The sequence below is a fragment of the Streptomyces sp. NPDC048172 genome (genome assembly GCF_043202595.1).
Classification (GTDB): Bacteria; Actinomycetota; Actinomycetes; order Streptomycetales; family Streptomycetaceae; genus Streptomyces.
In genome coordinates this window covers 170,702-397,581 of sequence record NZ_JBIDAT010000005.1, presented here as the reverse complement: position 1 = coordinate 397,581, position 226,880 = coordinate 170,702, and the positions used below count along the sequence as shown (strand labels likewise).

196 protein-coding genes, 7 tRNA genes and 2 pseudogenes (2 of these 205 running past the window's edge) are annotated in these 226,880 nt (G+C 73.0%); 138 read left to right on the top strand and 67 right to left on the bottom strand.

Going from position 1 to position 226,880, the window contains the following annotated elements:
- The 5 genes in view from ACGF3A_RS23545 to ACGF3A_RS23525 are tightly spaced (at most 53 nt apart) and all read left to right on the top strand, a layout consistent with a single transcriptional unit that may run on beyond the window.
- Window positions 1-58, top strand: partial view of a thioesterase II family protein gene (locus ACGF3A_RS23545; RefSeq protein WP_393732227.1) — the end only. 719 nt of this gene lie to the left of the window's left edge; the window shows 58 of its 777 coding nt (coding positions 720-777); its start codon lies beyond the left edge, outside the window; it ends in the stop codon at window positions 56-58.
- Window positions 55-6,717 (top strand): amino acid adenylation domain-containing protein, encoded by a 6,663-nt coding sequence (locus tag ACGF3A_RS23540; protein ID WP_393732226.1) that lies wholly within the window; start codon window positions 55-57, stop codon window positions 6,715-6,717. Before ACGF3A_RS23545 ends, ACGF3A_RS23540 begins: the two co-directional genes overlap by 4 nt.
- Before the next feature lies 1 nt (window position 6,718).
- Window positions 6,719-14,566 carry an amino acid adenylation domain-containing protein gene (locus ACGF3A_RS23535; RefSeq protein WP_393732225.1) on the top strand — a complete coding sequence of 2,616 codons (7,848 nt, stop codon included), beginning with the start codon at window positions 6,719-6,721 and terminating at the stop codon, window positions 14,564-14,566.
- Between the two features lie 41 nt (window positions 14,567-14,607).
- The gene (locus ACGF3A_RS23530; protein WP_393732224.1) at window positions 14,608-15,552 is read left to right on the top strand and encodes an ornithine carbamoyltransferase; all 945 of its coding nucleotides are present in this window, start codon (window positions 14,608-14,610) and stop codon (window positions 15,550-15,552) included.
- Between the two features lie 53 nt (window positions 15,553-15,605).
- Window positions 15,606-16,049 (top strand): enediyne antibiotic chromoprotein, encoded by a 444-nt coding sequence (locus tag ACGF3A_RS23525; RefSeq protein ID WP_393732223.1) that lies wholly within the window; start codon window positions 15,606-15,608, stop codon window positions 16,047-16,049.
- A gap of 51 nt (window positions 16,050-16,100) precedes the next feature.
- On the opposite strand, the gene ACGF3A_RS23520 is transcribed toward ACGF3A_RS23525, so the two are convergent.
- Both ACGF3A_RS23520 and ACGF3A_RS23515 read right to left on the bottom strand, forming a co-directional pair.
- On the bottom strand, window positions 16,101-16,949 hold the full coding sequence (locus ACGF3A_RS23520) for a siderophore-interacting protein (protein ID WP_393732222.1): 849 nt from the start codon (window positions 16,947-16,949) through the stop codon (window positions 16,101-16,103).
- A gap of 83 nt (window positions 16,950-17,032) precedes the next feature.
- On the bottom strand, window positions 17,033-17,938 hold the full coding sequence (locus ACGF3A_RS23515; protein WP_393732648.1) for a 5'-3' exonuclease H3TH domain-containing protein: 906 nt from the start codon (window positions 17,936-17,938) through the stop codon (window positions 17,033-17,035).
- Between the two features lie 325 nt (window positions 17,939-18,263).
- Between ACGF3A_RS23515 and ACGF3A_RS23510 the strand changes: the two genes are divergently transcribed.
- The 4 genes from ACGF3A_RS23510 (at window position 18,264) to ACGF3A_RS23495 (ending at window position 25,127) form a co-directional block, all read left to right on the top strand.
- Window positions 18,264-19,391, top strand: a complete 1,128-nt coding sequence (locus ACGF3A_RS23510) for a glycine betaine/L-proline ABC transporter ATP-binding protein (RefSeq protein WP_393732221.1) — start codon at window positions 18,264-18,266, stop codon at window positions 19,389-19,391.
- Window positions 19,384-21,996 carry an ABC transporter permease/substrate binding protein gene (locus ACGF3A_RS23505; RefSeq protein ID WP_393732220.1) on the top strand — a complete coding sequence of 871 codons (2,613 nt, stop codon included), beginning with the start codon at window positions 19,384-19,386 and terminating at the stop codon, window positions 21,994-21,996. Before ACGF3A_RS23510 ends, ACGF3A_RS23505 begins: the two co-directional genes overlap by 8 nt.
- 402 nt (window positions 21,997-22,398) lie before the next feature.
- A complete protein-coding gene (locus tag ACGF3A_RS23500; RefSeq protein ID WP_393732219.1) occupies window positions 22,399-23,988 on the top strand; it encodes a TROVE domain-containing protein in 1,590 nt (529 codons plus the stop codon).
- 410 nt (window positions 23,989-24,398) lie between these two features.
- Window positions 24,399-25,127 (top strand): helical backbone metal receptor, encoded by a 729-nt coding sequence (locus ACGF3A_RS23495; RefSeq protein WP_393732218.1) that lies wholly within the window; start codon window positions 24,399-24,401, stop codon window positions 25,125-25,127.
- On the opposite strand, the gene ACGF3A_RS23490 is transcribed toward ACGF3A_RS23495, so the two are convergent.
- Complete coding sequence (locus ACGF3A_RS23490; RefSeq protein WP_393732217.1) at window positions 25,093-26,190, bottom strand: TDT family transporter; 1,098 nt, start codon at window positions 26,188-26,190, stop codon at window positions 25,093-25,095. The two genes, ACGF3A_RS23495 and ACGF3A_RS23490, sit on opposite strands and share 35 nt — an antisense overlap.
- A 70-nt stretch (window positions 26,191-26,260) precedes the next feature.
- Between ACGF3A_RS23490 and ACGF3A_RS23485 the strand changes: the two genes are divergently transcribed.
- Window positions 26,261-27,190, top strand: coding sequence for a LysR family transcriptional regulator (locus ACGF3A_RS23485; RefSeq protein WP_393732216.1), 930 nt, complete (start codon window positions 26,261-26,263; stop codon window positions 27,188-27,190).
- Here ACGF3A_RS23485 and ACGF3A_RS23480 read toward each other — a convergent pair.
- The 3 genes from ACGF3A_RS23480 to ACGF3A_RS23470 form a co-directional block, all read right to left on the bottom strand.
- On the bottom strand, window positions 27,165-27,890 hold the full coding sequence (locus ACGF3A_RS23480) for a gamma-glutamyl-gamma-aminobutyrate hydrolase family protein (RefSeq protein WP_393732215.1): 726 nt from the start codon (window positions 27,888-27,890) through the stop codon (window positions 27,165-27,167). The two genes, ACGF3A_RS23485 and ACGF3A_RS23480, sit on opposite strands and share 26 nt — an antisense overlap.
- A gap of 44 nt (window positions 27,891-27,934) precedes the next feature.
- Entirely contained in the window at window positions 27,935-29,353 is a 1,419-nt protein-coding gene (gene eat / locus ACGF3A_RS23475; protein ID WP_393732214.1) for an ethanolamine permease, read from the bottom strand.
- Between the two features lie 226 nt (window positions 29,354-29,579).
- Complete coding sequence (locus tag ACGF3A_RS23470; RefSeq protein WP_393732213.1) at window positions 29,580-30,305, bottom strand: FadR/GntR family transcriptional regulator; 726 nt, start codon at window positions 30,303-30,305, stop codon at window positions 29,580-29,582.
- 72 nt (window positions 30,306-30,377) lie between these two features.
- On the opposite strand from ACGF3A_RS23470, the gene ACGF3A_RS23465 reads away from it, so the two are divergent.
- The 6 genes from ACGF3A_RS23465 to ACGF3A_RS23440 all read left to right on the top strand — a co-directional run bounded on the left by ACGF3A_RS23465 (window position 30,378) and on the right by ACGF3A_RS23440 (window position 37,482).
- The gene (locus ACGF3A_RS23465) at window positions 30,378-31,745 is read left to right on the top strand and encodes a glutamine synthetase family protein (RefSeq protein ID WP_393732212.1); all 1,368 of its coding nucleotides are present in this window, start codon (window positions 30,378-30,380) and stop codon (window positions 31,743-31,745) included.
- Complete coding sequence (locus tag ACGF3A_RS23460; protein ID WP_393732211.1) at window positions 31,742-33,166, top strand: aldehyde dehydrogenase family protein; 1,425 nt, start codon at window positions 31,742-31,744, stop codon at window positions 33,164-33,166. Before ACGF3A_RS23465 ends, ACGF3A_RS23460 begins: the two co-directional genes overlap by 4 nt.
- Entirely contained in the window at window positions 33,163-33,948 is a 786-nt protein-coding gene (locus ACGF3A_RS23455) for a 3-oxoacyl-ACP reductase (protein ID WP_393732210.1), read from the top strand. The genes ACGF3A_RS23460 and ACGF3A_RS23455 overlap by 4 nt, the downstream gene beginning before the upstream one ends.
- 351 nt (window positions 33,949-34,299) lie before the next feature.
- On the top strand, window positions 34,300-35,592 hold the full coding sequence (locus tag ACGF3A_RS23450) for a haloacid dehalogenase-like hydrolase (protein ID WP_393732209.1): 1,293 nt from the start codon (window positions 34,300-34,302) through the stop codon (window positions 35,590-35,592).
- A 39-nt stretch (window positions 35,593-35,631) separates the two neighbouring features.
- A complete protein-coding gene (locus ACGF3A_RS23445; RefSeq protein WP_393732647.1) occupies window positions 35,632-36,531 on the top strand; it encodes a DUF2510 domain-containing protein in 900 nt (299 codons plus the stop codon).
- A gap of 72 nt (window positions 36,532-36,603) precedes the next feature.
- A complete protein-coding gene (locus ACGF3A_RS23440) occupies window positions 36,604-37,482 on the top strand; it encodes a DUF2510 domain-containing protein (protein ID WP_393732646.1) in 879 nt (292 codons plus the stop codon).
- 6 nt (window positions 37,483-37,488) lie between these two features.
- Here ACGF3A_RS23440 and ACGF3A_RS23435 read toward each other — a convergent pair whose 3' ends face one another.
- Window positions 37,489-38,703 (bottom strand): amino acid deaminase/aldolase, encoded by a 1,215-nt coding sequence (locus ACGF3A_RS23435; protein WP_393732208.1) that lies wholly within the window; start codon window positions 38,701-38,703, stop codon window positions 37,489-37,491.
- 872 nt (window positions 38,704-39,575) lie between these two features.
- Here ACGF3A_RS23435 and ACGF3A_RS23430 point away from each other — a divergent pair.
- Together ACGF3A_RS23430 and mycP are read left to right on the top strand one after the other, a co-directional pair.
- Window positions 39,576-40,298, top strand: a complete 723-nt coding sequence (locus ACGF3A_RS23430; protein WP_393732207.1) for a hypothetical protein — start codon at window positions 39,576-39,578, stop codon at window positions 40,296-40,298.
- Complete coding sequence (gene mycP / locus ACGF3A_RS23425) at window positions 40,295-41,593, top strand: type VII secretion-associated serine protease mycosin (RefSeq protein ID WP_393732206.1); 1,299 nt, start codon at window positions 40,295-40,297, stop codon at window positions 41,591-41,593. The genes ACGF3A_RS23430 and mycP overlap by 4 nt, the downstream gene beginning before the upstream one ends.
- Before the next feature lie 236 nt (window positions 41,594-41,829).
- Here mycP and ACGF3A_RS23420 read toward each other — a convergent pair whose 3' ends face one another.
- Window positions 41,830-42,480, bottom strand: a complete 651-nt coding sequence (locus tag ACGF3A_RS23420; RefSeq protein WP_393732205.1) for a serine hydrolase — start codon at window positions 42,478-42,480, stop codon at window positions 41,830-41,832.
- 21 nt (window positions 42,481-42,501) lie between these two features.
- Here ACGF3A_RS23420 and ACGF3A_RS23415 point away from each other — a divergent pair, with 21 nt between their 5' ends.
- Together ACGF3A_RS23415 and ACGF3A_RS23410 are read left to right on the top strand one after the other, a co-directional pair.
- On the top strand, window positions 42,502-43,242 hold the full coding sequence (locus tag ACGF3A_RS23415) for an SseB family protein (protein WP_393732204.1): 741 nt from the start codon (window positions 42,502-42,504) through the stop codon (window positions 43,240-43,242).
- 110 nt (window positions 43,243-43,352) lie between these two features.
- A complete protein-coding gene (locus ACGF3A_RS23410) occupies window positions 43,353-44,105 on the top strand; it encodes an MIP family channel protein (RefSeq protein ID WP_393732203.1) in 753 nt (250 codons plus the stop codon).
- Window positions 44,106-44,138: 33 nt separating this feature from the next.
- On the opposite strand, the gene ACGF3A_RS23405 is transcribed toward ACGF3A_RS23410, so the two are convergent.
- Window positions 44,139-44,525 (bottom strand): DUF1844 domain-containing protein, encoded by a 387-nt coding sequence (locus ACGF3A_RS23405; RefSeq protein WP_393732202.1) that lies wholly within the window; start codon window positions 44,523-44,525, stop codon window positions 44,139-44,141.
- Window positions 44,526-44,873: 348 nt separating this feature from the next.
- On the opposite strand from ACGF3A_RS23405, the gene infC reads away from it, so the two are divergent.
- The 10 genes from infC (at window position 44,874) to ACGF3A_RS23355 (ending at window position 55,225) form a co-directional block, all read left to right on the top strand.
- Window positions 44,874-45,506: a translation initiation factor IF-3 gene (gene infC / locus ACGF3A_RS23400; RefSeq protein ID WP_393732645.1), complete on the top strand. Its 633-nt coding sequence runs from the start codon at window positions 44,874-44,876 to the stop codon at window positions 45,504-45,506.
- Between the two features lie 112 nt (window positions 45,507-45,618).
- Complete coding sequence (gene rpmI, locus ACGF3A_RS23395; protein WP_393732201.1) at window positions 45,619-45,813, top strand: 50S ribosomal protein L35; 195 nt, start codon at window positions 45,619-45,621, stop codon at window positions 45,811-45,813.
- Window positions 45,814-45,893: 80 nt separating this feature from the next.
- Entirely contained in the window at window positions 45,894-46,277 is a 384-nt protein-coding gene (gene rplT, locus ACGF3A_RS23390; RefSeq protein WP_344535121.1) for a 50S ribosomal protein L20, read from the top strand.
- Window positions 46,278-46,395: 118 nt separating this feature from the next.
- Window positions 46,396-47,208, top strand: a complete 813-nt coding sequence (locus ACGF3A_RS23385) for a TrmH family RNA methyltransferase (protein WP_393732200.1) — start codon at window positions 46,396-46,398, stop codon at window positions 47,206-47,208.
- An 88-nt stretch (window positions 47,209-47,296) separates the two neighbouring features.
- Window positions 47,297-48,367: an ATP-binding protein gene (locus tag ACGF3A_RS23380; RefSeq protein WP_393732199.1), complete on the top strand. Its 1,071-nt coding sequence runs from the start codon at window positions 47,297-47,299 to the stop codon at window positions 48,365-48,367.
- Between the two features lie 177 nt (window positions 48,368-48,544).
- Window positions 48,545-49,666, top strand: a complete 1,122-nt coding sequence (gene pheS / locus ACGF3A_RS23375) for a phenylalanine--tRNA ligase subunit alpha (protein ID WP_393732198.1) — start codon at window positions 48,545-48,547, stop codon at window positions 49,664-49,666.
- Window positions 49,666-52,188 (top strand): phenylalanine--tRNA ligase subunit beta, encoded by a 2,523-nt coding sequence (gene pheT, locus ACGF3A_RS23370; protein WP_393732197.1) that lies wholly within the window; start codon window positions 49,666-49,668, stop codon window positions 52,186-52,188. The genes pheS and pheT overlap by 1 nt, the downstream gene beginning before the upstream one ends.
- Before the next feature lie 186 nt (window positions 52,189-52,374).
- Window positions 52,375-53,655: a PP2C family protein-serine/threonine phosphatase gene (locus ACGF3A_RS23365; protein WP_393732196.1), complete on the top strand. Its 1,281-nt coding sequence runs from the start codon at window positions 52,375-52,377 to the stop codon at window positions 53,653-53,655.
- A gap of 89 nt (window positions 53,656-53,744) precedes the next feature.
- Complete coding sequence (locus ACGF3A_RS23360; protein WP_393732195.1) at window positions 53,745-54,281, top strand: potassium channel family protein; 537 nt, start codon at window positions 53,745-53,747, stop codon at window positions 54,279-54,281.
- 32 nt (window positions 54,282-54,313) lie between these two features.
- Window positions 54,314-55,225: a phosphotransferase enzyme family protein gene (locus ACGF3A_RS23355; RefSeq protein WP_393732194.1), complete on the top strand. Its 912-nt coding sequence runs from the start codon at window positions 54,314-54,316 to the stop codon at window positions 55,223-55,225.
- A gap of 21 nt (window positions 55,226-55,246) precedes the next feature.
- Here ACGF3A_RS23355 and ACGF3A_RS23350 read toward each other — a convergent pair whose 3' ends face one another.
- The 5 genes from ACGF3A_RS23350 to ACGF3A_RS23330 form a co-directional block, all read right to left on the bottom strand.
- Complete coding sequence (locus ACGF3A_RS23350) at window positions 55,247-55,540, bottom strand: putative quinol monooxygenase (RefSeq protein ID WP_393732193.1); 294 nt, start codon at window positions 55,538-55,540, stop codon at window positions 55,247-55,249.
- Window positions 55,541-55,603: 63 nt separating this feature from the next.
- On the bottom strand, window positions 55,604-56,218 hold the full coding sequence (locus ACGF3A_RS23345) for a TlpA family protein disulfide reductase (RefSeq protein WP_393732192.1): 615 nt from the start codon (window positions 56,216-56,218) through the stop codon (window positions 55,604-55,606).
- Between the two features lie 37 nt (window positions 56,219-56,255).
- A complete protein-coding gene (locus ACGF3A_RS23340) occupies window positions 56,256-57,128 on the bottom strand; it encodes a 3-hydroxybutyryl-CoA dehydrogenase (protein WP_393732191.1) in 873 nt (290 codons plus the stop codon).
- A 101-nt stretch (window positions 57,129-57,229) separates the two neighbouring features.
- Window positions 57,230-57,421, bottom strand: coding sequence for a DUF1918 domain-containing protein (locus tag ACGF3A_RS23335; protein WP_393732190.1), 192 nt, complete (start codon window positions 57,419-57,421; stop codon window positions 57,230-57,232).
- A gap of 141 nt (window positions 57,422-57,562) precedes the next feature.
- Window positions 57,563-58,576, bottom strand: a complete 1,014-nt coding sequence (locus tag ACGF3A_RS23330) for a DMT family transporter (RefSeq protein WP_393732189.1) — start codon at window positions 58,574-58,576, stop codon at window positions 57,563-57,565.
- Between ACGF3A_RS23330 and ACGF3A_RS23325 the strand changes: the two genes are divergently transcribed.
- Window positions 58,575-60,029, top strand: coding sequence for a PLP-dependent aminotransferase family protein (locus ACGF3A_RS23325; RefSeq protein WP_393732188.1), 1,455 nt, complete (start codon window positions 58,575-58,577; stop codon window positions 60,027-60,029). The genes ACGF3A_RS23330 and ACGF3A_RS23325 overlap by 2 nt on opposite strands.
- Window positions 60,030-60,235: 206 nt before the next feature.
- A complete protein-coding gene (locus ACGF3A_RS23320) occupies window positions 60,236-61,402 on the top strand; it encodes a macrolide family glycosyltransferase (protein WP_393732644.1) in 1,167 nt (388 codons plus the stop codon).
- A gap of 60 nt (window positions 61,403-61,462) precedes the next feature.
- Here the strand turns inward: ACGF3A_RS23320 and ACGF3A_RS23315 are convergent, their stop codons facing one another.
- Window positions 61,463-62,341, bottom strand: coding sequence for a putative RNA methyltransferase (locus ACGF3A_RS23315; protein ID WP_393732187.1), 879 nt, complete (start codon window positions 62,339-62,341; stop codon window positions 61,463-61,465).
- Between the two features lie 261 nt (window positions 62,342-62,602).
- On the opposite strand from ACGF3A_RS23315, the gene ACGF3A_RS23310 reads away from it, so the two are divergent.
- Window positions 62,603-63,169 (top strand): histidine phosphatase family protein, encoded by a 567-nt coding sequence (locus ACGF3A_RS23310; RefSeq protein ID WP_393732186.1) that lies wholly within the window; start codon window positions 62,603-62,605, stop codon window positions 63,167-63,169.
- A 50-nt stretch (window positions 63,170-63,219) separates the two neighbouring features.
- On the opposite strand, the gene ACGF3A_RS23305 is transcribed toward ACGF3A_RS23310, so the two are convergent.
- Complete coding sequence (locus tag ACGF3A_RS23305; protein ID WP_393732185.1) at window positions 63,220-64,281, bottom strand: DUF6461 domain-containing protein; 1,062 nt, start codon at window positions 64,279-64,281, stop codon at window positions 63,220-63,222.
- An 85-nt stretch (window positions 64,282-64,366) separates the two neighbouring features.
- Between ACGF3A_RS23305 and ACGF3A_RS23300 the strand changes: the two genes are divergently transcribed.
- On the top strand, window positions 64,367-65,599 hold the full coding sequence (locus ACGF3A_RS23300; protein WP_393732184.1) for an acyltransferase: 1,233 nt from the start codon (window positions 64,367-64,369) through the stop codon (window positions 65,597-65,599).
- Here the strand turns inward: ACGF3A_RS23300 and ACGF3A_RS23295 are convergent.
- The gene (locus ACGF3A_RS23295; protein ID WP_393732183.1) at window positions 65,563-66,561 is read right to left on the bottom strand and encodes an aldo/keto reductase; all 999 of its coding nucleotides are present in this window, start codon (window positions 66,559-66,561) and stop codon (window positions 65,563-65,565) included. The genes ACGF3A_RS23300 and ACGF3A_RS23295 overlap by 37 nt on opposite strands.
- A gap of 107 nt (window positions 66,562-66,668) precedes the next feature.
- Window positions 66,669-67,370, bottom strand: coding sequence for a class I SAM-dependent DNA methyltransferase (locus ACGF3A_RS23290; protein WP_393732182.1), 702 nt, complete (start codon window positions 67,368-67,370; stop codon window positions 66,669-66,671).
- Between the two features lie 207 nt (window positions 67,371-67,577).
- Between ACGF3A_RS23290 and ACGF3A_RS23285 the strand changes: the two genes are divergently transcribed.
- Complete coding sequence (locus ACGF3A_RS23285) at window positions 67,578-68,954, top strand: erythromycin esterase family protein (protein ID WP_393732181.1); 1,377 nt, start codon at window positions 67,578-67,580, stop codon at window positions 68,952-68,954.
- Here ACGF3A_RS23285 and ACGF3A_RS23280 read toward each other — a convergent pair.
- The 4 genes from ACGF3A_RS23280 to ACGF3A_RS23265 all read right to left on the bottom strand — a co-directional run bounded on the left by ACGF3A_RS23280 (window position 68,920) and on the right by ACGF3A_RS23265 (window position 72,204).
- Window positions 68,920-69,654: a GNAT family N-acetyltransferase gene (locus ACGF3A_RS23280; protein WP_393732180.1), complete on the bottom strand. Its 735-nt coding sequence runs from the start codon at window positions 69,652-69,654 to the stop codon at window positions 68,920-68,922. The two genes, ACGF3A_RS23285 and ACGF3A_RS23280, sit on opposite strands and share 35 nt — an antisense overlap.
- Before the next feature lie 49 nt (window positions 69,655-69,703).
- A complete protein-coding gene (locus ACGF3A_RS23275; protein WP_393732179.1) occupies window positions 69,704-70,987 on the bottom strand; it encodes an RNA polymerase sigma factor in 1,284 nt (427 codons plus the stop codon).
- Between the two features lie 57 nt (window positions 70,988-71,044).
- Window positions 71,045-71,407 carry a YciI family protein gene (locus ACGF3A_RS23270; protein WP_393732178.1) on the bottom strand — a complete coding sequence of 121 codons (363 nt, stop codon included), beginning with the start codon at window positions 71,405-71,407 and terminating at the stop codon, window positions 71,045-71,047.
- Between the two features lie 140 nt (window positions 71,408-71,547).
- Complete coding sequence (locus ACGF3A_RS23265) at window positions 71,548-72,204, bottom strand: class I SAM-dependent methyltransferase (RefSeq protein ID WP_393732177.1); 657 nt, start codon at window positions 72,202-72,204, stop codon at window positions 71,548-71,550.
- A 107-nt stretch (window positions 72,205-72,311) separates the two neighbouring features.
- On the opposite strand from ACGF3A_RS23265, the gene ACGF3A_RS23260 reads away from it, so the two are divergent.
- Complete coding sequence (locus ACGF3A_RS23260) at window positions 72,312-72,908, top strand: helix-turn-helix domain-containing protein (protein ID WP_393732176.1); 597 nt, start codon at window positions 72,312-72,314, stop codon at window positions 72,906-72,908.
- Between the two features lie 28 nt (window positions 72,909-72,936).
- Here the strand turns inward: ACGF3A_RS23260 and ACGF3A_RS23255 are convergent, their stop codons facing one another.
- The 4 genes from ACGF3A_RS23255 to ACGF3A_RS23240 form a co-directional block, all read right to left on the bottom strand.
- Window positions 72,937-73,449 (bottom strand): hypothetical protein, encoded by a 513-nt coding sequence (locus ACGF3A_RS23255; RefSeq protein WP_393732175.1) that lies wholly within the window; start codon window positions 73,447-73,449, stop codon window positions 72,937-72,939.
- Window positions 73,450-73,480: 31 nt separating this feature from the next.
- The gene (locus ACGF3A_RS23250) at window positions 73,481-74,452 is read right to left on the bottom strand and encodes an RNA polymerase sigma-70 factor (RefSeq protein WP_393732174.1); all 972 of its coding nucleotides are present in this window, start codon (window positions 74,450-74,452) and stop codon (window positions 73,481-73,483) included.
- Window positions 74,453-74,576: 124 nt separating this feature from the next.
- Window positions 74,577-75,071 carry a hypothetical protein gene (locus ACGF3A_RS23245; RefSeq protein ID WP_393732173.1) on the bottom strand — a complete coding sequence of 165 codons (495 nt, stop codon included), beginning with the start codon at window positions 75,069-75,071 and terminating at the stop codon, window positions 74,577-74,579.
- A 4-nt stretch (window positions 75,072-75,075) separates the two neighbouring features.
- Window positions 75,076-75,972, bottom strand: coding sequence for a LysR family transcriptional regulator (locus ACGF3A_RS23240; RefSeq protein WP_393732172.1), 897 nt, complete (start codon window positions 75,970-75,972; stop codon window positions 75,076-75,078).
- Window positions 75,973-76,077: 105 nt separating this feature from the next.
- Between ACGF3A_RS23240 and ACGF3A_RS23235 the strand changes: the two genes are divergently transcribed.
- Entirely contained in the window at window positions 76,078-76,824 is a 747-nt protein-coding gene (locus ACGF3A_RS23235) for a gamma-glutamyl-gamma-aminobutyrate hydrolase family protein (RefSeq protein ID WP_393732171.1), read from the top strand.
- Between the two features lie 68 nt (window positions 76,825-76,892).
- Complete coding sequence (locus tag ACGF3A_RS23230) at window positions 76,893-78,164, top strand: cation:proton antiporter (protein ID WP_393732643.1); 1,272 nt, start codon at window positions 76,893-76,895, stop codon at window positions 78,162-78,164.
- On the opposite strand, the gene ACGF3A_RS23225 is transcribed toward ACGF3A_RS23230, so the two are convergent.
- From ACGF3A_RS23225 to ACGF3A_RS23215, 3 genes are read right to left on the bottom strand one after another with little or no spacing between them, the layout of a single operon-like run.
- Window positions 78,103-78,702 carry a dihydrofolate reductase family protein gene (locus tag ACGF3A_RS23225; RefSeq protein WP_393732170.1) on the bottom strand — a complete coding sequence of 200 codons (600 nt, stop codon included), beginning with the start codon at window positions 78,700-78,702 and terminating at the stop codon, window positions 78,103-78,105. The two genes, ACGF3A_RS23230 and ACGF3A_RS23225, sit on opposite strands and share 62 nt — an antisense overlap.
- A gap of 24 nt (window positions 78,703-78,726) precedes the next feature.
- Window positions 78,727-79,551: a metalloregulator ArsR/SmtB family transcription factor gene (locus ACGF3A_RS23220; protein ID WP_393732169.1), complete on the bottom strand. Its 825-nt coding sequence runs from the start codon at window positions 79,549-79,551 to the stop codon at window positions 78,727-78,729.
- A 53-nt stretch (window positions 79,552-79,604) separates the two neighbouring features.
- Window positions 79,605-80,486 carry an NAD(P)H-binding protein gene (locus tag ACGF3A_RS23215; RefSeq protein WP_393732168.1) on the bottom strand — a complete coding sequence of 294 codons (882 nt, stop codon included), beginning with the start codon at window positions 80,484-80,486 and terminating at the stop codon, window positions 79,605-79,607.
- Between the two features lie 123 nt (window positions 80,487-80,609).
- Here ACGF3A_RS23215 and argC point away from each other — a divergent pair, with 123 nt between their 5' ends.
- The 5 genes from argC to ACGF3A_RS23190 are packed head-to-tail and all read left to right on the top strand — an operon-like array spanning window position 80,610 to window position 85,578.
- On the top strand, window positions 80,610-81,638 hold the full coding sequence (argC, locus tag ACGF3A_RS23210) for an N-acetyl-gamma-glutamyl-phosphate reductase (RefSeq protein WP_393732167.1): 1,029 nt from the start codon (window positions 80,610-80,612) through the stop codon (window positions 81,636-81,638).
- Entirely contained in the window at window positions 81,635-82,789 is a 1,155-nt protein-coding gene (argJ, locus tag ACGF3A_RS23205; protein ID WP_393732166.1) for a bifunctional glutamate N-acetyltransferase/amino-acid acetyltransferase ArgJ, read from the top strand. Before argC ends, argJ begins: the two co-directional genes overlap by 4 nt.
- Window positions 82,786-83,745, top strand: coding sequence for an acetylglutamate kinase (gene argB / locus ACGF3A_RS23200; protein WP_393732165.1), 960 nt, complete (start codon window positions 82,786-82,788; stop codon window positions 83,743-83,745). Before argJ ends, argB begins: the two co-directional genes overlap by 4 nt.
- Window positions 83,742-85,007: an acetylornithine transaminase gene (locus tag ACGF3A_RS23195; RefSeq protein WP_393732164.1), complete on the top strand. Its 1,266-nt coding sequence runs from the start codon at window positions 83,742-83,744 to the stop codon at window positions 85,005-85,007. The genes argB and ACGF3A_RS23195 overlap by 4 nt, the downstream gene beginning before the upstream one ends.
- A 43-nt stretch (window positions 85,008-85,050) precedes the next feature.
- Entirely contained in the window at window positions 85,051-85,578 is a 528-nt protein-coding gene (locus tag ACGF3A_RS23190) for an arginine repressor (RefSeq protein WP_393732163.1), read from the top strand.
- Window positions 85,579-85,581: 3 nt separating this feature from the next.
- Here ACGF3A_RS23190 and ACGF3A_RS23185 read toward each other — a convergent pair whose 3' ends face one another.
- The 3 genes from ACGF3A_RS23185 to ACGF3A_RS23175 are packed head-to-tail and all read right to left on the bottom strand — an operon-like array spanning window position 85,582 to window position 91,497.
- On the bottom strand, window positions 85,582-86,190 hold the full coding sequence (locus ACGF3A_RS23185) for a hypothetical protein (protein ID WP_393732162.1): 609 nt from the start codon (window positions 86,188-86,190) through the stop codon (window positions 85,582-85,584).
- A complete protein-coding gene (locus tag ACGF3A_RS23180) occupies window positions 86,187-86,522 on the bottom strand; it encodes a hypothetical protein (RefSeq protein ID WP_393732161.1) in 336 nt (111 codons plus the stop codon). The genes ACGF3A_RS23185 and ACGF3A_RS23180 overlap by 4 nt, the downstream gene beginning before the upstream one ends.
- Window positions 86,509-91,497 carry a caspase family protein gene (locus ACGF3A_RS23175; RefSeq protein WP_393732160.1) on the bottom strand — a complete coding sequence of 1,663 codons (4,989 nt, stop codon included), beginning with the start codon at window positions 91,495-91,497 and terminating at the stop codon, window positions 86,509-86,511. Before ACGF3A_RS23175 ends, ACGF3A_RS23180 begins: the two co-directional genes overlap by 14 nt.
- Window positions 91,498-91,673: 176 nt before the next feature.
- On the opposite strand from ACGF3A_RS23175, the gene ACGF3A_RS23170 reads away from it, so the two are divergent.
- The gene (locus ACGF3A_RS23170; protein ID WP_393732159.1) at window positions 91,674-92,837 is read left to right on the top strand and encodes a PQQ-dependent sugar dehydrogenase; all 1,164 of its coding nucleotides are present in this window, start codon (window positions 91,674-91,676) and stop codon (window positions 92,835-92,837) included.
- 13 nt (window positions 92,838-92,850) lie between these two features.
- On the opposite strand, the gene ACGF3A_RS23165 is transcribed toward ACGF3A_RS23170, so the two are convergent.
- Window positions 92,851-93,798: a bile acid:sodium symporter family protein gene (locus tag ACGF3A_RS23165; RefSeq protein WP_393732158.1), complete on the bottom strand. Its 948-nt coding sequence runs from the start codon at window positions 93,796-93,798 to the stop codon at window positions 92,851-92,853.
- Window positions 93,799-94,021: 223 nt separating this feature from the next.
- The gene (locus ACGF3A_RS23160; protein WP_393732157.1) at window positions 94,022-94,906 is read right to left on the bottom strand and encodes a hypothetical protein; all 885 of its coding nucleotides are present in this window, start codon (window positions 94,904-94,906) and stop codon (window positions 94,022-94,024) included.
- Between the two features lie 72 nt (window positions 94,907-94,978).
- Here ACGF3A_RS23160 and ACGF3A_RS23155 point away from each other — a divergent pair, with 72 nt between their 5' ends.
- The 7 genes from ACGF3A_RS23155 to ACGF3A_RS23125 all read left to right on the top strand — a co-directional run bounded on the left by ACGF3A_RS23155 (window position 94,979) and on the right by ACGF3A_RS23125 (window position 102,640).
- A complete protein-coding gene (locus ACGF3A_RS23155; RefSeq protein WP_393732156.1) occupies window positions 94,979-95,359 on the top strand; it encodes a DUF488 domain-containing protein in 381 nt (126 codons plus the stop codon).
- A 100-nt stretch (window positions 95,360-95,459) separates the two neighbouring features.
- Window positions 95,460-96,677: an argininosuccinate synthase gene (locus ACGF3A_RS23150; protein ID WP_393732155.1), complete on the top strand. Its 1,218-nt coding sequence runs from the start codon at window positions 95,460-95,462 to the stop codon at window positions 96,675-96,677.
- A 97-nt stretch (window positions 96,678-96,774) separates the two neighbouring features.
- Complete coding sequence (gene argH, locus ACGF3A_RS23145) at window positions 96,775-98,205, top strand: argininosuccinate lyase (protein ID WP_393732154.1); 1,431 nt, start codon at window positions 96,775-96,777, stop codon at window positions 98,203-98,205.
- A 58-nt stretch (window positions 98,206-98,263) separates the two neighbouring features.
- Window positions 98,264-99,232 (top strand): aldo/keto reductase, encoded by a 969-nt coding sequence (locus ACGF3A_RS23140; RefSeq protein WP_393732153.1) that lies wholly within the window; start codon window positions 98,264-98,266, stop codon window positions 99,230-99,232.
- Between the two features lie 91 nt (window positions 99,233-99,323).
- On the top strand, window positions 99,324-100,409 hold the full coding sequence (locus ACGF3A_RS23135) for an alpha/beta fold hydrolase (RefSeq protein WP_393732152.1): 1,086 nt from the start codon (window positions 99,324-99,326) through the stop codon (window positions 100,407-100,409).
- Window positions 100,410-100,514: 105 nt separating this feature from the next.
- A complete protein-coding gene (locus ACGF3A_RS23130; RefSeq protein WP_393732151.1) occupies window positions 100,515-101,066 on the top strand; it encodes a TetR/AcrR family transcriptional regulator in 552 nt (183 codons plus the stop codon).
- Window positions 101,063-102,640, top strand: coding sequence for an MFS transporter (locus ACGF3A_RS23125; RefSeq protein ID WP_393732150.1), 1,578 nt, complete (start codon window positions 101,063-101,065; stop codon window positions 102,638-102,640). Before ACGF3A_RS23130 ends, ACGF3A_RS23125 begins: the two co-directional genes overlap by 4 nt.
- Window positions 102,641-102,867: 227 nt before the next feature.
- Here the strand turns inward: ACGF3A_RS23125 and ACGF3A_RS23120 are convergent, their stop codons facing one another.
- Entirely contained in the window at window positions 102,868-103,548 is a 681-nt protein-coding gene (locus ACGF3A_RS23120; protein ID WP_393732642.1) for a lysophospholipid acyltransferase family protein, read from the bottom strand.
- A 301-nt stretch (window positions 103,549-103,849) separates the two neighbouring features.
- On the opposite strand from ACGF3A_RS23120, the gene ACGF3A_RS23115 reads away from it, so the two are divergent.
- The 3 genes from ACGF3A_RS23115 to ACGF3A_RS23105 all read left to right on the top strand — a co-directional run bounded on the left by ACGF3A_RS23115 (window position 103,850) and on the right by ACGF3A_RS23105 (window position 106,231).
- Entirely contained in the window at window positions 103,850-105,028 is a 1,179-nt protein-coding gene (locus ACGF3A_RS23115; RefSeq protein WP_393732149.1) for a glycerophosphodiester phosphodiesterase, read from the top strand.
- 79 nt (window positions 105,029-105,107) lie between these two features.
- Window positions 105,108-105,746, top strand: a complete 639-nt coding sequence (locus tag ACGF3A_RS23110; RefSeq protein WP_393732148.1) for an RNA polymerase sigma factor — start codon at window positions 105,108-105,110, stop codon at window positions 105,744-105,746.
- Window positions 105,737-106,231 (top strand): GNAT family N-acetyltransferase, encoded by a 495-nt coding sequence (locus ACGF3A_RS23105; RefSeq protein ID WP_393732147.1) that lies wholly within the window; start codon window positions 105,737-105,739, stop codon window positions 106,229-106,231. Before ACGF3A_RS23110 ends, ACGF3A_RS23105 begins: the two co-directional genes overlap by 10 nt.
- 165 nt (window positions 106,232-106,396) lie before the next feature.
- Here ACGF3A_RS23105 and ACGF3A_RS23100 read toward each other — a convergent pair whose 3' ends face one another.
- The gene (locus tag ACGF3A_RS23100) at window positions 106,397-106,858 is read right to left on the bottom strand and encodes a hypothetical protein (protein ID WP_393732146.1); all 462 of its coding nucleotides are present in this window, start codon (window positions 106,856-106,858) and stop codon (window positions 106,397-106,399) included.
- Window positions 106,827-107,198, bottom strand: coding sequence for a hypothetical protein (locus ACGF3A_RS23095; RefSeq protein ID WP_393732145.1), 372 nt, complete (start codon window positions 107,196-107,198; stop codon window positions 106,827-106,829). Before ACGF3A_RS23095 ends, ACGF3A_RS23100 begins: the two co-directional genes overlap by 32 nt.
- 89 nt (window positions 107,199-107,287) lie before the next feature.
- Here ACGF3A_RS23095 and ACGF3A_RS23090 point away from each other — a divergent pair, with 89 nt between their 5' ends.
- The 6 genes and pseudogenes from ACGF3A_RS23090 to cbiE all read left to right on the top strand — a co-directional run bounded on the left by ACGF3A_RS23090 (window position 107,288) and on the right by cbiE (window position 113,203).
- Entirely contained in the window at window positions 107,288-107,935 is a 648-nt protein-coding gene (locus ACGF3A_RS23090; RefSeq protein WP_393732144.1) for an HAD family hydrolase, read from the top strand.
- A 516-nt stretch (window positions 107,936-108,451) separates the two neighbouring features.
- Window positions 108,452-109,558 (top strand): methionine ABC transporter ATP-binding protein, encoded by a 1,107-nt coding sequence (locus ACGF3A_RS23085; protein WP_393732143.1) that lies wholly within the window; start codon window positions 108,452-108,454, stop codon window positions 109,556-109,558.
- A pseudogene (locus tag ACGF3A_RS23080) lies at window positions 109,555-110,214 on the top strand (methionine ABC transporter permease); the annotation flags it as partial. The gene ACGF3A_RS23085 and the pseudogene ACGF3A_RS23080, both read left to right, overlap by 4 nt.
- Window positions 110,215-110,247: 33 nt before the next feature.
- Window positions 110,248-111,084 carry a MetQ/NlpA family ABC transporter substrate-binding protein gene (locus ACGF3A_RS23075; RefSeq protein WP_393732641.1) on the top strand — a complete coding sequence of 279 codons (837 nt, stop codon included), beginning with the start codon at window positions 110,248-110,250 and terminating at the stop codon, window positions 111,082-111,084.
- 141 nt (window positions 111,085-111,225) lie between these two features.
- On the top strand, window positions 111,226-111,864 hold the full coding sequence (locus ACGF3A_RS23070) for a GNAT family N-acetyltransferase (RefSeq protein WP_393732142.1): 639 nt from the start codon (window positions 111,226-111,228) through the stop codon (window positions 111,862-111,864).
- Window positions 111,865-111,979: 115 nt separating this feature from the next.
- Complete coding sequence (gene cbiE, locus ACGF3A_RS23065) at window positions 111,980-113,203, top strand: precorrin-6y C5,15-methyltransferase (decarboxylating) subunit CbiE (RefSeq protein WP_393732141.1); 1,224 nt, start codon at window positions 111,980-111,982, stop codon at window positions 113,201-113,203.
- A gap of 192 nt (window positions 113,204-113,395) precedes the next feature.
- Here cbiE and ACGF3A_RS23060 read toward each other — a convergent pair whose 3' ends face one another.
- Complete coding sequence (locus ACGF3A_RS23060; RefSeq protein WP_393732140.1) at window positions 113,396-114,292, bottom strand: hypothetical protein; 897 nt, start codon at window positions 114,290-114,292, stop codon at window positions 113,396-113,398.
- Here ACGF3A_RS23060 and cobT point away from each other — a divergent pair.
- The 3 genes from cobT (at window position 114,272) to ACGF3A_RS23045 (ending at window position 119,782) form a co-directional block, all read left to right on the top strand.
- Window positions 114,272-117,313 carry a nicotinate-nucleotide--dimethylbenzimidazole phosphoribosyltransferase gene (gene cobT / locus ACGF3A_RS23055; protein ID WP_393732139.1) on the top strand — a complete coding sequence of 1,014 codons (3,042 nt, stop codon included), beginning with the start codon at window positions 114,272-114,274 and terminating at the stop codon, window positions 117,311-117,313. The genes ACGF3A_RS23060 and cobT overlap by 21 nt on opposite strands.
- 389 nt (window positions 117,314-117,702) lie before the next feature.
- Window positions 117,703-118,968, top strand: coding sequence for a uroporphyrinogen-III C-methyltransferase (gene cobA / locus ACGF3A_RS23050; RefSeq protein ID WP_393732138.1), 1,266 nt, complete (start codon window positions 117,703-117,705; stop codon window positions 118,966-118,968).
- Between the two features lie 10 nt (window positions 118,969-118,978).
- A complete protein-coding gene (locus tag ACGF3A_RS23045) occupies window positions 118,979-119,782 on the top strand; it encodes a TrmH family RNA methyltransferase (protein WP_393732137.1) in 804 nt (267 codons plus the stop codon).
- On the opposite strand, the gene ACGF3A_RS23040 is transcribed toward ACGF3A_RS23045, so the two are convergent.
- Window positions 119,779-121,284 (bottom strand): FAD/NAD(P)-binding protein, encoded by a 1,506-nt coding sequence (locus ACGF3A_RS23040; protein ID WP_393732136.1) that lies wholly within the window; start codon window positions 121,282-121,284, stop codon window positions 119,779-119,781. The genes ACGF3A_RS23045 and ACGF3A_RS23040 overlap by 4 nt on opposite strands.
- A 166-nt stretch (window positions 121,285-121,450) precedes the next feature.
- Between ACGF3A_RS23040 and ACGF3A_RS23035 the strand changes: the two genes are divergently transcribed.
- Window positions 121,451-122,617 carry a response regulator transcription factor gene (locus tag ACGF3A_RS23035; protein WP_393732135.1) on the top strand — a complete coding sequence of 389 codons (1,167 nt, stop codon included), beginning with the start codon at window positions 121,451-121,453 and terminating at the stop codon, window positions 122,615-122,617.
- 10 nt (window positions 122,618-122,627) lie between these two features.
- Here ACGF3A_RS23035 and ACGF3A_RS23030 read toward each other — a convergent pair whose 3' ends face one another.
- Entirely contained in the window at window positions 122,628-124,046 is a 1,419-nt protein-coding gene (locus tag ACGF3A_RS23030; protein WP_393732134.1) for a serine/threonine-protein kinase, read from the bottom strand.
- Between the two features lie 234 nt (window positions 124,047-124,280).
- On the opposite strand from ACGF3A_RS23030, the gene ACGF3A_RS23025 reads away from it, so the two are divergent.
- The 3 genes from ACGF3A_RS23025 (at window position 124,281) to ACGF3A_RS23015 (ending at window position 127,104) form a co-directional block, all read left to right on the top strand.
- Window positions 124,281-124,526: a hypothetical protein gene (locus ACGF3A_RS23025; RefSeq protein ID WP_393732133.1), complete on the top strand. Its 246-nt coding sequence runs from the start codon at window positions 124,281-124,283 to the stop codon at window positions 124,524-124,526.
- A gap of 1,287 nt (window positions 124,527-125,813) precedes the next feature.
- On the top strand, window positions 125,814-126,764 hold the full coding sequence (locus ACGF3A_RS23020; RefSeq protein ID WP_393732132.1) for a phosphotransferase family protein: 951 nt from the start codon (window positions 125,814-125,816) through the stop codon (window positions 126,762-126,764).
- Between the two features lie 37 nt (window positions 126,765-126,801).
- Complete coding sequence (locus ACGF3A_RS23015) at window positions 126,802-127,104, top strand: zf-TFIIB domain-containing protein (protein WP_393732640.1); 303 nt, start codon at window positions 126,802-126,804, stop codon at window positions 127,102-127,104.
- 148 nt (window positions 127,105-127,252) lie between these two features.
- Here the strand turns inward: ACGF3A_RS23015 and ACGF3A_RS23010 are convergent.
- The 5 genes from ACGF3A_RS23010 to ACGF3A_RS22990 all read right to left on the bottom strand — a co-directional run bounded on the left by ACGF3A_RS23010 (window position 127,253) and on the right by ACGF3A_RS22990 (window position 127,695).
- A tRNA-Val gene (locus ACGF3A_RS23010) sits at window positions 127,253-127,324 on the bottom strand.
- A 16-nt stretch (window positions 127,325-127,340) separates the two neighbouring features.
- Window positions 127,341-127,412, bottom strand: a tRNA-Val gene (locus ACGF3A_RS23005).
- Window positions 127,413-127,437: 25 nt separating this feature from the next.
- Window positions 127,438-127,509, bottom strand: a tRNA-Val gene (locus tag ACGF3A_RS23000).
- Window position 127,510: 1 nt separating this feature from the next.
- Window positions 127,511-127,584: transfer RNA gene (locus ACGF3A_RS22995), tRNA-Cys, on the bottom strand.
- 38 nt (window positions 127,585-127,622) lie between these two features.
- Window positions 127,623-127,695: transfer RNA gene (locus tag ACGF3A_RS22990), tRNA-Gly, on the bottom strand.
- A gap of 119 nt (window positions 127,696-127,814) precedes the next feature.
- On the opposite strand from ACGF3A_RS22990, the gene ACGF3A_RS22985 reads away from it, so the two are divergent.
- The 3 genes from ACGF3A_RS22985 to ACGF3A_RS22975 all read left to right on the top strand — a co-directional run bounded on the left by ACGF3A_RS22985 (window position 127,815) and on the right by ACGF3A_RS22975 (window position 130,705).
- Window positions 127,815-128,951, top strand: a complete 1,137-nt coding sequence (locus ACGF3A_RS22985; protein ID WP_393732131.1) for a chorismate-binding protein — start codon at window positions 127,815-127,817, stop codon at window positions 128,949-128,951.
- A gap of 7 nt (window positions 128,952-128,958) precedes the next feature.
- The gene (locus ACGF3A_RS22980; RefSeq protein WP_393732130.1) at window positions 128,959-129,780 is read left to right on the top strand and encodes an aminotransferase class IV; all 822 of its coding nucleotides are present in this window, start codon (window positions 128,959-128,961) and stop codon (window positions 129,778-129,780) included.
- A gap of 73 nt (window positions 129,781-129,853) precedes the next feature.
- Entirely contained in the window at window positions 129,854-130,705 is an 852-nt protein-coding gene (locus ACGF3A_RS22975) for a GNAT family N-acetyltransferase (RefSeq protein ID WP_393732129.1), read from the top strand.
- 9 nt (window positions 130,706-130,714) lie between these two features.
- On the opposite strand, the gene ACGF3A_RS22970 is transcribed toward ACGF3A_RS22975, so the two are convergent.
- Window positions 130,715-131,221 carry a DsbA family protein gene (locus ACGF3A_RS22970; protein WP_393732128.1) on the bottom strand — a complete coding sequence of 169 codons (507 nt, stop codon included), beginning with the start codon at window positions 131,219-131,221 and terminating at the stop codon, window positions 130,715-130,717.
- Window positions 131,222-131,325: 104 nt separating this feature from the next.
- Between ACGF3A_RS22970 and ACGF3A_RS22965 the strand changes: the two genes are divergently transcribed.
- Entirely contained in the window at window positions 131,326-131,838 is a 513-nt protein-coding gene (locus ACGF3A_RS22965; protein ID WP_393732127.1) for a hypothetical protein, read from the top strand.
- A gap of 16 nt (window positions 131,839-131,854) precedes the next feature.
- Here the strand turns inward: ACGF3A_RS22965 and ACGF3A_RS22960 are convergent, their stop codons facing one another.
- The gene (locus ACGF3A_RS22960; RefSeq protein WP_393732126.1) at window positions 131,855-132,508 is read right to left on the bottom strand and encodes a hypothetical protein; all 654 of its coding nucleotides are present in this window, start codon (window positions 132,506-132,508) and stop codon (window positions 131,855-131,857) included.
- 115 nt (window positions 132,509-132,623) lie between these two features.
- Between ACGF3A_RS22960 and ACGF3A_RS22955 the strand changes: the two genes are divergently transcribed.
- Entirely contained in the window at window positions 132,624-132,860 is a 237-nt protein-coding gene (locus ACGF3A_RS22955) for a hypothetical protein (RefSeq protein ID WP_393732663.1), read from the top strand.
- Between the two features lie 15 nt (window positions 132,861-132,875).
- Here ACGF3A_RS22955 and ACGF3A_RS22950 read toward each other — a convergent pair whose 3' ends face one another.
- A complete protein-coding gene (locus ACGF3A_RS22950) occupies window positions 132,876-133,457 on the bottom strand; it encodes a CGNR zinc finger domain-containing protein (protein WP_393732125.1) in 582 nt (193 codons plus the stop codon).
- Between the two features lie 226 nt (window positions 133,458-133,683).
- On the bottom strand, window positions 133,684-134,097 hold the full coding sequence (locus ACGF3A_RS22945) for an SsgA family sporulation/cell division regulator (RefSeq protein ID WP_026005227.1): 414 nt from the start codon (window positions 134,095-134,097) through the stop codon (window positions 133,684-133,686).
- 190 nt (window positions 134,098-134,287) lie between these two features.
- On the opposite strand from ACGF3A_RS22945, the pseudogene ACGF3A_RS22940 reads away from it, so the two are divergent.
- The 4 genes and pseudogenes from ACGF3A_RS22940 to ACGF3A_RS22925 form a co-directional block, all read left to right on the top strand.
- Window positions 134,288-134,578: pseudogene (locus ACGF3A_RS22940) on the top strand (TIGR02611 family protein); the annotation flags it as partial.
- 68 nt (window positions 134,579-134,646) lie between these two features.
- Window positions 134,647-134,718, top strand: a tRNA-Val gene (locus ACGF3A_RS22935).
- A gap of 152 nt (window positions 134,719-134,870) precedes the next feature.
- Complete coding sequence (locus ACGF3A_RS22930) at window positions 134,871-135,329, top strand: SRPBCC family protein (RefSeq protein ID WP_393732124.1); 459 nt, start codon at window positions 134,871-134,873, stop codon at window positions 135,327-135,329.
- 30 nt (window positions 135,330-135,359) lie between these two features.
- A tRNA-Val gene (locus tag ACGF3A_RS22925) sits at window positions 135,360-135,431 on the top strand.
- Between the two features lie 60 nt (window positions 135,432-135,491).
- Here the strand turns inward: ACGF3A_RS22925 and ACGF3A_RS22920 are convergent.
- Window positions 135,492-136,178, bottom strand: a complete 687-nt coding sequence (locus ACGF3A_RS22920) for a 3'-5' exonuclease (RefSeq protein ID WP_393732639.1) — start codon at window positions 136,176-136,178, stop codon at window positions 135,492-135,494.
- 148 nt (window positions 136,179-136,326) lie between these two features.
- Between ACGF3A_RS22920 and ACGF3A_RS22915 the strand changes: the two genes are divergently transcribed.
- The 3 genes from ACGF3A_RS22915 (at window position 136,327) to ACGF3A_RS22905 (ending at window position 139,977) form a co-directional block, all read left to right on the top strand.
- Window positions 136,327-137,241, top strand: coding sequence for a hypothetical protein (locus ACGF3A_RS22915; RefSeq protein ID WP_393732123.1), 915 nt, complete (start codon window positions 136,327-136,329; stop codon window positions 137,239-137,241).
- Between the two features lie 128 nt (window positions 137,242-137,369).
- Window positions 137,370-139,349 (top strand): threonine--tRNA ligase, encoded by a 1,980-nt coding sequence (gene thrS, locus ACGF3A_RS22910; protein ID WP_393732122.1) that lies wholly within the window; start codon window positions 137,370-137,372, stop codon window positions 139,347-139,349.
- 88 nt (window positions 139,350-139,437) lie between these two features.
- Complete coding sequence (locus ACGF3A_RS22905; RefSeq protein WP_393732121.1) at window positions 139,438-139,977, top strand: HIT family protein; 540 nt, start codon at window positions 139,438-139,440, stop codon at window positions 139,975-139,977.
- Between the two features lie 16 nt (window positions 139,978-139,993).
- On the opposite strand, the gene ACGF3A_RS22900 is transcribed toward ACGF3A_RS22905, so the two are convergent.
- A complete protein-coding gene (locus tag ACGF3A_RS22900; protein ID WP_393732120.1) occupies window positions 139,994-141,673 on the bottom strand; it encodes a hypothetical protein in 1,680 nt (559 codons plus the stop codon).
- Window positions 141,674-141,813: 140 nt separating this feature from the next.
- Window positions 141,814-144,015, bottom strand: a complete 2,202-nt coding sequence (locus ACGF3A_RS22895; RefSeq protein ID WP_393732119.1) for an elongation factor G-like protein EF-G2 — start codon at window positions 144,013-144,015, stop codon at window positions 141,814-141,816.
- Between the two features lie 230 nt (window positions 144,016-144,245).
- On the opposite strand from ACGF3A_RS22895, the gene pgsA reads away from it, so the two are divergent.
- The 13 genes from pgsA to secF all read left to right on the top strand — a co-directional run bounded on the left by pgsA (window position 144,246) and on the right by secF (window position 156,245).
- On the top strand, window positions 144,246-144,947 hold the full coding sequence (gene pgsA / locus ACGF3A_RS22890; protein ID WP_393732118.1) for a phosphatidylinositol phosphate synthase: 702 nt from the start codon (window positions 144,246-144,248) through the stop codon (window positions 144,945-144,947).
- Complete coding sequence (locus tag ACGF3A_RS22885) at window positions 144,944-145,855, top strand: phosphatidylinositol mannoside acyltransferase (protein WP_393732117.1); 912 nt, start codon at window positions 144,944-144,946, stop codon at window positions 145,853-145,855. The genes pgsA and ACGF3A_RS22885 overlap by 4 nt, the downstream gene beginning before the upstream one ends.
- Window positions 145,852-147,024: a glycosyltransferase family 4 protein gene (locus ACGF3A_RS22880; protein ID WP_393732116.1), complete on the top strand. Its 1,173-nt coding sequence runs from the start codon at window positions 145,852-145,854 to the stop codon at window positions 147,022-147,024. The genes ACGF3A_RS22885 and ACGF3A_RS22880 overlap by 4 nt, the downstream gene beginning before the upstream one ends.
- Before the next feature lie 51 nt (window positions 147,025-147,075).
- Window positions 147,076-147,624, top strand: a complete 549-nt coding sequence (locus ACGF3A_RS22875; protein ID WP_393732115.1) for a hypothetical protein — start codon at window positions 147,076-147,078, stop codon at window positions 147,622-147,624.
- A gap of 120 nt (window positions 147,625-147,744) precedes the next feature.
- Window positions 147,745-148,674 (top strand): pyridoxal 5'-phosphate synthase lyase subunit PdxS, encoded by a 930-nt coding sequence (gene pdxS, locus ACGF3A_RS22870; RefSeq protein ID WP_393732114.1) that lies wholly within the window; start codon window positions 147,745-147,747, stop codon window positions 148,672-148,674.
- Window positions 148,675-148,677: 3 nt separating this feature from the next.
- Complete coding sequence (pdxT, locus tag ACGF3A_RS22865) at window positions 148,678-149,268, top strand: pyridoxal 5'-phosphate synthase glutaminase subunit PdxT (protein WP_393732113.1); 591 nt, start codon at window positions 148,678-148,680, stop codon at window positions 149,266-149,268.
- A 58-nt stretch (window positions 149,269-149,326) separates the two neighbouring features.
- Window positions 149,327-150,079, top strand: coding sequence for a YebC/PmpR family DNA-binding transcriptional regulator (locus ACGF3A_RS22860; protein WP_393732112.1), 753 nt, complete (start codon window positions 149,327-149,329; stop codon window positions 150,077-150,079).
- Window positions 150,080-150,203: 124 nt separating this feature from the next.
- Window positions 150,204-150,779, top strand: a complete 576-nt coding sequence (ruvC, locus tag ACGF3A_RS22855) for a crossover junction endodeoxyribonuclease RuvC (protein WP_393732111.1) — start codon at window positions 150,204-150,206, stop codon at window positions 150,777-150,779.
- Window positions 150,776-151,396, top strand: a complete 621-nt coding sequence (ruvA, locus tag ACGF3A_RS22850) for a Holliday junction branch migration protein RuvA (protein ID WP_393732110.1) — start codon at window positions 150,776-150,778, stop codon at window positions 151,394-151,396. The genes ruvC and ruvA overlap by 4 nt, the downstream gene beginning before the upstream one ends.
- 7 nt (window positions 151,397-151,403) lie before the next feature.
- A complete protein-coding gene (gene ruvB / locus ACGF3A_RS22845; protein ID WP_393732109.1) occupies window positions 151,404-152,492 on the top strand; it encodes a Holliday junction branch migration DNA helicase RuvB in 1,089 nt (362 codons plus the stop codon).
- Between the two features lie 164 nt (window positions 152,493-152,656).
- Window positions 152,657-153,154, top strand: coding sequence for a preprotein translocase subunit YajC (gene yajC / locus ACGF3A_RS22840; RefSeq protein ID WP_393732108.1), 498 nt, complete (start codon window positions 152,657-152,659; stop codon window positions 153,152-153,154).
- A gap of 132 nt (window positions 153,155-153,286) precedes the next feature.
- On the top strand, window positions 153,287-155,086 hold the full coding sequence (gene secD, locus ACGF3A_RS22835) for a protein translocase subunit SecD (protein WP_393732107.1): 1,800 nt from the start codon (window positions 153,287-153,289) through the stop codon (window positions 155,084-155,086).
- A gap of 1 nt (window position 155,087) precedes the next feature.
- Complete coding sequence (gene secF, locus ACGF3A_RS22830) at window positions 155,088-156,245, top strand: protein translocase subunit SecF (protein ID WP_393732106.1); 1,158 nt, start codon at window positions 155,088-155,090, stop codon at window positions 156,243-156,245.
- A gap of 144 nt (window positions 156,246-156,389) precedes the next feature.
- Here the strand turns inward: secF and ACGF3A_RS22825 are convergent, their stop codons facing one another.
- Complete coding sequence (locus tag ACGF3A_RS22825) at window positions 156,390-158,030, bottom strand: amidohydrolase (protein ID WP_393732105.1); 1,641 nt, start codon at window positions 158,028-158,030, stop codon at window positions 156,390-156,392.
- 23 nt (window positions 158,031-158,053) lie between these two features.
- Window positions 158,054-158,698 (bottom strand): TetR/AcrR family transcriptional regulator, encoded by a 645-nt coding sequence (locus tag ACGF3A_RS22820; RefSeq protein WP_393732104.1) that lies wholly within the window; start codon window positions 158,696-158,698, stop codon window positions 158,054-158,056.
- Window positions 158,699-158,767: 69 nt separating this feature from the next.
- Here ACGF3A_RS22820 and ACGF3A_RS22815 point away from each other — a divergent pair, with 69 nt between their 5' ends.
- The 9 genes from ACGF3A_RS22815 (at window position 158,768) to ACGF3A_RS22775 (ending at window position 170,235) form a co-directional block, all read left to right on the top strand.
- Window positions 158,768-160,249 carry a purine-cytosine permease family protein gene (locus ACGF3A_RS22815; protein WP_393732103.1) on the top strand — a complete coding sequence of 494 codons (1,482 nt, stop codon included), beginning with the start codon at window positions 158,768-158,770 and terminating at the stop codon, window positions 160,247-160,249.
- Window positions 160,246-161,256, top strand: a complete 1,011-nt coding sequence (locus ACGF3A_RS22810) for an agmatine/peptidylarginine deiminase (protein WP_393732102.1) — start codon at window positions 160,246-160,248, stop codon at window positions 161,254-161,256. The genes ACGF3A_RS22815 and ACGF3A_RS22810 overlap by 4 nt, the downstream gene beginning before the upstream one ends.
- Window positions 161,247-161,969, top strand: coding sequence for an urease subunit gamma (gene ureA / locus ACGF3A_RS22805; protein ID WP_393732101.1), 723 nt, complete (start codon window positions 161,247-161,249; stop codon window positions 161,967-161,969). The genes ACGF3A_RS22810 and ureA overlap by 10 nt, the downstream gene beginning before the upstream one ends.
- A complete protein-coding gene (locus tag ACGF3A_RS22800) occupies window positions 161,966-163,645 on the top strand; it encodes an urease subunit alpha (RefSeq protein WP_393732100.1) in 1,680 nt (559 codons plus the stop codon). The genes ureA and ACGF3A_RS22800 overlap by 4 nt, the downstream gene beginning before the upstream one ends.
- Before the next feature lie 96 nt (window positions 163,646-163,741).
- On the top strand, window positions 163,742-164,314 hold the full coding sequence (locus ACGF3A_RS22795) for an adenine phosphoribosyltransferase (protein ID WP_393732099.1): 573 nt from the start codon (window positions 163,742-163,744) through the stop codon (window positions 164,312-164,314).
- 153 nt (window positions 164,315-164,467) lie between these two features.
- Window positions 164,468-167,083, top strand: coding sequence for a RelA/SpoT family protein (locus ACGF3A_RS22790; protein ID WP_393732098.1), 2,616 nt, complete (start codon window positions 164,468-164,470; stop codon window positions 167,081-167,083).
- 72 nt (window positions 167,084-167,155) lie between these two features.
- A complete protein-coding gene (locus ACGF3A_RS22785) occupies window positions 167,156-168,523 on the top strand; it encodes a serine/threonine-protein kinase (protein ID WP_393732097.1) in 1,368 nt (455 codons plus the stop codon).
- Window positions 168,516-168,944, top strand: coding sequence for a hypothetical protein (locus ACGF3A_RS22780; RefSeq protein WP_393732096.1), 429 nt, complete (start codon window positions 168,516-168,518; stop codon window positions 168,942-168,944). The genes ACGF3A_RS22785 and ACGF3A_RS22780 overlap by 8 nt, the downstream gene beginning before the upstream one ends.
- A complete protein-coding gene (locus ACGF3A_RS22775) occupies window positions 168,928-170,235 on the top strand; it encodes a caspase family protein (RefSeq protein ID WP_393732095.1) in 1,308 nt (435 codons plus the stop codon). The genes ACGF3A_RS22780 and ACGF3A_RS22775 overlap by 17 nt, the downstream gene beginning before the upstream one ends.
- On the opposite strand, the gene ACGF3A_RS22770 is transcribed toward ACGF3A_RS22775, so the two are convergent.
- Both ACGF3A_RS22770 and ACGF3A_RS22765 read right to left on the bottom strand, forming a co-directional pair.
- On the bottom strand, window positions 170,207-171,436 hold the full coding sequence (locus ACGF3A_RS22770; RefSeq protein ID WP_393732094.1) for a DUF349 domain-containing protein: 1,230 nt from the start codon (window positions 171,434-171,436) through the stop codon (window positions 170,207-170,209). The genes ACGF3A_RS22775 and ACGF3A_RS22770 overlap by 29 nt on opposite strands.
- A gap of 202 nt (window positions 171,437-171,638) precedes the next feature.
- Window positions 171,639-172,472 carry a peptidylprolyl isomerase gene (locus ACGF3A_RS22765; RefSeq protein WP_393732093.1) on the bottom strand — a complete coding sequence of 278 codons (834 nt, stop codon included), beginning with the start codon at window positions 172,470-172,472 and terminating at the stop codon, window positions 171,639-171,641.
- A 192-nt stretch (window positions 172,473-172,664) separates the two neighbouring features.
- Here ACGF3A_RS22765 and ACGF3A_RS22760 point away from each other — a divergent pair, with 192 nt between their 5' ends.
- From ACGF3A_RS22760 to ACGF3A_RS22745, 4 genes are all read left to right on the top strand, one after another.
- Entirely contained in the window at window positions 172,665-173,384 is a 720-nt protein-coding gene (locus ACGF3A_RS22760; RefSeq protein ID WP_393732092.1) for an MBL fold metallo-hydrolase, read from the top strand.
- A gap of 10 nt (window positions 173,385-173,394) precedes the next feature.
- Window positions 173,395-174,657, top strand: a complete 1,263-nt coding sequence (hisS, locus tag ACGF3A_RS22755) for a histidine--tRNA ligase (RefSeq protein ID WP_393732091.1) — start codon at window positions 173,395-173,397, stop codon at window positions 174,655-174,657.
- 68 nt (window positions 174,658-174,725) lie between these two features.
- Window positions 174,726-175,361, top strand: a complete 636-nt coding sequence (locus ACGF3A_RS22750; protein ID WP_393732090.1) for a vitamin K epoxide reductase family protein — start codon at window positions 174,726-174,728, stop codon at window positions 175,359-175,361.
- A gap of 69 nt (window positions 175,362-175,430) precedes the next feature.
- A complete protein-coding gene (locus tag ACGF3A_RS22745) occupies window positions 175,431-176,789 on the top strand; it encodes a replication-associated recombination protein A (RefSeq protein WP_393732089.1) in 1,359 nt (452 codons plus the stop codon).
- A 16-nt stretch (window positions 176,790-176,805) separates the two neighbouring features.
- Here the strand turns inward: ACGF3A_RS22745 and ACGF3A_RS22740 are convergent, their stop codons facing one another.
- Both ACGF3A_RS22740 and ACGF3A_RS22735 read right to left on the bottom strand, forming a co-directional pair.
- A complete protein-coding gene (locus ACGF3A_RS22740) occupies window positions 176,806-178,239 on the bottom strand; it encodes a carboxylesterase/lipase family protein (RefSeq protein WP_393732088.1) in 1,434 nt (477 codons plus the stop codon).
- 49 nt (window positions 178,240-178,288) lie between these two features.
- Window positions 178,289-179,191 (bottom strand): MBL fold metallo-hydrolase, encoded by a 903-nt coding sequence (locus ACGF3A_RS22735; protein WP_393732087.1) that lies wholly within the window; start codon window positions 179,189-179,191, stop codon window positions 178,289-178,291.
- A gap of 132 nt (window positions 179,192-179,323) precedes the next feature.
- Here ACGF3A_RS22735 and ACGF3A_RS22730 point away from each other — a divergent pair, with 132 nt between their 5' ends.
- The gene (locus ACGF3A_RS22730) at window positions 179,324-180,211 is read left to right on the top strand and encodes a helix-turn-helix domain-containing protein (protein ID WP_393732086.1); all 888 of its coding nucleotides are present in this window, start codon (window positions 179,324-179,326) and stop codon (window positions 180,209-180,211) included.
- Here the strand turns inward: ACGF3A_RS22730 and ACGF3A_RS22725 are convergent.
- Window positions 180,208-180,924 carry a DUF2470 domain-containing protein gene (locus tag ACGF3A_RS22725; protein WP_393732085.1) on the bottom strand — a complete coding sequence of 239 codons (717 nt, stop codon included), beginning with the start codon at window positions 180,922-180,924 and terminating at the stop codon, window positions 180,208-180,210. The two genes, ACGF3A_RS22730 and ACGF3A_RS22725, sit on opposite strands and share 4 nt — an antisense overlap.
- Window positions 180,925-181,108: 184 nt before the next feature.
- Between ACGF3A_RS22725 and rpsD the strand changes: the two genes are divergently transcribed.
- Complete coding sequence (rpsD, locus tag ACGF3A_RS22720) at window positions 181,109-181,720, top strand: 30S ribosomal protein S4 (protein ID WP_393732084.1); 612 nt, start codon at window positions 181,109-181,111, stop codon at window positions 181,718-181,720.
- Window positions 181,721-181,742: 22 nt separating this feature from the next.
- Here rpsD and ACGF3A_RS22715 read toward each other — a convergent pair whose 3' ends face one another.
- Window positions 181,743-184,034: an ATP-binding protein gene (locus ACGF3A_RS22715; RefSeq protein ID WP_393732083.1), complete on the bottom strand. Its 2,292-nt coding sequence runs from the start codon at window positions 184,032-184,034 to the stop codon at window positions 181,743-181,745.
- Between the two features lie 259 nt (window positions 184,035-184,293).
- Here ACGF3A_RS22715 and ACGF3A_RS22710 point away from each other — a divergent pair, with 259 nt between their 5' ends.
- The 13 genes from ACGF3A_RS22710 to nusB all read left to right on the top strand — a co-directional run bounded on the left by ACGF3A_RS22710 (window position 184,294) and on the right by nusB (window position 197,564).
- Entirely contained in the window at window positions 184,294-184,728 is a 435-nt protein-coding gene (locus tag ACGF3A_RS22710) for a DUF948 domain-containing protein (RefSeq protein ID WP_393732082.1), read from the top strand.
- 9 nt (window positions 184,729-184,737) lie between these two features.
- Entirely contained in the window at window positions 184,738-185,070 is a 333-nt protein-coding gene (locus ACGF3A_RS22705) for a DUF6167 family protein (RefSeq protein WP_393732081.1), read from the top strand.
- Window positions 185,070-187,745 (top strand): alanine--tRNA ligase, encoded by a 2,676-nt coding sequence (alaS, locus tag ACGF3A_RS22700; RefSeq protein ID WP_393732080.1) that lies wholly within the window; start codon window positions 185,070-185,072, stop codon window positions 187,743-187,745. Before ACGF3A_RS22705 ends, alaS begins: the two co-directional genes overlap by 1 nt.
- Window positions 187,745-188,218 carry a Holliday junction resolvase RuvX gene (gene ruvX / locus ACGF3A_RS22695; protein ID WP_393732079.1) on the top strand — a complete coding sequence of 158 codons (474 nt, stop codon included), beginning with the start codon at window positions 187,745-187,747 and terminating at the stop codon, window positions 188,216-188,218. Before alaS ends, ruvX begins: the two co-directional genes overlap by 1 nt.
- Window positions 188,219-188,348: 130 nt before the next feature.
- Window positions 188,349-190,109 (top strand): endolytic transglycosylase MltG, encoded by a 1,761-nt coding sequence (gene mltG, locus ACGF3A_RS22690; RefSeq protein ID WP_393732078.1) that lies wholly within the window; start codon window positions 188,349-188,351, stop codon window positions 190,107-190,109.
- The gene (locus ACGF3A_RS22685) at window positions 190,109-190,990 is read left to right on the top strand and encodes a shikimate dehydrogenase (protein WP_393732077.1); all 882 of its coding nucleotides are present in this window, start codon (window positions 190,109-190,111) and stop codon (window positions 190,988-190,990) included. Before mltG ends, ACGF3A_RS22685 begins: the two co-directional genes overlap by 1 nt.
- A 315-nt stretch (window positions 190,991-191,305) precedes the next feature.
- The gene (gene aroC / locus ACGF3A_RS22680; protein ID WP_393732076.1) at window positions 191,306-192,490 is read left to right on the top strand and encodes a chorismate synthase; all 1,185 of its coding nucleotides are present in this window, start codon (window positions 191,306-191,308) and stop codon (window positions 192,488-192,490) included.
- Window positions 192,491-192,504: 14 nt separating this feature from the next.
- Entirely contained in the window at window positions 192,505-193,023 is a 519-nt protein-coding gene (locus tag ACGF3A_RS22675; protein WP_393732638.1) for a shikimate kinase, read from the top strand.
- Entirely contained in the window at window positions 193,020-194,126 is a 1,107-nt protein-coding gene (gene aroB, locus ACGF3A_RS22670; RefSeq protein WP_393732075.1) for a 3-dehydroquinate synthase, read from the top strand. The genes ACGF3A_RS22675 and aroB overlap by 4 nt, the downstream gene beginning before the upstream one ends.
- A gap of 166 nt (window positions 194,127-194,292) precedes the next feature.
- On the top strand, window positions 194,293-195,261 hold the full coding sequence (locus tag ACGF3A_RS22665) for an AAA family ATPase (RefSeq protein ID WP_393732074.1): 969 nt from the start codon (window positions 194,293-194,295) through the stop codon (window positions 195,259-195,261).
- A gap of 117 nt (window positions 195,262-195,378) precedes the next feature.
- On the top strand, window positions 195,379-196,500 hold the full coding sequence (locus tag ACGF3A_RS22660; protein ID WP_393732073.1) for an aminopeptidase P family protein: 1,122 nt from the start codon (window positions 195,379-195,381) through the stop codon (window positions 196,498-196,500).
- A gap of 69 nt (window positions 196,501-196,569) precedes the next feature.
- Entirely contained in the window at window positions 196,570-197,136 is a 567-nt protein-coding gene (efp, locus tag ACGF3A_RS22655; protein WP_393732072.1) for an elongation factor P, read from the top strand.
- Window positions 197,137-197,138: 2 nt separating this feature from the next.
- Window positions 197,139-197,564, top strand: coding sequence for a transcription antitermination factor NusB (nusB, locus tag ACGF3A_RS22650; RefSeq protein WP_393732071.1), 426 nt, complete (start codon window positions 197,139-197,141; stop codon window positions 197,562-197,564).
- 75 nt (window positions 197,565-197,639) lie between these two features.
- Here nusB and ACGF3A_RS22645 read toward each other — a convergent pair whose 3' ends face one another.
- On the bottom strand, window positions 197,640-198,602 hold the full coding sequence (locus ACGF3A_RS22645; protein WP_393732070.1) for a DUF4331 family protein: 963 nt from the start codon (window positions 198,600-198,602) through the stop codon (window positions 197,640-197,642).
- Window positions 198,603-198,738: 136 nt separating this feature from the next.
- Complete coding sequence (gene bldD / locus ACGF3A_RS22640) at window positions 198,739-199,239, bottom strand: transcriptional regulator BldD (RefSeq protein WP_027751102.1); 501 nt, start codon at window positions 199,237-199,239, stop codon at window positions 198,739-198,741.
- A gap of 253 nt (window positions 199,240-199,492) precedes the next feature.
- On the opposite strand from bldD, the gene pyrR reads away from it, so the two are divergent.
- The 13 genes from pyrR (at window position 199,493) to metK (ending at window position 213,849) form a co-directional block, all read left to right on the top strand.
- Complete coding sequence (gene pyrR / locus ACGF3A_RS22635; protein WP_393732069.1) at window positions 199,493-200,059, top strand: bifunctional pyr operon transcriptional regulator/uracil phosphoribosyltransferase PyrR; 567 nt, start codon at window positions 199,493-199,495, stop codon at window positions 200,057-200,059.
- Between the two features lie 125 nt (window positions 200,060-200,184).
- Entirely contained in the window at window positions 200,185-201,162 is a 978-nt protein-coding gene (locus ACGF3A_RS22630) for an aspartate carbamoyltransferase catalytic subunit (RefSeq protein ID WP_393732068.1), read from the top strand.
- Complete coding sequence (locus ACGF3A_RS22625) at window positions 201,162-202,451, top strand: dihydroorotase (RefSeq protein WP_393732067.1); 1,290 nt, start codon at window positions 201,162-201,164, stop codon at window positions 202,449-202,451. Before ACGF3A_RS22630 ends, ACGF3A_RS22625 begins: the two co-directional genes overlap by 1 nt.
- Before the next feature lie 44 nt (window positions 202,452-202,495).
- On the top strand, window positions 202,496-203,080 hold the full coding sequence (locus ACGF3A_RS22620; protein WP_393732637.1) for a hypothetical protein: 585 nt from the start codon (window positions 202,496-202,498) through the stop codon (window positions 203,078-203,080).
- Window positions 203,077-204,228, top strand: a complete 1,152-nt coding sequence (gene carA, locus ACGF3A_RS22615; RefSeq protein ID WP_393732066.1) for a glutamine-hydrolyzing carbamoyl-phosphate synthase small subunit — start codon at window positions 203,077-203,079, stop codon at window positions 204,226-204,228. Before ACGF3A_RS22620 ends, carA begins: the two co-directional genes overlap by 4 nt.
- On the top strand, window positions 204,221-207,532 hold the full coding sequence (carB, locus tag ACGF3A_RS22610) for a carbamoyl-phosphate synthase large subunit (RefSeq protein WP_393732065.1): 3,312 nt from the start codon (window positions 204,221-204,223) through the stop codon (window positions 207,530-207,532). The genes carA and carB overlap by 8 nt, the downstream gene beginning before the upstream one ends.
- A 32-nt stretch (window positions 207,533-207,564) precedes the next feature.
- Window positions 207,565-208,674 (top strand): quinone-dependent dihydroorotate dehydrogenase, encoded by a 1,110-nt coding sequence (locus tag ACGF3A_RS22605; RefSeq protein ID WP_393732636.1) that lies wholly within the window; start codon window positions 207,565-207,567, stop codon window positions 208,672-208,674.
- Window positions 208,671-209,519: an orotidine-5'-phosphate decarboxylase gene (gene pyrF / locus ACGF3A_RS22600; RefSeq protein ID WP_393732064.1), complete on the top strand. Its 849-nt coding sequence runs from the start codon at window positions 208,671-208,673 to the stop codon at window positions 209,517-209,519. Before ACGF3A_RS22605 ends, pyrF begins: the two co-directional genes overlap by 4 nt.
- 215 nt (window positions 209,520-209,734) lie before the next feature.
- Window positions 209,735-210,058 (top strand): integration host factor, encoded by a 324-nt coding sequence (locus ACGF3A_RS22595; RefSeq protein WP_019356158.1) that lies wholly within the window; start codon window positions 209,735-209,737, stop codon window positions 210,056-210,058.
- A 37-nt stretch (window positions 210,059-210,095) separates the two neighbouring features.
- On the top strand, window positions 210,096-210,692 hold the full coding sequence (gmk, locus tag ACGF3A_RS22590; RefSeq protein WP_393732063.1) for a guanylate kinase: 597 nt from the start codon (window positions 210,096-210,098) through the stop codon (window positions 210,690-210,692).
- A gap of 82 nt (window positions 210,693-210,774) precedes the next feature.
- Complete coding sequence (gene rpoZ, locus ACGF3A_RS22585; protein ID WP_027737075.1) at window positions 210,775-211,053, top strand: DNA-directed RNA polymerase subunit omega; 279 nt, start codon at window positions 210,775-210,777, stop codon at window positions 211,051-211,053.
- Between the two features lie 87 nt (window positions 211,054-211,140).
- Window positions 211,141-212,376 (top strand): bifunctional phosphopantothenoylcysteine decarboxylase/phosphopantothenate--cysteine ligase CoaBC, encoded by a 1,236-nt coding sequence (gene coaBC / locus ACGF3A_RS22580; RefSeq protein ID WP_393732062.1) that lies wholly within the window; start codon window positions 211,141-211,143, stop codon window positions 212,374-212,376.
- A gap of 264 nt (window positions 212,377-212,640) precedes the next feature.
- A complete protein-coding gene (metK, locus tag ACGF3A_RS22575; RefSeq protein ID WP_393732061.1) occupies window positions 212,641-213,849 on the top strand; it encodes a methionine adenosyltransferase in 1,209 nt (402 codons plus the stop codon).
- A gap of 287 nt (window positions 213,850-214,136) precedes the next feature.
- On the opposite strand, the gene ACGF3A_RS22570 is transcribed toward metK, so the two are convergent.
- From ACGF3A_RS22570 to ACGF3A_RS22555, 4 genes are read right to left on the bottom strand one after another with little or no spacing between them, the layout of a single operon-like run.
- Window positions 214,137-215,279: a hypothetical protein gene (locus ACGF3A_RS22570; protein WP_393732060.1), complete on the bottom strand. Its 1,143-nt coding sequence runs from the start codon at window positions 215,277-215,279 to the stop codon at window positions 214,137-214,139.
- 16 nt (window positions 215,280-215,295) lie between these two features.
- Window positions 215,296-217,308: a hypothetical protein gene (locus tag ACGF3A_RS22565; protein ID WP_393732059.1), complete on the bottom strand. Its 2,013-nt coding sequence runs from the start codon at window positions 217,306-217,308 to the stop codon at window positions 215,296-215,298.
- A complete protein-coding gene (locus tag ACGF3A_RS22560) occupies window positions 217,305-218,087 on the bottom strand; it encodes a toll/interleukin-1 receptor domain-containing protein (protein WP_393732058.1) in 783 nt (260 codons plus the stop codon). Before ACGF3A_RS22560 ends, ACGF3A_RS22565 begins: the two co-directional genes overlap by 4 nt.
- 36 nt (window positions 218,088-218,123) lie before the next feature.
- A complete protein-coding gene (locus ACGF3A_RS22555; protein WP_393732057.1) occupies window positions 218,124-219,494 on the bottom strand; it encodes a helix-turn-helix domain-containing protein in 1,371 nt (456 codons plus the stop codon).
- A gap of 207 nt (window positions 219,495-219,701) precedes the next feature.
- On the opposite strand from ACGF3A_RS22555, the gene ACGF3A_RS22550 reads away from it, so the two are divergent.
- From ACGF3A_RS22550 to ACGF3A_RS22540, 3 genes are all read left to right on the top strand, one after another.
- On the top strand, window positions 219,702-220,340 hold the full coding sequence (locus tag ACGF3A_RS22550) for a TetR/AcrR family transcriptional regulator (RefSeq protein WP_393732056.1): 639 nt from the start codon (window positions 219,702-219,704) through the stop codon (window positions 220,338-220,340).
- Window positions 220,337-221,890: an MFS transporter gene (locus tag ACGF3A_RS22545; RefSeq protein WP_393732055.1), complete on the top strand. Its 1,554-nt coding sequence runs from the start codon at window positions 220,337-220,339 to the stop codon at window positions 221,888-221,890. The genes ACGF3A_RS22550 and ACGF3A_RS22545 overlap by 4 nt, the downstream gene beginning before the upstream one ends.
- A 146-nt stretch (window positions 221,891-222,036) precedes the next feature.
- Window positions 222,037-224,250: a primosomal protein N' gene (locus tag ACGF3A_RS22540; RefSeq protein ID WP_393732635.1), complete on the top strand. Its 2,214-nt coding sequence runs from the start codon at window positions 222,037-222,039 to the stop codon at window positions 224,248-224,250.
- Between the two features lie 152 nt (window positions 224,251-224,402).
- Here the strand turns inward: ACGF3A_RS22540 and ACGF3A_RS22535 are convergent, their stop codons facing one another.
- Window positions 224,403-225,041 (bottom strand): hypothetical protein, encoded by a 639-nt coding sequence (locus ACGF3A_RS22535; RefSeq protein ID WP_393732054.1) that lies wholly within the window; start codon window positions 225,039-225,041, stop codon window positions 224,403-224,405.
- Window positions 225,042-225,359: 318 nt separating this feature from the next.
- Here ACGF3A_RS22535 and fmt point away from each other — a divergent pair, with 318 nt between their 5' ends.
- Both fmt and ACGF3A_RS22525 read left to right on the top strand, forming a co-directional pair.
- Window positions 225,360-226,292 carry a methionyl-tRNA formyltransferase gene (gene fmt, locus ACGF3A_RS22530; RefSeq protein ID WP_393732053.1) on the top strand — a complete coding sequence of 311 codons (933 nt, stop codon included), beginning with the start codon at window positions 225,360-225,362 and terminating at the stop codon, window positions 226,290-226,292.
- Window positions 226,293-226,488: 196 nt separating this feature from the next.
- A protein-coding gene (locus ACGF3A_RS22525) for an RsmB/NOP family class I SAM-dependent RNA methyltransferase (RefSeq protein ID WP_393732052.1) crosses the window boundary here: on the top strand, window positions 226,489-226,880 show its 5' end (the start). Its footprint extends 1,150 nt past the window's final position; the window shows 392 of its 1,542 coding nt (coding positions 1-392); the start codon lies at window positions 226,489-226,491; its stop codon lies beyond the right edge, outside the window.

Below are 226,880 nucleotides of genomic sequence, written 5' to 3'. Positions count from 1 at the left end.
CGCGGTCGCCGAGGACCTGCGCACCGCGGCTGCCGCCCGGACGGGAGCGGGCCGATGAGGGCGAGCGAACTCTCCGACGTCAAGCGCGAGCTCCTGGCCAAGCTGCTCGCGGGCGACGCCGCGCCCGCGCCGCGCCGGGTGCCGCCCGCCGACCCCGCCCGCCGCGTACGGCTCTCGTACGCGCAGGAGCGGGTCTGGCTCACCGGGCAGCTCGCACCGGACGTCCCGGCCTTCCACCTGGTCATGCTCGCCGCGCTGCCGATGCGCCTGGAGCCGTCGCAGACCGAGGAGAGCCTGCGCGAGATCGTGGCCCGCCACGACTGTCTGCGGATGTCCGTCGAGGTCGTGGACGGGCGCCCGCTGATGGCGGTGCGCGAACCCGGCGACGTGCCCGTACGGGTGCCCGTCACCGACGTCTCCGGCGCCGCCGACCCGCGCGCCGCGGGCATCGCCTACGCGGAGGAGGCCGCGCGCAGGCCGTACCGCCTCGACAGCGCGCCGCTCTGGCGGGCCGAGGTCGTCCGGCTCGGCCCGGACTCCTCGATGCTGCTGTTCGCCGCGCACCATCTGATCGCCGACGCGACGTCGCTCGACCTGATCGCCATGGAGCTGGCGAACCCCGCCGCGCGGCCGGAACTGCCCGTCACCTACCGGGACTTCGCCGCCTGGCAGCGGGACGGCGCGGAGGCCGGGGGACTGGAGGGCGAACTGGACTTCTGGCGCACGGAGCTGGCGGGGGCGCCCACCTCCCTGGAGCTGCCCGCCGACCGCCCCCGCCCCGCGCTGCCGGACCTGACGGGGCGCACCCTGCAGTTCGACGTGCCCGGGGAGACCGCGCGGCGGCTGCGGGCGCTCAGCAAGGAGGAGGGCGTCACGCCGTACGTGCTGCACCTCGCAGCCCTCGGCGTGCTGCTGGGCCGCTACGCGCGCACCCGGGACGTCCTCGTGGGCACCTACCTGGCCGGGCGGGGCGAGCCGGAGCTGCAGCAGCTCGTAGGGATGTTCGTCAACCTGGTCCCGGTGCGGGTGCGCCTGGACGGCGGGCCGACGTACCGGGAGCTGGCGGGCCGGGTGCGGTCCGCGACCGGCGGCGCTTTCGCCCACCAGTCGGTGCCCTTCGAGCAGCTCGTCCAGCACGTCGGCCGCGGGGCGCACCGGAGCGAACCGCCGCTCGTCCAGGTCGGCTTCAACATGCTGCGGCTCAAGGGCGCGGCCTTCGGCGAGGCCATCGACCTGCCGATCTCGCAGGACGTCTCGCAGCTCGACCTGACCGTGCACATCGTCGAGCGCACCGACGGCTCGCTCAACCTGATGATGGAGTACGCCACGGCGCTGTTCGACGCGGAGACGGTCGAGCAGCTCGCCCGGCACCACCTCACCCTCCTCGACCGGCTGACGGCCGAGCCCGACACCCCCGTCACCCGCGTCGGCACGCTGACCGGCGCCGAACGGGCGGCCCTCGGCGCGGCGTCGGGCCCGGACCGGGACCCGGACTCGGACCCGGAGGAACGGCCGCTGCTCGCGGAGGCGTTCGCCGACCAGGTACGGCGGCGGCCCGGAGCCGTCGCCGTCGAGGAGGGCGGACGGAGCCTGACCTACGCGGAACTCGACGCGCTCACGGACCGCCTCGCCGGGGAGCTGCGCGCCCGGGGCGCCGGACCGGAGACGGTGGTCGGCGTCTGCCTGGAGCGCGGACTGTCCCTCGTCGCCGCCCTCCTCGCCGTCTGGCGCGCGGGCGCCGCCTACCTCCCGCTCGACCCGGAACACCCGCCGGCGCGCTGGCGGACCATGCTGGAGACCGCCGGGGTCCCGCTGGTCCTCACCGACCGGGAACGGTACGACGCCGTCGCCGCGCTCGGCACGGCCGAGCCGCTCGTGCTCGGCCCCGACGGCGGCCCCGACGGCTCCGACGGCGGCTTCAGCGACGGTGCCGAGGCCCCGCGGGACGTCCCCGACCCGCCGCGCGGCGGGGAGCCGGACGGCGCGGCGTACGTCATGTTCACCTCCGGCTCCACCGGGACGCCCAAGGGCGTGGTCGTCACCCACGCCGGGATCGCGAACCGCGTGTGGTGGACGGTGCGCGCGCAGGGCATGACCGCGCGGGACCGGGTGCTCCAGAAGACCCGGGCGGGCTTCGACGCCGCGGGCTGGGAGATCTTCGCGCCGCTCGCCACCGGTGCCACCGTCGTCCTGGCGCCCCCGGGCGTGGAGCGCGACCCCGGGGCCATGGTGCGCGCCGTCGCCGAGCGGGACGTGACCGTCCTTCAGGTGGTCCCCTCGGTGCTGCGGCTGCTCGTCGACCAGCCCGGCTGGGAGGAGTGCCGCTCCCTGCGGCTGCTGTGCTCGGCCGGTGAGCCCCTGGACGCCGGGCTGTGCCGACGCGTCCTCGGCCGGGCCGCGCCGGACATCTGGAACACCTACGGGCCCACCGAGTGCGCGATCGACGTCACCGCCCAGCGCTTCGACGCGGGGCTGCACACCGGAACGGTGCCGATCGGCGTGCCCGTCGACGGCATGCGGGCCACCGTCGTCGACCCGGACGGCAACCCGGTCCCGGACACGGTGCCCGGCGAACTCCTCATCGGCGGCCCCGGCGTGGCCCGGGGCTACGCCGGGCACCCCGAACTGACCGCCGAGCGCTTCGTGCCCGACCCGTACGGGCCGCCCGGCTCCCGCGCGTACCGCACCGGCGACCTGGTGCGCCGGGACCGCGACGGCGTCCTGCACTTCGTGGGCAGGGCCGACGACCAGGTCAAGGTCAACGGGGTGCGGATCGAACCCGCCGAGGTCACCGCCGCGCTGCTGCGGCTCCCCGGGATCACCGCGGCGCACGTGCTCGCCGAACCCACCCCGGACGGCGGGCGCCGCCTCGCGGCGTACGTGGTGCACGGGCCCGGGCCCGCCGCGGACACGGCCGAGCTGCGCTCGCGGCTCGCCGCGGTCCTCCCGGCGGCCATGGTGCCCGCCGTCCTCGTCCCGCTCTCCGCGCTGCCGCTGACCGAGAACGGCAAGGTCGACCGGTCCGCGCTGCCGCCCGCCGAGTCCCGGCACACCGCGGGCCCCGGTCACGTCGCGCCCCGTACCCCCGCCGAACGGCTGGTCGCCGAGGTCTGGTCGGAGCTGCTCGGGGTGGAACAGGTCGGTGCCGAGGACGACTTCTTCGCGCTCGGCGGCCACTCCCTGCTGCTCGCCCAGCTCGCCGCCCGGCTCACCGTCCGTACGGGCGTCCCCGTCTCCGTCCACACGCTCTTCGGCGCGCTCGGCCTGCGCGACCAGGCGGCCCTGATCGCCGAGGGCGGCGCGCGTCCGGCCGTGGTGCCGCCGCCCGTGCTGCCCGTGCCGCGCGACGCGGCGGGCGGCACGGGCAGCACGGGCCTCGCCCTCTCGCCGGGCCAGCGCCGGCTGTGGTTCCTCGACCGGCTCACCCCGCGCAGCCCCGAGTACGTGCTGCCGGTCGCCGTCCCGCTGCCCGGCAGGGCCGAACCCGCCACCCTGCGGGGCACGCTGGCGGACCTCGCCGCGCGCCACGAGGTGCTGCGCACCCGCTACCCGTCACACGACGGCGAGCCGCGGCAGGTGGCCGAGCCCGGCTGGGACGGCGGGCTGGAGGTGGTCGACGGCGCGCTGGAGGAGATCGTCGGCACGGTGGGCGCGCGCATCGCCGAGGGCTTCCGGCTGGCCGAGGCGCCGCCCTGGCGGGCCCTGCTGCTGCGCGACGCCGGAGAGGACGCCGCCGACGTCCTCGTGCTCGTCCTGCACCACATCGCGGCGGACGGCCTCTCGGTCCCCGTGCTGCGGCGCGACGTGCTGGAGCTGTACCGCGCCCGTACGGCGAACCGTCCGGCCGAACTGCCCGTGCTGCCGGTGCAGTACGCCGACTTCGCCGCGTGGCAGCAGGAGCGCCTGGGCGGCGCGCACATCGAGGAGGAGCTGGAGTTCTGGCGCGCGCGGCTCGCGGGCGCGCCGTACCTGGCGCTGCCCACCGACCACCCCCGCCCGCCCGTGCGGGACGCGCGCGGCGCCGTCGTGGGCTTCCACGTCCCGGCGCGGGTGGCGGCGCCCTTCGTCGAGGCGTCGCGGCGGCGCGGAGCCAGCGGATTCATGGCGCTGCTCGCCCCGTTCACCGTGCTGCTCAGCCGGTACTGCGGGCACGAGGACGTCACGGTGGGCGTGCCGGTGGGCGGCCGGGAGCGGCCCGAACTCAACGACCTCGTCGGCTTCTTCGTCAACACCCTGGTGCTGCGCGCCGACCTGAGGGGCGATCCCACCGTGGGCGAGCTGCTCGACCGGATCCGGTCCGGGGCCCTCGACGCCTTCGCCCACCAGTCCGTGCCCTTCGAGCGGCTCGTCGACGAACTGAGCCCGGAGCGGGACCTCTCCCGCACCCCGCTGGTCTCCGTCCTCTTCGACGTGACGGGGCCCGGGGGCGGGGGCGCCCCCGGCGAGGCCGCGGTGGAGCTCGACTCGCGCTTCGAGGACCTGTGGCAGGCGGCCAAGTACGACCAGACCTGGACCCTGCGCGCGCGCCCCGACGGCTCGTACGTCGGCACGGTCGAGTACGCGACGGCGCTGTTCCGCGAGGAGACGGTGCGCGGCATGGCGGAGCAGTTCACCGAGGTGCTGCGCCAGGCGGCGGACCCCGGGCTGCGGATCTCCGCGCTCGAACTGCTCTCCCCCGAGGCACGCGCCGCCGTCCTGGCGGACGGGCCGACGGAGGCCCCGGCCGAGACCCTGGCCGGGGCTCTGACCGAGGCCCCGGCGGAGCCGCTGCCCGAGCTGATCGCGCGGCGCGCCGCAGAGGCGCCCGACGCCGTCGCGGCCGTCGGTACGGGAGCGGACGCTCCCCGCCTGCGCTACGGCGAACTGCTGGCCCGCGCCAACCGGCTCGCCCACCACCTCCGGAACCAGGGGCTGGCGGAGGGCGACGTGCTCGGCGTGGCGCTGCCGCGCGGCACGGGCCTCCTGGTGGGCGCGCTCGCCGCCTGGCAGGCGGGAGCCGCGTTCCTGCCCCTCGACCTGACGCACCCGCCCGCACGGCTCGCCGGGCAGTGCGCCGACGCGGGCGCCCGTACCGTCCTCACCGACGGCGGGCTGCCCGGAGAAGCGCTGCCGCCCGGCGTGCCCGCGGTGGACACCGCCGCCGACGCCGGGACGGTCGCCGCCTGCCCGGAGACCGCGCCGCCGGTACGGCGGGGGCCGGACGACGCGGCGTACGTGATGTTCACCTCCGGCTCCACCGGCCGCCCCAAGGGCGTGGTCGTGGGGCACGGCGCCCTCGCCAACCGCGTCGCCTGGTCGGTCTCCGGCTCCGGGCAGGCGCTCGGTGCCGAGGACAGGGTGCTGCACAAGACGCGCTGGGGCTTCGACGCGGCGCTCCTCGAACTGTTCGCGCCGCTGGCCGCGGGCGGCACCGTCGTCCTGGCCCGGCCGGAGGCCGAGCGCGACCTCGCGGCGCTGCTGCGCGAGGCCGCGGCGGGGGAGGCGACCGTCCTCCAGCTCGTCCCCTCGGTGCTGCGGGCGCTGCTGGAGCTGCCGGAGTGGCCGGAGCTCCCCGCGCTGCGCCAGGTGTGGCTCGCGGGCGAACCGCTGACCGGGGAGCTGGTCGCCCGGCTGCGGGAGCGGACGGACGTGGAGGTGTGGAACACCTACGGTCCCACCGAGTGCGCCGTCGACGTCACCGCGCACCCGGTCGCGCCGGGTGCCCCGCCGGGCGCGGTCCCGATCGGCCGCCCGCTGCCCGGCCTGCGGCTGCGGATCCTCGACCGGGCCGGAAGGCCGGCGCCCACGGGCGTACCCGGCGAACTCCTGGTGGGCGGCGCGGGGCTGGCACGCGGCTACGCGGGACGGCCGGAGCTGACGGCCGAGCGGTTCCTGCCCGACCCGTACGGCCCGCCCGGCGCGCGGCTGTACCGCACCGGGGACCTGGCACGCCGGGACGCCGACGGGGTCGTGCACTTCGCCGGGCGCGTGGACGGCCAGGTCAAGGTGAACGGCGTACGGATCGAGCCCGGGGAGGTCGAGGCGGCGCTCACGGCCCACCCCGCGGTCCGCGAGGCCGTGATCGTCGCGCGCTCCCTGGAGTCGGGCGACAGCACGCTGACCGCCTACTACCTGCCGGACGGCACGGCGCCCGCCTCCGACGAACTGGCCCGGCACTGCCGCACGGCACTGCCCGCGCCCTTCGTCCCCGGCGCCTTCGTGGCGCTGGAGGCCTTCCCGCTGAACGCCAACGGGAAGCTCGACCGCGCGGCGCTCCCGGAGCCCGGCACGGCCGTGCCGGGCGAGGAGTGGACGGCGCCGAAGGGACCGGTCGAGGAGCTGGTCGCCGAGCTGTGCGGCGATCTGCTCGGCCTGGACGACGTGGGCGCCCGCACCAGCTTCTTCGCGCTCGGCGGCAACTCGCTGCTGGCGATCAGGCTGATCAGCGCGGTGCAGCGGGAGTTCGACGTGGACCTGCCGGTGCGGGCCGTCTTCGAGGGCCCGACGGTCGCGGAGCTGGCCGCGGCCGTGGAGGACGCCGTCCGGGCCGAGGTCGCCGCGCTCCCGGACGACGAACTGGCCGCCGAGGCGGCCCTGCTGGCCGAGGCCCCGCCCACGGGCGGGCGCGCGGCGGAAGCGACGGCGGAAGCGACGGCGGAAGCGCCGGGGGACGAGGCGGGGGACGAGGCGGAGCACCCCGTGGACGAGACGTGGCCGCACGAAGCGAGGAGCGAGTGACGTGACGGGGAACAGCGACGTGACGGGGAACCGAGACACCACGGGCACACCCGGGCCCTCCGGCACGGACCCTGCGGCGCCCGAGGCGCTCAGGGCCGAGATCCTGGCCAAGCGGCTGGCGGGGCGGCGTTCGGGGCGCAGCCGTCGTGACACCGTTCCGCGCGCGGACAGGAGCGGGCCGCTCCCGCTCTCGTTCGGCCAGCAGCGGCTGTGGTTCCTGGACCGGCTCACGCCGGGCAGCCCCGAGTACCTCGTGCCCTGGTCCGTACGGCTGCGGGGCGCGCTGCGCTCCGACGACCTGCGGGCCGCGTGGCGGGACGTCATCGCCGCGCACGAGATCCTGCGCACCCGCTACGGCGTGTCCGGCAGCGAGCCCGTGCAGCGGATCAGCGCCGGGCCGGAGACCGACTTCGCGGTCGTGGACCTCACCGACCGTCCGGCGGAGGAACGGGAGAAGCTCGCCCTCGCGTTCGCCGACGAGCAGACCCGTACGCCGTTCGACCTGGAGACGGACCTCCCGGCCCGGCTGCGGCTCGTGCGGCTCGCGCCCGACGACCACCTGCTCGTGCTCGTCCTGCACCACATCGCCTGCGACGGCTGGTCGCTGAACCTGCTCGCCGAGCAGCTCGTCGCCGCGTACCGGAGGCGCCTGGCCCCGGGCGCCGAGGGCGCATCCGGCACCGACGCCGGGTCCGGGCTCCAGTACGCGGACTTCGCGGCCTGGCAGCGGGACCGGCTCGACGGGGAGGAGCTGCGGCGCCAGCTCGGCCACTGGCGCGGCGCCCTCGACGGGCTGGAGACGCTGGAGCTGCCCACCGACCGGCCGCGTCCGCACGTCAGGGACTCCGACGGCGCCACCCTGCGCTTCGCGCTGCCCGCGGACCTCGCGGAGCGGGTGCGTGCCCTGGCCAGGGAGCGGGAGACCACCGCGTTCACCGTCTATCTGACCGCCTTCCAGATCCTGCTGGCCCGCTGGACGGGCCGCCGGGACATCGCGGTCGGCACCCCGGTCGCCGGACGGGAGCGGCCCGAACTCGCCGGGCTCGTCGGCTTCCTCGTCAACACCGTCGTGCTGCGCAACCGCTGGCGGGGCGACCCGGGCTTCCTCGACCTGCTGGACGCGGGCCACCGGGTCGTCGGGGAGGCGCTCGCGCACCAGGATCTCCCGTTCGAGCAGCTCGTCGAGGAGCTGGCCCCCGAGCGCGACCTCGCCCGCACGCCCCTGTTCACCATCATGTTCGGCCTCCAGGACGGCGTCGGCGGCACCGGCGAGCTGGAGCTGCCGGGGCTGACGGCGGAGCGCTTCGAACCGGAGTGGCGGGTCGCGAAGTTCGACGTCAACCTCCAGCTCGGCGAGGCCCCGGACGGCGGCGTCGGCGGCTTCCTTGAATACGCCACCGCGCTGTTCGACGAGGCCACCATGGAGCGCTTCGCCCGCCACTACCACCGGCTCCTGGACGCGCTGGTCTCCGCTCCCCGGCGCCCCGTCTCCGAGGCGGAGATGCTCTCGCGCGAGGAGCGGGCCCTGCTGCTGGGGGAGTGGGCGGGCGGCGCCGCGCCGGACCGGGTGCTCGACGAGGACCCCGCGCTCGGCGACGCGGTGGGCATGCACCAGGCGTTCGAGGCCCACGCGGCGGCGGCCCCGGACTCCGTCGCGCTCGTCCACGAGGGCGCCGCGCTCACGTACGGGGAGCTGAACGCCCGCGCGAACCGCCTCGCGCACGTGCTGCGGGGCAGGGGCGTCGGCCCCGACGTGCTCGTCGGGGTCTGCCTGGAGCGCGGCCCCGACCTCGTGACCGGCCTCCTGGCGGTCGTCAAGGCGGGCGGCGCCTACGTGCCGCTCGACCCCTCGTACCCCGCGCCGCGCCTCGCGGCCGTCGTGGAGGACACCCGGCTGCGCCTGATCGTGACCGGCCGGGAGGCCGCCGGGTCCCTGCCCGGCGGCCTCGGCGCCGGGCTGATCCGTCTCGACGCCGAGGAGGACGCGGCCCTGCTCGCCGCCGCGCCCGCGACCGACCCGGAGCCGGTCACCGCGCGCGACCACCTCATGTACGTCATCCACACCTCGGGTTCGACGGGCAGGCCCAAGGGCGTCTGCATGACGCACCGGAACGTCCTGCGGCTGTTCGCGGCGGCACGGGAGCACTACGGGTTCGGGCCGGACGACGTGTGGACCCTCTTCCACTCCTTCGCCTTCGACGTCTCGGTGTGGGAGCTGTGGGGCGCCCTCGGGCACGGCGGCACGCTCGTCGTGCCCTCCTTCGCCGTCACCCGGTCGCCGGACGAATTCCTGGACCTGCTCGTACGGGAGCGGGTCACGGTGCTCAACCAGACGCCGTCCGCCTTCCGTACGCTGCTGGCCGTCACCGGGCCGGAGGACGGGCGCCTCGCGGAACTCCGGCTGCGCGCGGTCGTCTTCGCGGGCGAGAAGCTGGAGCCCGCCGAACTGCAGCCCTGGGACGAGGCCTTCGGGGGCGCCGGGCCCGTACTCGTCAACATGTACGGCATCACCGAGACCACGGTGCACACGACCTACCACCGGCTGCGCCCCGAGGAGCTGGGCCCCGGCGCTCCGAGCCTCGTCGGGCGGGGCCTCGCCGACCTGCGGGTGCTGCTGCTGGACCGCGACGGGCACCCCGTACCGGCGGGCGTCGTCGGGGAGATGTACGTCGGGGGGCCGGGGGTCGCGCGGGGCTACCTCGGCCGTGCCGATCTGACGGCGGAGCGGTTCGTGCCCGACCCCTCCGGGCGGCCCGGCGCGCGGGTGTACCGCAGCGGCGATCTCGCGCGGTGGCGCGAGGACGGCGTCCTCGAAGTGATCGGCCGGGCCGACAAGCAGGTCAAGATCCGCGGCTTCCGGATCGAGCCGGGCGAGATCGAGGCCGCGCTGGCCGGACACCCCGCCGTGCACGCCGCGGTGGTGCGTCCCCGCACGGAGCACGACGGCACGGTGCACCTGGTGGCCCACCTCGTGCCGGAGGACACGGGCGCCGCGCCGGGCGCCCTGGACCTGGGCGGGATACGGGCCTGGCTCGCCGACCGCCTGCCGAGCCACCTCGTGCCCACCTCCTACGCGGAGATCCCCGCCGTCCCGCTCACCGCGAACGGCAAGCTCGACGAGGCGGCGCTGCCCACGCCGGACACGGGTGCCGCCGTGCCGCGCGGCCGGTTCGCCCCGCCGCGCACCGCGGGGGAGCAGCGGGTGGCGGCGGCCTGGCGCCGGGTCCTCGGCACCGACCGCGTCGGCGCGCACGACAACTTCTTCGACCTCGGCGGCGATTCGCTGCGCGCCGTGGCCGTGGTCGGCGCGCTGCGTGCCGAAGGCATGGACGCCACCGTGCGTGACCTCTTCGAGCACCGTACGGTCGCCGGGCTCGCGGAGGCGCTGTCCGGGCGGGTGGGGCGGGCGGAACCGCTGCCGGTCACCGCGCCGTTCTCGCTGCTCATGCCGGTGGACGCCGAGCGGCTCCCCGAAGGGCTGGTGGACGCCTACCCGATGTCGCAGGTGCAGACCGGCATGGTCGTCGAGATGCTCGCGGGCGGGCTGCGCACGTACCACAACATCACGTCGTTCAGCATCCGCGACGGCGAGCCGTTCGACGCGGCGGCCCTGCGCGCCGCCGCGGACGAACTGACCGTGCGGCACGAGTTCCTGCGCACCTCGCTGCACCCCACCGAGTTCTCGGAACCCCTCCAGCTCGTGCACCCGGCGGCGACGCTGCCGCTGACCGTGACGGACCTGCGCGGGAACACCCCCGAGGAGCAGGAACGGGCCGTGCGCGCGCACATCGCCGAGGAGCGGAGCCGCCCCTTCGACCTGGCCAGGCCGCCGCTGCTGCGGCTCGGCGTCCACCTCCTCGACGACGGCTGGCGGCTGTCCATCACCGAGTGCCACGCCATCCTCGAAGGCTGGAGCTACCACTCGCTGCTGATGGAACTGCTGCACCTGCACCGCGCCTTCCGCGACGGCGAGCCGCTGCCCGAACCCGGCGGCGTGGCCACGCGCTACGCCGACTTCGTCGCGCTGGAGCGGCGCACGGTGCGCTCCGAGGAGCACCAGGCGTACTGGCGGAACGTCCTCGACACGCATGCCGCCGTCCGTGTCCCCGAGGGCTGGGCGGATCCGGAGGCGGCGGAGGGAGCGGACGAGGGACCGGAGACGGATGCGCCGTACCAGGTGTGGGTGCCGCTCACCGATCTCCACGCGGAGCTGCGCTCCCTGGCCAGTGCGGTCGGGGTGTCGCTCAAGAGCGTGCTGCACGCCGCCCATCTGAAGGTGATGGGCTCCCTCACCGAGGAGGGCTCCTTCAGCTCCGGCCTCGTCTGCGACACGAGGCCGGAAGTGCCGGGCGCCGACCGGCTGTTCGGGATGTTCCTGAACACCGTCCCGTTCCCGTTCCGGCTCACGGCACCCACCTGGCGCGAGCTGGTCGCCGATGTCTACGCCCGCGAGGCCGAGGTCTGGACGCACCGCAGGTATCCGCTCGCCGCGATGCGGCGGGAGCGTGCCGCGAAGGGCGCCCGGCTGATCGACGTGTTCTTCAACTACCTCGACTTCCACATGGTCGACACCGACCTGGTGGACGTCGGCGACAGCATCGACGAGAGCCCGAACGAGTTCCCGCTCGCCGTGACCTCGCTCGGCGGGCACCTGGTCCTGACCAGCCGCCCCGCGGTGCTGAGCCGGGAGCGCGCCGAGTGGCTCGCCGGTGCCTACCGGCGGGTCCTGGAGGCGATGGCGGCCGACCCCGACGGCGACGCGCGCTGCGGGATCCTCGCCCCGGACGAGCGCGACCGGCTGCTCGCCGCGGCCCACGGCGACCAGGACGGGGACGGGCACGGCCACGGGGACGGTCACGAGACCGCCGACGAGGTCCTCACCGTGGCGGAGCGCTTCGCCGTCCACGCCCGCACCGACCCCGGCCGCCCCGCCGTGCTCGCGCCCGACGGAGAGGTGGCCCTGACCCGCGGCACGCTGGACGAGCGGGCCGACCGGCTCGCCTCGTACCTGCGCGGCCGTGGCGTCGGCCCCGAGGTCCGGGTCGGGATCCATCTGACGCACCGGCCCGAGCTGGTCGTCGCGGTCCTGGCCGTGCTGCGCGCGGGCGGCACCTATGTGCCGCTCGACCCCGGGCACCCGGCCGCGCGCAAGCGGGCCGTGCTGGACGACAGCGGCGCGGCGCTCGTACTGAGCGAGCGGGCCCTCGCGGACGCGCTGGGCGACGGCTCGGACGACAGGGTGAGCGGGAGCCCACCGGTCGTGCTCCTCGACGACGACTGGCCCGAGATCGCCGCGAGCCCCCCGCTCGATCCCTCGCGCCACCGGCCGGACACGCTGGCGTACACCATCTACACCTCGGGCTCGACCGGCGTCCCCAAGGGCGTGATGATCACCCGGCGCGGGCTGGCCAACTACACCGACTGGGCGGTGCGGCGCTACGGCGTACGCCCCGGCGGCACCGTCCCCCTGCTCGGTTCGGTCGCCTTCGACCTGACGGTGACGAACCTGCTCGTCCCGCTCGCGGGCGGCGCCGCGGTCCGGCTGCTCCCCGCCGAGCGGCCCGTGGACGCGCTCGCCGAACTGCTCGGCGGCACCGGCCGGTTCGACCTGGTGAAGATCACCCCCGCGCATCTGGAGCTGCTGCGGGCCCGGCTGGCGGGGAGCGGGCCGCTCACCTCGGTCGGCACGTTCGTCGTCGGCGGCGAGGAGCTGCGCCCCGACAGCGTCCGCGCGTGGCGGGAACTGGCGCCCGGTGCCGCGCTCGTCAACGAGTACGGCCCCACGGAGACCGTGGTCGGCTGCGTCGCGGGCGACGCGGGCAGCCCCTCAGGCGCGGCGGCCCGGGTGCCGATCGGCAGGCCCCTCGCGGGCACCCGGGCGTACGTCCTCGACCGGTCCGGCCATCCCGTCCCGCGCGGCGTGGCGGGCGAACTGTGCGTCGGCGGCGCCGGGGTGGCCCGCGGCTACGCGGGCGGGCCGGCGCTCACCGCCGAGCGCTTCGTCCCCGACCCGTTCTCGGAGCGGGGCGGGCGGCTCTACCGCACGGGCGACCTGGTGCGGCTGCGCGACGACGGGGAGCTGGAGTTCCTGGGCCGTGCCGACGGCCAGCTCAAGATCGCCGGATTCCGCATCGAGCCGGGCGAGGTGGAGGCGGCGCTGTGCGCGCATGAGGACGTCGCCGAGGCCGTGGCCGTCGCCCGCGAGGACGTGCCGGGGGAGCGCAGGCTGACCGGTTACGTGGTCCCCGCCGCGGGCGCCGAGCCCGTACCGGCGGAGCTGCGCCGGTACCTCGCCGGGAGGCTGCCCGGCTACCTCGTCCCCGCGGTGGTGCTGGTGCTCGACGAGCTGCCCGTCACGGCCGGGGGCAAGGTGGACCACCGGGCGCTCCCCGCGCCGCAGGAGCGGCCCGAGCTGACGGTCCCCTACGAGCGTCCGCGCAACGCGGCCGAGGCACGGCTCGTGGACATCTGGACCAAGGTCTTCCGGCTGGACCGGGTCGGCAGGCTCGACGACTTCTACGAGCTGGGCGGGGACTCGATGACCAGCCTCGTCGTCGCCGCCGAGGCGAAGGCCCGGGGCCTCCAACTGGATGTCAGGGACATCCTGGAGCACCCCACGGTCGCCGGGCTCGCCCTCCGGCTCAGCGGGGGCGAGGTCTCGACCGTGCTGGACACGGTACGGGCGGACGCCGTCCTGGACCCCGGGTTCACGGCCCCGTCGCAGCCGCGGACGCCGGACGACACCGCGCCGGTGCTCCTCACCGGAGCGACCGGGTTCGTCGGGGCCTTCCTGCTCCGCGAGCTGCTCGACCGTACGCGCGGCACGGTGCGCTGCCTGGTACGCGGCTCCGGCCCCGACGAGGGCGGGCAGCGGCTCCTGGAGGCCCTGCGCGGCTTCGGCGTGCCGACGACGGACGTCGAGGAGCGGGTCGAGGTGATCGCCGGGGACCTGGCGGCACCGCGCTTCGGCCTCGACGAGCGCGCGTTCGCGGCGCTCGCCGAGGGGCTGGGGGCGATCTACCACAACGGGGCGCAGGTCAACGCGGTCTACCCGTACCCCGCGCTCCGCGCCGCCAACGTGCTGGGCACCAGGCGGCTCATCGACCTGGCCGCGCTCGGCGGTACGCCGCTGCACCACGTCTCGACGATGTCCGTCTTCTCCGAGGCCCTGGCCGAACGGGGCCCGGTCACCGAGGAGACCCCGCCTGACGACCTGCCGGGCATTCCCGACGGGTACTCGCAGACCAAGTGGGCCGCCGAGGCGCTGGTCCGCGCGGCGGCGGAGCGCGGGCTGCCCGCCACCGTGCACCGGCTCGGCACCGTCTCCTGGCACACCCGCTCGGGCGCGGCCAACCCGCACGACGTGGTCTGCCAGGCGATCACCGCCTGCGCCCGGCTGGGCGCCGTGCCCGTCGCCCAGGTCGAACTCGACCTGGCCCCGGTGGACCACGCCGCGCGGGCGATCGTCGAGCTCTCCCGCCAGGAGGGCGTCGCGGGCGAGCTCTTCCACGTCATCGGGAGCCGCCCGGTGCGCTGGCGGGACATGGTCGACTGGCTGACCGAGCACACCGGAGCGCCCGTGGCCGCGCTGCCGTACCTCACCTGGCGCGCGCGGCTGTCCGAGGCGGCGGAGGAGCCGGGCGGGAGCTTCCTGAAGCGGCTGCTGCCGCTGTTCCCGAACCTGGAGATCGACCCCGAACGGCCGCTCATGCAGCGCAACCACCGGGCGCCGCACACCGAGCGGCGGCTCGCGGCGGCGGGGACGCGGTGCCCGGAGATCGGCGCGGCGGAACTGGGCCGGTTCCTCGACCGGCAGCGCACGCTCGGCTTCCTGGACGCGCGGTCGTGACACCGAAGGACCCCAACCACCCACCGGGATCGGAGAATTCGATGCGGCAAAGGCGCCGGCACCTGCTGTCGATCGCGCACCTGACATCCGAGGAGCTGGCCCGCGTCGTGGAACGCGCGGCCTGGTACGCCCTGTCCGCGCAGGCCGGTGAGGCGTGTCCGCGGGTGCTGGACGGCATGGTCGTCGGAACGTACTTCCGCAAGACCTCCACGCGGACCCGGACGGCCTTCTCGTCCGCGGCGCTGCGCCTCGGCGCGCAGGTCATCGCCTACGGGCCCGACGACCTCCAGGAGAACACCGGGGAGACCGTGGAGGACACGGGCCGGGTGCTCTCCCGGATGCTGGACGGGCTGGTCGTGCGCACGGCGGGCCCCGACAAGGAGCTCGCCGCCTACGCGGCGCAGGACCGGATGGCGGTCGTCAACGCGATGAGCGAGAGCGAGCACCCCACGCAGGCGGTGGCCGACCTCGCCACGATCCAGCTGCTGCGCGGCGGGCTGGAGGGCGCGCGGGTCCTCTACGTCGGCGAGGGGAACAACTCGGCCGTCGCGCTGGCCCTGGCCCTCACCCGGTTCAAGGGGACCGAGCTGCGGGTCGTCACCCCGCCCGGCTACGGCCTCCCGGAGGCGGCGGAGCGCGCCGCACGGGCGTACGCGGAGGAGGCCGGGAGCACCTTCGTGTGCGCGCACGACCTGGACCGGGTGTCCGCGTCGACCGAGTTCGTCTACACGACCCGGTGGCAGACGACCGGGACCTCCAAGGCCGACCCCGACTGGCGGACGGTCTTCGACCCCTTCCGGGTGGACGAGGCGCTCATGGCCCGCTGTCCCGACGCCCGGTTCCTCCACGACCTCCCCGCGCACCGCGGAGAGGAGGTGACGGCGGAGGTGCTGGACGGCCCGGCGAGCGTCGCGTTCGACCAGGCCGAGAACAAGCTGCACAGCGCCGCCGCCGTCCTCGACCGGTGCCTCACCGGCGAGAGCTGACCCGTACCTCGACCCACGGCACACCGACGTGCCGTGAGAACGGAGAAGAGACCATGCCCCCCACACGTAGGACGTTCCGCACCCTGGCCGTCACCGGCGCCGCGCTGGGCGCGACGCTGCTGGCGGTCCCCTCGGCGACGGCGGCGACGGCCGCGCCCGTCCTGACGGTCACCCCCGACACGGGCCTGTCGGACGGCCAGAAGGTGACCGTGTCGGGCACCGGCTACCCGGCGGGCGCGCAGGTGGCGGTCGCCGAGTGCGACCTGGACTTCTCGCAGCGCGCGTCCTGCGCGGCGGGCAGCAAGACCGCGATCGTGAAGGAGGACGGCACGTTCAGCGCCGAGGTGACGGTGAACAAGGCGTTCACCGGCTACGACCCTTCGACGGGCGCTGAGGTGGACAAGGTCGACTGCGCGGCGCAGAGCTGCGGCATCGCCACGGTGGACGTCACCGACGTGAACAAGGTGCTGGGGGTGAAGGAGATCTCCTTCACCTGATGCCGGGCCGGGGGCCGGGCCGGGGGCCGGGCCGGGGGCCGGGCGGCGGCGTCACGCCGCGGGCTGGCGCTCCTGCTCGGCCTCCACCTGCTCGTTCCACTCCTTCTTCGACGCCTGCCAGCCGTCCTCGTCGGCGCCCAGCCGCCAGTAGCCGGAGATCGAGAGCTGCTCGCGGGTGACGCCGCGGTCGAGGCGGAGGTGGCGGCGCAGCTCCTTCACGAAGCCCGCCTCGCCGTGCACGAAGGCGTGGACCCGGCCGTCCGGGAACTCCATGCCGCGCACGGCGGCGGTGAGCCGCTCGCCGACCCGGCCGGTGCCCCGGTGCAGCCAGGTGACGTGGGCGCCGAGCGGGGCGCTGAGCTTCTGCTCCTCCTCCGGGCCCGCGACCTCGATCAGCGCGTGCACGGGGGCGCCCGCCGGGGCCCGCTCCAGCGCGGCGGCGATGGCGGGCAGGGCGCTCTCGTCGCCCGCGAGCAGGTGCCAGTCGGCCTCGGGGCTGGGGGAGTAGGCCCCGCCGGGGCCCATGAAGCGGATCTCGTCGCCGGGCCGCGCGGCCAGCGCCCAGGGGCCCGCGAGGCCCTCGTCGCCGTGCACCACGAAGTCGACGGTCATCTCGCGGGCCGCCGGGTCCCAGGTGCGGACGGTGTACGTCCGCATCGTGGGCCACTGGTCGCGCGGGAAGTCGGCGCGGATCCGCGCCATGTCGAACGGCTCCGGGTACTCGACGCCGGGGATCGGGAAGAGGAGCTTGACGTAGTGGTCGGTGTGCTCACCGGCCTGGAACTCCGCCAGCCCGTCCCCGCCGAGGACGATCCGCACCATGTGCGGCGTGAGCCGCTCGGTGCGGATCACCCGGGCGTGGTGGAGCTTGGGCGTCTTACGGGCCGGACGGTCTGCCACGGCGGCCTCCCTGGAGCACGTGCTGCGACGGGCGCTGGGTCGCTGCTACTGGATCGCTACTTAGGATTGCCTAAGCTAACAGATCAGCCCGCAAGGGTGGAGAGCAGGCGGCGCAGGGATCCGCCCAATCCCCAGTGCTCCCCGAGACGTTCGAGGCCCTCGGGGTCGCGCGGGGCGCGGGGGAGGGTGGCGTCGAAGGGCGGCAGCGCCACGTCGTCGGCGACACGGACCACCGTGGGCGCGACCTTGAGGTAGTCGGCGGCCTCCTCGAACTTCTTGCGCTGGGCCGGGGTGATCTTCGTCGTCGGATCGAGCACGGCCCGGACGATCCCGGCCAGGTCGCCGTACTCGGCGAGCAGCTTCGCCGCCGTCTTCTCGCCGACGCCGCGCACGCCGGGCAGGCCGTCGCTGGGGTCGCCGCGCAGCGTGGCCAGGTCCGCGTAGCCGGAGCCGTCCACGCCGTACTTCTCGCGGAGCGCGTCGCCGTCGTAGACGTCGAGGCTGCCGACGCCCTTGACCGGGTAGAGCACCCGGATCCCGCGCGCGTCGTCGACGAGCTGGAAGAGGTCGCGGTCGCCGGTGACGATGTCGACGGGGCCGCTCGCGCGGGCCGCGAGGGTGCCGATGACGTCGTCCGCCTCGTACCCCTCGGCGCCGACGCGGGCGATGCCGAGCGCGTCGAGCACCTGCTCGATCACCGGGACCTGCGGGGAGAGGGTGTCGGGGGTCTCCTCGGCGTCCGGGCCGCCCTCGACCTCCTCGGCGACGCGGTGCGCCTTGTAGGAGGGGATCAGCTCGACGCGCCACTGGGGCCGCCAGTCGAAATCCATGCAGGCCACGAGGGCGTCCGGGCGGTGGTCCTGGACGAGCCGGGCGATGAAGTCGAGCAGCCCGCGGACCGCGTTCACGGGGGTGCCGTCGGGGCTGCGGACCGTGTCCGGGACGCCGAAGTAGGCACGGAAGTAGAGCGAGGCCGTGTCGAGGAGCATCAGACGGCTCTGAGTCGCGCTCTGAGCTGCGTTCTCTGTGGGAAGGGTCACGCCCCGATGATGCCGCACCGCACCTGTAGGAGCCGACGGGTCCCGGTACTGGCCGGTAATGGCAGGCCTGGGCCTTGGATTCCAGATCTGTACACATGAACAGCATCACGACCGGTTTGAGATCGCGAAAAGTGAGCAGCAGCTACCGAAGCGGGGCTCTGGTGTAGGCTGCATCTTTCTGGTATGTGCCGTTTGCAGCCATATGGGCGCTCTGCGCCCTGTGCTCGCGCGCGAGGGGGATACCGGTCATCTGTAGTCGATCCAAGAGGTGAATGTGTCAAGGCTGAGAGCCGAGCACCTGTACAAGGTGTTTGGAAGGAGACCAGACCAGGCGGTTTCGAGGCTCGAAGCCGGTGCCGACCGCGAGGAGCTGCGCGCCAAAGGCACGACCGCAGCCGTGATCGACGCCTCCTTCGAGGTCGATGAGGGCGAGATATTCGTGGTCATGGGCCTGTCCGGGTCGGGCAAGTCCACGCTGCTGCGGATGCTCAACGGGCTGCTGCCGCTGACGTCGGGCCGTGTGCTCTTCGACGGCGACGACATATCGGCCCTGAAGCCGCGTGAGCTGCGCGAGGTGCGCTCGAAGAAGATCAGCATGGTCTTCCAGCACTTCGCACTCTTCCCGCACCGCAGCGTCCTGGAGAACGCGGCCTACGGGCTGGAGGTCCAGGAGATACCCAAGGAGGAGCGCGAGAAGCGCGCCACCGAGGCGCTGGAGCTGGCCGGCCTCAAGGGCTGGGAGAACTCCTGGCCCGACGAGCTGTCCGGCGGCATGCAGCAGCGTGTGGGCCTGGCCCGCGCGCTCGCGACCGACGCCGACCTGCTGCTGATGGACGAGTCCTTCAGCGCCCTGGACCCGCTGATCCGCCGCGACATGCAGGATCAGCTCCTGGAGCTCCAGAAGACGCTGAAGAAGACGATCGTCTTCATCACCCACGACCTCAACGAGGCCATGCGCCTCGGCGACCGTATCGCTGTGATGCGCGACGGCCGGATCGTCCAGATCGGCACGGCCGAGGACATCCTGGTCCGCCCGGCGACGGACTACGTCGCGTCCTTCATCCAGGACGTCGACCGCTCCCGCGTGCTGACCGCGGGTTCGATCATGGAAGACACGAAGACCGACGCGGTGGCGCTGCAGGACGGCGACCTCGACGACGCGTCGACGGTCACCGCGGAGACGCCGATCGCCGAGCTGTTCACCCCGTTCTCCACCAGCGAGGACGCGATGATCGTCACCGACGACGACGGCACACCGGTGGGCGTCATCGACCGCGAGCGGCTGCTGTCGGCCCTCGCCGAGGAGCCGCAGGTGGACGGCGAAGCCGCCCCGGACGTGCAGGACAAGGCCGACAAGAACGGCAAGGGCGAGGACACCGCTGGGGTGACGGCGCGTGCCTGAGTTCCACCCCGGTAACTGGGTCGACACGGCCGTCGAATGGCTGCAGAAGCACCTCGGCTGGCTCTTCGACTTCATCAACACGGTCCTGACGGGCCTGTACGACGCCATCAACGACGTGCTCGGCGGCGCCGAGCCGCTGCTGCTGGCGGGCATCTTCGCGGTCCTCGCGTTCTGGCTGCGCGGCCTCGTCGCCGCGGTGATCACCTTCGCGGGCTTCGCGCTGATCGACTCGTTCGAGCTGTGGGCCGAGGCGATGCAGACGCTCTCGCTGGTCCTCGCGGCCGCGGTGATCACCATCGCGATCGCGGTGCCGCTGGGCATCTGGGCGGCGCGCTCGAAGTCGTTCAGCACCTTCATGCGCCCCGTGCTCGACGTGATGCAGACGATGCCGGCGTTCGTCTACCTGATCCCCGGCGTCATGTTCTTCTCCGTCGGTACGACCCCGGGTCTGCTGGCCACCATCGTCTTCTCGATGCCTCCGGGCGTCCGGATGACCGAGCTGGGCATCCGGCAGGTGGACAGCGAGCTGGTCGAGGCCGCCGAGGCGTTCGGCACCAGCCCGAAGCACACGCTCACGCGCGTGCAGTTCCCGCTGGCGCTGCCGACGATCATGGCCGGTATCAACCAGGTCATCATGCTCGCGCTCTCGATGGTCGTCATCGCCGGCATGGCCGGTGCGCCCGGCCTCGGTGAGCGGGTCTACGCGGCCGTCACCCAGGTCCAGGTCGGCCTCGGTGTCGAGTCCGGCATCGGCGTGGTCATCCTCGCCATGTACCTGGACCGCATGACCGGCGCCCTGAACGCCCGCGTCTCCCCGCTGGGCCGCCGCGCCGCCGCCAAGGCGACCGCCGCGCTCGGCCGGATGAAGTTCCTCCGCTACAAGCCGGGCACCGCCGTCGCCATGGTCGGCGTCGTCGTCCTCGCGCTGATCGCGGGCGGCATGAACTTCGCGGGCGGCGACGACGACGAGGCCACGGCCTCGGCGAACGTCGGCAAGGGCGAGAAGATCAACATGGGCTACATCCCGTGGGACGAGGGCATCGCGACCTCGTACCTCTGGAAGGAGATGCTGGAGCAGCGCGGCTACAAGCCGAACCTCAAGCAGCTCGACGCCGGCCCGCTCTACTCCGGCATCGCCCAGGGCGACGTCGACTTCCAGACGGACGCCTGGCTGCCCACCACGCACCAGCAGTACTGGGACAAGTACTCCTCCAAGATGGAGAAGCTGGGCGACTGGTACGGCCCGACCTCCCTGGAGCTGTCCGTTCCTTCGTACGTGAAGGGCGTGAAGTCCCTGGAGGACCTCAAGGGCAAGGGCAAGAAGTTCAAGGGCAAGATCATCGGCATCGAGTCCAGCGCGGGCGAGATGAAGATCCTCAAGGAGAAGGTCCTCAAGGACTACGGCCTGGAGGGCGAGTACAAGGTCGTCTCCTCCAGCACCTCCTCGATGCTCGCCGAGCTGAAGCGCTCCATCCAGAAGAAGGAGCCGGTGGTCGTCACGCTCTGGTCGCCGCACTGGGCGTACAACGCGTACGACCTGACCAAGCTCGACGACCCCAAGGGCTCCTTCGGCAAGGGCGAGAAGCTCTACAACGTCGCGCACAAGGACTTCTCCAAGAAGAACCCGACGGTCGCGAGCTGGCTGAAGAACTTCCACCTCACCGAGAAGCAGCTCACCTCCCTGGAGAACGAGATCCAGAAGGCCGGTCAGGGCAAGGAGCAGGACGCCGTCCGCACCTGGCTCAAGGACCACCCCGGGTTCGTCGACAAGTTCGCGCCGGTCCCCGGCGGCGAGCAGAAGGACGGCAAGGACGCGGGCAAGGCCGTGAAGATGGGCTTCTTCCCCTGGGACGAGGCCATCGCCACGACGTACCTCTGGCAGAACATCCTGGAGGACCGCGGCTACAAGCCGACCACGAAGCAGCTCGACCCCGGCCCGCTCTACACGGCGCTGGCCCAGGGCGAGATGGACTTCCAGACGGACGCCTGGCTGCCGACGACGCACGAGCAGTACTGGAAGAAGTACAAGTCCAAACTGACCGACGTCGGTTCCTGGTACGACGAGACCTCCCTGGAGCTGTCGACGCCCAAGTACGTCAAGGGCATCGACTCGATGGAGGACCTCAAGGGCAAGGGCGACCAGTTCGACCACAAGATCACCGGCATCGAGTCCAGCGCCGGTGAGATGAAGATCCTCAAGACCGTGCTCAAGAAGTACGGCCTCGACAAGGAGTACAAGGTCGTCTCGTCCAGCACCTCTTCGATGCTGGCCGAGGTCGACAGGGCCGTGAAGCAGAAGAAGCCGGTCCTGGCGACCACCTGGTCCCCGCACTGGGTGTACAGCAAGTACCCCATGAAGAAGATCAAGGATCCGAAGGGCGCCTGGGGCAAGGGCGACTCGATCCGGATCACCGGCAAGAAGGACATCAAGAAGGACTTCCCCGAGCTGTACGGCTGGCTGAAGGACTTCAAGCTGTCCGAGAAGGACCTCGGTTCCCTGGAGGCCGAGATCCAGAACGGTGGCAAGGGCAACGAGAAGGAGTCCGCCCGCAAGTGGATGGACGCCCGCCCCGGCCTCGTCGACAAGCTGGCCCCGGTCAAGTGACAGTGACCTGAGCCAGGGAATCCGCTCAACCGCTCAACGAGCCGATGACCAGCGGCGTGCCCCCGCTCTCCGAACGGAGAGCGGGGGCACGCCGTTTATTCGGATGACGCCCCCAACTGCCCGCCCCTACAGTCGTGGACGTGAACGAACGCACCTCCCGGTGCGAAGGCGACGGTTACTTCGGTAACCCGTTTTCACGGTCAGGTTCAAGTCCTGTGCGCCGTCGCCGCTCCGATCTCGGGAGGCGTGCTCGGCACACCGGAACGCCCGGTGCGTCGGCGGCGGATACTTCCTTTCCAGAAAACACCGCCGCCCCCTTCGATCTCGGGCGTCTCCGGAATGCCGCTGCCGCGCTTCCCCCGAGGAATTCTCTTTTTCGGCAACGCTCAATTCGGGGGAATCATGAGCAAGTTCAACCGCGGCACGAAGCCGCTCACCCGCGCCGCACTGACCGTCACCCACGAGGGCGGCAAGGCCTACGTCCGCGACGCGAAGTCCGACCTCGTGATGCTCGCCGTCGTCAACATGGTCGGCGAGGACACCTTCTACGAGAAGGCCGCCGACCGCGACGACCGTTACGCGAACCTGGTGCGCACCGTCGCCGTCGAGGACGGCGCGTGGACCGCGCGCTTCGTCGCGTGGCTGCGCGGCGAGGCCCAGATGCGCTCCGCCTCGCTCGTCGCCGCGGCGCAGGCCGTCCACGCGCGGCTGGAGGCCGGGCTGCACGGCGACAACCGGCAGCTCGTCGACGCCGCCTGCCAGCGCCCGGACGAGCCCGGCGAGTTCCTGGCGTACTGGACCGGCACGTTCGGCCGCGCCCTGCCCAAGCCCGTCAAGCGCGGCCTGGGCGACGCGGTGCGCCGGCTCTACGGCGAGAAGGCCCTGCTCAAGTACGACACCGACAGCAAGGGCTTCCGCTTCGCCGACGTCCTGGAGCTGACCCACGCCGCGCCCGACCCGGAGAAGCCGTGGCAGGGCGAGCTGTTCCGGCACGCGCTGGACCGGCGGCACGGCCGCGACGAGACCGTGCCGGAGGCGCTGCCGACCGTACGGGCACGGGCCGAGCTGATGGCGATGCCCGAGGTCGAGCGGCAGCTCGTCCCGGCGCAGCCGGACGCCGCCGAGGTCCTCGCCCGCGCGGGCATGACCTGGGAGGCGCTCGCGGGCTGGCTCCAGGGCCCGATGGACGCGGCTGCCTGGGAGGCCGTGCTGCCCTCGATGGGCCTGATGGCGCAGATCCGCAACCTGCGGAACTTCGACGAGGCCGGGATCAGCGACGAGGCGGCACAGCGGGTCCTCGACCGGCTGCGCGACCCCGCGCAGATCGCGCGCTCGCGGCAGTTCCCGTACCGCTTCCTGTCCGCGCACCGCGCGGCGCCCTCGCAGCGCTGGGGCCACGCCCTGGACGCGGCGCTCACGGCCTCGACGGCCAACGTGCCCGCGCTGCCCGGCCGGACACTGGTCCTGGTCGACACGTCCGGCTCCATGCAGGGCCGCGTCTCGGCCCGCTCGAAGGTGACGCACGCGGACGTGGGCGCCCTGTTCGGCGCCGTACTGGCGGCCCGCGGCTGCGCCGTCGACCTGGTCGGCTTCGCCAACGGCCACTTCCGGCACGAGCTGACGCGGGGCGGCTCGGTCCTGCGCGACATCGACCGGTTCTGCGACCGCAACGGCGAGGTCGGCCACGGCACGGAGACGGTGCGGGCGCTGCGCGAGACGTACGACGGGCACGAGCGCGTCGTCCTCATCTCGGACATGCAGGCCTTCGCCTACGACGGTCGTGAGAGCCGCGGCGTCTCGGTCTCCGAGGCGGTCCCGCCCGAGGTGCCGGTCTTCGGCGTCAACACCACCGGCTACGGTCCGTCCGCGCTGGACGGCACGCAGCCGAACCGCCACGAGATCGGCGGCTTCTCGGACAAGCTCTTCACAATGGTGAGCCTGCTGTCCGCCGGCCGCGAGGCGATGTGGCCGTGGGACCGCACCGCCGCCTGACCGGGCGGGCCCGGTGAGCCACGGGGGTACTCACCGGTCCCGCCCACACGCATCGCGGCTCCGCCGCGTGGGGGCTTGCCCCTGTTCCCTCCAGGGGCGCGGGGCTGTGTCTGATCTGCGGCTCCGCCGCGTGGGCGCGCCGGGTCACGACACCTCGGGGCTTGCCCCTGTTCCCTAAGGGGCGCGGGGAACTGCGCGCCCAGCCCCGACGCGGGCGCGGCCCGCGAAGCACAGCCCGGGGCACCCCGAACCCGGCCCCGTTGCGCGGGGCACCCGGCGTGGGGGGCTGCGCTTGCCAACCCTGCGCCTTGCGCAGACTTCCCAAGCACAGTGGGGCGGAGGGAGCAGACTTCCCAAGCTCCGCAGGAGCGGAGGGAGAAGTAGGGGTAGCGGCAAGTACGGTTGCTGGCATGGTCGTGCGTTCCGTGGTGTCTCTCGTGCCGTCTCTTACCGAGGCGGTGGCCGCGACAGGGCCCGAGCTACTGATCGGCGCCACGGACTGGTGCAGTCACCCCGAGGGGCTGGACGTCGCGCGGGTGCGGGGCACCAAGAACCCCGACGTCGAGAAGATCGTGCGGCTCGCCCCCGATCTCGTGCTGGCCAACGAGGAGGAGAACCGGACCCCTGACCTGGACGCCCTCAGAGCCGCAGGTCTGCGCGTACTCGTCACCGAGATCCGCACACTCGACGAGGGGTTCAGGGAGCTGGACCGCACGCTGACCCAGGGATGCGGGCTCGAACGCCCGCCCTGGCTGGACGAGGCCGAGACCACGTGGCACGAGGCCCGCGCGGAGTTCGACGTCCGCGCCGTCGTGCCCGTATGGCGCAGGCCGTGGATGGTGCTGGGACGGGACACGTTCGCGGGGGCACTGCTCGCGCACCTCGGGGTGCGCAACGCGTACGCCGCGCACCCCGAGCGCTATCCCCGGATCCCCGTGGAGGAGCTGAACGAGCCGGGCCGCGCGGACCTGGTCGTCCTCCCCGACGAGCCGTACGCCTTCACGGCCGGGGACGGGCCCGAGGCGTTCCCCGGCATGCCCGCGGCACTCGTGAGCGGGCGTCATCTCACCTGGTACGGGCCCTCGTTGAGCGAGGCCCCGCGGGTCATCGGCGCGGCGCTCCGAGCAGCGCTCCGCTGAGGAGCCCGCCCGCCGTCCGTACGGACGCCGCCGCCCAGGCCGCCACGAGGCCCGCGTAGAGCGCGACCGAGAGCCAGGTGAAGGCGTCCAGGCCGGTGTGCCGGGCGAGCGAGGCCGAGCCCGTGACGCAGGTGCCGACGGGGAAGGTGAAGGCCCACCACGTCATCGCGAAGCCCATCCCGCGCCGCGCGGCGCGCACCACCATCGCGACCGCCAGCGCCAGCCACATCAGCGCGAAGCCGATCACCGGCACCCCGTAGAGCACGGCGAGCGAGCCGAAGTCGCCGGGCGCGGCGTCGGCCAGGTTGCCCAGCGCGGTCGTGGACTGGCCGAGCGGGCCGAGGACGAGGAAGAGCGTCGGGGTGAGGGCGAGCGGCAGCGGGCCGTAGTGGGTCAGGCGGGAGAAGACGACCGGCAGGATCAGCAGCGTGGCCAGCAGGCTCAGCCCGAACATCGCGAAGCTGCCCAGCAGCATCGTCAGCCGCGGCTGCCCCTCGGGCAGGTGCGCGGCGAGGGGCGGGCCGAGCGCCGCCGACACCATCGGCGCCACGACCGGCAGCAGCCACACGGGGCTCGCCGTGCCGGGCTCTATCGCGTGCCGCGCGACCATCAGGTACGGCACGGCCACGGCCGCCGCGAGCCCCACGGCCGTACCCGCCGACCACAGCACCCAGTCCAGCGCGACGCCGCCGGGCACCTCCAGGGCGAGGGCCCCGCCGCCGACCGCGAGCAGCGCCATCGACAGACAGCCGTAGAACGGGGCGACCGCCGGGTCCAGGAGGTGGGCGCGTGCCTGGTCGGTGTGGTGGATCCAGTGCGCGGCGCGGGCCACGAGCAGGACGGCCAGCATCGCGGCGGAGAGCGTCCAGACGGCGAGCAGCGCGGGACGGGGTACGTGCACGGAGAGCGCGGCACCGGCGTTGGCGATGATCGCGGTGCCCATCACGGAGGCGTACCAGTTGGGACCGAGGGCGCGGAGCGGGGAGGACGGCGCGGAGGCGGCTGGGGGAGGGGCGGCGGAGCGGCCCCGGGCGGGAGCTGTGGTGTGCGCGTCAACGGTCATGCCCTCACGCTCCTCCCGCGCCGCGCGCCCCACCAGGGAGGTTGTCCCTATGGGGGCATAAGCTGGACCTATGACTGAGGAGGGGAATGTTCCCGGGGCGCTGGCGCACCGCGTGCCCGAGCTGGGCGCGCTGGAGCTGCTGCTCGCCGTCGCGCGGCTGGGCAGCCTCGGGCGGGCCGCGCGCGAGACGGGCGTCTCGCAGCCCGCGGCCAGCGGCCGTATCCGTTCGATGGAGGCACAGCTCGGCGTGACGCTGCTGGAGCGTTCGCCGCGCGGCTCGCGGCTCACCCCGGCGGGCACGCTGGTCACCGACTGGGCGCGGCGGATCGTGGAGGCGGCCGAGGCGTTCGACGCGGGCGTCACCGCGCTGCGCGACCGGCGCGACTCGCGGCTGACGGTCGCCGCGAGCATGACCATCGCCGAGTATCTGCTGCCGAGCTGGCTGATCGCGCTCCGTACGGCCCGCCCCGACACGGCCGTCTCGCTGCGCGCGGGCAACTCCGCCGCCGTCGCCGCGCTGCTCCTCGGCGGGGACGCCGACGTCGGCTTCGTCGAGGGCACCGGCATCCCCTCCGGGCTCGACGGCACGGTCATCGCGCACGACCGGCTGCTCGTCGTCGCGGCCCCGGGGCACCCCTGGGCCCGCCGCCGTACGCCGCTCGCGCCCGCCGAGCTCGCCGCGGCGCGGCTCATCCTGCGCGAGCCGGGCTCCGGCACGCGTCAGGTCCTGGACACCGCGCTCGACGCGTACGGCGGACTCGCGGCGCCCCTGCTCGAACTCGCCTCGACCACCGCCGTGAAGGCGGCGGCTGTCAGCGGCGCGGGCCCCTCCGTGCTCAGCGAACTCGCCGTCGGCGACGAGCTGTCCGCGCGTCAGCTCATCGAGGTCCCGGTCGAGGGGATGGAGCTGAGCCGTGCGCTCCGCGCCGTCTGGCCGCAGGGCGCGCGGCCCACCGGCCCCGCCAGGGAGCTGCTCACGCTGACCCGCGCGCGGCGCTGACGGCCGCGTTGACGGCGGCGCCGACCAGCGCCTCCGTCAGCCGCAGGTCGTCGCCCTCCTCCGGGTGCCACTGCACGGCGAGCACGAAGCCGGGCGCGTCCGGGAGTTCGAGGGCCTCGACGGTGCCGTCCTCGGCGTACGCGGAGGGCACCAGCCCCTCGCCGATCTCCTCGACGGACTGGTGGTGGTACGTGGGAACGTCCACGGGTGCCGTCAGCACCCGCCCCAGCAGCGTGCCGGGCACGGGCTCGACGGGGTGCGCCCCGAACACGCCCTCGGGGCCCCGGTGCCCGTCCATGTGCTGGACGAGCGTGCCGCCGCGCGCCACATTGAGGATCTGCATCCCCCGGCAGATCCCGAGCAGCGGCGTGCCCCGGTCGAGGGCCGCCTCGGTCAGCGCGATCTCCCAGGCGTCCCGCTCCGGGTACGCGGGCCCCGTACGGGGGTCGCGCTCGGCGCCGTACCGCTCGGGCGCGACATCGGGGCCGCCCGCCGTGATCACCGCGTCGAGCCGCGACACCAGTCCGGCGGCCGCGCCGGGTGACCCGTCGGGCGGCAGCAGGACGGCCTGGCCGCCCGAGCGCTGGACCAGTTCGTGGTAGCCGGTGGGCAGCAGCGCGGCGGGCTTGCGCCACACGCCCCAGCCGACGCCGGGTTCGAGATAGGTGCTGATGCCGATGAGAGGGGCTGAGGGCGACATGGGGCGTCTCCGGTCGTTCGGTCCGTCGTCTCGTCGTTCCAGTGTCAGTCCCGCGCCAGCTCCGCCTCGGCCTCCGCGAGGGCCGCGAACTCCTCCTCGGGCGCGGCCGCCACCAGCCGGTGCCGGGAGTACAGCGCGAAGTAGGCCACCGCCACCGCGTACACGCACAGCGCGATGAACGCCGCCTGCTTGTCCACCAGGAACGTCGCGACCAGCGCCGCGCACGCCAGCACGAAGGCGATCGACGAGGTCACCACGCCGCCCGGCGTACGGTACGGGCGCGGCAGGTGCGGCTCGCGCTTGCGCAGCACGATGTGCGAGAGCGACATCAGCGCGTACGAGATGGTCGCGCCGAACACCGCGATGTTCAGCATCTTCGCGCCCTCCCCGCTGCCCGCCGCGAGCGCGAAGCCGAGCGCGCCCGGCAGTAGCAGACCGAGGTACGGCGCCTTGCGGCGGCTGGTGAGAGAGAGGAAGCGCGGCAGGTACCCGGCGCGCGACAGCGCGAAGAGCTGCCGCGAGCCCGCGAAGATCAGCGAGAAGAAGGAGGCCACGAGCCCGGCCAGCCCCGCGTAGTTGACGACGCGGGAGAGCGTCGTCGGCTCGCCCTTCGGCTGGAGCGCCTCCACCAGCGGATTGCCGACGTCCTGGATCGCGGACGAGCCGCGCGCGCCCGTCGCCGCGAGGAACGTCAGCAGCGCGAGCAGCAGCAGGACGCCCATCGACCAGGCCATGGCCTTCGGCAGCGTACGGGCGGGATCCCGGGTCTCCTCGGCGGCCAGCGGCACGCCCTCCACGCCCAGGAAGAACCACATGCCGAACGGGAACGCGGCCCAGATCCCCAGCAGCCCGAACGGCAGCCACGAGCTGGAGCCGACGGCGTCCGGATCGGCCTTGATGTCGTCCAGGTTCGCCATGCTGAAGTCGGTGAACGCCCCGAAGACGAAGACCAGCAGCGCGGCGACCGCGATGGCGGTGATGACGAGCGAGAAGCGCAGCGCTTCGCCGACGCCCCACAGGTGGACGCCGATGAAGATGACGAAGCAGACGAGATAGACGGGCCAGCCCGACTCCAGGCCGAAGAGGTTCAGGGACTCGACGTAGTCGCCGATGAAGCAGACGATGGCGGCGGGCGCGAGGATGTACTCGATGAGGATCGCCGTGCCGGTGAGGAAGCCGCCCCAGGTGCCGAGGGCGCGGCGCGCGAAGCCGTAACCGCCGCCCGCGGTGGGGAGGATCGCGGAGAGCTCCGCGAGCGCGAAGACCATGCAGGTGTACATCAGGCCCATCAGGACCATGGCGACGGCCAGTCCGCCGAAGCCGCCCTCCGCGAGGCCCGGGTTCCAGCCGGAGTAGTCACCGGAGACGACGTAGGCGACGCCGAGCCCTGTGAGCAGGAGCGGGCCCGCGTTGCCCCGCCGTAGGGTGCGCCGTTCCAGATACTCCTGGGTCTCCTCGGACATGGGCCCACGCTCCTGCCTGCCTCAGCCATTGGTGTGCGGCCATACCTTTGTGGTGCCGTCCGCCTCTCCGCAAGCCCTGTGCGTGAAGTTCGTGTTACGAGATGCGGATTCCGGGCTGCCCCTGGGCCGCCGCTGCCGAGTGCGGCCGTCGCCGTGGCCGCTCGCGCAGTTCCCCGCGCCCCTGGCTCTTCCGCGAAGCTTGGGAGGTCTGCGCAAGGCGCAGGGGTTACGCCAAGAAGCCCCGCAGCAGGGCCGCCGTCCCCGCGCAGTGCTCCCGCATGATCTCGCGAGCCCCGTCCGGGTCGCCCTCCAGAACGGCATCGGCGAGCGCCGCATGCTGATGCTGGGCGTGTTCGAGGTTGCGGACCAGGAGGGGGATGCGGCCCAGGAGGTCGTTGAGGGAGGCGCGGACCGCCGCGTACTGGGCGGTGAGGGAGGGCGAGCCCGCCAGCTCGGCCAGCGTCAGATGGAAGAGCGTGTCGTGCCGCCGATAGTCCGGCAACGCCGAATTCCGCGTCGCGTCGAGCGCCTTCAGCAGGCGGGCCTCCTCGTCGTCCGTCAGGCCCCGTGCCGCGCACAGCCCGGCCGCGCCCGTCTCCAGCACCTCACGGAAGAGGAGGGTGTCCTCCAGGTCGATGTCCGGCGCGGGCGCCGCCGACCCCGGGGTGCGCTCCCGTACGAACGTGCCGCCGTACCGGCCCCGTCTGCTCTCCACCAGCCCCTGGTCCGCGAGGACCTTCAGCGCCTCGCGCAGGGTGACGCGGCTGATGCCGAGCCGGTCGGCCAACTCGCGCTCGGCGGGCAGCCGTTCGCCCTCCGCGACGAGGCCGAGGCGGACGATCTGCAGTATCTGCTCCAGCGCCTCCTCGAAGCCGTTGCCCGCGCGGACGGGGCGCAGCACGGTGGCCAGCCGGTCGCCGCCGTCCATCGCGGCGTCGTGCCGTTCGTTCATCGGAACCCCTTCCCGAACAATGGTCTTCGTGACTACCTTATGGCTCCCGGCAGCGCGACAGGAGGCCCACCCGTGGCAGACCGCACACCCCCGCTCGCCGTCGACGAGCTGCGGAGACTCGTCGACGCGGGCGAGATCGACACCGTCGTCCTCGCCTTCACCGACATGCAAGGGCGGCTCACGGGCAAGCGGTTCGCCGCCCCCTTCTTCCTGTCCGACGTGCTCGACCACGGCAGCGAGGGGTGCAACTACCTGCTCGCGGTAGACGTCGATCTCAACACGGTCGACGGCTACGAGATGTCGTCCTGGGAGCGTGGCTACGGCGACTTCGCGCTGCACGGCGACACCTCCACCCTCCGCCGCGTCCCCTGGAACGAGGGCACCGCGCTGCTCACCGCCGACCTCGCCTGGCACGACGGCTCGCCCGTCGTCGCCTCGCCCCGGCAGATCCTGCAGCGCCAGATGGACCGCCTCGCCGAGCGCGGCTGGAGCGCGTACGCGGGCACCGAGCTGGAGTTCATGGTCTTCCAGGACACCTACGAGCAGGCTTGGGACGGCGCCTACCGTGAGCTGACCCCCGCCAACCAGTACAACGTGGACTACTCCATCCTCGGCACCGGACGCGTCGAGCCCCTGCTGCGCCGGATCCGGAACGAGATGGCCGCCGCCGGGATGACCGTCGAGTCCGCCAAGGGCGAGTGCAACCTGGGCCAGCACGAGATCGCCTTCCGCTACGCCGACGCGCTCACGACCTGCGACCAGCACGTCATCTACAAGACGGGCGCCAAGGAGATCGCCTCGCAGGAGGGCCAGTCCCTCACCTTCATGGCGAAGTACGACGAGCGCGAGGGCAACTCCTGCCACATCCACCTCTCGCTGCGCGACGAGGCCGGGCGCCCGGTGCTCGCCGACGAGGAGGGGCCGTACGGGATGTCCCGCACGATGCGGCACTTCCTCGCGGGCCAGCTCGCCGCGCTGCGCGAGCTGACGCTGCTCTACGCCCCGAACATCAACTCGTACAAGCGCTTCCAGCCCGGCTCGTTCGCGCCGACCGCCGTCGCCTGGGGCCCGGACAACCGGACCTGTTCGTACCGCGTCGTCGGGCACGGCCAGGGCCACCGGATGGAGAACCGGGTGCCGGGCGGCGACGTCAACCCGTACCTCGCCGTCGCCGGGATGATCGCCGCCGGTCTGTACGGCGTCGACCACGAGCTGGAGCTGCCCGAGGCGTGCACCGGGAACGCCTATACGGGGGACGCCGCGCATGTTCCCGGCACGCTGCGGGAAGCGGCGGAGCTGTGGGCGGCGAGCGACGTCGCGCGCGAGGCGTTCGGCCCCGAGGTCGTCGCGCACTACCGGAACATGGCCCGCGTGGAGCAGCGGGCGTTCGACACCGCCGTGACCGACTGGGAGCGCTTCCGCTCCTTCGAGCGCATGTGAGGACCGAGTTGCAGCAGGAGCACCACTCCGACGCGTACGAGCGCAAGCTCGACGTCATCAATCCGGCGACCGAGGAGCTGGTCGCCACCGTCGCCGCGGCCTCGCCCGCCGACGTGGACGCGGCCGTCGCGCGCGCCACCCGCGCGCAGGCGCACTGGGCCGCGCTCGCCCCCGCCGACCGCGCCCGGCTGCTGCGCCGCTTCGCGGCCGCCGTCGACGCGCACAACGAGGAGCTGGCCCAGCTGGAGGTGCGCGAGGCGGGCCACCCCGTCGGCAACGCCCGCTGGGAGGCGGGCAACGCCCGCGACCTGCTCGACTACTGCGCGGGCGGCGTCGAACGGCTGACGGGCAGCCAGATCCCCGTCGCGGACGGCGTGAACCTCACCTTCGCCGAGCCGCTCGGCGTCGTCGCCGTCATCGCGCCCTGGAACTTCCCGATGCCGGTCGCCGCCTGGGGCACGGCCCCCGCGCTCGCCGCCGGGAACGCGGTGCTGCTCAAGCCCGCCGAGACCACGCCGCTCACCGCGCTGCGGCTGGCCGAGCTGGCGCTGGAGTCCGGGCTGCCCGAGGGCCTCTTCCAGGTGCTGCCGGGGGAGGGCCCGGTGGCCGGGAACGCGCTGGTCGAACACCCGGGCGTCGCCAAGGTCGTCTTCACCGGCTCCACCGCCGTCGGCAAGCGGATCATGGCCCAGTGCGCGGCCCATGTGAAGCGGGTGACCCTCGAACTCGGCGGCAAGAGCCCCAACATCGTCTTCGCCGACGCCGACCTGGAGCAGGCCGCCACAGCGGCCCCCGGCTCGTTCCTCGACAACACCGGCCAGGACTGCTGCGCCCGCAGCCGCATCCTCGTCCAGCGGTCGGTGTACGACCGGTTCCTGAGCCTGCTGGAGCCCGCGGTGCGCGCCTTCGCCGTCGGCGACCCGTCGGACGAGAGCACGGCGATGGGCCCGCTGATCTCGGCGTCCCAACGTGAGCGCGTCCGCTCGTACGTGACGGAGGACGCCCCGGCCCTCATCCGGGGCAGCGCCCCCGAGGGCCCCGGGTACTGGTATCCGGCGACCGTGCTGGAGGCGGCGCCCGGCGACCGTACGGCGGTGGAGGAGATCTTCGGCCCGGTCGCCGTCGTGATCCCCTTCGAGGACGAGGCCGACGCCGTGCGGCTCGCCAACGCCACCGAGTACGGCCTCGCGGGCTCCCTCTGGACGCGGGACACGGGCCGCGCCCTGCGCGTCTCCCAGGCCGTACGGGCGGGGAACCTCTCCGTCAACTCGCACAGCGCCGTGCGCTACTCCACTCCGTTCGGGGGCTACCGACAGTCCGGGCTCGGCCGGGAACTCGGCCCGGACGCGATCGCCGCCTTCACCGAGACCAAGAACGTCTTCATCAGCACCGCAGCCAGCACAGCAGGGGAGCAGCCGTGACCGACACCACCGCCGAGTGCCGTCGCCTGGTCGGACGTACCGCCGTCGTCACCGGTGCCGGGAGCGGCATCGGCCTCGCCACCGCGCGCCGCCTCGCCTCCGAGGGCGCGCACGTCGTCTGCGCCGACATCGACGACGAGAGCGGCAAGGCGGCGGCCGAGGAGACCGGCGGCCTCTACGTCAAGGTGGACGTGACCGACCCCGAGCAGGTCGAGGCGCTCTTCCGTACGGCGTACGAGACCTACGGCTCCGTCGACGTCGCCTTCAACAACGCGGGCATCTCGCCTCCCGACGACGACTCGATCCTGGAGACCGGGCTCGACGCCTGGAAGCGCGTCCAGGAGGTCAACCTCACCTCCGTCTACCTGTGCTGCAAGGCGGCGCTGCCGTACATGCGGGAGCGGGGGCGGGGGTCGATCATCAACACCGCCTCGTTCGTCGCGGTGATGGGCGCCGCGACCTCCCAGATCAGCTACACCGCGTCCAAGGGCGGCGTGCTGGCCATGTCCCGCGAGCTGGGCGTCCAGTTCGCCCGCGAGGGCATCCGCGTGAACGCCCTGTGCCCGGGCCCCGTCAACACTCCCCTCTTGAAAGAGCTGTTCGCGAAGGACCCCGAGCGGGCGCAGCGGCGTCTGGTCCATGTCCCCGTGGGACGGTTCGCGGAACCGGAGGAGATCGCGGCGGCGGTAGCGTTTCTGGCCAGCGACGATGCGTCGTTCGTGAACGCCGCCGAGTTCTTGGTGGACGGCGGCATCGCGGGTGCGTACGTGACTCCGCTGTAGACCGCACCTTTCACTTCTCCCTCCGCCCCTGCGAAGCTTGGGAAGTCTGCGCAAGGCGCAGGGTTGGCAAGCGCAGCCCCCTGCGCCGGGTGCCCCGTGTACAAGGGCCGGGTACGGGGTGCCCCGGGCTGTGGTTCGCGGGGCGCGCCCGCGTGGGGGCTGGGCGCGCAGTTCCCCGCGCCCCTTAAGGAGAAGGGGCAAGCCCCGAGGTGTCGTGACCGGTCGCGCCCCGTGGCGGAGCCGCAAATCAACCACAGCCCCGCGCCCCTGAAGGGGCACCCTCTTGCGCGGGGTGTACCCCTTCGCCGGGTACGGGGCGACAGAGGATCAGGGCAATTGTAGGTTGCAGCCATGTATCGCAGAACTGTTCTTACCGGCGTCGCCCTGACCGCCGTGGCCGCCGCACTCACGGCGGCCCCGGCGCAAGCCGAGACGCCGCACAAGAGCCAGCACCGCCACCACTGCCCCCAGCTCTCCAAGAAGCTCTCGTGGTTCGGCGAGAACCGAGCCAAGCTGCAGCGGACCATCGACGAGCGCGGCACCTGTTCGGACGACCGGCGCGGCGGCAAGCGCACGCACCGGCCCGTCGCCGCCTTCGACTGGGACAACACGGTCGTCAAGAACGACTCGACCGACGCCACCATCGTCTGGGCCCTCAAGCACGACAAGATCCTCCGCCCCAAGAGCTGGTCCGCCACCAGCAAGTGGCTCACCCCCGCCGCGCACAAGGCCCTCACCGAGGCGTGCGGCACCGATGTGCCCGTGGGCAGCCCGCTGCCCACCTCCAAGAACGCCGCCTGCGCCGACGAGATCCTGGAGGTCCGCGGCGAGGCGAAGACGATGGGCGGCGAAGAGGCGTTCGAGGGCGACTGGAACCACCGCCGGACCGTCCCCGAGTACGCCTGGGTCCCGCAGCTCTTCGCCGGGCACACCGTCCCCGAGCTGCGCGCGTACGCCCGCGCCGCGCGCGACGAGGCGCTCGCCGCGCCGGTCGGCAGCGAGCAGAAGATCGGCACGCACACGGTCCCCGCGTACAGCCGCTACTACGCGCAGCAGAAGGACCTCATCCGCACCCTGCAGAAGGCCGGGTTCGACACCTACATCGTCTCCGCGGGCTCGGAGCCGGTCGCGGAGGAGTGGGCCACGGGCGTCGGCATCGACCGTAAGCACACCATCGCGATCCGCAGTGTGCTCAAGCACGGGAAGATCACCACGGCCATGGAGGGCTGCGGCGACGTGCCCGCCGGCCAGGGCGAGGCGATCCCGTACATGGACGGCAAGCGCTGCGTCATCAATGAGCAGATCTTCGGCGTCGACGGCGACGACGCCTGGGAGAAGCAGAAGCCCTCGCGCCGTATCGCGGTCGGCGGCGGCGACGCGGACACCGACGTGACCTTCGTCGGCGACGCGACGGGCACGCACCTCGTGCTCAACCGCAACAAGCCGGAGATCATGTGCCGGGGCTACGACGACGCCGACGGGCGCTGGGCCGTGAACCCCATGTTCATCGAGCCGCTTCCGGTCAAGTCGGAGCCGTACCCGTGCGCCACGGAGGGCTTCACGAACCCCGACGGCAGCCTCGGCCCCGTACGCCGTGACGACGGCTCGGTCATCCCCGACCAGCGGGACTCGGCGCACGCCTGACCCTCGTACACCTGTTGCCCTAGGGTGCGTGGGGTGAGCATGACGACGCCGCCCGGCTGGTATCCGGACCCCGGGCAGACGCCTGGTCAACCGCCCCAGGAGCGCTGGTGGGACGGCGGCGGGTGGACCGAAGCGCGGCGCCCCGCCGCCGGGTTCCCCGCCGCCCCCGCCCCCGCCCCCGCCCCCGCCGCCCCTCCGCCTCCGCCCGGCCGCACCGGGCGGGGGCCGCTCATCGCGGGCCTCGTGGGCGCCGTCGTGCTGGTCGTGGCCCTCGCCGTCGGCGCCGTGCTGCTGCTCGACGGCGGCGGGGAGAAGGGCGGTTCCGAGGACGAATCGAAGGCCCGGCCCGGCTCCTCGGAGTCCGGGAAGCCGTCGGAATCCTCGAAACCGTCCGAGAAGGAGCCCGGGTCCACCACGCCGCCGGGGGCGCCGAAGGTGAACCCCGCGATCGGCGTCCACCTCCCCAAGCTCAAGGGATGGCAGCGGACGAAGGACGCGGGCGGCACCTCCGTGACGACGAGGCCGTACGACTGCCCCGGCGCGAAGGGGAAGGTCTGCATGCGCGGCTCCTCGGTCATCATGACCTCACCGGGCGGCACGGCGGTGCGGAGGACGGCCGAGGCGGACATCGGGATGCACGCCAGAGTGGCGTACTCACGGGCCACCTACGGCGGCATCACCGGGCACCAAGTGATCAAGAAGGGCAAGGTGACGGTCGCGGGGAAGGACGGCTACCGGGTCCGCTGGAAGATCGACAACAAGCGGCAGCAGGACGCGTACGTCGAGTCCGTGGCCTTCAAGCACCCGGACGGCTCCGGCCGCACGCTCCTCGTCCGCACCAGCTTCGACGTCCACGAGGAAGCCCCGCGGCCCGGGGAGATGGACACGCTGGTCGACGGCGTGCGCAAGGGCCACCCGGACGACTACGACACCGCGTGACGCGGAGCGGTCCGAGGCGACCTGAATCACTTCGGGTCGCACACCTGTTGCCATAGGGTGCGTGGGGTGAGCATGACGACGCCGCCCGGCTGGTACACCGACCCCGGGCAGATACCCGACCACCCGCCCCAGGAGCGCTGGTGGGACGGCAACGCGTGGACCGAGCACCGGCGCCCCGCCGGATTCCCGCCGGTCCCGCCGCCCCCGCCAGGCCGTGCCGGACGGGGACCGCTCATCGCCGGTCTCGTGGGCGCCGTCGTGCTCGTCGCGGCCCTCGCGGTCGGCGCGGTGCTGCTCCTCGGCGCCGACGACGACGAATCCGGCCCGGACGAGGCCGGGCCGGAGCCCGGGGCCTCGGCGCCCAAGGACCCGGAGGAGAAGGAGCCGGCCCCCGAGGCGCCGCCCTCCGAGGAGCCCGAACTGCCCACCGAGCCCCCGGAGGGGGACCAGCCGAAGCCCGCCGACGGCGTACGCCTCCCGGTGCTCAACGGCTGGGAGGGTTCCGGCGGTTCCGTCGCCATCGGCACCTACAAGTGCCCCGGCGACGCCCACGAGAAGTGCCTGCGCGGCGGCTCGTCCATCATGGAGGCCGAGGAGAAGGGCTCCGCCGAGGAGATCGCCGGGACCGACGTCGAGCGGAACGCCAAGTCGGCCTACAACGCGGACACCTACGGCGGCATCACCTCGCACAAGGTCCTCAAGAAGGGCAAGGTGAAGGTCGCCGGGCAGGACGGCTACCGGGTCCGCTGGAAGATCAAGAACAAGATCAAGCCCGACGCGTACGTCGAGTCCGTCGCCTTCGAGCACCCCGACGGCTCCGGCAAGATGCTCGTCGTCCGCTCCGGCTTCGACATCCACAAGGACGCGCCGCCGCTCAGCGACATGGACAAACTGATCGACGGCATAAGCCGCGGCTCCGCCGAGGACGACGGCTCCCGCGAGAACGTCTGAGGACGCCTACAGGAACGTCTGGCCCTCGCCGCGGTAGGTCGGGACCGTTTCCTCCACGCTGCCGCCCCTGATCAGGTGGAGGCGGTCGAAGCGTTCGCAGAGTTCGCCCGACTTGGCGTGGCGGAACCAGACCTTGTCGCCGATCAGCAGGTCGTCGGCGGGCTGGCCCAGGAGCGGGGTCTGCACCTCGCCCGGGCCCTCCTGCGGGTCGTAGCGCAGGCCCTGGGGCAGGAACGGCTGCGGCAGCCGGTCGCGGCCCGCGACGCCCGAGGCCGGATAGCCGCCGCCCAGCACGGTCACCACGCCGACGCCCGGCCTGCGCACCACCGGCATCGCGAAGAGCGCGGCGGGGCGGCCGGTGAAGGAGCGGTAGTGGTCGAAGAGGCGCGGCACGTACAGGCCCGAGCCCGCGGCGATCTCCGTGACGGCCGCCTCGGCCGCCGTGTGCTGCACGCTGCCCGTGCCGCCGCCGTTCACGAACTCCAGGTCCGGGGCGACGGCGCGCACCGCCCGTACGGCCGCAGCGCGCCGCGCCGCCAGCTCGCGGCGGGCCGTCGCCTGCATCAGCCGCACCGCGCGCGAACGGAGCGCGGAGCCCGGCACCGCGTCGCCGACGCCCGCGATGTGCCCCTCGTACGCCATCAGGCCCACCAGGCGGAAGCCGGGGCGGCGGTGCACCGCGCGGGCCAGCTCGGCGAGGTCAGCGGGGGAGTGCAGCGGGGAGCGGCGCGCGCCGACGCGCACACGGCCGCCCAGCAGCCGCAGCGAGGTGTCGAGTTCGAGACAGACCCGGATCTCCTCCGTGCCGCCGTCCCGCGCGCCGTCGATCAGGGCGAGCTGCGCGACGTCGTCCACCATCACCGTCACGGACGCGGCGAGCTTGGGGTCGGCCGCCAGCTCCGCGTACGCCGCGCGGTCGGCGGAGGGGTAGGCCAGCAGCACGTCCGGCACGCCCGAACGCGCCAGCCACAGCGACTCGGCCAGCGTGTAGCTCATCACGCCGCTGAAGCCGTCCTTGGCGAGCACGCGCTCCAACAGGGCGCGGCAGCGCACCGACTTGCTCGCGACGCGGATCGGCTTTCCGGCGGCACGGCGCACCAGATCGTCCGCGTTCGCCTCGAACGCGTCGAGGTCCACGACGGCCAGCGGGGCGTCGAGATGGGCGGTCGCGCGGTCGTACCGCACGCGGACAGCGGCCAGGTCGGCAGTGGTGTCGAACACCCTCGCAGCTTGCCAGAACCAGCCGTTCCGGCACAGCCCCCGGCCACGCGGACGATCACCCGCCGGGTTGCCGTCCCTCCCGGTCGGCACCGTAGAGTGACGCCGCACGCCGTCCGGGACGGCAGGCGGCGTGCGGTCCTGGTCGAACCGGCCTGCCCCGAGAAGCCCTTCGCGCGGGGAAGCCGCCGCGTGGGGAGGGGGTGCACGTGAGCACGGACGCCGACCGCGCCGATCGCGCGGACGTCCCGCCACCGCCCGCCACGCCGCCCCGCCCCGCCGTCCCGCCGCGCCCCGGCGTCCCCCCGAAGCCCGCTTCTCCGCCGCCCTCCGAGCCGGAAGGGCCGGACGGACCGGATGGTTCGGGCAGTCCGGACGGACCCGATGGTTCGGACGGTTCGGGCGGAGAGCCGATCCCGGAAGACGAGTCCAGCAGAGCGATGCCACACTCCAGGGAATCGGAAGCGGAAGCGGCGGAGGCAGCGGGGCACAGGGTCCCCGGTCCGCGCGAGCGTTCGCGTCCCCGCACCGGCCCCCGCCCGCCGGCACCGGCCCACCCGCCCCAGCCGGCCCCGCCCACGGGCGAGCCCCTCACCGCGCCCCGCGCCCGTACACGCGCGACAGGCAGCGCCGAGCGCGGCCCCCGTCGTACGGACAGGCCGGACAGGCCGGACCGAACGGGCCGGAAGGCGCCGTCGGACGCCACGGCGGGCGGCGCCGCGCATCCCGCGGACTCCATACGGCCCCCGCACCACCCCGCGCCACCCCCGCCCCCCGCTCCGCCGACCCCCTCGGCACCGCCGCCCCCCGCCGCTCCGCCCGCCGCCGGACGTACCCCGCTCTCCGCGCGTACGGTCGCGGCGGCCACCTGTCTCGTGCTGGGCGTCGGACTGCTCGGAGGCGCGGGAGCGGGCGCCTGGCTCAGCGAGGACACGGGCGGCCGCTCCGGCGGCCACGGCTTCGAGGCCGCGCGCGCGGCCTGGCACGAGGTGCCGGTCGACGAACTGTTCCCGCGCACCCTCAAGGGCAAGGCCGCGGGTCCCGGCGGCGCCGACCGGCGCTGGACGCGGGTCGCCGTCGCGCGCGACAGCGGCTGCGCGCACGCGTTCGACCCCACGCTCGCCAAGGCCCTCTCGCCCGTCGGCTGCAACCGGCTGCTGCGCGCCACGTACGCCGACGAGACCACCAGCAGCGTCACCACCGTCGGGCTGCTGTTCACCAAGGGAGACGAGGAGGCCATGCGCGGACTGCGCAAGCGCTTCGCCGTCGAGAACCTGGGCGAGCGCACCGACCTGATGCCCCGTCCGTACGCCGCGCGCGGCACGGTCGCGGCCGACTTCGGCGACGCGCAGCGCGCGAGCTGGACGGTCCGCGTGCTCTCCGACGCGCCCGTCGTGGTCTACGCGGTCAGCGGCTTCGCCGACGGACGCGTCGTCACCGACCCGCAGGCCGCCGCCGACGCGACGCGCAAGGGCGAGACCTCGGCCCCCGCGCAGGCCGGTCTCGGCCACGACGCGCAGGGCATCGCCGACCGCGTCGAACGGGGCCTGCGCCACTCCGCCGTGGACGGCGGCGAGCAGAAGGGGAACGAGCAGTGAACCACCCCCGGCCCGCGCGCCGCGGAGCGGCGGCCCGGATCGTCACCCTTGCCCTCTGTGCCCTCCTCGTCCTGCTCCCCGCCGGGACGGCGCACGCGGAGGGAGAGGGCGTCCAGGCCCAGGAGTGGGGCCTCAAGGCGGTCAAGGCCAAGGAGGCCTGGAAGACCACCAAGGGCCGGGGTGTCACGGTCGCCGTCCTCGACACGGGCGTCGACTCCGACCACCCCGACCTGCGGAACAACGTGCGCGGCGGCAAGGACCTGCTCCGCATGGGCGCCGGGAAGGGCGACCGCGAATGGGCCCGGCACGGCACCGCGATGGCCGGGATCATCGCCGGGCACGGCCACGGGCCCGGCGGCCGCGACGGCGTCCTCGGCGTCGCGCCCCAGGCCCGGATCCTGCCCGTCCGCGTCCTGCTGGAGGACTCCGACCCGCAGCGCCGCAAGGCCCGCAAGGCGCGCGGCGCGGCCCTCGCCGACGGCATCCGCTGGGCCGCCGACCACGGCGCCGACGTCATCAACCTCTCCCTCGGCGACGACAGCCGCTCCGCGCACCCGGACGCGCGCGAGGACGCCGCCGTCCGCTACGCCCAGCGCAAGGGCGCCGTCGTCGTCGCCTCGGCGGGCAACGGAGGGGAGGACGGCGACCACGTCTCGTACCCCGCCGCCTACCCCGGCGTGATCGCGGTGGCGGCCGTCGACCGGAACGGCGCGCGCGCCGCGTTCTCCACCCGCCGCTGGTACGCGACCGTCGCCGCGCCCGGCAAGGACATCGTCATCGCCGACCCGGACCGTACGTACTACGAGGGCTGGGGCACCAGCGCCGCCTGCGCCTTCGTCTCCGGCGCCGTCGCGCTCGTCCGCGCCGCGCACCCGGAGCTGAGCCCGGGGCAGCTCAAGGAGCTGCTCGCGGACACCGCGCGCAACACCCCCGAGGGCGGCCGCAGCGACGCCGTCGGCACCGGCGTCGTCGACCCGGCGGCGGCGATCGAGATGGGCTCGCACCTCAAGCCCCGCAAGCAGCAGCCCCGCGTCCACTCCTACGCCGGAGAGCACTTCGGCGTGGGGCCCGGCGGGGACGACGGCGGCTCGGGCTGGGTCGCGAGCGTCGCCGCCGTCCTCGGCGCGCTGCTGGTCGGCTGCGCCCTCGCGATCCGCCGCGGGCTCAGCCTCCGCCATCTCCGACTGCTCCGGCTCCGCCCCGCCGGCCCGTCGTCCCGGTCGGCGGTGTGGCGGCACGACGGGAGCGGAGGCTCGCGCTCCGAGGAACCGGACGACGGGCGCCCAGCGCTTTGACGCCGAGCGCCTTGGCCGTGCCCCTCTGCTCAGGGCTGGGCAGGGGCTGCCCCGCCTGTCCCTCGCAGACCGCGGGTTGTGGGTGGTTGCGCGCGCAGTTCCCCGCGCCCCTGACGGGGCGCTCCGGTGAGCGCCCTTTAGGGGCGCGGGGAACTGCGCGACAAGCCACGACGACAGCCGCAGCCTGCAACCCACGGCACGGGGCAACCCCTGTCCAGCCCTGAGACGGGGGCGGCCTAGCCCGCGAGCGCCCTGACGGCGGCCCGCGCGGCGCGCTCCACGGCCGCGACGCCGTCCGCCTTGGTGGCGTGCCCCTCCGAGAGCACGGCCAGCAGCACCGGGCGCCCGCCCGCCGTCACCCGGCCCACGCTGTGCACGACCCACAGCCCGGTCGCGTCGCGCGGCATCCACCCGTTCTTGAGCCCGACGGCCTCCCCGGCCGCGGAGACGCCCCACCTCTGGTCCTCGACCACCCGGGCCAGGCGCTCCTGGACGTACGCCCGTGCCGGACCGTCGAGGGGCGAGGGCGCCGTCCCGTAGAGGCTCTGGAGCAGCGTGAGCTGGTCGGCCGCCGTCGTGCGCGTCAGGCCCCAGTAGCCCCCGGGCCCGCCCTCGGTGCGGGGGAGCCCGAGGGTGCGGGCGGCGCGGTCCAGTCCCGTACGGCCGCCGATGGTCCGCCACAGCGCGCTCGCCGCCTCGTTGTCGCTCCGCTCGATCATCGCGGCGGCATGCGCGCGTTCCTCCTCGTCCAACTCCCGTCCCGCCGCGCGCGCCTGGAGCAGCAGCGCGGCCAGGATCCCGGCCTTCACGACACTCGCCGTCACGAACGGGCGGGCGTCGCCGTGGAGGACGGCACCCCCGCCCACCTCGCGGGCGGCCACAGACATCCGCACAGGTAACCTCAAGACGTGGCGCTCAAGAACATCCCGGAACACACCTTCTCGCAGGACGACGGCTCCGCCGACCCCGCCCTCGCCGAGGCCCTCGCGGCCTGGCGGGCGGACCGCGAGGCCGAGCCCCGCGTGCTGGCGGCGCTGCCCCACGCGCGGCTGCTGGTGCCCGTCGTCGCCGTCCTCACCGAGTCCGAGACGGGCGAGGACGGGCTGCGCCGGGACAAGAGCAGCGAGATGGCGGTGCCCACCCTCCAGGCGTCCGGCGGGCGCAGCGCGCTGCCCGCCTTCACCTCCACCGAGAACCTCGCCCGCTGGCGCGCCGACGCCCGCCCCGTCGCCGTCGGCTTCGCGCAGGCCCTCCAGGCGCTGGCGCACGAGAAGGCCGACGCGCTCGTCCTGGACGTCGCGGGCCCGGTGACCTACGAGCTGAGCGGATCCGCGCTCTACGCCGCCGCCGAGGGCCGTACCGACACCCGCCCGGCCGCCGACCCGGCGGTCACGGACGCGCTGCGCGCGGTGCTCGCGGCCGAGCCGGAGATCCTGGGCGCGCACCTGACCCCCGGCGGCCAGGGAGGTACGGACGGGACGCTCGCGCTCGCGCTCGCGGAGGGCGCCGACGTCGGCGCGGTGGCCCAGCGCCTCGCCGGGGCGCTCGCCGCCGACGAGGCGCTCCGCGCCCGCCTCGTGCACGGCCTTGACCTGGCACTCCTCCCGCCCGGCACCGCCCTGCCCGAGCGGGCGCTCTACCGCCGCTGAGGGGTCCGGCGCCGGTTCGAGGTGCGGACCCGCTGATCACGGCGGACACTCGGGGAGTGCCGGGGGAGACCGGTCCCCGGCGCCTCCTACGACCCCCTCAGGAGGTCGCCATGCAGGTCAAGTCGCCGGAATTCAAGGCGCCGGAACTGAAGGACCTGGAGGAGAGCCCGCAGCCACTGGTCGCCGAGTTCCTGGGCACCCTGCTGCTGGTCTTCTTCGCCGTCGGCGCCGCGGTGCTGGCGGGCGAGTACATCGGCACGCTCGGCATCGCGCTGGCCTTCGGCTTCACGCTGCTCGCCCTGGCGTACACCATCGGCCCGATCAGCGGCTGCCATGTGAACCCCGCCGTGACCCTCGGCATGCTGATGGCACGGCGGCTCGATCTGGAGACGGCCGTCAAGTACTGGATCGCGCAGATCGTCGGCGGCATCGTGGGCGCCGCGCTGCTCTTCCTCGTCGCCAAGCAGGTGCCGGGCCTCAAGACCAGTGAGGCGTTCGGCAGCAACGGCTTCGGCGACCGCTCCGCCGTGCACATCAACACCGGCGGCGCCTTCGTGGCGGAGCTGGTGCTGACGTTCCTGCTGGTCTACGTGGTGCTGGGCGTGACCCACAAGGTGGCCGTCGTCGGCTTCGACGGGCTGCCCATCGGTATCGCCCTGGCCACCATCCACCTGATCGGCATCCCGCTGACGGGCACCTCGGTGAACCCGGCGCGGAGCATCGGCCCCGCGATCTTCGCGGGCGGCGCCGCGCTCTCGCAGCTCTGGCTGTTCATCGTGGTCCCGCTGATCGGCGGCGTCCTCGCGGCGGTCGTGCACATGATCACGCACCCGCAGCCGAACACCGCGGCCGACGCGCACTGAGGGTCACGGCCCGGCGCGTCGGCCGACGCGTTGTCAGCCGAAGACGGGCCCCGTGTACTTCTCGCCGGGGCCCTGACCCGGCTCGTCCGGGACGACGGACGCCTCGCGGAAGGCGAGCTGGAGCGACTTGAGCCCGTCGCGCAGCGGCGCCGCGTGGTACGAGCCGATCTCGGTGGCGCTCGCGGTGATCAGCCCGGCCAGCGCCTGGATGAGCTTCCGCGCCTCGTCGAGGTCCTTGTGCGTCTCGCCCTCCTCGGCCAGGCCGAGGTTCACGGCGGCGGAGCTCATCAGGTGCACCGCGACGGTGGTGATCACCTCGACAGCGGGCACGTCCGCGATGTCGCGGGTCATGCTGTCGAAGTCGGGGGACTGTCCCTCGGGGGACTGTCCGTCGGGCCCGGTGGCTGCGGCGTCGCTCATGCGGGCCAGCCTAATGCCGCCTGCCTCGTACGGACGTACGCCCACCGGGCGGCACTTTCCGCCACCCCTGGTATGCTCGGATATCGACCGGCTGAAGTCTCACCTTTGATGGTGGACCTCGGCCCGCAAGTGGAGGCTCCGATCTCCCACCTGGCGGCTTTCCAAGCCGCGGGTCAATGGTCAGGCTGCGCCCCGCGGTGACTCCGCGGCGGTGCTCCCGGTCTGTGAGGAGCCCCGCCTGTGTCCCGTCAGGGGCGTTTTTTGCGCCCTGCCGTCGGTGGTCACACTTTTGCAGACTCAAGCGCGGCTGTTCGCCAGACGGCCGCGCGGTGTACCCGAGGAGGCCCCATCAGCGCCGAGCCCCGCATCAACGACCGGATTCGCGTCCCCGAGGTGCGACTCGTCGGTCCCAGCGGCGAGCAGGTCGGCATTGTGCCGCTTGCCAAGGCCCTGGAGCTCGCACAGGAGTACGACCTCGACCTGGTCGAGGTGGCGGCACAGGCCCGCCCGCCCGTGTGCAAGCTCATGGACTACGGAAAGTTCAAGTACGAGTCGGCCATGAAGGCCCGTGAGGCGCGCAAGAACCAGGCGCACACGGTCATCAAGGAGATGAAGCTCCGGCCGAAGATCGATCCGCACGACTACGACACCAAAAAGGGTCACGTCGTCCGGTTCCTCAAGCAGGGTGACAAGGTCAAGATCACGATCATGTTCCGCGGTCGTGAGCAGTCCCGCCCCGAGCTGGGCTACCGACTGCTCCAGCGGCTCGCTGACGACGTGGCCGACCTGGGCTTCGTGGAGTCCAACCCGAAGCAGGACGGCCGAAACATGATCATGGTTCTCGGTCCGCACAAGAAGAAGACCGAGGCCATGGCAGAGGCTCGCGAGGCGCAGGCCGCCCGTAAGGCCGGGCGTCAGCCGGAGGGCACTCCCGCTGAAGAGCCCGCCGAGGAGCCTGCTGAGGCACCGGCCGAGGCGTGAGCCCTCCCGGGGCACCACGCCCCGGTACCCCTATACGAACCAGATGGCGCTCAGGCGCGCCCGGTCTCCGGCCGGATGCACCGAGCGCCACCGACGAGGAGAGAACGGCGACATGCCGAAGAACAAGACGCACAGTGGCACCCGCAAGCGCATCAAGATCACCGGTTCCGGCAAGGTGATGCGCCAGCGCGCCGGTCGCCGCCACTACCTCGAGCACAAGTCGTCCACGCTGACGCGCCGCCTTGCCGGCACGACCGAAGCGGCCCCGGCCGACGCCAAGAAGCTCAAGAAGCTTCTCGGCAAGTAAGACCCCGCACGACCGGGTCCCCATTCGTTCCGGGCCGGACCGCGCCACCACGCGGCGGCCCCCGTACAAGGAGTTAACAAGTGGCACGCGTCAAGCGGGCAGTCAACGCTCAGAAGAAGCGCCGGGCGATCCTGGAGCAGGCCAGCGGCTACCGCGGCCAGCGCTCCCGCCTCTACCGGAAGGCGAAGGAGCAGGTCACCCACTCCTACGTCTACAACTACAACGACCGTAAGCGCCGCAAGGGCGACTTCCGGCAGCTCTGGATCCAGCGGATCAACGCCGCCGCGCGCGCGAACGGCATCACGTACAACCGCTTCATCCAGGGTCTGAAGGCCGCCTCCATCGAGGTCGACCGCAAGATGCTGGCCGACCTCGCGGTCAACGACGCCGCCGCCTTCACCGCCCTCGTCGAGGTCGCGCAGAAGGCCCTGCCGAGCGACGTGAACGCGCCCAAGGCTGCGTGAGCAGCCGTCGGCCGTACGTTCTGGCCGACGCATCCGGCGGTACCGCCGGAACCTCGCCGTCGTGGCTCCCCGCCGCGGCGGCGATTTCCTTTGTCCCTCCGGAAGATGGTGCGCCACGATGCCCCCTGAGCTGACCTCCTTGCGGTCCCCCCGCGTCACCGCCGCGCGCAAGCTGCACAAGCCGGGCTTCCGCCGCAAGGAGCGGCGTTTCCTCGCCGAGGGGCCGCAGGCCGTGCGCGAGGCCATGGAGCACCTGGTCGAGGTGTACGCGACGCCCGAGGCGGCCGACCGGCACCGGGACCTCCTGGACGCCGCCCGCGCCGCGCGCGTCCCCGTGCTCACGGCCACCGAGGAGGTCGTGGCTGAGATGGCCGACACCGTCACCCCGCAGGGCGTCGTCGGCCTGTGCCGCTTCCTCGACGTACCGCTCGCCGAGGTCCTGGACGTGCGGCCCCGGCTCGTCGCCGTCCTCGCGCACGTGCGCGACCCGGGGAACGCGGGCACCGTGCTGCGCTGCGCCGACGCGGCGGGCGCCGACGCGGTCGTGTTCACGGACGCCTCGGTGGACGTCTACAACCCCAAGGCCGTACGGGCCTCCGCCGGATCCGTCTTCCACCTGCCCGTCGCCGTCGGCGTTCCCGTCGAGGAGGCCGTACGGGGGCTGCGCGAGGCCGGGACGCGGGTGCTGGCCGCCGACGGCGCGGGGGCGCGCGATCTCGACGACGAGCTGGACGACGGCACCATGAGCCGCCCCACCGCCTGGGTCTTCGGCAACGAGGCGTGGGGCCTGCCCGAGGAGACCCGCGCCCTGACGGACGCCGTGGTGCGCGTGCCGCTCCACGGCCGCGCCGAGAGCCTCAACCTCGCCACGGCCGCCGCCGTGTGCCTCTACGCGACGGCCCGCGCCCAGCGCTCCGGCCGCGCCCGCTGAGTGTGCCGCGGGGCCTTTCCGACCTAGTAGGGTGTCCGCCCAGCGCGTGCACTGGGGAGAGGGCACGGGGAGGAGGGGTGGGACGGGGATGGAAGCAGCCGCACATCTGGGCGGACTCCACCCGGACGACCTGCCGGACGGCTTGGTCGTCGCCGACGCCGCGGGACAGGTCGTCTGTTTCAACGCCGCGGCGGTCCGTATCACCGGGACCCCCACCGACGAGGCGCTCGGCAAGCCCCTGCACAAGGCGCTCCCCCTGGAGGACCTGGACGGGCGGCGCTGGTGGCAGCTCACCGACCCCTGGGCCGGACTCGCGATCCGTACCGGCCAGCCCGAGCGCAATCTGCTGCTCCCCGGGGGCCGCGAGGTGCTCGTCTCCGCGCGCTACGTCCGTACGGACGCCGGGGGACCCGTGGACCGGGTCGTCGTCACGCTGCGCGGCACCGAGGCCCGGCGGCGCAACGAGCGCAGCCACGCCGAGCTGATCGCCACCGTCGCGCACGAGCTGCGCTCGCCGCTCACCTCGGTCAAGGGCTTCACGGCGACGCTGCTCGCCAAGTGGGAGAGGTTCACGGACGACCAGAAGCGGCTGATGCTGGAGACCGTGGACGCCGACGCCAACCGCGTCACGCGTCTCATCGCCGAGCTGCTGGACATCTCCCGTATCGACTCCGGGCGGCTGGAGGTGCGCCGCCAGCCGGTCAACATGGCCGCGGCCGTACGCCGTCACGTCGAGGCCCACACCGCCGCCGGGCAGCCCGCCACGCGCTTCATGACCCGTATCGCCGAGCCGCTGCCCGCGCTCTGGGCCGACCCGGACAAGATGGACCAGGTGCTCGGGAACCTGCTCGAAAACGCGGTGCGGCACGGGGAGGGAGCTGTCACCATCGAGGTGGCACCCGCGCGGACCCGCTACCAGAGCGAAGGAACGGCAGTCACCGTGAGCGACGAAGGCCCCGGCATCCCTGAGGAGTCGATGAGCCGCGTCTTCACGCGTTTCTGGCGCGGCAGCAGGCGCGGCGGCACGGGCCTGGGGCTCTACATCGTCAAGGGCATCGTCGAGGCGCACGGCGGCACGATCAGCGTGGACCGCTCTCCGGTCGGAGGGGCCAGGTTCCGATTTATCCTGCCCGTGGGCGCCCCGGCCTTCATGGGCTGAGCACGACCGGCGCACACGGGCTTTCCGGACAGCGGCGTCCACGGGCGCGCTGTCAGCAGGGCTTGTCCGCGTACATCCGCGTACGAGAGACCACGCGCGCCCCCTTAGACTCGACCTTTGGCACGCAAGCAGTCGTGGGGCAGAGCGCAGCCAGCCGATTCGGAAGCACGGGAAGAGATGTCCGCACCCAATAAGTCGTACGACCCTGTCGAGGTCGAGGCACTGAAACCGGAAGAGATCGACCGGGCCAGGGACGAGGCGCTCGCCGCCGTCGCGGCGGCCGGTGATCTCGACGCGCTGCGCGAGGTGAAGGCCGCCCACGCGGGCGACCGTTCCCCCCTCGCCCTCGCGAACCGCGAGATCGGCGCCCTGCCGCCGCACGCCAAGGCCGAGGCCGGCAAGCGTGTGGGCCAGGCGCGCGGCGCCGTGAGCAAGGCCCTCAAGAGCAGGCAGGAGGAGCTGGAGCGGGAGCGCGACGAGCGCGTGCTGGTCGAGGAGGCGGTGGACGTCACGCTGCCCTACGACCGCGTGCCCGAGGGCGCCCGGCACCCGCTGACCACGCTCTCCGAGCGCATCGAGGACATCTTCGTCGCGATGGGGTACGAGGTCGCGGAGGGCCCCGAGGCCGAGACCGAGTGGTTCAACTTCGACGCGCTCAACATCGGCCCCGACCACCCCGCCCGCTCGGAGCAGGACACCCTCTTCGTGCGGGGCGCGGAGCCGGACGCGGAGTCCGGTGTCGTGCTGCGCACCCACACCTCGCCGGTGCAGATCCGCTCCCTGCTGGAGCGCGAGCTGCCCGTCTACGTGATCTGCCCGGGCCGCACCTACCGCGCGGACGAGCTGGACGCGACCCACACCCCGGCCTTCTCCCAGGTCGAGCTGCTCGCCATCGACGAGGGCCTGACCATGGCCGACCTCAAGGGCACGCTGCACCACATGGTCGCGTCGCTCTTCGGGGAGGGCCTGGGCGTCCGGCTGCGCCCCTCGTACTTCCCCTTCACCGAGCCGTCCGCCGAGATGGACATGGTCTGCTTCGTGTGCCGGGGCGAGTCCGTGGGCGACCCGGACCGGCCCTGCCGCACCTGCTCCTCCGAGGGCTGGATCGAGCTGGGCGGCTGCGGGATGGTCAACCCGCGCGTGCTGACCGCCTGCGGCGTCGACCCGGAGAAGTACAGCGGATACGCCTTCGGGTTCGGCATCGAGCGGATGCTGATGTTCCGCCACAACGTCGAGGACATGCGAGACATGGTCGAGGGTGACGCGCGCTTCACCCAGCCGTTCGGGATGGAGATCTGATGCGGGCCCCGCTTTCGTGGCTCCGGGAGTACGTCGACCTGCCGGCCTCGGAGACCGGCCGTGACGTCGCGGCCCGGCTCATCGCGGCCGGTCTCGAGGTCGAGACGGTCGAGCAGCTCGGCGCCGGGCTCAAGGGCCCGCTGGTCGTCGGCAAGGTCCTCGCGATCGAGGAGCTGACCGAGTTCAAGAAGCCGATCCGCTACTGCCAGGTGGACGTCGGCCAGGCCAACGGCACGGGCGAGCCGCAGAACCTCATCTGCGGCGCGACCAACTTCGCCGTCGGCGACAAGGTCGTCGTCGTCCTGCCGGGCGCCGTGCTGCCCGGCGACTTCGCGATCTCCGCCCGCAAGACGTACGGGCACGTGTCCGAGGGCATGATCTGCTCGGCCCGCGAGCTGGACATGGGCGACGACCACGACGGCATCATCGTGCTCCCGCCCGAGCACGAGGCCGGCACCGACGCGATCGAGCTGCTGGAGCTGGTCGACGAGGTGCTGGACATCGCCGTCACGCCCGACCGCGGCTACTGCCTCTCGATGCGCGGCCTCGCCCGCGAGACCGCCACGGCCTACGGGCTGCCGCTGCGCGACCCCGCGCTGCTGGACGTCCCCGCGCCCAACTCGTACGGCTACCCCGTGCAGGTCTCCGACCCGCGCGCCTGCGACCGCTTCACGGCGCGTACGGTCACGGGGCTGCGGCCCGAGGCGCGCTCGCCGCTCTGGCTCCAGCGCCGCCTGCAGAAGGGCGGCATGCGCCCCGTCTCGCTGGCCGTCGACATCGCGAACTACGTGATGCTGGAGCTGGGCCAGCCCCTGCACACCTACGACCGCTCGCGCGTCGAGGGCACCATCGGCGTGCGCCGCGCCGAGCAGGGCGAGAAGCTGACCACGCTCGACGGCGTCCAGCGCGTGCTGGACGCCGAGGACCTGGTCATCACCGACGACCGGGGCCCCATCGGCCTCGCGGGCGTCATGGGCGGCGCCAACACCGAGATCGCCGACGTCGAGGCCCCCGGCGGGATCGCCGACGGTCCGACGACGGACGTGGTCGTCGAGGCCGCGCACTTCGACAGCGTCTCGATCGCCCGCTCCGCGCGCCGTCACAAGCTGTCCTCCGAGGCGTCCCGCCGCTTCGAGCGCGGCGTCGACCCGGAGGCGGCAGCGGCGGCGGCGCAGCGCACCGTCGACCTGCTGGTGCTGCTCGCGGGCGGCACGGCCGAGTCGGGCGTCACCGAGATCGCGACGCCCTCGGGCCCGCGCACGATCAAGCTGGCCGACGGCCACCCGGACCGCGTCGCGGGTGTGACCTACGGTCGCGAGACGGTCGTACGCCGCCTCCAGCAGGTCGGCTGCGACGTCTACGGCCAGGACGAGCTGACCGTGACGGTCCCGTCGTGGCGGCCCGACCTCACCGACCCGAACGACCTCGCCGAGGAGGTCATCCGGCTGGAGGGGTACGAGAACCTGCCCTCCACGCTGCCCAAGCCCCCGGCGGGCCGCGGCCTGACCGAGCGGCAGCGGCTGCACCGCCGGGTCGGCCGGGCGCTGGCGGGCGCCGGGTACGTCGAGGTGCTGAACCCCCCGTTCGTCGGCGAGGCGGCCCTCGACCAGCTCGGGATCGCGCCGGGCGACGCGCGCCGTGACACCGTCAAGCTCGCCAACCCGCTCTCCGACGAGGAGCCGGGCCTGCGGACCTCGCTGCTGCCGGGCCTGCTGGGCGCGCTGCGGCGGAACGGCGGCCGGGGTGCGCACGACCTCGCGCTGTTCGAGACCGGGCTCGTCTTCCTGCGGACCGGCGAGGAGACCCCGGCCGTGCGGCTGCCGGTCGACCGCCGTCCCACGGACGCGGAGATCGCCGCCCAGAACAGCACGCTGCCCCGGCAGCCCCGGCACGTCGCCGCGGTGCTCGCCGGAGCCCGCGAGCGGGACGGCTGGTGGGGCAAGGGCCGCCCGGTCCAGTGGGCCGACGCGGTCGAGGCGGCCCGTACGGTCGCGCGGCAGGCGGGGGCCGAACTCCTCGTCGAGAGCGCCCGGTTCGAGCCCTGGCACCCGGGCCGGTGCGCCGCGCTCCACGTCGAGCTGGACGGGGACCGCGTCCTCGTCGGGCACGCGGGCGAGCTGCACCCCCGCGCGCTGAAGGCCCTCGGGCTGCCGGACCGCGGCTGCGCGATGGAGCTGGACCTTGACCTCGTCGAGCGCGCCGGGCGCGGGCCGGTGACGGCGCCGCACGTCTCCACCTTCCCGGTGGCCACGCAGGACGTCGCGCTGGTCGTGGACTCCTCGGTCCCGGCGGCCGACGTGGAGGCGGCGCTGCGCGCGGGCGCGGGCGAACTGCTCGAATCGCTGCGCCTGTTCGACGTGTTCACCGGCGAGCAGCTCGGCGAGGGGCGCAAGTCGCTGGCGTACGCGCTGCGCTTCCGCGCCTCCGACCGCACGCTCAAGGCCGAGGAGGCCAGCACGGCGCGCGACGCCGCCGTGGCCGCCGCGGTCGAGCGCACGGGAGCGGTGCTGCGCGGGGCGTGACACCCCCGTTCGTCGTCAGGGGCCCGGCCGGATGCGGCCGGGCCCCTTCGCGTACGCCCCCGTGCACGGGACGGGTTCGTCGTCTTGTCGACACCCGTGTCAGCAGAAACGTCAACGCAGCTGCTCACGCGGCCCGTTTGTCACACGATGGGGTGAGTAGACCCCGGAGCCTGGTCCTGCGGGGCCATGCCGTCCCGCACCATCGTCCTGGTCGTGGCCTGGACGGGACGGGGGCCCGACCACCTCGTCGGGCCGGAGGGGGCCGTCCGCATGATGCTGGGGAAGAAGCGCCGGCGTGCCGTGGGACTCGCGGTACCCGCGCTGTGGGTGCTGGCCCTGCTCGCCTGGGAGTGCAGCGAACTTCTGCCCGCGCACGTGCCTCCGCTGCTGGCGGTCACCCCCGCGCTGGCCTGCGCCGTCACCGGGCGCCGCGCGGGGGTGCTGCTCGCCGGGGCGTGCGCCCTGCTGGCGCTGCTGCCGATGGCCGCCGGGGCGCCGGAGGACGAGGGCATGGGCGGCAGGCTGCTGGTCAGCGGCCTGGCGACGCTCGGCACCCTCGCCGCCGGGTACCGCATCGCGGGGCGCCGCCACCTCCTCCTGCGCGACCTCGGGCGCGCCCGCGAGGTGGCCGCCGTCGCGCAGGACGCCGTGCTCCAGGCGCCGCCCCCGCGCCTGGCCGGGCTGGCGCTCGCCGCCCGCTACCTCTCGGCGGCCCGGGGCGCGGCGGTCGGCGGAGACCTCTACGACGCGGTGGACACCCCGTACGGCGTGCGGCTCGTCATCGGCGACGTGCGCGGGCACGGGCTCCGGGCGATCCGTACGGTCTGCGCGGTCCTCGGCACCTTCCGCGAGGCGGCGTACGACGAGAAGGAGCTCGGCGGCGTGCTCGGGCGCATGGAGCGCGGGTTCGCGCGCCGTCGGCTCCAGGGGACGCGCCGCGGGGGCGGCGACGAGGAGGGCGAGGAGTTCCTGACGCTGCTGCTCGTCGAGATCCGGCCGGACGGCGTCGTCTCGGTCCTCAACTGCGGGCACCCCTGGCCGTACTGGCTGCCCGCGACCGGGCGCGGGGACGGTCGCGAGGGCAGGCGTACGGCCTCGCCGCGCCCGATCTCGGAGGCCGAGCCGCTGCCGCCGCTCGGGCTCTTCCCGCTGCCCGTCCCGCTGCCCGAGCCGAGGCGGCTGCGGCTCGGCTCGGGGGAGGGGCTGTTCCTCTGCACGGACGGCGCGGCCGACGCGCGCGACACGCGGCGGGCGTTCTTCCCTCTCGACAGCGTGCTCCGCGAGGCGGGCGCGCGGGCCGATCCGGAGCGGACGGTGGAGGATGTCAGGGAGGCGCTGCTGCGGCACACCGGCGGCCGGCTCGGCGACGACGTCGCGCTGCTGGCGGTGCGCAGGGAGCGGCGTCCGCAGCCCCTTTCGAGTGACTGCGGGCACGGGGACGTCCGTGGCGCGGGGGTGCCTGGATAGACGTGTCCTGGTGGCAGCCGGATCCGGGCGCTCGGCGCCGGTGCCGGGCCCGTGTCGCCGGTCGCTCCCCGGCTACGGAGGAGGCACGTATGAGCAGGCACGAAGAGCCGGAGCGGGAGCCCCTTCACCTCTGGGCGCGGATCGCCGTCGCGGGGGCTGTGGCGCTCGCGGCGTACTTCCTGCTGCCCCTCGACGTGTTCGGCCCGGAGCGGCCGGAGCTGAGCTGGACCTCGTTCGGGGTCACGCTGTCCGCCGTCACGGTGCTGCTGCTGCACGCGATCCGTGCCGCGCTCCTCGCCCGGCCCGGCACCCGGCCGGGGAGCCGGATCCTCGTGCTGAGCTGCCTGGCGAGCCTGATCTTCGCCGCCGCGTACTACACGCTGGCGCGGCAGCCCGGCGGCTTCGACGGCCTCACCACCCGGCTGGACGCGCTCTACTTCACGATCGTCACCCTCGCCACGGTCGGCTACGGCGACATCACCCCGAAGAGCCAGGCGGCCCGCTTCGTCACCCTCCTCCAGATCGGCTACACGTTCGTCTTCCTCACGGCCGCCGCGAGCGCCGCCTCGCACTTCGTGAAGCGGCAGTTGACGCGGCGCATGGGCGACGGGGACACGCGCTCCTGACCCCGGCGGGCGGCGTGCGTAGGGTGCGGGGCATGCCGTACGCCACCACCCCGCTGTCCCCGTCCGTGCTGGAGGCCGTCGCCCGCGAGTGGGGCCTCGCCACCCCAGAGGCCCAGGTCCAACGGCTGTACGGGGGCGAGGAGTCGGCCGCGTACCGCCTCGGGGACGTGGTGGTGCGCGTCGGGCCCGCGTGGCGCGCGCCGGACGTCGCGGAGTGGTGCCACGCGGTGGCCCTGGACGCGCGCGAGGGCGGGGTGAGCGAGGCGGTGGCCCCGCTGCGGACCGCCGGGGGAGCGACGGTGGCCGTGGTCGGCGGACGGCCCGTCTCCGTATGGCCGTTCGCCGAGGGGAGCTGGGCCGACCGGGACGACCCCGCGCAGCGCGCCGAGGCCGCACGGCTGCTCGGACGGCTGCACCACGCCCTCCGCGACACGGCGGCGCGGCTCCCCGCCCGCCCCGGGCCGGGCGATCTGGAGGAGGGGCTGCGCGGGGAGGGATGGGGATCGGTGCCCGCGCTCGCCGACCCCGCGCTCGACCGCTGGCTCGCCGCCTTCCACGCCCGCGCGCCCCTCGTCCACGCCCTGCACGGCGACTACTACCGGGGCAACCTCCTCGCCCGCGACGGCCGCCTCACCGCCGTCCTCGACTGGGACGAGGCCATGGTGGGGCCGCCCGCGCTGGAGGCGGCCACGGCGGCACGGGAGTTCACCGAGCCCTGGGCGACGGACCTGGGTGAGGCGCTGGCGTTCGTCCGTACGTACGCCGAGGCGGGCGGCACGGCGGGGGAGCTGGCGGAGGAGGACGTCGCCCAGCTCGTCCGGCACCGGCTGCGGTGCGAGTCGGCGGCGTACGAGCGGGAGCGCGCGCGGGGCGCGGAGCCGGACGCGGACGACGTCGCGTACCACGAACGGCGCTTGGAGCTCTACGGGAAGCTGCGCCCGTGACCCCGGTCCGGAGGGCACGCCTCAGTCGAAGGGCGGGCCCGTGCGGGCCACCTCGTGCTTGAGGACCTCGTTGCCCGTCAGCTCGGCGCGGACGGTGGGCACGGGGGCGACCGCCCGCCAGGCTTCGAGGGTCTCGGCCGAGTCCCAGTACTCGTAGATGTTCACGCGCCCCGGGTCCAGCGGGTCGGCCGAGATCGACACGTCCAGGCAGCCGGGGTGCTCACGGGCCCGCGCGACGATCTCCTGGTGCCCCTCGACGACCCGGTCCCTCTCCTCCGGCGCCACGTGCACGGCTCCGGCGACGATCACACTCATGACGGGGTCCCTTCTCCGCTCGGCGGTGCTGTCATGAGTGGAGACCGGGAGGGGCCCCGAAAATCATCGCGCCCGCTGTGACGGCCGCTCCGCGAGCACCGGCTTCAGCGCGCGGCGCAGGTCCCCCGCCGTGACCTTCGCGAGGATACGGACGGCGATCTTCCCGTCGCGGTCGATGACCAGGGTGTTGGGGATGGCCTGGGGCATCAGCATGTCGCGGGGGAACTGCCGTACGAGCTGTCCGTCGGGGTCGTACCAGCTCGGGTAGGGGACCTTGTGCTTCCGCTCGAACCCGCGGGCGTTCCCGGCGTCCCGGTCCCGGTTGATCCCCACGAACCGGACGCCGTCCCCGCGCGTGTCCCTGGCCGTGGCCCGCAGCGCGGGGGCCTCGGCGCGGCAGGGCGCGCACGCGGAGCCCCACACGTTGAGCACCACGACCTCGCCCCGGAAGTCCCTCATCCGTATGCGCTGCCCGGTCACGCTCTCCGCGCTGAGCGCGGGCGCGGCGGACCGCTCCCCGCGCGCGATGGCCGTGATTCCGTCGGCGCTCCCGCTCCCTCGCTTCTCCCCGCTCGCCCTGCCCTCCCCGTCCTCCGCGACGCACCCGGCCACTCCCGCGGCCGCGAGTGCGGCGCAGACGAGAACGGCGGTGGCGCGGCGTGGAGTTCGAGGTGTCACGCGACTCGTATCGGGGCGGGTGGGCGGGCGGACGGGATCAGGAGTAGGTGTAGAAGCCCGCGCCCGCCTTGCGGCCCAGGCGGCCCGCGTCGACCATGCGCTGGAGGAGCGGGGGCGCGGCGTAGAGCGCTTCCTTGTACTCCTGGTACATCGAGTCGGCGACGGAGGCCACCGTGTCGAGGCCGATGAGGTCGGAGAGCTTGAGGGGGCCCATGGGGTGGGCGCAGCCGAGCTCCATGCCGTTGTCGATGTCCTCGCGGCTGGCGATGCCGGACTCGAACATGCGGATCGCGGAGAGGAGGTAGGGGATCAGCAGGGCGTTCACGACGAAGCCCGAGCGGTCCTGGGCGCGGATCGTGTGCTTGCCGAGGAGCTTGCCGACGGCCTCCTCCGCGCGCTTGATCGTCTCGTCGCTCGTGGTGAGGGCCGGAATCAGCTCGACCAGCTTCTGCACGGGCGCCGGGTTGAAGAAGTGGATGCCGATGACCTGGTCCGGGCGGGACGTGGCCACGGCCAGCTTCACCAGCGGGATGGACGAGGTGTTCGAGGCCAGGATCGCGTGCGGGCTGGTCACCACCTGGTCCAGCACCTGGAAGATCTCGGTCTTGACCCCCTCGTTCTCGATCACGGCCTCGATCACCAGGTCACGGTCGGCGAAGTCGCCCAGGTCCGTGGTGAAGGAGAGCCGGTCCAGGGTCGCGTCGCGCTCCTCCTCGGAGATCTTGCCGCGCTCGGCGGCCTTGCCGAGGGAGTTCACCAGCCGGGTCCGGCCCAGTTCCAGCGCCTCGCCGTTGGTCTCCGCGACCATGACCTCAAGTCCGGACCGCGCGCACACCTCCGCGATGCCGGCGCCCATCTGGCCACAGCCCACCACTCCGACGCGTTCGACGCCGGCTACAGAGTCCGTCACCTCGTGCCTTTCGCTGATCCTCAACGGTTTCGCCGCCCGACGTTACCGGTGCGGGCGGTGCGCGCGGAGGGCGGGTGCGAAAGGTCACGTATGGGCGGGGTTCAGCGCTGGTTCCGCTCCTGGACGACGGAGTCGGGGCCCGGTGACAGCACCGCCTCGTGGCCGTCCTCGAACCGCACGCGGTACGGCGGCTCGCCGTCCGTGCCCAGCACTTCGAGGATCTCCGCCACGCGGTCGTGCTGGCCCACGACCCGTCCGTGCATCAGCAGACGGTCGCCTGTGTTCGCTCGCATCAGGAGTGCCCTCCTGTTCGCAGGTGGTACGTCGTCTGTGTCGTCTGTGCCGTATACCCGTTCGGTGCGGATAAGTCTACGGCGCGCGTGCGCACTTGGTCCTGTCCGGGCGGGCCCGGTCACGTCCCGGTCATGTGCGGGTCAGGTCCGGGTCCGCTGGACCACCGCGATGCAGAGGAGCACGCCGACGGCCGCCGCCGGGGCCGCGGGGGAGAGGTGCTCGCCCAGCAGGAAGACCGACCAGAACAGGGTGAGCAGCGGCTGCGCGAGCTGCACCTGACTGGCCCGCGCCACCCCGGCCAGGCCCATCGCCCGGTACCAGAAGAGCAGGCCGAGGAATTGCGAGCCCGTCGCGTTCCACGCCAGCCCCGCGACCGCGTGGGCCGTGAGCTGCACGGGCTCGTGCGCCAGCGCGAAGGCCGTGCCGACCGCCGCCAGCGGCAGGCACCCCACCAGCACCCACCCGATCACGTGCAGCGCGGGCAGCTCGCGGGCCAGCCGCCCGCCCTCGGCGTATCCGGCGGCGCAGACCAGCAGCGCCCCCAGCAGGTAGAGGTCGCCCAGCGAGGGGGCCCCGCCGCTCTGGTAGAGGGCGAAGGCGACGACCACGGCGGCACCCGCGAGCGCGGCGGCCCAGAAGAGGGGCGAGGGGCGGGAGCCGGTACGGACGGAGGAGTAGACCGCCGTGGTCAGCGGCAGCAGGCCCACGACGACGGCCGCGTGAGACGTGGTGGACGTCTGGAGCGCCAGCGTCGTGAGCAGCGGGAAACCGATCACCACGCCGGAGGCGGCGACCGCGAGCCCCGCCCAGTGCCGCCGCGCGGGGACGGGCACGCGCAGCACGGCGAGCGTCCCGCCCGCGAGGATCCCGGCGAACAGGACCCGCAGCGTGGTCGCCGACCAGGGGCCGAAGCCCTCCAGGGCCCAGGCGGTGGCGGGGAAGGTGAGCGAGAAGAAGGCGACGCCGAGGACGGCGAGGAGCACGCCGGTACGCGCGGTCCCGCTGCCGGAACCGCCGACGGAGCCCACGCCGGTGCCCGCGCAGGTGCCCGCGCTCGTACCCGTACAGGCGTCGGTGCTTGCTGTCGCGCTCGCGGGGGCCGCCGTCGGTGCCGCTATCGTCCCGGAGGCGATAGCGCTATCGTCTGCTGTCATGCAACAGCGTAGCAGTGTGGGTGAACTGGCCGCTTCCCTGCGGAGCGAGCTGGACCGCTACTCATCCGGTGAGAAGCTGCCGTCCAGCCGGGCGCTCGTCGAGCGGTACCGGGTCAGTCCCGTCACCGTCTCCCGCGCGCTCGCCGCGCTCGTCGCGGAGGGGCTGGTCGTGACGCGGCCGGGCGCCGGGGCCTTCCGCGCCGCGGGGACCGGGCCCTCGCCGCACGCCAGGGGCGACACCTCGTGGCAGGAGGTGGCGCTGAGCGCCGACGCCTCCGCCGACCAGGCGCCGCGCAGCGTCGACGCCGGTGGCGTGCTCACCACGCTGGAGGCGCCGCCGCAGGGCGTCATCGAGCTGAACGGCGGCTATCTCCCGCCCGGGCTCCAGCCCGAGCGCGCCCTCGCCGCCGCGCTCGCGCGCGCCGGGCGGCGGCCGGGGGCCTGGGGCAGGCCGCCGGTGGACGGGGTGGCCGAGCTGCGGGGCTGGTTCGCGCGCGAGATCGGCGGCCCCTCGGGCCTCCTCGCGCCCTCCGACGTGCTGATCACCGCCGGTGGCCAGAGCGCCCTGACCACCGCGCTGCGCGCCCTCGCGCCGCCGGGGGGCGCCGTGCTCGTCGAGTCGCCCACGTACCCCGGCATGCTCGCCGTCGCGCACGCCTCCGGGCTGCGCCCGGTGCCCGTACCGGTGGACACCGACGGGGTGCGCCCCGAGCTGCTCGCCGAGGCGTTCCGGGCGAGCGGCGCGCGGGTCTTCGTCTGCCAGCCGCTCTTCCAGAACCCCACGGGGGCCGTGCTCGCGCGTGAGCGCCGGGCCGAGGTGCTGCGCGTGGCGCGCGAGGCGGGCGCCTTCGTGGTCGAGGACGACTTCGCGCGCCATCTCGCGCACGAGGACGCGGGCCCGCTGCCCGGCGCGCTGTGCGCGGACGACCCCGACGGCGTGGTCGTGCACATCCGCTCGCTGACGAAGATCACCTCGCCCAGCCTGCGCGTCGGCGCCCTCGCCGCGCGCGGGCCCGCGCTGGAGCGGCTGCGGGCCATCCAGATCGTCGACAGCTTCTTCGTCCCCCGCCCGCTCCAGGAGGCCGCGCTCGAACTCGTCGGCGCACCGGCGTGGGCCCGCCATCTGCGCACCGTCGCCGCCGAGTTGAAGGCGCGGCGGCACGTCATGCTCGGGGCGCTCGCCGGGGAGCTGCCCGGGCTGCCCCTCGCGCACGCGCCCCGCGGCGGCTACCACCTGTGGCTGCGCCTCCCCGGCGGTACGGACGAGCACGCGCTCGCCGCCGCCGCGCTCCGCGCCGGTGTCGCCGTCGCGCCCGGCCGCCCGTACTTCGCCGCTGAGGCCCCCGCGCCGTACCTGCGCCTGACCTTCGCTCCCGCGTCCGCGGAGAACGAGATCACCGAGGGCGTCCGGCGGCTCAGAAACGCGTGTGACGAGCTGGGGATCACCGGTTAGGGTCCGCGGCATGGCATTCCTTCCGATCTACGGCTGAAGGCGGCGGGGTCCGTCCCCGGTCCGCCCCTCCCGGCCCCGCTCCACCCGGCCCCGTGCCTCGTGGGGCGCGCGCCGGTGATGTGGCGTTTCCGATTCCGCTTTCATCCGCAGACCAGAAGTGAGTGATCTCTGTGCGTACTTCCGCACGCCGCCGTGCCCATGTCGCGATGGTCGGCGTCCCGATCGTCAGCCATGTGCTGCCCAGCCTGGAGGTCGTGCGCGCGCTCGTCGCGCGCGGCCACCGCGTGACCTACGCCAACGACCCCGCCGTGGCCGACCTCGTCACCTCCGCCGGGGCCGAGTTCGTCCCCTGCCGCTCGATCCTGCCCGTCGCCACCGGAGACTGGCCGGACGACCCGATCGCCGCGGGCGACCTCTTCCTCGACGACGCGGTGCAGGCCCTGCCCCAGCTGCGGGAGGCCTACGGCCACGACCCCGCCGCGCTCTACCTCTACGACATCGGCGCGTACGCGGCGCGCGCGCTCGCCGAGGCGCAGGGGCGGCCGCTGCTCCAGCTCTCCCCGACGTTCGTGGCCTGGAAGGGGTACGAGGAGGAGGTGGCCGCGCATATCCGCCGGATGCCGGGCGCCGACGCGTACCGGGCCAAGTTCGCCGACTGGCTGGCGCGCTGCGGCGCCACCACCACGGACCCGGACGTCTTCAGCGGCCCGCCGGGGCGCTCCCTCGCGCTGATCCCGCGCGCCATGCAGCCGTACGCCGACCGCGTGGACACGGACGTGGTCACGTTCGTCGGGCCCTGCTTCGGGCCGCGCGCGGGCCGGGAGAGCTGGACGCGTCCGGCGGGCGCCGCGCGCGTACTGCTGGTCTCGCTGGGCTCGCAGTACACCCGGCAGCCGGAGTTCTACCGCAACTGCGTGGCCGCCTTCGGCGCGCTGCCCGGCTGGCACGTCGTCCTCCAGATCGGCGCGCACACGGACCCCGCCGCGCTGGGGCCCGTGCCCGACTCCGTCGACGTGCGCTCCTGGGTGCCGCAGCTGGCGGTCCTGGAGGAGGCCGACGCGTTCGTCACGCACGCGGGCATGGGCGGCAGCAGCGAGGGCCTGAGCACCGCCACGCCCATGATCGCCGTGCCGCAGGGCGCCGAGCAGTTCCAGAACGCCGACCGGCTGGTGGAGCTGGGCGTGGCCCGCCGCCTCGACACCGCGGACGCCACCCCCGAGGCCCTGCGCGCCGCGCTCCTGGAGCTGACGGGCAGCGCCGAGGTGGCGCGCAGGGCGCGCGGACTGCGCGCGGACGCGCTCGCCGAGGGCGGCACGCCGCGTGCGGTCTCGCTGATCGAGGAGCTGCTGGAGCGGGAGGGCTCAGCGGACTGACCCCGTAGCACCGCCCTGCGGCACCGCCCTGCGGCACCGCCCCGCGGCGCCGCCCCGGCGTCAGGGTCTCGGGGTGAAGACCGAGACCCGGAAGGACGCCGTGGTGCGGTACGTGCCGTGCGGCGTACGGGCGAGGCCGCGTACGCGCTCGGGCAGGCCGGCGACGTGGTGGGCGTTGGGGCCCATGGCCACCAGGTCCACCACGTCGTCGTCGGCGAGGTCGAGCGTGAACTCCCGCCGGAACGTGTCCACTTCCTGGAAGCCCCCGGCGAGCGAGGCGCGCAGCCGCCCCGCCTTGCCGGACTCGACGGAGAGCAGGCCCAGGTCGCGCCGGAGCTCCGCCAGATGGCGTCCCGTGGGCGTGACGACCAGCAGCGCGCCGTCCGGGCGCAGGACGCGGCGGAACTCTGGCGCGTTGCGCGGCGCGAAGACGTTCACGACCAGATCGACCGAGCCCGTACGGACGGGCAGCGGGCGCCACACGTCCCAGCCGACGGCGCCCAGCCGCGGGTGCGCGCGGGCGGCCCGGCGCAGTGCGTACGGCGACGCGTCCATCCCTAGGCCCACGGTCCCGGGGAGCGCGTCGAGGATCCGTGCGAGGTAGTGGCCGGTGCCGGTCCCGGCGTCGAGGACGACGTCCCGGCCGGTGGGGAGCGCGGCGGCGCGTTCCGCCAGGGCGTGGGCGAGCGGCGCGTAGTGGCCGGACTCCAGGAAGGCGGCGCGGGACGCCACCATGGGCGCGGTGTCGGCGCGGGGCGCGCGCGTACCGCCCGGCAGGAGCGTGACGTGGCCCTGGCGGGCCAGGTCGAAGGAGTGGCGCCGCGCGCAGCGCAGGGCGCCCTCGGCGGGCCGGAAGGGCTCGCCGCACAGCGGACAGGTCAGGACGGAGAACAGCCGTCGGCGGTGCGCGCACACGGCTGTCGAGGAGTTCGCGGACATGGGTGTTCCTCTGAGGGCACGGGCGCGGCGGACTGGCCGCGCCGGTCTCGGACTTACGGCGGATCACGAGCGCGCGCCGGTCAGGGGACGGCGCGCGGGCCGCCGTTCAGAGGAAGCGGTGAGGAACACCAGTAGGTCGCATGTGTCACACCTTACCCGCACACCTGTCCGCCCCGGAGAGGCCGGGGGAGTCCGTTCTGTGCCGGTGGCACGTGCTTTCGGACTGTCGAACTAATGAGTAATCGGCTCTACGCTCGCCCCATGCACGTTCGTCTCACGCTGCTCGCGGCCGCGCGGAGCTCCTCCGTGCTCGATGTGCGGTTCGACGACGACCGTCCGCTCGACGCCGCCGGCTGGCAGGAGGTGCAGCGGATGATCCCGGCGCTCGCGCACCTGGCCGCCGCCGAGCTGCGCTACTGCTCGCCGTCCGCGCGCTGCCGCGAGACCGGCGAGGTGCTGGGCCTGACGCCGCTCGCGCAGCCCGCGCTGCGCGACTGCGACATGGGCCGCTGGCGCGGCCGTACGCTCCAGGAGGTCACGGCCCAGGAGCCGGACGCCGTCGACCTGTGGCTCTCGGACCCGCGGGCCGCGCCGCACGGCGGCGAATCGCTCCTCGCGTTCATCCAGCGCATCGGCGCCTGGCTGGACACGCGCCCCGTGCAGGACGGCGGCTGGGCCGTCGCCGTGGCCGAACCCTCGGTCGTACGGGCCGCGCTCTGCTACGTGCTCAAGGCGCCGCCCCACGCGTACTGGCGGGTGGAACCCCAGTCCCTCTCGGCCCTGACCGTGACGGGGCGGCCGGGGGAGTGGAGCGTCCACCTGGTCTGAACCGGTCTGAACCGGTCTGAATGGCCTGAACGGTCTGACCAGGGCCGTGCTCATGCCCGTCCGGCGCGCTCCGCCGCCCCGTGCAGGGCGTGCAGCAGCCAGAAGCGGCGCGTCTCCTCGGTGTCCTCGCTGGTCGTCATGGCCCGGGTGAGGAGGAACATCGGCGGCGGACCGGCGCTCGGGCCCGCTCCCGCGTCCCGTGCGAGCAGATCGCCGAGCACTTGCCAGATCTCCGCGCGGCCTCCGGAGCCGCCGTGCCGTTCGGCGGCGTACGCGGCGGCCAGCTCGGCGCGCAGCCCCTCGCGCCCCTCCGGCGGTCCGCAGCCGTCGAGCACGGCGAGGGTGAGCGTGTACAGGGGTTCGCGGGCGAGCCCGCGGTGGACCGCCGCCAGTTCGACCGCGTCCCGCTCCATCTCCGCCGTCATGCCGGGCCCCAGCCCGGCGAGGTACCGGGCGAACGGCTCCTCGCCCAGCAGCGGCGACTCCTCCAGCCCCTGCGGCAGCACGGCCTCGGGCACCTCGTCGACCGCGACCACGCGGTGCGGGCCCGCCGCCCACGCGGCGTCCAGCCGGGCCCCGGTCGCCCGCGCCACGGCTGCCACGCCGTTCCCCCAGCTCTCCCCGGCGCCGAAGGCGAGCCCCGCCAGATGGGCGTCCCACGCCTCGGGGCGCTTCCCGTGCCGCTGCTCCGGCATCAGCATCTCGAAGGAGGAGAGGACGAATCCGCCCTCGGCCAGGGCGAGTTCGGACAGCGCGTCCATGTTCCAGTACGCCCCGGCGGCTCGCCCGTCGCCCAGTCGGGACAGGGGGCGCAGCACCTCCTCGCGTACGCCCTGGAAGCCGCCGTACTCGACGACGACCACCGCGTCCCCGGCCGTCGACACGGCGATGAGCTGCCGCTCGGAGAGGTCGGCCCGGTCCCCGAACTCCTCGTCCAGGCGCATCTCCTCGGCCGCGTCCGGATCGCCGCCGAAGCGCCGGATCACCTCATCCTCGTCCGCGCTCCCGCCCGTACCGGCGACCGCCGTGACGCACGCGTCCTGGTCGAGCCCCAACTCGTCGAGAAGCCCGTCGAGCGGTCCGTCGTATCCGATGTCCGTGCCGTCGGTCATGGCCCCGAGTATGGCCGTTCCCCCGTCGTCCGGGCACGGTGGTGGGTACGCGCGGAACGCGCACGGGGGACACGGGGGAGGGGCCATGGAGCGGCGGACCGAGCTGGACGCGTTGCGGGCCCTGGTCGTCATCGGGCTCGTCTTCTTCCACTCCGCGCTCGTCTTCGACTCGCGCGACGACTTCTACGTCAAGAACGGGCAGACCACCGACGCCACGACGATCGGCGCCGGGCTCGGGGTCGTCTGGGCGATGCCCATGCTCTTCCTCGCCGCCGGGCTGGGCGCCTGGTACTCGCTGCGGCGGCGCGGCGTCGCCGGGTTCGTCCGGGAGCGGCTGCTGCGGCTGGCCGTGCCGCTGCTCTTCGCCGAGCTGACGATGCTGCCGCTGCCGCAGTGGCTGCGCGAACGGGCGGCCGACCCCGGCTCTCACGAGTCGTACCTCGCCTTCCTGCCGCGCTACTACGACGTACGGTTCGCGCCGGAGGAGTTCCCGTTCGTCGTGCAGGGCGAGGTGTTCGAGACCGGGCACCTCTGGTTCGTCGTGCTGCTGCTGGCCTTCTCGCTGCTGCTCGCGCCGCTCGTACGCTGGCTGCCGCGCGGGCACGCGCGGGCGGCGCGCGACTGGTCCGGCTCCCTCGCCGAGCGGCGGCGCGGCGCCGTGCTGCTCCCCGCGCTGCCGCTCGCCGTGGTCAGCGCGCTGCTCGGCCTGGAGGAGAGCTACGGCGGCTGGCACCGCTGGGCGTACCTGCTCTTCTTCCTCTACGGGTTCGCGCTCGCCGCCGACTCCCGGCTGCGCGAGGCGATGCGCCGGGACGCGGGGCTCGCGGCGGCGCTCGGGCTCGCGCTGTTCGTCGCGGCGCTGCCCGGGTTCATGACGCAGGACGATCCCTTTGTCGACATGACAGCTGTCGCGCTGGCGGGCCGTACGGCCTACGGAGCGGCGGGCTGGTGCTGGCTCGTGGCGATCCTCGGACTGCTCGACCGCCGCGCGGCGCGCAGGGCCGCCGCCCCCGCGCCCGGTGGTGGCGCGCGGGGGCGGCGGTTCTACGGATATCTCGGCGCGGCCGTGCTGCCGCTCTACGTGCTGCACCAGCCGATCGTCGTCGCCGTGGCCTACGGCGTCGTGGGGCTGGAGGCGCCGATGGCGGTGAAGTACCTGCTCATCGTGGCCGCCTCGCTCGCCGGGACGTTCGCCGCGTACGAACTGCTCGTGCGCCGTACGCCCGTCACCCGGTTCCTCTTCGGGATGCGGACCGGCCGTTCCGAGCGGCCCCAGCCGTCTCAGCGGTTGACGAAGCGGAGCGCGCCCTCGTCGTAGCGGCCGCCCGCGACGGCCTCACGCGGGGCCGCCGCGTCGATCGCGGCCAGGTCGTCGGGGGAGAGGGCGAGGCCGAGCGCTGCCAGGTTCTCCGCGAGGTACTTCTCGCGGCGCGTGCCCGGGATCGGCACGACGTCCTCGCCCCGGTGCTGCACCCAGGCGAGCGCGAGCTGCCCGGCGGTCACGCCCTTCCCGGCGGCCAGCTCGTGCAGCTTGTCGACGATCGCGAGGTTCCGCTCCAGGTTGCCGTCGGCGAAACGCGGCTGGGTGCGGCGCACATCGCTCTCCGCCATGCCCTCGACCGAGGTGTAACGCCCGGTCAGGAAGCCGCGCCCCAGCGGCGAGAACGGGACGAGCCCGATGCCGAGTTCGCGGCAGACCGGCGCGATCTCCTCCTCCAGGTCGCGGCTCCACAGCGACCACTCGCTCTGCAGCGCGCTGACCGGGTGGACCGCGTGGGCCCGGCGGATCGTCGCGGCGCCCGCCTCGGAGAGCCCGAGGTGGCGCACCTTGCCTTCCCGGACCAGCTCCGCCATCGCGCCGACCGTCTCCTCGATGGGCACGTCGGGGTCCACGCGGTGCTGGTAGTAGAGGTCGATGTGGTCGGTGCCGAGCCGCCGCAGCGACGCCTCGCACGCCTGCCGGACGTACGCCGCGTCGCCGCGGATCTCGGTCGGCTCGCCGAGCCGGTTGGCGAAGCCGAACTTGGTCGCGATCACCGCTTCGTCCCGGCGCCCCGCCAGCGCCCGGCCGAGCAGCTCCTCGTTGTGGCCGCCGCCGTAGAAGTCGGAGGTGTCGAAGAGAGTGACGCCCAGGTCGAGGGCGCGGCGCAGCGTGGTGGCCGACTCCGCGTCGTCCGAGGAACCGTAGCCGTGGCTCATCCCCATGCAGCCGAGCCCCTGCGCGGAGACCGCCAGCGTGCCCAGGTGCCGGATCGGGAGACTGGTCAGGAGAGGGGACATGGTGCTGCCTCCTGGCGGCCGGTGAGAACCGCCTGGTCGGGGGATGATCGTGGCCCGACCGTACGAGCTGGAGCGCACTCGAACGCAAACGCGACGGACGGTCCCGCTCAGCCGTCCCTGCGCCACACCAGCGCCGCCGAGACGGGGTGGCCGCGGTACTTCTCCCACTTCGGCTTCACGGCGAGCCAGCGCTCGTCCACGACGCCCTCGCGCATCTCCGCCAGCCGCCACCCGGCCGCGAGGCCCGCCGTGACGTGGTCGCTGAGCAGGTGGATGTGGGTGGCGATCGCGATGGACTCCCCGGACTCGCTGGTGAAGTGGGTGGGCATGCCCGAGGTCATGATGAAGTGCGGGTGGAAGGCGATCACCACACAGGCGGCGCCCGGTGCCGCGAGCCGCCAGGTCTCCTCGTAGTAGGGGCGCAGGTCGGGCAGGTGCTCGTCGATGAGCGAGGAGATCACCAGGTCGTAGGCGCCGCTCTCCAGGCCCGTGGCGCGTACGTCGCCCTCGGTGAGGCTGTCGTGGGCGCCCCGCTCGCGCGCCTTGTCGAGCATCTCGGGGGTGAGGTCCACGCCGTCGAGCGACGGCACGCCGTGGCGGCGCAGCCAGGCGCCCGTACGGCCCGTGCCGCAGCCCAGGTCGGCGGCGCGGCGCACGGATCCCCAGGCGGGCACGGCGAGTTCGTCGAGGAGGGCGATGTCCATCGCGTCCTCGACGGTGTCCTCGTACGTGCCGACCCACTGGCCGTAGCCGGTGGCCACGTCCACGGTGCGGTAGCCGCGGCTGTCGAAGTCTGTGAAATCAGGCATGCGGGCGAGTATCACCGCTCGTCACCGGGCGGGGCGACGGAATTTCGGGGCGCCGCGCGGGCCCGCGTACGGGGGCTGGCACTACCCCCGTACGGCAGCTGGCCGGATCGCGCGGGCGGCCCGGGCGGCGGAGGCTGAGGAACGACCGTACGACGGCACGACCGAACGACCGCTGCCCCTGCCCCCTTCCGCGACGGGAGTCGCCCGATGTCCTCCGTCCCACGGCGTGCGCTGCTCGCCACCCTTCCCGCGCTCGCGCTCGGCGCCGCCGTGCCGGGGGTCGCCCGCGCCACGGCCACCGGGGGTGGCGGTGTCGTCGCCGCGCTCACCCGTGCCGCGCGGCCCCTCCGTTCGACCTCCCCGCACGGGCCGCTCGGCGACCTGCGGCCGCTGGGCGCGGCGCTCGGCGAGGTGCCCGTCGTCGCGCTCGGCGAGGCGGTGCACGGGGCGCACGAGATGTTCACGCTCAAGCACCGCGTCTTCCGCTACCTCGTCGAGGAGAAGGGCTTCACCACCTTCGCGCTGGAGACCGGCTGGGGCGCGGGCCTGCGCCTCGACGCGTATGTACGGACCGGCGAGGGCGACCTCGGGGCGCTGATGGAGCGGGAGCTCGGGGGCGGGGCGTGGCCCTGGTACGTCGAGGAGTACCGCTCCCTCCTCACCTGGATGCGGGCCCACAACGTCCGCCACCCCGAGGCACCCGTCCGGTTCATGGGCAACGACCTGTGCCATCCGCGTATCGACGGCGCCCTGTTCACGTACGTGGAGCGGCATGTGGCCCGCCACCACCCGGAGCTGCGGCGCGTGTTCGGCCCGCTCCACCGCGAGCTGCGCGCCCACGCCACGACGGAGTCCTTCAGCGCCCTGCCCGGCCCCCGCCGCCGCGCGCTGGCGGAACGGGCGCGGGCCGCGGTACGGCGACTCGCCGCGCGGCACGACACGCGCGACGCGCACACCTGGGCCGTCCAGCACGCCCGCGTGATCGCACAGACGGCCACGCTGCTCTCGTACGACCTGAAGGACCCCGGCGAGACGCGGGAGGCGATGCGCTACCGCGACGAGCTGATGGCCCTCAACACCGCCTGGTGGCACCGGCACACCGGCGGCAAGGTCCTGCTCTCCGCGCACAACGGCCACACCGCGTACGAGACGTACGACCCCGGGCACTACCCGGAGACCCAAGGCGCGTACCTGCGGCGCGCGCTGGGCCGGGACTATCTCAGCGTCGGCACGACCTTCGGCAGCGGCACCTCCACCGTGCCGGACGGTGAAGGCCGCTGGCAGACGGAGACGCACGGCGCGCCCCGTGCGGGCAGCAGCGAGGCCACGCTCGACGAGGCGGGCGCGGCGCTGCCCGGCGGGAACTTCCTGCTCGACGTCCGTACCGCGCCGCCCGTGGCCCGCGCCTGGCTCCACACCTCCCGCCCCACCCGCGACGTGGGCCCGCCCGGCGACCCGTACCGCCCGTACGTGCTGGGGCGCGGGCACGACGTCCTGGTCCACCTCCACGCGTTCCGCGCGGCGCGTCCGCTGGGGGAGCAGCCGCCGCTCAGCGCAGGCGCCAGATCCAGCCGAGCGGGGTGAGGCCGAGGGTGCGCGCGACGGAGCGGGAGGCGGCGTTGCCGGCGGAGGTGCTGTAGAAGAGCACCTCCCGCGCGGGGCGTTCGAGCGCCGCCCAGGCCGCGACGGCGGCCGGGGCGAGTCCGCGGCCCCGGAAGTCGGCCCGCGTCCAGATCCCGGCCTCCGCCGAGGCCGCGTTGGAGGCGGGCGTGTGGCAGATCGACACCGGCTCCTCGCCGTGCACGGCCATCGTCCAGGACCCGAGCCCGCCCCGCACCAGCTCCGCCCACTCGTCCGGCTCCCAGTTCCCCGGCCGCCTCAGCCGCCCGGCGGCCCGGCGGCCCTCGGCGTCGGAGACGAGCAGGGGCAGCGGCGCCGTCGCGCGCGGGGCGAGCCGCTCGGGGAACACGAACGAGGGCCCGCCCTCCACCGTCGCCGGACGGGCCCCGCCGAGCTCCGCGGCGAGCCGCAGCAGCACGGCGGGCGGCTCGCCGGGCGCCTCCGCCTCCGCCTCCCCCGAGCCCTCGGACCGCGGCGGCGCGGGGACCCCGGCCCCGAGCGCCAGCACACTGGCCCGCGACGACCCGGCCCACACAGCCCGCACGGCCCCGTCCCTGACCCGAGGCAAGCCGCCGTCGCCCTCGCCCGCCCCCGGCACGAGGCCGTGGATCGCGTCGATCTCCAGGGTCAGCAGCCGTGTGTCACGGAGCTCGTCGGTGAACATGGCGCGAGGCTAACGGGACACGGGGAAGGAGCCGGTTCCGCCCCCGGGTTCACCGGCCTTCCGGCAGGTGGGCCGCTCGGCGTAGGAGGAGGGCGCGTTCGCGGGTGTTGCGGGTCAGGCCGGCGGCGCGGGTGAACTCGGCGCGGGCCTCGGCGGGGCGGTCCAGGCGGGCCAGGAGGTCGCCGCGGACGCTGGGGAGCAGGTGGTAGTCCTTGAGGGCCGGTTCGTCCGCGAGCGCGTCGACCAGGGGGAGCCCGGCGGCCGGGCCCTCGGACATCGAGACGGCGACCGCGCGGTTCAGCTCGACGACGGGGGACGGCGTCAGCGTCATCAGGCGGCCGTAGAGCGCGGCGATCGTCGCCCAGTCCGTCTCCTCGTAGCGGACGGCGCGGGCGTGGCAGGCGGCGATGGCGGCCTGGACGGCGTACGGGCCGGACAGGGCCGTGCCCGCGCGGCGCAGGGCCTCGATGCCGCGGTGCATCAGCAGCCGGTCCCAGCGGGCGCGGTTCTGGTCGGCGAGCAGCACCGGTTCGCCGTCGGCCCCCGTACGGGCGGGGACGCGGGACGCCTGGAGCTCCAGCAGCGCCGCCAGCCCGTGGACCTCGGGCTCCTCGGGCATCAGGCCCGCCAGCACACGGGCGAGGCGCAGCGCGTCCTCGCAGAGCGCCGGGCGGACGAGGTCGTCGCCCGCGGTCGCGGAGTAGCCCTCGTTGAAGACGAGGTAGATGACCTCCAGCACGGAGGAGAGCCGGGCCTCGCGGTCGTCGCCGCAGGGCACCTCGAAGGGCACCCCGGCCCGGGCGAGGGTCCGCTTCGCGCGGACGATGCGCTGGGCGACCGTGGCCTCGCCCGCGAGGAACGCGCGGGCGATCTCCTCCGTCGTCAGCCCGCCCAGCAGCCGCAGGGTCAGCGCGATCCGGCCCTGCGTGGGCAGCACGGGGTGGCAGGCCGTGAAGATGAGCCGCAGCAGGTCGTCGTCGATGCCGTCCGCGTCCGGGTCGTCGACGTCCCCGGGGCCCGGCTCAGGCACGTCCTCCAGGGCCCTGCCGACCTCGGCGAGCTTGCGGGCGTAGGTCTCCCTGCGGCGTACGAGGTCGATCGCGCGGTGCTTGGCGGTGGCCATGAGCCAGGCGCCCGGCTTCTCCGGTACGCCCGACTCCGGCCACTGCTCCAACGCGGCGACCAGCGCGTCCTGCGCCAGCTCCTCGGCGATGCCCACGTCCCGCACGATCCGGGTGACCCCGGCGATGATCCGGGGGGACTCGATACGGAAGACGGTCTCGACGGTCTCGACCGTCTCACCTGTGCTGCTGCCTGGGCTCGCGTTCGTCACGGGCACCCATCAGACCAGGGGGACGGGCCCCGGACAAGCGCGGGCGTCGGCAGGCCGTCAGCAGCCGGCGTCGTCCGAGATCTCGCGGACCTCCGCCGTGATGTTCCATTCCGGCGGGTGGATCTCCAGGAACCGCCGGGTCCACTCCAGCGCCTCGGCCTTGTCCTTGGCCTGGACGATGGAGTAGCCGCCGACGACCTCCTTCGTCTCGGTGAACGGCCCGTCGGTCCAGCTGACCTTGCCGCCGGTCCAGGAGGCGCGGGTGCCCTCGGCGGTGGGGGTGAGGCCGCCCGTGTCGAGCATGACCCCGGCCTTGTTGATCTCCTCGAACAGCTTGCCCGCGCGCTCCTCGAAGTCCGGCGGGTTGTCGGAGGGCAGGTTGTTCTCCTCGATACGGATCAGCGTGAGAAAGCGCGGCATGGTGACTCCTCGGTCGTGGAGCGGGGCCGTTCCCCGCTCTCACCCCTGCGTCGAACGGGCAGCGGCCGGATCGACACGTCCCACGGATTTTCCCGAAGATTTTTCCGAGGGGCCTCCGGAGCCGCCGGGAGCCTCCAGCGTCAGGGGCGGCGGCGCGTCTTGACCGTGTAGTTGACGCGGGAGGAGGGCTGCCCGTCCGGGGCGGTCGCCGGGTGCTCGTGGGTGTCGCACACCAGTACGTCCCACTCCCCGCCGGGCCCGTCCTCCAGCGCGAGGGAGGCCAGCACCTCCTGCGGGGTGGGGAACGCGATGCCGGGGTGCGGCTCGGTCTCCCAGGACGGGAAGCCCATGTGGCCGACGACCAGCAGCACCCCGCCGGGCGCGACCGCCTCGGCGGCCCGGCGCAGGATCTCCTCGCGCGGCATCTCGTGCAGGGAGTGGAAGAACTGGGCTGACACCAGGTCGTAGGAGCCGGTGGGGAACGAGCTGCCGAGGTCGTGGTGCTGCCAGTCGATCCGGTCCGCGACCCGTGCCCCGGCCCCGGCCGCGTGCTCCGCCGCGCGGCCGAGCGCGACGCGGGAGAGGTCGGTGGCGGTGACCCGCCACCCCTGGCGGGCCAGCCAGATCGCGTCGCCGCCCTCCCCGCAGCCCAGGTCGAGGGCGGCGCCGGGGGAGAGGCCCTCGGTCTCGCGGACGAGCGCGGCGTTGGGCTCGCCGCTCCACAGCTGTCCGTTCTGGCCGTAGCGCTCGTCCCAGAACTCCTCGGCGGAGTCGGGGGTGAGGTCGTCCTGGGTCATCGTGCGTGCCTTTCGTCGTGTCTTCCGCCGTACGGGAGGGTTCGAGGCAACCGTGCGTCCGCTCCGACCGCTTGACAAAGATATTTGCCGTAACGGCAAATGGAGGGATGAGCGAAGACGATCTGGCCCCCGTGCTCGACGCCGTCGGCCCCCGGCTGCGGAGCCTGCGGAAGGGGCGCGGCATCACTCTGGCCCAGCTCGCCGAGGAGACCGGAGTCTCGCTGAGCACCCTCTCCCGGCTGGAGGCGGGCCGTCGCGAGCCGACCCTGAAGCTGCTGCTGCCGCTGGCGAAGGCGTACGGGGTGCAGCTCGACGAGCTCGTCGGGGCGCCGCAGACCGGCGATCCGCGCATCCACCCCCGCCCGTTCACCCGGCACGGCAAGACGTGGATCCCGCTGACCCGCCACCTCGGCGGCCTGCACGCCTACAAGCAGATCCTCCCCGTCGCCCCCGAGACCCCGGCGGGCACCCGCCCCGAGCAGGGCATGCACGAGGGGTACGAGTGGCTGTACGTCCTCTCGGGGCGCCTTCTGCTCGCGCTGGGCGAGCACGATCTCGTCCTCTCGGCGGGCGAGGCCGCGGAGTTCGACACCCGTACTCCGCACGGCTTCGCCAACGCCGGTGACCGGCCGGTGGAGTTCCTCGCCCTGTACGGCGCCCAGGGCGAGCGCATGCACGTACGGGTGAGGCCCGCCGCCTCCTGAACCGTCTCCTGAACTGTCCCCTGAACCGTCACTCCGGCAGCGCGGCGTTCTCGCCGACCGCGGCGAGGAGCTGGAAGGGCCACTCCGGATCGGCCTGGCCGACGGTCAGCGCCAGCCACCGGCCCGAGGACGGCGGCCGCCATACGCGCATGCTGCCCGCGACCCCGGCCAGGAAGCCCAGCGGCTCGGGCGGCTCGGGCGGTTCGCGCACGGCCTCCGGTCCCTCCCCGTACGGCGCGTCGAGCCCGAGGTACGGCCACAGCCCGACCGTCACGGGTGCGCCCCAGCGGGCGGTCAGCGGCGCGGCCAGCGAGGCGAGGACCTCTTCGGCCTCCAGTTCGGCGGCCTCCAGCAGCTCCACGCCCCGGTCGTCCCAGAAGTCCCGGCTCTCGTGGAGCACGGCCAGGTGGTATCCGGGCCCGCCCCACCGGCCGCTCTTCCCGGGCGTCAGTTCCCGCTCGGGGAACGGCAGCGCGCACAGCGCGTCCACGACCGCCAGCCGGTCCTCGAAGGACCCCGGCATCCGGTGCTCGTTCGGCATGCCGGGAGCTTATGTGCCCCCTTCGGAACGCTCAGTCCTGGGGCCCGTCATCGGGCTCGCCCCGGGGTCCGGGGTGCTGCTGCCTGCGTGCCCGGTTCGCCTCGCGGGTGAGCGCCCAGGCGTCCGCCACCGGGCCCATGTGCCCGAGCTTGTCGGGGTTGATGACCGAGCGGATCGTCTGGACCCGCCCGTCGAGGATGTCGAGCGTGAAGGCGTTGAGGATCCGGCCGTCCCGGTCGCGGAAGAGGGCGCCCGGCTGGCCGTTGATCCGGAGCGGTTCCACCGTGACGCCGACGCTCTCGAACGGCTCGGTGAGCGAGATGAGGATCCGGGACACCTTGTCGGGGCCGACGATGGCCCGGGCCCACTGCGGGGCCTTGCCGCCGCCGTCGCCGACCATCTGGACGTCGGCGGAGAGGAGTTCGCGCAGCCCGTCGACGTCCCCCTCCCGGAAGGCGTCGAAGAACCGTCCGGCCAGCTCCTCGCGTTCCTCACGGTCCGCCTCGAACCGGGGGCGGCCCGCGTCCATGTGACGGCGCGCCCGTACGGCGAGCTGGCGGCAGGCCGCCTCGGAGCGGTCCACGGCCGAGGCGATGTCCGGGAAGCCGAAGCCGAAGACCTCGCGGAGCACGAAGACCGCGCGTTCGAGCGGGCTCAGCCGCTCCAGCAGGAGCAGCGCCGCCATCGACAGCGAGTCGGCCAGCTCCGCCGAGCGCTCCGGGTCCTGGTACGGGTCCTCCAGCAGCGGTTCGGGGAACCAGGGTCCGACGTACTCCTCCCGCCGGACGCGCGCCGAGCGCAGCACGTCGATCGAGATCCGGGTGACCACGGCGGAGAGGAACGCCTTGGTCGAGTCGGGCCGCGTCGCGGTGGCCTCCCAGCGCAGCCACGCGTCCTGGACCGCGTCCTCGGCCTCGGTGACGCTGCCGAGGATCCGGTAGGCGATCGAGAAGAGCAGGGGCCGCAGCTCCTCGAACTCCGCTGTCCTGGTCGCGTCCGTCACGTCAGTCCCTCCCGGAATCCCTGTTCCCGCCCGGCCTCGGCTTCGGCTTCGGCTTCGGAGAAGCCGCGGCCCTCCGCCACCTCCGCCATCATCGTCACCCCGGCCCGTCCGGCAAGGGCAGCCGTCAGTCGAGCCTGGTGCAGAAGAGGCAGCCGTCCCAGTGCGGCAGCGCGCTCAGCAGCCGGTGCCGTACGCATGAGGCGACGGCGCCCTCGTCGGGGGAGGGGAAGCCATCGTCGGGGGACGGGGCGTCCGGCGGGTCGAAGTAGGCGACCATGGAGGCGAATTCGCGCAGGTAGCGCGGGGCGAAGGGCGGCTCGTACCCCAGCTCGTCCCAGCGGTGGCGGCGCAGTGCGAGCGCCGTGACGCGCAGCACGAAGTCCCTGGCCCGGGCCCGTTCGCCGGGCGTCGCGCCCCACGCGATCTCGTCCAGGTCGAAACCGACGTTCCCCCGGCCCATGACGTCCTGGTTCTGCCACGTCAGCAGGGCGGCGAAGCGGAGTTCCCACGGTTCCTCCGCCAGCTCGGAGGCGGCCAGGGTCAGCACGTCGACGAAGACCTCCGTGCCCCCGTTGGACAGGTACATGCGCCGCTCCCCGGCGCCGAACACGTTCCCCACCGGGTCACCCTACGGCCGCCACGGGCCGCAGCGCCTCGGCGAGCCCGGCCGCCGGGGCCGTGGGCGTACGGGGATGGAGGACCTCCACGCGGTGCACGAGCCGGGGCGCGGAGAGCGGAACGGCCACGACGCCCGGCACCCCGCGCGCCGCCTCCCGCGCCGCCGCCGCGAGCCCGCCCCCGGCGGCGACCAGGGCGCAGAGTCCGCGGAAGTCGGCGCCCGCGTAGGCGAGTTGCGGCCCGAAGCCGTCGGTACGGGCCGCCGCGCGCAGCTCTTCCAGCGGAACGGCGGCGTCCGGTGCGTCGATCCAGCGCGCCGCGGCGAGGTCCGCGAGCCGCAGCCCGGGCCGTCCGGCGAGCGGGTGCCCGGCGGGCAGCAGGACCGCCAATGGCTCCTGGGCGATGCCGAACGCCGTGAGGGGCGCGGCCTCGGGCAGCGGCAGCGGATCGCTGGGCGCCACCGCGCCGTCGGCCAGGGCGAGATCGGCCGCGCCGGTCAGCGCCGCCTCCACCGCCTCGTCGCGCCCGCACGCGCGTACGGAGACCGCGAGGCGCGGCGAGGCCGTACGGACGCGTGCCACCGCCGCCGCGACGGCGGGCGTCAGCGCGCCGGGCGTGCAGGCCACCGCGAGCCGCCCGGGCCGGGCCCGCCGCAGCCGCCCCAGATCGGCGCGGGCCGCGTCCAGCCGGAGCAGCAGCGGACGGGCGTGCTCCAGCAGCCGCGCCCCCGCCTCGGTCGGCGCCACCGGGCGGCGGGTGACGAGCGGCGCCTCCACGTCGGCCTCCAGCGCGGCGATGTGCTGCGAGACGGCCGACTGCGTGAAGCCGAGGGCACGCGCGGCGGCGGAGAAGGAGCTGTGGTCGACCACGGCGACGAACGTACGGAGCTGCTGCGGATCCATGCCCTCAGTGTTCCTCGGCGTCCATCAGCCTCCATCAGCATCTCTGATGGAGGGTGCAGGAATCATCGTTGGACGCGATGCCGAGCACGGTCCCAGGATGACCGCATGACCCACACCGCGCGCCTCGCCCTGGTCGGGGACCGTTCCCCGCACGTCCGTTCCCATACGCGCATCCCGGTGCTGCTCGACGCGCTGCGCGAGCGCGACGGCCTGGACCTCGACGCCTACTGGATCCCCACCGAGGAGGCGGCCGCCGACGCCGCCGCCGACACGGCGCTCGCCGCGTTCGACGCGATCTGGCTGCTCCCCGGCAGCCCCTACCGCAGCGAGGACGGGGCGCTGGCCGCCATCCGTGCGGCCCGCGAGCGGCACGTCCCCTTCCTCGGCACCTGTGCGGGCTTCCAGCACGTCCTGCTCGAATACGCCCGCGCCGTCTGCGGCCTGGAATCGGCGGCGCACGCCGAACGCGCGCCCGGCGCCCCGGCCGACGACGCCGTGGTCGTGCCCCTCGCCTGCTCCCTCGTCGGCCACGAGGGCCCCGTCACGCTGGCCCCGGGCTCCCGGGCCGAGCGGCTCATCGGCGCCGAGCGGTCCGTGGAGCGCTACCACTGCGAGTACGGGGCCAGCCCCGGCCATGTGGACCTGCTCGCCGCCCACGGCCTGCGCTTCACCGGCACGGGGCCCGACGGCGAGATGCGCGTCGTGGAGCTCCCGGACCACCCCTTCTTCCTCGCCACCCTCTTCCAGCCGGAGTTGGCGGGGGACGGCAGCCGCCCGCACCCCCTCGTCCGCGGCCTCGCGTCCGCCGCGGTCGCGCACGCACGCGGGGCCATGCCCGACCCGAAGCCGTGACCGACCCGCCCATTACTTCTCGCGCATGACCAATTACCGTACGTCAGTACACTCGGCCCGTGCTTCCGATGATCGTGTGCGGCGTGGCCGTCATCCTTCTGTGGACCTTCGCCGCGCGGCGGCTGCTCGGGTGGCACGTCTCGGGCCCCGTCGTCATGGTGGCCGGGGGCATCGCCGCGGGCTTCGTCTTCGACGACGAGATCGGGAACCACCTCAACACCGACCTCGCAGAACGGCTCGTCCAGCTCATCCTCGCGCTCCTCCTCTTCGTGGACGCGATCGAGGTGCGCGGCGGCTTCCTCGCGGGCGAGCGGCGTACGGCGGCGCGGCTGCTCTTCCTCGCCCTCCCGCTCACGCTCGTCGCCGCCTTCGTGCTCGGCCTGCCGCTGCTCGGCGTCTCCTCGTGGGCGGTCGTCCTCGCCGTCGCCTGCGTCGTGATGCCGGTCGACTTCGCGCCCGCCGCCGACCTGCTCAGGGACGAGCGGCTGCCCCGGGGGCTGCGGCACGTGCTCGCCGTGGAGAGCGGCTACAACGACGGTTTCTTCTCCCCCGTCTTCGCGTTCGCGCTCCTCCTGGTGGACGCCTCGGGGGAGACGGCGGACCCCCTCTCCGCGCTGGGGCACGCCGTTCCCGCCTTCGTGGACGCGGTCCTCGTCGGCGTCGGGATCGGCGCGGTCACGGGGTTCGTGCTGCGCCTGTCCGCCGCCGCGCGCTGGACGGACGTCTCCGCGGTCCGTATCGCCCTGGTGCTGGTCCCGCTCCTCACGTACGCGATCGCGACAGCCGTCGGCGGCAACGGCTTCGTCGCCGCCTTCCTCGCCGGACTCGCCTACAAGCTGGACCGCAGGGGCCGCCAGGGGCTCCACACCGAGATCCAGGACGGCCCGCGCGAGGGGCCCGCGCACGCCGAACTGGCCGCCGTCGACAGCCTCACCGCCATCGCGTCGATGATCATGTGGTTCGTCTTCGGCGGCGTCGCCGTCCTCGTCTTCGAGCTCGGCTTCCAGCGGGACTGGATCCTCTACGGCCTGCTCGCCCTGACCGTCGCCCGCCTGCTCCCCGTGCACGTGGCGATGCTCCGCAGCCGTACGACGTGGGGGGAGCGCACCCTGCTCGGGGCGCTCGGCCCCCGGGGGACGTCCTCGATCGTCTTCGGGCTGCTCGCCTTCAACGCGATGGGGGACAGCGACGCGGCCACCGTGCTCTACGTGATGACCGTCGTCATCATCGGCAGCATGCTCCTGCACGGACTCGCGACGCCGCTGGCCCTCCGCCGGTTCAGCGGACCCGGTCGTAGATCAGCGCCATCTCACCCAGCTCGCCGGTCTCCTGGCGGGTGACCGTCCACCGCGTGCCCGGCAGTCCGTCCTCGAAGAGCCGGGGTCCGCCCCCGGCGATCTCGGGGCAGAGCGTGAGGTGGAGGCGGTCGACCAGGTCCTCGGCGAGGAGCGCCTTGATGACGCTCGGGCTGCTGTTGGCGAGGATCTCGCCCCCGTCCTCCTTCCTGAGCTCGGCGACGACGTCCGCGACCGGGGCACTCACGACGCGGGTGCGCTCCCAGGGGGCCTCGGTCAGGGTCGTCGAGAAGACGATCTTCTCCGCGCCGACCAGCCACGTCGCGTAGCCCCGGTCGCGCGGGTCGGCGCTCTCGTCCTGGGCGACCGGCGGCCAGTACCCCATGAAGCCCTCGGCGTTGACGCGGCCGAGCAGCGCCGTCGTCGCGTTCTCATGGAGGCGGGCGAGCTGCCCGCGCGCGGTCTCGGTGGCCACGTACGGCGCGAACGGGGCGAAGTCGCCGGGCCCGCCCGGGCCGTGGTAGCGCCCGTCGAGGGTGAGGGCGAGGTTCGCGGTCACCTTGCGTGCGGTCGGATTGCTCATGTCGCGCTCCTCGTGTCGTGCGGGTCAGTCGTGCGGGTCAGTGGTGAGGATCGCCGCCAGGTGGTCGAGGCACTGGCCGAAGCCGATCTCGATCCCGGCGACGAAGTCCGCCGAGGCGACGGTGCTGTCGGTGATCCGGTAGCGCACGTCCAGCTCCGTGCCGGTCCCGGAGGGCCGGAGCGCGAAGTCGACGTGGGCGGTGAACGCCGGGCCCCCGCCGGGGAGCAGCGGGGAGAGCCGGTAGCCGAGGTGCTCGCCGGGCCGTACGTCCACGACGGCCCCCTCCGCGCGCCCGGCCACCGGATCGGCGCCCTCGGCGTCCTCGGCCTCGCGGTACTCCAGGACGATCCGCCCGCCGGGCCGCGCCTCGAAGACCAGCTCGGAGACGCGGAGATCGTCCGGCGTCCACCACCGGGCGAGCAGCGGGGGCTCGGTCAGCTGGCGCCACACCCGCTCCGGGCTCCCCGCCAGCGACCGGTGGAACGCGAAGGCGCGCTCGTCCGCCCAGCCCGGCTCCCCGGCGGCGGCCCGCTCCTCGCGGAGCCCGGCCCCGTAACGCTCGTACGTCGCACGCGGGCCCTCGGGGCGCTCCGCGGTGTCGGCGAGCCGGGTCAGCCCGGCGGCCAGCTCCCGCAGGGGCGCCGACCGCAGCGCGTACACCCGGCGCTGGCCGCTGCGCTGGGAGGTGACGAGCCCGGCGCGCTCAAGGGTCTGCAGGTGCTTGGTCGTCTGCGGCTGGCGCGCCCCGGCGAGCTGGGCCAGCACGCCGACCGGGCGCGGCCGCTCGGCCAGCAGGGCGACGAGCCGCCAGCGGGCCGGGTCGGCCAGCGCGGTGAGGAGTGCGTCCATGGACACGAGTATTCGCCACAACGAATATTCGCGTCAAGGAATATCTCTGGAGTTCAGTCTCCCGCCTGTGCCGAAAGGGCGTCGGCGAGTGCCACCGGGAGGCGGCCGGTCAGTCCGGTGAGGTGGTCGGAGGCCCGGTCCCAGCGCTGCTCGCGCACCGAGGCGAACATGGACGAGAAGGCGTAGACCCACCAGGGGTCCAGGCCGGTCGCCGCGGTCTCGGCGTGGTACGTGTCCGGCGGGATGTCCTCGTAGGCGACCGGCCTTCCCCACGCCTCCGCCGCGATCGAGGCGACTCCGGCCAGGTCGGTCACCTCGGGCCCGGTGATGTCGTGGTGGCGCCGGGTCGGCTCCCCGGTCGCGAGTGCCGCGAGGGCGTGGGCCACGTCGTCACGGGCCACCAGGGAGATCCGGCCGTCCGCGGCCGGGAGCCGCAGCAGCCCCGTCGTACGGGCCTCGGTGAGCCAGTGCTGGAAGAACTCGATGTACAGCCCCGCCCTGGCGAACGAGTACGGGACGCCGGAGGCCCGGAGCAGCTCCTCGGTGAGGTGGTTGACCACGGCGTAGCAGAACGGGGAAGCGCCGTCGGCGTCGACGCTGCTCAGCGCCGCGACGTGGCCGACGCGCTCGGCTGCCGCGGCGGCGACCACGTTGCGATGGTGCAGCAGCGCCCGTGCGTCGGGCCCGTCGCTGGAGACGAGGACGAGAGCGTCCACGCCTCTGAGCGCCGCACGCAGGGCGGGCGGATCGGCGTAGTCGGCGACGGCGACCTCGACCCGCGGCGGCAATGCCTCGGCGGGCAGCTTCCGCCTGGTGACCGCCACGACGTCCACGCCGTCCACGACGTCCGTGCCGTCCGTGCCGTCCCGTCCCGCGAGCAACCGCACCACCCGCCCGCCCAGACCGCCCGCTGCCCCCGTCACCGCTATGCGCACCGTTGCCCCCTCGCCTTGTCGGTGGACGCGCGTCACACTATCCGGCTCCCCTCCTCCCGCCCCTTGACGCATTGCATAGTTCTGCTGTCGTACGTATAGTCATGCCATCGAGGAGGAGGACTGATGGCAGTACGTGCGGCAGTGGCGGGGGCGAGCGGATACGCCGGCGGGGAGGTGCTGCGCCTGCTCGCGGGGCACCCCGAGATCGAGGTCGGGGCGCTGACCGGGAACTCCAACGCGGGTCAGCGGCTCGGGGCGCTGCAGCCGCACCTCGTGCCCTTCGCCGAGCGGGTGCTGGAGGAGACCACGACCGAGGTCCTCGCCGGGCACGACGTCGTCTTCCTCGCGCTGCCGCACGGCCAGTCGGCCGCGGTCGCGGAGCAGCTCGGCGAGGGCGTGCTCGTCGTGGACTGCGGCGCGGACTTCCGGCTCACCGACGCCGCCGACTGGGAGAGGTTCTACGGCACTCCGCACGCCGGGACCTGGCCGTACGGGCTGCCCGAGCTGCCCGGGGCCCGCGAGGCGCTGAAGGGGTCCCGGCGCATCGCGGTCCCCGGGTGCTATCCGACGGCCGTCTCCCTCGCCCTCGCGCCCGCGTACGCGGCGGGGCTCGCCGAGCCCGAGGCCGTGATCGTCGCCGCCACCGGCACCTCCGGCGCGGGCAAGGCGCTCAAGCCGCACCTGCTCGGCAGCGAGGTCATGGGCTCCATGAGTCCGTACGGGGTCGGGGGCGTCCACCGGCACACCCCCGAGATGACGCAGAACCTCTCGGCCGCGGCGGGGGAGCGCGTCACCGTCTCCTTCACGCCGACCCTCGCGCCCATGTCCCGCGGCATCCTCGCCACCTGCAGCGCGAAGGCGCGGCCCGGCGTGACGGGGGAGAGCCTGCGTGCCGCGTACGAGAAGGCGTACCAGGACGAGCCGTTCGTCACGCTGCTCCCCGAGGGGCAGTGGCCCGCCACCGCCGCCGTGCAGGGCTCCAACTCCGTGCAGCTCCAGGTCGCCCACGACGAGGCCGCGGACCGCGTGCTCGTCATCGGCGCGATCGACAACCTCACCAAGGGCACCGCCGGAGGTGCCGTGCAGAGCATGAACATCGCCCTCGGGCTCCCCGAGGGCCTGGGACTTTCCACGATCGGGGTAGCGCCATGAGCGTCACAGCGGCCAAGGGGTTCACGGCGGCCGGGATCGCCGCCGGGATCAAGGACAGCGGAGGGCCCGACCTGGCCCTCGTCGTCAACGAGGGCCCGCGCCAGGCCGCCGCCGGGGTCTTCACCTCGAACCGCGTCAAGGCGGCCCCGGTCCTCTGGTCCGAGCAGGTCCTCAAGGGCGGCCGCGTCTCCGCCGTCGTCCTCAACTCCGGCGGGGCCAACGCCTGCACAGGCCCCCAGGGCTTCCAGGACACCCACGCCACCGCCGAGAAGGCCGCCGAGGCCCTCGGGCAGAGCGCGGGCGAGATCGCGATCTGCTCCACCGGGCTGATCGGCACCCTGCTGCCGATGGAGAAGATCCTCACCGGCGTGGGGAAGGCCGCCGCCGAACTCTCCGCGCACGGCGGCGAGAAGGCGGCCCTCGCCATCAAGACCACCGACACCGTGCACAAGACGTCCGTGCACGAGAGCGCCGCGGGCTGGACGGTCGGCGGCATGGCCAAGGGCGCGGGCATGCTCGCGCCGGGCCTCGCCACCATGCTCGTCGTCCTCACCACCGACGCCGACCTCGGCGCCGCTGAGCTGGACGGGGCGCTGCGCGCGGCGACCCGTACGACGTTCGACCGGATCGACTCCGACGGCTGCATGTCCACCAACGACACCGTGCTGCTGCTCGCCTCGGGCGCCTCGGAGACCGTGCCGGACACGGCCGAGTTCGCCGAGGCCGTCCGCGCCGTCTGCGACGACCTCGGTCAGCAGCTCATCCAGGACGCCGAGGGCGCCAGCAAGGACATCCGCGTCGAGGTCACGGGCGCCGCCACCGAGGAGGAGGCGGTGACGGTGGGCCGGACGATCGCCCGTAACAACCTCCTCAAGTGCGCCATCCACGGCGAGGACCCCAACTGGGGCCGGGTGCTCTCCGCGATCGGCACCACCGACGCCACCTTCGACCCCGACCGGCTCGACGTCGCCATCAACGGCGTATGGGTCTGCAGGAACGGATCGGTCGGCGAGGACCGCGACCTGGTCGACATGCGGTACCGCGAGGTCCGCGTCACCGCCGACCTCGCGGCGGGCGACGCGTCCGCCGTGATCTGGACCAACGACCTCACCGCCGACTACGTCCACGAGAACAGCGCGTACAGCTCATGAGCGACGGACCCGACAGCGGCGGCAAGAGCACCCGCAAGCACACCGCCCTCCCCAAGACCCAGACGCTCATCGAGGCGCTGCCCTGGCTGACCCGGCACCACGGGAAGACCGTCGTCATCAAGTTCGGCGGCAACGCCATGGTCGACGAGGAGCTCAAGGCCGCCTTCGCGCAGGACGTCGTCTTCCTGCGGCACGCCGGGCTGCGCCCGGTCGTCGTGCACGGCGGCGGCCCGCAGATCAGCAGGCAGCTCGACGCGCTGGGCCTGGAGTCCGAGTTCAAGGCCGGGCTGCGGGTGACCACGCCCGAGACGATGGACGTCGTACGGATGGTCCTGGCCGGACAGGTCCAGCGCGAGCTGGTCAACCTGCTCAACCAGCACGGCCCGCTCGCCGTCGGCATGACCGGCGAGGACGCGCACATCATGGCCGCCACCAAGCACTACGCGGACATAGACGGCGAGCGCGTCGACCTCGGCCGCGTCGGCGAGATCCACGCCGTCGACACCGGCGCGATCGAGGCGCTGCTCGACGACGGCCGTATCCCGGTGATCTCCTCCATCGCACGCAGCGCGGACGATGACCACGTCTACAACGTCAACGCGGACACGGCAGCCGCCGCGCTCGCCGCCGCGCTGGGCGCCGAGACGCTGATGGTGCTGACCGACGTCGAAGGGCTGTACGAGGACTGGCCCCGCAGCGACGAGGTCATCAGCAGGCTCACCGCCAAGGAGCTGGAGAAGCTGCTGCCCGACCTGGCCAGCGGCATGGTGCCCAAGATGGAGGGCTGCCTGCACGCCGTGCGCAACGGCGTCCACACGGCCCGCGTCCTCGACGGGCGCGTCCCGCACTCCATCCTGCTGGAGATCTTCACCGACGAGGGCATCGGCACGATGGTCGTACCCGACCCGACCCCCGACCCGACCCCCGCCCCGACCCAGGAAGAGGGCCCCGCATGACGACGACGCACGACCACGGCGACGGCAACGCGGCCCTCACCACCCGCTGGCAGGGCGCCCTGATGAACAACTACGGCACCCCGCGCCTGCCCCTCACCCACGGCGAGGGCACCCGGCTGTGGGACGCCGAGGGCAACGCGTACCTGGACTTCGTCGGCGGCATCGCCGTCAACGCGCTCGGCACGGCGCACTCCGCCGTCGTACGCGCCGTGTCCGACCAGGTCGCCACGCTCGGCCATGTGTCCAATCTCTTCCTGGCCGAGCCGACGGTGGCGCTGGCCGAGAAGCTGCTGGAGTTGGCCGGTCGGCCCGGCGACGGCAAGGTCTACTTCTCCAACTCGGGCGCCGAGGCCAACGAGGCCGCCTTCAAGATCGGCCGCCGCACCGGCCGTTCGCACATGGTCGCCGCCCAGGGCGGCTTCCACGGCCGCACGATGGGCGCCCTCGCGCTCACCGGGCAGCCCGGCAAGCAGGAGCCGTTCGCGCCGCTGCCCGGCGACGTGACCCACGTTCCGTACGGCGACGCGGAGGCGCTCCGCGCGGCCGTCACCGAGGACACCGCGTTCGTGATCCTGGAGCCCGTGCAGGGCGAGAACGGCGTGATCGTCCCGCCCGAGGGCTACCTCACCGCGGCCCGCGAGATCACCGCCGCGACCGGCACCCTCCTCGTCCTCGACGAGATCCAGACCGGCGTCGGCCGCACGGGCCACTGGTTCGCCTGCCAGGCCGAAGGCGTCGAGCCCGACGTCATCACCCTCGCCAAGGGCCTCGGCGGCGGCCTGCCGCTGGGCGCCACCCTCGCCTTCGGCCCCGCCGCCGACCTCCTCGCCCCCGGCCAGCACGGCTCCACCTTCGGCGGCAACCCCGTCTCGTGCGCCGCGGGCCTCGCGGTCCTGGAGACCATCGAGACCGAGGGCCTGCTCGACCACGTCAAGCGCGTCGGCGCCCGGCTGCGCGACGCCGTGCGCGAACTCGGCCACCCATTGGTCGCCGAAGTCCGTGGTACGGGCCTGCTGCTGGGTATCGTGCTCACCGGACCCGTCGCGCCGCACGCCCAGCGAGCGGCTCAGGACGCGGGTTTCCTGGTGAACGCCGTCGCCCCGGACGTCGTCCGGCTCGCGCCGCCGCTGATCGTCGGCGAGGAGGAGACGGACGCGCTCGTACGGGCGCTGCCCGCCGTGCTCGACGCCGCCGCCGCCGACGACGCGGCCGCGGCCGCGGTCGCGGTCGCGTCGGAGCAGGGCGGACACCGGGACCGATGAGCAGCACGAGACGCAGAGCAGCAGCCGAAGGGACATGTGGACGATGACCGAGGAGCACCACGGGGGCCAGGCCGTCCCGCAGACGCGGACGGCACGCCACCGCCGGATCGTCGACATCCTCAACCGCCAGCCCGTCCGCTCCCAGAGCCAGCTGGCGAAGCTCCTCGCCGACGACGGGCTGACGGTCACCCAGGCCACGCTCTCCCGTGACCTCGACGAACTGGGCGCGGTCAAGATCCGCAACACCGGCGGCGAACTCATCTACGCCGTCCCCGCCGAGGGCGGCGACCCCACCCCCAAGGCGCCCCTCGGCGAGTCAGCGACCGAGGCCCGGATGGCCCGCCTCGCGGGCGAACTCCTCATCTCCGCCGAGGCGTCCGCCAACCTCGTCGTCCTGCGCACCCCGCCGGGCGCGGCCCAGTTCCTCGCCTCGGCGATCGACCAGGCGGGCGTCCACGAGATCATCGGCACCATCGCGGGCGACGACACGCTGCTGCTCATCAGCCGCGACCCGGTGGGCGGCCAGGCCCTGGCGGACCATTTGCTGGGCCTGGCACAGAAGGAACGCTGAGCCTTATCGGCACGAACGGGCGGGCTTGACGGTGACGGGCCCGTCGACCGTACGCCGCGTGCCGTCGTCGGTGCGGACGACGGCACGCTTCGGCGTGACGGAGACGAGCCGCCCGCAGAGCGCCTTGCCGGTGCCTTCCGGGGTGACCTGCACGAGGACTCCCCGCTTGCCGCTCTTCTTCTCCGGCGTCGCGGCCCAGGAGACGGCGACCGCGGCGGTGACGAGCAGCAGCCCTGAGAGGCAGAGCACGGCCGCCGCCCGTACGGCCCTGCCGACCCGCACGCATTCGCGCTCGGTCCAGCGCCGCAGCGCCTGCCCCTCGTAGTAGATCTCCTCGCCGGGCAGCCCGTGCGAGGCCCGTACGGCGACGAGGGCGCCGATGACGAGCAGCACGAAGGCGCCGAGCAGCAGCCCCATCGCCAGCGCGCGGGCCCAGCCGGGGAGTTCGGCGAGGCTGTCGCGCCCCTTCAGCACGGCCAGCACGGCGACGAGCGCGGTCAGCCCGGTCAGCGCCGTCCGCCACCCCTCGGCCTGCCGCCGCAGCTCGGGCAGCTGTTGGAACTCCAGCTCGCGGGCCATCTCCGCCCACCGCCGGTTCGCGTACGCGCTCACGTCTCCTCGGTCCCGCTCTCGATCCGCCACTGGGCGCCGCAGCCGACGAAGGGGAGCGCGTCGGGCTGCCCCGGGTGCGGATGCCCGCACTCGCAGATGTGCACGGCGCCGGTGACCGGGTCGCTCTCCTCAGCGCGTTCTCGGGAGAACAGCCCCTTGGAGCCGACCACGACGTACCCCCGCCGGTACGCCGAGACGTACGGTCCCTGGCACCGCGGACAGTGCCCCTCGACCCGTACCCCCTCGTCCGTCGAACGCCGCGCGAAGCCGTCTCCGGCGACGGTGCCGACCTCGTGCTCGACGTACGGAACGTCGTGATCATGCCCCGTCATCATTGACCTCCAGCTCGAACATCGCCGCGTACGCCGTGAGTCGCTCCCGTACCCAATCCGCCGTCTCCTCGACTCCTTCGGCGGCGAACGCGATGTGGGCGTCCGTCACTCTGCCGGTGACGGCGGGCAGCATGCCGTCCAGGTGTGTGCTGAGCAGGGCGAGATCCTGCCACAGGGGCAGTACGTCGGGGATGTGTGCGACGTCCGTACGGACCCCGAGGCACGCGTAGGGCTCCATCCGCCGCCATGCCGCGCTCACGGGTTCGCCCAGGCGGGCCGCGATGCTGACGAGGTCGAGCGCGCAGAAGGGTTCGCCGGGTGCGGAGACGCGGTGGGTGTCCGCGAGCGCGATGACGGTGAGCCCGTCGGGCACGGTGCCGGGGAACGTGGCGAGTTCCTCGTCCGTGAGCTCCGGGATCTGCGCGCCGAGGGCGCGGAGAGGGGCCAGGTGCGCGTAGGCGTCGGCGGGGGAGAGGCCCCGCTCGTGGGCGTAGCGGACGAGGCGGGCGGCGGTGAGAGGGGCCCACTCGGGTGCCTTGCCCTCGTCGCGGTACGAGGGCACGCCGTTCCGGCGGTTCGTCAGCTCCCTCGTCTGATGGAGGAATACCTGGAGGTAGCCGTAGGCGCCCGATTCCGAAGGTGGAAGGTTCGTGAGGCACTCCCCGTCGGCGCGCGCGACGCTGTAGTGCCGCACCGTTTCGGGGAGAGGGGGGACGAGCGAGGCCCGATCAGGGAGCGCACCGAGGGCCACGTCCCAGACGTCGGACAGTGGCTCCTGCAGATCGCAGGCCGCGGAGAACAGCGAGAGGGTCGTGAGCCGGTCTGCCGGGCCCTGGCGGGAGGCGAGGCTCAGAACCCGGCGCGTGCGCTGCGGCAGTTCGTCCCACTTCTCCAGCAGGGGCCACAGGGGAGCCAGGGGTGCCCCCGCGGCGGCCAGTTCTCCGAGCGTCTCCGTGGGATCGTCGGGCCCGAACGTGCTGACGTCGCTCAAGGAGATCTCGCGACGCCCGGACCGCCGGAGGCGTGCCAAGAGGGAGGCTGCCTGGGGAGACGGAACCCAGTCCTCTCTCAAGCCGCTCTCCTCGGAGACGCGGGTGAAGTGCACCGAGGACTCGGCACACTGGGCCGCGAGTTCCGTCTCGGCCTCGGAGAGGGAGATCTCCCGTTCGGCCGCGAAGGACACGGCGGCCAACGGCGCGAGGCGTGGTCCCGTGGTCGCCGACCAGTCCAGGTGACTCCGGAGCGAGGCGCGCAGTTCCTTGTCGGCGACCGCACCGAACACGTCGACCGTTTCGGGTGTCTCCGCGAACGGGTCGGGCGCCCCTGGCCGGAGCCAGCGGATGAGGGCCGCGCGGGCGGGAGTCCGGCGCGTCGGGTCCAGAGCGATCCGGTATCCCTGGTCCAGGGCGAAGGAAAGCGTTCCGAGCGCTTGAACGTCGTCGAGCGAGCAGACGTGTCCGGAGAGTTCGGGCGGTACCGGAGGAAGGGGCGAGGTGAGGAAGGAGGAGAAGGTCGAGACGGTGCGGACGAGGTCTCCCACGGTGCGCCCCGAGCGCTGTGAAGCGAAGATGACGCCGGTGAAGTTGTCGCGTGACGTGTCGACGACATGGACATCGAAGTCTGGATGGACCTCTTGGGGACGAGACGTGCACAGTGCCCTCAACAGCTCCCGTTCCTGGTTGCCGAGGTGCTGCCGTGCGAGGGACGAGGAGAGCGGAGGCGGGGCGAAATGCGGGCTCATGGCACGCAGCCGCCGCATGTGGATCAGCCCTTCCCCCAGGGTGAGCCCCGCCTTGTCGAAGGAGAGGGCAGCCGCGCGCCAGTCGGACGTGGGGTGGTCGGCCACGGTGCTGTCGCCCGGCCCGGCGAGGGGCAGGCCCTCAAGGCTGGCGGGGGCGTAGGGGAACGCCCGCGACTCCCGTAGCCCGAGCGCACGGGCACGCCACGGCTCCGTGACCGCGTGCGTATCCCTGAACGAGGCCTGGAAGCGCGGCCGTTCGACACCTTGGTCACTCGCGAAGCACCCCGCGGAATCAAGGGGGATCGTCGTCTCCCGACGGGGGCGGAACCTGACCGTGAGCCCTCTCCCCCGCAGGGTGTCCCAGACCGTCCGCAGCGCCGGAAGGCTCTTCTTCTCCATGGACCAGAGCCACTCCAGCGTCAGCTCGGGCCAGTCCGGGAGGCATTCGGCTCCGGTGCGCAGCGTTTCGGCGGCCCACTTCTCGTCGTACGACTGGAGCCGCTTGCGGTCGACGCTGAGTTCGCCCGCGTGGTCGGCGGTGAGATTGAGGACGTACCCGTACGGACGCGCGTCCGTCATCACCCCGTCGCAGAGAACGGCACCCTCGTCGGGCACCCACCACAGCGTGCCCTCCACCGCGGAGAGGGCGTTCCGGAGAGGGTTCCGTGCCCCGAGGTAGAGCCGACCCGGCTCCCACTCCTCCCGCCGCCGCCCGTCGTCCGCCTCCAGCGCGAACTCGCTCACAGCGACAAGCTCTCGCAGCGTCTCCGCGCAGGAGAGCCCGGCGAGATCCTCGTCCCCGCGCAGATAGAGCCGCACACGGGTCCCGCCCTCGGGGCAGGCGTCCTCTCCCGCACCCTCCTCCTGCCTCCGGATCCGGAAAAGGGAACCGCTGCTCGCGATATCGACCCGCAACGCATCACGTACGGGACGTCCATCCACATCCACCTGGCGCGTCACGAGCGTCATCTCGTCGGCCAGCATGAAGTAGCTGAGGACGCCGATGCCGAAGCGGGAGTTGGGGTGGAGCTGGAGCGAGGGGTCCACGCGGAGCCATTCCGTCTGCTCCCGGCGGAACGCCCGCGAATGGACGAAGCGGCGGCCCGCCTGGGTGAAGGTGGACTCCAACTGCTCGCGGCCCATGCCCACACCGTTGTCGCGGCACTCGACGTAGCGCCCGCGCGCGTCCTCGCCCTGGACGATGCTGATCCGGCCCTCCCAGGGGGCAGGCACGGGACCACCGCGGAGCGACAGGTACCGGCCGCGCATCGCGCGGTAGCGGCAGGCGTCCATCGCGTTCTGGAACAGTTCGCGGAATGCCAGCGCCGGGTCCCCGTACAGCTCGCGGCCCATCAGGAGGTCGCGGACCTCGGTCTGGGAGAGCTGGAAGCGCAGCAGCGGGACGTCGTATGCCGTGCCCGCCGCGCCGGGGCGCAGGTCGCGGTCCGTCACGCGCGTCGGAATGGCGGCCAGCAACTCCGCCTCCCCGGCCGGCAGACGCTCCGTCGCCCAGCCGCGCAGCAGCGCCGCGACCTCGTCCGCCTCCGCGACGACCTCCTGCATGGCGGCGTGGACGGCGGGGTGGGGGCACGGCATGTCCAGGTACAGCTCGCCGCCCGCGCCATCCGTGTCCCACGACAGCGCGCCGCGCATCGCGTCCACCGCGTCGGACGGGCGTACGGGGTCGGCGACGGCCAGATGGTCGGCGATGACCTCCGGGAGCGTACGGGCGTCCGCCGCGAGGACGGCCGCGAGGTGCAGCAGCCCGGCGAGCGGGCGGAGGCGCATGCCGCCCGTGCGGCGGACCGGCGCTTCTTCCTCCAGGCCCTCGGGGCTGACGGCGCGGGCCAGCCAGCGCAGCGCGTCGGCCTGTTCGGAGAGCCGGTCGGCATTCGTGTCCCCGGCCAGTTCGGCCGCGAAGCCCTCCGCCACCCCCGCCGGTACGGTCGCGTCGCCGGGGCCCATCCGGTCGGCGATCCAGCGGTGGGCCAGCCAGAGGGCCACGGCCTCGGCGTCCTCCCGCCGCTCCGGGTCCCCGGCCAGGCCGCGCAGCTTCCGGGCGACCTGGGTGTGCTGGTCGCGCACATGTTCCCAGTGCCGCCGGACGGGGCCCGCGTCCTTGCACTGCCCGGCGTCCAGCACGTTCAGCTCCACCGACCGGCTCAACTGGTCGGCCCACGCCGCCTCGTGCAGGAACGGCGCCGCGATGAGCGCCGCCACCTCGGCCACCGTCAGCGGCGTCCCCTCGGGGAGCAGCCGCGGGAGACAGCGCCGCAGCAGCCGTACGGGGAAGTCCGCGTCGGCCCAGGGGTCGTCCCGGCGCGCGTGCGCCTTGTGGACGACCGCCGCGCACCGTTCGGCGAGCGTCGCCAAACAGGACTGGAGGTGCGCCACCCGCTCAGGCTCCGCGTCCCGCGCGGCCTCCCACAGCGCGGGCTCGCGCGTCGCCGTGCTCCACTCCTCCGCGAGGCGGCGGCCCTGGCAGACCTCCGTCGCGCTGGTCTCCCGCCCGGCGTCCGTGCCGTAGTCGACCAGCGGGCGCTGCGCCGTGTGGCCCGCGCGCAGGGCGAGCCGGGGGGCGTGGGCGCGTACGTGTTCGTACACCTGCTCAAGCGTCTGCGGCGACGCGTACGGGTGCAGCGCACCGGCGAGGGCGCGGCTGAAGAAGCTGCCCTCGGCGGTCGCGCCGCACCGCTCGCCGGGCGAACAGCCGACCAGGACGGCGAGCTTGAGGCCGGGGCGTACGCCCACGCGCGTGGCGAAGGCCGCTCCCGCCTCCTCCGCCGCCGCGTCCCGGCACGCGTCCACCGCCCACAGCACGGTCGCGGCGCCCGACTCCGTCAGGTGCGGGGCGATGTCGGCCGGGATGAGGCCCTGCGTGTACGCCAGGGACCAGTGGCCGTCGGCGGGCGCGCGGGCGTCGGCGGGGACGAGATAGTCGGTGCCGCCGAGCCGGATGCCGTGCCCGGTGAACGCGACCACGAACGTGCCGCCGGGAGGGACGGCGCGCGCGGCCTCGTCGAGACGGGTGAGGATGCCGGTACGGGTCGAGTCCTCGCCCGCGCACCGCTCGACCTCGTACCCCGACCCCTCCAGCGCCTCGCCCAGGAGCCGCAGATCGGCCCGGACGGCCTCGCGCAGCGAGGGGAAGGTCTCCGTCGCCCCGGGCACCTCGCCGACGCCGATCAGCAGGGCCCGGCGCGCGGGCGCCGCCGCGGGAGTGTCGGTGGTCATCCGGCACATGATGCCATCAGACCCCGCCGACACCGTGCCAACGTCTGGCGACGAGCCAGCAGTTGGCCGCGACGCGGCGGCCCCGGGGGTATTCCTCCGACAGGTCTGCACCATTACGCTCATCCGTAGCCAGGTGCACACCACCCCCACCCACCGCTGCCTCCAGGAGGTTCACGGTGAAAGTCCGCATTGGCTCCCCCCGGATCGCCTCGGCGATCGCAGGTTCGATCTGCCTCGTCGCGACGCTCGCGCTCTCCAGCGCCGCCGCCGACGAGAAGGCGGCACCCGAGAAGTCCCCGAAGAAGGCGGGCGTCGCGCTCAGCAAGGTGGCCACGGCGAAGAACCCCACCGCGGGCACGGCCGGTCCCGACGGGACCGTCTGGATCGCCGAACGGCCGGGAACGGTGCGGGTCCTGAGCGACAAGGGACTCGGCGACCCCGTTCTCGACATCACCAAGGAGACGACCAACGACGGCGAGCGCGGACTGCTCGGCCTCGCCTTCGACCCGAAGTTCGAGCACCTCTACATCGCGTTCACGAACCTTGAGGGCACCAGCACCGTCGACGAGTTCGAGGTGAAGGGCGGCGAGATCCAGCAGGACACCCGCCGAACCGTCCTCACCCAGGAACAGCCGTACGCCAACCACAACGGCGGCGACCTCACCTTCGGCCCCGACGGCATGCTCTACATCGCCTTCGGGGACGGCGGCAGCGGCGGCGACCCGCACGACAACGGCCAGAACATGGGCACGTTCCTCGGCAAGATGCTGCGCATCGACCCGAGCAAGGGCGATCCGTACGCGATCCCCGAGGGCAACCCCTTCGCCGACGAGCCCGGCGCGAAGCCCGAGATCTGGGCGTACGGGCTCCGCAACCCGTGGCGCTTCTCGTTCGACGCGGCCAAGGGCGACATGCTCATCGCCGACGTCGGCCAGAGCAAGCGCGAGGAGGTCGACTGGGCCCCGGCGAGCAGCGAGGGCGGCGAGAACTACGGCTGGTCCCGCATGGAGGGCACGCTCGCCTTCAACGGCGAGGAGCCGAAGAACCACCTGCCGCCGGTCTTCGAGTACGACCACACCCCGTCCCGCTGCTCCGTCACCGGCGGCTACGTCTACCGGGGCAAGAAGATCAAGGACCTCAAGGGCAAGTACGTCTTCAGCGACTACTGCGAGGGCGACATCCGCGCCCTGTCGATGAAGAACGGCGAGGTCACGGGCGAGACCAACCTCGGCGTCAACGGCGGCGAGGTCGTCGCGTTCGCGCAGGGCGGCGACAAGGAGCTCTACGCGCTCGCGATCGGCGGCGACATCTACCGGCTGGACCCGGCCAAGCGCCCGTAGCCCCGCCGCACGCTCACTCCTTCTCGGGCTCGCTGGCGCCGGGGCCGCGCCGCGCGAACCAGGCGGCGGCCAGCGCGCCCGAGACGTTGTGCCACACGGAGAAGACGGCGGACGGCAGCGCGGCCAGCGGGCTGAAGTGCGCCGTGGCCAGGGAGGCGGCGAGGCCGGAGTTCTGCATCCCGACCTCGAAGGCCATGGCGCGGCCCGCCGGTTCGCCGAGCCCGGCCAGCCGCCCGGCGCCGTAACCGAGCGCGAGGCCGAGCCCGTTGTGCAGCACGACGGCGAGGAAGACCATCAGCGCCGCCGACTTGATCGCGTCGGCGCTCCCCGCGACGACGATCGCCACGATCACGGCGATCGTCAGCGCCGACAGCCACGGCAGCACGCCCAGGGCCCGCGTGACGTACCGCCCCGCCAGCAGCCGTACGAGCAGCCCCGCGATCACCGGCAGCAGCACGGTCTTGAGGATGTCGGTCACCATCGAGCCCGCGTCCACGGGCAGGTACTCGCCCGCGAGCAGCAGCGTCAGCGGCGGCGTGACGAGCGGGGCGAGGACCGTGGAGACGGTGGCGACGGAGACCGACAGGGCCACGTCGCCGCGCGCGAGGTACGTCACGACGTTCGACGCGGTGCCGCTGGGCGCGCAGCCGACGAGAATGACGCCCGCGGCGAGCTGCGGCGACAGCTGCAGCGCGTGGGCGATCAGCCAGCCCAGCCCCGGCATGATCACGTAGTGCGCGACGAGCCCGAGCGCCACGGCCCAGGGGCGCTGCGCGACCCCCTTGAAGTCCTGCGGCGTCATCGTGACGCCCATGCAGAACATCACCACACCGAGCAGATACGGCACCGCCTCGGCCCCGCTCGTGAACGTCCCGGGGCTGAGCAGTCCGACTGCTCCTGCGAGGAGGACGAGGAGCGGGAAGAGGGTGACGGCGCGCCGGGCACCACGATCATTTCGCACTGCGCGATCGAACGCCTAGCTGGCCCTTGCATGCAAGGGCGTCTCGGCATGTGGAGCCTCCGCGGAAGCGCCGGTCAGGGGCGCGGGGAACTGCGCGCCCAGCCGCAGCGCGCCCGCGCCCGGCGACGCACGGGCAGGGGCTGCCCCTTCGCGCATCTTCGCGGGCTGCGGCCGCGTCGTGGCCGGTCGCGCAGTTCCCCGCGCCCCTAGGTGTGGTCCTCTTCTACCGAGGACCCGGAGCCTTCACGGTCAGGATGCCCAGCGTGGACTGGGTGGGGAGCAGCCCTGAGCCGATCACAGCCATGAGGGCTGGGCCGTTCAATTCGGCGAGGCGGGCGCAGCCGTCCGCGCCGAGGGCCCGGTACGGCGCGGCGGCCAGCTCGTCCGTCGTCCGCTCGACGGAATCACGGAGCTCACGCCCCCGTTCCGTGGCATGACCGGATGCGTCGACCAGCCCCCGTGCGGCGAGCCGCTCCCGTGCCGCGGCCCACTCCTCGTCGCTCCAGCCGCGCGAGGCGAAGTTCTCGACCGGTGCCGCGTCGACCGCGGCGAAGGAGACCAGGGCCTCGCAGCCGTCGAGCCCGGCCGTGAGCAGCGCCGCGAGGTGGCCGTCGCCGCGGTGCTCGCGCAGCACGTTGCCCGCCTGCCACAGGACGAGGTGCGGCTCGTCGGGCCAGCCCAGCGCCGCGTTCGCGGCGGCGAGCGGGCGCCCGGACAGCTCGCACGCCTCGGCGGCCGTACGGGCGAGGGCCGCGGTCTCGGCCAGCTCAGGCGAGGTGATCCGGTCGCCGAGGACCGCGCGCAGCGTCCGGTCGACGCCGCGCAGCCGCGCGTCGAGCACGGCCGAGGGCTCGGCGGTCCGCCAGGCGGCGGGCACGTGGGTGCCGACCATGCGCGGGCTGAAGCTGTAGAACGCCGCGGTGACCAGCTCCGCGCTCGCGTGGCCGAACGGCGCGGCGCGGAGCGCGAAGTACGAGGGCCAGCGGGCGGCCGTGTCGTAGCCGAGGGCCTCGGTCTCCTCGGACACCTGGGGCGCGAAGTAGACCGAGGCGTAGAGGGGTTCGAGCTGGTGCCAGGTCTGCCGGGCGAGGCTCGGAAAGTCAGTCATGCGCCCAGCCAACCCCACCAATGTGAACGCTGTCAACATGTACTCCGGGCCCCGTCCGCGCATCCTGGACGCATGGCTGAGACCAAGCGGGCGAAGGGCATCGAGGTCCGGGTCCGGCGCGCCTACGAGGCGCCCGACCCGGAGCGTGACGGGGCGCGGGTGCTGGTCGACCGGCTCTGGCCGCGCGGCGTCTCGAAGGCGGACGCGGAGCTGGACGACTGGGACAAGGAGGTGGCGCCCTCGCCGGAGCTGCGCAAGTGGTACGGGCACGACCCCGAGCGGTTCGAGGAGTTCGCGCACCGCTACCGCGCCGAGCTGGACACCCCGGAGGGGCGGGCCGCGCTCGACCGGCTGCGCGGGCTCGCGGACGGCGGCACGCTCACGCTCATCACGGCCACCAAGGACCTCGACCACGCGCACACGGCGGTGCTGGCGGAGGAGCTGCGGGGCTGACGTTCCGGCCGCTCATCGACTGCTCACCGGCTGCGTTGACGAAACATACGGTGGAGTGCATACTTATACCTGTCAGCGCATGCACCGTAAGGAGAAGCCCGTGACCGAGCGCGTCGTACTCGCCTACTCAGGCGGCCTGGACACCTCTGTCTGCATCGGCTGGATCGCCGAGGAGACCGGCGCCGAGGTCGTCGCCGTCGCCGTCGACGTCGGCCAGGGGGGCGAGGACCTGGATGTCATCCGCAAGCGTGCGCTGGACTGCGGTGCGGTCGAGGCGGAGGTCGCGGACGCGAAGGACGAGTTCGCCGACGAGTACTGCCTCCCGGCCATCAAGGCCAACGCGCTGTACATGGACAAGTATCCGCTGGTCTCCGCGCTCTCCCGGCCCACCATCGTCAAGCACCTGGTCGCCGCCGCGCGCAAGCATGGCGCGAGCACCGTGGCGCACGGCTGCACGGGCAAGGGCAACGACCAGGTGCGGTTCGAGGCCGGCATCTCCTCCCTCGCGCCCGACCTGAAGTGCATCGCCCCCGTGCGGGACTACGCGATGACGCGGGACAAGGCCATCGCCTTCTGCGAGGAGAAGGGCCTCCCGATCGCGACGACGAAGAAGTCGCCGTACTCGATCGACCAGAACGTCTTCGGCCGGGCCGTCGAGACCGGCTTCCTGGAGGACATCTGGAACGCGCCGATCGAGGACGTCTACGACTACACGTCGAACCCCGCCACCCCGCGCGAGGCCGACGAGGTCGTCATCACCTTCGACAAGGGTGTCCCGGTCGCCGTCGACGGCAAGCCGGTCACCGTCCTCCAGGCCATCCAGCAGCTCAACGAGCGCGCGGGTGCCCAGGGCATCGGCCGGATCGACATGGTCGAGGACCGGCTCGTGGGCATCAAGTCCCGCGAGGTGTACGAGTCGCCGGGCGGCATCGCGCTCATCACCGCCCACCAGGAGCTGGAGAACGTCACGGTCGAGCGCGAGCTCGCCCGCTACAAGCGGCAGGTCGAGCAGCGCTGGACCGAGCTGGTCTACGACGGCCTGTGGTTCTCCCCGCTCAAGCGCGCCCTGGACGGCTTCATCGACGAGGCGAACCAGCACGTCTCCGGCGACATCCGGATGACCCTGCACGGCGGCCGGGCCGTCGTCACGGGCCGCAAGTCCGAGCAGTCGCTCTACGACTTCAACCTGGCGACGTACGACACGGGCGACTCCTTCGACCAGTCGATGTCCAAGGGCTTCATCGAGATCTTCGGCCTGAGCAGCAAGATCGCCGCGCAGCGTTCTCTGCACGCAGAGCGTGACGCAGACCAGGCGTAGGGCGTAACGGGCAGAATATGACGGGCCGTCGCGCACCGCGCGACGGCCCGTACGCGTACAACGAGACCGCACCACGCACCAGGAGCAGGCAACGCCCGTGAGCAGCAACGAGAACACCGATCTCCGCCTCTGGGGCGGCCGTTTCGCCGACGGCCCCAGCGAGGCCCTCGAAAAGCTGTCCGCCTCGGTCCACTTCGACTGGCGCCTCGCGCCGTACGACATCGCGGGCTCCCGCGCGCACGCCCGCGTGCTGCACAAGGCGGGACTGCTCACCGCCGACGAGCTGGACCGTATGCTCGCGGGCCTCGACCGGCTCGAACAGGATGTCGCGGCGGGCGACTTCACCGGCACCATCGCCGACGAGGACGTCCACACGGCGCTGGAGCGCGGCCTCCTGGAGCGCGTCGGGCAGGACCTCGGCGGCAAGCTGCGCGCGGGGCGGTCCCGCAACGACCAGATCGCCACCCTCTTCCGGATGTACCTGCGCGACCACGCCCGTACGCTCGGCGGGCTGCTCGCCGACCTCCAGGGCGCCCTCGTCGGGCTCGCCGAGGCGCACCCGGACGTGGCGATGCCGGGCCGTACGCACCTGCAGCACGCGCAGCCCGTCCTCTTCGCGCACCACGTCCTCGCGCACGCGCAGGCCCTCTCGCGGGACGCGGAGCGGCTGCGCCAGTGGGACGCGCGCACGGCCGTCTCGCCGTACGGCTCGGGCGCGCTGGCCGGATCCTCCCTCGGGCTCGACCCGGAGGCCGTCGCCGCCGACCTCGGCTTCGAGCACGGCAGCGCGCCGAACTCGATCGACGGCACGGCGTCCCGCGACTTCGCCGCCGAGTTCGCCTTCGTCACGGCGATGATCGGCGTGGACGTGTCGAAGATCGCCGAGGAGATCATCCTGTGGAACACGAAGGAGTTCTCCTTCGTGACCCTGCACGACGCGTTCTCGACCGGCTCCTCGATCATGCCGCAGAAGAAGAACCCGGACATCGCCGAGCTGGCGCGCGGCAAGTCCGGGCGGCTGATCGGCAATCTGACGGGGCTGATGGCGACGCTCAAGGCGCTGCCCCTGGCGTACAACCGGGACCTCCAGGAGGACAAGGAGCCGGTCTTCGACTCCATCGACCAGCTGGAGATCCTGCTCCCGGCGTTCACCGGCATGATGGCCACGCTCACCGTGCACGGCGACCGGATGGCCGAGCTGGCCCCCGCGGGCTTCTCGCTCGCCACCGACGTCGCCGAGTGGCTGGTCAAGCAGGGCGTGCCGTTCCGCGTGGCGCACGAGGTCGCGGGGGAGTGCGTGAAGGTCTGCGAGCGCGAGGGCATCGAGCTGGGCGAGCTGACGGACGCGCAGTTCGCGGAGATCTCCCCGCACCTGACGCCCGAGGTGCGCGGCGTGCTGAACGTGCCGGGCGCGCTCGCGGCGCGCGACGGGCGCGGCGGCACGGCCCCCTCGGCCGTCGCCGCGCAGCTCGCCGCCTTCCGGGACGACCTGGAGGCCCAGCGGGGGTGGGCTGCGGCGAAGAGCTGAGGCGGGCGGGTACGGTGGTGCGGCCCGTGAACAGAGCCGACTGAGCTGGGAGATCCCCATGCCCTTCGCCCGCCTCGCCTCGGCGACGACCCCCACGGCCCACCTCGGCCTGGGCCTCGCCGCCGTCGGCCGTCCCGCCTACATCACGCTGGGCAGGGACGCCGAGCTGCCGGAGCGCACTCCGGAGGCGCTGCGCGCCCGTACCCATGAACTCCTCGACGCCGCCTACGCCCAGGGCGTGCGCTACATCGACACGGCACGCTCGTACGGCCGTGCCGAGGAGTTCCTCGCCGAGTGGCTGCGCGACCACCCCGAGGCCGAGGACGTGGTGATCGGCAGCAAGTGGGGCTACACGTACACCGGCGAGTGGCGGATGGACGCCGAGGCGCACGAGGTCAAGGACCACGGCGCCGCGGCGTACGACCGCCAGCTCGCGGAGACCCGGGAGCTGCTCGGCGACCGGCTCGACCTGTACCAGATCCACTCCGTCACGCCCGACAGCCCCGCGCTGACCGACACCGCGCTGCACGCCCGGCTCGCCGAACTCGCGGGGCAGGGCGTCACCGTCGGCTTCAGCACGAGCGGCCCCGCGCAGGCGGAGGCGATCCGCGCGGCACTCGCGATCACGGCGGACGGCGGCCCCCTCTTCCGCACGGTCCAGAGCACGTACAACCTGCTCGAACCGTCCGCGGGCGAGGCGCTGGCGGAGGCGCACGACGCGGGGCTCACCGTCATCGTCAAGGAAGCCATGGCCAACGGGCGGCTCGCGGGGGAGCACGCGCCCGAGGCGCTGCGCGAGGCCGCGGAGGCCGCCGGGACCACGCCCGACGCGGCGGCACTGGCCGCCGTGCTGCGGCAGCCCTGGGCGGGCGTCGTCCTCTCCGGCGCCGCCACGGCGGCCGAGCTGCACACCAATCTGCTGGGCGCCGCCGTGGACCTCGACGAGGACCGGCTCGCCGGGCTCGCGGGCCTCGCGGAGGAGCCCGAGGCGTACTGGCGGTACCGCTCCGGACTGCCCTGGAGCTGAGGGAACGCCGCGTGCGAGCGGCTTGTGTGCATGACGCAACGGTTTCCGGGCAGGTGCGCTCTCGCACCATCCACACCTGGGAGACCGAAAAATGAAGAGTGCGAAGAGGCTGTCGTCCGCCGCCGTGGCGGTCACTCTCTCCGTGGCCGCGGCCGCGGGAGTCGTCGGGTTCACGGTCGGCGCCACCGGCGCCTCCGCCGAGAAGCGCCCGGAGCCCCGCGTCCAGGACTCGTTCGACCCGCTGGGTCCGCCCATGCACCAGATGAAGCACGCGGGCCGCACCGTCCACTACAGCGACACGGGTGAGAAGGGCGCCAAGCCCGTCGTCTTCATGGGCGGTACGGGCACGACGGCGCGCGCCTCCGGGATGACCGAGTTCCTGCGGACCACCCGCGAGAACCTGAACGAGCGCGTCATCTCCGTCGAGCGCAACGGCTTCGGCGACACCGAGTACGACGGCAAGCTGGGCTTCGACGACTACACGGCCGACGTCAAGGCCGTCCTGAACGAGCTCGGCGTCAAGAAGGCCGCCGTCATCGCGATATCCGGCGGCGGGCCCTACGCCGCGCACTTCGCCGCCGACGCGCCCTCCCGCGTCGCCTCGCTGCACCTCGCCGCCGCGCTGCCGCCGTACGGCGCGAAGTCCGACTACTGCGGCAAGAGCGACGCGGAGCTGAAGGAGTACTTCGGCGAGCAGATCCGCGACCCGCGCAAGTGGTGGGGCTACCCCGAGGACAGCCCCATGCACAAGATCCCCGGCTTCACGGACACCGCCGAGGAGGACGGCGGCCGCTCGTACTACCTGCGCGGCCAGAAGGGCGACCCCTCGGCCCAGGTGCACGAGCAGAAGCTGTACTGCGAGCGCCCGGGCCCGGACCTGTCGGAGCTGAAGGCGCCCACGTTCGTCTACACGGGCCTGAAGGACACCACCGTGCCGCCCGCCACGCAGGCGCTGTGGAACAAGGCGCTGCCGGGCAAGCCGGTCGTACGGAAGTACGACGACAGCGGCCATGACGTGCAGTACCGGCACTGGGACCAGATCCTGCTCGACATGGGCGGCTACGCGGACCGCACCCCCGTCTGCACCGGGAAGCGGACGAAGGTGCTGCCGGAGGAGGCGGCGAAGCGCGCCGTCGAGAAGGGCGCGACGCTGGGAAGCTGCGCCTGGCGCAAGTAGGCATCTGAGCAGGCATCGGGAAGGCGCCTCACCGTCCGTACGGTGGGGCGCTTTTCTCATGCCTCGTTTGCGACATCAATGTCTCACATGCTCTACTTACGTCTCATGAGCGTGGACCGTGAAGAGCTGCTGAGCGTGGCCGCCGAGCTGCTGACCCGCAGACCCACCTCGTCCATGGACGAGATAGCGAAGGCCGCCGGCATCAGCCGCGCCACCCTGCACCGGCACTTCGCCGGGCGCGACGCGCTCGTCCGCGCCCTGGAGCAGCTCGGGCTGCGGCGCCTGGAGGCCGCGGTGGACGCGGCGCGCCCCGAGGAGGGGGACGCCGCCGAGGCGGTCCGCAGGATCGTCGCCGAGGCCGAGCCCGTCGCCGGATTCCTGGGCTTCCTCGTGACCGAGAACCAGCTCTTCGAGCCGGGGGAGATGTACGAGGGCTGGACCCGGATCGACGACAGGTTCGCCGCGCTCTTCCGGCGCGGCCAGGAAGAGGGCACGTTCCGCATCGACCTCACCGCGGCCTGGCTGACCGAGGCGCTCTACGCGCTGATCAGCGCGTCCGCGTGGGCGGTGCAGGACGGCAAGGTCGCGGGACGCGACGCGGTACGGATGACCGCCGAGCTGCTGCTCGGCGGGGCGAGACGGAGCACGGAGCAATGAGCAGCAAGACCGCAGAAACCCCCGGGACTCCCGGGGGTCCCGGGGCTTCCGGGACCCCCGAGGAGGCCCAGCCGCAGCGGCTGCGCTGGCTCGCGCTCGCCGTCCTGGTCCTGGCCGTGCTGCTCGTCGGCATCGACGCCACCGTGCTCGGCCTCGCCGCGCCCTTCCTCAGCGAGGACCTGCGCCCCTCCAGCACCCAGCTGCTGTGGATCGGCGACGTCTACTCGTTCGTGATCGCCGGAATGCTGGTGTCGATGGGCAGCCTCGGCGACCGGATCGGCCGGAAGAAGCTGCTGCTCACGGGCTCGGTCGCGTTCGGCGCGATCTCGGTCCTCACGGCCTACGCACACAGCTCCGAGGCCATGATCGTGTGGCGTGCCCTGATGGGCGTCGCGGGCGCGACCCTGATGCCGTCCACGCTCGCGCTGATCCGGAACCTCTTCCACGACCCGCGCGAGCGCAGCCTCGCCGTCGGCATCTGGGGCTCGATGGCCGCCGCGGGCGCCGCCGTCGGCCCCGTCGTCGGAGGCTTCCTGCTGGAGCACTTCTGGTGGGGCTCGGTCTTCCTGATCAACCTGCCCGTGATGGCCGTGCTGGTGGTCGTCGGCATCAAGCTGCTGCCCGAGTCCAAGAACCCCGCGCCGGGCCCCTGGGACCTGCCGAGCGTCGCCCTGTCGATGGTCGGCATCATCGCCGTCGTCTACGCGGTCAAGGAGGGCGCGGCGTACGGCTTCCGCTGGGACGTGGCGGTCGCCGCGGCCGTGGGGCTGACGGCCCTGTGGTCGTTCGTCCGCCGCCAGCTGCGGCTGCCGCACCCCCTGCTGGACATGCGGCTCTTCGCCCACCGCGGCTTCACCGGCGCCGTCATCGCCGACCTGCTGACCATCCTCGGGCTGTCCGGACTGGTGTTCTTCCTCTCCCAGTTCCTCCAGATGGTCCAGTCCCGCTCACCCTTCGAGGCCGGACTCGCCGAACTGCCCGCCGCGCTCGGCTCGGTGACCGCGGGCCTGCTCGCGGGCTGGGCGGCCCGGCGTACGTCCGTACGCGGCGCCGTCGCGGGCGGCCTCGCGGCGGTCGGCCTCGCGCTGGGCGCCTGCGTCTGGCTCCAGGCGACGACGGGGTATCTGCTGCTCGGCAGCGTCCTGCTCGTCGTCGGCGTCGGCGCGGGGCTCGCGTTCACCGTCACGGCCGACGTGATCCTCTCCAGTGTCCCCAAGGAGCAGGCGGGCGCGGCCTCGGCGGTCTCCGAGACGGCCTACGAACTGGGCGCGGCCCTCGGCATCGCCCTGCTCGGCTCGGTGGTCACGGGCGTCTACCGCTCGTTCACCACGCCCCCGGGTGTACCGGAGTCCGCCGCCGACCAGGCCCGCCACTCCCTCGGCGAGGCGGTCGAGACGGCACACCACGTGCCGGGCCCGGCGGGGGAGAGGCTCCTGACAGCGGCCCAGGACACCTTCACGGAGGGCCTCCGCCTGGGCGCGGGCGTAGGCGCGGTGATCCTCCTGTCCGCGTCCGTACTGGCCTGGTACCTCCTGCGAGGCCAGAAGCTGGGCGACATCCCGGAGGAGGAGTGACCCGGCGGTTCGCACGTACCCGGCGTGGGCGGCTGCGCTTGCCAGCCCTGCGCCTCCGGCGCAGACCTCCCAAGCGCAGCACGGGACGGCAGGGCTTGCCCCTCAGGGGCGCGGGGAACTGCGCGGCGGGCCACGACGCGCCCGCAGGCTGCGCAGCGCCGCAAGGGGCAGCCCCTGCTCAGAACCCGAAAGAGGGCACGGGAAAGGTCCGGTGAGCCCTCGTACGGTCAGGCGGCCTTCGCCTTCGTGGCGTACATGTCGACGTACTCCTGGCCGGAGAGCCGCATGACCTCGCTCATGACCTCGTCGGTGACGGCGCGGAGCACGTACCGGTCGCGGTCCATGCCCTCGTAGCGGGAGAAGTCCAGCGGCTCGGCGAAGCGCACCGAGATGCGACGGCCGCCGCCGATGCGCGGCAGCCCCTTCCCGTCCGGCTGCACGGCGTCCGTGCCGATCATCGCGAACGGCACGACCGGCGCGCCCGTCATCAGCGCGAGGCGGGCGATGCCCGTACGGCCGCGGTAGAGGCGGCCGTCGGGGGAGCGGGTGCCCTCCGGGTAGATCGCGAAGAGCTTGCCCTCCTCCAGCACGCGGCGGCCCGTCATCAGCGCCGCGACGCCGCCGCGCCCGCCGTCGCGGTCGACCGGGATCATGCCGACCCCGGTGAAGAACCAGGCCATGAGGCGGCCCTTGAGGCTCTTGCCCGTGACGTACTCGTCCTTGCCGATGAAGAAGACCTGCCGGTCGGTGACCAGGGGCAGGATCATCGAGTCGATGAAGGTCAGGTGGTTGCCCGCGAGGATCACCGGCCCTGAGCCGGGGATGCGCTCCGCCCCCTCGACCTTCGGCCTGAACAGCACGCGAAGAAGCGGGCCGAGCACTGCCTTGATCAGCCGGAAACGGGACAACGGGTCCTCCGCCCAGTCGGTATCGGTCGTGCGCGGGAACGCGCAGTTGAGGACGATACTCGGCACTACCGGTGAGTTGCACACCGGGTTCACATGGTCGATACGAAGAGTTGACGCGGATTACGACCACTTTGCCCGTACGACCACCCACACGCTCCGTCCCGTGCGCCGTCCCACGCCACGCGTGTTTCCCTGCTGTTCGGACGTATGTCTCCCCGGTGTACCGCGCATGGATCTACGATCGGCGCGTTCTGTGTCAGGTCGTGCCGGACCCCCGGCGCCACGGAGTGGAGGAGAGCCCATGGGACAGGAGCAGCAGCCGGGCCGGAGAACCCTGCTCGGAGCGGCAGTGCTGGGCGCCGCGGGTGTCGGCGCCGCCGCGCTGGGCACCGGGTCGGCGCAGGCGGCCGGAGAGCGGGCCGCGGACGGCAAGGGGGGCCAGGCGGGCCGGGGAGGCCGCCACGAGCTGCCCTTCCCCCTCGTCGTGGCCCACCGCGGCACCAGCGGATACCGCCCCGAGCACACCCTCGGCTCGTACCAGCTCGCGCTCGACATGGGCGCCGACGTCATCGAGCAGGACCTCGTACCCACCAAGGACGGGCACCTGGTCTGCCGTCACGAGAACGACATCACCGCGACGACCGACGTCGCCGACCACCCCGAGTTCGCCGACCGCAAGACCACCAAGAAGGTGGACGGCACGGACCTCACGGGCTGGTTCACCGAGGACTTCACCCTCAAGGAGCTGAAGACGCTGCGCGCCAAGGAGCGCATCCCCAAGCAGCGCCAGCACAACACGCTCTACGACGGCCGCTGGGAGGTCCCGACCTTCGAAGAGGTCCTGGAGTGGGCCGAGAAGGAGGGCCGCAAGCGCGGGCGCCGGGTCTGGCTGCACATCGAGACCAAGCACCCCACGTACTTCCGCAAGATCGGCCTCGGCCTGGAGAAGCCGCTCGCCAAGCTGCTGCGCCGCTACGGCCGCCACAAGGCCCACTCGCCGAACTTCGTGCAGTCCTTCGAGCCGAGCAGCATCGAGCAGCTCAGCAAGCTCGTCGACTGCCCCGGCGTGGTGCTCCTCTCGACGCTGACCTCGCGCCCCTGGGACTTCGTCGAGGCGAACGACCCGCGCACCGTCGCCGACCTGATCAAGCCCGAGGGGCTGAAGTGGATGGCGGAGTTCGCGCAGGGCATCGGCCCCACGCTCGAACTCGTGATCCCCCGCAAGGCCGACGGCACCCTCGGCGAGGCCACCACCCTGGTCCGCGACGCGCACGCGCAGAAGCTGGTGCTGCACCCGTACACGATGCGGAACGAGAACAGCTTCCTGCCCGTCGACTTCCGCAAGGGCACCAACCCGAACGACTACGGCGACGCGTTCGGCGTCTTCAAGCGGTACTTCGAGACCGGCATCGACGGCCTCTTCTCGGACAACCCCGACACGGCGCTGCTCGCCGCGGCCGAGTTCCGCGACCGCGACTGATCGCTCACGGACGCTCCGCTTACGGGTGACGTGCCGCCCGCCCCGCAACCGGGGGCGGGCGGTGCGCGTACCCGGTCGTATGACGGAACTCACCCTCCTCCACCCGCACTTGGCGGCTCTGCTCGACGCCGAGTGCGAGGCCGAGGCCGCGGCGTGCCCCGGTACCGAGGCGGACGACCTGCGCCAGGGCGTCTGGCTGCGCTGGTTGAGGCAGGTCACCGAGGAGGGCCCGCCCCCGGATCCCGCCGCCTGGCTGAGCGCGGCCGTACGGGCGGAGACCGCGGCCGAGACGCCGCCCGCGCCGCCCCGCGTACCGCTCCAGCGGCGCGTCACCGCCGCCGACGGCGTCGCCGACGCCGCGTCCGAGACCGAGGCGCCGCTGCTCGCCGCCGAGCGGCGCCGCGCGCTGGCCGCCGCCGTCGCCGGACTGCCGGGACGCGGCCCCCGCGTGCTCTGCGTCATGCTGGCCCGCGCCGACCTCACCTACCCGGAAATGGCCCGTGAGTTGGGAATCTCACAGGGCAGCCTGGGGCCGCTGCGTTCCCGTTGCGTGGCGCGCCTGCGCAGAATGCTCACGGCGGAGGTTGCGGCACCCGGACTTAGGGGAAGGGTGCGAGAGGCAACCGGCGTCACCAGGGCAGAAGGCCCGGGCGCGACACCCTCACTCTCGCGTGCCCGGCCGCACACAACTTGGGGAGGCATGCGCACATGGGCATGAGCGTGACCATCTCTGCGGCGACCGAGCGGGACGCCGAACAGATCCTGAAGCTCCAGTACCTCTGCTTCCAGAGGGAGGCCGAGCTGTACGGGGACTACGGCATCGAACCCCTCACCCAGACCCTCGACGACTTCCGTGCCGAACTGGCCCACTGCTGCGTGCTGGTGGCCCGGCTCGGCGAGGAGGTCGTCGGCTCCGTCCGCGGCACCGTCGACGACGACGGGACGGCGCGGATCGGCAAGCTCATCGTGCACCCCCGCCTCCAGCGGCACGGCCTGGGCGGGCGGCTGCTCGCCGCTGTCGAGGACCGGCTCGTCCAGGAGTGGGCCGCCAAGCGGTATCACTTGGTGACCGGTGACAAGAGCGAGGGCAATCTCCGCCTCTACCGCAAGAACGGTTACGCGACGGTCGGCACCGAGCACGATCGCGAGGTCACGCTCATCGCCCTGGAGAAGGAAGCGACGGCGTACGCGACGAGCGCGTAGCCCCACGGGGCGGCACCGTCGAGGAGAGCTCAGCCTCTCCTCGCCGGGCCGCGCCCGGGCCGCCCCGCGCCCCTGACGGGGCGCTCTCGCTGAGGCCCTGCTGTGCTTGGGAGGTCTGCGCAAGGCGCAGGGCTGGCAAGCGCAGCCCCCCATGCCGGGCACTCGCTACACGGACGACGACCGTGCTCGCCTCAGCCACATGAGTCCCGTCACCGGCAGGATCACCGGGATGAACAGGTAGCCCATTCCGTAGTCGGACCAGACCGTCGCGTCCGGGAACGCGGAGGGTTCGACCAGGGTCCAGGTGCCGACCGTCAAGACCCCGGCCAGTTCCACGCAGCAGCACACCAGCGCCAGCTTCCGCGCGGTCTCACCGCCCCGTACGAGGGAGACGGTGATGAAGGCGTACACCAGGGCGGCGACCGCCGAGAGGACGTAGGCGAGCGGCGCCTCGTCGAAGCGGGTCGTGAGCTGGACGATGGAGCGCGAGGCCGCGCCCACCGTGAAGATGCCGTAGAGCGTCACCAGCAGTTTGCCGGGACCGCTCGCGATGCCGCCGCTCCGCGCGGCCTCCGGCTCCGTCTGCGCGTCGGCGTCAGGCACCGGCTCCGCCTCCCCAGATGTCATGCAGCCGCACCTCCAGCACGGCCGCGACCACCGCGCCCGCGACCACCGTGAGCGAACCCCACTTCGTACGCTCCGTGAGCGAGACCAGGCCCACGACGGGCAGGCAGCAGACCACGCCGATCAGGTACGACACGAAGATCACGGCTCCGTCGGCGGGGTCCTCGCCGCCCGCGAGCTTCACGATCCCCACGACGAGCTGGGCCAGCGCGAGCAGCGTGACCACGGCCATGCCGATGAAGTGCCAGTCCTTGGTGGGCTGGTCCCGGTAGGCCGCCCAGCCGCACCAGGCGGCCAGCGCGAGCGCGGCCACGGCGAGCGTGACGGTGAGCGGGGTGAGCATGGACGAATTCTAGAAGGGGCCCGGCCCCCGGGGAGCCCCGGCCCCCGCCCGTACGGGCCCGCGCGTGCCCTCACGTACGCTGGCGAATCATGAAGATCAGCCCAGACGCCCTGCTTTTCGACAACGACGGCACCCTGCTCTCCTCCATGGAGTCCGTGGTCCGCTGCTGGACCGCCTGGGCCCGGGAGTTCGGGATCACCGACGAGGAGTTCGCCGCCGTCGAGCTGCACGGGCGCCCGGCCGCCGAGATCGTCGCGGACCTGCTCCCCGCCGACCGCGTGGCCGAGGCGCTCGCCCGTATCGAGCGGCTGGAGGTCGAGGACGTCGCGGGCGGCGTGCATCTGCTGCCCGGCACCGCCGCGCTGCTGCGCGCGCTGCCCCCGCAGAGCTGGGCCGTCGTCACCTCGGCCACCCGCGAGCTGGCCGAAGCGCGGCTGCGCGAGGTCGGCATCGAGGCGCCGCTCGTGATCGCCGCCGACGACATCACGAACGGCAAGCCCGACCCGGAGCCGTACCTGCTGGCGGCCCGCAAGCTGGGGGTCGACCCGGCGCGCTGCGTGGTCTTCGAGGACGCGCCCGCCGGGCTGGAGGCGGGCCGCCGGGCCGGTATGACGACCGTGGGCTTGGCCACAACGCACACTCGCGACGAGCTGCGTGCCGATGTCGTCGTCGGCAGCCTCGCGGACGTATCGGCGCAGGTCACGGCCGGTTCACTGGAGATCACGGCGGAGGGCTGAGAGAGCCGGTGGCGGGGTCTCCAGGGCCCCGGAATCCCACGGGGGTGTCCGGCATGCGGACACCCCCGCCCGTATCCGTCCCTCCTTCTGCTTTACTGGCGACCATGAACACGACGAGCTGCCGCACCCTTGCGACCGAGGCGAAATACGCGCCCGGTGCTCGTTGTATGCGCATGCGCGCCATGCGGCGAATGTGTGCCCGCTGAGGGCCCCCGCCTGAGCAGCGCCGCATAGCAGGCTCGCGCCCCGAAGCGAGCCACGAGCCCCGCGCGCTCCGCAGAGCCGTACCGATTCGTACAGATCCGTACGAACCATCCGTACGAACCACCCCTCCGCCGCCGGACCGGTCCGGCGTCCCACGCCCGTGCCCGTTCCCGCGCGGCGGCGGCCGTACGTGCCCTGCCCCCTGCCCCGACCTGTCTTCCTCCCGTGCGCGTCCCCTGCACGGGACGTCCCCGCCCGGCGCCGCCCCCTGCGCGCCGCGGTCTCCACTCACCCGACAACCACGGAAATCCTGTGATCACGACTACGGACCTGACCAAGGTCTACCGCACCCGGGACCGCGAGGTCACCGCCCTCGACGGCGTGAACCTCCATGTCCGCGAAGGCGAGGTCTTCGGCGTCGTCGGACAGAGCGGCGCCGGCAAGTCCTCCCTCATCCGCTGCGTCAATCTCCTCGAACGCCCCACCTCGGGCACCGTCACCGTCGACGGCCAGGACCTCACGGCCCTCGCGGGCACCGGCAAGGGCCACCGCGCCAACCGGGAGCTGCGCGAGGCCCGCGGCCGTATCGGCATGGTCTTCCAGCACTTCAACCTGCTCTCCGCGCGCACCGTGCGCGGCAACGTCGAGCTGCCGCTGGAGATCCTCGGCCTCTCGGGCCAGGAGCGCACCCGCAAGGCGAACGAGCTGCTCGACCTCGTCGGCCTCGCCGACAAGGCGGGCAGCCACCCCGCCCAGCTCTCCGGCGGCCAGAAGCAGCGCGTCGGCATCGCCCGCGCGCTCGCCGGCGACCCCAAGGTGCTGCTCTCCGACGAGGCGACCTCGGCGCTCGACCCCGAGACCACCCGCTCCGTCCTGCAGCTCCTGCGCGACCTCAACCGGCAGCTCGGGCTGACCGTCCTGCTGATCACCCACGAGATGGACGTCGTCAAGGCCGTCTGCGACTCGGCCGCGCTGATGAAGGGCGGCCGGATCACCGAGTCCGGCACCGTCGCCGAGCTGCTCGCCACGCAGGGCTCGGAGCTGGCCCGCGAGCTGTTCCCGGTGGGCGGCCAGCCCTCGGAGCCCGGCCGTACGGTCGTCGACGTCACCTTCCACGGCGAGACGACGACCGAGCCGGTCATCTCCAAGCTCTCGCGCACCTACAACGTCGACATCTCGATCCTCGGCGCCGCCATGGACACCGTCGGCGGCAAGCAGGTCGGCCGGATGCGCATCGAGCTGCCCGGCAGCTTCGACGACAACGTCGTGCCGATCGGCTTCCTGCGCGAGCAGGGCCTGACCGTCGACGTGGCCGCCGTGGCCGGGTCGCCCGCCGTCCCCGCGCCGCAGGACAGCGCGCCGGAGGACCGCAAGGCGGAGGAGAAGCAGGACGAACTCGCCGAGGAGGGTGCGAAATGAGCTGGTCCGAGATACAGCCCCTGCTGTCCGAAGGCTTCCTGGACACCCTCTACATGGTCGGCTGGTCGACCCTCGTCGCGCTGATCGGCGGACTGCCGCTCGGTGTGCTCCTGGTCCTCACCGACAAGGGCGGGCTCCTCCAGAACACGCCCGTCAACAAGGTCGTCGGCGCGATCGTGAACGTCGGCAGGTCGCTGCCGTTCATCATCCTGCTCATCGCGCTGATCCCCTTCACCCGCCTGGTCGTCGGCAGCTTCATCGGCCCCACGGCCGCGATCGTGCCGCTCGCCATCGGCGCCATCCCCTTCTTCGCACGGCTCGTCGAGACGGCCGTCCGCGAGGTGGACCGCGGCCTGGTCGAGGCCGTGCAGGCGATGGGCGGCGGCACCCCCACGGTCGTCTTCAAGGCACTGCTGCCGCAGGCGCTGCCCTCCCTGGTCGCGGGCCTGACGACCACGGTGATCGTCCTCATCGGCTACTCCGCGATGGCGGGCACGGTCGGCGGCGGCGGCCTCGGCTCGGTCGCCGTGCAGTACGGCTACCAGCGCTTCGAGACCACCGTCATGGTCGCGACGGTGATCGCGCTGATCGTGATCGTCACCGCCGTCCAGATCATCGGCGACGCCGTCGTCCGCGGCCTCGCCGCGCACCGGGGCGGCAGCGGCTCGGAAGCGGGCGCGGGCAAGCGCCTGGCCCGCCTCGGCCGCGGCCGTACGGTCGCCGTCGCCGCCGCGGTCGTCGTCCCGCTCGCGCTCATCGGCTACGGGCTCGGCTCGGGCGGCGACGACAAGCAGACGCTCAAGATCGCCGCGTCGCCGACGCCGCACGCGGAGATCCTGGAGTACGTCGAGAAGAACCTCGCCGAGAAGGAGGGGCTCAAGCTCGACGTGCGGAAGTTCAACGACTACGTCGTGCCGAACACCGCCACCGAGAGCGGCGAGGTCGACGCCAACTTCTTCCAGCACAAGCCGTACCTGGACGACTTCAACGAGAAGAAGAACACGCACATCGTCCCCGTCGTCAACGTCGAATTGGAGCCCCTGGGCCTCTACTCCAAGACGGCGAAGAGCCTGAAGGACCTGAGCCCGGGCAAGACCGTCGCGGTGCCGAACGACAGCACCAACGAGGGCCGTTCGCTCCACCTCCTCGCCGACCACGACGTGATCGAGCTCAAGCCCGGCGCCGGACCCGAGGCCACCCTCGGGGACATCGCGGACACCAAGGGCCTGAAGTTCAAGGAGCTGGAGGCCGCCTCGGTCCCGCGCGCCCTCGGCGACGTGGACGCGGCCGTCATCAACGGCAACTACGCCGTGGACATGGACCTCAACCCCGCCAAGGACGCGCTGGCCGCCGAGAAGGTCAAGGGCAACCCCTACGCCAACTTCCTCGCGGTCAAGGACGGCAACCAGGACGACCCGAAGATCAAGAAGCTGGCGAAGCTGCTCAACTCCGACGAGGTCAAGAAGTTCATCGAGGAGAAGTACAAGGGGGGCATCGAGCCCGCATTCGGGGCTGTGCGAGGCTGAGCACTCGCTGACCCCGGGGCAAGTCCCCGTATCGACAAGTCTCTTCTCAGCGCCGGGTCCCCGCTCGCCACGGGGGTCCGGCGCTGCACATCACGGTGCCGATGCTGCATGCTGTGCACCCCGACCTGTATGGAGCGGCGCATGACTTCGACCTTCCCGGACATCTCGATCAGCACGGACCGCCTCGTGCTGCGCCCGTTCGAGGAAGCGGACATCCCGGCGCTCGTCGAGATGGTGACCGACGACCAGGTCATCGCGTGGACCACGTACCCCGTGCCGTACACCGAGGCGGAGGCGCGCGCGTACGTCGCCCGCGAGGCCCCCGCCGTACGGACGGGGGGCGACGGCATCGTCTTCGCCGTCACCGAGTTCCTCACCCAGCGCCTCGTCGGCGTCGTCGAACTGCGCCGGACCGACTGGCGCGTGCTGTCCGCGCAGGTCTCCTACGTCACGGCCTCCTGGGCCCGCGGCGAGGGATACGCCTCCGAGTCGGTGCTCGCCCTCGCCCAGTGGCTCTTCCAGGACCAGAAGTTCGAGCGCCTGGAGCTGCGTACGGGCGCCGACAACACCGCGGCGCAGCAGGTCGCGCAGCGGCTCGGCTGCATCAGCGAGGGCGTGCTGCGCAACGCGTGGATAGCGCGCAGCCGTACCGAGGACGGCGGCTGGACCGACATCAGGACCGACCTCATCGTCTGGAGCCTCCTCCCCGAGGACCTCGACGGCTCCTTCGAGGAGCTGGCGGACACGAGCGGCCTGGCGCCGTACCCGTACGCTCCGTGACGGCGTCGCTTCCACGGGTGCGGTAGGGCCGCGACCGCCGAACGGGGGTACTCTCAGTGCACCCTCGACCTGCGATCAGCACAGACGAGCCCCACAGCCCAGGAGAAACGCACCCATGGCCGACCGCGTAACCGTGATCGGATGGGACGGTTCGCCGTTGACCGACGCCGCGCGCTCGGCCCTCGGCGCTGCCACCCTCGTCGCCGGAGCCGCCCACCACCTGGCCCTGCCCGAGGTCCCCCCGCACGCCGAACGCATCCGGCTCGGCAGCGCGTCCCTCGCGGCCCGGCGCATCGCCCGGCACCGGGGCTCCGCCGTGGTCCTCGCCGACGGCGACCCCGGCTTCTTCGGCGTCGTCCGCACCCTCCGCGCCCCCGAACACGGCCTGGAGGTCGAGGTCGTGCCCGCGGTCTCCGCCGTCGCGACCGCCTTCGCGCGCGCCGGGATGCCCTGGGACGACGCCCGGATCGTCGTCGCCCACACCCGCACGCTGCGCCGCGCGGTCAACGTCTGCCGCGCGCACCCCAAGGTCGCCGTCTTCACCTCGCCGGGCGCGGGCCCCGCCGAACTCGCCCTGCTCCTCTCCGGGGTCCATCGCACCTTCGTGATCTGCGAGGCGCTGGGCACCGAGCGCGAGGAGGTCACGGTCCTCACCTCGGACAAGGTCGCCGACCACACCTGGCGCGACCCCAACGTGGTGATCGTCGTCGGCGGCCCCCAGGCCGAGAGCTCCGGCGGCGGCTGGCTCGCGGGCAGCGTCGCCCACGATCCCGGCTCCCCGCCGTCCGTACGCGGCTGGGCGCTGCCCGTCACCGAGTACGCGGGCGAGATGGCGACCGCCAGGGACAGCGAGACCGTCCAGCTCCGCGCGGCGCAACTGGCCAGGCTCGGCCCGCGCGTCGGCGACCTGGTCTGGGACATCGGCGCGGGCGGCGGCGCGTTCGCCGTCGAGGCCGCCCGGTTCGGCGCGGCCGTGCTCGCCGTCGACGCGGACGCCGACGCCTGCGCCCGTACGCACGCGGCGGCCCGGCGCTTCGGCGTCCAGCTGGAGACCGTGCACGGCACGGCCCCGCACATCCTGGAGGACCTGCCCGAGCCCGACGTCGTACGCGTCGGGGGCGGGGGAGTCGCCACGCTCTCCGCGGTCGCCGAACGACGGCCCGCGCGGATCGTCACGCACGCGGCGACGCGGGACGAGGCGGAGGCGCGCGGACGGGCGCTGGCGGAGGGCGGATACGCCGTGGAGTGCGCGCTGCTCCAGTCGGTCGACCTGGACACGGGGGAGTGGGCGGAAAGTGAACGCGCTGTTGTGTTCCTGCTGTCCGGTGTCCGTATCTGAATTTCTGCGATCCGGTGCGTGACGAACCCCGACGAAGTGCTGTTTCTCTCCCACCTATGGCCAGCGGGGCACTCAGTGCCCGGTAGGCTGATGGATCGTTGTGCCACCGTTCGGCGTTGACGCTTCGTCCGTCCTTGTCCGAATGGTGTAGGCGAAGACACGTGCCGCACCGCGTGCGGGCTCGTTCTTTCTCTACGGGGCGTGGCGGTCATCCGCCGGGTTGGAAGGAGCACTAGCGATGGGCGAGGGGAACGCATGACTGACACCGGCCAGGTCCCAGGAGAGGGACTGCCGGAGAACGCAGGCGGGCAGCCGGAAGGTCAGCCGGGCATTCCGGCCCCCGGCACCTACACCTTCGCGGACCCGGCCGACGGCCTCGGCACCGGCAGCGGAACCCCGGTGACCGAGGAAGAGGACCTGCTGCTCATGCCGCCGGCGCCCGGCGCGTGGAGCGAGGGCCCGGGCGCTCCCGGTGTCCCCGGTGTTCCCGGACCCCAGGGCGCTCATGGCCAGGTGCCGCAGCAGCCCCAGGGGCAGCAGCAGCCGCCCGTACAGCCGCAGGCCCCGCAGCAGCCGCAGGCTCCGGGCCAGGTCCAGGGCCAGCAGGGCGTGCCGCAGCAGGGGTTGCCGCAGCAGCCCCAGGGCCCGGGCGGCCCGGCGCTCAGCCCTGAGCAGCAGTCGCAGCAGGCGGCGGCCTCGGCGGCGACGCACGTCTCCCAGTCCCACCCCGGCGGACAGGAGCAGGCCCCCGCCCCTGCCCAGGCGCAGGTCCAGGCCCCGGTTCCCGGACAGGCCCCGGGCCCGCAGCAGCCGCAGCCGGGCCAGCCCGGTCAGCCCGTGCAGGCGGTCCAGCCGGTGCAGCCCGTCCAGGCCGTGCACCCGGTCCAGCCCGGCGAACAGCCCGCCGGGGACCCGGCGTCCGCCGCCCAGGGGCAGCCCCAGCCCCAGCAGGCGCAGCAGTCCCCGCAGCCCCAGCAGCCCGAGTTCATCGAGCAGAACGAGCAGTTCGCGCAGCAGGTCCCGCAACAGGGCCCGCAGCAGGACGAGCCGCAGCCGTCCGCCGTCCCGGTGACCGCGCCGGGCCAGCACGAGACCGATGGCCGTGACTCCGGCTCCATCGACCTCGGCGCGGTCCGCGAGCAGCAGTCCCCGGCCCCGGCCGCCCCCGCCCCCGGGGCGCCCTCGGGCGTCAACGGCCGCCGTCCGCTCCACCTCGGCCCGCCCGTGCCCGAGCAGTCCGGCGCCGTGCGCCCGCTCTCCGACCGGGGCGCAGCCCCGGTCCAGGCCCCGGGCCAGCAGGGCCCCGCCCCGACTCCGCCCCAGGGCACGCCCGTTCCCCAGGGCACCCCGGCGCAGGGGACGCCGGTCCAGCCCTCCGTTCCGGCCCAGGCGACCCAGGAGCCGCAGTTCCCACAGGCCCCGCAGGCCTCGCAAGCCCCGCAGCCCGTCGCCCAGGAGCCGAACGAGCAGCAGGCTCCGGCCCAGGCGGAGGCTCAGGCCGAGGCTCAGGCCCAGCCCGAGGCCCCGGCTGAGGTGCCCGTGCAGCACGGGACGCCGCCGCACGCGACGCCCGTACGGGAGCAGGGTCCGCCGACCATCGGCCCCGAGTACCTCGACGTCGCGCACCAGGAGGGCGAGGCCCTGCCCGGCCCGCAGCTCGGTGAGTTCCCGGCCCAGCTCGACGCGTGGGCGGCGGGAAACACGCAGCCCGCACCCGCGGAAGCCGCCCCAGCAGAAACGGTCGGCCGCGAAGCGGAGGCGACGGTTTCCGGCCAAGTTCCGGACGCGTCCGAGCAGCAGCAGGCAGCGGCGCAGGAGGCCACCCCGGCCGAGGGCACGCCCGTAGCGGCGGCCGAGCAGACCGCCGAGGCGCCCGGGACGGCGGAGGCCCCTGAGGCCCCCACGGCCCCTGAGGCGACCGAGTCGGCTGAGCCCGCCGAGGCGCCCGAGGCCGCCGAGGAGACCCCGGCCGCCGAAGAGCCCTCGCAGAACGGGCCGATCGCGGTGTCGTCCTCCGGCGAGGCCGTACCGCAGGGCGTCCCGGCGCAGGAGACCCCGGCCGAGGACACCCCGGCCGAGGGCACTCCCGCCGAGGGCGCTCCCGCCGAGGGCGTTCCCGCCGAGGGGGGCGAGGCCGAGCAGTCCGCCGCGCCCTCGATAAACCAGGACGGCCCGGCGGCCGAAGCCGCGCCGTCCTCCGACGGCGAAGACGGCGCACCCGCAGCGGCCGAGACCGGCACCGAGGCTGCCCGGCCCGAGGCGGAGACCCCGGCCGCCGAGCCCCAGGCCGACGCCGCCCCCGGAACCGCCGATGGCGAAGCCGACACCGATGCCGCACAGGCCGCCGATGAGGCCCCGCAGGACGGCCCCGTGGGCGAGCCCGCACCCGGCTTCGCCGAGGCCGAGCGCGAGGCCGTGCACCGTCTGATGCGCGAACGCCGCGACATCCGTAACGGCTTCCGCACCGACCCCATCCCGCACGAGGTGCTGCTCCGCGTCCTCGAAGCGGCCCACACCGCGCCCAGCGTCGGGCACTCGCAGCCCTGGGACTTCGTGGTCATCCGCTCCGAGGAGACGCGGCGGACCATGCACGAGATGGCGCAGCGCCAGCGTGAGGCGTACGCCAAGTCGCTGCCCAAGGCGCGCGCGAAGCAGTTCAAGGAACTGAAGACCGAGGCCATCCTCGACACCCCGGTGAACATCGTCGTCACCGCCGACCCCACGCGCGGCGGCCGCCACACCCTCGGCCGTCACACGCAGCCGCAGATGGCGCCGTACTCCTCGGCGCTCGCCGTCGAGAACCTCTGGCTCGCCGCGCGCGCCGAGGGCCTCGGTGTCGGCTGGGTCAGCTTCTTCGACGAGCGCGAGATGGTCCGCGCCCTCGAACTCCCGGAGCACCTGGAGGTCGTGGCGTACCTGTGCGTGGGGTACGTCGACGAGTTCCCGCCCGAGCCCGAGCTGATGCAGGCGGGCTGGTCCAAGCGCCGCCCGCTCTCCTGGGTCGTGCACGAGGAGTCGTACGGCCGCCGGGTGCTGCCCGGCGCCGAGCCGCACGACCTGCTCTCCGAGACGCTCGACGCGATCCGCCCGCTCGACGCCAAGGCGCTCGGCGAGGCGTGGGAGCGACAGAAGCGGATGACGAAGCCCGCGGGCGCGCTCGGCATGCTGGAGATCATCTCCGCGCAGCTGTGCGGCCTGTCCCGCAAGTGCCCGCCGCCGATCCCCGAGCCCGCGGCCGTCGCGGTCTTCGCGGGCGACCACGGAGTGCACGCGCAGGGCGTCACCCCCTGGCCGCAGGAGGTCACCAGCCAGATGGTGGCCAACTTCCTGGGCGGCGGCGCGGTCTGCAACGCGTTCGCGAACCAGGTCGGCGCCGAGGTCTGCGTCGTCGACGTCGGCGTGGCCACCGAACTGCCCGCCACCCCGGGCCTGCTGCCCCGCAAGGTGCGCTACGGCACCTCGGACATGACGACGGGCCCCGCCCTCACCCGCGACGAGGTCGCACGGGCGATCGAGGTCGGCGTCGAGACCGCGCGCGATCTGGTGGCCGCGGGCAACAAGGCGCTGCTCACCGGCGAGATGGGCATCGCCAACACCACGGCCTCCGCCGCGCTGATCTCCGTGTGCACGGGCGCCGACCCGGCCGAGGTCACCGGGCGCGGCACGGGCATCAACGACGAGACGCACGCCCGTAAGGTCGAGGTCGTCCGCCGCGCCCTCGACCTGCACAAGCCCGACCCGGCCGACCCGATCGGCCTGCTCTCCGCCGTCGGCGGGCTGGAGCACGCCGCGATGGTCGGCCTGATCCTCGGCGGCGCCTCGCTGCGTACGCCCGTGATCCTGGACGGCGTCAGCGCCGGTGCCGCGGCCCTCGTCGCACGGGCCCTCGCGCCCGAGGCGCTGGCCGCCTGCATCGCGGGCCACCGCAGCGCGGAGCCCGGCCATGTCGCGGCCCTCACCAAGCTGGGCCTGCGCCCCCTGGTCGACCTCGACCTGCGCCTCGGCGAGGGCACGGGCGCGCTGCTGGCGCTCCCGATGGTCCAGAGCGCGGCCCGCACGATGCACGAGGTCGCCACGTTCGACGCCGCGGGCGTGACCGAGAAGAGCTGATCCCCTGACCGGCCCGGCCCGCACGTACGCCCGCGGGGCGGGGCCGGTCACACGGCTGGGCAGGGGTTGCCCCGAGCGGTGCGTCGCAGGCTGCGGCCGTCGTCGTGGCTTGTCGCGCAGTTCCCCGCGCCCCTGAGGCCTCAGGGGCGCGGGGAACTGCGCGAGCAACCACCGACAACCCGCAGCCTGCGACACACGGGTAGGGGCAGCCCCTGCCCAGCCATGATCGCCGGACACGGCCCAGCCCGTCGCCGGTCCGTCCCGTACGTCGTGACCTGCGGTACAGCCGTGCCGACGTGCCCGGCATAGGCTTGCCGTACGCCCGCCGCTCCGACGACGCAGCGGCCGCGCCCGTCCCCGCTGCCCGCCGTCCCCGAGGAGCCCGTCCCATGCCCGAGAGCACCCCCGCCATCCCCGCGTACCCGGTGGGTCTCCGTCTCGCCGGACGCCGCGTCGTCGTGGTCGGCGGCGGCACCGTCGTCCAGCGGCGGCTGCCCGGCCTCCTCGCGGCGGGGGCCGACGTCGTGCTGGTCTCGCCGGAGGTCACGCCCTCCGTCGAGGCCATGGCGCAGGCGGGCGAGCTGACCTGGCACCGGCGTCCGTACGCGGACGGCGACTTGGACGGGGCCTGGTACGCGCTCGTCTCCACCGACGACCCCGACGTGAACACGGCGGCGGCCGCCGAGGCCGAGTCCCGCCGCGTGTGGTGCGTACGGACGGACGACGCGGACGCGGCGACCGCGTGGACCCCGGCCACCGGGCGGGCCGCGGGCGTCACCGTCGCCGTGCTCACGAGCGGCACCGGCGAGGCGCCGCGCGACCCCCGGCGTACGGCCGCGCTGCGCGACGCCATCGTCACGGGGCTCGGCGACGGCACCCTCGGCGCCCCGGAGCGCGGTGAGCGCGGCGGGCGCGGCGAGCGGACCGGCGGGGGCGTGGCGCTGGTCGGCGGGGGCCCAGGCGACCCCGACCTGATCACGGTCCGCGGCCGCAGGCTCCTCGCGCAGGCGGACGTCGTCGTCGCCGACCGCCTCGGCCCGCGCGACCTGCTCGACGAACTCCCGCCGCACGTCGAGGTGATAGACGCGGCGAAGATCCCGTACGGCCGTGCCATGGCGCAGGAGGCCATCAACCAGGCCCTCGTCGACCACGCCAAGGCGGGCCGCTCCGTCGTACGCCTCAAGGGCGGCGACCCCTTCGTCTTCGGCCGCGGCATGGAGGAGGTCGAGCGGCTCGCCGACGAGGGCATCCCCGTCACCGTCGTCCCCGGCATCTCCAGCTCCATCAGCGTGCCCGGCGCCGCCGGTATCCCGGTCACGCACCGGGGCGTGGCCCACGAGTTCACGGTCGTCAGCGGCCACGTCGCGCCCGACGACCCGCGCTCGCTCGTCGACTGGCCCGCGCTGGCCCGGCTGCGCGGCACCCTCGTGCTGATGATGGCCGTCGAGAACATCGGCGCCATCGCCGCCGCGCTCGTCGCCCACGGCCGCGCGCCCGAGACGCCCGTCGCCCTGGTCCAGGAGGGCACGATGGCGACCGAGCGCCGCGTCGACGCCACGCTCGCCACGGTGGGGGAGCGGGCGAAGGCCGAGGGCGTACGGCCGCCCGCCGTCATCGTGATCGGCGAGGTCGTCGCCGTCGGTACGCGGCAGTAGCATCGACCGCGTGTCCGAACTCATCACCGTCGAGGACCCCGACGACCCCCGGCTGGCCGACTACACCGGGCTGACGGACGTCGAGCTGCGCCGCAGACGCGAGCCCGCCGAGGGCCTCTTCATCGCCGAGGGCGAGAAGGTCATCCGCCGTGCCCGGCACGCCGGTTACGAGATGCGCTCGATGCTGCTCTCCGCGAAGTGGCTCGACGTCATGCGGGACGTCATCGACGAGGTCCCCGCGCCCGTCTACGCGGTCAGCCCGGAGCTGGCCGAGCGCGTCACCGGCTACCACGTGCACCGCGGCGCGCTCGCCTCGATGCAGCGCAAGCCGCTGCCCGAGCCCGAGGACGTGCTGGCCACGGCGCGCCGCGTCGTCGTCATGGAGTCGGTCAACGACCACACGAACATCGGCGCGATCTTCCGCAGCGCCGCCGCGCTCGGCATCGACGCCGTGCTCCTCTCCCCGGACTGCGCCGACCCGCTCTACCGGCGCTCCGTGAAGGTCTCCATGGGCGCCGTCTTCGCCGTGCCCTACGCCCGGCTCGACTCCTGGCCGCACGCGCTGGAGACCGTGCGCGACGCGGGCTTCCCGCTGCTCGCGCTCACCCCGGACGAGAAGGCCGTGCCGATCGACGCGCTCGGTCCCGGCCGTATGGAGCGCGTCGCGCTGATGCTCGGCGCCGAGGGCGACGGCCTCTCGGCCCGCGCCCTCCGCGCCGCCGACGAATGGGTCCGCATCCCGATGTCGCACGGCGTCGACTCCCTCAACGTGGGCGCGGCGGCGGCCGTCGCCTTCTACGCGGTGACGCGCTAGCTGCGTCGTCCCGGTGGGTCAGGACGTACGCCGTGGAACGCCCGTGCCGCGGCGGTTGCCTGGGCGGCGACTCCAGGGATGCTCGCGGTGAGGAACGGGCCGTCCCCTCTCAGGTCTCCGACCACCCGCACCCGTGGGTCGGCGGGGAGGATCCCGCCGGACGGCTCGCGCGTGGCCAGCCCGGCGTCCACCAGCGAGCCGACCAGGTGCCGGGCGGCGGCCGGGACCGCCTGCGGCGGTGGGTTCACGGCGTTGAGGACGGTCTCCGCCGTGCGCGTGCCGCCGTCGTGCCGGACCCGGAACCGGCCGTTCACCGGCTCGACCGCCCGGACGCCGGGAACGAGCGTGAGCTGCCCGGAGTCCAGCAGCCGTAGCAGGACGGCGGCGTTGACCGGGACCATGGGCGAGGCCACGCTCACGGCCGTACGGGCGTGACGCCGTAGCCGTTCACGCTCAGCGGCGGGCAGCAGGGGCCAGGCGGCGGGGCCGACGGTGTGCGCGGCGGTCTGCACCACGCGGCGGCCGATCCGCGGATCGTCGACGGCGGCGAGCTGCGCGCGCAGCCGCCGTACCGGATCCTCGGACGGGGTGGCGAGCAGCTCGGCCGCGAGTTCCCCGAAGTCCTCGCCCGCCTCGGCCAGTTCCGTGCGGAGCAGCACGGCGAGGTCGTCGAGCGTCAGCCCGCCCCGCGCCGCGTGCAGCTCCGCGACCCGCTCGGGCGTCAGATGGCGGGGGCGGTGCTCGCCGGGATCGCCGGGTTCGCCGGGGCGCTGCCAGACGTGGGGGAGCACCCCGCTGCGCGAGAGCAGCGCGATGCGGCCGGTGTGCCCGCGTGCCGCGAGGGCCACGACGACGTCCACGGCGGTCAGCCCGCTGCCGACGACGGCCACGTCGCTCCCGGTGGGCACCGCGGGGAGCGTCCCGGCCAGTGGATACGGGTCGGCGACGAACCCCGGCGCCCCGGCGAGCCCGTACAGGTCCCGGGGCGAGCCGCCGCCCACGCAGAGCGCGAGACGGGTGGCCTCGAACTCCCGCCCGGCCCGCGCCCCGGCCGTACGCAGGACGATGCGGTCCCGGTCCCCGGAGACGGCGGCCCCGGTCACCCGCTCGGGCACGACGCGCACGGCCCAGCCCCGCTCGCCCAGGCCCGCCACGGCCTTCTCGGCGGTGTGCTCCAGATACGCGCCGTAGAGCGCGCGCGGGACCACGGACCGGCCGAAGAGCGGGTCGGCGTGGGGCGCGGCACGGTCCCCGAGCCAGGCCGCGTAGTGGCCGAAGTCGCCGTGCCTGACCGACATGAGCGCTGGCGGCGCGTTCACCCGTACCGCGTCGAGGTCCGGGCCGTACGGCCGCCCGCGCCACAGCCGGGGCGACGGCTCGAAGACGGTGACCGTCCCGCCCCTCGCTCCCCCGTCCCGTGCGTCCCGTACGTCCCCTACGACGGCCAGCGCGTCCAGCAGCGCGACCGCCGCCGCGCCTCCTCCGATGACGGCGATGTCCATGAACTCTCCCCAGATCGTGTGTCCTCGGCTCAGGCCACGACCCTCGCCGCCACGGCCGGACCGCCCCATCCCCTCGGCGGGGGCGACCGGCGGGGAACACCCCCCTCAGTTGGGGGGTTGGGTCCGTACGGACGGCGGGGCAGGCTGATCGGCGGGAGGTGCGCGCATGACAGAGGCACGCAGGGCGGTGCTGTCGCTGGCCGAACGGGCTCCCGACGCGTACGAGTTGTTCCGCCGGACCTCGTCCCGGCTCCGTCGCCACGTGCCGTTCGACTCGGCCGTATGGACGGCGGCCGACCCGGAGACCGGGCTGATCACGGCGCCGATGCTGGTGGAGAACCTCGGCTCGGGGGAGGGCTGCGCGGAGTACTGGGAGAGCGAGCTCCTGGAGGAGAACGTCGTGCCCTTCCGCGAACTCGCCCGCGCCCCCGTCCCGGCCGCCGCGCTACGGGAGGCCACCGGCGACCTGCCCTGCCGCAGCGCGCGCTTCCGGCGCCTCCTGCTCGGCCAGGGCGTGCACGACGAACTGCGCGCCGTGCTGCGCGTGGGCGACCGGCCCTGGGGACTGGTCAGCCTGTTCCGCGCCGACGGGGCGTTCAGACCTGAGGAGGTCGCGCTGCTCGCCGGGGTGTCAGGACCGCTCGCCGCCCGGCTGCGCGGCTTCGCCCGCCCGGCGGGACCCGAGGACCCGGTCCGTACGGGGCGTCCGGGTCGTACAATCCGAACGACCGGCACCGACGCGCCCGCGCCGGGGCTGATCCTCTTCGACGGCTCGGGCGAGGCCATGTCCGTCAACGACGAGGCGCGCGCCCACCTCGCCCGGCTGCCCGAGGGACCGTCGTTCCTCTCACCGCTGGGGCTCAGGCTCCCGATCTGGGTGATCGGAACGGCCCTCCAGGCACGGGCCGTCGCCGACGGGCGCGACCACGGCAACGCCCGCGTGCGTCTCCGTACGACCGAGGGTCACTGGCTCGTCTGCCACGCCTCCTGCCTGACAGGCCCCGGCGGCAGCCCGGGCCCGGTGGCCCTCGTCATCGAGCCCGCGGCCCCGGCCGACCTCGCGGTCCTGGTCGCGGAGGCGTACGGACTCACCGCGCGGGAGCTCCAGATCACCCAGCTCGTCGCGCGCGGGATCGGCACCGCCGAGATCGCCTCGACGCTGGCCATCTCCCCGCACACGGTCCGCGACCACATCAAGGCCCTCTTCGCCAAGATCGGCGTCTCCAGCAGGGGCGAGCTGGTGGCCCGGCTCTTCACCGAGCACTACTGGCCAGCGATGCCGGACCCGGTCGGCGTCCGGAGCCCCGACGGCACCAGGGTCCGCCGGCGCTGAAGCGGAACGCTCAGCGCCCGCCGCCGTCCTGCGGCTGCTCAGCGGAGGACGGAGACGAGGGCGAAGACGAGGACGGTGAGGACGACGGTGAGGACGACTGCGAGGGTGAGGACGACGGCACCTTGTCCCGCGGTCCGCCCAGCCCGCGGTCCGGGCCCTGGCAGCCCTGGGCCGCCGCGATGCCGAGCGCCACGAGCAGCGTCACGGTGACGAAGACGATGAGCCGCTGCCGCATCATCCGGCGGCGGGGGCCCAGGCCCGGTCGGCGCCCGGTACCCGTGCCGGGGCGCGAGCCGTTCGGCCGGCTGGTCCCGTTGCGCCCCGTGCCGCCGGTGCCGCCCGTGCGCGGTGCGCCCGTACGCTGCTGCGGTGCCGGAGTACGGCGCGTGGGGCGGCCGGTCTCGGAGCGGGAGCCGCTCCTGCCGCCCCCGTCGCGCGGCGTGCGGGGCGTGGAGGCGCGCGGGGCGCTCGCCGGGCCCTCGCGGTCGCGCTCGGTGCGCTGCTGCGCGTACTCCCGCGCCCGCCGTCCGGCGGAGGCCGGGCCCCCGCCGTGCCCGGCGCCCGCGCCGCCCGCGCCGGGGCCGGTCTCGCCGCCGTCGGAGAGGCCGCGCGCCTCACGGGTCGCGATCTCCTTGAGCCGCAGCGAGAGTTGCAGGGTGCTGGGGCGCTCCTCGGGCGACTTCACGAGGCACGCCTGGACGAGCGGCGCCAGGGCCGCGTGGACGCCCCGCAGGTGCGGCTCCTCGTGCACCACGCGGTAGAGCATCACCTCCGAACTGCCCTGCCCGAAGGGGGAGTCACCCGTCGCCGCGTACGCCAGCGTGGCGCCCAGCGCGAACACGTCCGTCGACGGCGTCACCGCAGCCCCCCGCACCTGCTCGGGCGCGAGGAAGCCGGGGGAGCCGACCGCCGTGCCCACGTGCGTGAGGGTGCTCGCGCCGGTCGCCCAGGCGATGCCGAAGTCGATGATGCGGGGGCCCTTGGGCGACAGCAGGATGTTCGACGGCTTCAGGTCGCGGTGCACGACCCCCGCCTCGTGGACGGCGACCAGGCCCTCGGCCAACGCGGCGCCGATCGAGGCCACCTGGGCCGCGGGCAGCGGGCCGCCCTCGTTCACCTTGTCGTGCAGCGAGGGGCCCGGCACGTACTGCGTCGCGAACCAGGGGCGGTCCGCGTCCAGATCGGCCGCCACGAGCCGCGCGGTGCAGCCGCCGCGGATGCGCCGCGCCGCCGACACCTCGCGCGCGAAGCGCGAGCGGAACTCCTGGTCCTCGGCGAGATCCGGCCGGATCACCTTCAGCGCCACCCGCTGCCCGCGCCGGTCCGACCCGAGATAGACGACGCCCATCCCGCCGGCGCCCAGGCGCCGGTGGAGCCTGAACGTGCCGACGACTCGCGGGTCCTCGCGTCGGAGCCGCATCATCGCCATGTCCGTTCCCCTACCTCCGGTGTCCGGTGGGAGATCCCACCCCGCTGACCGGTCCGTCCGACGAGCACAGCTTACGGACTGCCGCCGCGTGGCGCCGAGAGGCCGCGCACGCGGCGCCGGACGGATTGTCAGAGCCGGGTGGGAGCCTGGAAACAGGCACGCCAGGGCGGCGTCGGCGGCGCCCGGCCCGCCCGCGCGGAGCCAAGGTGCCGCCGAGGAAGGGGGATTGACGGAGTGAAGGGTGACTGGGTGGAAGTGGTGATAGACGCCGGTGACTCCACGCGGACGTACGAGATGACGGCTTCCAGGGCAGGCCGCAGGGTGGAGACCCAGGTCCGCAGGGGAGTGGTCGAAGTGAGCGAAGTCACCAGGAGCGGAAGCGTGGTGCGCACCGCGCGCTTCATGGCCAACCGGGTGCTGGCGCTCGTCGAGCACCCCGTCCCGCGGCAGGACCCGACCGAGGATCCCCGCCCCGCCTGAGCCCCGGAGGCGCCCCCGCTGACCTGCGGGGAAGGCCAACCCCCGGGGTACCCCTGGGGGATTCCCCCGGGAAAGTGGACCCCGCCTCCACCCAGGGGAGTATCCGAAGGCCCGTCTCCTCATCCTGCGGGAGGCCCCGGAGTCGATACGCGCGCATGACGCCGCCGACCTCCCGCTTGCCTAATGTTGTCGTCAAGCGGCGGACGCAGCACTCGTCCCCCGAGGTCAGACGTCCGCCGCCCCAGACCACGACAGGAGTGGACCATGGCGCACACGGCAGGGCGGACCACGCCCCGAGGACAGGGAAGGCTGGCAGCGGTCGCGGCCCTAGGCACCCGTCCGGGAGGCCGTCGCCATCCGCTGGTGGCAGCAGCGATCGTGCTGCCCGCCGCGCTCCTGCTCGGACTCGTGTCCGGGTGGGTGCAGGTGGTCATGACACAGGCGTCGTCCGTGGCCGGAATGCTGGGGTCCTGAGCGACCCCGGGCCTGGTGGAGCGGACCAGGTCGGGGACTTCCGGTCTTCAGCCCCGTGGGGACGGGGGTGCGGCGGACGGCAGGAGTGCCCGGGCAGCTGGGGAGCTGCCCGGGCGCTCGCGCGTCCGGGACCGGGTGAGAACCCGGTCCCGGACACATGCGCGCCCTCTAGGATCACCCGGACCCGCCCCACCCCTCCGGAGACCCCGTGCCCACCCTCCCCGCCCCAGGGACGTACACCCGCGCCCCCGCTTCCGCCCGGCTGGCGGGCCGTAGGCCGGTCCAGGCCGTTTCCGCCCGTCTGGTGAGCCGTTCGTCGCCCCCGGCCGCTGCCGCGTGGCTGGTGGGCCGTGCGCCGGTCTCAGCCGTTTCCGCCCCACCGGCGGACCGTTCGTCGGCCTCGGTCCCGGCCCCGATTGCCCACCGGGCGTACGCCCCCGCCCGCCCGGCGGGCGGTATGTCGGCTGCGGCAGCGCCCGCCCAACCGGTGGGCCGTATATCGGCCCCATCCACCTCCGTCCGACGGACGTACGGCCCCCGGTCCACGCCCGTCCCGCTGGTGGGCGGCACACCGGCTGCGGCATTGCCCGCCCGTCCGGTGGGCCGTTCTTCGGTCCCGGCGCCCCTCGCCCCACGGGCGTACGGCCCCCGGCATGCGCCCGCCACGCCGGTGGGCGGTACGGCGGCCGTGGCAGCGCCCGCCGCGCCGGTCGGCTGTTCGGCGGCCCCGGCCGCCCTCGTACCGGCGGTGCCCACGCACCGCCGGTGCCGTGCACGGCAGTTCACCGTCGCGCGGAAGCAGGGGCGTACGCGATGACGCCCGCCCTCGTCCATGAGCTGTACGTCCTGGCGGGCGGCGACCCCGCGGGCGCGGACGGCGCCGTGCTCGCCCAGCGCCCCGACGGCGTCGTCGTCCGGCACGCGGGCACCGTCGCCAAGGCCCACGACCCCGGCGCCGACCCGGCGGCCCTCGGCGCCCGTCTCGCCTTCGCGGCCCTCCCGGAGTGTGCCGGGATCCTGCTGCCCCCGTCCCCCGGCGGGGGCCTCGTCCCGCTGGCGGGCACGGACCGTCTCGCCAGCGTCTGGCCGTACGGCACCCCCGTCGACCCCGAAGCGCCCGAGCTCGCCCCCTGGGAGGCGGCCGGTGCTCTTCTCGCCCGGCTGCACGCCGTGGACGCCACCGCCGCCGCGCACCGGCTCGGCTCGCCCCTCCCGCCGACGCGCGGTCCCGCGAAGGCGGCCCGCGCCCTGGCCCGTATGCGCGCGGCAACCCCGCCGCCCGGCGGCCCGCTGAGCCACGCCGCCGAGGCCGTCGAGCGCGCCTGGGCCACGCTCCCCGCCTGGTGCCGGGACGAGGCCCCGCCGCCCCGCGCCGACGCCGTCTGCCACGGCGACTTCCACCTCGGACAGCTCGTCAGGCACCCGGCCCCGCAAGGCTCCTGGCACCTCATCGACATCGACGACCTCGGTCTCGGCGACCGGCACTGGGATCTCGCGCGCCCCGCCGCCTGGTACGCCACCGGCCTGCTCGCCCCCGCCGACTGGCACCGTTTCCTCGGCGCGTACGGCCCCGGGCCCGATCTCTGGCCCCGTCTCGACGCTCCCGCCCGCGCCCTCACCGTCCAGACCGCGGCCCTCGCCGTGGCGAAGGCGGGCCCGGCGGACCGCCCGCTCGACGAGGCGGAGGAGGCGTGCGTGGACGCCTGCGCCCGTATCGCCGCCCTCTCCGCCGCCCCCGAACTGCCCGCTCCCCAGGAGCCGTAGGCTGACCGCGTCACGACATGAGAGGAAGCCGACGATGATGCAGTGTCCCAAGTGCGGTGCGCCGATGCAGACGTTCAACCGCAACGGCGTTCAGATAGAGCAGTGCGGAGGCTGTCGGGGGATCTTCCTCGACTACGGCGAGCTGGAGGCCCTCACCAGGATGGAGTCCCAGTGGTCGCAGCCCGCCCCGCCGCCCCCGCCCGGCGGCCCGCAGGCCTACCCGTCGGGCCCGGCCTGGGGCGCCCCGCACCAGGGCCAGCATGGTCAGCACGGGCACTACGGCCACCACGGTCATCACGGCCACAAGCGCGGCTTCGGCCACATGCTCTTCTCGTCCTGAGACCCGCGGATCCGTGCCCCCAGCCTCTCAGCCGGAGGCGGGGGGTGCGGGTGGGCGAAGCCCCCCGCCAAGCGCGGCGAAGCCGCGCAAAAACGACGAGGGCGAGACGGTCCGCGCGTTCCGCGGACACACCTCGCCCTCGCTCTCGTGGACGATACTGGGATTGAACCAGTGACCTCTTCCGTGTCAGGGAAGCGCTCTCCCGCTGAGCTAATCGTCCATGCGGTGATACTGCGTGCGCGGTACTGGGATTGAACCAGTGACCTCTTCCGTGTCAGGGAAGCGCTCTCCCGCTGAGCTAACCGCGCGGGAGGGTCCGAGTGACGGACCCGGTGGACGATACTGGGATTGAACCAGTGACCTCTTCCGTGTCAGGGAAGCGCTCTCCCGCTGAGCTAATCGTCCTTGGAGGTGGAGACGGGATTTGAACCCGTGTAGACGGCTTTGCAGGCCGTTGCCTCGCCTCTCGGCCACTCCACCAGGAGCGTAGGGGGCTCGGGAAGATCCCCCCACGATCGAGCGGACGACCAGGTTCGAACTGGCGACCTCAACCTTGGCAAGGTTGCGCTCTACCAACTGAGCTACGTCCGCGTGTCCTCCGGTCGGCTTGCGCGTCCCGGCGACGTGTTGAACTTTAGCGGATTCCTGGGCCAGCTCAAATTCCGTTTCCGCAGCGTGGCCCCGCAGCACCCCGCCATAGACTCGAAGCCGTGTCCGACCTGACCCCCCTCGCCCGCTTCGGCGGGCTCCTCGCCACCGATCTCCGCGACGTCACGAGCGACCCCGAGGCCCTGGACTCGACGGGCTGGTGGGCCGTCGTGGCGGACTTCGAGGGCGGCCTGCGCTGTGCCCGCTTCGGCGACGTGCGCCCCGCGCCCGTCCCGGCGCCCGTGCCCGGACGCTGGCGCGGGCCCGCGCCAGCAGACTGGGTCAGCTCCCTGGACCGCGCCGCCTACACGGACGGCGTCCGCCGCATCCGCGAGCGGATAGCCGCCGGGGACGTCTACCAGGCCAATCTCTGCCGCGTGCTCTCCGCGCCGCTGCCCGACCCCGGCCCGGAAGCCTCGGACGTCGACCAGCTCACCGCCCTGCTGGCCCGGGGCAACCCGGCGCCGTACGCGGGCACCGTCCGGCTCCCCGCGCACGGCGTGGAGATCGCCACGGCCTCGCCCGAGCTCTATCTGCGCCGCGTCGGCCGCACCGTCGAGTCCGGGCCGATCAAGGGCACGGGGCGTACGGCCGCCGATCTCCAGGAGAAGGACCACGCCGAGAACGTGATGATCACGGACCTGGTCCGCAACGATCTGGGCCGGGTCTGCGTCCCCGGATCCATCACCGTCCCCGCGCTCTGCGCGGTCGAGCCGCACCCGGGCCTCGTCCACCTCGTCTCCACCGTGCGCGGCACGCTCGGTGACACGCCGCTCACGGATGGCGCCACGGGGAGCTGGGCCCGGCTGCTGGACGGCACGTTCCCGCCCGGCTCGGTCACCGGGGCGCCCAAGGCGAGCGCCCTGCGGATCATCCGCGAGCTGGAGACCGCGCCGCGCGGCCCGTACTGCGGCGGCGTCGGCTGGGTCGACGCCGACCGGGGGACCGGCGAGCTGGCCGTCGGGATCCGGACGTTCTGGATCGAGCGCGGCGGCGTCGCGGCACGCCTGTGCTTCGGCGCCGGGGCCGGGATCACCTGGGGCTCCGACCCGGAGGGCGAATGGGCGGAGACCGAACTCAAGGCCGCCCGCCTCCTCGCGGTAGCGTCGGGCACGAACGACACGTACGGCACGTACGACGCGTACGAGACGAGCACCCCTGGCCGCTGCGAGCGCCGCACGGCCCTGCGAGGACGGTGAGAACGGCTTGAAGATCTGGCTCGACGGCGGTCTGCGCGACGCCCACAGCGCACATGTCTCCGTGCTCGACCACGGGCTCACGGTCGGCGACGGCGTCTTCGAGACCGTGAAGACCACCCACGGCACGCCCTTCGCGCTCACCCGCCACCTGCGCCGGCTCGGCACCTCCGCGCGCGGGCTCGGCCTGCCCGAGCCCGACCTCGACGAGGTGCGCCGCGCCTGCGCCGCGGTCACCGAGGCCAACCCCATGGAGCGCGGGCGGCTGCGCATCACCTACACCGGCGGCCTCTCGCCGCTCGGTTCCGACCGGGGCGAGGCCGTGCCCACGCTCGTCGTCGCCCTCGGCGAGGCGGCCCGCAGGCCGGACAGCACGGCCGTGGTCACCGTCCCCTGGACGCGGAACGAGCGCGGGGCGCTCACCGGCCTCAAGACGACCTCGTACGCCGAGAACGTCGTGGCCCTCGCCCGCGCCCGCCAGCAGGCCGCCACCGAGGCGCTGTTCGCCAACACCGGCGGCCTCCTCTGCGAGGGCACCGGGTCGAACGTCTTCGTCGTCCTCGACGGCGAGCTCCACACCCCGCCGCTCACCTCCGGCTGCCTCGCCGGGATCACCCGCGCCCTGGCCGTCGAGTGGACCGGCGCGCAGGAGACCGATCTGCCGCTCGACGTGCTGGACCGGGCCGACGAGGTCTTCCTGACCTCGACGCTCCGCGACATCCAGGCCGTCAGCCGCATCGACGGCCGTACGCTGCCCGGGGTCCCCGGTCCCGTCACCGCCAAGGCCATGCGCGTCTTCGAGGAGCGCTCGACGGCCGAGGTCGACCCGTGAGCCGGTCGATCCGGTCCGGAACCCGGCGGTAATCGGGTGACGCAACCGGCGCTCAGCGGGTAGAAAACGGTCGATGACCACAACGCTGCGCCCGACGGGGCCCGAGAACCGCACCGCTGACGGTGGTCGTACCCGCGCGTACGACATCTGTGTCAACTCCCGCCCCGTCGGCGCCGTCCACCTCGCCGCCGAGGACCAGGGCGGCCCCACGGTCGGGCGCATCGCCCGGCTCGTCGTCCAGGAGCGCGAGCGCCGCCGGGGGAGAGGCACCACCGCCGCGCTCGCCGCCGAGGAGGTGCTGCGCGGCTGGGGGTGCGCCCGTATCGAGATCAAGGCCCCCGTGCCCGCCGAGCCGGGGCAGCGGGCCGCCGCGCCCGCGCTGCTGGAGGCGCTCGGCTACCGGGAGCGCAACCGCTACATGCTCAAGGAGCTGGGCGCGCCGCCCGCTCTCCCCGAGGCCAGCGCCGGGCGTCCCATGACGGACGAGGAGTTCCCCGCCTGGTGGGAGAGCGGCAAGGAGGGCTATCTGACGGCCCAGACCGATGTCGGCGTCCCCCGGGAGACGGCCGAGAAGCGGCTGGAGGCCACCCGCAGCAGCCAGCTCCCCGCCGGACCCGCGAGCCCGAACACCGTGCTGCGCGTCCTCACCCACGAGGGGACGGACGTCGGCACGATCTGGATCAGCCTGGACGTGCCGTTCCACGCGGACGCCGACGCCTGGGTCTTCGACGTCGTGGTCGACGAGGGGCGCAGAGGCGAGGGCCACGGCCGCTCCCTCATGCTCCTGGCCGAACGCGAGTGCCTCACGGCCGGCGCGCCCCGCCTCGGTCTGAACGTCAACGCGGGCAACGACGCGGCGCGGCACCTCTACGAGTCGCTCGGGTACGAGGCAGTCGAGCTGCACTACGGCAAGCCGCTGCTGTAGACCGCGCGGTCAGCGCCCCAGGAGCCGGTCGGCGATCTCCTCGATCCGCTCGCGCAGCCCCTCCTGGCTCTTGCCGCCGTCCAGCCGCTGCCCGTCGATGACGTACGTCGGCGTGCCCGTCACCCCGAGCGCCTTGCCCTCGGCCTGGTCCGCGTCCACGGCCAGCAGATGACGCCCGTCGATGAGCGCGGTGCCGAACTCCTCCGCGTCCAGCCCGAGATCGCCCGCGACCTCCTCCAGCAGCTCCTCGCCGCGCGTGCCCAGCTCCTCCGTGCGCGCCAGGACCGCCGCCACGTAGGCGTCGCCGCCGCCCTGCGCGTACGCCTCCTCGGCCGCCTGCGCCGCCGCGTACGCGTGCTTGTGCTTCTCCAGCGGGAAGTGCCGCAGCCGGATCTCCAGCGCGTCGCCGTACCGCTCGCGCAGCGCGCGGACGTCGGCCTGCGCCCGGTGGCAGTCGGGGCACTGGAGCTCGCACCACAGGTCGAGCACCACGGGGGAGGAGGCAGTCTCGTTCATGAGGGCAGTCTCTCAGCCCTGGGGAGGGCTCCCGACCCCGAGATCTCCCTGAACCGTGGCTCCGGGCATGGCACGGAACGCCCCCGGCGGTGCACGATGGAGAGATGCTCACCACGACCGTCTGCGCCGCGCTCTCCGCGGCTGGCCTGGCCGTCGCGTTTCTGACGGCCTGGCGGCGCCGCTTCGTGGCGGCGACGCGCATCGCCGCCTTCTCGCTGGTCCCCGTCGGACTGGCGATGTCCGGTCTGGTCGGTCTCGGCGGCAAGATCGGCAAGGCCTTCGGCAACTGGGCCGCCGACCTGGTGATGAAGCCCAGCGTCTGGGCGGGCTTCGGCGTGCTCGCCGTCGCCGTCGTGCTCTACGTGATCGCGCGCTTCGCCGGAGGCCGCGCCTCCGCCTCGGGCGGCGGCTCCAGCCGCAAGGAACGCAAGGCCGCGCGTGCCGCCTCCCAGCCCCAGGCCACGGCACCGGGCGCGAGCGCCCCGTCGCTCGGCCAGGCCGCCCCCTCCACCGCGCCCGTACCGAAGGCCAAGTCGAAGTCCCCCGCCTCCACGGGCGGCGGCGACGGCGAGGACTTCAGCGACATCGAGGCGATCCTGAAGAAGCACGGCATCTGAGGCGTCAGCCGAGGCGTCAGCGTGGCGGGGGCCCGCCCGCGCCACGCCGTCGCTCGCGACGGAACAGGCGCCACATGGCCAGCTCCTCGTCGTGCGCGCGCAGCTTCCCGACGGCCGCCTCCAGGGAGCGCGTCTCCGTGAGCTCGTAGAAGAGCAGCAGCGGCGCGAAGACGCTCGCGTAGCCGAACGGAGCACCCTCCGGGGCGACATACGCGCTCGCGCCCGCCTCCAGGAACGCCTCGGCCAGCTCGGGCGCCCCCGTCTCGCAGCCGGTGCTGATCACCACGCTGCCGGGCAGCCGCACATGCGTGCGCACCTCCGCCGGACCCACGTGCCCCGGGAACGGCTGGAACCGGGCGATCTCCTCGGCCAGCTCCTCCAGCAGGATCCGTCCCTCGTCGCCGTGGCAGCACAGGAGCACGTACGGCGCCGGGGTCCGCCGCCCGCCGAGCGCGGCCACGAAATGGCGCGCGGAGCCGACGGGGAAGTGGTTCACATGGACGCCGAACGGCTCCAGGGCCGTGCGCAGCGCCCCCGATTCGGCGGCATCGCCGATGCCGAGCACGTCCACCTCGGTCCAGCCCAGCCGCCCCGCCTGCACCTCGCGGATCCGCGACGGCCGCAGGGAGGCCAGATAGGCGGCCTCCTCCTCCGTGGAATCATCGGTCACGCGCCCCAGCATGCCATGGGCCGCTACGTGCCGGTTTCCGCGAACTCCACGCGAAAAGACGCGTGTTACCAGGCGAAGGTGGCCTGCGCTGCGACATGATCGCGGCGAGATGGACATGACGCCGAACCCCGTGATCGAGCTCGCCGAGCCCCCCAGCTCTCCGAGCACGAGGTGCCTCCCCGCACTCCCCGCACCTCCCGCAGCAGACCCCACCCCTCCCTCGGCGCCTCCGGCGCTCACCGAGCCCAAGGGGTGTCTCTACGCACTGTCCCAACCGCCGCTGATGCTCTTCCTCGCGGTGATCGCGATCCTGCTCGCCCTCACGGGCGCGCACGACCTGCTGATGCTCTGAGCCGCCGGCGGACGGTCAGCCGCGAACCGCTTCGGCTCCGGCCTCTGCCGACTCCCGCTGCCGGGCGCGGTAGGCGGCGACGTGCAGCCGGTTCCCGCACGTACGACTGTCGCAGTAGCGCCGGGAGCGATTTCTCGACAGGTCGACAAAGGCACGTCGGCAGTCCGGGGCGCAGCAGCGCCGGAGCCGGTCGCGTTCGCCGGAGACGATGATGAAGGCGAGCGCCATCCCGCCGTCGGCCGCGAGGTGCTGGGCCACGGAGGCGCCGGGCGCGAAGTAGTGGACGTGCCAGTCGTAGCCGTCGTGGTCGGTGAGCTGGGGCGTCGTGCCCGCCTCGGCGACGAGCGCGTTCACCAGCTCCGCGGCGGCGCGGGTCTCCTCGGATGCGAACACCTGTGCGAAGCGCTCGCGCACGGCTCGTACGGCCGCGAGGTCGGCCTCGTCCAGCGAGCCGACGTCGCTCACGTCGTTGCGCTCGACGTAGGCACACAGGTCGGAGACGGAGACCAGGGAGTCGGGGGTCTCGCCGTCGGCGGCCGTGTTCAGGAGGTCGACCACGTCGTCGAGTGCGCATCGGGTGTCGTGATTGATCTGCACGGGTCGCTCCTGCCGTGTGGGGAGGATCAGCGGTCAGCGGTTCTCTCCGATGCGGAAAGAGCCTAGTCGCTCCCGTGCGCGGCGACGCCGCCGCCGCGTACGCGTGGTGCTCGTACGCGGCGGCGGCGTCGCTGTGTGCCGGTGACGTGGTGATTGCCGTGGGCACACGGCTGCCGGGCCCCACGGCCGTCGCCCCGAGTCGGACGGCCGCGGTGGCCTGGCGGTCTCAGCTCTCGGCGAGGATGTGCGAGAGCTCCGTGTCGAGGTCGAAGTGGCGGTGCTCGGTGCCCGGCGGCACGGCGGCGTCGGTCCGCTTCAGGAAGGATTCCAGCGCCCGCGCGGGGGCTTCGAGCAGTGCTTCGCCCTCTGGGGAGCTGAGGGCGATGCAGGCGACGGACTGGCCATGACTCCGGGAGGGCCACACACGGACGTCTCCGGTGCCCGTGGGCCGGTGGAGACCCTCGGCCAGGAGGTCGCGGGCGAAGACCCACTCCACGGTCTCCTCGGCTCCGGTGTGGAAGGTGGCATGCACGGCATAGGGATCCGCCGTGTCGTACCGCAGGCCCGCGGGTACAGGCAGTGAGGACTCGCTCGAAACAACGAGGCGCAGGTGCAGCTCACAGCTCACCGTTGTGTTCATAAGCGCCAGGGCCTTTCGCTCAGTGTGCGCTCGGGGATTCGCACGTCGGCGAAATCGACATGCCACCTACGGGCCGGTTGTAAACCCCTCTGCCCGATTTGTACGGAATAGGGCCCTCCGTATGGCCTAGGGGTGATTTGCTCGTTCGGCCATTACGGTGAACCGACAGGGGGTCCGGTACCTTGGGTTCATGAGTGCGGAGAGTGACGAGAAGCCACTTGGCTCGCGCGCGCCCGGCTTCGTCCAGGCGTCGCGGCCGCTGCACCTGAGCTGGCGCGCGGGGATCTTCCTCATCGGCCTCGCCATCGTCGTGGCGGGCATCATCATGCTGCCGCTGCCCGGCCCCGGGTGGCTGGTCATCTTCGGCGGCATGGCGGTCTGGGGGACCGAGTTCATCTGGGCCCAGCACGTGCTCCGCTGGACGAGGCGGAAGGTGCACGAGGGCACGGAGTGGATGAAGGAGCGCAGGCGCCTCCGCAAAGAGCGGAAGGCCGGGCGCAAGGTGGAGCAGAGCACCCTCTGACATGCGGTAACGTTGTCCCCGCCAACGGGCGATTAGCTCAGCGGGAGAGCGCTTCGTTCACACCGAAGAGGTCACTGGTTCGAACCCAGTATCGCCCACGATGGCGAGGGCGAGGTGTGTCCGCGGAACGCGCGGACCGTCTCGCCCTCGTTGTTTTTGCGCGGCTTCGCCGCGCGTTGCGGGGGGGGGCTTCGCCCACCCGCACCCCCCTCCGTGGGGGACCCTCTTTCTCAGACGGCTGGAGGGGGCCATGGACTGGAACCGGTATCGCTTCCGGAGTGTCTGGGAGCTGCCCGAGCCGCCCGCGCGGGTGTACGCGGTGCTGGAGCGGGCCGAGGAGTATCCGGAGTGGTGGCCGCAGGTGCGGGCCGTGTCCCAGGTCGACGACGTCACCGGTACCGCCCGGTTCCGTTCCTTCCTGCCGTACGAACTGGAGATCGGCGCCCGGATGACGCGCAGGGACCCCGGGGCGCGGGTGCTGGAGATCCGGATGAGCGGGGACCTGGAGGGCTTCGCGCGCTGGACCGTACGGGCCCGGGGGACCGGCACCTCCGCGCTGTACGAGCAGGAGGTCGTCGTGCGGAAACCGCTGATGAGGCTGCTCGCTCTGCCCGGGCGGCCCTTCTTCCTCGTCAACCACGCGCTGATGATGCGGGGCGGGCGGCGTGGGCTGCGCCTTCGGCTGGCAAACGGTTTGGATGAACCGTGAGCCGCACTGTATGGTTCTGCTCGTGCCAACGGGCGATTAGCTCAGTGGGAGAGCGCTTCGTTCACACCGAAGAGGTCACTGGTTCGAACCCAGTATCGCCCACCCGTAGGCCGAGGGCCGCTCCGTCAACCGACGGGGCGGCCCTTCGCGTTGGGCCGGTGTCTACGCGACCGCGGGCGGGGTCTCCGGGCGCAGTGGCCATGCCGGGTCCACCTGCCGTTCCGTACGGCCGGAGGCGAACCACGGGGCCGTGCCGCGTGCTTGGGCGCCGTACCAGACAGCCTGGAGCGTGTGCAGCTCGGCGGGGGAGTGGCACGAGAGGCGCGGCGCGTGGTGCCGGCCCAGCGCCCGTACGACCTCCAGACCGGCCCGCGCGGCGGACTCCGCGTCCCCGTCGGGCGGCGGGAGCGGCACCCCGTAGTACGCGCACAGGTCGGGCAGTGCGCGGCGGCCCCCGCGCGTACGGTCCAGGTGCTTGTCGAGGACGAGCGGGTCGAGGACGCAGAGCGAGGCGCGGCCGAGATGGTCGGCGAGACGGGTGCCGCGCAGGCGCCGTAACTCCCGGTCCAGGAGCGTCAGGTCGTACGGCGCGTTCATGACCACCAGCGGGGTCCCCGACGACTCCTGGGCCGCCAGTGCGCGGGCCTGCTCCTCCACCGACCACGCCGGAACGGGCGCGGACTCCACCTGCCAGCCGCGCGACGCCGTGGGGGCGCCCGGGGCGAGCTGGGTGACCAGCGCGGCGGCGGTCATCCGGTCGTTCTCCGCGTCGAAGGGGAGGCGGGAGAGGGGGGTGCGCGTCGAGCGCAGGGCGAACGCCGCGAGCGGCGCCTCGTACCAGAACATCATGGGCATGGATCCCGCTCCCGTGGCAACGGCCGCTCTCCCCCGCGAGCAGGTGATACCGCAGCCTGTGCCCGGTCAACCACGGCAGTTTGCCGTGCTCTTCACGCGGTGAGGAGAGCGGGAAGGGGGACGGCGCGGAGACGGAGTCCTGATGCGAGGCGGCGCCGCAGACGGCGATGAGATCCACTGGCGGCGCGAACTGCCGCAGAGCAACCGGGCCGCGGCCTGGCGCGCCCGGCAGAAGCTGGGCGGCGCCGCGCGGGCCATGCTGCGCGCGGGCGCGCTGGCCGCCCGCGACCGCGCGGGCTACTACGGCCTGCGCTTCGAGCGGCACGCGGACGCCTACGCCGAGCGCGCCGCCTGGGACGAGGGCACCGCGGACGAGGAGGGCGGACGGCGGCTGACCGCGCGCCTTCCCGCCGGGGACGAGGCCGCGCGGCGGCCCGTCGTCACCCTCGCCCGCGCCCTGCGCGCGACCGCCGACGCCGTACGGCACCACCGCGCGACCGGCGGCATGGAGGCGTTCGACGCCGCCGTCCGGCGCGGTGTGTGCCAGGAACTCACGGACGCCGTCCACCAGATGGTGCGCGGCACCGAGGGCGTACGGATCTGGGTGGCCTGGTCGTGCGCGGCGGGTACGCCCGAGGGCTGCCCCGAGCGGCCCGTGGTCTTCACCCCGGGCGACCTCGCGGCGCTGGAGCAGGCCGGGCGGTGGTACGTACGGGAGGAGCCCTCCGTCCCCGTACGGGTGACGGGCACCGTGGTGCGGCTGCGCCGCCCCGGGCCCGGCGGCCCCGGCTCCGTACGGCTGCGGGTGCTCGCCGGGTGCGAGGTCGCCCAGATACGGGCCCGGCTCGACGAGGAGGCGTACCGCACCGCCGTCCACGCCCACCTCGCCGGGCTGCCGCTGCGGCTCTCGGGCGTGCTGGAGAGCAGGGGCGGCTTCCGGCGCGTCTCCGGGACGCACAGCGTCGCGCCCGTCCCCGTGCCCGCGACGGAGCGTGAGCGGCTGCTGAAGGGCCTGCGCGACGGGCTGGACGGGTTCGGGCGGGGGATGGGCGGCTAGGGCAGGGCACCCCCCTGCCATCCCCCCTGCCGTCCCCCTGCCGTTTCGCGGTCGGGGGGACCGGCTCGGTACGATTCGACGCGCGTGGCAATCGTCCGCGCGACCCAGACAAGAGTCAGGAGAGACCGGTGGCAGATGTCCGTGTGGCCATTCAACGCGATTCCGAGCGGGAAGAGCGCGTGGTGACGACGGGCACGACGGCCGCCGCTCTCTTCGAGGGCGACCGCACCGTCGTCGCGGCCCGCGTCGGCGGCGAGCTGAAGGACCTCGCGTACGAGCTGGCCGAGGGCGACGAGGTCGAGCCCGTCGGGATCACCAGCGACGACGGCCTCGCGATCCTCCGCCACTCCACGGCGCACGTGATGGCCCAGGCCGTGCAGGAGCTCTTCCCGGACGCCAAGCTCGGCATCGGCCCGCCGGTCAAGGACGGGTTCTACTACGACTTCGACGTCGCCGAGCCCTTCACGCCCGAGGACCTGAAGCGCATCGAGAAGAAGATGCAGCAGATCCAGAAGCAGGGCCAGCGCTTCTCCCGCCGCGTCACCACCGACGAGGACGCCCGCGAGGAGCTGGCGGCTGAGCCGTACAAGCTGGAGCTGATCGGCCTCAAGGGCAACGCCGCCGAGGCGGCCGAGGGCGCCTCCGCCGAGGTCGGCTCCGGCGAGCTGACCATCTACGACAACCTCGACCCCAAGAGCGGCGACCTGTGCTGGAAGGACCTCTGCCGGGGTCCGCACCTGCCCACGACCCGTAACATCCCGGCCTTCAAGCTGATGCGCTCCGCCGCCGCGTACTGGCGGGGCAGCGAGAAGAACAAGCAGCTCCAGCGGATCTACGGCACCGCCTGGCCGACCAAGGACGAGCTGAAGGCGTACCTGGAGTTCCTCGCCGAGGCCGAGAAGCGCGACCACCGCAAGCTCGGCTCCGAGCTGGACCTCTTCTCGATCCCCGAGGACATCGGCTCCGGGCTCGCCGTCTTCCACCCCCGCGGCGGCATCATCCGCCGCACCATGGAGGACTACTCGCGCCGTCGGCACGAGGAGGCGGGGTACGAGTTCGTCTACACCCCGCACGCCACCAAGGGGAAGCTGTTCGAGAAGTCGGGCCACCTGGACTGGTACGCCGACGGCATGTACCCGCCCATGCAGCTCGACGAGGGCACGGACTACTACCTCAAGCCCATGAACTGCCCGATGCACAACCTGATCTTCGACGCGCGCGGCCGCTCGTACCGCGAACTGCCGCTGCGGCTGTTCGAGTTCGGCACCGTGTACCGCTACGAGAAGTCCGGTGTCGTGCACGGCCTGACCCGCGCCCGGGGCTTCACCCAGGACGACGCGCACATCTACTGCACCAAGGAGCAGATGGCGGACGAGCTGGACAGCCTGCTCACCTTCGTCCTCAACCTCCTGCGCGACTACGGCCTGGAGGACTTCTACCTGGAGCTGTCCACCAAGGACCCGGAGAAGTTCATCGGCACGGACGAGAACTGGGAGGAGGCCACCGAGACCCTGCGCATGGCCGCGGGCAAGCAGGGCCTCGAACTGGTCATGGACCCCGGCGGCGCCGCCTTCTACGGGCCGAAGATCTCCGTCCAGGCGCGCGACGCGATCGGCCGTACCTGGCAGATGTCGACGATCCAGGTGGACTTCAACCTGCCGGAGCGCTTCGACCTCGAATACACCGCGGCCGACGGCTCGCGCCAGCGCCCCGTGATGATCCACCGGGCCCTCTTCGGCTCGATCGAGCGCTTCTTCGCGGTGCTGCTGGAGCACTACGCGGGCGCGTTCCCGGCGTGGCTCGCCCCGGTCCAGGCGGTCGGCATCCCGATCGGCGACGACCACGTGCCGTACCTGGAGGAGTTCGCGGGCGCGGCGAAGGCGGCCGGGCTGCGGGTGGACGTCGACTCGTCCTCGGACCGGATGCAGAAGAAGATCAGGAACGCGCAGCGCAGCAAGGTGCCGTTCATGGTCATCGCCGGTGACGAGGACGTCGCCGCCGGGGCGGTCTCCTTCCGCTACCGGGACGGGACGCAGAAGAACGGGATCCCGAAGGACGACGCCCTCGCCGAGATCCGGGACGCCGTGGAGCGCCGTATCCAGGTGTGAGTGGGACGCTTACGGCAGAGGGGCGGTCCGGTGGTGCCGGGCCGCCCCTCGTCGTGTCCCCCGCCTCCCGGTGCATAAGCTGGGCCGCATGACGAGTGAGCCGGAGCAGCAGATCGGAGTGGGGACGCCCGACGCGTTCCAGCGCCTGTGGACCCCGCACCGCATGGCGTACATCCAGGGCGAGAACAAGCCGAGCGGTCCCGGCTCCGATGAGGGGTGCCCGTTCTGCGCGATCCCGGCGAAATCCGACGAGGACGGACTGATCATCGCGCGGGGCGAGCAGGTCTACGCGGTGCTCAATCTGTACCCCTACAACGGCGGCCACCTCATGTCCGTGCCCTTCCGGCACGTCGCGGACTACACCGAGCTGACCGAGGTGGAGACGGCCGAGCTGGCGGAGTTCACCAAGCGGGCGATGACCGTGCTGCGCAAGGTGTCCGGCGCCCACGGGTTCAACCTGGGCATGAACCAGGGCACCGTCGCGGGTGCCGGTATCGCCGCCCATCTGCATCAGCACGTCGTGCCGCGCTGGGGCGGCGACACCAACTTCATGCCCGTCGTCGGCCACACCAAGGTGCTGCCGCAGCTGCTGGCCGACACCCGGACGATGCTGGCCGAAGCCTGGTAGGCGGGCGGCGCGGGGCCTACGCGTCGTAGAGGTCGGCCTTCGCGGGGGTGGCGCCCTGGACCTGGCCGCTGAGGGCGAGGGAGCGGTTGCCGAACTGGTCGACGTCGCAGCCGTTCTCCTTCAGCACCCGGATCGCCGCCTGGTGGACCACGCGCAGCACCGGCGTCGCGGCGCGCAGCGCGTCGTCCGCCATGAACCGGTGCCGCCAGGGCTTGTCCGCCCACGCGTGGCGCAGCCCGAAGGGCTCGGGGAGGGTGAGCTTGCCGCCCAGGAAGTCCAGCACCGGCGGGAACCAGGTGAAGGGGGCGCGTGCCGTGAGCCGCACGACCTCCTTGGCCTCGACGAGGGGGAGGCTGATGGACTTGGTCTCCCAGAACTTCACGCTCTTGGACACCGTCTTGGTCTTGGCCTTGGGGCCGCTGGTGAAGAGCGGGTGGACGGGGCCGAGCGCGTGCCCGGTGACCTCGATGCGCAGGGTGTGGTGCAGGACGGTCACGGTGATGAGCAGGGTGATGACCAGCTGGCCGTCCCAGAGGACGAACTGCACGCCCAGGTAGTGCCGGTTGCCCGCGCCGAACTGCTGCTCGTTGCAGATGCGCTCTATCTCGAACTGCTTGATGCGGTACCCCTCGACCTCCTGGCCGTCGGGGCGCTTGACCTCCTTGGCGCCCTCGCCGACAGGAGAAACGATCCAGTGCCTTATCGACATGGAGTGCGCGGGGAAGCCGCCGGTGTGCAGGGGGCCACGCTCCAGCAGGCGGAGCTGGTCGTGGATGGCGCGGACGACGTCCCAGCTGCGGAACGGATAGATCTCCTCCTCCGACTTGGCGGGGACGAGCTCCTCGGCGAGCTGCCAGCTGCCCCAGCGGGTGCCCATGCCCAGTATCCCCTTGGGGCCCGCGTAGTAGACGAGGTTGCTGGCCTGCTCGGCGGCGACCTTGGCCAGGCCGAGTCGGATGCGCTCGGCGCCCGCGTCGCCCGGGTCCTGCGGCACGGCCTCCGGGATCTTGGCGCCGACCCCGGCGCCGCCCAGCATGCCGGACCAGCGGCCGCGCAGGTCCTTCGCGTACTTCTCGCAGATCTGCTTGGCCCACAGCCAGCCGATGACGGGCGCCACGAGCATGGCCCGGAGATAGATCGCCCAGAAGCCGGTGAAGGGCAGCTTGACGGCGAAGAGCACGACCAGGCCCGCGAACGCGACCAGGGCGACCGTGCCGAAGGCCCCGGCGCGCTTGTCCTTGGCGCCCGCGAGCGTACGGCGGAGCTGGAAGGCGCCGAGCCACAGCAGCACGCCGGGCAGGAAGAGCAGCCCGAAGACCACCATGACGACGGTCAGCCGTGAGTCCCGCTGCTTGCGCACGCGGGTGGCGGCGAGGCAGTGCTCGACCACGGCCTGCGGCTCGATGCCGAACGACTGGATGAGCGGCTTACGGGCGCCGCCCAGCAGCCGGACCTGGATGGCGCGGGAGAAGGCCTCGCCGAGGTTCGGTTCGAAGAGGGAGAGTCTGGGTTTCTTGACGCTCGCGTCCGGGTTGGCCTCCAGGAGCTTGGTCACCTCGTCGTCGCGGTACGCGGCGGAGGCCAGGGCCTGGCTGGCCGCCGTCTGGCCTCCCGCGCCGGAGAGCGGGATCTGCGCGCCGGGGGTGAAATCGGATGCCGCGTCGGTACTGCTGCTGAGATCGTCGAATCCGGCCACTGGGCCCCCACTTCAGGCTGTGCTCACGCGTGCACGTGTGTGCTGCCGACCACGGACCGCTTCCCAACTGCCGTGGTCGGCACACATCTTGCCCCAGCGTACGCGCGCCCGAACGGCCCGTCTTCAGGGCCTCGGCGTCTTCAGCGGTCTCCGTTCCTCTCCTCTTCCAGGATCCTGGTCGCGTGCTGCTGCGGCATCGGCTCGTGCCGGGCGTAGGCGCGGGAGAACCGGCCGGTGCCGTGGGACATCGAGCGGAGGTCCACCGCGTACCGGCTGATCTCGATCTCGGGGATCTGGGCCCGCACGAGCGTACTGCCGCCGGACACCTGCTCCGTGCCGAGCACCCGGCCGCGGCGTCCGGAGAGGTCGCTCATCACGGCTCCGACGTACTCGTCGGCGACCATGACCTCCAGTTCGGCGACCGGTTCCAGCAGGTGGATCTTCGCCTGGGACGCGCACTCGCGCAGGGCCAGGGCGCCCGCCGTCTGGAACGCGGCGTCGGACGAGTCGACCGAGTGCGCCTTGCCGTCGTGCAGCGTCACCCGTACGTCCACGAGCGGGTACCCGGCGGCGACGCCCTTGACCGCCTGGGAGCGGACGCCCTTCTCGACGGACGGGATGAACTGGCGGGGCACGGCGCCGCCCACGACCTTGTCGACGAACTCGATGCCGGAGCCGCCGGGGAGCGGCTCGACCGTGATCTCGCAGATCGCGAACTGCCCGTGGCCGCCGGACTGCTTGACGTGCCGTCCGCGTCCGGAGGCCGGGGAGGCGAAGGTCTCGCGGAGCGAGACCTTGTGCGGCACCGCGTCGACCTGGACGCCGTAGCGGGTGCGCAGCCGTTCGAGGGCCACGTCCATGTGGGCCTCGCCCAGGCACCAGAGCACGAGCTGATGGGTGTCCTGGTTCTGTTCGAGGCGCATGGTCGGGTCCTCGGCGACCAGCCGGGAGAGGCCCTGGGAGAGCTTGTCCTCGTCCGCCTTGCTGTGCGCCTGGATGGCGACGGGCAGGAGCGGGTCGGGCATCACCCACGGCTCCATGAGCAGCGGGTCGTCCTTGGCGGAGAGGGTGTCGCCGGTCTCGGCGCGGCTGAGCTTGGCCACGCAGGCCAGGTCGCCCGCGATGGCGAGGTCGAGGGCGCGCTGCTGCTTGCCGAACGGCGCGGACAGGGCGCCCACGCGCTCGTCCACGTCGTGGTCCTCGTGGCCCCTGCTCTCCAGCCCGTGCCCGGAGACGTGCACCGTGTCGTCGGGACGGAGGGTGCCGGAGAAGACCCGTACGAGCGAGATCCGGCCGACGTACGGGTCGGAGGAGGTCTTGACCACCTCGGCGGCGAGCGGGCCCGCCGGGTCGCAGGTGAGCTGGGGGCGCGGCTTGCCCTGGGGGGTGGTGACCGGCGGGACGTCGCGCTCCTCGGGGGTCGGGAAGCCGCCGGTGATCAGCTCCAGCAGCTCGACCGTGCCGAGCCCCTGCTTGCCGCCCTCGGGGGCGGGGGCCGCGGCCAGCACCGGGTGGAAGACGCCGCGTGCGACGGCCTTCTCCAGGTCCTGGATGAGCGTCTTGACGTCGCACTCCTCGCCGCCGAGGTAGCGCTCCATCAGGGTCTCGTCCTCGCTCTCCGCGATGATGCCCTCGATCAGCCGGTTCCTGGCCTCCTCGATGAGCGGCAGATGCTCGGGTCCCGGGTCGCGCTCGGTGCGCTGGCCGGGGGAGTAGTCGAAGAGACGCTGGGAGAGGAGTCCGATGAGGCCCGCGACCGGGGCGTTCCCGTCGGCGGCGGGTGCGCCGTGGAGGGGGAGGTAGAGCGGGATCACCGCGTCCTGGTCGTCGCCGCCGAAGACGCGCTGGCAGGTGGCGACCATCTCGCCGAAGTCCGCGCGGGCCGCGTCGAGATGGGTGACGACGATGGCCCGGGGCATGCCGACGGCGGCGCACTCCTGCCAGACGAGGCGGGTCGCGCCGTCCACGCCGTCGGCGGCCGAGACGATGAAGAGGGCGGCGTCCGCCGCCCGCAGCCCGGCGCGCAACTCTCCGACGAAGTCGGCGTATCCGGGGGTGTCCAGGATGTTGATCTTGATGTCGTTCCATTCGAGGGGCACGAGGGAGAGCTGTACGGAGCGCTGCTGCCTGTGCTCGATCTCGTCGTAGTCCGACAGGGAGCCGCCGTCCTCGACCCTGCCCGCACGGTTCACCGCGCCGGAGGTGAGGGCGAGCGATTCGACCAGGGTCGTCTTTCCCGCTCCGCTGTGGCCGACCAGCACCACGTTCCGTATCGATGCGGGGTGGTCGGCCGCCGCTGCCCTGCCGGCGGCTCCGGGGTGTGCGTTCGCTTTGTCGCCCATGGGTCCCGCCTTCCGGTTGACACCTGGTGGACCGCGCTGCGTGGCGCGCTGTTGGGACGAGGGTCGCGAAGACCGCGGTTCATTCGAGCTTTCCACCGCCGTCCGGAGCCGTCCATACATCACACAGCGCGACAGCGATCCGTTCGCGGCGGGGCGGGAGGGCGTGGCTACGATGGGCCAGCCGGTGGCCGCATCGCCACCCGGCTCGCTCACGACCTTCCGGGACGGCCATGCTGAACAAGTACGCGCGTGCTTTCTTCACGCGTGTCCTCACCCCTTTCGCCGCACTGCTGCTGCGCCTGGGGGTGAGTCCGGACGCGGTCACGCTGGTCGGTACCGGCGGCGTGATGGCCGGAGCGCTGGTCTTCTACCCCCAGGGTGAGTTCTTCTGGGGGACGGTCGTCATCACCCTGTTCGTCTTCTCGGACCTGGTCGACGGCAACATGGCCCGTCAGCTCGGGCGTTCGAGCCGCTGGGGCGCGTTCCTGGACTCCACGCTGGACCGGGTCGCGGACGCGGCCGTCTTCGGCGGCATCGCCCTCTGGTACGCGGGCCGGGGCGACGACCTGGTGCTCTGCTCCGTCACGCTGTTCTGCCTGGCCAGCGGCCAGGTCGTCTCGTACACCAAGGCGCGCGGCGAGAGCATCGGCCTGCCCGTGAACGTCAACGGGCTCGTGGAGCGCGCCGAGCGGCTGGTGATCACGCTGGTGCTCGCCGGGCTCTCCGGCTTCGAGCACACCTTCGGCGTGCCGCACATCGGGCTGCTGCTGCCGCTCGCGCTCTGGGTGGTCGCCGTGGGCAGCGCGGTGACGCTGGGCCAGCGTGTGGTGACCGTACGGCGGGAGGCCGCCGAGGCGGACGCGGAGGCGGCGGAGGCCGCCGCACCGGCCGAGGGCGACGACGCCCCCAAGGCGGAGGGGAGGACGGCTTGAGCACGGCCACCGACCGGCTCACCGACTCGCTCTACCGGCTCGGCTGGGCCGGGGTGAAGAAGCTCCCGCAGCCCGCCGCGGAGCGCCTGGGACGCCGCATCGCGGACGTCGCCTGGAAGCGGCGGGGCAAGGGCGTCAGCCGCCTGGAGGCGAACCTGGCGCGCGTGGTGCCCGACGCCTCCGAGGCGTATCTGCGGCAGCTCTCCCGGGCCGGGATGCGCTCGTACATGCGCTACTGGATGGAGTCCTTCCGGCTGCCCGCCTACAGCGAGCGGCAGCTGCTTGACTCGGTCCACATCCACGACATGGACCGGCTGACCGACGGCCTCGCCTCCGACCGGGGCGTGCTGCTGGCGCTGCCGCACATGGGCAACTGGGACCTGGCGGGCGCCTGGGTCGTCACGGAGACGAAGACGCCGTTCACCACGGTCGTGGAGCGGCTGAAGCCCGAGTCGCTGTACGACCGCTTCGTCGCGTACCGCGAGGGGCTCGGCATGGAGGTGCTGCCGCACGCGGGCGGCTCCGCGTTCGGCACCCTGGCCCGCAGGCTGCGCGCGGGCGGCTTCGTCTGCCTGGTCGCGGACCGCGATCTGTCCTCGTCCGGGGTCGACGTGAAGTTCTTCGGCGAGACCGCGCGGATGCCCGCGGGGCCCGCGATGCTGGCGCAGCAGACCGGGGCGCTGCTGATGCCGGTGACGCTCTGGTACGACGGGACGTCCGTGATGAAGGGGCGGGTGCACCCGCCGGTCGAGGTGCCCGAGCACGGCAGCCGCAGGGAGAAGTCGGCGGCCATGACGCAGGTCGTCGCCGACGTCTTCGCGGCGGGCATCGCCGAGCACCCGGAGGACTGGCACATGCTCCAGCGGTTCTGGCTCTCGGACCTCGAACCCCGGGAGGGGACCGGATGAGGATCGGCATCGCCTGCCCGTACTCCTGGGACGTCCCGGGCGGCGTCCAGTTCCACATCCGCGATCTGGCCGAGCATCTGATCCGGCTGGGGCACGAGGTGTCCGTCCTCGCTCCGTCGGACGACGAGACCCCCCTGCCGCCGTACGTCGTCTCGGCGGGACGCGCCGTTCCCGTGCCGTACAACGGCTCGGTCGCGCGGCTCAACTTCGGCTTCCTCTCGGCGGCGCGCGTACGCCGGTGGGTGCACGAGGGCGCCTTCGACGTGCTCCACATCCACGAGCCCGCGACGCCGTCGCTGGCGCTGCTGGCGTGCTGGACCGCGCAGGGGCCGATCGTCGCGACGTTCCACACGTCCAACCCGCGCTCGCGGTTCATGATCGCGGCCTATCCGATCCTGCAGCCCGCGCTGGAGAAGATCAGCGCCCGTATCGCGGTGAGCGAGTACGCCCGCCGTACGCTCGTCGAGCACCTGGGCGGCGACGCGGTCGTCATCCCGAACGGCGTGGACGTCGGCTTCTTCGCGGACGCCGAGCCCAAGCCGGAGTGGCAGGGCGGGCCCGAGGGCCGCACGATCGGCTTCATCGGCCGCATCGACGAGCCCCGCAAGGGCCTGCCCGTCCTGATGCGGGCGCTGCCCGAGATCCTGGAGAAGGCGCCCGGGACGCGACTGCTGGTCGCGGGGCGGGGCGACGAGGAGGAGGCGGTGGCCTCGCTGCCCGAGGGCATGCGGGACAGCGTCGAGTTCCTCGGCATGGTCAGCGACGAGGACAAGGCCCGCCTGCTGCGCAGCGTGGACCTGTACGTGGCGCCCAACACGGGCGGCGAGAGCTTCGGCATCATCCTCGTCGAGGCGATGTCGGCGGGCGCGCCGGTGCTCGCCTCCGACCTGGACGCCTTCGAGCAGGTCCTGGACGGGGGAGCGGCGGGCGAGCTGTTCACCAACGAGCGCGCCGACGCGCTCGCCGAGTCCGCCGTGCGCCTGCTGGCCGACCCCGAGCGCCGGGCCGAGCTGCGGGCGCTGGGCACCCGGCACGTGCGCCGCTTCGACTGGTCCACGGTCGGCGCGGACATCCTCGCCGTCTACGAGACGGTGACCGACGGCGCCGCCTCCGTGGCGCCCGACGAACGTACGGGGCTGCGGGCCCGGCTCGGCCTGGCCCGCGACTGACGGGCCTGTGACCGGCCGGCCCGTGACCGACGACGAGACCCGAGAGCCACGATGCCCACCGTCACCACACTGATCTGGATCGCCGCCGTCCTGCTGGTGATCGGCGTCTATCTGAGCTGGACCGCGGGCCGCCTGGACCGGCTGCACACGCGGATCGACGCCGCCAAGGCGGCCCTGGACGCGCAGCTGCTGCGCCGGGCCTCGATCGTGCAGGAGCTGGCGACGGCGGGGGTCCTGGACCCCGCCGCCTCGATCGTCCTCTACCAGGCGGCGCACGACGCGCGGCAGGCCGAGGAGGACCAGCGGGAGGTGTCCGAGAGCGAGCTGAGCCAGGCGCTGCGGGCGGTCTTCGCGGACAGCGCGCAGGTCGAGGCCGTACGGGCGGCGCCGGGCGGCGCCGAGACGGCGCGGGAACTGGGCGCGGCCGTCCGGCGCGTGCCGATGGCGCGGCGGTTCCACAACGACTCGGTGCGCGCGGCGCGGGCGCTGCGGCGGCACCGCAAGGTGCGCTGGTTCCGGCTGGCGGGCCACGCGCCGTCGCCGCAGGCGTTCGAGATGGACGACGAGCCGCCGCCGGTGCTCGCGGACCGGGGCCAGTAGGGGGTCCGGAGGAGCCACAGCACATGGATTGGCCCTTTTCCCGGTCTCGTCCGATCGGCGACGGTGACGGTACGGGCCAGGGCGGCCCGGTCGTTTCATCTTGTCGAGCGAGGTCAAACCGTGTCTTCTCCGTCCACCGCCACAGGCTCCGCCGCCGCGACCACGACCCCGGCCACCGGCACCGCGCGCGTCAAGCGCGGCATGGCCGAGCAGCTCAAGGGCGGCGTGATCATGGACGTCGTCACGCCGGAGGAGGCGAAGATCGCCGAGGACGCGGGCGCCGTCGCCGTGATGGCCCTGGAGCGCGTCCCGGCCGACATCCGCAAGGACGGCGGCGTGGCCCGTATGTCCGACCCGGACATGATCGACGGGATCATCAACGCGGTCTCGATCCCCGTCATGGCCAAGTCCCGCATCGGGCACGTCGTCGAGGCCCAGGTCCTCCAGGCGCTCGGGGTCGACTACATCGACGAGTCCGAGGTCCTCACCCCCGCCGACGAGGTCAACCACAGCGACAAGTTCGCGTTCACGACCCCGTTCGTGTGCGGCGCGACCAACCTGGGCGAGGCCCTGCGCCGGATCGCCGAGGGCGCCGCGATGATCCGCTCCAAGGGCGAGGCGGGCACGGGCAACGTGGTCGAGGCCGTCCGCCACATGCGCCAGATCAGGAACGAGATCGGCAAGCTCACCGTCCTGGACAACAACGAGCTGTACGCCGCGGCCAAGGAGCTGCGCGCCCCGTACGAGCTGGTCAAGGAGGTCGCCGAGGCGGGCAAGCTCCCCGTGGTCCTCTTCTCCGCGGGCGGCGTCGCCACCCCGGCGGACGCGGCGCTGATGTGTCAGCTCGGCGCCGAGGGCGTCTTCGTCGGCTCGGGCATCTTCAAGTCCGGCGACCCGGCCAAGCGCGCGGCGGCGATCGTGAAGGCGACGACGTTCTACGACGACCCGAAGGTGATCGCCGATGTCTCGCGCGGCCTCGGCGAGGCCATGGTCGGCATCAACTGCGACACCCTCCCCGAGGGCGAGCGCTACGCGAACAGGGGCTGGTGACGGGTGGCCCGCCCCACCGTCGGCGTCCTCGCCCTGCAGGGTGACACCCGGGAGCACCTCGCGGCCCTGGAGGCCGCGGGGGCCCGGGCCACGTCCGTACGGCGCGCCGCGGAGCTCGACGCGGTCGACGGGCTGGTCATCCCCGGCGGCGAGTCCACCACCATCTCCAAGCTCGCGGTGGCGTTCGGCCTGATGGAGCCGCTGCGCGAGCGGATCGGCGCGGGGCTGCCCGCGTACGGCTCCTGCGCCGGAATGATCATGCTGGCGGACAAGATCCTGGATCCGCGCTCCGGCCAGGAGACCATCGGCGGCATCGACATGATCGTGCGCCGCAACGCCTTCGGGCGGCAGAACGAGTCCTTCGAGGCATCCCTCATCATGGAGGGTGTGGACGGCGGCCCCGTCGAGGGTGTCTTCATCCGCGCCCCCTGGGTGGAGTCCACGGGCGCGCGGACGGCGACACTGGCCTCGTACGACGGCCACGCGGTCGCCGTGCGGCAGGGGAACCTGCTGGCGACGTCCTTCCACCCGGAGCTCACGGGCGACCACCGGGTGCACGGACTGTTCACGGAGATGGTGCGGTCAGCACGCTGAGTGGCGGACGGTAGGATCTCCGCGTTGATCCTGTTGGTGACTTTGAAGGAGCGAGGCTGTGTCCGGCCACTCTAAGTGGGCTACCACCAAGCACAAGAAGGCCGTGATCGATGCCAAGCGCGGCAAGCTCTTCGCGAAGCTGATCAAGAACATCGAGGTCGCGGCACGTACGGGCGGCGCCGATCCCGAGGGCAACCCGACGCTGTACGACGCCATCCAGAAGGCGAAGAAGCAGTCGGTCCCCAACAAGAACATCGACAGCGCGGTCAAGCGCGGCGCCGGTCTTGAGGCGGGCGGCGCCGACTACGAGACGATCATGTACGAGGGCTACGGGCCCAACGGTGTCGCGGTGCTCATCGAGTGCCTCACCGACAACCGCAACCGCGCCGCGTCCGACGTGCGCGTGGGCATGACCCGCAACGGCGGCTCGATGGCCGACCCGGGCTCCGTCTCGTACCTCTTCAACCGCAAGGGCGTCGTGATCGTCCCGAAGAGCGACCTGGGCGAGGACGACGTGCTCGGCGCCGTGCTGGACGCGGGCGCCGAGGAGGTCAACGACCTGGGCGAGTCCTTCGAGGTCGTCAGCGAGGCCACCGACCTCGTCGCGGTCCGCACCGCGCTCGTGGACGCCGGGATCGACTACGACTCGGCCGACTCCAGCTTCCTGCCCACCGTGCAGGTCGAGCTGGACGAGGAGGGGGCGCGGAAGATCTTCAAGCTGATCGACGCGCTGGAGGACAGCGACGACGTGCAGAACGTCTACGCGAACTTCGACGTCTCCGACGAGGTCATGGCGAAGGTCGACGCCTGAGAAGCGCGCTGCGCGCGACTCGGCGTGACGGCCCGGCGGACACGCGTTCCGCCGGGCCGTCGCATTGTCGGTGCCGCCCGATAACCTGCGGGAACAGGTGAAGCGGCAGGGGAGGGAGAGCGGCTTGCGCGTGCTGGGGATCGACCCGGGGCTGACCCGTTGCGGAGTCGGCGTGGTCGACGGCGTCGCGGGGCGCCCGCTCACGATGGTCGGCGTGGGCGTCGTGCGCACACCGGCGGAGGCCGAGACCCACGACCGGCTGGTCCTCATCGAGCGTGGCGTCGAGGAGTGGCTGGACGCCCACCGGCCCGAGGCCGTCGCCGTCGAGCGGGTCTTCAGCCAGCACAATGTGCGTACGGTGATGGGCACCGCCCAGGCCAGCGCCGTCGCGATGCTCTGCGCCGCGCGCCGCGGACTGCCCGTCGCGCTGCACACCCCCAGCGAGGTCAAGGCCGCGGTCACCGGCTCGGGCCGCGCGGAGAAGGCCCAGGTCGGCGCCATGGTCGCGCGGCTGCTCCGGCTGGACGCGCCCCCGAAGCCGGCCGACGCGGCCGACGCGCTGGCGCTCGCCATCTGCCACATCTGGCGGGCCCCCGCGAAGAACCGCCTCCAGCAGGCCCACGAGGCCCAGAAGGTCCAGCAGACCCAGAAGGTCCAGCAAGCCATGGCCGCGCAGCGGCTGAAAGGTACCCGCCGATGATCGCCTTCGTCTCGGGCCCCGTCGCGGCCCTCGCCCCCGACACCGCCGTGATCGAGGTGGGAGGGGTGGGCATGTCCGTGCAGTGCGCCCCCGGCACGCTCGCCGGGCTCCGCGTCGGCCAGCCCGCCAAGCTCGCCACCTCCCTCGTCGTCCGCGAGGACTCGCTGACGCTCTACGGCTTCGCGGACGACGACGAGCGGCAGACCTTCGAGCTGCTCCAGACCGCCAGCGGCGTCGGCCCGCGCCTCGCCCAGGCGATGCTCGCCGTGCACAGCCCGGACGCGCTCAGGTACGCGGTGTCCAGCGGGGACGAGAAGGCCCTCACCGCGGTCCCCGGCATCGGGAAGAAGGGGGCGCAGAAGCTGCTGCTGGAGCTGAAGGACCGCCTCGGCGAGCCCCTGGGCACCGGCACGCACGCCCGCGCGCAGGGCGTCGGCACCGCCGCCTCGGCCGGATGGCGCGAGCAACTGCACGCGGCGCTCGTCGGGTTGGGGTACGCGACGCGGGAGGCCGACGAGGCCGTGTCCTCCGTCGCGCCGCAGGCCGAGGAGACGGACTCCCCGCAGGTCGGTGTGCTGCTCAAGGCCGCGCTGCGGAACCTGAACAGGACCAGGTGAGGCCGGAATGAGCGAGACACCCCCGGGCGGCGCGCCCGCCAGCTGGGACGAGCGCCTCGTCGCCGCCGACGCCGACAGCGAGGACCAGGCCGTCGAGGCGGCGCTGCGCCCCAAGGAGCTGGGCGAGTTCATCGGCCAGCCCAAGGTCCGCGAGCAGCTCGACCTCGTGCTGCGCGCCGCCCGCGCGCGCGGCGGCACCGCCGACCACGTGCTGCTCTCCGGCGCGCCGGGCCTCGGCAAGACCACCCTCTCCATGATCATCGCGGCCGAGATGGGCGCCCCCATCCGCATCACCAGCGGCCCCGCCATCCAGCACGCGGGCGACCTCGCGGCGATCCTCTCCTCCCTCCAGGAGGGCGAGGTCCTCTTCCTCGACGAGATCCACCGGATGTCGCGCCCCGCCGAGGAGATGCTCTACATGGCGATGGAGGACTTCCGCGTCGACGTCATCGTCGGCAAGGGCCCCGGCGCCACCGCGATCCCGCTCGAACTGCCGCCGTTCACCCTGGTCGGCGCCACCACCAGGGCCGGACTGCTGCCGCCCCCGCTGCGCGACCGCTTCGGCTTCACCGCGCACATGGAGTTCTACGAGCCGGCGGAGCTGGAGCAGGTCGTCCACCGCTCCGCGGGCCTGCTCGACGTGAGTACGGACGCCGAGGGCGCCGTCGAGATCGCCGGGCGCTCGCGCGGGACGCCCCGTATCGCCAACCGGCTGCTGCGCCGCGTGCGGGACTACGCCCAGGTCAAGGCCGACGGCGTGATCACCCGCGAGATCGCCTCCCGCGCCCTGGAGGTCTACGAGGTGGACGAGCGCGGCCTCGACCGCCTCGACCGCGCCGTCCTCGGCTCGCTGCTCAAGCTCTTCGGCGGCGGCCCCGTCGGCCTCTCGACCCTGGCCGTCGCGGTGGGGGAGGAGCGTGAGACCGTCGAGGAGGTCGCCGAGCCCTTCCTCGTACGGGAGGGCCTGCTCGCGCGTACCCCGCGCGGCCGGATCGCGACCCCCGCCGCATGGGCACACCTGGGACTGACCCCGCCCCAGCAGAATCCGCCGTCACCCCTGGGCGGATCGGGGCAACAGGGACTGTTCGGAGCGTGACGGCGCGGAGACTCGCCGGGCCAGGAACCCGAGTGCCATGCTTGACGTTGTTCCATCGGCGAGCCCTCGCTTAGACTCCGCCGACGCCGCCCCTTGAGGACGGCATGCCCACCCCGAATACCCAGGCCGCTGAGACGTGGCCGTGCTAAGGAATATCTTCCGCCGTGGACCCTATTGCTCTGCTCCCGTTCATCGTTCTCATCGGGGCCATGTTCCTGATGACGCGTTCTGCCAAGAAGAAGCAGCGCCAGGCTGCCGATATGCGTGACTCGATGCAGCCCGGCACCGGCGTCCGGACGATCGGCGGAATGTACGCCGTCGTCAAGGAGATCCGTGAGGACGCGGTCCTCCTGGAGCTTGAGCCGGGCGTGCACGCGCTCTTCGCCAAGAACGCCATCGGCGCCGTCCTCCCGGACGACGAGTTCGACCGGATCGTCAACGCCGGGGAGGGCGATTCCCTCGACGTCGACGTGCCGGACGACGCCTCCGCGCTGACCCGCGACGAGGACGACACGCCCGCCGACGAGAAGGTCGAGCTCGGCAAGAAGGACGCCGACGACGACTCCGAGGGCGACGCGGACGCCACCGAGGACGCCAAGACCGCGAAGGCCGACAAGGACTCCAGCGACACCAAGCGCGACGGAGACTCCGGCTCCAAGTAAGGTCGGCGCCGCCGGACCGAGACCGGGTCCGGCGGCGGAGGACGTCCGCACACCACTTTGCGCGCCGCGCGGTCGCCCGGCCGAACGAACTCCGGGGGCGGCAGGGGCGGTTGGACAGGGAGAGACGAGAAGGTGGCAGCACCGAAGAGGGGCCGCAGGACCCCGGGCGCCCAGGGGAAGCCATGGCGCTCCCTCGGGTTGATCATGCTGGTCATGGCCGGGCTGGTCGGCGGAATGTTCATCTCCGGCCACACGTCGCCCCGGCTGGGCATCGACCTCGCGGGCGGCACGAGCATCACGCTTGAGGCCAAGAACCAGCCCGGCAAGCCCAATGCGATCAACCAGACCAACATGGACACCGCCGTCAGCATCATCGAGCGGCGTGTGAACGGTCTGGGTGTGCAGGAGGCCGAGGTTCAGACCCAGGGTGACAAGCACATCATCGTCAACATCCCCAAGGGCACGAACTCCAAGCAGGCGCGCGAGCAGGTGGGCACCACCGCGGAGCTGGGCTTCCGCCCGGTCCTGACCTACGCGCAGGTGGACCCGAAGCAGACGAAGCCGCCGAAGCAGCCCGAACCCTCCGGGTCCGCGGGCCAGAAGAAGAAGCCGGACGGCCAGAGCGACGACGAGGACGGGGAACCGTCCACCAAGCCGACCGCGAGCCAGCCCCAGAGCGGCGACCAGCCGCAGGGCCGCGCGGTCACCGACGGCCTGAAGGCGAAGAACGAGCCGAGCCCGAAGGCCACCGAGTCGGGCAAGAAGCCGAAGGAGACCGAGCAGCCCTCGGTCCCGCCGCAGCAGCAGCCCCAGCAGCCGGGCGTGCCCGCGGACCTCGCCAAGAAGCTGCAGGCGCTGGACTGTTCCACCAAGGAGTCCAAGGCCAAGGCCAGCGAGAAGGCCGCGGCGGCCAAGCCCAAGGATCCGATCGTCGCCTGCGACGCGCAGGAGAAGGTCAAGTACGCGCTCGGCCCGGTCGCCGTCGCGGGCAAGAACGTCAGCAAGGCCAAGGCCGTTCTCGACCAGCAGCGCGGCCAGTGGATCGTCCAGATGTCCTTCGACGACAAGGGCTCGGACCAGTTCGGCGACATCACCGGCAAGCTCGCGCAGAAGCAGCAGCCGCAGAACCAGTTCGCCATCGCGCTCGACGGTGAGGTCCAGTCGGCCCCCAGCGTCCGCGAGCGGCTGACGAGCAACGCGGAGATCTCCGGCAGCTTCACGCAGGAGTCCGCCGAGGACCTGGCCAACATCCTGTCCTACGGCGCCCTGCCGCTCTCCTTCGAGGAGTCGGACGTCACGACCGTCACCGCCGCGCTCGGCAGTGACCAGCTCGAAGCGGGCCTGATCGCGGGCGCCATCGGCCTCGCCCTCGTGATCATCTACCTGATCATGTACTACCGCGGACTGGCCCTCATCGCGATCCTCAGCCTCGTGGCCTCCGCGGTCATGACGTACACGATCATGACGTTGCTCGGACCGGCCATCGGCTTCGCCCTCAACCTTCCAGCGGTGTGTGGTGCGATCGTTGCGATCGGCATCACCGCGGACTCGTTCATCGTCTACTTCGAACGCATCAGAGACGAAGTGCGCGAGGGACGCACGCTGCGGCCCGCCGTGGAGCGCGCCTGGCCGCGCGCCCGGCGCACCATCCTCGTCTCGGACTTCGTCTCCTTCCTCGCCGCCGCGGTCCTCTTCATCGTCACCGTCGGCAAGGTGCAGGGCTTCGCGTTCACGCTGGGCCTGACCACCGCGCTGGACGTCGTCGTGGTCTTCTTCTTCACCAAGCCGGTGATGACGCTCCTCGCGCGCAAGCCGTTCTTCTCGGAGGGCCACTCCTGGTCCGGGCTCGACCCGAAGCGGCTCGGTGCGAAACCGCCGCTGCGGCGCGGCCGCCGCTCGTCCTCCGTCAGCACCGACACGAAGGAGGCGTGAGATGTCCCGTCTCGGCAATCTCGGCGCCCGGCTCTACCGCGGTGAGGTCGGCTACGACTTCGTCGGTCACCGCAAGTTCTGGTACGGGCTCTCGGTCCTGATCACTATCACCGCCATCGTCGGAGTCGTCGTCCGCGGGCTCAACATGGGCATCGAGTTCGAGGGCGGCGCCGTCTTCACCACGCCCAAGACCTCGGCCTCCGTGGAGCACACGACCGAGTCGGCGGAGAAGATCTCCGGCCACCAGGCGATCGTCCAGGAGCTGGGCAGCGGCGGCATGCGCGTCCAGATCGCGGGCGTGGAGACCGAGACCTCGACCGAGGTCAAGGAGAAGCTCGCCGACGATCTGAAGGTCAACTCCGAGGACATCGACGCCCAGCTGGTCGGCCCGAGCTGGGGCGAGCAGATCGCGAACAAGGCGTGGCAGGGACTGGGGATCTTCATGGTCCTCGTGGTGATCTATCTGGCGATCGCCTTCGAGTGGCGCATGGCGGTGGCCGCGCTGATCGCCCTGATCCACGACCTCACGATCACCGTCGGCGTGTACTCCCTGGTGGGCTTCGAAGTCACACCGGGCACGGTGATCGGTCTGCTGACCATTCTCGGTTATTCGCTGTACGACACGGTGGTCGTCTTCGACGGTCTGCGCGAGGGCAGCAAGGGCGTCACCAAACAGACGAAGTTCACGTACAGCGAGATCGCCAACCGCAGCATCAACGGCACCCTGGTCCGTTCCATCAACACCACGGTGGTGGCGCTGCTCCCGGTCGCCGGTCTGCTCTTCATCGGCGGCGGCTTCCTCGGCGGCGGCATGCTGAACGACATCGCGCTCTCGCTCTTCGTCGGCCTCGCCGCGGGCGCGTACTCCTCGATCTTCATCGCGACGCCGCTCGTCGCGGACCTCAAGGAGCGCGAGCCGCAGATGAAGGCGCTGCGCAAGCGGGTCCTCGCCAAGCGTGCCAAGGCGGAGGAGCACGAGGGCCACGACGGGTACGGCGACGACGACGGTCCGCAGGACGAGCCGCCCGCCGGGGTGTCCGGGCAGCGGGACGTGGAGCCGCAGGCGGCGTCGGCCGCCTCGGGCCAGCGCCAGCGTCAGCGGCCCGCGCCGCAGCGCGGCGGCCGTGGCAAGGGCCGGCCCTCGGGCAGGCGCCGTTAGCCGTAGCCCTGGGGTGGGCACGGACGGACGGAAAGAGCGCGGCGGCGCCGGAATACCTCTTGGCAGGGGTTCCGGCGCCGCCGCGTTGTGTGTGTCAGACCGTGTGTCAGACCGTGTGTCCGTCCGTGTGCCCGGCCGTGGGCGTCAGAGGCTCGGGGCCCGGTGCGTGGGGCGGCCGTCGACGACGGTGAGTAGGACGGGCAGTTCTGCCAGGTCGGCGGCCGGGACCGTGAGCGGGTCGTCGGCGAGGACGGTGAGGTCGGCGCGGTGGCCGAGGGCGAGCCGCCCGGCCGCGTGCTCCTCGCCCGCCGCGTAGGCGGGGCCGACGGTCATGGCCTGGAGGGCCTCCGCCGCGGTGAGCGCCTGCCCGGGCCCGTGCGGGGGCCGGCTGAGGTCGCGGCTGGGGCGGCGGTGCCGCGCCCCCGCCATCACGGTGAGCGGCGGGAAGGGGGCGATGGGCCAGTCGGAGCCGAGGACGACGGTGGCGCCCGCGTCCCACAGGTCGCGGCAGCGCCAGGCGCGCGAGGCGCGCTCCTCGCCGAGGCGGCGGGACCAGTTGTCGGTGTGGTCGGCGCGGGTGAAGTCGCAGCAGTGGGTGGGCTGCATGGAGGCGAGGACGCCCAGCTCGGCGAAGCGCGGGAGGGTGTCGTCGGGGACGGTCTCGATGTGCTCGATCCGGTGCCGGACCGGCGCCCGCTCTCCGCCTGCCCGTTCCCCGGTCGTACGGGCCTTCTCGACGGCGTCGAGTGCGTGCCGTACGGCCGCGTCGCCGATGGCGTGGGTCGCGGTCGGCACTCCGGCGCGGTGCAGCTCGCCGATCACGGCGGTGTACGCCTCGGGGTCGGGCCAGAAGGCGTGGGTGGACTCGCCGTGGCAGTCGGGGCGTTCGAGCCAGGCGGTGCCGTTGTCGATCGTGCCGTCCATGAAGAGCTTGACGCCCGCGACGTGCCAGAGCGCGCCGCCCGTGCCCTGCTGTTCGACGAGGGCGCGCAGCCCCTCGGCGTCGGTGCCGGGCTGGCACCAGGGCGCGACGCGCAGCCGCAGGGGCAGTTCGCCCGCGTCGTCGAGCGCGGCGAGGAGCGCGAGGCTGTCGCCGCCCGCGTCCATGGCGTGGCCGCCGGTGAGGCCGCTGGCGGCCATCCGGCGCAGTGCGGCGGCGAGGAGGGCACGGTGCTCGTCGCGGGTGGGCTGCGGGGCCGCGCGTTCGACGAGATCGCAGGCGGCGTCCTCCAGGAGGAGCCCGGTGGGGTGCCCGTTCTCGTCGCAGCCGACCTCGGCCGCCTGTGCGAACGTACGCGGCCCGTCGACGCCCGCGAGCTCCAGGGCGCGGGCGCTGGCCAGCGCCGAGTGGGCGTCGAAGAGCTGGAGGAAGGCGGGGATCCCGTCCAGTACGGGGGAGAGCGCCGCGGCCTCGACGGGCCGGTCGCCGAAGACGTTCGGGTCCAGGCCCCAGCCCCGCAGCCACGCGCCCGGCGCGAGCGTCCGGGCCTCGCGGGCGAGGGCCTCGCGCACGGCGGCGAGGTCGGCGCAGCCCGACAGGTCGAGGCCCTGGGTGAGTTCGGCGCCGGAGACCGGGTGGAGGTGGCCGTCGACGAGGCCGGGGGTGACCACGGCGCCCTTGACGTCGATCACCGTCGTCGAGGGATCGGCGAGGGCGCGGATCTCGCGGTCGTCGCCCAGCGCGGTGATGCGCCCTCCCGACGCGGCCAGGGCGGTCTCCGGCAGGGTACGGCCGGTGACGGGGTCGAGCAGGCGGGCGGAGAGCAGGACGAGACGGGGGCGCACGGCGGCTCCTTGGTGCGGTCAGTTCACGGGGCGTCTTCGGGAACGGGGTGCAGGGCGCCCTCGGGCAGGCCGAGTTCGCGTTCGGCCGTGGTGACGGCCATGCGGCTCACCTCGGGCGGGTGGTGGAGGGTGCTGGTGTTGGCGTGCGCGGCGAGGCCGTCGATGACGACGAGGATCCGAATGGCCGTCAGGTACGGGTCGTCGGTACGGAATTCGTCGCGCTCGACGCCCTCCTGGAGGAGGCCGGATAGGCGCTCGCGCCAGGCGCGCTCCTGCTCGGCCACGCGCTCGCGGAGCACGGGGCGGTAGCGGCTGAGGTGGCGGGCGTTGATCCAGAGGCGGCTGATGTCGTCGTACGCCTCGCCCATCGCGTGGGCGAAGAAGCGCGCGAGGTGGAGCGTGGGGGTGCCCTCGGGCCGCTTCTCCGGGACGAGACCGTCGAGTTCGCCGCTGACGGCGCTGCCGAACGCCTCGGCGACGAGGTCCTCGACGGCCGGGAAGTAGTGGCTGATCAGGCCCGGACGGACGTCGAGGGCCTCCGCGATCCGCCGGAGCGTGATGCACTCCAGACCTTCGGATAGAGCGACTTCTGCGGCAGATTCAACGATTTCCGCACGTCTATCGGCGGCAGACTTTCGAATTCGCTTGCGCGGAACGCTTGACGACATACGGCGGATGCTATTGAGTGACCGACCAATAAGCAAGCAGGTGGGTGACGACCGGCATCCGGAGAGTCCATGGCTTCCACGCTTCCCGACCCGCATCCCGACATACCGGGCGCCTCCGGCGCGCAGGCGCAGACGGCGCCTCCCTCGGACCGCGCGGACCGCGCGGGCCGCGTCGAGGCCCACGGCATCGACCACATCCCCGAGGAGGAGCGCCACGGCAGGCCGCGCGAGCTCTTCGCCGTCTGGGCCGCCGCGAACGTCAACTACCTGAGCCTGGTCGTGGGCGGCGCGCTGATCCTCATGGGCCTGAGCCTCGCGCAGGCCCTCGCGGTGATCGTGGCCGGCAACCTCTTCTGGCTGCTCACCGGCCTGCTCGCGGTCTCGGGCCCCGCGGCGGGCGCCCCCAGCGAGGTGATCACCAGGGCGATCTACAGGGTCAGGGGCAACCGCGTCAACAACGCGGTCGTCGGCTGGATGATCTCCGTCTGCTACTTCGCGCTGAACCTCGCCGCCGCCGCGACCGCCGCGTTCGCCCTCGTCGAGCGGTGCGGGATACCGGCGACCACGGGCGTGAAGATCGTCGTCGTCCTCGTCATCGCCGCGCTCACCCTCACCATCGGCGTCTACGGGCACGGCCTGATCATGAAGCTCTACTTCCCGATCACCCTGGCCCTCACCGCCGCCTTCGCCGTCGTCGCCTACAGCGTGGTCCGCAGCGCCGACCTCTCCTACGCCCCCGCCGAGCCGCTGACCGGCACGGGCCTGTGGGCGGCCCTGCTCGGCGGCGTCACCCTCATCGCCGCGGGCCCGCTCTCGTACACCACCAGCGCGGACTTCTCGCGCTACCTGCCCCGGACGACGTCGCCCGCGTCGATCGTCGGCTGGATGGCCTCCGGTGCCTTCCTGCCCAGCGTCGGCGTCTGCTCGCTCGGCGCGCTCGCGGCCACCGTGGTCGACATGACGGATCCGCAGACCGCGCTCCAGAAGCTCCTGCCCGGCTGGTTCACGCCCGTCTTCCTGCTTGCCCTCGTCCTCGGCACGATCGCCATCAACGCGCTGACCGCCTACAGCGCCGGGCTCGCTCTCCAGGCCGTCGGCCTCCGCGTCCGGCGCTCCATCAGCGTCCTGTTCGACGGCGCGGCGGCCGTCTCCCTGACGCTCTACGCGCTGCTCGTGTCCAACTTCCTGGACACCGTCAACGACGTCCTCCAGCTCACCGTCGTCCTGCTCGGCCCCAGCATGGCCATCTACGCCACGGACATCCTGCTGCGCCGCAACCGCTACGACGGCCTCGCGCTGACCGACGAGAGCAGGGGCGGCCCGTTCTGGTTCACCGGCGGCGTCAACCCGGCGGGTGCCCTCGCGCTCACCGCGGGCTCGGGAAGCGCGGTGCTGTGCGTGAACACGCTCTACACCGGACCGGTGGCCCACGCGCTGCACGGCGTGGACATCGCCCTGCCCGTCGGCATCGCCGTGGCGTCGTCGGTCTACGCGCTCACGGCGCGCTCGCTCCACCAAGCATCACCCGCACCACGGAAGGACCCCTCATGAACTGGCGGATGCCCCCGGAGACCGCGCCGCAGGAGCGCGTCTGGATGGCGTTTCCCCCCGGCACCACGTACGGCGACGAGGCGCGGCACGCCTGGTCCCGGGTCGCGCGCGCCGTCGCGGAGTTCGCGCCGGTCACGATGCTCGTGGACCCCGCCGACCTGCCCTCCGCGCGGAACCTGCTGCACGGGGCGGCCGACCTCGTCGAGGCGCCGCTGGACGACGCCTGGATGCGTGACATCGGCCCGACCTTCGTGCTGGACGAGCACGACCGGCTCGGCGCGGTCGACTGGGTGTTCAACGGCTGGGGCCGGCAGGAGTGGGCCAGTTGGGAGCGGGACGCCCGCGTCGGCCGCGCCGTCGGCGGCCTCGCGGGCGCGGCGCCCGTGCCCTCCCCGCTCGTGAACGAGGGCGGCGGCATCCATGTCGACGGGCTCGGCACCGTCCTCGTGACGGAGACCGTGCAGCTCGACCCGTACCGCAATCCGGGCCTCGACAAGGCGGCCGTGGAGGCCGAACTCGCCCGTACGATCGGCGCCGAGCACGTCGTCTGGCTCCCGCGCGGGCTGACCCGGGACGCGCAGCGGCTCGGCACCCGCGGCCATGTGGACCTGCTGGCCACCATTCCGGCGCCGGGGCGCCTTCTCGTCCATGTCCAGCCGGACCCCTCGCACCCCGACCACGCCGTCACCCGCGAGATCCTCGACGTCCTGCGTGCCTCCACCGACGCCAAGGGCCAGGAGTGGGAGATCACCGAGGTGCCCGCGCCGGAGGTCCTGCGCGACGGCGAGGGCTGGGTCGACTACAGCTACCTCAACCACCTTGTCGTCAACGACGGCGTGGTCGCCTGCGGTTTCGACGACCCGGGCGACGCGCGGGCCCGCGCGCTCCTCGCCGACGCCTATCCGGGGCGCCGGGTCGTCACCGTCGACGCCCGGCCGGTCTTCGCGGCGGGCGGCGGCATCCACTGCATCACCCAGCAGCAGCCGAAGGCGGCGCCGTGCGACTGACACCGAGCGAACGCGACCGGCTGCTGCTGTTCACCACCGCCGAACTCGCCCGCGCCCGCCGGGGGCGCGGACTGCGCCTCAACGTCCCCGAGGCCACGGCCCTCATCGCCGACACGGTCTGCGAGAGGGCGCGCGACGGCGCCCGGCTCGCCGAGGCGCTGGAGGCGGGGCGCGCGGTCCTCGGTCCCGAGGACGTGCTGCCGGGCGTGGCCGACGTCGTCACCGCCGTCGAGGTGGAGGCCGTCTTCGACGACGGGACCCGGCTCGTCGTCGTCACCGACCCCCTCGGCGGCGGCCACCGGGGCGAGGAGGCGCCGGGCGCGGTGCTGCCGGGCCCCGGCACGTCCGTGGAGCCCTCCGAGGAGACCGTCACCGTGACCGTGACCAACACCGCGACCGTCCCGATCAGCGTGACCTCGCACTTCCACTTCTTCGAGGTCAACCCCCGGCTCCGCTTCGACCGCGCCGCTGCGTACGGCCGCAGGGCCGACCTCCCCGCAGGGTCCGCGCTCCGCTTCGACCCCGGCCAGACCCGCGAGGTCCGGCTCACGCCGTTCGGCGGGGACCGTGTCGCGCTCGGCTTCGCGGGCCTGGTCGACGGCCCCCTCGACGCCCCCGGCGCCCTCGCACGCGCCCTCGAACGGGCCCGCGCCTGCGGCTACCTCGACACCTCGAACTTCTCGGAGCCGTACGAAGGGGAGGCCCCGGCATGACTCTCGACCCCCACCGCTACGCCGCGACCTACGGGCCGCGCGCCGGAGACCGGGTGCGGCTCGGCGACACCGGGCTGGTCGTCGAGGTCGAGCACGACGCGTCGCTGCCCGGCGAGGAGTTCCTCGTCGGCTTCGGCAAGACCGCGCGCGACGGCATGCACCTGCGCGCCGCGCCCGTACGGGAGACGTGCGACGTCGTCGTCAGCAATGTGCTCGTCCTCGACGCCGTGCTCGGCGTCCGCAAGGTCTCGATCGGCATCCGCGAGGGCCGTATCGCCGCCGTCGGACGTGCCGGGAACCCCGACACCCTCGACGGGGTGGACGTCGTCGTCGGCACCGGCACCGCGATCGTCCCCGGTGAGGGGCTGATCGCGACGGCCGGTGCCGTCGACACCCATGTACACGTCCTCTCGCCCCGCGTCATGGAGGCCTCGCTCGCCTCGGGCGTGACGACGATCATCGGGCAGGAGTTCGGCCCCGTCTGGGGTGTCGGGGTCAACTCGCCCTGGGCACTGCGGCACGCGTTCAACGCGTTCGACGCCTGGCCCGTCAACATCGGCTTCCTCGGGCGCGGTTCGTCGTCCGGCACGGCGCCGCTGACCGAGGCGCTCGTGGAGGGCGGGGCCAGCGGCTTCAAGGTCCACGAGGACCTGGGCGCGCACACCCGCGCCCTGGACACCGCGCTGCGCGTCGCCGAGGAGCACGACGTCCAAGTGGCCCTGCACACGGATGGGCTGAACGAGTGCCTCTCCGTCGAGGACACCCTCGCCGTGCTGGAGGGGCGCACCATCCACGCGTTCCACATCGAGGGCTGCGGCGGCGGGCACGTGCCGAACGTGCTGCGGCTCGCGGGGGAGGCCAACGTCATCGGCTCCTCCACCAACCCGACGCTGCCCTTCGGCCGGGACGCCGTCGCCGAACACCTCAACATGATCATGGCGGTCCACCACCTCGACCCCGACCGTCCCGGCGACCACGCGATGGCCCACGACCGTATCCGTGAGGGCACGATGGGCGCCGAGGGCGTCCTGCACGACCTCGGGGTCATCCCCATCACCTCCTCCGACGCGCAGGGCATGGGCAGGGCGGGGGAGACGGTCCGCAGGACGTTCGCCATGGCGGCGCGCATGAAGGCCCAGTTCGGCGCCGCCGACCCGCGCCACGACAACGACCGCGCGCTGCGCTACGTCGCCAAGCTGACCCTCAACCCGGCCCTGGCGCACGGCCTCGCCCACGAGGTCGGCTCGCTGGAGCCCGGCAAGATGGCGGACATCGTGCTGTGGCGCCCCGACCGCTTCGGGGCCAAGCCCGAGCTCGTCCTGAAGTCGGGCTTCCCCGCCTACGGCGTCACCGGCGACCCCAACGCCTCCGTGGAGACCGCGCAGCCCCTCGTCCTGGACCGTCAGATGGGGGCGTACGGGCCGACGGCCGCCGACCTGTCCGTCGCGTTCGTCAGCCGGGCGGCGGCCGAGGACGGCAACGACACCATGACGACCCGGCGCCGCCGCTCCGGCGTCCGCGGCACCCGCGGCCTCGGCCCCGCCGACATGGTCCTCAACGACCGCACCGCCGAGGTCCGCGTCGCCCCGGAGACGGGCCGGGTCACCCTCGACGGCGAGCCGGTCACCTCCGAGCCCGCCGAGGAGGTGCCGCTCAACCGCATGTACTTCTTGTGACGAGCACGGCATGTGACGGATGGCAACGGGAAGTGACGGCGGGGTCGTCGGTACCGCGCTCCCGTCGCCCTCCGTCCGGGTGAGAGACTGACCGTCATGACTGACAGGAGCGCCGCCGCCGTCGCCGTGCCCGACGGGGTCCGCGACATGCTGGCCAGCCGGATCCACGATGTGCCGGACTATCCCAAGCCGGGCGTCATGTTCAAGGACATCACGCCGCTGCTCGCCGACCCCAAGGCGTTCGCGGCGCTGACCGAGGTGCTCGCCGACATCTGCGGGGTCTACGGGGCGACCAAGGTCGTCGGCCTGGAGGCGCGCGGCTTCATCCTCGCCGCCCCGGCGGCCGTACGGGCCGGAGTCGGCTTCGTCCCCGTGCGCAAGGCGGGGAAGCTCCCCGGCGCCACCCTCAGCCAGTCCTACGACCTGGAGTACGGCAGCGCCGAGATCGAGGTCCACGCCGAGGACCTGTCCGGGGCCGACCGTGTGCTGGTCATAGACGACGTGCTGGCCACCGGCGGCACGGCCGAGGCGTCGCTCCGGCTCATCCGCCGCGCGGGCGCCGAGGTCGCGGGCGTCGCGATGCTGCTGGAGCTGGGGTTCCTCGGCGGCCGCAAGCGGCTGGAGAGCGCCCTGGACGGCGCTCCCATGGAGTCGCTGGTCACGGTCTGACCACAACAGCAGCGGCATAAGGCGGCCACCCGATACGTTCAGCTGGTGAGGGACGGCCGCCTTCGCCGTGCCCGGCGGCGTCCGCGAACAGGAGGCGCCCCGGCCATGGTGGCTACCATGGCAGTCCGACCTGGGGTCGATCGAGGAGTGCTCTTGCCAGACGAGGCCCAGCAGCTCACCGCCGCACAGCGCCAGGAGACCGAGAAGAACGGGACCGGTGCCGCGGTGGCCGACGGCCTGCACGAGAAGAACGGCGACGGGAAGAACGGCGACGGGAAGAACGGCGACGGGAAGAACGGCGACGGGAAGTCCGGCGACCGGAAGCGTGAGCCCCGCGCCGCCGAGCCCACCGCCTCCGGTACGGGCACGGCCTCCGGCGCCTCCGCGGTCTCCGGTGCGTCCGCGGTCTCCGACGGGCCCGTCTCGCGGGACCGCGTGGCCCCGGCCCGCGCCGTCTCCGGCGTCTCGGGCCGCTCCGGGTCCTCCAACCGCGTACGGGCGAGGCTCGCGCGTCTCGGCGTCCAGCGCTCCAGCCCGTTCAACCCCGTCCTGGAGCCCCTGCTGCGCATCGTGCGGGGCAACGATCCGAAGATCGAGTCCTCCACGCTCCGCCAGATCGAGCGGGCCTACCAGGTCGCCGAGCGCTGGCACCGCGGCCAGAAGCGCAAGAGCGGCGACCCGTACATCACGCACCCGCTCGCCGTCACCACCATCCTCGCCGAGCTGGGCATGGACCCGGCGACGCTGATGGCGGGCCTGCTGCACGACACCGTCGAGGACACCGAGTACGGACTCGACACGCTGCGCCGCGACTTCGGCGACCAGGTCGCGCTGCTCGTGGACGGCGTCACCAAGCTCGACAAGGTCAAGTTCGGCGAGGCCGCGCAGGCCGAGACCGTGCGCAAGATGGTCGTGGCGATGGCCAAGGACCCGCGCGTGCTGGTCATCAAGCTCGCCGACCGGCTGCACAACATGCGCACGATGCGCTATCTCAAGCGCAGCAAGCAGGAGCAGAAGGCCCGCGAGACGCTGGAGATCTTCGCCCCGCTCGCCCACCGGCTGGGCATGAACACCATCAAGTGGGAGCTGGAGGACCTGGCGTTCGCCATCCTCTACCCCAAGATGTACGACGAGATCGTGCGCCTCGTCGCCGAGCGGGCCCCCAAGCGCGACGAGTACCTGGCGGTCGTCACCGACGAGGTCCAGGCCGACCTGCGCGCGGCCCGTATCAAGGCCACCGTCACCGGACGGCCGAAGCACTACTACAGCGTCTACCAGAAGATGATCGTCCGCGGCCGCGACTTCGCGGAGATCTACGACCTGGTGGGCATCCGCGTCCTCGTCGACACCGTCCGCGACTGCTACGCGGCGCTGGGCACGGTCCACGCGCGCTGGAACCCGGTTCCGGGGCGCTTCAAGGACTACATCGCGATGCCCAAGTTCAACATGTACCAGTCGCTGCACACGACGGTCATAGGCCCCGGCGGCAAGCCCGTGGAGCTGCAGATCCGCACGTTCGACATGCACCGCCGCGCGGAGTACGGGATCGCGGCGCACTGGAAGTACAAGCAGCAGGCCGTCGCCGGAGCCTCCAAGGTGCGCACCGACGTGCCCAAGGGCGCCAAGGACAAGGACCATGTCAACGACATGTCCTGGCTGCGCCAGCTGCTCGACTGGCAGAAGGAGACCGAGGACCCGGGCGAGTTCCTGGAGTCGCTCCGCTTCGACCTCTCGCGCAACGAGGTCTTCGTCTTCACGCCGAAGGGCGACGTCATAGCGCTCCCCGCGGGCGCCACCCCGGTCGACTTCGCGTACGCGGTGCACACCGAGGTCGGCCACCGCACCATCGGCGCCCGCGTCAACGGCCGTCTGGTGCCCCTCGAATCGACGCTCGACAACGGCGACACGGTCGAGGTCTTCACCTCCAAGGCCTCCGGCGCCGGCCCGTCCCGCGACTGGCTGGGCTTCGTCAAGTCGCCCCGCGCGCGCAACAAGATCCGCGCCTGGTTCACCAAGGAGCGCCGCGACGAGGCCATCGAGCAGGGCAAGGACGCCATAGCGCGGGCCATGCGCAAGCAGAACCTGCCGATCCAGCGCATCCTCACCGGCGACTCGCTCGTCACCCTCGCCCACGAGATGCGCTACCCGGACATCTCCGCGCTCTACGCCGCGATCGGCGAGGGCCATGTCTCCGCGCAGAGCGTCTGCCAGAAGCTCGTCCAGGCCCTCGGCGGCGAGGACGAGGCGAAGGAGGACATCGCCGAGACCGCGCCCCCGATGCCGACCCGCACCAAGCGGCGCTCGTCGGCCGACCCGGGCGTGGTCGTCAAGGGCGTCGACGACGTCTGGGTCAAGCTCGCCCGCTGCTGCACCCCGGTGCCGGGCGACCCCATCATCGGCTTCGTCACCCGCGGCAACGGCGTCTCGGTGCACCGCGCCGACTGCGTCAACGTCGACTCGCTCTCCCGGGAGCCCGAGCGGATCCTGGAGGTCGAGTGGGCGCCGACCCAGTCCTCGGTCTTCCTCGTCGCCATCCAGGTCGAGGCCCTGGACCGCTCCCGGCTGCTGTCGGACGTCACGCGGGTCCTCTCCGACCAGCACGTCAACATCCTCTCGGCGGCTGTCCAGACCTCCCGCGACCGGGTCGCCACGTCCCGCTTCACCTTCGAGATGGGCGACCCGAAGCACCTCGGCCACGTCCTCAAGGCGGTCCGCGGCGTGGAGGGTGTCTACGACGTCTATCGGGTGACGTCGGCGCGCAGACAGTAGGCCTGGGGCGACGGACGAGAGGCCGCCGCCGGAACCGGGCGGAGCAGGGCGGTGCCGGGAGAAGGGGCGCGGATGCCGGAACACGAGGTCGACGGCCGCTACCGGCTGTTACGGAGGATCGGCGTCGGCGGCATGGGCGTGGTGCACGAGGCCATCGACCTCTCCCTGGACCGCCGTGTCGCCGTGAAGATCCTCTCCCGGGCGGGCAGCGCCCCGCAGGGCGAGGAGACCCGGCTGCGGTTCGAACGGGAAGCACGCGCGCTCGCCCGGATCGACCACACCCATGTGGTGGTCGTCCATGACGTCGGACTCCAGGGCAGCGAACCGTATCTGGTGATGGAGCTGCTCGACGGCGTCGATCTGCAACAACTCGTCGCTGCCCGCGGGCCGCTGCCGTTCGACGTGGTCCGCCATGTGGGCGCGGCCATCCACTCGGCACTGGGCTCGGCGCACCGCGCGGGAGTGCTGCACCGCGACGTCAAACCCTCGAACGTCCGGCTGACCCGCGCGGGCCGCGTCGTACTCCAGGACTTCGGGCTCGCCCGGCTGGCCGAGGAGTCCGCCATCACCCGTGTCGGCGCGCTCGTCGGCACACCGCACTACATGGCGCCCGAGGTGATACGGGGCGAACGCCCCACCGAGGCGGCCGACCTGTACGGACTCGGGCTGTGCCTGTACTGGATGCTCGTGGGCGAACCGCCGCTGGGCCCGGCCGACGCGGACGTCGGACAGGTCGTGGAACGCGCCGTCGACACGGGCGTACCGAGGTTGCGTGGCGACGCGAGGCGCGCCGTTCCCGAGGACCTGGCGTTTCTCGTGGACGGGCTCTCCGAGCGGGAGCCGTACGACCGCGCCGTTCCCACGGGGCCGGACACCGCCCTGTTCACCTCGCCGGGCGCCGAGAGCCGGCTCGCCGGGCTGGTGAACCGCTGCGTCCGGGAGCGGGCCGTGGACCTCGCCGACCACTCGTCCCCCGCGGCGGATTCCTCGGCGCCCGAGTACCTGGACATGGAACGCGGCAATGTGAGCCGTCCGGCGCACGGTTCGGCGGACGACCCCTGGGCCCTCGTCACCGGGGCGGACCGTGCGGCTCCGCTCTCCCTCAGCATCACCACGCGGCAGACTGTGCTGCGCGGTGTGACCCGGGGGAGCGCGGTCTCGCGGCTGCGCGAGGCGGTCAATCTCGTGCAGCGCGGTGAACTCCAGGAGGCCTCGCGGGTGCTGGCCGCCGTGGCGCAGCACAGTGGGGCGGCGTTCGGAGCCGAGCACCCCACGACGCTGGCGGCGCAGTTCTGGCAGGCCGTTTGCCTGGCGCGGCTGGGCGCCGGCGGCGAGGCCATGGCGCTGTTCTCCCGGGTGAACTCGCTTGTGGACGACGGACGGACCGACGGGATGAGTGCGGACGGGATGCGAGAGAGAACCGGAGGAGCGGATGCGTGAGTTGACGGTGGAACTGCGCTGCCCGCGCGTCGAGGACACCGAGGCCGAGCTGCGCTCGCTGGTGCGCTGGCTGCGGGCCGACGAGGAGGTGGGCAGGCATCTGCGCGCCCGGCCGACCGCGAGTTCCGCCCCGGCCCCCGGCGAGATGGGCGCGGGCTTCGACCTGCTGCAGTTCGCCGTGGCCACCGGCCTGTCCGGTGCCTCCCTCGCCGTCTCGCTTCTGCAATGGCGGGAGGCGCGGCGTACCCCCTCCGTCATCAGGCTGCGGCGCGGCTCGCTGGAGGTGAGCATTCCGCCGGAGAGCACCGACGAGGAGACCGTGCGGCGTCTCTCCGCCCTGTTCGAGGCGCCCGGGGAACCTCCGTCCGCCCCGGCTCCCGGTACGACCGACGAGAGCGCGGACGATGCCCCGGCTTCCTGACCCCGGAGCCTCGCGGGCCGTGCTCATCGGCGTCGCCGCCTACCAGCACCTGGAACAGCTCCCGGCGGTGACCGCCAACGTCCGCGATCTGTCCGAGGCGCTGCGCGACACCATGGTGTGGGGGCTGCCCAGGGAACACTGCGCGACGGTCAGCGATCCCGACGGCGTGCCCGCGATGCTCGATCCCGTCGCCCAGGCCGCCGAGGAGGCCACGGACACCCTCCTCGTCTACTTCGCGGGACACGGGCTGCGCCACCCCGACTCCGCCGACCTCTACATGGCGCTGAGCGGTTCCCGCGCGCACATCCCGTACACGGCGGTGGCCTACGAGCACCTGCGCGCCGCGCTGCGCGAGGCCAGGGCCCGGCGCAGGGTGCTGATCCTCGACTGCTGCTTCAGCGGCCGGGCCGTCACCGCCCTGGACGCGGGCGGGGAGACGGCACCGCCGATCGACGTCGACGGGGTCTACGTGCTGGCCGCCGCCGCGCGGGACCGGGCGGCGCTCGCGCCCGACGGAGAGCCGCACACGGCCTTCACGAGAGAGCTGCTGGACGTGCTGCGCCTGGGCGTGCAGGGCGGCCCCGAACTCATCGACCTCGACACGCTCTACCGGGCGCTCGACGAGAGACTCAGGGCCAAGAACCGCCCGCAGCCGCAGCGCTGCCAGGAGAACAACATGGGGCTGCTCCCGCTGGTGCGCAACCGCGCCAAGGACACCGGCGGTGTGCCCGCCGGTCCCGTGCTGACCTCGGACGTGCGTGCCGCGACGGTCTCCACGGGGCTGCGCCTCGCCCGGCTGCTGCGCGCCGAGGGCCGCCAGCGCGACGCCCTGCCCGTCCTGCGGCTCGTTCTCCAGGAGAGCCTGCCGCAGAACGAGGGCAGCACCTTCGCCGTACAGCTCGAACTCTCCGAGCTGCTGGCCGACACCGGACACGACCGGGAGGCCATCGAGGTGCTGGAGCAGGCCTATCACCACACGCGTGAACTCCACGGCCCGGAGGCGGTGCTGGTCTGCCGTCGGCTGGCCGCGCTGCTCCAGGAGTCCGGCAACCACATCCAGGCCTGCGAGGTCCTGCGGCACGCGCTGGACCTCTCCGAGACCGGCGCAGCGGCTCCGGCCCGCGTGCCGACCCCGGCCCACCCTTCGCAGGCCCAGGCCCATCCGCAGGCCCCTTCGCAGGCTCAGCCCCAGCCCCAGCCGGTCATCGAGCCGGTCCCGCCGCCGGCCCCTCGGCCGTCGGCGGACACGACCTCGGCAGCCTTCAGCCGCCGAACTCCTCCAGGCCCTTGAGCGCCTGGTCCAGGAGCATCTGGCGGCCCGCCAGCTCCTGCTCCAGCTTCTCGGCCTTCGCGGTGTTGCCCGCGGCGCGGGCCTTCTCGATCTGGTCGCGCAGCTTGTCGACCGCGTCCTGGAGCTGACCGGTCAGGCCCGCGGCGCGGGCCCGCGCCTCCGGGTTGGTGCGGCGCCACTCGGCCTCCTCGGCCTCCTGGATCGCCCGCTCCACCGCGTGCATCCGGCCCTCGATCTTCGGGCGGGCCTCACGCGGGACATGGCCGATGGCGTCCCAGCGCTCGTTGAGCGCGCGGAACGCGGCGCGCGCCGTCTTCAGATCGGTGATCGGCAGGAGCTTCTCGGCCTCGGCGGCCAGCTCCTCCTTCTGCGTCAGGTTCTCCCGCTGCTCGCTGTCGCGCTCGGCGAAGACCTCGCTGCGGGCCTGGAAGAAGACGTCCTGCGCGCCCCGGAAGCGGCTCCACAGATCGTCCTCGTACTCCCGCTGGGCACGGCCCGCGGCCTTCCACTCCTGCATCAGCTCGCGGTACTTGGCCGCGGTCGGGCCCCAGTCCTGCGAGTTGGAGAGCGCCTCGGCCTCGGCGACCAGCTTCTCCTTGCGCTGGCGTGCCTCCTCGCGCTGCGCGTCGAGCTGCGCGAAGTGGGCCTTGCGGCGCTTGGAGAAGGCGGAGCGCGCGTGGGAGAAGCGGTGCCACAGCTCGTCGTCGGTCTTCCGGTCGAGCCGGGGCAGGCCCTTCCAGGTGTCGACCAGGGCCCGCAGCCGCTCGCCCGCCGCGCGCCACTGCTCGCTCCGGGCCAGCTCCTCGGCCTCGGTGACCAGCTCCTCCTTGGCGGTCCTGGCCTCCTCGTTCTGCTGGGCCTTGCGCGCCTTGCGCTCCTCGCGGCGCTCCTCGACGGACTCCACGAGCTTGTCGAGCCGGGCGCGGAGCGCGTCGAGATCGCCGACCGCGTGGTGCGCGTCCACCTGCTCCCGCAGGTGCTCGACGGCGGTCGTCGCGTCCTTCGCCGACAGGTCGGTGGTCTTCACCCTGCGCTCAAGGAGGCCGATCTCCACGACCAGACCGTCGTACTTGCGCTTGAAGTAGGCGAGGGCTTCCTCCGGCGAGCCCGCCTGCCACGAGCCGACGACCTTCTCGCCGTCGGCCGTACGCACGTACACAGTCCCCGTCTCATCGACGCGGCCCCACGGGTCGCTGCTCACAGCGCCTCCTCCACATGACGCCTGGATAGGGGCGTGCGCCCCCCGGCATCGTCCACAGTTCTCGTCCGGCCGACAGAATGGTCTGGCCGTCGGCGCAGGCACCCTACACAACGCCAACATAGGCGACCGGCGCCTGCGCTGTCCGCAATCCGCGCGGCGGAAATTCCCCGCGTGCGCGGCGTCATTCCCGGTGCACGCGGGGTCAGGACTCGCGCACCGTCGCCCTGTCGATCACCACGGTCGCGTTGGGCGGGGTGTTGCGCGTCTGCGGGTCGGGCGTCGACCCGGCCTTGGCGATCTTCTTGAGCACGTCCATGCCCTGCGTGATCCGGCCGAACGGGGTGTAATCGGGCGGCAGCTTGCTGTCCTCGTAGACGAGGAAGAACTGGCTCCCGCCGGAGTCCCGGCCCTTGCCCGTCTTCGCGTTGTACTGGTTCGCCATCGCCACCGTGCCCGCCGGGTACGTCTCGCCCTTCAGCCGCGGGTCCTTCAGGTTCTCGTCCGGGATCGTGTAGCCGGGGCCGCCCTCACCGGTGCCCTGCGGGTCGCCGCACTGGAGGACGTGGATGTCGCCGTCGACGAGCCGGTGGCAGGGGGTGTGGTCGAAGAACTTCTTCTCCGTGAGGAAGCGGAACGAGTTGGCCGTGCGCGGGGTCTTCGAGGCGTCCATCTCGAAGCCGATGGTGCCGCAGGTGGTGTCCAGGCTCATCGCGTACGAGGCCGACTTGTCGACCTTCATCGCGGGCTCCTTCTTCCACTGCTTGCCGTTCGGCTCGCCCTTGGCGGGCTTGTCGCAGGGGTCGGGCGCCTTGCTCGGCTCCGGGGTCCGCTCGGCGTCGGCCTTGTCCCCTCCGTCGTCCCCGCCGAGCCCGCCCGCGGCGGCGTAGGCGGCACCGGCCGCGAGCACGAGCGCCAGGCCGAGCGCGATGGCGCCGTTGCGGACACGGGCCCTGCGCCGCGCGGCGGCCCGGCGGCGCTGCTGGCGCTCGTACTTCTCCCGTGCGAGCTGCTTTCTCCGCTGCTCACTGCTGACCACGGTCGCGTCTCCTTCGAGCCATCGGGGGATGGGCGCGTGCAGTGGGGGGTGCGTGCTGGCCACGTACCGTATACGCCTCGGCCGTCCACGTCCCCGATACGGGTTCGCCCCACGTGTACCGGCGCCGGTAGGCTGGACCAGCCTGAGCGGCGGGAACGCCGTTCCCCGTTGTCGGACGACTGAAGGACGATCGTGCTCGTTGCCGGGTTCCCCGCCGGGGCCTGGGGGACCAACTGTTATCTGGTCGCCCCCGCCGCCGGCGAGGAGTGCGTGATCATCGACCCGGGCCACAAGGCCGCCGAGGGTGTCGAGGAGGCCGTCGCCAAGCACCGGCTGAAGCCGGTCGCGGTGATCCTCACGCACGGCCATGTCGACCATGTCGCCTCCGTCGTCCCCGTCTGCGGCGCGCACGACGTGCCCGCCTGGATCCACCCGGACGACCGGTTCATGATGAGCGACCCCGAGAAGGCCCTCGGGCAGCGCATCGGCCAGCCCCTCATGGGCGAGCTGACCATCGGTGAGCCGGACGATCTGCGGGAGCTGTCCGACGGGGCGAAGCTGGAGCTGGCGGGCCTGGAGATGACCGTCGCGCACGCGCCGGGCCATACCAAGGGGTCGGTGACGTTCAGGATGCCCGAACAGGCGGACGTACCGCCGGTGTTGTTCGCGGGCGACCTGCTCTTCGCCGGCTCCATCGGACGCACCGATCTGCCCGGTGGCGACCACGAGGAGATCCTCCGCTCGCTCGCACGTGTGTGCCTGCCGCTGGAGGACGAGACCGTGGTGCTGGCCGGGCACGGCCCCCAGACGACCATCGGCCGCGAGCGCGCCACCAACCCGTTCCTGACCGGGCTGGCCGCCGACGGCACGGGAGACGGCGCCCCGGGCGCCGCCCCGCGACGAGGAATGTGACGAGAAGACCGTGAGCACCTTCAAGGCCCCCAAGGGCACCTATGACCTGCTGCCGCCCGATTCCGCGACCTACCTCGCGGTCCGGGAGGCGCTGGCGGCCCCGCTGCGCCGCGCCGGTTACGGCTACGCGGAGACGCCCGGATTCGAGAACGTCGAGCTCTTCGCGCGCGGCGTCGGCGAGTCCACCGACATCGTGACCAAGGAGATGTTCACCCTCACCACCAAGGGCGGCACCCACCTGGCACTGCGCCCGGAGGGCACCGCCTCCGTGCTGCGCGCCGCGCTGGAGGCCAGCCTCCACAAGGGCGGCAACCTCCCGGTGAAGCTCTGGTACTCCGGCTCGTACTACCGCTACGAGCGCCCGCAGAAGGGCCGCTACCGCCACTTCTCGCAGGTCGGCGCCGAGGCGCTCGGCACCGAGGACCCCGCGGTCGACGCCGAGCTGATCATCCTCGCGCACGACGCGTACCGCTCGCTGGGCCTGCGGAACTTCCGCATCCTGCTCAACTCGCTGGGCGACAGGACCTGCCGTCCCGCGTACCGCGCCGCGCTCCAGGAGTTCCTGCGCGCCCTCGACCTCGACGAGGAGACGCGCGCCCGTATCGAGATCAACCCGCTGCGGGTGCTGGACGACAAGCGCGAGAGCGTGCAGCGGCAGCTCGGCGGAGCGCCGATGATGCGCGACCACCTGTGCGAGGAGTGCAAGGCCTTCCACGAGGAGGTCCGCGCCCTGATCACCGACGCGGGCGTGGCCTACGAGGACGACCCGAAGCTGGTGCGCGGGCTGGACTACTACACGCGGACCACGTTCGAGTTCGTCCACGACGGCCTCGGCGCGCAGTCCGCGGTCGGCGGCGGCGGGCGGTACGACGGCCTGTCCGAGATGATCGGCGGCCCCGCGCTGCCGTCCGTGGGCTGGGCCCTGGGCGTCGACCGTACGGTCCTCGCGCTGGAGGCCGAGGGCATCGAGCTCGAACTGCCGTCCGCGACCGAGGTGTTCGCGGTGCCGCTCGGCGAGGAGGCACGGCGCACGCTGTTCGGCCTGGTCACCTCGCTGCGCCGGGAGGGCGTCGCGGCCGACCTGGCGTACGGCGGCAAGGGCATGAAGAACGCGATGAAGTCCGCCAACCGCTCCGGGGCGCGCTACGCGCTGCTGCTCGGGGAGCGCGACCTCGCCGAGGGCGTCGCGCAGTTGAAGGACCTCGACAGCGGCGAGCAGACGGCCCTGCCACTTGCGAGTGTCGTCGCCGAAGTATCGGCCAAGGTGCGCTAACTCCCCTTGCCGGTGGGGCAGAATGGCGCGCACACCCCCATGGACCAAGTGACGGGACGAAGAGCGCTATGACCACGACGGCACCCCTCGACGAGACGCACACGGATGCGGACGGATCCAAGGGGGGTGCCGTCGGCGCGAGTCGCGCGTTCGCCTGGATGCTGATCGTCACGGGCGCCGCCGGGCTCTTCGCCGCGTGGATCATCACGATCGACAAGTTCCACCTCCTTGAGGACAAGAACTTCAAGCCCGCGTGCGGCATCAACCCGGTGGTCGCGTGCGGCAACATCATGGAGAGCGACCAGGCCTCCGCCTTCGGGTTCCCCAACCCGATGCTGGGCCTGGCGACCTACGCCATCGTGATCGCCGTCGGCGTCACGCTCCTCGCGAACGCGCGCTTCCCGCGCTGGTACTGGCTGACGTTCAACTTCGGCACGCTCTTCGGCGTGGCCTTCTGCACCTGGCTGCAGTACCAGTCGCTCTACAACATCGGCAATCTCTGCCTGTGGTGCTGCCTCGCCTGGGTCGCGACGATCATCATGTTCTGGTACGTCACCGCGCACAACGTCCGCAACGGCTTCCTGCCCGCCCCCGCCGCGCTGCGCAACTTCGCCGACGAGTTCCCCTGGGTGCTGCCCGTGCTGCACATCGGCGTGATCGGCATCCTGATCCTGACCCGCTGGTGGGACTTCTGGACGAGCTGACGGGCTGACGGGCGACCGGTGAACCGGCCGTGTCCGGCTCTGTCAGTGGTCTGACTTAGGGTTTCCGACGTGGAGCCCGATCTTTTCACCGCAGCAGCCGAGGACCGTCAGGCCAAGGACCCGTCCGCCAGCCCACTGGCCGTGCGGATGCGCCCCCGTACACTCGACGAGGTCGTCGGCCAGCAGCATCTGCTCCGCCCCGGATCCCCGCTGCGCCGCCTGGTGGGGGAGGGCGGCGGCGGCCCCGCGGGCGCCGCTTCCGTGATGCTGTGGGGCCCGCCCGGCATCGGCAAGACCACCCTGGCGTATGTCGTCAGCCAGGCGACCGACAAGCGCTTCGTGGAGCTGTCCGCGATCACCGCCGGGGTCAAGGAGGTCCGCGCCGTCATCGACGGCGCCCGCCGCTCCTCGGGGGCGTACGGGAAGGACACGGTCCTCTTCCTCGACGAGATCCACCGCTTCAGCAAGGCCCAGCAGGACTCGCTGCTGCCCGCCGTGGAGAACCGCTGGGTCACCCTCATCGCGGCGACGACGGAGAATCCGTACTTCTCGGTGATCTCCCCGCTCCTCTCCCGCTCCCTGCTGCTCACCCTGGAGCCCCTCACCGACGACGACATCCGGGGCCTGCTGCACCGCGCCGTCACGGAGGAGCGCGGGCTGAACGGGGAGGTGGAGCTCCCGGAGGACGCCGAGGCCCACATCCTGCGCATCGCCGGAGGCGACGCGCGCCGGGCGCTCACCGCGCTGGAGGCGGGCGCGGGCGCCGCCCTCGCCAAGGGCGAGACCGCGATCTCGCTGGCCACCATGGAGGAGGCCGTCGACCGCGCGGCCGTGAAGTACGACCGCGACGGCGACCAGCATTACGACGTGGCGAGCGCCCTCATCAAGTCCATCCGCGGCTCCGACGTCGACGCCGCGCTGCACTATCTCGCGCGGATGATCGAGGCCGGGGAGGACCCCCGGTTCATCGCGCGGCGGCTGATGATCTCGGCGAGCGAGGACATCGGCATAGCGGACCCGACGGCGCTGCCGACGGCGGTGGCCGCCGCGCAGGCCGTCGCCATGATCGGCTTCCCCGAGGCGGCCCTCACCCTGAGCCACGCGACGATCGCCCTCGCCCTGGCCCCGAAGTCGAATTCGGCGACGAAGGCGATCGGCGCGGCCCTCGAAGACGTCCGCGGCGGCCTCGCGGGCTCCGTCCCGGCCCATCTGCGCGACAGCCATTACAAGGGCGCGGGGAAACTGGGCCATGGCAAGGGCTATCAGTACCCGCACGACCTCCCGGGCGGCATCGCCGCGCAGCAGTACGCGCCGGACGAGATCCACGGCAAGCACTACTACGAACCGACGCGTTACGGCGCGGAGGCGCGGTACGCGGACGTGGTCGAGCGCGTCAGGGCCCGGCTGCGCGGCGAGACGGGCGAGTAGGACCCCGGGGCGGAGGTCAGGCCGGGCCGGTGAAGCGCCGGGTCTCCGGCGGCGCCCAGCCGGGATCGCCGGTGCGCGCGAACCGTACCCACGCGCCGTGCATCTCCGTCGCGAGCGCGGCGGACGTCCCGGGTCCTGTGGGGCCCAGGAGCCCGCGCGGGCCGCGCAGCGCGGGGAGGTCCACCCGGTCGAAGACGAAGGGCAGCTCCACCGCGTGCGCCGCGCCGAGCAGCCCGTCGACGGCGGGGGAGCGCCAGCCGAACTCGTACGTGTGGGTAGGGGCGCCGCTCGCCGCGTGCGCCTCCGCCAGGCGCCCGCTGCCCGTACGGAACAGCGCGTCGCCCAGCAGCGCCGCGCGCAGCTCTCCCGGGCTCGCCTCCGGCATCCGCGCGCGGTACCGCGCGAGCGCCGCGTCCGGGTCGGCGTGCGCCCGCGCCGCGGTCTCGCGCACGTCCCGCGGGGTCGAGCCCACGAGATCGCCCTGCGGTACGAGATAGAGGTTGCCCTCCTCGGTGTTCGTACCGATGAGGAGGGGCACGTCGGCCCCGCCTCCCTCGGCGACCGTCTCGGCGGGCTGCCGCTCCAGTACGAGGCTGAACGGGCTGAGCCCCATCAGCGGGTCGAACCGGCCGTCCGTGCGCAGGTCCAGGCCCGAGAGCCGCGGCAGGACCTCGACGAACCGCTCGTCGGGGACCTCCGCGAACTCTGCGGCCGTAGGGCCGACGCCGAGCGCCTCGGCCGTGACGCGGGTGACGCGTGCCGCCTGCTCGGGGGAGAACGCGCCGAGCCCGTTGCCGCTCTGCACGACGGCACGGTGGAAGAGGCCCGCGGCATCCGGGTGCGCCAGCACCCCCGCCGTGAGCGTGGCGCCCGCGGACTGGCCGCAGAGGGTCACGTTGCCGGGGTCGCCGCCGAAGGCCTCGATGTTCCGCCGCACCCAGCGCAGCGCCGCCACGACGTCGAGCAGTCCGCGGTTGGCCGGGGCGCCGGGCAGGTCGAGGAATCCGGCCACGCCCAGCCGGTAGGTGAGGGTCACCAGCACCACGCCGTCGCGCGCGAAGGCCGTTCCGTCGTACAGCGGGGCGCGGGTGGACCCGGCGACGAAGCCGCCGCCGTGCACGAAGACCAGCACCGGGCTGCGCCGCGCTTCCGGCGGCGCCCACACGTCGACCGTGAGGTGGTCGGCGCCGGGCACCCAGCCGGGCCCGAAGTACGGCGTCATGTCGAGCGCCCCGAAGCCGTCCCTGCGCGGCTGCGGCGCCGTGGGGCCCGGCTGCCGCGCGTCCCGTACGCCCTGCCACGGCGCGTGCGGCGCGGGCGCGGCGAAGCGGGCGGCGCCGGTGGGCGGCGCGGCGTAGGGGATGCCGCGGTAGACGTGCGCGGCGGCGTCGGCGCGCCCGCGTACGGCGCCCTCCGCCGTGGTGACGACCGGTTCGTCGGTGCTCTTCATCGCTGTCCCTCCGCGTGTGACGCTCGTGGTTCCTGTGCCGCACACCGCGTCAGACACGGCTGAACGGGGCCCAGGAACGGACGGCGAAGCCGTCGCCCTCGCGGGTGATCTCGGCGCCGCCGTGCCCGCCGAGGTGCGCGGGGAGGACGAGCGTGCGGGTGTCGGCGGCCCGGCCGAGGAGGCGGCGCCGGGTGGCGGCGGCCTCGGCGGGGTCCTCGCAGAAGCAGCTGTTGGTGTCGGGGGAGGCGAACTGGAAGGGCGAGTGCAGCAGGTCCCCGACGAACAGCGCGCGGTCGCTCCCGGACGCCAGCGAGAGCACCGACGAGCCGGGGGTGTGCCCCGGGGCCGACTCCAGCGTGAGGTTGGCGTCGATGCGGTGGCTGCCCTCCCACAGCAGGGCGAGCCCCGCGTCGTGGACCGGGGTGACGCTGTCCTCGAAGACGTTCTGGTTGTCCCGGCCGAGGCGCGAGGGGTGGCCGTTGGCGGGGTTCCAGAAGTCGAAGTCGGCGCGGGGGAGGAGATAGGTGGCGTTCGGGAACGTCGGTACCCAGCTCCCGTCGTCGAGATAGGTGTTCCAGCCGACGTGGTCGACGTGCAGGTGGGTGTTGATCACGAGGTCGACGTCCTCGGGCCGTACCCCGGCCCGCGCGAGGTTGCCGAGGAAGTCGGTGCGCAGATGGCTCCACACCGGCGAGTACGGCCGCTCCTTGTGATTGCCCGCGCCGGTGTCGACCAGGATGGTGCGGCCCTCGCTGCGCAGCACCCAGGTCTGCAGGGCCGCGAGGCAGATCCCGGTGTCCGGGTCGAGGAAGTCCGGCGCGAGCCAGTCCGTGTGCTTCTCCCAGCTCTCCCCGGAACTTCCGGGGAAGAATTCGTCCGGCCGTATCCCGACCGGACCGGTGAACTCCATGACGCGGGTGACGGTGACGTCACCCAGGACGATGTCCCGCATCGCTTGCACTCCAGGGGGTTTGGTTGGTGGTCCGGCCAGCCTGTGACCGGCGCCGGGAAGCAACCAGCCCCGCTCGTACCTATCCCCGGCAGGGACAGGCTCCGGGCACGGCGCAGGGCGCACACTGGAGGGATGAGCGTGACGGGAGAGCTGCGGGAGACGGGCACGGGCGAGCGTCGCGAACCGGGGGAGCTGGGCGAGTTCCTGCGCGCGCGGCGCGCGCTGCTGCGCCCCGAGGACGTCGGACTGCGCCGGTACCCCGAGCGGCGCCGCGTCACCGGCCTGCGCCGGGAGGAGCTGGCGCAGCTCGCCGGGGTGAGCCCCTCGTACTACACGCGCCTGGAGCAGGGGCACGCGGCGAACGCCTCGGACTCCGTCCTGGACGCGCTCGCCGGCGCCCTGCGGCTCGACGGCCACGAGCGCTCCCACCTCCACGACCTGGCCGCGCGCCGCACCCGCGCCGCGCACCTTCCGCCGTCGGAACGGGTCTCCACCGCGACCCGCGATCTGCTGCGCTCGCTCGGCGGCGCGCCCGCGATGGTCCTCGGGCGGCGCACGGACGTGCTCGCGTGGAACGCGGCGGGGCACGCGCTGTTCGCCGGGCACCTCGACCGCGCCGCGCCGGAACGGCCCGCTGACCGGCCGAACCTGGCCCGTACGCACTTCCTCGACCTGCGGGCCCGCGAGCTCTACGACGCCGACTGGCACCGCAAGGCGCGCGCCGTGGTCGGCAACCTGCGGCTGATCGCCGGGCGCCATCCCGACGACGCGCTCCTCGTCTCGCTGGTCGGGGAGCTGTCCGCGCGGAGCGCCGAGTTCGCGGAGCTGTGGCGGGACCACCGGGTCAGCGCGTGCGAGGCGGAGACGTACGGGCTGCGCCACCCGGTGGCGGGCAGGCTCACGGTCACCCAGCAGATCCTGCTCCTGGCCCGTTCTCCGGAGCAGTCGGTGGCCGTGGTCACCGCCGAGGAGGGATCGCCCTCGGAACGGGCGCTCGCCTCCCTGGCAGGCCCGCTCTAACTGCCGGAGGCCGTGAACAGCGCGTGCATCGCGTGGCGCAGCTCGGCCACGCTCTCCACCGTCCGGGGGAACTCGAAGCGCGCGTCCATGCAGCGCTCCCCGCGCACCCCGTCGCTCACCCCGTCCTCCCCTTCCCCGTCGGCCTCGCAGAACCGCACGCGCAGCCCGTACCGGTCCAGGGCGAGCGGCACGACGCGCTCGTCCGCGCGGCAGGCGCACAGCCCGCGCACCTGCTCGCCGTGGGCCGAGGCCAGGTGCTGCAGCAGCTCGGCCTCGTGCCGGACGAGCGGGTCGGGCGCCGCGTCGGCGAAGTCGTCGGGCTCGACGTGCTCGGCGCCCCACAGGTCGTCCACGAACGCCTCGCCGACCTCCAGCCGGAGCATCAGCCAGGCGGTGCCCGCGGGCATGCCGGAGGGGTTGGCCTCGCCCAGGAGCCGGGCGCACTCGGCCCGCTGCGCGTTCCGTACGGCCGTGAGCCACCCGGCGACCCACGCGCGCCCCCGGATCCGGTGCGGGACCGCGACCGGCGCGACGTCCGTGATCTCCATCACCGTCGTGAGATCGTCGTCCTGCGCGTAGGCGGCGGCCTGGGCCGCGGGGGAGTCGGCCGGGACCAGCAGAATCACGTCCCCGTCGGGGGTGACGGCTCTGACCTCGGGGGATCCGGCCCCGGGGTCTCCGGCACCGGTCTCGATGCCGGGAATGGTCAGCATGGCGGATACGCTGGACTCCACGAGGGTTCGTACGCGCTCGGCGGCAGTGGGCCGCGGGGCGTCTTCCACGGGACGCGGCTGATCCCCCTCGGCGTCGGTGCCGGGCTGGGAAATCCCAGGTCGAAACATGCGTTCTCCTCCGCTAAGGTAAGCCTCACCTAACTTACACGGAGGTCCGTTCAACGTGAACCAGTCGCGTCCCAAGGTCAAGAAGTCGCGTGCGCTCGGCATCGCGCTGACCCCGAAGGCCGTCAAGTACTTCGAGCAGCGTCCCTACCCGCCGGGCGAGCACGGCCGTGGCCGCAAGCAGAACAGTGACTACAAGGTCCGTCTGCTGGAGAAGCAGCGCCTGCGCGCGCAGTACGACATCAGCGAGCGCCAGATGGCGCGTGCCTACGACCGCGCTCGGAAGGTCGATGGCAAGACGGGCGAAGCCCTCATCGTCGAGCTTGAGCGCCGTCTGGACGCGCTCGTCCTGCGTGCCGGTCTGGCACGCACGATCTACCAGGCCCGCCAGATGGTGGTCCACGGCCACATCGCGGTGAACGAGCGCAAGGTCGACAAGCCGTCCTTCCGCGTCCGCCCGGACGACGTGGTGCAGGTCCGCGAGCGCAGCCGCGACAAGCACCCCTTCCAGGTGGCCCGCGAGGGTGGTTACGCGGGTGAGGGCGAGACCCCGCGCTACCTCCAGGTGAACCTGCAGGCTCTGGCCTTCCGCCTGGACCGGGACCCGAACCGCAAGGAGATCCCGGTGATCTGCGACGAGCAGCTCGTCGTCGAGTACTACGCCCGCTGATCCAGCGGCACCAGCGGCACTCTCAGCCCGCCTGCTGTCCCCCGTCGGCCCCGGCCGTCGGGGGCGGTACGGCGGGCTGAGCCGTCTCCGCGGCGCTGCCGCTGCCACTGCCACTGCCGGACTCCGGCAGCCGCCCGGCCGAGCCCTGCGTGGCCCACGACGCGCCCGCGCCGGGCACAGGGCTCGGAGCCGGACCCGGCGCCGGACCCGGCGCCGCGGGGGCGCGTGAAGCGGCGCCCGCGCGCGTGCCCCGGTGCACGGCGTCGTCCACGGCCGCGAGCAGCCCCCTCTTCCGCCCCCGTGCGTACGCCTCCTCGTACGCCTCCTCGCCGAGCGCGGCCAGCAGGTGCGAGCGGCACGAGGCGGCGATGTTCTCGAAGTGCCGCGAGCCGAAGCGCCGCGCGCCCACCACGCGCCATCCCGCGTCGGCGGCGCCCAGCATGGCCGCCGCGCGCCCCGGATCCTCGGCGGCCGTCAGCGGCGCGAGGTGCTCCAGCGCGATCGTCATGCCGAGCACGTCGTGGAACTCCCGTTTGATGGTCAGGCACTCCACGCTCAGCTCGCGCGCCCGCGGATGGTCGTCGCGGACCATGTGCACGTAGGCCAGCAGATAGAGCGCGTACGACTGCACCCAGCGCTCCCCGCTGTCCGCCGAGACGTCGCGCGCCTCCTCGCTCAGCGTCCGCGCCGTCTCCAGCTCGCCGTCGAAGGCGTGCGCCATTGCCAGCTCGACCTGCGCCAGCATCACCAGCGCGTTCAGCTCGCCCAGCTCGCGGAAGCGGTCCAGGGACTCGCGCAGCAGCGCCTTGCCCCGGGGCAGGTCGTCGCTGACGACCGCGAGGGCGCCGAGCATCTGCAGGGCGTACGCCTTGGCCGTCTCGTCGCCCCGCTCCTCGCTCAGCTCCAGGCACTCGTGCAGCAGTCCGAGCGCCTTGACGACCTGGCCGCGCACGAGGGAGGCGAAGCCGGAGACCCACAGGGCCTTGGTCCGCGTCTGCGGATGGCCGCCGTCCCAGGCGAGGGCCTGGTCCAGCCAGTGCTGCCCCTCCGCGAGCCTGCCGCAGCCGATCCAGTAGAACCACAGGGTCGCCGCGAGGTACTGCCCGATGTGCGCGTCCTCCGGCGAGCGCAGGCTGTGCTCCAGCGCCAGCCGTACGTTGGGCAGGTCCTGCTCGACGCGCGCCGCGACCTCCGTCTGCCGGGGCCCGAACCAGTCGAGCTCGCACCAGGTCGCCAGCCCCAGGTACCAGTCCCGGTGGCGGCGGCGCAGCTCCTCGGCCTCGCCCAGCTCCTCCAGCCACCCGGCGCCGTACTCGCGCACCGTCTCCAGCAGGTGATACCGCGCCTGCCCCTCGGTGCCGACGCCCGCGTCCCGTACGACGACGGACTGGGCCACCAGTTCGTCCAGCGCCGAGAGCACGCGGTCGGCGGGCAGGGCCTCGCCGGAGCAGAGGTACTCCACGGCCTCCAGGTCGAAGTCCCCGGCGAAGACCGACAGCCGCGCCCACAGCAGCCGCTCCCGCGCGGTGCACAGCTCATGGCTCCAGCCGATCGCCGTGCGCAGCGTCTGATGGCGCGCCAGCCCGCTGCGGCTGCTGCTGGCCAGCAGCCGGAAGCGGTCCTCGATACGGTGCGCGATCTGCTCGACGGAGAGCACCCGCAGCCGCCCGGCGGCCAGTTCGAGCGCGAGCGGGATCCCGTCCAGGCGGCGGCACAGCTCGACCACGGCCTCGTCGGGTCCCGGCGGCTCGGCGAGCACGGCGGCGGCGCGCTCCGTGAACAGCTCCACCGCCTCGTCCTCCGGCATCGGCGCCAGCGTGAAGGTGTGCTCGCCCGCGATCTCCAGCGGGCGGCGGCCGGTGGCCAGGACGCTGAGGCCCGGCGCGTGCCGCAGCAGCGCGTCCGTCAGCTCCGCGCACTCCTCGACGAGGTGCTCGCACCCGTCGAGCACGAGCAGCACCTCGCGCTCCGCGAGCTGGCGCAGCAGCGCGGAGCGCGGCGGGCGCACCGAACTGCCCGCCAGGCCCAGGGCCTCGGCGACGGTGTGGTCGAGCAGCCTGCCGTCCCTCAGCCAGGAGAGCTCCGCCAGCCATACACCGTCGCAGAAGCGATCCTGCACTCTTGCGGCGGCGTGCAGCGCGAGGCGGGACTTGCCCACGCCGCCCACGCCCGTCACCGTCACCAGCCGCGCGGAGGCGAGCTGTCCACCCAGCTCGACGGTCTCGACGGAGCGGCCCACGAACCGGTTCAGCTCGGCCGGCAGATTCCCCGGCCGGGGGGTGGCGCCACCCCCCGGAGGCGTACGCCGGGGCATGCGGGCGCGATCGCGGGGCGTGCCTGAGGAGGACTGTGAGCGTCGCATAAGACACGGAGCGTACTGGCCTGTTCGCTGACCGTACAATCGCCCGGAACGATGACACCACGCACCCTGTGCCCCGCGGGCGTAATGCGGTACGGGCGTGACAGTGCGGCGCGATAAGGTCGGTACCTGTCTGTCGCCGCGGTCGGCCACACGGCGAGCGGCGGCCGATCCCATGACGATTCTGAGGGAATTCCGAGGAAAGCGGTGCAGCGTGTCCGGTGGTGAAGTGGCCGGCCTCCTGGTGGCAGTCTTCTGGGCGATCCTGGTGTCGTTCCTCGCCGTGGTGCTGGTGAGGCTCGCACAGACGCTCAAGGCCGCCACCAAGCTGGTGACGGGCGTGACGGAGCAGGCGGTGCCGCTTCTCGGTGAGGCGTCCGCGACCGTGCGCTCCGCGCAGACCCAGCTCGACCGGGTCGACGCCATCGCGACGGACGTCCAGGAGGTCACCTCCAACGCGTCGGCGCTCTCCTCCACCGTCTCCACCGCGTTCGGCGGCCCCCTCGTGAAGGTGGCCTCGTTCGGTTACGGGGTACGGCGCGCGCTCTCCCGTAAGAACGGGGCGGACGCGCCGCCGCCCCGCAAGGTCGTCGTGAGCCGCACGCTGCCCGCCGCCCGGCGGGCCGGCCGCAGGCGCGGAAAGGGCTGATCCACGCACATGTTCCGCCGCGCCTTCTGGTTCACGACCGGCGCAGCCGCCGGTGTCTGGGCCACCACCAAGGTCCAGCGCAAGATCCGCAGCCTCGCTCCCGACGCGCTCGCCGTCCGGGCGGCCGACAAGGCCGTCGAGGGCGGTCACAAGCTCAAGGACTTCGCGCTCGACGTCCGCGCGGGCATGTCCCAGCGCGAGACCGAACTCAAGGACGCGCTGGGCCTGTCGGCGCCCCCCGAGGGCGACCGGCTTCCCGAGCTGCCCGCCCAGCACCGCAACCGCCAGCTCGGCGGCACCGTCCATTCCCCCTACACGTACGACCGGAAAGAGGACCACTGATGGAGTCGGCTGAAATCCGCCGCCGCTGGCTGCGCTTCTTCGAGGAGCGTGGGCACCACGTCGTGCCGTCGGCGTCGCTGATCGCGGACGACCCGACGCTGCTGCTGGTCCCCGCGGGCATGGTCCCCTTCAAGCCGTACTTCCTGGGTGAGGTCACCCCGCCCTGGCCGCGCGCCACCAGCGTGCAGAAGTGCGTGCGCACGCCCGACATCGAAGAGGTCGGCAAGACCACCCGGCACGGCACCTTCTTCCAGATGTGCGGCAATTTCTCCTTCGGGGACTATTTCAAGGAGGGCGCCGCCAAGCTCGCCTGGGAGCTGCTCACCAGCCCCCAGGACAAGGGGGGTTACGGGCTGGACCCGGAGCGCCTGTGGATCACGGTCTACGAGCAGGACGACGAGGCCGAGCGCATCTGGCGCGACGTCGTGGGCGTCCCCCCCGAGCGCATCCAGCGCCTCGGCATGGAGGAGAACTACTGGTCGATGGGTGTCCCCGGACCCTGCGGCCCCTGCTCCGAGATCAACTACGACCGTGGCCCCGACTTCGGCGTCGAGGGCGGCCCGGCGGTCAACGACGAGCGGTACGTGGAGATCTGGAACCTGGTCTTCATGCAGTACGAGCGCGGCGAGGGCACCACCAAGACCGACTTCGAGATCCTCGGCGACCTGCCCAGCAAGAACATCGACACCGGGCTCGGCCTGGAGCGCCTGGCGATGATCCTCCAGGGCGTGCGGAACATGTACGAGATCGACACCTCGCGTGCCGTGATCGACAAGGCCACGGAACTGACCGGGGTGGTCTACGGCGCCGCCGAGGAGTCCGACGTCTCCCTGCGAGTCGTCTCCGACCACATCCGTACGTCCGTGATGCTCATCGGCGACGGCGTCACGCCCGGCAACGAGGGCCGGGGCTATGTGCTGCGCCGCATCATGCGCCGCGCCATCCGCAACATGCGCATCCTCGGCGCCACAGGCCCGGTCGTCGCCGACCTGGTCGACGTCGTCATCAAGACGATGGGCCAGCAGTACCCCGAGCTGGAGACCGACCGGAAGCGCATCGAGACGGTCGCGCTCGCCGAGGAGGCCGCCTTCCTCAAGACGCTGAGGGCCGGGACGAACATCCTCGACACCGCCGTCACCGAGACCAAGGCCGAGGGCGGCAAGGTCCTCCCGGGCGACAAGGCGTTCCTGCTCCACGACACCTGGGGCTTCCCGATCGACCTCACCCTGGAGATGGCCGCCGAGCAGGGCCTCTCCGTGGACGAGCAGGGCTTCCGCCGCCTGATGAAGGAGCAGCGGGACCGCGCCAAGGCCGACGCCAAGGCCAAGAAGACGGGCCACGCCGACCTGTCCGCGTACCGCGAGATCGCCGACAGCAGCGGCGCCACCGCCTTCACCGGCTACACCGACACCGAGGACGAGGCCAGCGTCGTCGGCCTGCTCGTCGACGGCGTCTCCTCGCCCGCCGCCCACGAGGGCGACGAGGTCGAGGTCGTCCTCGACCGCACCCCCTTCTACGCGGAGGGTGGCGGCCAGCTCGCCGACACCGGCCGCATCCGGCTGCACAGCGGCGCCGTGATCGAGGTGCGCGACGTGCAGCAGCCGGTGCCGGGCGTCAGCGTCCACAAGGGCACCGTCCAGGTCGGCGAGGTCACCGTCGGCTCCCCGGCGTACGCCCAGATCGACCTCACGCGCCGCCGCTCCATCGCCCGCGCCCACAGCGCCACCCACCTCACCCACCAGGCGCTGCGCGACGCGCTGGGCCCGACGGCCGCGCAGGCCGGTTCGGAGAACGCGCCGGGACGCTTCCGCTTCGACTTCGGCTCGCCCGCCGCCGTTCCCGGCGCCGTGCTCACCGACGTCGAGCAGAAGATCAACGAGGTGCTGGCCCGCGAACTCGACGTCCAGGCCGAGTACATGGGCATCGAGGAGGCGAAGAAGGCGGGCGCGCTCGCCGAGTTCGGCGAGAAGTACGGCCAGACCGTCCGCGTCGTCACCATCGGCGACTTCTCCAAGGAGCTGTGCGGCGGCACCCACGTCCACAACACGGCCCAGCTCGGCCTGGTGAAGCTGCTGGGCGAGTCGTCCATCGGCTCCGGCGTGCGCCGTGTCGAGGCCCTGGTCGGCGTCGACGCGTACAAGTTCCTGGCCCGTGAGCACACGGTCGTCTCGCAGCTCACCGAGCTGGTCAAGGGCCGCCCGGAGGAGCTGCCCGAGCGGATCTCCGGGATGCTGGCCAAGCTCAAGGACGCCGAGAAGGAGATCGAGCGCTTCCGCGCCGAGAAGGTCCTGGAGGCCGCCGCCGGGATCGCCGAGGGCGCCAGGGACGTGCGCGGCATCGCGTTCGCCGCCGCCCGGGTGCCGGACGGCACGGCCGCCGACGGGCTGCGCACGCTCGTGCTCGACGTGCGCCAGCGGCTCGGCTCCCGCCCGGCAGTCGTCGCCCTCTTCACGGTGACCAACGGCCGCCCGCTGACCGTCATCGCCACCAACGAGGCCGCCCGCGAGCAGGGCCTCAAGGCCGGTGACCTGGTCCGTACGGCCGCGAAGACCCTCGGCGGCGGGGGCGGCGGCAAGCCCGACGTCGCGCAGGGCGGCGGCCAGAACCCGGAGGCCGTGGACGAGGCCATCGCCGCCGTCGAGCGCCTCGTCACCGAGGCCGGGGGCAGCGCCTGATGTCGTCCGTCCGGCGGGGCCGCCGCCTCGCCGTCGACGTGGGGGACGCCCGTATCGGGGTCGCGAGCTGCGACCCCGACGGGGTCCTCGCGACCCCCGTGGAGACCGTGCCGGGACGCGACGTCCCGGCCGCGCTCCGGCGGCTCGTGTCCCTCACCGAGGAGTACGAGCCGCTGGAGGTCGTCGTCGGGCTCCCCCGTTCGCTGAGCGGGGGAGAGGGGCCCGCGGCGGCCAAGGTGCGGGCCTTCGCCGAAGAGTTGGCGAAAAACATCACACCCGTGCCGGTCAGACTCGTCGACGAGCGCATGACAACGGTCACAGCGGCCCAGGGGATGAGGGCGTCCGGGGTCAGTTCCAAGAAGGGCCGGGGGCGCATCGACCAGGCCGCCGCCGTGGTGATTCTCCAGAGTGCGCTGGAGACCGAACGGGTGTCCGGGCAGGCGCCGGGCCAGTGCGTCGAAGTGGTTGTCTGATCGCGATACGGTAACGTGCCGCGCGACACGGCAGCCTCCCGAACAGCACTCGCACAGCGCGGGGCACCCACGGCACTCGCGCCCGACGCGCACAGCACGGCTGCCGCACCCTCGCGGCACAAGGGGATCGATGACTGAGTACGGCCAGGGACCTGGCTCCCAACCGTGGCACCCCGATGACCCCCTCTACGGGGATCAGGAGTGGAACGGTGGTCAGCCCGTCGGACAGCACAATGGCTGGAATCAGCCCCCGTACGACGGGCAGCCCCAGCAGCCGTACCACCCCCAGCAGCACGCGCCCCAGCACCAGGCCCCCCAGTACCAGGCCCCTCAGCACCAGACCCCGCAGTACCAGACGCCCCAGGCCCAGCACCAGGCACCGCAGCAGCAGTACGACGGCTCCGCGTACGGCTGGGGCGGCCAGCAGTACGACCCCTCGTACGGCGCGGGCGGTACCGATCCCTACGGCATGCCGCCCGTCGACCCCTACGGCACCGGCGAGCAGCCGGACTACTACGCGGCCCAGGGCGGCTATCCGCCCCCGCGCCCGCAGCACATGCGCGGCCAGCCGGCGCCGGGACAGTACGAGCAGTACGAGCAGCAGGTCCACCCCCACCCCGGCCACCCCCAACCGGGTCACCCCCATCCGGGCGGTCCCGGCGGGCCGGGCGCTCCCGACCCGGACACCGGCTGGGACCCCGGGCCCGACCAGGGCGAGCACGCCTTCTTCACGGACCGCGGCGAGGAGGACCCGGAGCGCCAGGCGTTCCTGGAGGAGGAAGAGGACGCCCGGCGCGGCAGGCGCGGGGGCAAGGGCGGCAAGCCCAAGCGCGACGACGGCACCAAGCGGCGCAGCGGCTGCGCCTGCGCCGTGGTCTCCGCCGTGCTCGTCGCGCTCGTGGGCACCGGCGGGTATTTCGCCTATCAGTTCTATCAGTCCCATTTCGCCCCGGCGCCCGACTACTCGGGCTCCGGCAGCGGCGAGGTCCAGGTCGACATCCCGGACGGCGCGTCGATCTCCGACATGGGCGACGTCCTCAAGCGCGAGGGCGTCATCAAGAGCTCGGGCGCCTTCGTCGACGCGTCGAACGGGAACAAGAAGGCCCAGAGCATCCAGGCGGGCACCTACACCCTCCGCAAGGAGATGTCCGCCTCCAGCGCCGTGGACATGATGCTCGACCCCGCCAGCCAGAACGGGCTGATCATCGCCGAGGGCTGGCGCGCCAAGAAGGTCTACGAGGCGATCGACGAGAAGCTCGACGCGCCCAAGGGCACCACCAAGAAGGTCGCGAACAAGGCCGACCTGGGGCTCCCCGGATGGGCCAAGGGCAAACCGGAAGGTTTCCTCTTCCCCTCGAAGTACAGCGTCGGCAAGAACAGCAAGCCCGAGGACGTGCTGCGCCAGATGGTCAAGCGCGCCGAGGCCGAGTACTCCAAGACCGGCCTGGAGAGCGCGGCGAAGAAGACCGGCAAGTCGCCGGAGGAGATCATCACCATCGCCTCCCTCATCCAGGCGGAGGCCCAGCAGGACCACGAGTTCGGCAAGGTCTCCCGCGTCATCTGGAACCGCCTCGACGACGGCATGCTGCTCGGCTTCGACTCCACGATCAACTACGCCAAGGGCCGCTCCACGCTGAACACCTCCGTCGAGGACACCCGCTACCCCTCGCCGTACAACACCTATCTGCACAAGGGCCTGCCGCCCGGGCCCATCGGCAACCCCGGGCACCAGGCCGTCGAGGCGGCCCTGAAGCCGACGAAGGGGAACTGGCTCTACTTCGTCACCGTCAAACCGGGCGACACCCGCTTCACGGACAGCAAGAGCGAGCACGACAAGAACGTCCAGGACTTCAACAGCGAACAGCGGAAGCAGAACGGGAGCGGCGGCTGATGCCCCACCAGGTGCGCCAGGAGTCACACACGCCCGGCACGCGGACCACCGCACGCACCAGACGCGCCGCCGTCCTCGGCTCACCCATCGCGCACTCGCTCTCCCCGGCCCTGCACCGCGCCGCCTACGGCGAACTGGGCCTGGACTCCTGGACGTACGACAGCTTCGAGGTGGACGAGTCCGGCATCGCGGGCTTCCTCGCCGACCTCGACGGGACGTGGGCGGGGCTCTCGCTCACGATGCCGCTCAAGCGGGCCGTCATCCCGCTGCTCGACGAGATCAGCGAGACCGCGGCCTCGGTCGAGGCCGTCAACACCGTCGTCTTCGGTGATGACGGGCGCCGCCTCGGCGAGAACACCGACATCCCCGGCATGATCGCGGCGCTGCGCGAGCGCGGCGTCGAACGGGTGGAGAGCGCGGCCGTGCTCGGCGCGGGCGCCACCGCCTCCTCCGCGCTCGCGGCGCTCGCACGGGTGTGCGCGGGCGAGGTCACGGCGTACGTCCGCAGCGAGGCCCGGGCCCGCGAGATGCGCGGCTGGGGCGAACGGCTCGGGGTGCCGGTCCGTACGGCCGACTGGTCCGACGCGGCGGAGGCGCTCCGCGCGCCGCTGGTCATCGCCACGACTCCGGCGGGCACGACGGATGCTCTGGCCACTGCCGTCCCCGACGGCCCCGGCACCCTCTTCGACGTGCTCTACGACCCGTGGCCGACGTCCCTCGCGGCGTCCTGGCAGGAGCGCGGCGGCGCGGTGGTGAGCGGCCTCGACCTCCTGATCCACCAGGCGGCACTCCAGGTCGAACAGATGACGGGCCACGGCCCGGCTCCGCTGGCGACGATGCGAGCAGCGGGCGAGGCGGCGCTGCGGGCCCGAGGGGCGTAACGCCGGTCGCCCCGTACCCGGCATCGGGGCTGCGCTTGCCAGCCCTGCGCCTTGCGCAGACCTCCCAAGCGCAGAGGGAGCAGCGAAAGCGCCCCGTCAGGAGCGCCCCGCAAGGGGCGCGGGGAACTGCGCGAGCGACCACGACGTACCCGCGCCCGGCATCGCGCGGTCAGGGGCAGCCCGTGCTCCGGAAAGAGGAGAGCGGCACTGCTCGCATGCCGGACCAGTAATCGGCTGCGGGCCCCCACATGGGAGGATCGGGGCAGGCACACAGGGTCGCGCTCTTCCGCTGGCGCGCCCCGCGAGGAGGAAACGTTGAGCAGGTTGCGCTGGCTTACGGCGGGGGAGTCACACGGTCCCGCACTCGTGGCGACGATCGAGGGGCTGCCCGCGGGAGTGCCCGTCACCACGGACATGGTCGCGGACGAGCTGGCACGGCGGCGCCTGGGTTACGGGCGCGGCGCGCGGATGAAGTTCGAGCGCGACGAGGTCACCTTCCTCGGCGGCGTCCGGCACGGACTGACCCTCGGCTCCCCGGTCGCGGTGATGGTCGGCAACACCGAGTGGCCCAAGTGGGAGAAGGTCATGGCCGCCGACCCGGTCGACCCGGCGGAGCTGGCCGAGCTGGCGCGGAACGCGCCGCTCACGCGCCCCCGCCCCGGCCACGCCGACCTCGCGGGCATGCAGAAGTACGGCTTCGACGAGGCCCGCCCCGTGCTGGAGCGCGCCTCCGCGCGGGAGACCGCGGCCCGGGTCGCGCTCGGCACCCTCGCGCGCTCGTTCCTGAAGGAGACCGCCGGGATCGAGCTCGTCTCGCACGTGGTGGAGCTGGGCGGCGCCAAGGCCCCGTACGGCACCGTGCCCGTGCCCGGCGACGTGGAGCGGCTGGACGCCGACCCCGTGCGCTGCCTCGACCCGGGGGCGAGCGAGGCGATGGTCGCCGAGATCGACCAGGCCCACAAGGACGGGGACACGCTGGGCGGTGTCGTCGAGGTCGTCGCGCACGGCGTGCCGGTCGGCCTGGGCTCGCACGTCCACTGGGACCGCCGTCTCGACTCGCGGCTCGCCGGCGCACTGATGGGCATCCAGGCGATCAAGGGCGTGGAGCTGGGAGACGGCTTCGACCTCGCGCGGGTGCCGGGTTCGCAGGCGCACGACGAGATCGTCCCGACCGACGAGGGCCTCCGCCGCTCCTCCGGCCGTTCCGGCGGTACCGAGGGCGGTCTGTCGACGGGCGAACTCCTGCGCGTACGGGCCGCGATGAAGCCCATCGCGACCGTGCCCCGCGCGCTGGCCACCGTCGACGTCACCACGGGCGAGCCCGAGAAGGCGCACCACCAGCGCTCGGACGTGTGCGCGGTCCCGGCGGCCGGGATCGTCGCGGAGGCGATGGTCGCGCTGGTGCTGGCGGACGCGGTGACCGAGAAGTTCGGCGGCGACAGCGTGCCCGAGACCCGGCGCAACGTCCGCGGCTACCTCGACAACCTGGAGATCAAGTGACGGACACGGGGGACATGGGCGGGGGGCCCGCCGTCGTCCTCGTCGGCCCGATGGGCGTCGGCAAGTCGACGGTGGGCGCGATCCTGGCGGAGCGCCTCGGCGTGACCTGCCGGGACACGGACCGGGACATCGTGGAGAGCACGGGCCGGGAGATCTCCGAGATCTTCCTCGACGAGGGCGAGCCCGCCTTCCGCGAGCTGGAGCGCGCGGCGGTGCGCACCGCGCTCGCCGAGCACACCGGCGTGCTGGCCCTCGGCGGCGGCGCGGTCCTCGCCGAGGAGACCCGCGCCCTGCTCGCCGGGCACCGCGTGGCGTTCCTGGAGATAGACGTCCACGCCGCCGTCAAGCGTGTCGGCCTGGACGCGCCGCGCCCGCTGCTCGTCATCAACCCGCGCCAGCAGTGGCGGAAGCTGATGGAGGAGCGCAGGCCGCTCTACACCGAGGTCGCCCGTGTGACGGTCGGCACCGGGGACCGTACGCCCGAAGAGGTCGCCGACGCGATCCTCGACGCATTGGAGCTCAAGGAAGCATGACCGAGCAGGCACCGGAGCAGGCACCCACCCGTATCGCCGTCGGGGGCTCGGCGGGGACGGAGCCGTACGACGTCCTCGTCGGGCGGCAGCTCCTGGGCGAACTCCCCGGGCTCATCGGGGAGAAGGCGCAGCGCGTGGCGGTGCTGCACCCCGAGGCGCTGGCGGAGACCGGGGAGGCGCTGCGCGAGGACCTCGCGGCGCAGGGCTACGAGGCCATCGCGATCCAGCTCCCGAACGCCGAGGAGTCCAAGACCGCCGAGGTCGCCGCCTACTGCTGGAAGGCGCTGGGCCAGACCGGCTTCACCCGTACCGACGTCATCGTCGGCGTCGGGGGCGGGGCCACCACCGACGTCGCGGGCTTCGTGGCCGCGACCTGGCTGCGCGGGGTCCGCTGGATCGCCGTGCCGACGACGGTGCTGGGCATGGTGGACGCGGCGGTCGGCGGCAAGACCGGCATCAACACCGCCGAGGGCAAGAACCTCGTCGGCGCCTTCCACCCCCCGGCCGGCGTCCTGTGCGACCTCGCCGCGCTCGGCTCGCTGGGCACGCACGACTACGTCAGCGGCCTCGCCGAGATCATCAAGGCGGGCTTCATCGCCGACCCCGTGATCCTGGACCTGATCGAGAAGGACCCGGCGGCCGCGCGTACGCCCGAGGGGCCGCACACCGCCGAGCTGATCGAGCGGTCCATCAGGGTCAAGGCCGAGGTGGTCTCCGACGACCTGAAGGAGTCGGGCCGCCGCGAGATCCTCAACTACGGGCACACCCTGGCGCACGCCATCGAGAAGAACGAGCGCTACAACTGGCGGCACGGCGCGGCCGTCTCGGTCGGCATGGTCTTCGCCGCGGAGCTGGGCCGTATCGCCGGTCGCCTCGATGACGCAACCGCGGACCGCCATCGCGCCGTCCTCGAATCCGTCGGGCTTCCGGTCACCTACCGGGGCGACCAGTGGCCCAAGCTCCTGGAGACCATGAAGGTCGACAAGAAGTCCCGGGGCGACAGGCTGCGCTTCATCGTCCTGGAGGGCCTGGCGCGGCCCTCCGTCCTGGAGAGCCCCGACCCCGCGATGCTGCTCGCCGCGCACGCCGAGATCGCCGCCTGACCGGCGCGAGCCCGGCACCGGCCCGGCAGGAGTGGCCTGAGCGGGCACTCGGGAGCGGACCCGGCCGTTCATACGGGGACGGCGGGGGAAGGTACCGTTCGGTATCTGCACGACACACGGCACCGCGGGGGCGGCGTCGGCACACGTGAGACGGAGTGGGGTCCGGATGCGGCGTTACGGGGACGATGGAGCCTACGGGGCACGTCCGCCCGTACCTCCCCCCGGCTTTCCACCCCCTCCGGCCGCTGCCGCGCACCCGCACCCGCAGCCCCCGGGGGGCCCGGGAGCCAGGCCGGGACCGCCGCCGGGCCCGCAGCAGGGACCGCCGCACCACCCGCAGCCCCCTCAGCCGCACCAGCCTCCGTACCCCCAGGCGCACCGTCCCGGCCCGCCGCCGGGTCCGCTCGCGCCCACGGCGCCGCCCGCTCCGGGCGGCCAGGCGCCCCCTGGTCCTCCCGCCGGTCCGCCCGGCGGCGGAGTGCCGTCCACCGAGACCACGGGGCACATCAAGCTGCCGCCCGGCGGGCCCGTCCAGGTGCCCGCGCCCGGCGCGACGCCCGCCCAGCTCGACGGGACCCGCGCGGCCGTCGCCGTGCTGCTGATCGGCCCGGCGGGCGCGGGCAAGACGACCGTCGCGCGGTACTGGGCGGAGCACCGTGCCGTGCCGACCGCGCACATCAGCCTCGACGACGTACGGGAGTGGGTCCGCTCCGGATTCGCCGACCCGCAGGCGGGGTGGAACGACCACTCGGAGGCGCAGTACCGCCTCGCCCGCCGCACCTGCGGCTTCGCCGCGCGCAATTTCCTGGCGAACGGGATCTCGTGCGTCCTGGACGACGCGGTCTTCCCCGACTGGCCCGTCGTCGGCCTCGGCGGCTGGAAGCGCCATGTCGGCCCGGGGCTGATCCCCGTCGTGCTGCTGCCAGGCCTCGACATCGTGATGGAGCGCAACGCGGAGCGGAGCGGCAACCGCCGCCTGTCCGACGAGGAGGTCGCGCACATACACGGCCGTATGGCGGGCTGGTACGGCTCGGGGCTGCCCATCATCGACAACTCCCGCCAGGACGTGGCGGCCACCGCGCACATGCTCGACACCGTCGTCGCACGCAGCCTCGCGAGCCCCCCGAGCTGGTAGCCCGGTCCGGGGCCGGAACCGGGGCCGGGGCCGGGATCGCGCGGGTCACGGACACGCCGTCGCCCGCACGGCCCCTCTCAACCGGTGGGTCAGCGCGGCCGTGCGTACCCTCGGCATATGTCCGAGGTGCATGTGGCTCGCAGGTCCAGGCTGCGCGAGCGCTGTGCGGCGAGTACCGCCCACGGCGGCCCCGCAGAAGCGGTGCTGGTCTCCCGCCCCGCCAACGTCCGCTATCTGACGGGCCGCGCCCCGCGTGACGGGGTCCTGCTGCTCGGGCCCGACGGCGAGGACACGCTCTTCACCCCGCCGGAGGCGGGTCCGCCCGGCGGCAGCCACCCCGCCGACGACCTGCGGGACATGGCGCTGACCGAGGGGGACGGGGACGCGGCCGTCGCAGCGGCGGGGCTCGCCGCGCGCCGGGGCCCGCACACGCTGGCCGTGGAGGAGCACCACCTCACGGTCGCCCGGCACCGTGCCGTGGCCTCCGTCGCCCCCGCGCTGCACCTCGCGGACCTCGGCTGCGCCGTGGAGCAGCAGCGGGTGATCAAGGACGAGGAGGAGATCTCCGCGCTGCGCATCGCCGCCGAGATCACCGACCAGGCGCTCGGCGAGCTGCTGGAGTCGATCCTCGTCGGCCGTACGGAGCGGCATCTCGCACTGGAGCTGGAGCGCCGTCTGATCGACCACGGCGCGGAGGGCTCGGCGTTCCCCACCTCCGTCGCGACGGGCCGCAATTCGGGACTCTCCGGACATCGGCCCACGGACAGGCGGGTGGAGGAGGGCGACTTCCTCACGGTCCGGCTGGGCGCCAGCTACCGCGGCTACCGCTGCCAGATCGGCCGTACGTTCGTGATCGGCACGGCTCCCGACGACTGGCAGATCGAGCTGTACGACCTCGTCTTCGCCGCTCAGCGCGCCGCACGGGAGTCTCTGGGGCCCGGTACGGAGTACCGCGACGTGGACCGCGCGGCACGTCAGCTGCTGGACGCGGCGGGGCACGGAGCGGCCCTCGGACAGGCGACCGGGCACGGGGTGGGGCTGGAAATCGGTGAGGACCCTCGGCTGTCACCTGCGGCCATGGGTAAACTGGACGCTTGTGTGCCGGTCACCGTCGAACCGGGGGTCCATCTCCCGGGCCGGGGCGGTGTCCGGATCGACGACACGCTCGTCGTTCGCCCGCAGGCGGACGGCGGACCCGAGCTACTCACCATCACGACCAAGGAGCTGCTCGCGCTCTGAGCAGTACAGGCTTCTGCGCGGCGCTGCTCCTCGGTTTCCGCAGCAGCAGTCTCAGGAGATTCCGCGACCGTGGCATCCACGAACGACCTCAAGAACGGCATGGTGCTCAAGCTCGACGGCGACCAGCTCTGGTCCGTCGTTGAGTTCCAGCACGTCAAGCCCGGCAAGGGCCCCGCTTTCGTCCGCACCAAGCTGAAGAACGTGCTGTCCGGCAAGATCGTCGACAAGACGTTCAACGCTGGCACGAAGGTCGAGACGGCCACCGTGGACCGACGTGACATGCAGTTCTCGTACATGGACGGCGACTACTTCGTCTTCATGGACATGTCGACATACGACCAGCTCCACGTCGAGCGCAAGACCGTCGGCGACGCGGCCAACTTCCTCATCGAGGGCTTCGAGGCCACCGTCGCGCAGCACGAGGGCGAGGTGCTCTACATCGAGCTGCCCGCCGCCGTCGAGCTGGTGATCAAGCACACCGAGCCGGGCGTCCAGGGCGACCGCTCGACCGGTGGCTCCAAGCCCGCCGAGCTGGAGACCGGCCACAGCATCCAGGTGCCGCTCTTCATCACCACCGGCGAGAAGATCAAGGTCGACACGCGCTCCGGCGAGTACCTGAGCCGGGTGAACAGCTAACCGTGGCCGCTCGCAACAAGGCCCGTAAGCGCGCCTTCCAGATCCTCTTCGAGGCCGACCAGCGCGGCGCGGAGGTGCGCACGGTGCTGGCCGACTGGTTGCGGCTCGCCCGGACCGACTCCCGGCAGCCGCCGGTCACCGAGTACACGATGCAGCTCGTGGAGGGGTACGCGGAGAGCGCGCCCCGTATCGACGAGCTGATCTCCACCTACTCCGTGGGCTGGACCCTGGACCGGATGCCGGTCGTCGACAGGGGCATCCTGCGGCTGGCGGTCTACGAGCTGCTGTGGGTGGACGAGGTGCCGGACGCCGTGGTCATCGACGAGGCGGTGCAGCTCGCCAAGGAGTTCTCCACCGACGAGTCCCCGGGCTTCATCAACGGCCTGCTGGGCCGTCTGAAGGAGCTCAAGCCGACACTGCGCCGCTAGGCGCGGGCGCCGCGCTCAGCCGACGAGAGGGCGTGTCCGGAGGGAGGACCTCCGGGCACGCCCTCTCGCGTGCCGTCACCACGCGGCGGGGTGCGGATGGCCCAGGTACGGGAAGTCCGGCAGCAGATCCGTGTGCGGGCCGATGTGGTCGTCGGTGATCCTGCCGCCCGACACCATCGCCAGCCGCGCCGAGGTCACGTCGTCCGTCAGGCGGCGCCCGTTGGGATAGGCGACGGTGCGGGTGCGGTCGTAGCGCAGCACGTCCGGCAGCACGGTGCCCAGCGTCCGCTCCGCCTCCTCGCGGGAGTACCCGCCGGTGTGCGCGAGGACCGCGCTCCAGGGCTCCAGATAGGTCTCCCGGTCGTCGGCGGGCTCGCCCGCGTTGTACGCCTCCTTCGCGTCCTCCTCGTTGAAGTACGCGGTGAGGGAGGGGTGGGCGCCCCGGTCGACCGACACCAGCTCGCCGTCGCGCACGACGCTGACCCGCGCCCAGACGCCGACCGGGCCCTCGCCGAGCTCCGAGTCGGGGACCTCCAGGACGATGCCGAAGACGTTCTTGTCGGCGCCGAAGTCCACGCCCGTCCACCGGAAGTCGTTCACGATCCCGTCGAGGTCGGCGAAGAACGGGTCGCTGCGCAGCCCGGCGGACAGCCGGTAGGGGCCGTACTCCACGACGTTGGGCTGAGGCCCGAAGGCGACCGAGGCGTCGCTGAGGACGGTCTCGCCCGCGGCCTCGTGCCGCTGTGCGTCCTCGCCCGTGGCGCGGTGCACGGTGACGGTCTGCCCGGCGCTGTCGGGCTCGGAGAAGACGAAGCTGTAGGCGAGGTCGGCCCGGTGGTCGCCGTCCGTGTCGACATTGATCCGGTACACGGCGTCGGGGTGGAACTCCTCGCCCTGGGCGGGCGCGAACGGATTCACGTTCATGATCAGGACGGTGTGCCCCCGCACGGTCGACGGGAAGACGAACAGGTCCGTCAGGTCCAGCCGTGCGTCGTCCTGGGGCGAGCGGAGGTTCGGGCCGCTGAGATGGTGCGACATGAGGTCCTCTTCGGTCTGTACGGCACCCCCTCCCGCCATCAGACCAGAACCGGCACGCACCCGCCCCGTGAACGCCGCTGGGCGGGGACCCCGCGAAGGAGTCCCCGCCCAGCGGGTGCACGACAGGGGACGGCCGTCAGGCGTCCTCGTGGGAGACGGCGCGGCGCGCGTCCGCGTCCAGCACGCCCCAGCTGATGAGCTGCTCCGTCAGCACGGACGGCGACTGGTCGTAGATCACCGCGAGGGTGCGCAGGTCGTCCTGGCGGATGGAGAGGACCTTGCCGTTGTAGTCCCCGCGCTGGGACTGGATCGTGGCCGCGTAACGCTGGAGGGGGCCGGCCTTCTCGGCGGGCACGTGCGCCAGGCGCTCCAGGTCGAGGACGAGCTTCGGCGGCGGCTCGGCGGCGCCGCCCGGAGTGGTGCCGGGCAGCAGCTCCTGCACCGGGACCCCGTAGAAATCCGCCAGCTCGGCGAGGCGCTGCACGGTCACCGCACGGTCGCCGCGCTCGTACGAGCCCACCACGACCGCCTTCCAACGGCCCTGGGACTTCTCCTCCACGCCGTGGAGGGAGAGGCCCTGCTGGGTGCGGATGGCGCGGAGCTTCGCTCCGAGCTGTTTGGCGTATTCGCTGGACATATGGCTCCCCGGACGCTGTGTCGCGTATCGCTGAGCGGCTCCGCCGCGTGGGGCCTTGCCGCGTGCTTCGTAACTCACTGTGAGGTTACGCAGCGTAATGTGCCGCGTCAAGCCGAGGGGGTCCAGACGGCTTCCACCTGGGGTGGGGGAGGGGCGGAAGTGGCCCGTCACCTGCCCCTGGTACCGTTGTCCGACGACAGATCGACGTCCTTTAAGGCCCGTCCCGTGAGGCGGGGAAGGAGGTCCGCTTTTCATGGACGACACCAGTGTGCCCCCCGGTCCGGCCCGGCCCGTTCTTGAGGCCCCGGACATCGCGCGGGTGCTGACCCGCATCGCCCACGAGATCGTCGAGCGCGCCAAGGGCGCCGACGACGTGGTGCTTCTCGGCATTCCCACCCGCGGGGTGTTCCTCGCGAGAAGGCTCGCCGCCAAGCTCGAAGAGATCACCGGCAGCTCCGTGCCGGTCGGATCCCTCGACATCACGATGTACCGCGACGACCTCCGCCTCGGCCCGGCGCGCGCTCTGGCGCGCACCGAGATCCCGGCCGAGGGCGTCGACGGACGCCTCGTCGTCCTCGTCGACGACGTGCTCTACTCCGGCCGTACGATCCGGGCGGCGCTCGATGCCCTGGGTGACATCGGACGCCCCCGCGCGGTCCAGCTCGCCGTTCTCGTGGACCGCGGTCACCGCGAGCTGCCGATCCGCGCCGACTACGTCGGCAAGAACCTCCCCACGTCGCAGCGGGAGACCGTCAAGGTCCAGCTCACCGAGGAGGACGGCCACGACGGCGTGCTCCTCGGCACCCGCGAGACCGTCTAGCCAGCTCCCCACAGACTCCGCGCGCCGCCGGTGCGCGCCCGCGTGCCCGCACGCGTGCGTGAAGCACCGGCCCCTGGACCACCGCGACCACTCCTGACTCACCACGGAAGGCAGGAAGGCAACAGATGAAGCGACACCTCATCTCGGCCGCCGACCTCACCCGCGACGACGCCGTCCTGATCCTCGACACCGCCGAGGAGATGGCCAGGTTCGCCGACCGGCCGATCAAGAAGCTGCCGACGCTGCGCGGCCGCACCATCGTCAACCTCTTCTTCGAGGACTCGACCCGCACCCGGATCTCGTTCGAGGCCGCCGCCAAGCGGCTCTCGGCCGATGTGATCAACTTCTCCGCGAAGGGCTCCTCGGTCTCCAAGGGCGAGTCCCTCAAGGACACCGCGCTCACCCTGGAGGCCATGGGCGCCGACGCCGTCGTCATCCGGCACGGCGACTCCGGAGCGCCGCACCGCCTGGCCACCTCCGGCTGGATCGGCGGCTCGGTCATCAACGCGGGCGACGGCACCCACGAGCACCCCACGCAGGCCCTGCTCGACGCCTTCACCATGCGCCGCCGCCTGGTCGGCGAGGAGGGCGCGGACCTCGCGGGCAAGCGGATCACGATCGTCGGCGACATCCTGCACAGCCGCGTCGCCCGCTCCAACGTCCATCTGCTCTCCACCCTGGGCGCCCACGTCACCCTCGTCGCGCCGCCCACCCTGGTGCCGGTCGGCGTCGAGAGCTGGCCGTGCGAGATCTCGTACGACCTGGACGCGGTGCTCGCCAAGTCCGACGCGGTGATGATGCTGCGCGTCCAGCGCGAGCGGATGAACGCCGCGTTCTTCCCCACGGAGCGCGAGTACGCCCGCCGGTACGGCCTCGACGGCGAGCGCATGGCCCGGATGCCCGACCACGCGATCGTGATGCACCCCGGGCCGATGAACCGCGGCATGGAGATCACCGCCCCGGTCGCCGACTCGCCGCGCTGCACCGCCGTCGAGCAGGTCGCCAACGGCGTCAGCATCCGGATGGCCGTGATGTACCTGCTGCTCGGCGGAGCCGAGCCCGCCCGCACCGTTCACGCCGTTCACGCTGAGGAGAGCAACTGATGAGCAAGACCCTGATCCGCGGTGCGAAGATCCTCGGCGGCGAGCCGCAGGACGTCCTCATCGAGGCCGACGGCACGATCGGCGCCGTCGGGCGCGGCCTGGAGGCGCCGGGCGCCGAGGTCGTCGAGGCCCGCGGCTCCGTGCTGCTCCCCGGCCTGGTGGACCTGCACACCCATCTGCGCGAGCCGGGCCGCGAGGACTCCGAGACCGTGCTGACCGGCACCCGCGCCGCCGCCAAGGGCGGCTACACCGCGGTGCACGCCATGGCCAACACCTTCCCCGTCGCCGACACGGCGGGCGTCGTCGAGCAGGTCTGGCGCCTCGGCAAGGAGTACGGCTACTGCGACGTACGCCCCGTCGGCGCCGTCACCGTCGGGCTGGAGGGCAAGAAGCTCGCCGAACTGGGCGCCATGCACGACTCGGCCGCCGAGGTGCGGGTCTTCTCCGACGACGGCAAGTGCGTGGACGACGCGGTGATCATGCGGCGCGCCCTCGAATACGTGAAGGCGTTCGACGGCGTCGTCGCGCAGCACGCCCAGGAGCCCCGGCTCACCGAGGGCGCCCAGATGAACGAGGGCACCGTCTCCGCCGAGCTGGGCCTGCAGGGCTGGCCCGCCGTCGCCGAGGAGTCGATCATCGCCCGCGACGTGCTGCTCGCCGCGCACGTCGGCTCGCGGGTGCACATCTGCCACTTGTCGACGGCAGGGTCCGTGGAAATCGTCCGCTGGGCCAAGTCCAAGGGGTGGGACGTGACCGCCGAGGTCACCCCGCACCACCTGCTGCTCACCGACGAACTGGTCCGCTCGTACGACCCCGTCTACAAGGTCAACCCGCCCCTGCGTACCGAGGCCGACGTCATGGCCCTGCGCGAGGCGCTGGCCGACGGCACCATCGACTGCGTCGCCACCGACCACGCCCCGCACCCGCACGAGGACAAGGACTGCGAGTGGGGCGCGGCCGCCATGGGCATGGTCGGCCTGGAGACCGCGCTCTCCGTCGTCCAGCACACGATGGTGGACACCGGGCTCCTCGACTGGGCGCAGGTCGCCGACCGGATGTCGCACCGCCCCGCCGCCATCGGACGGCTCGAAGGGCACGGCCGCCCCCTGGAGCCCGGCGAGCCCGCCAACCTCGTCCTCCTCGACCCGGCTTACCGTGGACAGGTGGACCCCGCGGGCTTCGCCTCCCGCAGCGGAAACACCCCTTACGAGGGCCGTGAGCTGCCCGGACGCGTGACCCACACCTGGCTGCGGGGCCGTACGACGGTTGTGGACGGGACATTGGTGTGAGCGCACAGAGCCAAATCGGTCAGCAGGTCCAGCAGGTCCAGCAGATCCAGCAGATCCAGCAGATTCACCTCGCGGAGAAGTCGCAGGAGGTCACCGACTGGGCCGCGCGCATCGGCTGGGTCGTCGGCCTCGTCCTCTTCATCGCGCTGATCTACTGGCTGATGCGTCAGGGCTGGAAGTGGCGCGGCACCCTCCAGGGCGACCTGCCCGAGCTGCCGGAGATCCCCGAGGAGACCGGCGAGCCCCTGCTCCTGCTGAGCGGGCGGTACCACGGCTCGACCAGCGCGGGCCAGTGGCTCGACCGGATCGTCGCGCACGGCCTGGGCACCCGCAGCCGCGCCGAGCTCACCCTCACGGCCGAGGGCCTCGCGGTCGTACGGCCGGGGGCGCAGGACTACTGGATCCCGGCGGACCGGCTGCGCGGCGCCCGGCTCGACACCGGCATCGCGGGCAAGGTGCTCACCGAGGGCGGCCTGCTGGTCGTCACCTGGCAGCACGGCGACCGCACCCTCGACTCGGGCTTCCGCTCCGACCACGCGGCGGACCACCAGACCTGGGTCGACAAGATCAACGAGATGAGCGGCGACAACGGCGTCGCGGCGCAGCACAACCAGGAAGGCGCACCATGACGACCTCCGCCAGGGGAACCGCGAAGGTTCCCGCCGTCCTCGTCCTGGAGGACGGCCGCACCTTCCGCGGCCGCGCCTACGGGGCCCTGGGGGAGACCTTCGGCGAGGCCGTGTTCTCCACCGGCATGACCGGCTACCAGGAGACCCTGACCGACCCGTCGTACCACCGCCAGGTCGTCGTCATGACCGCGCCGCACGTCGGCAACACCGGGGTCAACGCGGAGGACGCCGAGTCCCGCCGCATCTGGGTCTCCGGATACGTGGTCCGCGACCCCGCCCGCGTCCCCTCCAACTGGCGCTCCACCCGCTCCCTCGACGAGGAGCTGGAGGAGCAGGGCGTCGTCGGCATCCGCGGCATCGACACCCGCGCCCTCACCCGCCATCTGCGCGAGCGCGGCTCGATGCGCGTCGGCATCTTCTCCGGGGACGCGCTCCCCGCCGAGGGCGACATGGTCGAGCTGGTCCGCCAGACGCCCGAGATGACGGGCGCAGACCTCGCCGCGCAGGTCACGGTCGAGGAGGCGTACGTCGTCCCGGCCATCGGGGAGAAGAAGTACACCGTCGCCGCGATCGACCTCGGCATCAAGGGCATGACCCCGCACCGGATGGCCGAGCGCGGCATCGAGGTCCATGTGCTGCCGTCCACCGCCACGGTGGAGGAGGTGTACGCGGTCGCGCCGGGAGGCCCCGACGGTGTCTTCTTCTCCAACGGCCCCGGCGACCCCGCCACCGCCGACCACCAGGTCGAGCTGATGCGGGCCGCGCTGGAGCGCGGCACCCCGCTCTTCGGCATCTGCTACGGCAACCAGATCCTGGGCCGCGCCCTCGGCTTCGGCACGTACAAGCTCAAGTACGGCCACCGGGGCATCAACCAGCCCGTCCAGGACCGCACCACCGGCAAGGTCGAGATCACCGCGCAGAACCACGGCTTCGCCGTCGACGCGCCGCTCGACCAGGCCGTGGACACCCCCTACGGCCGGGCCGAGGTCTCCCACGTCGGGCTCAACGACAACGTGGTCGAGGGCCTGCGCCTGCTCGACAAGCCCGCCTTCAGCGTCCAGTACCACCCCGAAGCGGCAGCGGGTCCGCACGACGCCGCCTACCTGTTCGACCGCTTCGTCGCCCTCATGGAGGACCAGCGTGCCTAAGCGCACCGATATCCAGTCCGTCCTGGTCATCGGCTCCGGTCCGATCGTCATCGGCCAGGCAGCAGAGTTCGACTACTCCGGTACGCAGGCCTGCCGTGTCCTCAAGGCCGAGGGCCTGCGCGTCATCCTCGTGAACTCCAACCCGGCCACGATCATGACCGACCCGGAGATCGCCGACGCCACCTACGTCGAGCCGATCACCCCCGAGTTCGTCGAGAAGATCATCGCCAAGGAGCGCCCCGACGCGCTCCTGCCCACCCTCGGCGGCCAGACCGCGCTCAACACCGCGATCGCGCTGGACGAGGCCGGGACCCTGCAGAAGCACGGCGTGGAGCTGATCGGCGCCAACGTCGAGGCGATCAACAAGGGCGAGGACCGCGACCAGTTCAAGGAGGTCGTCGAGGCCGTCCGCGGCAAGATCGGCCACGGCGAGTCCGCGCGCTCGTACATCTGTCACTCGATGGAGGACGTCCTGCGCGGCGTCGACGAGCTGGGCGGCTACCCCGTCGTCGTCCGCCCCTCCTTCACCATGGGCGGCGCGGGCTCCGGCTTCGCGCACGACGAGGAGGAGCTGCGCCGCATCGCGGGCCAGGGCCTGGAGCTCTCGCCGACCACCGAGGTGCTCCTGGAGGAGTCCATCCTCGGCTGGAAGGAGTACGAGCTGGAGCTGATGCGCGACAAGAACGACAACGTCGTGGTCGTCTGCTCCATCGAGAACTTCGACCCGATGGGCGTGCACACCGGCGACTCGATCACCGTCGCGCCCGCGATGACGCTCACCGACCGCGAGTACCAGATCCTCCGTGACATCGGCATCGCCGTGATCCGCGAGGTCGGCGTCGACACCGGCGGCTGCAACATCCAGTTCGCGGTCAACCCGGACGACGGGCGGGTCGTCGTCATCGAGATGAACCCGCGCGTCTCCCGCTCCTCGGCGCTCGCCTCCAAGGCGACCGGTTTCCCGATCGCGAAGATCGCCGCGAAGCTCGCCGTCGGCTACACGCTGGACGAGATCCCCAACGACATCACCGAGGAGACCCCGGCTTCCTTCGAGCCGACCCTCGACTACGTCGTCGTCAAGGTCCCGCGTTTCGCCTTCGAGAAGTTCCCGGCCGCCGACTCGGCGCTCACGACCACCATGAAGTCGGTCGGCGAGGCCATGGCTCTCGGCCGCAACTTCACCGAGTCCCTCCAGAAGGCGCTGCGCTCGCTGGAGAAGAAGGGCAGCCAGTTCGACTTCGCCGCCCCGACGGGCGACAAGGCGGAGCTCCTCGCCGAGGCCGTCCGCCCGACCGACGGCCGGATCAACACCGTCATGGCCGCCATCCGCGCCGGGGCCACCCCGGAGGAGGTCTTCGAGGCGACGAAGATCGACCCCTGGTTCGTCGACCAGCTCTTCCTCATCAAGGAGACCGCCGACGAGATCGCCGCGGCCCCCGAGCTCAGCGCCGAGCTGCTCGCCGAGGCCAAGCGGCACGGCTTCTCCGACGCCCAGATCGCCGCGGTCCGCTCGCTGCGCGAGGACGTCGTCCGCGAGGTCCGGCACGCCCTCGGCATCCGCCCGGTCTACAAGACGGTCGACACCTGCGCCGCCGAGTTCGCCGCGAAGACCCCGTACTTCTACTCCTCGTACGACGAGGAGACCGAGGTCGCGTCCCGCGAGAAGCCCGCCGTGATCATTCTCGGCTCGGGTCCCAACCGTATCGGCCAGGGCATCGAGTTCGACTACTCCTGCGTGCACGCCTCCTTCGCGCTGCACGACGCGGGCTACGAGACCGTCATGGTCAACTGCAACCCCGAGACCGTCTCGACGGACTACGACACCTCCGACCGCCTCTACTTCGAGCCGCTGACCCTCGAAGACGTGCTGGAGATCGTCCACGCCGAGCAGCAGGCGGGCCCCGTCGCCGGCGTCCTCGTCCAGCTCGGCGGCCAGACCCCGCTGGGCCTCGCGCAGGCCCTCAAGGACAACGGCGTACCGATCGTCGGCACCTCGCCCGAGGCCATCGAGCTGGCCGAGGAGCGCGGCGCCTTCGGCCGCGTGCTGACCGAGGCCGGGCTGCCCGCGCCGAAGTACGGCACGGCCTTCTCGTTCGACGAGGCCAAGCGGATCGCCGCCGAGATCAACTACCCGGTCATGGTCCGCCCCAGTTACGTCCTGGGCGGGCGCGGCATGGAGATCGTCTACGACGAGCCCTCCCTCGCCGCGTACCTGGAGCGGCACGCGGGCCTCATCGAGAAGCACCCGGTCCTCATCGACCGCTTCCTCGACGACGCCATCGAGATCGACGTCGACGCGCTCTTCGACGGCACCGAGCTCTACCTCGGCGGCGTCATGGAGCACATCGAGGAGGCCGGCATCCACTCCGGCGACTCCGCCTGCGCGCTGCCCCCGATCACCCTCGGCGGCTTCGACATCAAGCGGCTGCGGGCCTCCACCGAGGCCATCGCGCGCGGCGTCGGCGTCCGCGGCCTGATCAACATCCAGTTCGCGATGGCCGGGGACATCCTCTACGTCCTGGAGGCCAACCCCCGCGCCTCCCGCACCGTCCCCTTCACCTCCAAGGCCACGGCCGTCCCGCTCGCAAAGGCGGCGGCCCGGATCTCGCTGGGCGCGACCGTCGCCGAGCTGCGCGCCGAGGGCATGCTCCCGGCCGGGGGCGACGGCGGCGACCTGCCGCTGGACGCGCCGATCTCGGTCAAGGAGGCGGTCCTGCCCTGGACCCGCTTCCGCGACGTGCAGGGCCGCGGCGTGGACACGGTGCTCGGCCCGGAGATGCGCTCGACCGGCGAGGTCATGGGCATCGACTCGGTCTTCGGCACCTCGTACGCGAAGTCCCAGGCCGCCGCGTACGGCGCGCTGCCGAACAAGGGCCGCGCCTTCGTCTCGGTCGCCAACCGCGACAAGCGCTCGCTGATCTTCCCGGCCCGCGAGCTGGTCGCGATGGGCTTCGAGCTGCTCGCCACCTCCGGCACCGCCGAGGTTCTCAAGCGCAACGGGATCAACGCCACGGTCGTCCGCAAGCAGAGCCAGGGTGAGGGCCCGAACGGCGAGCGCACGGTCGTGCAGCTCATCCACGACGGCGAGGTCGACCTGATCGTCAACACGCCGTACGGCACGGGCGGCCGTCTCGACGGCTACGACATCCGTACGGCCGCCGTCGCCCGCTCCGTCCCGTGCCTGACCACCGTCCAGGCGCTGGCCGCCGCGGTGCAGGGCATCGAGGCGCTCACCCGCGGCGAGGTCGGCGTCCGCTCGCTCCAGGACCACGCGGAGCACCTGATCGCGGCGCGGGAAGGGTGACCCGGTCCGTGACACGTTCCGAGACCCGTTCCGTGTACCAGCTCCTCTTCCGGGTGCTCTTCCGCAGGATGGATCCGGAGAAGGCCCACCACCTGGCCTTCTCCTGGATCCGCCTGGCGGCCCGCGTCCCCGTCCTGCGTACGTTCGCCGCCGCGGTCCTCGCCCCACGGCACAAGACCCTGCGTACCGAGGCCCTGGGCCGCCGTATGCACGGCCCCTTCGGGCTGGCGGCGGGCTTCGACAAGAACGCGGTCGCGATCGACGGCATGGCCATGCTCGGCTTCGACCACGTCGAGATCGGTACGGTCACCGGGCAGCCCCAGCCCGGCAACCCGAAGAAGCGGCTCTTCCGCCTCGTCGAGGACCGCGCGCTGATCAACCGGATGGGCTTCAACAACGACGGCTCGGCGGCCGTCGCCGCCCGTCTCGCGGCGCGGAACCCCGTGTTCCGTACGACCGTGGGCGTCAACATCGGCAAGACCAAGGTCGTCCCGGAGCCCGAGGCCGCCGAGGACTACGTGACCTCGACGGAGGCCCTGGCGGTCCACGCCGACTACCTCGTCGTCAACGTCTCGTCCCCGAACACCCCGGGCCTGCGGAACCTCCAGGCCACCGAGCACCTGCGCCCGCTGCTGACGGCCGTCCGCGAGGCCGCCGACCGCACGGTCACGGGCCGCCGGGTGCCGCTCCTGGTCAAGATCGCGCCCGACCTCGCGGACGAGGACGTCGACGCCGTCGCCGACCTCGCCGTGGAACTGGGCCTGGACGGCATCATCGCCACGAACACGACCATCGCCCGCGACGGCCTCGGCCTGCGCGCCGATCCCCGTACGGCCGCGGAGACCGGCGGCCTGTCCGGCGCCCCGGTCAAGGACCGCTCGCTGGAGGTGCTGCGCCGCCTGTACGCACGCGTGGGCGACCGCCTCACCCTCGTCGGCGTAGGCGGCATCACCACCGCCGACGACGCCTGGCAGCGCATCCTCGCCGGTGCCACGCTCGTACAGGGCTACTCCGCCTTCATCTACGAGGGCCCGTTCTGGATGCGCCGGCTCCACAAGGGCCTCGCCGAGCGGCTGGCGGCGAGCCCCTACGCGACGCTCGCCGAGGCGATCGGCGCCAAGCACAGGAAGGTCTCCTCATGAACGGACCCGAACCCTTCGGTGCCCGGCTGCGCCGCGCCATGGACACCCGCGGTCCGCTCTGCGTCGGGATCGACCCGCACGCGTCGCTGCTGCGCGACTGGGGCCTGGACGACGACGTCGCGGGCCTGGAGCGCTTCGCCCGTACGACGGTCGAGGCGCTGGCCGACCGGGTCGCCGTGCTCAAGCCGCAGTCCGCGTTCTTCGAGCGCTTCGGCTCGCGCGGCGTCGCGGTCCTGGAGCGGACCGTGGCCGAGGCCCGGGAGGCCGGGGCCCTGGTGCTGATGGACGCCAAGCGCGGCGACATCGGCTCGACCATGGCCGCGTACGCCGCCACGTTCCTGGACCAGGGCTCGCCGCTCTTCTCCGACGCGCTCACGGTCAGCCCGTACCTGGGCTACGGCTCGCTCGCCCCGGCGGTCGAGACGGCGCGGGCGAACGGCGCCGGTCTCTTCGTCCTCGCGCTCACCTCGAACCCGGAGGGCCGCGAGGTCCAGCACGCGGTCCGCGAGGACGACGGGGCCGGGACCACGGTCGCGGCGACCGTACTGCGCCATCTGGCGGCCGAGAACGCGGGCGCGGAGCCGCTCGGCTCCTTCGGCGCGGTGGTCGGCGCGACGCTCGGCGATCTCTCGGCGTTTCCGCTGAACGTGAACGGTCCGCTCCTCGCCCCCGGCATCGGCGCGCAGGGCGCCACGCCCGCCGATCTGCCCGCGGTCTTCGGCGGTGCTGTCCGGAATGTCGTGCCGAGTGTGAGCCGGGGAGTGCTGAAACACGGCCCGGACATAATCGGATTGCGGGATTCCGCGACGCGATTCGCGGATGAGGTACGGAAAGCAGCCGCCTGAGGCGTAAAAATCTGCTGATTATGCCCCGAAATGTCCAGGTCGATGAACTCTGACCTGGACTTTTCGTCTGTTCTCGCTGACTGTGGGGCTCACGGCCGCTAGTCTCCGTCGAGAGCACCGCGAACAGGCGCGTTGCTCGTTGCTCCGCAGGTGTAGGGCTACTAGGTTCCTCACCGGTCCGTATCCGACAGTTCGACATCCGAGGTGACGTAGGCGTGGCTCTTCCGCCCCTTACCCCTGAACAGCGCGCAGCCGCGCTCGAAAAGGCCGCCGCGGCTCGCCGGGAGCGCGCCGAGGTCAAGAACCGGCTGAAGCACTCCGGCGCATCCCTCCACGAGGTCATCAAGCAGGGCCAGGAGAACGATGTCATCGGCAAGATGAAGGTCTCCGCGCTGCTTGAGTCCCTGCCTGGCGTCGGCAAGGTCCGCGCCAAGCAGATCATGGAGCGTCTCGGGATCTCCGAGAGCCGCCGCGTGCGCGGTCTCGGCTCCAATCAGATCGCCGCCCTGGAGCGCGAGTTCGGCGGCGCGAACGCCTGAGGTAACAGGCACTCCCGTGAACCGGGATAATCACTGCATGAGTTCTGCAGTTCCCCGGGGGGAGACCCCGGCACCCCCGGTCGGCACATCGCGGCTGACCGTGCTCTCCGGTCCCTCCGGGGTCGGCAAGAGCACGGTCGTCGCACACATGCGCAAGGCCCATCCCGAGGTCTGGCTCTCCGTCTCCGCCACCACCCGAAGGCCCCGCCCCGGCGAGCGTCACGGGGTGCAGTACTTCTTCGTGGACGACGAGGAGTTCGACAAGCTCATCGCCAACGGTGAGCTGCTCGAATGGGCGGAGTTCGCGGGCAACAGGTACGGCACGCCCCGGCAGGCCGTTCTCGAGCACCTGGAGCGGGGTGAGCCCGTCCTGCTGGAGATCGACCTCCAGGGCGCTCGCCTCGTCCGGGAGTCCATGCCCGACGCCCGACTGGTCTTCCTGGCTCCGCCGAGCTGGGAAGAGCTGGTCAGGCGGCTGACGGGGCGCGGCACCGAGCCGCCCGAGGTCATCGAGCGCAGGCTGGAGGCCGCCCGCACCGAGCTGGCGGCCGAGGCCGAGTTCGACACCACCCTCGTCAACACCTCCGTCGAGGACGTCAGCGCTGAGCTGCTAGCCTTGATGCGTATCGATTGATTCCCCTGATTCCGCCGAAGCTGCGGATCTCAGATCTCAGAATCGATCATTCTCTCTTCATCCATCCTTCGGAAGGCAGAGCGTGTCCTCTTCCATCACCACGCCCGAGGGCATCATCAACCCGCCGATTGATGAGCTGCTCGAGGCCACCGACTCGAAGTACAGCCTTGTGATCTACGCCGCCAAGCGCGCGCGCCAGATCAACGCGTACTACTCGCAGCTCGGCGAGGGCCTCCTCGAGTACGTCGGCCCGCTGGTGGACACCCACGTGCACGAGAAGCCGCTCTCGATCGCGCTCCGCGAGATCAACGCGGGCCTGCTGACCTCCGAGGCCGTAGAGGCCCCGCCGGTCGGCCAGTAACACCCTCCCTACCAGGGGCCCGGCAGCGCGGCTGCCGGGCCCCTGGTGTGTCATGGAGGCCAAGCAACCACGTGTGGGGAGAGACGAGTGACGGAGAAGCCGAAGGTCGTCCTGGGGGTGAGCGGCGGCATCGCGGCCTACAAGGCGTGCGAGCTGCTGCGACGGCTGACCGAGAGCGGCCATGACGTACGGGCCGTGCCGACCGACTCGGCGCTGCACTTCGTGGGGGCCGCCACCTGGGCCGCGCTGAGCGGCCACCCCGTCTCCACGGAGGTCTGGGAGTCCGTCGAGGACGTCCCCCACGTCCGTATCGGCAAGGGCGCCGACCTCGTCGTCGTCGCACCCGCGACCGCCGACCTGCTCGCCAAGGCCGCCCACGGCATCGCCGACGACCTGCTGACGAACACGCTGCTCACGGCGCGATGTCCGGTCGTCTTCGCCCCCGCGATGCACACCGAGATGTGGGAGCACCCCGCCACCCAGGAGAACGTCGCCACGCTCCGCCGCCGCGGCGCGCTCGTCATCGAGCCCGCCGTCGGCCGCCTGACCGGCGTGGACACGGGCAAGGGACGGCTCCCGGACCCGGACGCGATCTTCGAATTCTGCCGCGGGGTCCTCGCGCGCGAACGGAACGTGACCGAGGGCGAGGGCCCCGGCAGGGCCGACCTCGCGGACCGTCACGTCGTCGTGAGCGCGGGCGGCACCCGGGAGCCGCTCGACCCCGTCCGCTTCCTCGGCAACCGCTCCTCGGGCAAGCAGGGCTACGCCCTGGCGCGTACGGCCGCGGCGCGCGGCGCCCGGGTCACGCTCCTCTCCGCGAACAGCGCGCTGCCCGCCCCCGCGGGCGTGGACGTCGTGCCCGTCGGTACGGCGCTGGAGCTGCGGGATGCCGTCCTCAAGGCCGCGGCGGACGCCGACGCGGTGGTGATGGCGGCCGCCGTCGCCGACTTCCGGCCGGCCGTCTACGCCCCCGGCAAGATCAAGAAGAAGGACGGCGGCGCGGAGCCGGAGCCGCTGGAGCTCGTCCGGAATCCGGACATCCTCGCCGAGCTCGCGGGCGCGCGGCCGCGCGCCGGGCAGGTGGTCGCCGGGTTCGCCGCCGAGACCGACGACGTGCTCGCGCACGGCCGCGCCAAGCTCGCCGCGAAGGGCTGCGACCTGCTCGTCGTGAACGAGGTGGGGGAGCGCAAGACCTTCGGCGCCGAGGAGAACGAAGCGGTCGTACTGGGCGCCGACGGCAGCGAGACGACGGTGCCGTACGGGCCGAAGGAGGCCCTCGCCGACACGGTCTGGGACCTCGTCGCCGAACGCTTTCCCGAGTAGACCGGATACCGTCGAACGGGGCCGGAACGGCGCTCTTGACCGGCCCCGCGGACGACCGACACGCCACCATTTATGGGGATTGCGGGCCCGCCATGACTGGTGCTGAAGTTCGGATTGAGCTGGTCATGGTCGTCTCGGAGTTCGAGAGTCCGTGATTGGATGCGGGTGGAGATGGATAAACTGGCCGCGGACCGTGCTTGGGCGCAGCCCCCGACCGGTCCGCCCCATGCTCAGCCAGCAGCCGCTGCAACCCCAGGGAGCGATGTGTCGCGCCGCTTGTTCACCTCGGAATCTGTGACCGAGGGTCACCCTGACAAGATCGCTGACCAGATCAGCGACACCATCCTCGACGCCCTTCTGAAGGAAGACCCCCACTCGCGGGTCGCCGTCGAGACGCTGATCACCACCGGCCTGGTCCACGTGGCCGGAGAGGTGACGACCAAGGCGTACGCGCCCATCTCGGCGCTCGTACGCAACAAGATCCTCGACATCGGCTACGACTCGTCGAAGAAGGGCTTCGACGGCGCCTCGTGCGGTGTCTCCGAATCGATCGGCGCGCAGTCGCCCGACATCGCGCAGGGCGTCGACACCGCCTACGAGAAGCGGGTCGAGGGCGACGACGACGAGCTCGACAAGCAGGGCGCGGGCGACCAGGGCCTGATGTTCGGCTACGCCTGCGACGAGACGTCCGAGTACATGCCGCTGCCCATCACCCTGGCGCACCGGCTCTCCGAGCGCCTCTCCGCCGTCCGCAAGAACGGGACCATCCCGTACCTGCGCCCCGACGGCAAGACGCAGGTCACCATCGAGTACAACGGCGACAAGGCCGTCCGCCTGGACACCGTCGTGGTCTCCTCGCAGCACGCCGCCGACATCGACCTCGACTCGCTGCTCGCGCCCGACATCCGCGAGTTCGTCGTCGAGCCCGAGCTGAAGGCCCTGGTCGACGAGGGCATCAAGCTCGACACGGAGGGTTACCGCCTCCTGGTCAACCCCACCGGGCGCTTCGAGATCGGCGGCCCGATGGGTGACGCGGGTCTCACCGGCCGGAAGATCATCATCGACACCTACGGCGGCATGGCCCGCCACGGCGGCGGTGCCTTCTCCGGCAAGGACCCGTCCAAGGTCGACCGCTCGGCGGCGTACGCGATGCGCTGGGTCGCCAAGAACGTCGTCGCGGCCGGTCTCGCCTCGCGCTGCGAGGTCCAGGTCGCCTATGCGATCGGCAAGGCCGAGCCCGTCGGTCTCTTCGTCGAGACCTTCGGCACGGCCTCGGTGGACGTCGAGAAGATCGAGCAGGCCATCTCCGAGGTCTTCGACCTCCGCCCGGCCGCGATCATCCGCGACCTCGACCTGCTGCGCCCGATCTACGCTCAGACCGCGGCGTACGGCCACTTCGGCCGCGCCCTCCCGGACTTCACCTGGGAGCGCACGGACCGTGTGGACGCCCTCCGCAAGGCGGTCGGCATCTAGCCGCACCGTCCGGTTCGCACGCCGGGGCCCGGCATCCCACGCTGGCGGGATGCCGGGCCTCCGGCATACCCTGTGCACGGACGCGCCCGGTGCGAAGGCCGGGGTTACTTCATCGGAGACCGAGTCTCCTCGCGGGTTCGAATCCCGCCGCCGCCCCGTCGTCCCTCCCCGGAGGGCAACGGGACCGGTCGTGGCCGAGCGGCCAAAGGCATGCCCACCGCCCCCGGGCGGCGCCCCAGCCATCCTGACCTCGGGCGCGTCCCTTCTCCTGGCCCCGGGCGGGGAGTTCAGTCCTCCTGAGCCTCGTCCCCGGTGTCCCCGGTTTCCCCGGTGCTCTCGGGCACGTCGTCCGGGGAAGGGGGCGGAGAGTTGAAGCGCTCGCGGATCCGCCGGGCCTCGTCGTTCCGGCCGAAGGCGTCCAGGTTGTGGGCGTACTCCTCGGCGATGTAGGCGGCTTCGCTGTCGCCGGGGGAGAAGCCCATGGCGCGCATCATGTCGGTGAACAGGTCCAGCGCGTCCGGTGGGGGAGGCGTGGCGCCGTTCGTCGAGGGGCCGTCCCCGAAGGGCGGTTCGGAGTGCGGGAAGCCGTTGCCGGCGTAAAGAGGAGCGGGTGGCGGAGGCGCGGAATCCGGGACGGGGTACGGCGCCATGTGTGCGAACTCCTTCGGAAGGTCACGATTGTTGGCCGCCGAAGTGAGCTGTGCCAGTACGCCGATGTCGTCGACGGTCTTCTCGATCTGGTCGTCGTTCTTCGAGAGCCACCACACGACGGCGCTCCCGGTGTTCCGGAGCACGTCCTCGCCCAGGTACGCGCGTTTGCTGCGTTCCCACTTGCGCTCGTGCTCCCACAGCGCCTCGTCCTTGCGCACGGTCGAGAGCCGGGTCAGTCTCCGGGAGTCCTCCTCGTCCAGCGTGAGGGTGACGTTCTCGGCCATGACCAGGAGGCGGCCCGTGGGATCGGGGCGCATCGTCCCGAGCGCGCCTTCGAGCTGGTGCTGAGCGAAGCCCGCACGGTGCGGCGGCAGTTTGGCGGTGATGTGCCGGGCCCAGTCCAGTACCGCGCTGACGGCCAGGCCGCCCGGACTGATCGGAGGCGCCTCGGGATGCGTCTCCACCGGACACCAGCGGACCGTGGCCGACAGCAGGAAGTCGTAGTCGGGCGCGGAACTGGACAGGGCCACGTCGTGGACGCGCTGTTCGCGGTTCTCGCGCGGCGGTACGGGCAGGTCGGGCTCGGGTCCGTACGTACGTGCGAGCGGGTCGACCCGTGGGGCGGACAGCTTCCCGGCGAGGAACGCGGCCCCCAGCAGCCCCGCCCCCGTGACGGCCCAGATCCAGGGCGGCCAGTGCGCGTACAGCCCGACGATGGTCAGGAACAGCCCGGTGATGACGGTGAGGAAGACCGTCAGCGTCCTGTGGCCGGAACTCATGGCTCTGTCTCCCGGTTCATGAGGAAGGACGGAATGGCGAGGGTCGGCGGCCGATGCCGAGCGCGGTACGGATACGGGCCTGCACGCGGGCCAGGACCGTCGCGGCGGCGTCCTGGTGAACGGCCGGGCTCCCGGCGGCCCAGTCGCGGGCGGCCACGTAGAGACGGCTGGCGGCTGTCGCGTCGCTCGCGCACGAGTCGACGAGGACGTCGAGCAGCAGCTCGCCGTGCGGCCCTTCGGCACGGGCCGCGTCGAGCCAGCTCAGCTCGCGCGCGGACCAGGCCGCGACGGGGACCCGCCTGCGGACGGCGAACCAGTGCGTGGCGAGCAGGATCCGGAGCGCGGGCTCCGCGAGCAGAGGCTCCGCGCGTGGTGCGTACGTCAGCAGCCGGGACGGTTCTGTCAGGTGCAGGAAGAGCTCCGAGTCGGCCGCGCTGTGCCGCTCGTACTCCGGCCGCAGGCGCACGATCAGCCGCCGGTAGAGACGGTCGTCGCCACGGGTGACCCTGGTGAGGGCCACTCGTGCCGCCTCCCGTACGGAGGCGTGCGGATGCCGCGCGAGGTGACGCAGCCGGATCATGGCCTGGTCCGGGTAGCGGGCCAGCAGGTACTCGGTGCACACGCCGATGAGGACGTGTGCCAGTCCGACGCCCAGCGAGGCTTCCTTCGCCCAGAAGTACAGCATCCGCCGGAAGCGTGCGCCGTGCCGCTCGTGCAGGACCGCGTGCCGGAGGAGCTGGGAGGCGGCGGCCCTGCCGAGGAGCTCCTGCGGATGTGCGGCCCATTTCTCGGGCAGCTCTTTGAGCTCATCGGGCGGTTCGGTGCGGAGCCACTGCAGGGTGAAGCGCCGTACGAGGGCGGCGCGTTCGTCGTGGTCCAGCCACGACTCGGTGGCGATGCGCCGCACCCAGCCGCGCAGGGCGGGGCGGACGTCGGGAAAGTTGTTCCAGCCGTGTGTGCGCACGATCCGGTCACGACCCAGCTCCTTGAGGAAGACACGGCCCTCGCGGAGCTCGGCGTGCACGGAGTCGAGCCGTGCGGCCAGGGGCTCGTGGGCCAGGAGCGGGGTGGCCACGGCGGGGTGCCGTGCCATGTTCACCAGCGCGTGCGTCGCCCGGTGCACCGTGTCGGAACGGGCTCCGTGGAGGAAGCCCGTCGTCAGGAGAAGGGCACGCCGCGTGCCGTGCCCGGTCTCCGTCAGCCACTTGGCCACTTCGGTGTCGCTGGGGGAGACGGCCCTGAGAGCCGTCGCCAGCCAGTCGGCGAACCCCAGCCCCTCCCCGTCGCGCTGACGGGCCTCGCGAATGTGCACGGCCAGGGAGCTGATCCGCTCCATGCTCTCCCGCTCCAGGAACTCCGTGAGCCCGGAGTGGCCGAGATCCGTCTCTTCGGGACGGATGGCCTCTTGGTGGAGATACCGCAGCAGCACTTCACGACCGTCCGGCCGGCCGATCCGTACGGCTAGCGCGAGGTGCTCGGGCGGGAGCGCCGAGCTCCCGGCCGCGGGCAGTACGACGGCCAGGTGCGCGTGCCGTTCGCGCACGGTCCCCACGAAGTCGTCCAGCTCCTTGAGCACCGCCTGGCGGCGCTCCTCGCCGAGATGGACGAGGTCGAGGAGCAGCCGGTCGTGGTCGCCCACATGGCCGGGATCGAGGGCTTTGCCGCCCTCCTCTTCCTCGCCCTGGTCCAGCAGCTCGTGGAAGCGTCCACGGCTCCCGTACGGCTCGCGCAGTTCGTGCAGCAGCATGAGGGCCGCGCAGCGTCTGCCGCTTCCGGGATCCCCCGTCAGCAGGGCGACGCCGCGTGCGTGGAGCGTGTCACGCGCGTCGGCGAGCCGCCCCGGCGGGCTGAAGCGCCGGGCCCACCAGGTGAGTTGCTCCTCGGTGACCCGCCGGGGGTCGGGGCCCGTGCGGCTCGCGTCGATCCCCGCCTGCTGGAGCACGGTGACGTACATGTCGCCCGGACCGGCGTGGACCGGCCCGCTCGGATCGTTGACGAACGGCGTGGAGAAGTGGCTGGCGCCGGTCACTCGTCGTCCTCGTCGAACTCGCCGTCCGTGCGCCGCCGGGGGCTGTGGCCGAAGTGGTTGTTCACGCGGCTGCTGCCGCCGTTCTCGAAGTACGTCGCGCCACCGGTGACACGAGTGGTGCGGTGGTTCAGGTCCCCGCCTCCCGCGTGGATCGGGCCGGACGCCCCGTTGATGACCGTCCCGGCCACGCCACCGTGCAGATCTCCGCTGGTCTGGACCCCGGGCCCGCTCGGATCGCCCATGGTGTTCGACGCGCGCGCATCGGAAGCCGCGGCCGGTGCCTCGCGCGCGGACTCCAGCTCGGCCAGGCGCGGTACGAGCGCGGCCAGCTCGTCGCCGATGTGGAGGAAGTCGGCGGAGCCGCGCTGCATGTCCAGACGGAGGGAGTGGTAGTCGGCGAGCCGGGCGAGAGCGGACGGAAGTGCCTTGCGGTCCAGCCGGGACATCGTCCGTCCGTCGAGCACGGGCACGATGTGGAGGGCGCAGCGGAACGCCTCCTGGATCTCCTTACGGACCCAGTCGTTCCTGTTGTCCAGGGCCCGGCGGGACGGATCGGCGGCGTCGGGCGCGTCGAGCCAGCGGGGGCCGATCACGGCGATGAAGGCGCTGCTGCGGCGTACGTTCGTCAGCAGGCTCTCGCCGAAGTTCTCGCCGGGGCGGATGGACTTGCTGGCGCGGAAGACGTGATCACTGCCGAACCGGTGGGACAGCTCGCGTTCGAGGGCCGCGGCGCTCTTCTCGCCGTCGCCGGTGCGGTAGTTGATGAAGATCTCGGGCATGCGATTCCTTCCATGGGTCACTGTCGCTGGTCGCGGTCACGGACGGCTGGCGAGCCAGGGGGCCAGAGCGCGGGTGGCGGACGTCGGGCGCCGGGTGAACGCGCGGGCGAGGCGCCGCAGATCGACGGCGATCGTGGCCGAGGCGACGGCTTCGGTTGCGGGAACGAGGGCCTCGGTGAGGGCGCACGCGTGGTCGATCTCGCCCGCGGCGGCATGGGCGAGGGCCCGGCGGAGGCCGTACCGGGCCTGGGAGCGCAGGGCGTCGTCGGGGAGCGTCGCCGTCTCGCGGTCGAGGACCTCGGCTGCCTCGCGGGGGCGGCCGAGGTCGTGCAGACACCATCCCGTGATCATCGAGACGGGGTCGGAGAGCGAAGTGGGGCCGATGACAGGGGCGCCGTCACGTCCGCCCGCCTGCTGGTCGGCGCGGGCGAACAGGTCCCGGGCCCGGTCCAGGCAGCGCATGCAGGCGTCGTAGTCGCCGCCCAGCGCGTGCCCCTGGGCCTCACGCTGCGCCGCGAGCCCGCGGATGCGGTAGGGGCCCGCCTTCTCCTGCGCTTGCCGGGCGAGTTCCACGGTCCGGTGCGCGTCGTCGCGGTAGAGGGTGACGAGGGCGCGCCGTACGAGCGCGTACGCGGCGAGGTCGTGGTCGCCTCCGGCCACGGCGAGGTGCACGGCGCGGTCCGTCCACCACAGCGCGCCCTGGTCGTCCCCGGACTCCTGGACGAGCCAGCCGATGTACTCGGCGTACCGCGAGGCCAGGGCGAGAAGTTCCTGGCGCGTGCGGGCACCGGTACGGGGAGCCAGCTCCCGGAGCGTGTGGGTCTGCGCGATGAGGGGCGGGAGGATGAGCTGCGGCCCCGCGGTCTGGCCGAGCCTGCGGTAATGGTCGAAGAGGGAACGCGCGGAGCTCAGCAGGGTGGAGTCGTCAGCCCGCGGGGCCCCGCGGTCCATGCCGAGCGGAATGACGGAGGCGGCGCCCGCGGCCATCAGTTTTCTCCGGCCGACGGGCTGGAACCAGCTCGGGCCTTCGGCGGAGAGGTGCATGAGCCACGCCTCGCCTTCGTCGTCTTCGTCGCCTTCGTACGGGTCTTCGTACGGGTCTCCGTGAGGGGTTTCGCGCGCTTCGGGGCAGGGGGCGGTGGCCCCGGGGGAGCCGGGTGGGGTGGTGGAGCGCTGCGGGGCGGGTGCGGTGCGGACCGGAGCGAGCTCCGCGAGGGCGCCGTCCGCGTGGAGGGCCGTGTCGCAGAGGCGGGCCAGGGTGCGGCTGGGCGGTTTCAGGCCCCGTTCGACCTTGCTGAGCTGGCTCTTGCTGTAGTGCACGAGGGCGCTGAGGCGGCTGAGCGACATGCCCGCCGCGAGGCGCAGTCTCCGGAGCTCCGGTCCGAACTGGAGCGGCTGCTGGTCCACTTCGACCTCCGTCTCTTCTCCGGGCAGCAGCCGGTCACCGGAAGTCAGCGTGGGGCAGGCGGCCCGGACCAACAAGGCGCGAGGGGGTGTTTCCCGTTTCCCCTTTCCGCAGGCAACAGGAAATCCGGCGAGCCGTCGAGGGCGCGTCGACGCGGAGTGAGTGCTCACTCATTGACGGAGTGAGCACTCACTCCGTACTCTGGGGGCATGGCTGAGACACCTGCGAGGCGCCGGGCGCCTGCGATGAGTCCTGATCAGCGGCGGGCGATGATCGTGACCGCGGCGCTGCCGCTCGTGGTGGAGTACGGGGCGGCGGTGACCACGGCGAAGATCGCGCGGGCCGCGGGGATCGGGGAAGGGACGATCTTCCGCGCGTTCGAGGACAAGGACGCACTGCTGGCGGCCTGCATGGAGGAGGTCGTGCGACCCGATGACACCGTGGCGCATCTCGGCGCCGTGGCGCTGGACCAGCCGCTGGCCGGGCGGCTGACCGAGGCGGCCGAGGTCATGCGGGGGTACATGAACCGGATAGGGGACGTGGCAGGGGCGTTGGCCTCGGTGGGGAAGCTGTCCCGGCAGCCGCCCGGGGAGGGCGGGGGGACTCCGCCCGACCGGGAGGCGGGACTGGCGGCGCCGCGCGCGGCGCTCGCGGCGCTGTTCGAGCCGGACAGGGAGGCCCTGCGGCTGTCGCCGGAGCGGTTGGCGGACGCGTTCCAGATGCTCCTGATGTCGACCGGACGGCCGGGCGCCCCCGAGCCGTTGAGCATGGAGGAGCTGGTCGAGCTCTTCCTGCACGGGGCGTTGACGGAGCGCGGGGCGCTGGGGGAGCGGGGGAGCGCGTCGTGAGCGGGGCTGAGGGGGAAGGGGCGTACGACGTGTTGGGGCGGGCCCGGCGGCGTCTCATCACGCTCGCCCTGCTGAGCTGCGCCTTCCTCGCCATGCTGGACGGCACGGTGATCGGCACGGCGCTGCCCCGCATCGTCGAGCAGGTCGGCGGGACGGACTCCTGGTACGTCTGGCTGGTCACCGCCTATCTGCTCACGTCGTCGGTGAGTGTCCCCGTGTACGGGCGCTTCTCGGACCTCTACGGGCGCAGGAAGCTGCTGCTCGCGGGGCTCGGCATATTCCTCGGCGGCTCGCTCGCGTGCGGGCTCGCCGGGTCGATGCTCACCCTGATCGGCGCCCGCGCGGTGCAAGGGCTGGGCGCCGGGGCGTTGTTGACGCTCGGGATGGCGCTGGTCCGGGACCTGTATCCGCCCGACCGGACGGGCGGGATGGTCCGGATGCAGAGCGTGCTCGGCGTGATGATGGTCCTCGGTCTGCTCGGCGGGCCGCTGGTCGGAGGGCTGTTGACCGACCATGCGGACTGGCGCTGGGCGTTCTGGCTGAACCTGCCGCTGGGGGTGGCGGCCGCGGCCGTGCTCGCCCTCGTCCTTCCGGAGCGGAGGCCGGGCCCGGCGCCCTCGGGGCGGCTCGACGTGGCGGGGATCCTGCTGCTAGCCGCCGGTCTGTCGTTGACCCTCACGGGGCTCAGCCTGAAGGGCAATCCGGTGGGCGGGCGGCTCCCGGGGTGGGGCGATCCCGTGGTCGCGGGGTGCCTGCTGGCGGGGCTCGCGCTGCTGGCCCTGCTCGTGCCGGTCGAGCGGCGGGCCGAGGTTCCGGTGCTACCGCCGCATCTGTTCCGCCGCCGCACCTACGCCGCGCTGCTGAGCGCCGGGTTCTTCTTCCAGCTCGCCGCGCTGCCGATGGGCGTCATGATGCCGCTCTATTTCCAGTACGTACGGGGGAGTTCGGCCACCGTCTCCGGGCTGATGCTGCTGCCGCTGCTCGGCGGCATGGTGCTGGGCAACAGGCTGACGGCGGCCGCCGTCCTCCGCAGCGGCCAGGCGAGGCCCGTGCTTCTGGCGGGGGCAGGGCTGTTGACGGCCGGCACGGGCGCGTTCTTCGCCCTGGACGAGAGCACGCCCCTCGCCCTCACCTGCGGTTGGCTGCTGCTGGCCGGGCTGGGGACGGGCCCGGCGATGGGCGGCCTCACCATCGCCACCCAGAACTGCGTTCCCCGGGCCGACATGGGCAGCGCCACGGCCGGTTCGGCTCTCACCAAGCAGGTGGGCGGCGCCTTCGGCCTGGCCGTCGCCCAGTCCCTGGCCGCGTCGCACCTCACGAGCATCACCGGCACCTCTGCCTCGCATGGAGAAGCGACCGGCGGGGCCGCGGCGGCGGCAGCCCCGGTCATCGGCTCGACCGTGGCGTGGACCGGCGCCGTCGGCGGAGTCCTCGCGCTCGCCGCGCTACTGCTCATACGGGACCTGCCGGTCCCCGTTCCGGCAGGCGGTGGAGGCGGCCGTACGGTCGCGGGCAGCGGGCGGGCCCGGGCCGCCGCGGAACACGACTAGCGGATGAGCGCCCGCGTGAGCGGCGAGTGCCGGGGGGAGGCGGCTGGCCGGAGAGCGGTCGTCGAGGGGCGGCACGGGCGAAGGTGTCAGCGGTGTCTGTTAATACTGGGGCTGTGAGCAGGGACGATGAGCGACGGGGAGAGCAGGTGCCGGACGGGAGCGAGACTCGGGCGTCTGAGTCGGCTGAGGCGTCTGAGCCGTCTGCGCCGCACGGGCCGCCAGCCTCGCCCGAACCGCCCGAACCGCCCGAGCAGCTCGCGCTCATTCGCGAGACCGTGCGGGAGCACAAGAAGCGGCAGCAGCCCGCGAAGGCCAAGCCCCGCACCTGGCGCGGTGCCGATCTGGCGTCCGGGCTCCCGGTGGCCCGGGTCCTGGTCGACAAGGGGCTGGTCCACCTCGACCACTATTTCGACTATGCGGTTCCGGCCGCCATGGACGAGGAGGCTCAGCCGGGCGTCCGGGTCCGGGTCAGGTTCGGGGCGGGAGAGCGCGAGGGGCGCAGGGAAGGGGGGAAGCTGACCAACGGGTTCATCGTCGAGCGGCGGGCCGACTCCGACTTCCCCGGCAAGCTCGCCCCTCTCGCCCAGGTGCTGTCCCCGGAGCCCGTGCTCGGTCCCGGTCTGCTCCAGCTCTGCCGTGCCGTGGCGGACCGGTATGCGGGTTCGCTCGCGGACGTCGTGCAGTTGGCCGTGCCGCCCCGGCGGGCGCGGGCCGAGCGCAAGGCCTCGCCCAAGCGCCGCCCGAGGCCGAAGGCGCCGGAGCCGGGAGGCTGGGGGCGGTACGAGCAGGGGGAGGCGTTCCTCGGAGCGCTGGCCGGGAAGGAGGCGCCCCGCGCGGTGTGGACGGCGTTGCCCGGCAGGGAGAGCTGGGCGGACGAGCTGGCGCGCGCCATTGCCGCCACGCTCTCCTCCGGGCGGGGCGCGCTCGCGGTGCTCCCCGACGGCCGGGCCGCCGCCCGTGTCGACGCGGCGCTGACCGCGCTCATCGGCGGCGACCACCATGTGCTGCTCACCGCCGACGCCGGGCCCGAGGCGCGGTACGAGCGGTGGCTCGCGGTGAACCGGGGCGCGGTGCGTGCCGTGGTGGGGACGCGGGCGGCGATGTTCGCCCCCGTGCGGAAGCTGGGGCTGGCCGCCATCTGGGAAGACGGCGACAGCAGTCACAGCGACGACCGCGCGCCCCAGCCGCACGCCCGCGAGGTGCTGCTCCAGCGCGCGGTCACGGAGCAGGCCGCCTTTCTGCTCGGGGCGCACGGGTGCACGGTCGAGGCCGCGCAGCTGGTGGAGTCGGGGTTCGCGCGGCCGCTCGTCGCGGACCGTTCGCTCGTCCGTGTCGTCGCGCCGTTGATCCGCACGGTGGGGGACCGGGACGAGGCGCGGGACGCCGCGGCCCGCAGCGCGCGGCTGCCGAGCCTGGCGTGGAACGTGGCGCGGGACGGGCTGGAGCGCGGCCCCGTGCTGGTCCAGGTGCCCCGGCGTGGCTATGTGCCCCGGCTCTCCTGTGAGCGCTGCCGCGAGCCCGCGCGCTGCCCGCAGTGCGCCGGGCCGCTCGAAGCGGCGGGGGAGGGCGCGGAGTTGCGGTGCGGCTGGTGCGCGCGGGGCGTGCCGGACTGGCGGTGCCCGGAGTGCGGCGGGGCGCGGCTGAGGGGTCGGGTGTTCGGGGCGCGGCGTACGGCGGAGGAGCTGGGGCGGGCGTTTCCGGCGGTGCCCGTGCGGACGTCCGGGGGTGACCATGTGCTGGACACCGTGCCGGACCGGCCCGCGCTGATCGTGTCGACGCCGGGGGCCGAGCCCGTTCCCGAGGCGGGGTCCGGTTATGCGGCGGCGTTGCTGCTGGACGGCTGGGCGCTGCTGGGGCGGCCCGATCTGCGGGCGGGGGAGGAGGCGTTCCGGCGCTGGCTGGGTGCGGCCTCGCTCGTCCGTCCGCAGGGGGAGGGCGGCAGCGTGGTGATCGTGGCGGAGGAGACGTTGCGGCCCGTGCAGGCCTTGGTGCGCTGGGACCCGGTCGGCCATGCCCGGCGCGAGCTGGCCGACCGGGCGGAGCTGGGCTTCCCCCCGGTGTCCCGGATGGCCGCCGTCACGGGTACGCCCGAGGCGGTGGCGGCACTGCTCGGGGCGGCGGAACTGCCCGAGCGGGCCGAGGTGTTGGGCCCGGTTCCGTTGCAGGTCGTCGAGCGGGGCCAGCCGCGCCGCCCCGGCGATCCGCCGCCGGGCGAGCGCTGGGAGCGGGCGCTCGTGCGGGTGCCGACCGGCAGTGGCGCCGCGCTCGCGGCCTCGCTCAAGACCGCGCTGGTGTCACGGCTGACCCGTAGGGAGGGGCCGGTGGCGCACGTCCGTATCGACCCGCCGGACATCGGCTGAAGAAGCAAAGGGGGACAGGGGGGCAGGGGGCGTGCTCGTGGGGCTGCCCCCGGCGTCTGGCGGACGCCGGGGGCAGCGGGGGGAGGAGGAACGAAGAACGAAAGGGAGGTGCGGGGAGGGGAAGTCCGGCCGCGGGGGCGGCCGTCGCGGGGTCAGCCGTTGCGGGGGCCCGGGAGTGCGCCCGGGCGGGGTTCCTGCGGCGGGCCGGCCTGCGAAGGCTGCGTCGGCATGGATCGGGCCGCGGGCACCGAGGGGGTGGGCCGCGGGACGCCGGGCGCCGGGACCCCCGGCGCACCCGGAGCGACGGGCACGATGGGACGTGCCGCCGCGGGCACGGTCTCCGGGGAGCGCGGCGCGCCCGCCGGAGCGGGGGCCGGGGCCGGGGCCGTCGCGGGGGCGGCGGGGGCCGTGGCGTCGGCCGTCTCCGGGGAGGTGCGCGCGGTCCCGCGCCGCGAGCCGTACCTGCGGTGCACGGCCTGCTTGGTGACCCCTAGCGCCGAACCCACCGCGTCCCAGGAGAAGCCCAGCGAGCGGTCGAAGTCCACCGCCGCGGTCACCAGCGTCTCGACGCTGTCCCGTAGCTCCTGGGCGAGCCTGACGGTCGGCGCCGGGGCGCGGCCGTAGACGACGAAGCCCGCGGACGGGCCGGTGCGCCGCGGGCGGTAGACATTGCCGAGCTGCGCCGTGAGCGTACGCAGCGCGTCCACCTGTCGGCGGACCCGCTCGATGTCCCGCACCAGAAGATGCAGGCTGGCCCGCGCCTGGGCGTCATGGGTTGCGTGGTCGGCCATGAAGAAGCCTCTCGAACCGGCTGAAAAGGGCTGTTGTTGCTGAGGTGCCGCGAAAGCGACTCCCTGAGTCGCCGAGTGCTGCTGGCGACCCGATTCGGTCAATCTGACTTGACCAACGCCAAAACGGTCGCTCTGGTCACGGTGTGGGGGCGTGGGGGAGGTGTGCGGAGGGCGCGCAGTGTTCCGTACGCCCCTCGGGCGGGAGCCTCGCGCGGACCTTAAACTGGGCTGTCTTCCAGGCGTTTTCCGCCACCCCTGGCGCCGACGTCACCGCCAGCACTCCCGTCACCGCAGTTCGCGAGAGGTAGTTCGCCACCGATGAGGCTCGTCTTCGCAGGCACCCCCGAGGTCGCCGTTCCCGCGCTCGATACCCTGATCGCCTCGGACCGGCACGAGGTCGTCGCCGTCGTGACCCGGCCCGACGCGCGGGCCGGGCGGGGACGGCACCTCGTTCCCAGCCCCGTCGCCCAGCGCGCGGAGGAGGCGGGCATCGAGGTCCTCAAGCCCGCGCGCCCCCGCGACGAGGACTTCCTCGCGCGCCTCCGCGAGATCGGTCCGGACTGCTGCCCCGTCGTCGCCTACGGCGCGCTCCTGCCGCGCGTCGCCCTCGACGTACCGGCCAAGGGCTGGGTCAATCTGCACTTCTCGCTGCTCCCCGCCTGGCGCGGCGCCGCGCCCGTGCAGCACTCGCTGCTCGCGGGCGACGAGGTGACCGGGGCCTCCACCTTCCTGATCGAGGAAGGGCTGGACTCCGGCCCGGTGTTCGGGGTGGTGACCGACGAGGTGCGGCCCACCGACACCAGCGGTGACCTGCTGACGCGGCTCGCGTTCGCGGGTGCCGGGCTGCTCGCCGCCACGATGGACGGCATCGAGGACGGCAGCCTCCAGGCCGTTCCGCAGACCGGGGACGGCGTCTCGCTGGCGCCGAAGATCTCGGTGGAGGACGCCCGTATCGACTGGACGGCGCCCGCGCTGCGCGTGGACCGCGTCGTCCGCGCCTGTACGCCCGCGCCCGGGGCGTGGACCGGTTTCCGCGACGAGCGGCTCAAGGTCCGCTCCGTCGCCCTCGCCCCCGACGGGCCCGAGGGGCTGGAGCCGGGGCAGCTGGCGGTGGGCAAGAAGGCCGTGCACGTGGGCACGGGCTCGCACCCGGTCGCGCTCGACTGGGTCCAGGCCCAGGGCAAGAAGCCGATGCGCGCCACGGACTGGGCCCGCGGCGCGCGCATCGAGGAGGGCGAGCGCGTGGGGTGACGGCGTCACCCCCCCCGACTGGCTCGATGAGGCCGACCAGGCCTCGGCGGCCCGGCCGCCCGGCCGCCCGGCAGGTGTGGGCCGAGTGGGCCCCGGGGTCGGCAAGATCGACGAGGGCCTCGCCGCCCGGCGGGCAGGGGAGGGGCGGACGTAGGGTGGGGAGCCACATCACACCCACCCCGGAGCACCTTTACCCGTGAGCACTCGGTCACGACGATCCGCGAACCCCGCGACCCCCGGCAGGTCCGGCAAGTCGGCGAAGCCCTACCGCCGCCCCCGCAAGGACCCGGTCAGGGTCCTCGCCTTCGAGGCGCTGCGCGCCGTCGACGAGCGCGACGCGTACGCCAACCTCGTCCTGCCTCCGCTGCTGAAGAAGGCGCGTGAGCAGGAGGGTTTCGAGGCGCGGGACGCGGCGCTCGCGACGGAGCTGGTCTACGGCACGCTGCGCAGGCAGGGCACGTACGACGCCGTGATCGCCGAGTGCGTGGACCGGCCGCTGCGTGACGTCGACCCGCCCGTGCTCGACGTGCTCTCCCTCGGCGCGCACCAGTTGCTCGGTACGCGCATCCCCCGGCACGCCGCCGTGAG

What these genes read in the sequence shown, in the direction of transcription:
- ACGF3A_RS23540 (WP_393732226.1), top strand. Translation starts at nt 55, where the DNA reads ATGAGGGCGAGCGAACTCTCCGACGTCAAGCGCGAGCTCCTGGCCAAG.
- ACGF3A_RS23530 (WP_393732224.1), top strand. Translation starts at nt 14,608, where the DNA reads ATGCGGCAAAGGCGCCGGCACCTGCTGTCGATCGCGCACCTGACATCC.
- ACGF3A_RS23525 (WP_393732223.1), top strand. Translation starts at nt 15,606, where the DNA reads ATGCCCCCCACACGTAGGACGTTCCGCACCCTGGCCGTCACCGGCGCC.
- ACGF3A_RS23515 (WP_393732648.1), bottom strand. Translation starts at nt 17,938, where the DNA reads ATGCTCCTCGACACGGCCTCGCTCTACTTCCGTGCCTACTTCGGCGTC.
- ACGF3A_RS23500 (WP_393732219.1), top strand. Translation starts at nt 22,399, where the DNA reads ATGAGCAAGTTCAACCGCGGCACGAAGCCGCTCACCCGCGCCGCACTG.
- ACGF3A_RS23495 (WP_393732218.1), top strand. Translation starts at nt 24,399, where the DNA reads ATGGTCGTGCGTTCCGTGGTGTCTCTCGTGCCGTCTCTTACCGAGGCG.
- ACGF3A_RS23490 (WP_393732217.1), bottom strand. Translation starts at nt 26,190, where the DNA reads ATGACCGTTGACGCGCACACCACAGCTCCCGCCCGGGGCCGCTCCGCC.
- ACGF3A_RS23485 (WP_393732216.1), top strand. Translation starts at nt 26,261, where the DNA reads ATGACTGAGGAGGGGAATGTTCCCGGGGCGCTGGCGCACCGCGTGCCC.
- ACGF3A_RS23480 (WP_393732215.1), bottom strand. Translation starts at nt 27,890, where the DNA reads ATGTCGCCCTCAGCCCCTCTCATCGGCATCAGCACCTATCTCGAACCC.
- eat (WP_393732214.1), bottom strand. Translation starts at nt 29,353, where the DNA reads ATGTCCGAGGAGACCCAGGAGTATCTGGAACGGCGCACCCTACGGCGG.
- ACGF3A_RS23470 (WP_393732213.1), bottom strand. Translation starts at nt 30,305, where the DNA reads ATGAACGAACGGCACGACGCCGCGATGGACGGCGGCGACCGGCTGGCC.
- ACGF3A_RS23450 (WP_393732209.1), top strand. Translation starts at nt 34,300, where the DNA reads ATGTATCGCAGAACTGTTCTTACCGGCGTCGCCCTGACCGCCGTGGCC.
- ACGF3A_RS23445 (WP_393732647.1), top strand. Translation starts at nt 35,632, where the DNA reads ATGACGACGCCGCCCGGCTGGTATCCGGACCCCGGGCAGACGCCTGGT.
- ACGF3A_RS23440 (WP_393732646.1), top strand. Translation starts at nt 36,604, where the DNA reads ATGACGACGCCGCCCGGCTGGTACACCGACCCCGGGCAGATACCCGAC.
- ACGF3A_RS23420 (WP_393732205.1), bottom strand. Translation starts at nt 42,480, where the DNA reads ATGTCTGTGGCCGCCCGCGAGGTGGGCGGGGGTGCCGTCCTCCACGGC.
- ACGF3A_RS23410 (WP_393732203.1), top strand. Translation starts at nt 43,353, where the DNA reads ATGCAGGTCAAGTCGCCGGAATTCAAGGCGCCGGAACTGAAGGACCTG.
- ACGF3A_RS23405 (WP_393732202.1), bottom strand. Translation starts at nt 44,525, where the DNA reads ATGAGCGACGCCGCAGCCACCGGGCCCGACGGACAGTCCCCCGAGGGA.
- rpmI (WP_393732201.1), top strand. Translation starts at nt 45,619, where the DNA reads ATGCCGAAGAACAAGACGCACAGTGGCACCCGCAAGCGCATCAAGATC.
- ACGF3A_RS23385 (WP_393732200.1), top strand. Translation starts at nt 46,396, where the DNA reads ATGCCCCCTGAGCTGACCTCCTTGCGGTCCCCCCGCGTCACCGCCGCG.
- ACGF3A_RS23380 (WP_393732199.1), top strand. Translation starts at nt 47,297, where the DNA reads ATGGAAGCAGCCGCACATCTGGGCGGACTCCACCCGGACGACCTGCCG.
- pheS (WP_393732198.1), top strand. Translation starts at nt 48,545, where the DNA reads ATGTCCGCACCCAATAAGTCGTACGACCCTGTCGAGGTCGAGGCACTG.
- pheT (WP_393732197.1), top strand. Translation starts at nt 49,666, where the DNA reads ATGCGGGCCCCGCTTTCGTGGCTCCGGGAGTACGTCGACCTGCCGGCC.
- ACGF3A_RS23365 (WP_393732196.1), top strand. Translation starts at nt 52,375, where the DNA reads ATGCCGTCCCGCACCATCGTCCTGGTCGTGGCCTGGACGGGACGGGGG.
- ACGF3A_RS23360 (WP_393732195.1), top strand. Translation starts at nt 53,745, where the DNA reads ATGAGCAGGCACGAAGAGCCGGAGCGGGAGCCCCTTCACCTCTGGGCG.
- ACGF3A_RS23355 (WP_393732194.1), top strand. Translation starts at nt 54,314, where the DNA reads ATGCCGTACGCCACCACCCCGCTGTCCCCGTCCGTGCTGGAGGCCGTC.
- ACGF3A_RS23350 (WP_393732193.1), bottom strand. Translation starts at nt 55,540, where the DNA reads ATGAGTGTGATCGTCGCCGGAGCCGTGCACGTGGCGCCGGAGGAGAGG.
- ACGF3A_RS23335 (WP_393732190.1), bottom strand. Translation starts at nt 57,421, where the DNA reads ATGCGAGCGAACACAGGCGACCGTCTGCTGATGCACGGACGGGTCGTG.
- ACGF3A_RS23325 (WP_393732188.1), top strand. Translation starts at nt 58,575, where the DNA reads ATGCAACAGCGTAGCAGTGTGGGTGAACTGGCCGCTTCCCTGCGGAGC.
- ACGF3A_RS23330 (WP_393732189.1), bottom strand. Translation starts at nt 58,576, where the DNA reads ATGACAGCAGACGATAGCGCTATCGCCTCCGGGACGATAGCGGCACCG.
- ACGF3A_RS23320 (WP_393732644.1), top strand. Translation starts at nt 60,236, where the DNA reads ATGGTCGGCGTCCCGATCGTCAGCCATGTGCTGCCCAGCCTGGAGGTC.
- ACGF3A_RS23315 (WP_393732187.1), bottom strand. Translation starts at nt 62,341, where the DNA reads ATGTCCGCGAACTCCTCGACAGCCGTGTGCGCGCACCGCCGACGGCTG.
- ACGF3A_RS23310 (WP_393732186.1), top strand. Translation starts at nt 62,603, where the DNA reads ATGCACGTTCGTCTCACGCTGCTCGCGGCCGCGCGGAGCTCCTCCGTG.
- ACGF3A_RS23305 (WP_393732185.1), bottom strand. Translation starts at nt 64,281, where the DNA reads ATGACCGACGGCACGGACATCGGATACGACGGACCGCTCGACGGGCTT.
- ACGF3A_RS23300 (WP_393732184.1), top strand. Translation starts at nt 64,367, where the DNA reads ATGGAGCGGCGGACCGAGCTGGACGCGTTGCGGGCCCTGGTCGTCATC.
- ACGF3A_RS23295 (WP_393732183.1), bottom strand. Translation starts at nt 66,561, where the DNA reads ATGTCCCCTCTCCTGACCAGTCTCCCGATCCGGCACCTGGGCACGCTG.
- ACGF3A_RS23290 (WP_393732182.1), bottom strand. Translation starts at nt 67,370, where the DNA reads ATGCCTGATTTCACAGACTTCGACAGCCGCGGCTACCGCACCGTGGAC.
- ACGF3A_RS23285 (WP_393732181.1), top strand. Translation starts at nt 67,578, where the DNA reads ATGTCCTCCGTCCCACGGCGTGCGCTGCTCGCCACCCTTCCCGCGCTC.
- ACGF3A_RS23280 (WP_393732180.1), bottom strand. Translation starts at nt 69,654, where the DNA reads ATGTTCACCGACGAGCTCCGTGACACACGGCTGCTGACCCTGGAGATC.
- ACGF3A_RS23270 (WP_393732178.1), bottom strand. Translation starts at nt 71,407, where the DNA reads ATGCCGCGCTTTCTCACGCTGATCCGTATCGAGGAGAACAACCTGCCC.
- ACGF3A_RS23265 (WP_393732177.1), bottom strand. Translation starts at nt 72,204, where the DNA reads ATGACCCAGGACGACCTCACCCCCGACTCCGCCGAGGAGTTCTGGGAC.
- ACGF3A_RS23260 (WP_393732176.1), top strand. Translation starts at nt 72,312, where the DNA reads ATGAGCGAAGACGATCTGGCCCCCGTGCTCGACGCCGTCGGCCCCCGG.
- ACGF3A_RS23255 (WP_393732175.1), bottom strand. Translation starts at nt 73,449, where the DNA reads ATGCCGAACGAGCACCGGATGCCGGGGTCCTTCGAGGACCGGCTGGCG.
- ACGF3A_RS23240 (WP_393732172.1), bottom strand. Translation starts at nt 75,972, where the DNA reads ATGGATCCGCAGCAGCTCCGTACGTTCGTCGCCGTGGTCGACCACAGC.
- ACGF3A_RS23235 (WP_393732171.1), top strand. Translation starts at nt 76,078, where the DNA reads ATGACCCACACCGCGCGCCTCGCCCTGGTCGGGGACCGTTCCCCGCAC.
- ACGF3A_RS23230 (WP_393732643.1), top strand. Translation starts at nt 76,893, where the DNA reads ATGATCGTGTGCGGCGTGGCCGTCATCCTTCTGTGGACCTTCGCCGCG.
- ACGF3A_RS23225 (WP_393732170.1), bottom strand. Translation starts at nt 78,702, where the DNA reads ATGAGCAATCCGACCGCACGCAAGGTGACCGCGAACCTCGCCCTCACC.
- ACGF3A_RS23220 (WP_393732169.1), bottom strand. Translation starts at nt 79,551, where the DNA reads ATGGACGCACTCCTCACCGCGCTGGCCGACCCGGCCCGCTGGCGGCTC.
- argC (WP_393732167.1), top strand. Translation starts at nt 80,610, where the DNA reads ATGGCAGTACGTGCGGCAGTGGCGGGGGCGAGCGGATACGCCGGCGGG.
- argJ (WP_393732166.1), top strand. Translation starts at nt 81,635, where the DNA reads ATGAGCGTCACAGCGGCCAAGGGGTTCACGGCGGCCGGGATCGCCGCC.
- argB (WP_393732165.1), top strand. Translation starts at nt 82,786, where the DNA reads ATGAGCGACGGACCCGACAGCGGCGGCAAGAGCACCCGCAAGCACACC.
- ACGF3A_RS23195 (WP_393732164.1), top strand. Translation starts at nt 83,742, where the DNA reads ATGACGACGACGCACGACCACGGCGACGGCAACGCGGCCCTCACCACC.
- ACGF3A_RS23190 (WP_393732163.1), top strand. Translation starts at nt 85,051, where the DNA reads ATGACCGAGGAGCACCACGGGGGCCAGGCCGTCCCGCAGACGCGGACG.
- ACGF3A_RS23180 (WP_393732161.1), bottom strand. Translation starts at nt 86,522, where the DNA reads ATGACGGGGCATGATCACGACGTTCCGTACGTCGAGCACGAGGTCGGC.
- ACGF3A_RS23175 (WP_393732160.1), bottom strand. Translation starts at nt 91,497, where the DNA reads ATGACCACCGACACTCCCGCGGCGGCGCCCGCGCGCCGGGCCCTGCTG.
- ACGF3A_RS23160 (WP_393732157.1), bottom strand. Translation starts at nt 94,906, where the DNA reads ATGACTGACTTTCCGAGCCTCGCCCGGCAGACCTGGCACCAGCTCGAA.
- ACGF3A_RS23155 (WP_393732156.1), top strand. Translation starts at nt 94,979, where the DNA reads ATGGCTGAGACCAAGCGGGCGAAGGGCATCGAGGTCCGGGTCCGGCGC.
- ACGF3A_RS23140 (WP_393732153.1), top strand. Translation starts at nt 98,264, where the DNA reads ATGCCCTTCGCCCGCCTCGCCTCGGCGACGACCCCCACGGCCCACCTC.
- ACGF3A_RS23135 (WP_393732152.1), top strand. Translation starts at nt 99,324, where the DNA reads ATGAAGAGTGCGAAGAGGCTGTCGTCCGCCGCCGTGGCGGTCACTCTC.
- ACGF3A_RS23130 (WP_393732151.1), top strand. Translation starts at nt 100,515, where the DNA reads ATGAGCGTGGACCGTGAAGAGCTGCTGAGCGTGGCCGCCGAGCTGCTG.
- ACGF3A_RS23125 (WP_393732150.1), top strand. Translation starts at nt 101,063, where the DNA reads ATGAGCAGCAAGACCGCAGAAACCCCCGGGACTCCCGGGGGTCCCGGG.
- ACGF3A_RS23115 (WP_393732149.1), top strand. Translation starts at nt 103,850, where the DNA reads ATGGGACAGGAGCAGCAGCCGGGCCGGAGAACCCTGCTCGGAGCGGCA.
- ACGF3A_RS23110 (WP_393732148.1), top strand. Translation starts at nt 105,108, where the DNA reads ATGACGGAACTCACCCTCCTCCACCCGCACTTGGCGGCTCTGCTCGAC.
- ACGF3A_RS23105 (WP_393732147.1), top strand. Translation starts at nt 105,737, where the DNA reads ATGGGCATGAGCGTGACCATCTCTGCGGCGACCGAGCGGGACGCCGAA.
- ACGF3A_RS23100 (WP_393732146.1), bottom strand. Translation starts at nt 106,858, where the DNA reads ATGACATCTGGGGAGGCGGAGCCGGTGCCTGACGCCGACGCGCAGACG.
- ACGF3A_RS23095 (WP_393732145.1), bottom strand. Translation starts at nt 107,198, where the DNA reads ATGCTCACCCCGCTCACCGTCACGCTCGCCGTGGCCGCGCTCGCGCTG.
- ACGF3A_RS23090 (WP_393732144.1), top strand. Translation starts at nt 107,288, where the DNA reads ATGAAGATCAGCCCAGACGCCCTGCTTTTCGACAACGACGGCACCCTG.
- ACGF3A_RS23070 (WP_393732142.1), top strand. Translation starts at nt 111,226, where the DNA reads ATGACTTCGACCTTCCCGGACATCTCGATCAGCACGGACCGCCTCGTG.
- cbiE (WP_393732141.1), top strand. Translation starts at nt 111,980, where the DNA reads ATGGCCGACCGCGTAACCGTGATCGGATGGGACGGTTCGCCGTTGACC.
- cobA (WP_393732138.1), top strand. Translation starts at nt 117,703, where the DNA reads ATGCCCGAGAGCACCCCCGCCATCCCCGCGTACCCGGTGGGTCTCCGT.
- ACGF3A_RS23040 (WP_393732136.1), bottom strand. Translation starts at nt 121,284, where the DNA reads ATGGACATCGCCGTCATCGGAGGAGGCGCGGCGGCGGTCGCGCTGCTG.
- ACGF3A_RS23035 (WP_393732135.1), top strand. Translation starts at nt 121,451, where the DNA reads ATGACAGAGGCACGCAGGGCGGTGCTGTCGCTGGCCGAACGGGCTCCC.
- ACGF3A_RS23030 (WP_393732134.1), bottom strand. Translation starts at nt 124,046, where the DNA reads ATGGCGATGATGCGGCTCCGACGCGAGGACCCGCGAGTCGTCGGCACG.
- ACGF3A_RS23020 (WP_393732132.1), top strand. Translation starts at nt 125,814, where the DNA reads ATGACGCCCGCCCTCGTCCATGAGCTGTACGTCCTGGCGGGCGGCGAC.
- ACGF3A_RS23015 (WP_393732640.1), top strand. Translation starts at nt 126,802, where the DNA reads ATGCAGTGTCCCAAGTGCGGTGCGCCGATGCAGACGTTCAACCGCAAC.
- ACGF3A_RS22975 (WP_393732129.1), top strand. Translation starts at nt 129,854, where the DNA reads ATGACCACAACGCTGCGCCCGACGGGGCCCGAGAACCGCACCGCTGAC.
- ACGF3A_RS22970 (WP_393732128.1), bottom strand. Translation starts at nt 131,221, where the DNA reads ATGAACGAGACTGCCTCCTCCCCCGTGGTGCTCGACCTGTGGTGCGAG.
- ACGF3A_RS22965 (WP_393732127.1), top strand. Translation starts at nt 131,326, where the DNA reads ATGCTCACCACGACCGTCTGCGCCGCGCTCTCCGCGGCTGGCCTGGCC.
- ACGF3A_RS22955 (WP_393732663.1), top strand. Translation starts at nt 132,624, where the DNA reads ATGACGCCGAACCCCGTGATCGAGCTCGCCGAGCCCCCCAGCTCTCCG.
- ACGF3A_RS22945 (WP_026005227.1), bottom strand. Translation starts at nt 134,097, where the DNA reads ATGAACACAACGGTGAGCTGTGAGCTGCACCTGCGCCTCGTTGTTTCG.
- ACGF3A_RS22930 (WP_393732124.1), top strand. Translation starts at nt 134,871, where the DNA reads ATGGACTGGAACCGGTATCGCTTCCGGAGTGTCTGGGAGCTGCCCGAG.
- ACGF3A_RS22920 (WP_393732639.1), bottom strand. Translation starts at nt 136,178, where the DNA reads ATGATGTTCTGGTACGAGGCGCCGCTCGCGGCGTTCGCCCTGCGCTCG.
- ACGF3A_RS22915 (WP_393732123.1), top strand. Translation starts at nt 136,327, where the DNA reads ATGCGAGGCGGCGCCGCAGACGGCGATGAGATCCACTGGCGGCGCGAA.
- ACGF3A_RS22905 (WP_393732121.1), top strand. Translation starts at nt 139,438, where the DNA reads ATGACGAGTGAGCCGGAGCAGCAGATCGGAGTGGGGACGCCCGACGCG.
- ACGF3A_RS22895 (WP_393732119.1), bottom strand. Translation starts at nt 144,015, where the DNA reads ATGGGCGACAAAGCGAACGCACACCCCGGAGCCGCCGGCAGGGCAGCG.
- pgsA (WP_393732118.1), top strand. Translation starts at nt 144,246, where the DNA reads ATGCTGAACAAGTACGCGCGTGCTTTCTTCACGCGTGTCCTCACCCCT.
- ACGF3A_RS22880 (WP_393732116.1), top strand. Translation starts at nt 145,852, where the DNA reads ATGAGGATCGGCATCGCCTGCCCGTACTCCTGGGACGTCCCGGGCGGC.
- ACGF3A_RS22875 (WP_393732115.1), top strand. Translation starts at nt 147,076, where the DNA reads ATGCCCACCGTCACCACACTGATCTGGATCGCCGCCGTCCTGCTGGTG.
- ruvA (WP_393732110.1), top strand. Translation starts at nt 150,776, where the DNA reads ATGATCGCCTTCGTCTCGGGCCCCGTCGCGGCCCTCGCCCCCGACACC.
- ruvB (WP_393732109.1), top strand. Translation starts at nt 151,404, where the DNA reads ATGAGCGAGACACCCCCGGGCGGCGCGCCCGCCAGCTGGGACGAGCGC.
- secF (WP_393732106.1), top strand. Translation starts at nt 155,088, where the DNA reads ATGTCCCGTCTCGGCAATCTCGGCGCCCGGCTCTACCGCGGTGAGGTC.
- ACGF3A_RS22820 (WP_393732104.1), bottom strand. Translation starts at nt 158,698, where the DNA reads ATGTCGTCAAGCGTTCCGCGCAAGCGAATTCGAAAGTCTGCCGCCGAT.
- ACGF3A_RS22815 (WP_393732103.1), top strand. Translation starts at nt 158,768, where the DNA reads ATGGCTTCCACGCTTCCCGACCCGCATCCCGACATACCGGGCGCCTCC.
- ACGF3A_RS22810 (WP_393732102.1), top strand. Translation starts at nt 160,246, where the DNA reads ATGAACTGGCGGATGCCCCCGGAGACCGCGCCGCAGGAGCGCGTCTGG.
- ACGF3A_RS22800 (WP_393732100.1), top strand. Translation starts at nt 161,966, where the DNA reads ATGACTCTCGACCCCCACCGCTACGCCGCGACCTACGGGCCGCGCGCC.
- ACGF3A_RS22795 (WP_393732099.1), top strand. Translation starts at nt 163,742, where the DNA reads ATGACTGACAGGAGCGCCGCCGCCGTCGCCGTGCCCGACGGGGTCCGC.
- ACGF3A_RS22785 (WP_393732097.1), top strand. Translation starts at nt 167,156, where the DNA reads ATGCCGGAACACGAGGTCGACGGCCGCTACCGGCTGTTACGGAGGATC.
- ACGF3A_RS22780 (WP_393732096.1), top strand. Translation starts at nt 168,516, where the DNA reads ATGCGTGAGTTGACGGTGGAACTGCGCTGCCCGCGCGTCGAGGACACC.
- ACGF3A_RS22775 (WP_393732095.1), top strand. Translation starts at nt 168,928, where the DNA reads ATGCCCCGGCTTCCTGACCCCGGAGCCTCGCGGGCCGTGCTCATCGGC.
- ACGF3A_RS22750 (WP_393732090.1), top strand. Translation starts at nt 174,726, where the DNA reads ATGACCACGACGGCACCCCTCGACGAGACGCACACGGATGCGGACGGA.
- ACGF3A_RS22740 (WP_393732088.1), bottom strand. Translation starts at nt 178,239, where the DNA reads ATGAAGAGCACCGACGAACCGGTCGTCACCACGGCGGAGGGCGCCGTA.
- ACGF3A_RS22735 (WP_393732087.1), bottom strand. Translation starts at nt 179,191, where the DNA reads ATGCGGGACATCGTCCTGGGTGACGTCACCGTCACCCGCGTCATGGAG.
- ACGF3A_RS22730 (WP_393732086.1), top strand. Translation starts at nt 179,324, where the DNA reads ATGAGCGTGACGGGAGAGCTGCGGGAGACGGGCACGGGCGAGCGTCGC.
- ACGF3A_RS22725 (WP_393732085.1), bottom strand. Translation starts at nt 180,924, where the DNA reads ATGCTGACCATTCCCGGCATCGAGACCGGTGCCGGAGACCCCGGGGCC.
- ACGF3A_RS22715 (WP_393732083.1), bottom strand. Translation starts at nt 184,034, where the DNA reads ATGCCCCGGCGTACGCCTCCGGGGGGTGGCGCCACCCCCCGGCCGGGG.
- ACGF3A_RS22705 (WP_393732081.1), top strand. Translation starts at nt 184,738, where the DNA reads ATGTTCCGCCGCGCCTTCTGGTTCACGACCGGCGCAGCCGCCGGTGTC.
- alaS (WP_393732080.1), top strand. Translation starts at nt 185,070, where the DNA reads ATGGAGTCGGCTGAAATCCGCCGCCGCTGGCTGCGCTTCTTCGAGGAG.
- ruvX (WP_393732079.1), top strand. Translation starts at nt 187,745, where the DNA reads ATGTCGTCCGTCCGGCGGGGCCGCCGCCTCGCCGTCGACGTGGGGGAC.
- mltG (WP_393732078.1), top strand. Translation starts at nt 188,349, where the DNA reads ATGACTGAGTACGGCCAGGGACCTGGCTCCCAACCGTGGCACCCCGAT.
- ACGF3A_RS22685 (WP_393732077.1), top strand. Translation starts at nt 190,109, where the DNA reads ATGCCCCACCAGGTGCGCCAGGAGTCACACACGCCCGGCACGCGGACC.
- ACGF3A_RS22675 (WP_393732638.1), top strand. Translation starts at nt 192,505, where the DNA reads ATGGGCGGGGGGCCCGCCGTCGTCCTCGTCGGCCCGATGGGCGTCGGC.
- aroB (WP_393732075.1), top strand. Translation starts at nt 193,020, where the DNA reads ATGACCGAGCAGGCACCGGAGCAGGCACCCACCCGTATCGCCGTCGGG.
- ACGF3A_RS22665 (WP_393732074.1), top strand. Translation starts at nt 194,293, where the DNA reads ATGCGGCGTTACGGGGACGATGGAGCCTACGGGGCACGTCCGCCCGTA.
- ACGF3A_RS22660 (WP_393732073.1), top strand. Translation starts at nt 195,379, where the DNA reads ATGTCCGAGGTGCATGTGGCTCGCAGGTCCAGGCTGCGCGAGCGCTGT.
- ACGF3A_RS22645 (WP_393732070.1), bottom strand. Translation starts at nt 198,602, where the DNA reads ATGTCGCACCATCTCAGCGGCCCGAACCTCCGCTCGCCCCAGGACGAC.
- bldD (WP_027751102.1), bottom strand. Translation starts at nt 199,239, where the DNA reads ATGTCCAGCGAATACGCCAAACAGCTCGGAGCGAAGCTCCGCGCCATC.
- pyrR (WP_393732069.1), top strand. Translation starts at nt 199,493, where the DNA reads ATGGACGACACCAGTGTGCCCCCCGGTCCGGCCCGGCCCGTTCTTGAG.
- ACGF3A_RS22630 (WP_393732068.1), top strand. Translation starts at nt 200,185, where the DNA reads ATGAAGCGACACCTCATCTCGGCCGCCGACCTCACCCGCGACGACGCC.
- ACGF3A_RS22625 (WP_393732067.1), top strand. Translation starts at nt 201,162, where the DNA reads ATGAGCAAGACCCTGATCCGCGGTGCGAAGATCCTCGGCGGCGAGCCG.
- carA (WP_393732066.1), top strand. Translation starts at nt 203,077, where the DNA reads ATGACGACCTCCGCCAGGGGAACCGCGAAGGTTCCCGCCGTCCTCGTC.
- pyrF (WP_393732064.1), top strand. Translation starts at nt 208,671, where the DNA reads ATGAACGGACCCGAACCCTTCGGTGCCCGGCTGCGCCGCGCCATGGAC.
- gmk (WP_393732063.1), top strand. Translation starts at nt 210,096, where the DNA reads ATGAGTTCTGCAGTTCCCCGGGGGGAGACCCCGGCACCCCCGGTCGGC.
- ACGF3A_RS22570 (WP_393732060.1), bottom strand. Translation starts at nt 215,279, where the DNA reads ATGAGTTCCGGCCACAGGACGCTGACGGTCTTCCTCACCGTCATCACC.
- ACGF3A_RS22560 (WP_393732058.1), bottom strand. Translation starts at nt 218,087, where the DNA reads ATGCCCGAGATCTTCATCAACTACCGCACCGGCGACGGCGAGAAGAGC.
- ACGF3A_RS22550 (WP_393732056.1), top strand. Translation starts at nt 219,702, where the DNA reads ATGGCTGAGACACCTGCGAGGCGCCGGGCGCCTGCGATGAGTCCTGAT.
- ACGF3A_RS22535 (WP_393732054.1), bottom strand. Translation starts at nt 225,041, where the DNA reads ATGGCCGACCACGCAACCCATGACGCCCAGGCGCGGGCCAGCCTGCAT.
- fmt (WP_393732053.1), top strand. Translation starts at nt 225,360, where the DNA reads ATGAGGCTCGTCTTCGCAGGCACCCCCGAGGTCGCCGTTCCCGCGCTC.